The sequence below is a fragment of the Collinsella sp. AF11-11 genome (assembly GCF_003465485.1).
GTDB lineage: Bacteria > Actinomycetota > Coriobacteriia > Coriobacteriales > Coriobacteriaceae > Collinsella.
This window is the reverse complement of the sequence record NZ_QSAS01000001.1, coordinates 18,445-249,130: the sequence shown is the minus strand read 5'-3', so window position 1 is coordinate 249,130 and position 230,686 is coordinate 18,445. Positions and strand designations below refer to the sequence as shown.

General features: G+C 60.6%; 207 protein-coding genes, 9 tRNA genes, 4 pseudogenes and 2 riboswitches (1 of these 222 cut by a window edge). Of the genes and pseudogenes, 176 read left to right on the top strand and 44 right to left on the bottom strand.

Annotated elements, in window-relative coordinates; translation table 11 throughout:
- The 12 genes from DWV58_RS01160 to DWV58_RS01105 all read left to right on the top strand — a co-directional run.
- Window positions 1-724 carry the 3' end of an amidohydrolase gene (locus tag DWV58_RS01160; RefSeq protein WP_233540467.1) on the top strand. Its footprint begins 920 nt before the window's first position, so 724 of the gene's 1,644 nt are visible here — the last part of the coding sequence; its start codon lies beyond the left edge, outside the window; its stop codon occupies window positions 722-724.
- 423 nt (window positions 725-1,147) lie between these two features.
- Window positions 1,148-1,441: a co-chaperone GroES gene (gene groES, locus DWV58_RS01155; RefSeq protein ID WP_022094351.1), complete on the top strand. Its 294-nt coding sequence runs from the start codon at window positions 1,148-1,150 to the stop codon at window positions 1,439-1,441.
- Between the two features lie 96 nt (window positions 1,442-1,537).
- Complete coding sequence (gene groL, locus DWV58_RS01150) at window positions 1,538-3,175, top strand: chaperonin GroEL (protein WP_022094352.1); 1,638 nt, start codon at window positions 1,538-1,540, stop codon at window positions 3,173-3,175.
- A gap of 370 nt (window positions 3,176-3,545) precedes the next feature.
- Window positions 3,546-3,738, top strand: a riboswitch (FMN riboswitch).
- Window positions 3,739-3,743: 5 nt separating this feature from the next.
- The gene (locus tag DWV58_RS01145) at window positions 3,744-4,334 is read left to right on the top strand and encodes an ECF transporter S component (RefSeq protein WP_117563816.1); all 591 of its coding nucleotides are present in this window, start codon (window positions 3,744-3,746) and stop codon (window positions 4,332-4,334) included.
- Window positions 4,331-6,235, top strand: a complete 1,905-nt coding sequence (locus tag DWV58_RS01140; protein WP_117775899.1) for an energy-coupling factor transporter ATPase — start codon at window positions 4,331-4,333, stop codon at window positions 6,233-6,235. The genes DWV58_RS01145 and DWV58_RS01140 overlap by 4 nt, the downstream gene beginning before the upstream one ends.
- Window positions 6,235-7,035, top strand: a complete 801-nt coding sequence (locus DWV58_RS01135; RefSeq protein WP_117775898.1) for an energy-coupling factor transporter transmembrane protein EcfT — start codon at window positions 6,235-6,237, stop codon at window positions 7,033-7,035. Before DWV58_RS01140 ends, DWV58_RS01135 begins: the two co-directional genes overlap by 1 nt.
- Window positions 7,036-7,065: 30 nt before the next feature.
- A complete protein-coding gene (locus tag DWV58_RS01130) occupies window positions 7,066-7,512 on the top strand; it encodes a pyridoxamine 5'-phosphate oxidase family protein (protein ID WP_117637581.1) in 447 nt (148 codons plus the stop codon).
- A 44-nt stretch (window positions 7,513-7,556) separates the two neighbouring features.
- A complete protein-coding gene (locus tag DWV58_RS01125) occupies window positions 7,557-7,967 on the top strand; it encodes a pyridoxamine 5'-phosphate oxidase family protein (RefSeq protein ID WP_117775897.1) in 411 nt (136 codons plus the stop codon).
- Window positions 7,968-8,224: 257 nt separating this feature from the next.
- Window positions 8,225-9,295 (top strand): N-acetyl-gamma-glutamyl-phosphate reductase, encoded by a 1,071-nt coding sequence (gene argC, locus DWV58_RS01120; RefSeq protein ID WP_117775896.1) that lies wholly within the window; start codon window positions 8,225-8,227, stop codon window positions 9,293-9,295.
- Between the two features lie 134 nt (window positions 9,296-9,429).
- The gene (gene argJ / locus DWV58_RS01115) at window positions 9,430-10,698 is read left to right on the top strand and encodes a bifunctional glutamate N-acetyltransferase/amino-acid acetyltransferase ArgJ (RefSeq protein WP_117775895.1); all 1,269 of its coding nucleotides are present in this window, start codon (window positions 9,430-9,432) and stop codon (window positions 10,696-10,698) included.
- Window positions 10,699-10,779: 81 nt separating this feature from the next.
- Window positions 10,780-11,760 (top strand): acetylglutamate kinase, encoded by a 981-nt coding sequence (gene argB, locus DWV58_RS01110; protein WP_117583122.1) that lies wholly within the window; start codon window positions 10,780-10,782, stop codon window positions 11,758-11,760.
- 69 nt (window positions 11,761-11,829) lie between these two features.
- Window positions 11,830-13,113 carry an aspartate aminotransferase family protein gene (locus DWV58_RS01105; RefSeq protein ID WP_117775894.1) on the top strand — a complete coding sequence of 428 codons (1,284 nt, stop codon included), beginning with the start codon at window positions 11,830-11,832 and terminating at the stop codon, window positions 13,111-13,113.
- Window positions 13,114-13,723: 610 nt separating this feature from the next.
- On the opposite strand, the gene DWV58_RS01100 is transcribed toward DWV58_RS01105, so the two are convergent.
- Window positions 13,724-13,799, bottom strand: a tRNA-Val gene (locus DWV58_RS01100).
- A gap of 187 nt (window positions 13,800-13,986) precedes the next feature.
- Here DWV58_RS01100 and asnB point away from each other — a divergent pair.
- From asnB to DWV58_RS01020, 16 genes are all read left to right on the top strand, one after another.
- Complete coding sequence (asnB, locus tag DWV58_RS01095; RefSeq protein WP_117563808.1) at window positions 13,987-15,867, top strand: asparagine synthase (glutamine-hydrolyzing); 1,881 nt, start codon at window positions 13,987-13,989, stop codon at window positions 15,865-15,867.
- Between the two features lie 112 nt (window positions 15,868-15,979).
- The gene (locus DWV58_RS01090) at window positions 15,980-17,542 is read left to right on the top strand and encodes a Mur ligase family protein (protein WP_117775893.1); all 1,563 of its coding nucleotides are present in this window, start codon (window positions 15,980-15,982) and stop codon (window positions 17,540-17,542) included.
- 107 nt (window positions 17,543-17,649) lie between these two features.
- Entirely contained in the window at window positions 17,650-18,561 is a 912-nt protein-coding gene (locus DWV58_RS01085; protein ID WP_117775892.1) for an HAD family hydrolase, read from the top strand.
- 53 nt (window positions 18,562-18,614) lie between these two features.
- The gene (gene murI / locus DWV58_RS01080; RefSeq protein WP_117775891.1) at window positions 18,615-19,499 is read left to right on the top strand and encodes a glutamate racemase; all 885 of its coding nucleotides are present in this window, start codon (window positions 18,615-18,617) and stop codon (window positions 19,497-19,499) included.
- A gap of 55 nt (window positions 19,500-19,554) precedes the next feature.
- Entirely contained in the window at window positions 19,555-20,280 is a 726-nt protein-coding gene (gene rph / locus DWV58_RS01075; protein WP_117775890.1) for a ribonuclease PH, read from the top strand.
- A 143-nt stretch (window positions 20,281-20,423) separates the two neighbouring features.
- Window positions 20,424-21,065 (top strand): RdgB/HAM1 family non-canonical purine NTP pyrophosphatase, encoded by a 642-nt coding sequence (rdgB, locus tag DWV58_RS01070; RefSeq protein WP_117775889.1) that lies wholly within the window; start codon window positions 20,424-20,426, stop codon window positions 21,063-21,065.
- Window positions 21,066-21,068: 3 nt separating this feature from the next.
- Window positions 21,069-21,515, top strand: coding sequence for a D-aminoacyl-tRNA deacylase (gene dtd / locus DWV58_RS01065; RefSeq protein ID WP_089572532.1), 447 nt, complete (start codon window positions 21,069-21,071; stop codon window positions 21,513-21,515).
- A 114-nt stretch (window positions 21,516-21,629) separates the two neighbouring features.
- The gene (locus tag DWV58_RS01060) at window positions 21,630-21,926 is read left to right on the top strand and encodes a Veg family protein (protein WP_006234957.1); all 297 of its coding nucleotides are present in this window, start codon (window positions 21,630-21,632) and stop codon (window positions 21,924-21,926) included.
- Window positions 21,927-21,928: 2 nt separating this feature from the next.
- Window positions 21,929-22,825: a 4-(cytidine 5'-diphospho)-2-C-methyl-D-erythritol kinase gene (ispE, locus tag DWV58_RS01055; RefSeq protein WP_117775888.1), complete on the top strand. Its 897-nt coding sequence runs from the start codon at window positions 21,929-21,931 to the stop codon at window positions 22,823-22,825.
- A 49-nt stretch (window positions 22,826-22,874) separates the two neighbouring features.
- Window positions 22,875-22,951: transfer RNA gene (locus DWV58_RS01050), tRNA-Pro, on the top strand.
- A 112-nt stretch (window positions 22,952-23,063) separates the two neighbouring features.
- Entirely contained in the window at window positions 23,064-23,339 is a 276-nt protein-coding gene (tatA, locus tag DWV58_RS01045; RefSeq protein WP_022094895.1) for a twin-arginine translocase TatA/TatE family subunit, read from the top strand.
- A 106-nt stretch (window positions 23,340-23,445) separates the two neighbouring features.
- Window positions 23,446-23,916, top strand: a complete 471-nt coding sequence (gene greA / locus DWV58_RS01040) for a transcription elongation factor GreA (RefSeq protein ID WP_006234960.1) — start codon at window positions 23,446-23,448, stop codon at window positions 23,914-23,916.
- A gap of 79 nt (window positions 23,917-23,995) precedes the next feature.
- Window positions 23,996-25,960, top strand: a complete 1,965-nt coding sequence (gene lysS / locus DWV58_RS01035; protein ID WP_099432105.1) for a lysine--tRNA ligase — start codon at window positions 23,996-23,998, stop codon at window positions 25,958-25,960.
- Window positions 25,961-26,378: 418 nt separating this feature from the next.
- Window positions 26,379-27,947, top strand: coding sequence for a threonine/serine exporter ThrE family protein (locus tag DWV58_RS01030; protein WP_199585928.1), 1,569 nt, complete (start codon window positions 26,379-26,381; stop codon window positions 27,945-27,947).
- A gap of 297 nt (window positions 27,948-28,244) precedes the next feature.
- Complete coding sequence (locus tag DWV58_RS01025; RefSeq protein ID WP_117775887.1) at window positions 28,245-30,887, top strand: ATP-dependent Clp protease ATP-binding subunit; 2,643 nt, start codon at window positions 28,245-28,247, stop codon at window positions 30,885-30,887.
- 325 nt (window positions 30,888-31,212) lie between these two features.
- Window positions 31,213-32,670: an aminoacyl-histidine dipeptidase gene (locus DWV58_RS01020; protein WP_117775886.1), complete on the top strand. Its 1,458-nt coding sequence runs from the start codon at window positions 31,213-31,215 to the stop codon at window positions 32,668-32,670.
- A 125-nt stretch (window positions 32,671-32,795) separates the two neighbouring features.
- Here DWV58_RS01020 and DWV58_RS01015 read toward each other — a convergent pair whose 3' ends face one another.
- The 3 genes from DWV58_RS01015 to DWV58_RS01005 form a co-directional block, all read right to left on the bottom strand.
- On the bottom strand, window positions 32,796-34,100 hold the full coding sequence (locus DWV58_RS01015; RefSeq protein WP_117775885.1) for a type II toxin-antitoxin system HipA family toxin: 1,305 nt from the start codon (window positions 34,098-34,100) through the stop codon (window positions 32,796-32,798).
- A complete protein-coding gene (locus DWV58_RS01010) occupies window positions 34,101-34,532 on the bottom strand; it encodes a helix-turn-helix domain-containing protein (protein ID WP_117775884.1) in 432 nt (143 codons plus the stop codon).
- 128 nt (window positions 34,533-34,660) lie between these two features.
- Window positions 34,661-35,239 carry a manganese efflux pump MntP family protein gene (locus tag DWV58_RS01005; RefSeq protein WP_117635969.1) on the bottom strand — a complete coding sequence of 193 codons (579 nt, stop codon included), beginning with the start codon at window positions 35,237-35,239 and terminating at the stop codon, window positions 34,661-34,663.
- 376 nt (window positions 35,240-35,615) lie between these two features.
- On the opposite strand from DWV58_RS01005, the gene disA reads away from it, so the two are divergent.
- The 6 genes from disA to DWV58_RS00975 all read left to right on the top strand — a co-directional run bounded on the left by disA (window position 35,616) and on the right by DWV58_RS00975 (window position 41,077).
- Window positions 35,616-36,656: a DNA integrity scanning diadenylate cyclase DisA gene (disA, locus tag DWV58_RS01000; protein ID WP_369831362.1), complete on the top strand. Its 1,041-nt coding sequence runs from the start codon at window positions 35,616-35,618 to the stop codon at window positions 36,654-36,656.
- A complete protein-coding gene (gene ispD / locus DWV58_RS00995) occupies window positions 36,656-37,384 on the top strand; it encodes a 2-C-methyl-D-erythritol 4-phosphate cytidylyltransferase (RefSeq protein WP_117775883.1) in 729 nt (242 codons plus the stop codon). The genes disA and ispD overlap by 1 nt, the downstream gene beginning before the upstream one ends.
- Window positions 37,374-37,868, top strand: a complete 495-nt coding sequence (ispF, locus tag DWV58_RS00990; RefSeq protein ID WP_006234975.1) for a 2-C-methyl-D-erythritol 2,4-cyclodiphosphate synthase — start codon at window positions 37,374-37,376, stop codon at window positions 37,866-37,868. The genes ispD and ispF overlap by 11 nt, the downstream gene beginning before the upstream one ends.
- 3 nt (window positions 37,869-37,871) lie before the next feature.
- Window positions 37,872-39,338 carry a cysteine--tRNA ligase gene (cysS, locus tag DWV58_RS00985; protein ID WP_117775882.1) on the top strand — a complete coding sequence of 489 codons (1,467 nt, stop codon included), beginning with the start codon at window positions 37,872-37,874 and terminating at the stop codon, window positions 39,336-39,338.
- Window positions 39,339-39,481: 143 nt separating this feature from the next.
- A complete protein-coding gene (gene rlmB / locus DWV58_RS00980) occupies window positions 39,482-40,396 on the top strand; it encodes a 23S rRNA (guanosine(2251)-2'-O)-methyltransferase RlmB (protein WP_117775881.1) in 915 nt (304 codons plus the stop codon).
- 3 nt (window positions 40,397-40,399) lie between these two features.
- Window positions 40,400-41,077, top strand: a complete 678-nt coding sequence (locus tag DWV58_RS00975) for an NYN domain-containing protein (protein WP_055285223.1) — start codon at window positions 40,400-40,402, stop codon at window positions 41,075-41,077.
- Window positions 41,078-41,104: 27 nt separating this feature from the next.
- On the opposite strand, the gene DWV58_RS00970 is transcribed toward DWV58_RS00975, so the two are convergent.
- Window positions 41,105-42,445, bottom strand: coding sequence for a DNA-binding protein (locus DWV58_RS00970; protein ID WP_117775880.1), 1,341 nt, complete (start codon window positions 42,443-42,445; stop codon window positions 41,105-41,107).
- A 223-nt stretch (window positions 42,446-42,668) separates the two neighbouring features.
- On the opposite strand from DWV58_RS00970, the gene DWV58_RS00965 reads away from it, so the two are divergent.
- Window positions 42,669-42,743: transfer RNA gene (locus tag DWV58_RS00965), tRNA-Thr, on the top strand.
- A 532-nt stretch (window positions 42,744-43,275) separates the two neighbouring features.
- Here DWV58_RS00965 and DWV58_RS00960 read toward each other — a convergent pair.
- On the bottom strand, window positions 43,276-44,661 hold the full coding sequence (locus DWV58_RS00960) for a PTS transporter subunit EIIC (RefSeq protein ID WP_233540466.1): 1,386 nt from the start codon (window positions 44,659-44,661) through the stop codon (window positions 43,276-43,278).
- Between the two features lie 24 nt (window positions 44,662-44,685).
- A complete protein-coding gene (locus tag DWV58_RS00955; protein WP_117775878.1) occupies window positions 44,686-46,104 on the bottom strand; it encodes a glycoside hydrolase family 1 protein in 1,419 nt (472 codons plus the stop codon).
- Between the two features lie 151 nt (window positions 46,105-46,255).
- Between DWV58_RS00955 and DWV58_RS00950 the strand changes: the two genes are divergently transcribed.
- The 13 genes and pseudogenes from DWV58_RS00950 (at window position 46,256) to DWV58_RS00890 (ending at window position 53,508) form a co-directional block, all read left to right on the top strand.
- The gene (locus DWV58_RS00950; protein WP_158564497.1) at window positions 46,256-47,089 is read left to right on the top strand and encodes a MurR/RpiR family transcriptional regulator; all 834 of its coding nucleotides are present in this window, start codon (window positions 46,256-46,258) and stop codon (window positions 47,087-47,089) included.
- A 431-nt stretch (window positions 47,090-47,520) separates the two neighbouring features.
- Window positions 47,521-47,602 (top strand) — tRNA-Tyr (locus DWV58_RS00945).
- Between the two features lie 10 nt (window positions 47,603-47,612).
- Window positions 47,613-47,688: transfer RNA gene (locus DWV58_RS00940), tRNA-Thr, on the top strand.
- Window positions 47,689-47,691: 3 nt separating this feature from the next.
- Window positions 47,692-47,768, top strand: a tRNA-Met gene (locus DWV58_RS00935).
- Window positions 47,769-47,864: 96 nt separating this feature from the next.
- The gene (gene tuf, locus DWV58_RS00930; protein WP_117563790.1) at window positions 47,865-49,055 is read left to right on the top strand and encodes an elongation factor Tu; all 1,191 of its coding nucleotides are present in this window, start codon (window positions 47,865-47,867) and stop codon (window positions 49,053-49,055) included.
- A gap of 279 nt (window positions 49,056-49,334) precedes the next feature.
- Window positions 49,335-49,484, top strand: a complete 150-nt coding sequence (gene rpmG / locus DWV58_RS00925) for a 50S ribosomal protein L33 (protein ID WP_022093895.1) — start codon at window positions 49,335-49,337, stop codon at window positions 49,482-49,484.
- Window positions 49,485-49,497: 13 nt separating this feature from the next.
- Window positions 49,498-49,573: transfer RNA gene (locus DWV58_RS00920), tRNA-Trp, on the top strand.
- 76 nt (window positions 49,574-49,649) lie between these two features.
- Window positions 49,650-49,988: a preprotein translocase subunit SecE gene (gene secE / locus DWV58_RS00915; protein WP_117775877.1), complete on the top strand. Its 339-nt coding sequence runs from the start codon at window positions 49,650-49,652 to the stop codon at window positions 49,986-49,988.
- Between the two features lie 3 nt (window positions 49,989-49,991).
- Window positions 49,992-50,528 carry a transcription termination/antitermination protein NusG gene (nusG, locus tag DWV58_RS00910; RefSeq protein WP_006234984.1) on the top strand — a complete coding sequence of 179 codons (537 nt, stop codon included), beginning with the start codon at window positions 49,992-49,994 and terminating at the stop codon, window positions 50,526-50,528.
- 120 nt (window positions 50,529-50,648) lie between these two features.
- Window positions 50,649-51,077 (top strand): 50S ribosomal protein L11, encoded by a 429-nt coding sequence (gene rplK / locus DWV58_RS00905; RefSeq protein ID WP_022093893.1) that lies wholly within the window; start codon window positions 50,649-50,651, stop codon window positions 51,075-51,077.
- Between the two features lie 117 nt (window positions 51,078-51,194).
- Complete coding sequence (gene rplA, locus DWV58_RS00900) at window positions 51,195-51,902, top strand: 50S ribosomal protein L1 (RefSeq protein ID WP_117775876.1); 708 nt, start codon at window positions 51,195-51,197, stop codon at window positions 51,900-51,902.
- A gap of 312 nt (window positions 51,903-52,214) precedes the next feature.
- Window positions 52,215-52,934 (top strand): annotated as a pseudogene (locus DWV58_RS00895) (hypothetical protein).
- On the top strand, window positions 52,858-53,508 hold the full coding sequence (locus DWV58_RS00890) for an isocitrate/isopropylmalate family dehydrogenase (protein ID WP_233540465.1): 651 nt from the start codon (window positions 52,858-52,860) through the stop codon (window positions 53,506-53,508). Before DWV58_RS00895 ends, DWV58_RS00890 begins: the two are co-directional and overlap by 77 nt.
- 351 nt (window positions 53,509-53,859) lie before the next feature.
- Here the strand turns inward: DWV58_RS00890 and DWV58_RS00885 are convergent, their stop codons facing one another.
- The 5 genes from DWV58_RS00885 to DWV58_RS00865 form a co-directional block, all read right to left on the bottom strand.
- On the bottom strand, window positions 53,860-54,990 hold the full coding sequence (locus DWV58_RS00885) for a DUF4179 domain-containing protein (protein WP_117635373.1): 1,131 nt from the start codon (window positions 54,988-54,990) through the stop codon (window positions 53,860-53,862).
- A complete protein-coding gene (locus tag DWV58_RS00880) occupies window positions 54,971-55,531 on the bottom strand; it encodes an RNA polymerase sigma factor (protein ID WP_117583099.1) in 561 nt (186 codons plus the stop codon). The genes DWV58_RS00885 and DWV58_RS00880 overlap by 20 nt, the downstream gene beginning before the upstream one ends.
- 232 nt (window positions 55,532-55,763) lie before the next feature.
- Window positions 55,764-56,474, bottom strand: a complete 711-nt coding sequence (locus DWV58_RS00875) for a metallophosphoesterase (RefSeq protein WP_117635372.1) — start codon at window positions 56,472-56,474, stop codon at window positions 55,764-55,766.
- A complete protein-coding gene (locus tag DWV58_RS00870; protein ID WP_117775874.1) occupies window positions 56,471-58,387 on the bottom strand; it encodes a BMP family ABC transporter substrate-binding protein in 1,917 nt (638 codons plus the stop codon). The genes DWV58_RS00875 and DWV58_RS00870 overlap by 4 nt, the downstream gene beginning before the upstream one ends.
- Window positions 58,388-58,480: 93 nt before the next feature.
- A complete protein-coding gene (locus DWV58_RS00865) occupies window positions 58,481-59,248 on the bottom strand; it encodes a mechanosensitive ion channel family protein (protein WP_117775873.1) in 768 nt (255 codons plus the stop codon).
- 176 nt (window positions 59,249-59,424) lie between these two features.
- Between DWV58_RS00865 and DWV58_RS09830 the strand changes: the two genes are divergently transcribed.
- Entirely contained in the window at window positions 59,425-59,580 is a 156-nt protein-coding gene (locus DWV58_RS09830) for a hypothetical protein (protein WP_158564496.1), read from the top strand.
- Between the two features lie 2 nt (window positions 59,581-59,582).
- Here the strand turns inward: DWV58_RS09830 and DWV58_RS00860 are convergent, their stop codons facing one another.
- The 6 genes from DWV58_RS00860 to DWV58_RS00835 form a co-directional block, all read right to left on the bottom strand.
- Window positions 59,583-60,377 carry an ABC transporter ATP-binding protein gene (locus DWV58_RS00860; protein WP_022093887.1) on the bottom strand — a complete coding sequence of 265 codons (795 nt, stop codon included), beginning with the start codon at window positions 60,375-60,377 and terminating at the stop codon, window positions 59,583-59,585.
- Window positions 60,370-61,293, bottom strand: a complete 924-nt coding sequence (locus tag DWV58_RS00855) for an ABC transporter permease (protein ID WP_117775872.1) — start codon at window positions 61,291-61,293, stop codon at window positions 60,370-60,372. The genes DWV58_RS00860 and DWV58_RS00855 overlap by 8 nt, the downstream gene beginning before the upstream one ends.
- A gap of 204 nt (window positions 61,294-61,497) precedes the next feature.
- Window positions 61,498-62,478: an ABC transporter substrate-binding protein gene (locus DWV58_RS00850; protein ID WP_117775871.1), complete on the bottom strand. Its 981-nt coding sequence runs from the start codon at window positions 62,476-62,478 to the stop codon at window positions 61,498-61,500.
- Window positions 62,479-62,638: 160 nt separating this feature from the next.
- Window positions 62,639-63,424, bottom strand: coding sequence for a hypothetical protein (locus tag DWV58_RS00845; RefSeq protein WP_117583094.1), 786 nt, complete (start codon window positions 63,422-63,424; stop codon window positions 62,639-62,641).
- Between the two features lie 249 nt (window positions 63,425-63,673).
- Complete coding sequence (gene asnS / locus DWV58_RS00840) at window positions 63,674-65,077, bottom strand: asparagine--tRNA ligase (protein WP_117775942.1); 1,404 nt, start codon at window positions 65,075-65,077, stop codon at window positions 63,674-63,676.
- A gap of 181 nt (window positions 65,078-65,258) precedes the next feature.
- Window positions 65,259-65,822, bottom strand: a complete 564-nt coding sequence (locus tag DWV58_RS00835) for a PTS glucose transporter subunit IIA (protein WP_233540370.1) — start codon at window positions 65,820-65,822, stop codon at window positions 65,259-65,261.
- Between the two features lie 244 nt (window positions 65,823-66,066).
- Between DWV58_RS00835 and DWV58_RS00830 the strand changes: the two genes are divergently transcribed.
- A complete protein-coding gene (locus DWV58_RS00830) occupies window positions 66,067-66,969 on the top strand; it encodes an alpha/beta hydrolase (protein WP_117775870.1) in 903 nt (300 codons plus the stop codon).
- Between the two features lie 272 nt (window positions 66,970-67,241).
- Here the strand turns inward: DWV58_RS00830 and DWV58_RS00825 are convergent, their stop codons facing one another.
- Window positions 67,242-67,892 carry a GntR family transcriptional regulator gene (locus DWV58_RS00825; protein ID WP_117775869.1) on the bottom strand — a complete coding sequence of 217 codons (651 nt, stop codon included), beginning with the start codon at window positions 67,890-67,892 and terminating at the stop codon, window positions 67,242-67,244.
- Between the two features lie 254 nt (window positions 67,893-68,146).
- On the opposite strand from DWV58_RS00825, the gene DWV58_RS00820 reads away from it, so the two are divergent.
- The 7 genes from DWV58_RS00820 (at window position 68,147) to DWV58_RS00790 (ending at window position 77,180) form a co-directional block, all read left to right on the top strand.
- Entirely contained in the window at window positions 68,147-68,923 is a 777-nt protein-coding gene (locus DWV58_RS00820) for a dimethylarginine dimethylaminohydrolase family protein (protein ID WP_117583089.1), read from the top strand.
- Between the two features lie 109 nt (window positions 68,924-69,032).
- Complete coding sequence (locus DWV58_RS00815; protein WP_117775868.1) at window positions 69,033-70,496, top strand: basic amino acid/polyamine antiporter; 1,464 nt, start codon at window positions 69,033-69,035, stop codon at window positions 70,494-70,496.
- 462 nt (window positions 70,497-70,958) lie between these two features.
- The gene (locus DWV58_RS00810; protein WP_117637613.1) at window positions 70,959-71,279 is read left to right on the top strand and encodes a hypothetical protein; all 321 of its coding nucleotides are present in this window, start codon (window positions 70,959-70,961) and stop codon (window positions 71,277-71,279) included.
- 121 nt (window positions 71,280-71,400) lie between these two features.
- Window positions 71,401-73,761: a ferrous iron transport protein B gene (gene feoB, locus DWV58_RS00805; protein ID WP_117775867.1), complete on the top strand. Its 2,361-nt coding sequence runs from the start codon at window positions 71,401-71,403 to the stop codon at window positions 73,759-73,761.
- 124 nt (window positions 73,762-73,885) lie between these two features.
- Window positions 73,886-75,082 carry an MFS transporter gene (locus DWV58_RS00800; RefSeq protein ID WP_117775866.1) on the top strand — a complete coding sequence of 399 codons (1,197 nt, stop codon included), beginning with the start codon at window positions 73,886-73,888 and terminating at the stop codon, window positions 75,080-75,082.
- A 154-nt stretch (window positions 75,083-75,236) separates the two neighbouring features.
- Window positions 75,237-76,613 (top strand): alpha-amylase family glycosyl hydrolase, encoded by a 1,377-nt coding sequence (locus DWV58_RS00795; protein ID WP_117775865.1) that lies wholly within the window; start codon window positions 75,237-75,239, stop codon window positions 76,611-76,613.
- Between the two features lie 3 nt (window positions 76,614-76,616).
- Window positions 76,617-77,180 (top strand): DNA-deoxyinosine glycosylase, encoded by a 564-nt coding sequence (locus DWV58_RS00790; RefSeq protein ID WP_117775864.1) that lies wholly within the window; start codon window positions 76,617-76,619, stop codon window positions 77,178-77,180.
- Between the two features lies 1 nt (window position 77,181).
- Here the strand turns inward: DWV58_RS00790 and DWV58_RS00785 are convergent, their stop codons facing one another.
- The gene (locus DWV58_RS00785) at window positions 77,182-77,844 is read right to left on the bottom strand and encodes a hypothetical protein (protein WP_117775863.1); all 663 of its coding nucleotides are present in this window, start codon (window positions 77,842-77,844) and stop codon (window positions 77,182-77,184) included.
- Window positions 77,845-77,937: 93 nt separating this feature from the next.
- Between DWV58_RS00785 and DWV58_RS00780 the strand changes: the two genes are divergently transcribed.
- From DWV58_RS00780 to rpsJ, 12 genes are all read left to right on the top strand, one after another.
- Complete coding sequence (locus DWV58_RS00780; protein ID WP_117775862.1) at window positions 77,938-79,074, top strand: pyridoxal phosphate-dependent aminotransferase; 1,137 nt, start codon at window positions 77,938-77,940, stop codon at window positions 79,072-79,074.
- A gap of 505 nt (window positions 79,075-79,579) precedes the next feature.
- Window positions 79,580-80,101: a 50S ribosomal protein L10 gene (gene rplJ, locus DWV58_RS00775; RefSeq protein WP_089572500.1), complete on the top strand. Its 522-nt coding sequence runs from the start codon at window positions 79,580-79,582 to the stop codon at window positions 80,099-80,101.
- A gap of 102 nt (window positions 80,102-80,203) precedes the next feature.
- Window positions 80,204-80,581 carry a 50S ribosomal protein L7/L12 gene (gene rplL, locus DWV58_RS00770; protein WP_006235005.1) on the top strand — a complete coding sequence of 126 codons (378 nt, stop codon included), beginning with the start codon at window positions 80,204-80,206 and terminating at the stop codon, window positions 80,579-80,581.
- Window positions 80,582-80,894: 313 nt separating this feature from the next.
- Window positions 80,895-81,803 carry a UTP--glucose-1-phosphate uridylyltransferase gene (locus DWV58_RS00765; RefSeq protein ID WP_117775861.1) on the top strand — a complete coding sequence of 303 codons (909 nt, stop codon included), beginning with the start codon at window positions 80,895-80,897 and terminating at the stop codon, window positions 81,801-81,803.
- 350 nt (window positions 81,804-82,153) lie between these two features.
- On the top strand, window positions 82,154-85,582 hold the full coding sequence (locus DWV58_RS00760; RefSeq protein WP_233503781.1) for a DNA-directed RNA polymerase subunit beta: 3,429 nt from the start codon (window positions 82,154-82,156) through the stop codon (window positions 85,580-85,582).
- A 6-nt stretch (window positions 85,583-85,588) separates the two neighbouring features.
- Entirely contained in the window at window positions 85,589-90,064 is a 4,476-nt protein-coding gene (locus DWV58_RS00755; protein WP_199585923.1) for a DNA-directed RNA polymerase subunit beta', read from the top strand.
- A gap of 310 nt (window positions 90,065-90,374) precedes the next feature.
- A complete protein-coding gene (locus DWV58_RS00745) occupies window positions 90,375-90,893 on the top strand; it encodes an RNA polymerase sigma factor (protein WP_117775858.1) in 519 nt (172 codons plus the stop codon).
- On the top strand, window positions 90,844-91,920 hold the full coding sequence (locus DWV58_RS00740) for a DUF4179 domain-containing protein (RefSeq protein WP_117775857.1): 1,077 nt from the start codon (window positions 90,844-90,846) through the stop codon (window positions 91,918-91,920). The genes DWV58_RS00745 and DWV58_RS00740 overlap by 50 nt, the downstream gene beginning before the upstream one ends.
- A 682-nt stretch (window positions 91,921-92,602) precedes the next feature.
- Window positions 92,603-92,980 carry a 30S ribosomal protein S12 gene (rpsL, locus tag DWV58_RS00735; protein WP_006235012.1) on the top strand — a complete coding sequence of 126 codons (378 nt, stop codon included), beginning with the start codon at window positions 92,603-92,605 and terminating at the stop codon, window positions 92,978-92,980.
- A 74-nt stretch (window positions 92,981-93,054) separates the two neighbouring features.
- Window positions 93,055-93,528: a 30S ribosomal protein S7 gene (gene rpsG, locus DWV58_RS00730; protein WP_006235013.1), complete on the top strand. Its 474-nt coding sequence runs from the start codon at window positions 93,055-93,057 to the stop codon at window positions 93,526-93,528.
- 19 nt (window positions 93,529-93,547) lie between these two features.
- The gene (gene fusA, locus DWV58_RS00725; protein WP_022094183.1) at window positions 93,548-95,647 is read left to right on the top strand and encodes an elongation factor G; all 2,100 of its coding nucleotides are present in this window, start codon (window positions 93,548-93,550) and stop codon (window positions 95,645-95,647) included.
- 60 nt (window positions 95,648-95,707) lie between these two features.
- Window positions 95,708-96,016 carry a 30S ribosomal protein S10 gene (gene rpsJ, locus DWV58_RS00720; protein ID WP_022094184.1) on the top strand — a complete coding sequence of 103 codons (309 nt, stop codon included), beginning with the start codon at window positions 95,708-95,710 and terminating at the stop codon, window positions 96,014-96,016.
- 116 nt (window positions 96,017-96,132) lie between these two features.
- Here rpsJ and DWV58_RS00715 read toward each other — a convergent pair whose 3' ends face one another.
- Window positions 96,133-96,909 (bottom strand): biotin--[acetyl-CoA-carboxylase] ligase, encoded by a 777-nt coding sequence (locus DWV58_RS00715; RefSeq protein ID WP_117775856.1) that lies wholly within the window; start codon window positions 96,907-96,909, stop codon window positions 96,133-96,135.
- Between the two features lie 174 nt (window positions 96,910-97,083).
- Here DWV58_RS00715 and DWV58_RS00710 point away from each other — a divergent pair, with 174 nt between their 5' ends.
- The 25 genes and pseudogenes from DWV58_RS00710 (at window position 97,084) to rplX (ending at window position 115,726) form a co-directional block, all read left to right on the top strand.
- A complete protein-coding gene (locus tag DWV58_RS00710; RefSeq protein WP_117775855.1) occupies window positions 97,084-98,043 on the top strand; it encodes a beta-ketoacyl-ACP synthase III in 960 nt (319 codons plus the stop codon).
- A gap of 52 nt (window positions 98,044-98,095) precedes the next feature.
- Window positions 98,096-98,332, top strand: coding sequence for an acyl carrier protein (locus DWV58_RS00705; RefSeq protein WP_006235019.1), 237 nt, complete (start codon window positions 98,096-98,098; stop codon window positions 98,330-98,332).
- Between the two features lie 2 nt (window positions 98,333-98,334).
- The gene (gene fabK / locus DWV58_RS00700; protein ID WP_117775854.1) at window positions 98,335-99,279 is read left to right on the top strand and encodes an enoyl-[acyl-carrier-protein] reductase FabK; all 945 of its coding nucleotides are present in this window, start codon (window positions 98,335-98,337) and stop codon (window positions 99,277-99,279) included.
- Window positions 99,267-100,193, top strand: coding sequence for an ACP S-malonyltransferase (locus DWV58_RS00695; RefSeq protein ID WP_117775853.1), 927 nt, complete (start codon window positions 99,267-99,269; stop codon window positions 100,191-100,193). Before fabK ends, DWV58_RS00695 begins: the two co-directional genes overlap by 13 nt.
- Window positions 100,194-100,223: 30 nt before the next feature.
- Window positions 100,224-100,997, top strand: coding sequence for a 3-oxoacyl-[acyl-carrier-protein] reductase (fabG, locus tag DWV58_RS00690; protein WP_117775852.1), 774 nt, complete (start codon window positions 100,224-100,226; stop codon window positions 100,995-100,997).
- A 36-nt stretch (window positions 100,998-101,033) separates the two neighbouring features.
- On the top strand, window positions 101,034-102,284 hold the full coding sequence (fabF, locus tag DWV58_RS00685) for a beta-ketoacyl-ACP synthase II (protein WP_233540464.1): 1,251 nt from the start codon (window positions 101,034-101,036) through the stop codon (window positions 102,282-102,284).
- A 3-nt stretch (window positions 102,285-102,287) separates the two neighbouring features.
- Entirely contained in the window at window positions 102,288-102,761 is a 474-nt protein-coding gene (accB, locus tag DWV58_RS00680) for an acetyl-CoA carboxylase biotin carboxyl carrier protein (protein ID WP_117629227.1), read from the top strand.
- 9 nt (window positions 102,762-102,770) lie between these two features.
- Entirely contained in the window at window positions 102,771-103,193 is a 423-nt protein-coding gene (gene fabZ / locus DWV58_RS00675) for a 3-hydroxyacyl-ACP dehydratase FabZ (RefSeq protein WP_099432064.1), read from the top strand.
- A gap of 10 nt (window positions 103,194-103,203) precedes the next feature.
- Window positions 103,204-104,547 (top strand): acetyl/propionyl/methylcrotonyl-CoA carboxylase subunit alpha, encoded by a 1,344-nt coding sequence (locus DWV58_RS00670; RefSeq protein WP_117629226.1) that lies wholly within the window; start codon window positions 103,204-103,206, stop codon window positions 104,545-104,547.
- Window positions 104,540-106,258: an acetyl-CoA carboxylase, carboxyltransferase subunit beta gene (accD, locus tag DWV58_RS00665; RefSeq protein WP_233540463.1), complete on the top strand. Its 1,719-nt coding sequence runs from the start codon at window positions 104,540-104,542 to the stop codon at window positions 106,256-106,258. Before DWV58_RS00670 ends, accD begins: the two co-directional genes overlap by 8 nt.
- 40 nt (window positions 106,259-106,298) lie before the next feature.
- Complete coding sequence (locus tag DWV58_RS00660; RefSeq protein WP_117775850.1) at window positions 106,299-107,513, top strand: PTS fructose transporter subunit IIB; 1,215 nt, start codon at window positions 106,299-106,301, stop codon at window positions 107,511-107,513.
- A 150-nt stretch (window positions 107,514-107,663) separates the two neighbouring features.
- A complete protein-coding gene (locus DWV58_RS00655; protein WP_192934459.1) occupies window positions 107,664-108,818 on the top strand; it encodes a cation diffusion facilitator family transporter in 1,155 nt (384 codons plus the stop codon).
- A gap of 39 nt (window positions 108,819-108,857) precedes the next feature.
- Window positions 108,858-109,478, top strand: a complete 621-nt coding sequence (locus tag DWV58_RS00650) for a histidine phosphatase family protein (RefSeq protein ID WP_117775849.1) — start codon at window positions 108,858-108,860, stop codon at window positions 109,476-109,478.
- Between the two features lie 459 nt (window positions 109,479-109,937).
- Window positions 109,938-110,558 carry a 50S ribosomal protein L3 gene (gene rplC, locus DWV58_RS00645; RefSeq protein WP_117775848.1) on the top strand — a complete coding sequence of 207 codons (621 nt, stop codon included), beginning with the start codon at window positions 109,938-109,940 and terminating at the stop codon, window positions 110,556-110,558.
- A 46-nt stretch (window positions 110,559-110,604) separates the two neighbouring features.
- The gene (rplD, locus tag DWV58_RS00640; RefSeq protein WP_117775847.1) at window positions 110,605-111,231 is read left to right on the top strand and encodes a 50S ribosomal protein L4; all 627 of its coding nucleotides are present in this window, start codon (window positions 110,605-110,607) and stop codon (window positions 111,229-111,231) included.
- Entirely contained in the window at window positions 111,232-111,519 is a 288-nt protein-coding gene (gene rplW, locus DWV58_RS00635) for a 50S ribosomal protein L23 (protein WP_006235033.1), read from the top strand.
- Window positions 111,520-111,698: 179 nt separating this feature from the next.
- Entirely contained in the window at window positions 111,699-112,529 is an 831-nt protein-coding gene (gene rplB, locus DWV58_RS00630) for a 50S ribosomal protein L2 (RefSeq protein WP_055250219.1), read from the top strand.
- Between the two features lie 32 nt (window positions 112,530-112,561).
- On the top strand, window positions 112,562-112,822 hold the full coding sequence (gene rpsS / locus DWV58_RS00625; protein WP_006235035.1) for a 30S ribosomal protein S19: 261 nt from the start codon (window positions 112,562-112,564) through the stop codon (window positions 112,820-112,822).
- A 14-nt stretch (window positions 112,823-112,836) separates the two neighbouring features.
- Window positions 112,837-113,208, top strand: coding sequence for a 50S ribosomal protein L22 (gene rplV, locus DWV58_RS00620; RefSeq protein WP_117775846.1), 372 nt, complete (start codon window positions 112,837-112,839; stop codon window positions 113,206-113,208).
- Between the two features lie 6 nt (window positions 113,209-113,214).
- Window positions 113,215-113,925 (top strand): 30S ribosomal protein S3, encoded by a 711-nt coding sequence (gene rpsC / locus DWV58_RS00615; protein ID WP_006235037.1) that lies wholly within the window; start codon window positions 113,215-113,217, stop codon window positions 113,923-113,925.
- Window positions 113,925-114,320 (top strand): annotated as a pseudogene (gene rplP / locus DWV58_RS00610) (50S ribosomal protein L16); the annotation flags it as partial. The gene rpsC and the pseudogene rplP, both read left to right, overlap by 1 nt.
- 107 nt (window positions 114,321-114,427) lie before the next feature.
- Entirely contained in the window at window positions 114,428-114,643 is a 216-nt protein-coding gene (gene rpmC / locus DWV58_RS00605) for a 50S ribosomal protein L29 (protein WP_006235039.1), read from the top strand.
- A gap of 16 nt (window positions 114,644-114,659) precedes the next feature.
- Window positions 114,660-114,920, top strand: coding sequence for a 30S ribosomal protein S17 (gene rpsQ, locus DWV58_RS00600; RefSeq protein ID WP_006235040.1), 261 nt, complete (start codon window positions 114,660-114,662; stop codon window positions 114,918-114,920).
- 118 nt (window positions 114,921-115,038) lie between these two features.
- Entirely contained in the window at window positions 115,039-115,407 is a 369-nt protein-coding gene (rplN, locus tag DWV58_RS00595) for a 50S ribosomal protein L14 (protein WP_006235041.1), read from the top strand.
- 13 nt (window positions 115,408-115,420) lie between these two features.
- Window positions 115,421-115,726, top strand: a complete 306-nt coding sequence (gene rplX / locus DWV58_RS00590) for a 50S ribosomal protein L24 (protein ID WP_006235043.1) — start codon at window positions 115,421-115,423, stop codon at window positions 115,724-115,726.
- Between the two features lie 768 nt (window positions 115,727-116,494).
- Here the strand turns inward: rplX and DWV58_RS09965 are convergent.
- Both DWV58_RS09965 and DWV58_RS09960 read right to left on the bottom strand, forming a co-directional pair.
- On the bottom strand, window positions 116,495-116,596 hold the full coding sequence (locus tag DWV58_RS09965) for an IS3 family transposase (protein WP_231501554.1): 102 nt from the start codon (window positions 116,594-116,596) through the stop codon (window positions 116,495-116,497).
- Between the two features lie 292 nt (window positions 116,597-116,888).
- Window positions 116,889-116,996: pseudogene (locus DWV58_RS09960) on the bottom strand (hypothetical protein); the annotation flags it as partial.
- An 81-nt stretch (window positions 116,997-117,077) separates the two neighbouring features.
- On the opposite strand from DWV58_RS09960, the pseudogene DWV58_RS00580 reads away from it, so the two are divergent.
- The 8 genes and pseudogenes from DWV58_RS00580 to DWV58_RS00545 form a co-directional block, all read left to right on the top strand.
- Window positions 117,078-117,269, top strand: a pseudogene (locus DWV58_RS00580) (5'-methylthioadenosine/adenosylhomocysteine nucleosidase); the annotation flags it as partial.
- 193 nt (window positions 117,270-117,462) lie between these two features.
- On the top strand, window positions 117,463-120,204 hold the full coding sequence (locus DWV58_RS00575; protein WP_117775844.1) for a PRD domain-containing protein: 2,742 nt from the start codon (window positions 117,463-117,465) through the stop codon (window positions 120,202-120,204).
- Window positions 120,205-120,327: 123 nt separating this feature from the next.
- Window positions 120,328-120,801, top strand: coding sequence for a PTS sugar transporter subunit IIB (locus DWV58_RS00570; protein ID WP_089572478.1), 474 nt, complete (start codon window positions 120,328-120,330; stop codon window positions 120,799-120,801).
- Window positions 120,802-120,810: 9 nt separating this feature from the next.
- Complete coding sequence (locus DWV58_RS00565; RefSeq protein ID WP_089572477.1) at window positions 120,811-121,596, top strand: PTS sugar transporter subunit IIC; 786 nt, start codon at window positions 120,811-120,813, stop codon at window positions 121,594-121,596.
- Between the two features lie 2 nt (window positions 121,597-121,598).
- The gene (locus tag DWV58_RS00560; protein WP_089572476.1) at window positions 121,599-122,432 is read left to right on the top strand and encodes a PTS system mannose/fructose/sorbose family transporter subunit IID; all 834 of its coding nucleotides are present in this window, start codon (window positions 121,599-121,601) and stop codon (window positions 122,430-122,432) included.
- Window positions 122,433-122,458: 26 nt separating this feature from the next.
- On the top strand, window positions 122,459-122,857 hold the full coding sequence (locus DWV58_RS00555; RefSeq protein ID WP_089572475.1) for a PTS sugar transporter subunit IIA: 399 nt from the start codon (window positions 122,459-122,461) through the stop codon (window positions 122,855-122,857).
- 12 nt (window positions 122,858-122,869) lie between these two features.
- Window positions 122,870-123,994 carry a glycoside hydrolase family 172 protein gene (locus DWV58_RS00550; RefSeq protein ID WP_172676343.1) on the top strand — a complete coding sequence of 375 codons (1,125 nt, stop codon included), beginning with the start codon at window positions 122,870-122,872 and terminating at the stop codon, window positions 123,992-123,994.
- A 79-nt stretch (window positions 123,995-124,073) separates the two neighbouring features.
- Entirely contained in the window at window positions 124,074-124,958 is an 885-nt protein-coding gene (locus DWV58_RS00545) for an ROK family protein (RefSeq protein WP_199569831.1), read from the top strand.
- Between the two features lie 116 nt (window positions 124,959-125,074).
- Here DWV58_RS00545 and DWV58_RS00540 read toward each other — a convergent pair whose 3' ends face one another.
- Window positions 125,075-125,317: a DegV family protein gene (locus tag DWV58_RS00540; protein ID WP_158564495.1), complete on the bottom strand. Its 243-nt coding sequence runs from the start codon at window positions 125,315-125,317 to the stop codon at window positions 125,075-125,077.
- A 624-nt stretch (window positions 125,318-125,941) separates the two neighbouring features.
- Here DWV58_RS00540 and DWV58_RS00535 point away from each other — a divergent pair.
- A complete protein-coding gene (locus tag DWV58_RS00535; RefSeq protein WP_117775842.1) occupies window positions 125,942-127,021 on the top strand; it encodes a Gfo/Idh/MocA family protein in 1,080 nt (359 codons plus the stop codon).
- 3 nt (window positions 127,022-127,024) lie between these two features.
- Window positions 127,025-127,771 carry a DeoR/GlpR family DNA-binding transcription regulator gene (locus tag DWV58_RS00530; protein WP_117775841.1) on the top strand — a complete coding sequence of 249 codons (747 nt, stop codon included), beginning with the start codon at window positions 127,025-127,027 and terminating at the stop codon, window positions 127,769-127,771.
- 429 nt (window positions 127,772-128,200) lie between these two features.
- Here the strand turns inward: DWV58_RS00530 and DWV58_RS00525 are convergent, their stop codons facing one another.
- A complete protein-coding gene (locus tag DWV58_RS00525; protein ID WP_231500732.1) occupies window positions 128,201-128,860 on the bottom strand; it encodes an RluA family pseudouridine synthase in 660 nt (219 codons plus the stop codon).
- Between the two features lie 15 nt (window positions 128,861-128,875).
- Window positions 128,876-131,371, bottom strand: a complete 2,496-nt coding sequence (locus DWV58_RS00520) for a U32 family peptidase (protein ID WP_117775840.1) — start codon at window positions 131,369-131,371, stop codon at window positions 128,876-128,878.
- A gap of 300 nt (window positions 131,372-131,671) precedes the next feature.
- Here DWV58_RS00520 and DWV58_RS00515 point away from each other — a divergent pair, with 300 nt between their 5' ends.
- On the top strand, window positions 131,672-132,049 hold the full coding sequence (locus tag DWV58_RS00515) for a Rid family detoxifying hydrolase (protein ID WP_117775839.1): 378 nt from the start codon (window positions 131,672-131,674) through the stop codon (window positions 132,047-132,049).
- A 112-nt stretch (window positions 132,050-132,161) separates the two neighbouring features.
- Here the strand turns inward: DWV58_RS00515 and DWV58_RS00510 are convergent, their stop codons facing one another.
- Entirely contained in the window at window positions 132,162-132,818 is a 657-nt protein-coding gene (locus DWV58_RS00510) for a transcriptional regulator (protein WP_233540462.1), read from the bottom strand.
- 352 nt (window positions 132,819-133,170) lie between these two features.
- Between DWV58_RS00510 and DWV58_RS00505 the strand changes: the two genes are divergently transcribed.
- The 6 genes from DWV58_RS00505 to DWV58_RS00480 all read left to right on the top strand — a co-directional run bounded on the left by DWV58_RS00505 (window position 133,171) and on the right by DWV58_RS00480 (window position 143,659).
- Window positions 133,171-134,565, top strand: a complete 1,395-nt coding sequence (locus DWV58_RS00505; RefSeq protein WP_035137475.1) for a uracil-xanthine permease family protein — start codon at window positions 133,171-133,173, stop codon at window positions 134,563-134,565.
- A 196-nt stretch (window positions 134,566-134,761) separates the two neighbouring features.
- Window positions 134,762-136,117: a putative aminohydrolase SsnA gene (ssnA, locus tag DWV58_RS00500; RefSeq protein ID WP_117775838.1), complete on the top strand. Its 1,356-nt coding sequence runs from the start codon at window positions 134,762-134,764 to the stop codon at window positions 136,115-136,117.
- Between the two features lie 148 nt (window positions 136,118-136,265).
- A complete protein-coding gene (gene ygfK, locus DWV58_RS00495) occupies window positions 136,266-139,265 on the top strand; it encodes a putative selenate reductase subunit YgfK (RefSeq protein ID WP_117775837.1) in 3,000 nt (999 codons plus the stop codon).
- Window positions 139,266-139,276: 11 nt separating this feature from the next.
- On the top strand, window positions 139,277-139,756 hold the full coding sequence (locus tag DWV58_RS00490; protein WP_117773418.1) for a 4Fe-4S binding protein: 480 nt from the start codon (window positions 139,277-139,279) through the stop codon (window positions 139,754-139,756).
- Between the two features lie 12 nt (window positions 139,757-139,768).
- The gene (gene xdh / locus DWV58_RS00485) at window positions 139,769-142,546 is read left to right on the top strand and encodes a selenium-dependent xanthine dehydrogenase (protein ID WP_117775836.1); all 2,778 of its coding nucleotides are present in this window, start codon (window positions 139,769-139,771) and stop codon (window positions 142,544-142,546) included.
- A gap of 291 nt (window positions 142,547-142,837) precedes the next feature.
- On the top strand, window positions 142,838-143,659 hold the full coding sequence (locus DWV58_RS00480; RefSeq protein ID WP_158564494.1) for a 3'-5' exonuclease: 822 nt from the start codon (window positions 142,838-142,840) through the stop codon (window positions 143,657-143,659).
- Between the two features lie 78 nt (window positions 143,660-143,737).
- On the opposite strand, the gene DWV58_RS00475 is transcribed toward DWV58_RS00480, so the two are convergent.
- From DWV58_RS00475 to DWV58_RS00465, 4 genes are all read right to left on the bottom strand, one after another.
- Entirely contained in the window at window positions 143,738-143,917 is a 180-nt protein-coding gene (locus tag DWV58_RS00475) for a hypothetical protein (protein ID WP_117639623.1), read from the bottom strand.
- Between the two features lie 30 nt (window positions 143,918-143,947).
- Window positions 143,948-144,103 (bottom strand): hypothetical protein, encoded by a 156-nt coding sequence (locus DWV58_RS09825; RefSeq protein WP_158549261.1) that lies wholly within the window; start codon window positions 144,101-144,103, stop codon window positions 143,948-143,950.
- A gap of 8 nt (window positions 144,104-144,111) precedes the next feature.
- A riboswitch (SAM riboswitch) is annotated at window positions 144,112-144,202 on the bottom strand.
- 266 nt (window positions 144,203-144,468) lie between these two features.
- On the bottom strand, window positions 144,469-145,455 hold the full coding sequence (locus DWV58_RS00470; RefSeq protein WP_117775834.1) for a hypothetical protein: 987 nt from the start codon (window positions 145,453-145,455) through the stop codon (window positions 144,469-144,471).
- Window positions 145,456-145,577: 122 nt separating this feature from the next.
- On the bottom strand, window positions 145,578-146,231 hold the full coding sequence (locus DWV58_RS00465) for a transcriptional regulator (protein ID WP_022094290.1): 654 nt from the start codon (window positions 146,229-146,231) through the stop codon (window positions 145,578-145,580).
- A 277-nt stretch (window positions 146,232-146,508) separates the two neighbouring features.
- Between DWV58_RS00465 and dpaL the strand changes: the two genes are divergently transcribed.
- The 5 genes from dpaL (at window position 146,509) to hydA (ending at window position 152,893) form a co-directional block, all read left to right on the top strand.
- Entirely contained in the window at window positions 146,509-147,723 is a 1,215-nt protein-coding gene (gene dpaL / locus DWV58_RS00460; RefSeq protein WP_117583046.1) for a diaminopropionate ammonia-lyase, read from the top strand.
- 237 nt (window positions 147,724-147,960) lie between these two features.
- Window positions 147,961-149,346 (top strand): YgeY family selenium metabolism-linked hydrolase, encoded by a 1,386-nt coding sequence (locus tag DWV58_RS00455; protein WP_099432046.1) that lies wholly within the window; start codon window positions 147,961-147,963, stop codon window positions 149,344-149,346.
- Window positions 149,347-149,547: 201 nt separating this feature from the next.
- The gene (gene ygeW / locus DWV58_RS00450) at window positions 149,548-150,750 is read left to right on the top strand and encodes a knotted carbamoyltransferase YgeW (protein ID WP_055252229.1); all 1,203 of its coding nucleotides are present in this window, start codon (window positions 149,548-149,550) and stop codon (window positions 150,748-150,750) included.
- A 151-nt stretch (window positions 150,751-150,901) separates the two neighbouring features.
- Window positions 150,902-151,516 (top strand): nucleotidyltransferase family protein, encoded by a 615-nt coding sequence (locus DWV58_RS00445; protein WP_158564493.1) that lies wholly within the window; start codon window positions 150,902-150,904, stop codon window positions 151,514-151,516.
- A 9-nt stretch (window positions 151,517-151,525) separates the two neighbouring features.
- The gene (hydA, locus tag DWV58_RS00440) at window positions 151,526-152,893 is read left to right on the top strand and encodes a dihydropyrimidinase (protein ID WP_117775831.1); all 1,368 of its coding nucleotides are present in this window, start codon (window positions 151,526-151,528) and stop codon (window positions 152,891-152,893) included.
- A gap of 79 nt (window positions 152,894-152,972) precedes the next feature.
- Here the strand turns inward: hydA and yqeC are convergent, their stop codons facing one another.
- Window positions 152,973-153,710 carry a selenium cofactor biosynthesis protein YqeC gene (gene yqeC, locus DWV58_RS00435; RefSeq protein WP_117775830.1) on the bottom strand — a complete coding sequence of 246 codons (738 nt, stop codon included), beginning with the start codon at window positions 153,708-153,710 and terminating at the stop codon, window positions 152,973-152,975.
- Between the two features lie 102 nt (window positions 153,711-153,812).
- Here yqeC and yqeB point away from each other — a divergent pair, with 102 nt between their 5' ends.
- The 23 genes from yqeB (at window position 153,813) to DWV58_RS00320 (ending at window position 168,400) form a co-directional block, all read left to right on the top strand.
- Window positions 153,813-154,607, top strand: coding sequence for a selenium-dependent molybdenum cofactor biosynthesis protein YqeB (gene yqeB, locus DWV58_RS00430; protein ID WP_117775829.1), 795 nt, complete (start codon window positions 153,813-153,815; stop codon window positions 154,605-154,607).
- Window positions 154,608-154,616: 9 nt separating this feature from the next.
- A complete protein-coding gene (locus DWV58_RS00425; protein ID WP_117775828.1) occupies window positions 154,617-155,660 on the top strand; it encodes an XdhC family protein in 1,044 nt (347 codons plus the stop codon).
- Window positions 155,661-155,985: 325 nt separating this feature from the next.
- On the top strand, window positions 155,986-156,543 hold the full coding sequence (gene rplE, locus DWV58_RS00420) for a 50S ribosomal protein L5 (protein WP_006235260.1): 558 nt from the start codon (window positions 155,986-155,988) through the stop codon (window positions 156,541-156,543).
- Between the two features lie 80 nt (window positions 156,544-156,623).
- Window positions 156,624-156,809 (top strand): type Z 30S ribosomal protein S14, encoded by a 186-nt coding sequence (locus tag DWV58_RS00415; protein WP_022094280.1) that lies wholly within the window; start codon window positions 156,624-156,626, stop codon window positions 156,807-156,809.
- 119 nt (window positions 156,810-156,928) lie between these two features.
- Complete coding sequence (gene rpsH, locus DWV58_RS00410; protein WP_006235262.1) at window positions 156,929-157,327, top strand: 30S ribosomal protein S8; 399 nt, start codon at window positions 156,929-156,931, stop codon at window positions 157,325-157,327.
- A gap of 33 nt (window positions 157,328-157,360) precedes the next feature.
- Window positions 157,361-157,897, top strand: a complete 537-nt coding sequence (gene rplF / locus DWV58_RS00405; protein WP_117775827.1) for a 50S ribosomal protein L6 — start codon at window positions 157,361-157,363, stop codon at window positions 157,895-157,897.
- Between the two features lie 75 nt (window positions 157,898-157,972).
- A complete protein-coding gene (rplR, locus tag DWV58_RS00400; RefSeq protein WP_006235264.1) occupies window positions 157,973-158,341 on the top strand; it encodes a 50S ribosomal protein L18 in 369 nt (122 codons plus the stop codon).
- Between the two features lie 14 nt (window positions 158,342-158,355).
- The gene (gene rpsE, locus DWV58_RS00395) at window positions 158,356-158,880 is read left to right on the top strand and encodes a 30S ribosomal protein S5 (RefSeq protein ID WP_055252236.1); all 525 of its coding nucleotides are present in this window, start codon (window positions 158,356-158,358) and stop codon (window positions 158,878-158,880) included.
- Between the two features lie 2 nt (window positions 158,881-158,882).
- Window positions 158,883-159,065 carry a 50S ribosomal protein L30 gene (gene rpmD / locus DWV58_RS00390; protein WP_006235266.1) on the top strand — a complete coding sequence of 61 codons (183 nt, stop codon included), beginning with the start codon at window positions 158,883-158,885 and terminating at the stop codon, window positions 159,063-159,065.
- Window positions 159,066-159,068: 3 nt separating this feature from the next.
- A complete protein-coding gene (gene rplO / locus DWV58_RS00385) occupies window positions 159,069-159,518 on the top strand; it encodes a 50S ribosomal protein L15 (protein WP_006235267.1) in 450 nt (149 codons plus the stop codon).
- Entirely contained in the window at window positions 159,512-160,798 is a 1,287-nt protein-coding gene (secY, locus tag DWV58_RS00380; RefSeq protein ID WP_117775826.1) for a preprotein translocase subunit SecY, read from the top strand. Before rplO ends, secY begins: the two co-directional genes overlap by 7 nt.
- Before the next feature lie 18 nt (window positions 160,799-160,816).
- Entirely contained in the window at window positions 160,817-161,443 is a 627-nt protein-coding gene (locus tag DWV58_RS00375; protein ID WP_055252238.1) for an adenylate kinase, read from the top strand.
- Window positions 161,440-162,228: a type I methionyl aminopeptidase gene (gene map / locus DWV58_RS00370; RefSeq protein ID WP_006235270.1), complete on the top strand. Its 789-nt coding sequence runs from the start codon at window positions 161,440-161,442 to the stop codon at window positions 162,226-162,228. Before DWV58_RS00375 ends, map begins: the two co-directional genes overlap by 4 nt.
- 104 nt (window positions 162,229-162,332) lie before the next feature.
- Window positions 162,333-162,551 carry a translation initiation factor IF-1 gene (gene infA / locus DWV58_RS00365; RefSeq protein WP_035137443.1) on the top strand — a complete coding sequence of 73 codons (219 nt, stop codon included), beginning with the start codon at window positions 162,333-162,335 and terminating at the stop codon, window positions 162,549-162,551.
- A gap of 150 nt (window positions 162,552-162,701) precedes the next feature.
- A complete protein-coding gene (rpmJ, locus tag DWV58_RS00360) occupies window positions 162,702-162,815 on the top strand; it encodes a 50S ribosomal protein L36 (protein WP_006363204.1) in 114 nt (37 codons plus the stop codon).
- Window positions 162,816-162,829: 14 nt separating this feature from the next.
- Entirely contained in the window at window positions 162,830-163,204 is a 375-nt protein-coding gene (rpsM, locus tag DWV58_RS00355) for a 30S ribosomal protein S13 (protein ID WP_022094275.1), read from the top strand.
- Window positions 163,205-163,218: 14 nt separating this feature from the next.
- Entirely contained in the window at window positions 163,219-163,623 is a 405-nt protein-coding gene (gene rpsK / locus DWV58_RS00350; RefSeq protein WP_006235274.1) for a 30S ribosomal protein S11, read from the top strand.
- A 19-nt stretch (window positions 163,624-163,642) separates the two neighbouring features.
- Entirely contained in the window at window positions 163,643-164,239 is a 597-nt protein-coding gene (gene rpsD / locus DWV58_RS00345; protein ID WP_006235275.1) for a 30S ribosomal protein S4, read from the top strand.
- 32 nt (window positions 164,240-164,271) lie between these two features.
- Window positions 164,272-165,213: a DNA-directed RNA polymerase subunit alpha gene (locus DWV58_RS00340; RefSeq protein ID WP_006235276.1), complete on the top strand. Its 942-nt coding sequence runs from the start codon at window positions 164,272-164,274 to the stop codon at window positions 165,211-165,213.
- A 30-nt stretch (window positions 165,214-165,243) separates the two neighbouring features.
- A complete protein-coding gene (gene rplQ, locus DWV58_RS00335; protein WP_006235277.1) occupies window positions 165,244-165,711 on the top strand; it encodes a 50S ribosomal protein L17 in 468 nt (155 codons plus the stop codon).
- Window positions 165,712-165,803: 92 nt separating this feature from the next.
- Window positions 165,804-166,628, top strand: a complete 825-nt coding sequence (gene truA / locus DWV58_RS00330) for a tRNA pseudouridine(38-40) synthase TruA (protein WP_117629206.1) — start codon at window positions 165,804-165,806, stop codon at window positions 166,626-166,628.
- Between the two features lie 161 nt (window positions 166,629-166,789).
- Complete coding sequence (locus DWV58_RS00325) at window positions 166,790-167,830, top strand: glycosyltransferase (RefSeq protein ID WP_158564492.1); 1,041 nt, start codon at window positions 166,790-166,792, stop codon at window positions 167,828-167,830.
- Window positions 167,831-167,962: 132 nt separating this feature from the next.
- Window positions 167,963-168,400: an arginine repressor gene (locus DWV58_RS00320; protein WP_006235280.1), complete on the top strand. Its 438-nt coding sequence runs from the start codon at window positions 167,963-167,965 to the stop codon at window positions 168,398-168,400.
- Window positions 168,401-168,584: 184 nt separating this feature from the next.
- Here DWV58_RS00320 and DWV58_RS00315 read toward each other — a convergent pair whose 3' ends face one another.
- The gene (locus tag DWV58_RS00315; RefSeq protein WP_117629204.1) at window positions 168,585-170,801 is read right to left on the bottom strand and encodes a transglycosylase domain-containing protein; all 2,217 of its coding nucleotides are present in this window, start codon (window positions 170,799-170,801) and stop codon (window positions 168,585-168,587) included.
- A 162-nt stretch (window positions 170,802-170,963) separates the two neighbouring features.
- On the opposite strand from DWV58_RS00315, the gene DWV58_RS00310 reads away from it, so the two are divergent.
- The 4 genes from DWV58_RS00310 to DWV58_RS00295 all read left to right on the top strand — a co-directional run bounded on the left by DWV58_RS00310 (window position 170,964) and on the right by DWV58_RS00295 (window position 177,310).
- Entirely contained in the window at window positions 170,964-172,940 is a 1,977-nt protein-coding gene (locus tag DWV58_RS00310; RefSeq protein ID WP_158549268.1) for a U32 family peptidase, read from the top strand.
- 97 nt (window positions 172,941-173,037) lie between these two features.
- The gene (gene tyrS / locus DWV58_RS00305) at window positions 173,038-174,249 is read left to right on the top strand and encodes a tyrosine--tRNA ligase (protein ID WP_117638126.1); all 1,212 of its coding nucleotides are present in this window, start codon (window positions 173,038-173,040) and stop codon (window positions 174,247-174,249) included.
- Between the two features lie 274 nt (window positions 174,250-174,523).
- Window positions 174,524-176,344, top strand: coding sequence for an adenine deaminase (locus DWV58_RS00300; RefSeq protein WP_117775824.1), 1,821 nt, complete (start codon window positions 174,524-174,526; stop codon window positions 176,342-176,344).
- Window positions 176,345-176,515: 171 nt separating this feature from the next.
- A complete protein-coding gene (locus tag DWV58_RS00295) occupies window positions 176,516-177,310 on the top strand; it encodes a Cof-type HAD-IIB family hydrolase (RefSeq protein WP_117638124.1) in 795 nt (264 codons plus the stop codon).
- 118 nt (window positions 177,311-177,428) lie between these two features.
- On the opposite strand, the gene DWV58_RS00290 is transcribed toward DWV58_RS00295, so the two are convergent.
- From DWV58_RS00290 to DWV58_RS00280, 3 genes are all read right to left on the bottom strand, one after another.
- Window positions 177,429-178,271: a Cof-type HAD-IIB family hydrolase gene (locus tag DWV58_RS00290; protein WP_117775823.1), complete on the bottom strand. Its 843-nt coding sequence runs from the start codon at window positions 178,269-178,271 to the stop codon at window positions 177,429-177,431.
- Between the two features lie 86 nt (window positions 178,272-178,357).
- Window positions 178,358-179,776, bottom strand: coding sequence for a citrate synthase (locus DWV58_RS00285; protein WP_117757069.1), 1,419 nt, complete (start codon window positions 179,774-179,776; stop codon window positions 178,358-178,360).
- Window positions 179,777-179,853: 77 nt separating this feature from the next.
- Window positions 179,854-180,141: an ACT domain-containing protein gene (locus tag DWV58_RS00280; RefSeq protein WP_006235289.1), complete on the bottom strand. Its 288-nt coding sequence runs from the start codon at window positions 180,139-180,141 to the stop codon at window positions 179,854-179,856.
- 306 nt (window positions 180,142-180,447) lie between these two features.
- Between DWV58_RS00280 and rpmE the strand changes: the two genes are divergently transcribed.
- The 12 genes from rpmE to DWV58_RS00220 all read left to right on the top strand — a co-directional run bounded on the left by rpmE (window position 180,448) and on the right by DWV58_RS00220 (window position 195,009).
- Window positions 180,448-180,873 carry a 50S ribosomal protein L31 gene (rpmE, locus tag DWV58_RS00275; protein ID WP_006235303.1) on the top strand — a complete coding sequence of 142 codons (426 nt, stop codon included), beginning with the start codon at window positions 180,448-180,450 and terminating at the stop codon, window positions 180,871-180,873.
- Between the two features lie 341 nt (window positions 180,874-181,214).
- Window positions 181,215-184,022, top strand: a complete 2,808-nt coding sequence (secA, locus tag DWV58_RS00270; protein ID WP_117775822.1) for a preprotein translocase subunit SecA — start codon at window positions 181,215-181,217, stop codon at window positions 184,020-184,022.
- On the top strand, window positions 184,022-185,170 hold the full coding sequence (gene prfB, locus DWV58_RS00265; protein ID WP_117775821.1) for a peptide chain release factor 2: 1,149 nt from the start codon (window positions 184,022-184,024) through the stop codon (window positions 185,168-185,170). The genes secA and prfB overlap by 1 nt, the downstream gene beginning before the upstream one ends.
- A gap of 167 nt (window positions 185,171-185,337) precedes the next feature.
- Window positions 185,338-186,228, top strand: coding sequence for a YitT family protein (locus DWV58_RS00260; RefSeq protein WP_117775820.1), 891 nt, complete (start codon window positions 185,338-185,340; stop codon window positions 186,226-186,228).
- Window positions 186,229-186,435: 207 nt separating this feature from the next.
- Window positions 186,436-187,266, top strand: a complete 831-nt coding sequence (locus tag DWV58_RS00255; RefSeq protein WP_055285663.1) for a transketolase — start codon at window positions 186,436-186,438, stop codon at window positions 187,264-187,266.
- Between the two features lies 1 nt (window position 187,267).
- Window positions 187,268-188,209 (top strand): transketolase family protein, encoded by a 942-nt coding sequence (locus tag DWV58_RS00250; protein ID WP_117775819.1) that lies wholly within the window; start codon window positions 187,268-187,270, stop codon window positions 188,207-188,209.
- A gap of 450 nt (window positions 188,210-188,659) precedes the next feature.
- Window positions 188,660-189,880 carry a cell division ATP-binding protein FtsE gene (gene ftsE / locus DWV58_RS00245; protein WP_117775818.1) on the top strand — a complete coding sequence of 407 codons (1,221 nt, stop codon included), beginning with the start codon at window positions 188,660-188,662 and terminating at the stop codon, window positions 189,878-189,880.
- Window positions 189,867-190,787, top strand: coding sequence for a permease-like cell division protein FtsX (gene ftsX, locus DWV58_RS00240; protein ID WP_089572231.1), 921 nt, complete (start codon window positions 189,867-189,869; stop codon window positions 190,785-190,787). Before ftsE ends, ftsX begins: the two co-directional genes overlap by 14 nt.
- A gap of 135 nt (window positions 190,788-190,922) precedes the next feature.
- Entirely contained in the window at window positions 190,923-193,058 is a 2,136-nt protein-coding gene (locus tag DWV58_RS00235) for a ribonuclease R family protein (protein ID WP_117775817.1), read from the top strand.
- A 177-nt stretch (window positions 193,059-193,235) separates the two neighbouring features.
- Window positions 193,236-193,841, top strand: coding sequence for a recombinase family protein (locus tag DWV58_RS00230; RefSeq protein WP_117775816.1), 606 nt, complete (start codon window positions 193,236-193,238; stop codon window positions 193,839-193,841).
- A gap of 104 nt (window positions 193,842-193,945) precedes the next feature.
- Window positions 193,946-194,527: a VanZ family protein gene (locus DWV58_RS00225; protein ID WP_158551657.1), complete on the top strand. Its 582-nt coding sequence runs from the start codon at window positions 193,946-193,948 to the stop codon at window positions 194,525-194,527.
- A gap of 122 nt (window positions 194,528-194,649) precedes the next feature.
- Window positions 194,650-195,009, top strand: coding sequence for an arsenate reductase family protein (locus DWV58_RS00220; protein WP_117775815.1), 360 nt, complete (start codon window positions 194,650-194,652; stop codon window positions 195,007-195,009).
- A gap of 72 nt (window positions 195,010-195,081) precedes the next feature.
- Here the strand turns inward: DWV58_RS00220 and DWV58_RS00215 are convergent, their stop codons facing one another.
- Window positions 195,082-195,492 (bottom strand): hypothetical protein, encoded by a 411-nt coding sequence (locus tag DWV58_RS00215; protein WP_117629499.1) that lies wholly within the window; start codon window positions 195,490-195,492, stop codon window positions 195,082-195,084.
- Window positions 195,493-195,758: 266 nt separating this feature from the next.
- On the opposite strand from DWV58_RS00215, the gene DWV58_RS00210 reads away from it, so the two are divergent.
- From DWV58_RS00210 to DWV58_RS00185, 6 genes are all read left to right on the top strand, one after another.
- A tRNA-Gln gene (locus tag DWV58_RS00210) sits at window positions 195,759-195,832 on the top strand.
- A 17-nt stretch (window positions 195,833-195,849) separates the two neighbouring features.
- Window positions 195,850-195,926 (top strand) — tRNA-Glu (locus tag DWV58_RS00205).
- Window positions 195,927-196,023: 97 nt separating this feature from the next.
- Window positions 196,024-196,941, top strand: coding sequence for a hypothetical protein (locus DWV58_RS00200; protein ID WP_117564212.1), 918 nt, complete (start codon window positions 196,024-196,026; stop codon window positions 196,939-196,941).
- The gene (gene smpB / locus DWV58_RS00195; RefSeq protein ID WP_006235325.1) at window positions 196,931-197,401 is read left to right on the top strand and encodes an SsrA-binding protein SmpB; all 471 of its coding nucleotides are present in this window, start codon (window positions 196,931-196,933) and stop codon (window positions 197,399-197,401) included. The genes DWV58_RS00200 and smpB overlap by 11 nt, the downstream gene beginning before the upstream one ends.
- Window positions 197,402-197,609: 208 nt before the next feature.
- Window positions 197,610-198,113: a flavin reductase family protein gene (locus DWV58_RS00190; protein ID WP_055251877.1), complete on the top strand. Its 504-nt coding sequence runs from the start codon at window positions 197,610-197,612 to the stop codon at window positions 198,111-198,113.
- Window positions 198,114-198,202: 89 nt separating this feature from the next.
- Window positions 198,203-198,346, top strand: a complete 144-nt coding sequence (locus tag DWV58_RS00185; RefSeq protein WP_055251878.1) for a rubredoxin-like domain-containing protein — start codon at window positions 198,203-198,205, stop codon at window positions 198,344-198,346.
- A 307-nt stretch (window positions 198,347-198,653) separates the two neighbouring features.
- Here the strand turns inward: DWV58_RS00185 and DWV58_RS00180 are convergent, their stop codons facing one another.
- On the bottom strand, window positions 198,654-199,946 hold the full coding sequence (locus DWV58_RS00180) for an Nramp family divalent metal transporter (protein ID WP_233540461.1): 1,293 nt from the start codon (window positions 199,944-199,946) through the stop codon (window positions 198,654-198,656).
- A gap of 326 nt (window positions 199,947-200,272) precedes the next feature.
- Between DWV58_RS00180 and gltB the strand changes: the two genes are divergently transcribed.
- The 5 genes from gltB (at window position 200,273) to DWV58_RS00150 (ending at window position 210,650) form a co-directional block, all read left to right on the top strand.
- Window positions 200,273-204,970 carry a glutamate synthase large subunit gene (gene gltB, locus DWV58_RS00170; protein ID WP_117775813.1) on the top strand — a complete coding sequence of 1,566 codons (4,698 nt, stop codon included), beginning with the start codon at window positions 200,273-200,275 and terminating at the stop codon, window positions 204,968-204,970.
- A 5-nt stretch (window positions 204,971-204,975) separates the two neighbouring features.
- Complete coding sequence (locus DWV58_RS00165) at window positions 204,976-206,457, top strand: glutamate synthase subunit beta (protein WP_117775812.1); 1,482 nt, start codon at window positions 204,976-204,978, stop codon at window positions 206,455-206,457.
- Window positions 206,458-206,809: 352 nt separating this feature from the next.
- Entirely contained in the window at window positions 206,810-207,517 is a 708-nt protein-coding gene (locus DWV58_RS00160) for a hypothetical protein (protein WP_117775811.1), read from the top strand.
- Window positions 207,518-207,714: 197 nt separating this feature from the next.
- Window positions 207,715-208,791 carry a hypothetical protein gene (locus DWV58_RS00155; RefSeq protein WP_147345853.1) on the top strand — a complete coding sequence of 359 codons (1,077 nt, stop codon included), beginning with the start codon at window positions 207,715-207,717 and terminating at the stop codon, window positions 208,789-208,791.
- Window positions 208,792-209,279: 488 nt separating this feature from the next.
- Window positions 209,280-210,650, top strand: a complete 1,371-nt coding sequence (locus DWV58_RS00150; protein ID WP_233540460.1) for an amidohydrolase family protein — start codon at window positions 209,280-209,282, stop codon at window positions 210,648-210,650.
- Window positions 210,651-210,803: 153 nt separating this feature from the next.
- On the opposite strand, the gene DWV58_RS00145 is transcribed toward DWV58_RS00150, so the two are convergent.
- The 4 genes from DWV58_RS00145 to DWV58_RS00130 all read right to left on the bottom strand — a co-directional run bounded on the left by DWV58_RS00145 (window position 210,804) and on the right by DWV58_RS00130 (window position 214,412).
- Window positions 210,804-211,277, bottom strand: a complete 474-nt coding sequence (locus tag DWV58_RS00145) for a hypothetical protein (RefSeq protein ID WP_117775808.1) — start codon at window positions 211,275-211,277, stop codon at window positions 210,804-210,806.
- Between the two features lie 115 nt (window positions 211,278-211,392).
- Window positions 211,393-211,665, bottom strand: a complete 273-nt coding sequence (locus tag DWV58_RS00140) for a metal-sensing transcriptional repressor (protein WP_022094020.1) — start codon at window positions 211,663-211,665, stop codon at window positions 211,393-211,395.
- Between the two features lie 38 nt (window positions 211,666-211,703).
- Window positions 211,704-211,925, bottom strand: a complete 222-nt coding sequence (locus DWV58_RS00135; RefSeq protein WP_117775807.1) for a heavy-metal-associated domain-containing protein — start codon at window positions 211,923-211,925, stop codon at window positions 211,704-211,706.
- Between the two features lie 147 nt (window positions 211,926-212,072).
- Window positions 212,073-214,412: a cation-translocating P-type ATPase gene (locus DWV58_RS00130; RefSeq protein ID WP_117775806.1), complete on the bottom strand. Its 2,340-nt coding sequence runs from the start codon at window positions 214,410-214,412 to the stop codon at window positions 212,073-212,075.
- Window positions 214,413-214,963: 551 nt separating this feature from the next.
- Between DWV58_RS00130 and DWV58_RS00125 the strand changes: the two genes are divergently transcribed.
- The 8 genes from DWV58_RS00125 to DWV58_RS00090 all read left to right on the top strand — a co-directional run bounded on the left by DWV58_RS00125 (window position 214,964) and on the right by DWV58_RS00090 (window position 225,044).
- Window positions 214,964-217,234 (top strand): DEAD/DEAH box helicase, encoded by a 2,271-nt coding sequence (locus DWV58_RS00125; protein WP_117775805.1) that lies wholly within the window; start codon window positions 214,964-214,966, stop codon window positions 217,232-217,234.
- A 627-nt stretch (window positions 217,235-217,861) separates the two neighbouring features.
- Complete coding sequence (locus DWV58_RS00120) at window positions 217,862-218,623, top strand: 4Fe-4S dicluster domain-containing protein (protein WP_117775804.1); 762 nt, start codon at window positions 217,862-217,864, stop codon at window positions 218,621-218,623.
- A 280-nt stretch (window positions 218,624-218,903) separates the two neighbouring features.
- A complete protein-coding gene (locus tag DWV58_RS00115; protein ID WP_158564491.1) occupies window positions 218,904-219,416 on the top strand; it encodes a PTS glucose transporter subunit IIA in 513 nt (170 codons plus the stop codon).
- Window positions 219,417-219,434: 18 nt separating this feature from the next.
- On the top strand, window positions 219,435-220,289 hold the full coding sequence (locus tag DWV58_RS00110) for a PRD domain-containing protein (RefSeq protein WP_117775939.1): 855 nt from the start codon (window positions 219,435-219,437) through the stop codon (window positions 220,287-220,289).
- A gap of 99 nt (window positions 220,290-220,388) precedes the next feature.
- Entirely contained in the window at window positions 220,389-222,005 is a 1,617-nt protein-coding gene (locus DWV58_RS00105; RefSeq protein ID WP_117775802.1) for a PTS transporter subunit EIIC, read from the top strand.
- 3 nt (window positions 222,006-222,008) lie between these two features.
- Window positions 222,009-223,391, top strand: a complete 1,383-nt coding sequence (locus DWV58_RS00100; RefSeq protein WP_089572190.1) for a 6-phospho-alpha-glucosidase — start codon at window positions 222,009-222,011, stop codon at window positions 223,389-223,391.
- Window positions 223,392-223,851: 460 nt separating this feature from the next.
- Window positions 223,852-224,052 (top strand): hypothetical protein, encoded by a 201-nt coding sequence (locus DWV58_RS00095; protein ID WP_117583961.1) that lies wholly within the window; start codon window positions 223,852-223,854, stop codon window positions 224,050-224,052.
- A gap of 83 nt (window positions 224,053-224,135) precedes the next feature.
- Window positions 224,136-225,044 carry a CPBP family intramembrane glutamic endopeptidase gene (locus tag DWV58_RS00090; RefSeq protein ID WP_158564490.1) on the top strand — a complete coding sequence of 303 codons (909 nt, stop codon included), beginning with the start codon at window positions 224,136-224,138 and terminating at the stop codon, window positions 225,042-225,044.
- Between the two features lie 198 nt (window positions 225,045-225,242).
- Here the strand turns inward: DWV58_RS00090 and DWV58_RS00085 are convergent, their stop codons facing one another.
- Window positions 225,243-227,384 carry a YgiQ family radical SAM protein gene (locus tag DWV58_RS00085; RefSeq protein ID WP_233540459.1) on the bottom strand — a complete coding sequence of 714 codons (2,142 nt, stop codon included), beginning with the start codon at window positions 227,382-227,384 and terminating at the stop codon, window positions 225,243-225,245.
- Window positions 227,385-227,640: 256 nt separating this feature from the next.
- Between DWV58_RS00085 and DWV58_RS00080 the strand changes: the two genes are divergently transcribed.
- Window positions 227,641-228,360: a YoaK family protein gene (locus DWV58_RS00080; protein ID WP_117775799.1), complete on the top strand. Its 720-nt coding sequence runs from the start codon at window positions 227,641-227,643 to the stop codon at window positions 228,358-228,360.
- 79 nt (window positions 228,361-228,439) lie between these two features.
- Here DWV58_RS00080 and DWV58_RS00075 read toward each other — a convergent pair whose 3' ends face one another.
- A complete protein-coding gene (locus DWV58_RS00075) occupies window positions 228,440-228,976 on the bottom strand; it encodes a hypothetical protein (protein WP_117775798.1) in 537 nt (178 codons plus the stop codon).
- Window positions 228,977-229,390: 414 nt separating this feature from the next.
- Between DWV58_RS00075 and fucO the strand changes: the two genes are divergently transcribed.
- Window positions 229,391-230,557 (top strand): lactaldehyde reductase, encoded by a 1,167-nt coding sequence (fucO, locus tag DWV58_RS00070; protein ID WP_022094861.1) that lies wholly within the window; start codon window positions 229,391-229,393, stop codon window positions 230,555-230,557.
- Window positions 230,558-230,686: the final 129 nt, after the last annotated feature.

Genomic DNA, 230,686 nt, shown 5'->3' with positions numbered 1-230,686 from the left:
TCTCACCGATCCCTATACCAACCCGCGCTTCCCGGGCGATCAAGGTCGCCTGACGGTTCCCGTCGAGCGCATGCGCAAGCTGGTCCTGGCGGCAGCCGAGCGCGGCCACACCGTGCGCATCCACGTTATCGGCGACGGCGCCATCCATGCCGCACTCGATATCTTTGAGGAGGCGGCAGAGCTCTACGGCTTGCCCCAGCACGGCCATAATACGCTTGAGCATTTGGAGAATCTGCTGCCCGAGGACATCGATCGTCTGCGCAAACTCAACGTCATTGCCTCGAGCCAGCCCTGTCATATCACACTCGACCCGGGTGGTCCGGAGCGCGACCTGGGCTTGGAGCGTAGCCGCATCATGTGGCCGTTTGCGACCTATAAGCAGCGCGGCATCCGCCAAGCCTTCGGCACCGATAGCCCCATCACAGCCGTTACCAGCATGAACGTGCTCTACACGGCTATCACCCGCCAAGACCCCCGCAGCCACTGGCCCGAGGGCGGCTGGCTGCCGAGCGAGCGTATCGACGCGGCAACGGCCCTGCGCAGCTACACGCTTGGCAGCGCGTACGCAGCGGGCGACGAGCAAAACCTCGGCAGCCTAGAGCCCGGCAAATACGCCGACCTGGTAGTCCTGGACCAAAACCTGCTCACCATCGACCCCCAAGAACTCCAAGCCACCAAAGTCCAAGCCACCTACCTGGCAGGCAACTTAATCTACGAGCGCTAGCCCCATACCCCACCCACAAGGGGCGCGTTTCAGCAACGTGCCCCTTTCTTGTTCGCACCATCCGCATCGCCATTTTGCTGTACTGACTTTTCTGAATGCCGGGCCCGAATTAGTTAACCTGCCTCCCGGGGCGGACCGGAGGGCATGAAGTTTGTCGCGAGTTCCGCACGCAAAGGAAAGCACTTAATGTGCTTTCCGTCTTGCGCAGGACTGTAGAGCAGCAAACTTCGTGCCCTCCGGTCCGCCCCGGGAGCCACCGCTAAGTTATCCCCCGGCATTCAGAAAATCTAAGTGCCAAAAAATAAGATTTTTTGACTCCGTGTTGTATAACCCGCCATTCGTGGGTACCATTCAACGCGTACGCAAACAAAAAGGGTTAATTCGCGTGGCATAACCACGCGGCCCAAAAAGGAGGAGACAAGCATGTCGTCTTTGAAGCCGCTTGCAGATCGTGTTCTGGTCAAGCCCGACGAGGCCGAGCAGAAGACCGCTTCTGGTCTGTATATCGCCAGCAACGCCCAGGAGAAGCCGCAGCGCGGCACCATCGTTGCCGTTGGTGCCGGCAAGGTCAACGACAAGGGTGAGCGCATCCCCATGGACGTCAAGGTCGGTGACGTTGTCATCTACGGTAAGTTCGGTGGCAACGAGGTCAAGGTCGACGGCGAGAAGTATCTGCTGATGCGCGCCGACGACATCTACGCTGTTGTCGAGGCCTAGTCTCGTCAGAATCTCTGATTCGTCTTTGAACGCGCCCGCCGCATAGGACTCGGAAGCGGCGACGCGAGTCACATTTCTTTTGGAGGATTACCTACCATGGCAAAGAACATTACGTTCAACACCGATGCCCGCGCTAAGCTCGCCAAGGGTGTCAACACTCTGGCCGACGCCGTTACCGTCACCATGGGCCCCAAGGGTCGCTACGTTGCTCTGCAGCGCACGTTTGGTGCCCCGACCATCACCAACGACGGCGTTTCCGTCGCCAAGGAGATTGAGCTCGAGGACAACATCGAGAACATGGGTGCCCAGCTGGTGAAGGAGGTCGCCACCAAGACCAACGACACCGTGGGTGACGGCACCACCACCGCAACCCTGCTCGCTCAGGCTATCGTCAACGACGGCCTGCGCAACGTCGCCGCTGGCGCCAACCCGCTGGCCATCCGTCGCGGCATCGACAAGGCCGTCAACGCCGCCGTCGCCGAGATGAAGAAGCAGGCCAAGCCGGTCGAGACCAAGGAGCAGATTGCTTCCGTCGGTACCATCTCCGCCGGTGACCCCGAGGTCGGCGAGAAGATCGCCGAGGCCATGGAGGTCGTGGGCAAGGACGGCGTCATCACCGTCGAGGATTCCCAGACGTTCGACATCACCATCGACACCGTCGAGGGCATGCAGTTCGACAAGGGCTACGTCTCCGCTTACTTCGTCACGGACAACGACCGCATGGAGGCCGTGATGAAGGATCCGTACATCCTCATCACCGACCAGAAGATCTCCAGCGTCCAGGACATCATGCCTGTTCTCGAGGCTGTCCAGCGCGCTGGCCGTGGCCTGCTCATCATCGCTGAGGACATCGATGGCGAGGCTCTGCCTACCCTGGTCCTCAACAAGATCCGTGGCGCCCTCAACGTCTGCGCCGTCAAGGCCCCGGGCTACGGCGATCGCCGCAAGCGCATCCTCGAGGACATCGCCGTCCTCACCGGCGGCCAGGCTGCCCTGGACGAGCTGGGCGTGAAGGTCGCTGACATCACCGCCGATATGCTCGGTACCGCTAAGTCCGTCACCATCTCCAAGGACAACACCGTCGTCGTCGGCGGCGCTGGCTCCAAGGAGGCCATCGACGCTCGTATCGCTCAGATCAAGGGTGAGATGGAGAACACCACCTCTGACTTCGACCGTGAGAAGCTCCAGGAGCGCCTGGCCAAGCTCTCCGGTGGCGTTGCCGTCATCAAGGTCGGCGCTGCTACCGAGTCCGAGCTCAAGGAGATCAAGCACCGCGTCGAGGACGCCCTGCAGGCAACCCGCGCTGCTGTCGAGGAGGGCATTGTCGCCGGTGGCGGCGTCGCCTTCATGGACGCTGCTCCTGCGCTCGACGCCGTTGAGCTCGACGACCCCGAGGAGAAGATCGGTGTCGACATCGTCAAGAAGGCTCTGACTGCTCCGGTCGCTACCATCGCCAAGAACGCTGGTTTTGAGGGCGCTGTCGTGGTCGACAAGGTTGCCGAGCTGCCCGCCGGCCAGGGTCTCAACTCTGCCAACGGCGAGTGGGGCGACATGATCGAGATGGGCGTCCTCGACCCCGTCAAGGTCAGCCGCGTCACCCTGCAGAACGCTGCTTCTGTCGCCAGCCTGATTCTCATCACCGAGGCTACCGTCTCCGATGTGCCCAAGAACACTCAGCTTGAGGATGCTATCGCTGCTGCTACCGCTGGTCAGCAGGGCGGCGGTATGTACTAAGGCCGACAAGGTCTAGAACTCCCACCGGGAATCCGGGGGCGTGACGGGGTCTTCTCTCCGGAACGTCCTCGGACATGCAAAGAGGCTCCGCATCGCGCTTCGCGCTGCGGAGCCTCTTTGCGTCCTGCGGAATGTTCCGGAGAGAAACCCCGTCACGCCCCCGGATTCCCTGCGTTTACGGCCTTGAGGTCGGCGTGGGCGGAGGACTTGGTTGTTGGGAATACGTGTCCCGGTCGCTGTTTCGCGGCTTTGCCGCGAAAGGCGCGCTACTTTGGGATGGGTGGGGAACGCGGCTGCTGCGGCAACTGATCCCCGCCACAAATTACCCTTGGCATACTTGCACGAACGATTGCTCGTGCTACACTTGCAATTGCTGTTTCAGGGCGGGGTGAAATTCCCCACTGGCGGTAAATCGGGCGGTGCCAAAGGGGTGCCGTGGCGTAGGCGAGGCGTCTGCGACCGAGCCGATGAGTCCGCGACCCGTGTGTGCGTTGGTTCGCATGCCGGCTGAACTGGTGAGATCCCAGTACCAACGGTTAGAGTCCGGATGAAAGAGGCAGGTGATCTTATGTCTGAACAGTCGCAGCATATCCATTTTGAGAACACGAATAGGTGGAGCACCAAACAGCTCGTTACCATGGCGCTGATGTGCGCCTTGGGCGCCCTGTTTATGTATGTGCAGCTGCCCATCCTTCCTTCGGCGCCGTTTTTGACGTATGACCCGTCGCTGGTACCGGCGATGGTGTGCGGTTTTGCGTATGGCCCCGGCGCCGGCACTGCTGTTGCCGCCATGGCGATCGTTATCCATGCGCTCACCACGGGTGACTGGGTCGGTGCGCTTATGAACCTGGTGGCTACGCTGGGTTATATTCTGCCCGCGGCTATCGTCTACCAGAAGATGCATACCTATAAGGGTGCCGTGATTGGCCTAGTGTTCGGTGTCATTGCCGCTACGGCGCTGTCTATGGTCGCTAACCTTACCATTGGCGTATGGTTCTGGTATGGCTCGGTCGATGTGATCGCCCCGCTCATGATTCCTGCCGTGCTGCCGTTCAACCTTATCAAGACCGTGCTTAACTCGGTGTTGACGCTAGCGGTGTATAAAGCAGTCTCCAACCTCATCACGCCTAAAAAGGACCAGGTCAAAGGCCGCGCATGATTGAGTGTCGGGGCGTTTCCTTTAGCTATGACGGTGCCACACCGGCACTCGACGGCATCGATCTGAACATCGAGGATGGCGAGTTTTTCTGCATCCTCGGCGGAAACGGGTCGGGCAAGTCGACGTTCGCCAAGCATTTGAACGCGCTGCTGCAGCCCGATACGGGAACGGTGCGCGTCAACGGCATGGACGCGTCCGATCCCGAGCTGGTCTACGACATCCGCTCGACTGCGGGCATGGTGTTCCAGAACCCGGATGATCAGCTGGTGGCGACGCTTGTCGAGGACGATGTTGCGTTCGGTCCCGAAAACCTTGGCGTGCCATCGGCCCAGATCGCGCAGCGTGTGCGAGATGTGCTGAAGGCCGTGGGCCTGGTGGGCTTTGAGCGCCACGAGACCCATGCGCTCTCGGGTGGCCAAAAGCAGCGCGTGGCGCTTGCCGGCGTGCTTGCCATGGAACCGCGCGTGCTCATATTGGACGAGGCTTCCTCGATGCTCGATCCGCGTGGACGCAAGGGCCTCATGAAGGCTTGCCGCGCGTTGCACGCTCGCGGCATGACCATCGTGATGATTACGCACTTTATGGAAGAGGCCGCCGAGGCCGATCGAGTCGCGGTGTTTCAGGCGGGGCGCGTTGCCATGCTCGGTACGCCCGAGGAAATCTTGACGCGGGCGGACGAACTTGCGCAGCTCAACCTGGACATGCCGGAGTCGTGCCGTTTGGGCATGGCACTTCGTGCGAAGGGCGTACCCGTTTGCGCGCAGGTGCGCGAGGCGGATATGGTTGCCGAGGTTGCGCAGGCCTATACCGAGCGGAGCGGGGCAGGCACTGCGGGGCAGCCTTCCGCGTCCCAGTTGGAAATCGCTGACGGCACTGTTCCGGTAGACAACGAGGACAACGCGTCGGAGCCTGTCATCGAGCTATCCCATGTTTCGTACAGTTATTCGCTCAGTCCGCGCGAGCGTCGCCGCTGGCATAAGCGCTCGGCCGTTGCGGGCAAATCGAGCAAACAGGCTCTCTGGGGAAACGACCCCAGCAGCCCGTGGGCGCTGCGCGATGTATCGCTGACGGTGCGTCGCGGCGAGTTCCTGGGCTTAGCAGGCCATACCGGTTCGGGTAAGTCGACGCTGGCCCAGCATCTCAACGGTTTGATTCGCCCCCAGGAGGGATCCGTTCGCGCGCTGGGGCTCGATCTGTCAAACAAGAAAGACGCCGCCGCGGTTAAGGCCAAGGTCGGCGTGGTGTTTCAATATCCTGAGCGTCAGCTGTTTGCCGAAACCGTGGCGCGGGACGTGGCGTTTGGTCCGCACAACCTTGGCTTGCCGCAAGATGAAGTCGACCGTCGCGTCGAGTCGTCGCTCTCGCGCGTGGGCCTCGACCTTTCCACGGTCGGCGACAAGAGTCCCTTCGAGCTTTCGGGCGGTCAGCAACGGCGCGTGGCATTCGCCGGTGTGCTCGCCATGGAGCCCGAAGTCCTGGTGCTCGATGAACCCATGGCGGGGCTCGATCCGGCTGCGCGCAGGGATTTCCTTGAGCTTATCGATCGACTTCACCGCGATGGCCTGACCGTTGTCATGGTTTCACACAGCATGGATGACCTGGCCAATTGCTGCGACCGTATCGTCGTAATGAACGAAGGTGCGGTGTTTGCCGAGGGAACCCCCGCGCAGGTGTTTGCGCATGCCGATGAGCTCAAGTCGATCGGCTTGGGCGTACCTGCTGCTCAGCGCATGGCGTTGGCGCTCGCGGAGGCGGGCGTGCCGCTGCGTTGCGGCGGGCTCTATACGGTTGAGTCGCTGGCCGACGAGCTGGCAGATTTGCTGATCGGTCGCTCGGACGGTCCTTCTAACGTCGCGGACATTGCTAAATCCAAGACGGTCGCGCGAGAGGAGGGCTGCTAATGGAGGCGTTTTCGTTTGGCAGCTACTATCCCGGCGATAGTGCGATCCATCGCCTGGATCCGCGCACCAAGCTGCTCCTGGGCTTTGTGTTTTTAATCACGACGCTGACCGTCGGCGGCTTCCGCGGACTGGCCCCTGTCGCAATTTTCGTTGTGCTGATCTATGTCGTGTCCCGGGTGCCGGCTCGTCGCGTTCTGTCGTCGATGGCGCCGCTGCTGGCAATCGTCGTCGTGGTCGCGGTGCTCAACTTGTTTACCGATCAGAGTGGGCGCATCCTGTGGCAGCTCGGCTTTCTGCAGATAAGCGAGGGCTCACTGCGTTCTGCCGCCTTTATGGCGTGTCGCCTGACCCTGATGATGGCCGGCATGAGCGCCATTACGCTCACCACACCGACGCTCGACCTCACCGCGGGCTTTGAGCGTCTGCTCGCACCGTTTGCGCGCGTGGGGTTTCCGGCGCATGAGCTCGGCATGATCATGGGCATCGCGTTGCGCTTTATGCCGCAGTTCGCCACCGAGATGAAGCAGACGGCGGACGCGCAGGCAAGCCGCGGTGCACGCGTAACGGGTGGCCCGCTCGGCGGCGTGCGTATGCTCGGCAGTGTGGCGATTCCACTGTTCACGGGCGTGTTCCGTCATGCCGAGACGCTGTCTGCCGCCATGGATGCACGCTGCTATCACGGCGAGCAGGGCCGCACGCGTCTGCATGCGCTTACATTTGGCCGCGGCGATGCGTTGGCGGTGGTGGTGACGGCGTTGCTGCTCATCTGCGTCATCGTCATCAATCTTCAACTTGTTTAGGCGCGATTCGAGCGCAGGAAAGGGGTCCCCATGACCGACAACGACCGCACGGCTCAGCTTGAGCGCGCCTGTTCGTATCTCAGGCGCATTCCGGCGTGGTATCTGGCCACGACCGATGTGGCCGACGGGCATCAGCCTCGCGTTAGGCCGTTTTCGTTTGCCATGGTCGATGAAGGTAAGCTGTGGTTTTGCACGTCGCGCGACAAGGATGTGTGGGCGGAGCTGAGTGCGAATCCCAAGTTTGAGCTCTCGGGCTGGAAGCCGGGGGAATGCTGGATCGTATTGACCGGCGAAGCCGCACTTGAGGACGACGCAGTTGCGAGCGACAAGGTGCGTCAAGCGGGTTTTAAGCACATGGTGGGCATCGGCGAGGAACACGAGAGTGCCAACGACGGCCGCCTTGCTTTCTTTTCGGTCCGCAACATTGCCGCGCGCTTCTGTGATATCGACGGCAGCGAGGAGCGCCTGGAGCTCTAGCTCACACAAACCAGGCTCTCAAACTGGCTAGTACAGGAGGAAACGTGGACGGATTGAATACGGTTTTGGAGTATCTGACGTCGGTGCCGGCGTGGTACTTGGCGACGAGCGTGGACGGGCAGCCACATGTACGCCCATTTTCGTTTGCTCAGATTCAGGACGGCAAGCTGTGGTTTGTGACGGCGCGCACCAAGGATGTGTGGCAGGAGCTGCTGCAAAATCAGCGCTTTGAGGCCACGAGTTGGTGGCCGGGCCATGGCTGGCTCATCTTGCGCGGGCGCGCCGGCTTGGATGACCAGGCCGCTCCCGATATGCGCGAGGCAGGATGGAAACATCTTGAGCGCTTGAGCGAGCACTATGAGGGGCCTAACGACCCCGCACTCGTCTTCTTTAGCGTCGAGGATCCCGAGGCGTTTATCTGCAATCACGACGAATGGGTGCCGGTCGAGCTCTAGCCAGCTGGCTCATCCTAACAACTTGGTTTTCGCATGGGCGGGCCCCGTATTGCCCGGCGCCGTTAGGAGCGCCGGTCAATACGGGGCCCGCTCCATTTGTCAATTCCTTCAAGCGAATGTGTCGGGAATGTTTCAATGCATGAATATGCAAGCCATTTACGTATTCATGCATCTTTTGGTGCTAAAGTTTCAACCCACTTCATAACGACCGCTGCGAAATGCGCATCGGTGCATAAATCGCAGACAAGGAGTCTGATATGTCTTTGAAGGTTGGAATCGTCGGCGCGGCTGGATATGCCGGAGCCGAGCTCATTCGCCTCGTCCTCGGTCATCCCGAGTTTGAACTTGTTGCCGTTACGTCCAACGCCGATGCCGGCCAGCCGCTGTCCGCGGTGTACCCGAGCTTCACCGGCGTAAGCGATCTTGTCTTTACGACGCATGATGCCCCTGAGCTCAAGAGCTGCGATGCGGTTTTTCTTGCCGTGCCGCATACGGCTGCCATGGTACAGGTGCCCGCGCTGCTTGCATCGGGCGTCTCCTGCATTGACCTCTCGGCCGACTACCGCCTGAACGACGCGTCCGTTTTTGAGGCTTGGTATGCCGCCGAGCATACGAGCCCCGAGCTGCTCAAGACCCGTGCCTTCGGTCTGCCCGAGCTGTTCTGCCAAGACTTGGAGACCGCCGCATCCGACCATGCCGACGGCAAACCCGTGCTGGTCGCTTGCGCCGGTTGCTATCCCACCGCAACGAGCCTTGCCGCCGCGCCCGCCGTGCGCGCGGGCTGGGTGGCCGAGAACGGCCCCGTGATTGTCGATGCCATTAGCGGCGTGACGGGCGCCGGTAAGTCCTGCAACGCCCGCACCCATTTTTGCAGCGCCGACGAGAACTTGGAGGCCTACGGCGTGGGCAAGCATCGCCACACGCCCGAAATCGAGCAGATCTTGGGCCTGACCGATCGCGTCGTCTTTACCCCGCACCTGGCACCGCTCAAGCGTGGTCTGCTCTCCACGGTGACGCTGCCGCTCGCGCCGCAGGCTCTCGACACGTTGGCTCTTGAGGATGTTGTCGACTATTACAAGCAGTTCTACGCTGGACGCACCTTTGTGCGCGTGCTCGACGCCGGCCAGCAGCCCAAGACGGCTTCGGTCGTCGGCACCAACGCCGCCCAGATTGGCCTCGCGCTCAACAAGCGCGCGGGCGTGCTGGTGGCGACGGGCGCCATCGACAATCTGTGCAAGGGCGCTGCGGGCCAAGCAGTCCAATGCGCCAATATCGTCTTTGGCTTTGACGAGCGACGAGGCTTGCCCACAGTGGCGTGCCCGGTGTAGCACATTCGATTGTTAACGATTTGGTAGTCGGGCATCGAGTGGGGCGCCACTCTTAAGCTGGTCTCATGATCACGACTGGCATGGCGCACCAACCGATGTCCGTTTTTTGTTTGATATAAGGAGTCGTAAGGACGATGAATACAGAGCAGTTCGATATCAAGATTCGTGCCGTCGAGGGTGGCATTACGGTAGCGGCCGGCTTTAAGGCCGCGGGTATTCATGCGGGTTTTCGCAAGAATCCCGAGCGCTTGGATTACGCGCTCGTCGTGCCCGATAAACCCTGTCCCGGTGCCGGCGTGTTTACGACCAATCGCTTTTGCGCAGCGCCTGTGCAGGTGAGCCGCGCCAACCTGGGCGGTGTGGGCAAGGGCTATGGCATCATCGCCGGCGTTTCAATCAACTCCGGCAACGCGAATGCCGCCACGGGCGAGACGGGCCTTGCCTGCGCGCGCGAGACGTGCAACATCGCCTCGCAGGTCATCGGCTGCGAGCCCCAGCAGATTCTGGTTGCCTCCACGGGTGTGATTGGCCAGATTCTGTCGATCGACACGTTTGAGACCGCCATTCCTGCTGCCTACGAGGCGCTCTCCGCCCACGGTGGCGCCGATGCCGCTCGCGCCATCATGACGACCGACACGCACTCCAAGGAGTACGCCGTATCCTACGTCAGTGAGGCTGCGGGTCATGCGGGCAATGTCTATACGGTAGGCGGAATGTGCAAGGGCTCGGGTATGATCATGCCCAACATGGCCACCATGATCGCAGTTATCACCACCGATGCCCCCGTCGAGCCTGCGGCACTTCATGCCCTGCTGCTCTCGACCGTCAAGCAGACCTTTAACAAGGTAACGGTCGATTCCGACACCTCGACCAACGACACCTGCATCATGCTTGCCTCCGGCGCCGCTGCCGCAGATGCCGAGCCTATCGTTGAGGGCTCCAATGCCTTTGACGAGTTGGCATTTGCCGTGCACGAGGTGTGCGAGAGCCTGGCGCGCAATATCGCCGCCGATGGTGAGGGCGCATCCAAGCTTGTTACGGTCAACGTTACCGGCGCCGCTAACGACGAGGAGGCCGATATCGCCGCCCGTGCCGTTGCCAACTCGCCGCTCGTTAAGACCTGCATCGCCGGCCACGACTGCAACTGGGGCCGCGTTGCCATGGCGCTTGGCAAGTGCGGCGTGAAGTTTAATCAGGAAGACGTTTCCATCGACATGATGGGCATGCCTGTCTGTCGCGACGGTCTGACTGTTCCCTTTGACGAGGACGAGGCTCTGCGACGTTTTGAGGCGCCCGAGATCGTGATCTCGGCCGACCTGGGCGCAGGCGACGCGGCAACGACCGTGTGGACCTGCGACCTCACGCATGAGTACATCTCCATCAACGGCGACTACCGTTCCTAGATTCCAGGCACGCTGCGCATCTTGCCGCGATTGCGGACAGCGGAGCACGGCGCGATAACGATACGAAAGACGAGGCAGACTATGAAATTCGCACGCGATTGTCGTTCGAGCGAATCCAACGAAGCAACCGCGCAGCTGCTGTTCGAAGCGCTGCCGTGGATTAAGAACCTGACCGGCAAGACGGTTGTTATCAAATATGGCGGAGCCGCCATGGTCGACGAGCAGCTGCGCCGCGACGTGATGAGCGACATCGTCCTGCTCAAGATCATCGGTATGCGTCCCGTCATCGTGCATGGTGGCGGCAAGGCTATCAACGAGGCGCTGAGCCATTACGATATTCCCGTCGAGTTTAAGAACGGCCAGCGCGTGACCACGCCGGCGACCATGGATATCGTGCGCGAGGTACTGGGCGGCAAGGTCAACCAGGAGCTGGTTGCTGCCATCAACCACCACGGCAACCTGGCCGTGGGCGTGTCGGGCAGCGATGCCGGCACGCTCATCGCCGAGCCGCTCGACCCCGAGCTCGGTCGAGTGGGCAAAGTGACGCACGTTAACACCGACTATATCGAGCGCCTGCTCGATAGCGAGTACATCCCCGTCATCGCTACCGTCGCGGCGGGGGAGGACGGCGGTTTCTTCAACATCAACGCTGATACCGCCGCCGGTGCCGTTGCGGCGGCGCTGCATGCGCATAAGGCGATCTTTTTGACCGACGTCGACGGCCTGTACAAGGACTTTAGCGATAAAGACTCACTCATCTCCAACCTAACGCTCGACGAGGTTAACGAAATGCTCTACGGCGGCGAGGTCGATAAGGGCATGATTCCCAAGCTGCGTGCGGCCGTCGATGCGCTTGCCGGCGGCGTATTTCGCGCTCACATCATCAACGGCACCACGCCGCATTCGCTGCTGCTGGAGCTGCTGACCGATGCCGGCGTCGGTACCGTGATCCATTCCACCGAGACGGCTTACGAGTTCGATACGCATCCGCATCCGCTTTCGACGTTTGCTGCGCGTCTGACCGAGAACCTCGACGAGGTCGAGAAGCTTCAGACGGTCTAACTGACTCGCAGCCGCCCCATTCCTGCACCCATAGGCCTGCGCCGTCTGGCGCCCAACGAAAGGCATCCCATGTCACTTGCAGCTCAGCAATCGCTTGAATCCCATTACGTTATGCATACCTTTGGCCGCTCTCCGGTCGAGTTTGTCGAGGGTCACGGCATGAAGCTCACCGGCGACGATGGCCGTGAGTACCTCGACTTTCTTGCCGGCATCGGCGTGTGCAGCCTAGGTCATGGCAACCTGGCTGTGCTCTCGGCGCTCGAGGCACAGACCAAAAAGCTCATGCATGTCTCCAATTACTTCTACATTGAGCAGCGCGGACAGGTCGCGGCGCTGCTGTCCAAGCTTGCTAACGACGACGTAGATGGTGCGCGCGTGCTTGCCGATGCCATTGTCGCCGGCGATGAGACCACGGCAGCTGCTCTTGGTGCCCCGGCTGCGGATGAGCAGGTTTGGGAGACCTTCTTTGCCAACTCTGGCGCCGAGGCCAACGAAGGCTCGATGAAGCTCGCGCGCCTGTACGCCAAGCGTGCCGGTAATGGCGGTAACACCATCGTGTGCATGCGCGGCGGCTTCCACGGCCGTACGCTCGAGACCATTGCCGCCACCATGCAGGATTGGCTGCAGGATAGTTTCCGTCCGCTGCCGGGTGGCTTTGTGGCCTGCACGCCCAACGATGTCGATGAGCTGCGTGCGATCTTTAAGCAGCTGGGGAGCGAGATTTGTGCCGTGATGCTCGAGCCGATCCAGGGTGAGAGTGGCGTGCACCCCATGACCGAGGAGTTTATGGCGGCAGCGCGCGACCTGGCACACGAAGTGGGCGCCGTGCTTATCGCCGACGAGGTCCAGTGTGGTATCTTCCGCACGGGTAAGCCGTTTGCGTTCCAGACCTATGGCGTGGAACCCGACATCATGAGCCTTGCCAAGGGCATTGCTGGTGGCGTGCCCGTGGGTGCCGTCGTGGCAAAGAAGGAGATTGCCGACGTGTTTAAGCCGGGCGACCACGGCTCGACCTTTGGCGGTAGCTGCTTGGCCATCGCGGCGTGTGCCGCGACGCTCTCCGCGCTTGTGCGCGGCGATTATGCCGAGCATGCTGCCAAGGTGGGTGCCTATATGGAGCAGGCGCTGGCTAAACTTCCGCATGTGGTAGAGGTGCGTGGCCGTGGCCTGATGCTCGGCTGCGATCTTGACGATACTGCGGGTGATGCACACGACGTTGTGGCCCGTGCATTGGGGGCTGGTGCCGTGATCAATGCTACAGGTGCGCATACGCTGCGTTTCTTGCCGCCGCTCGTCTGCGAGGAAGTCGACGTGGACAGTCTGATCGAGATCCTGTCGGGTGTCTTGGCCTAACGCGGCGCAATAACTCAATTTGGACCGGGTTCCGGACTGCGGACGTGCCCTATGTGGCATGATTCAGCGGTCTGGAGCCCGTTTTGCCTTAGATTTGCTAAGGCGGGGAGACCTGCTGGTCAAAAAACATCAAATATGAGTACTGTTACCGATTTGGTCGCAGCAATTTTGGACTAATAAGACCAGATGGCAAGTCGAAATGGCGATGAATGCACGATTTTGATCTAATTGTTAGTCCTTATAATGGACATATGTTGCGTAACTTAAGCAAATACTATCTTTTGATATGTTGTAAGCAAGGTAGCAGTACTCATTTTTGCCATTTTCTGGCCACGGCCTTTGTGACAGACGTGCTGGCGGGTTCGAATCCCATGAAATGGGCCCAAGCAAAAACGGTCCCCTTTCGAGGACCGTTTCCAAATCAGTGGTGGGCGATGAGGGATGTCCGCGTGCGGCTGACGCCGCCCGCTTTCGCTTCGGGCCTACGGCCCTCGCGTGCTGCGCTGGAAAACGCTTCGCGTTTCCTCAGCTCCGCACCCTGGCGGGTTCGAATCCCATGCGCTGGGACCAAACAAAAACGGTCCACTTGCGAGGACCGTTTCCAATTCAATGGTGGGCGATGAGGGATTCGAACCCCCAGCCTTGTGCGTGTAAAGCACCTGCGCTAACCGTTGCGCCAATCGCCCGTGCGGAGAGAGTATAGCAAAACAATCGCCCCGTTCACCTCATATCCATTAAAGGTAACTCGCGCGTGTCACAGCGGAGCTGATTCAGTTGAGATTGCCTGAACATTCCGCCCCTCTTTACGCCCTCGGGTATACTCAAAAGCTACTGATTCGATTTGATGCCCAGCAACAGCAGAGGGGATAGTATATGTGCGGTTTTGTCGGTTTTGTCGGTGGGACGGATAACCAATCCGAGGTGCTCACCAAGATGATGGACCGCATCGTCCATCGCGGTCCCGACATGGGCGGTCAGTTTATCGACGGCCGCGTTGCCCTGGGCTTCCGCCGCCTGTCGATCCTCGACCTGACCGAGGCCGGCGCTCAGCCCATGGCCAATGAGGACGGCAGCGTCGTTATCGTCTTCAACGGCGAGATCTACAACTTCCAAGAACTCCGTTCCGAGCTCGAGGCCAAGGGCTACAAGTTCCACTGCGGCGCCGACACCGAGAGCCTCCTGCACGGCTACGAGGAGTGGGGCGAGGCCGTCCTCGATCGCCTGCGCGGTATGTACGCCTTCGTCATCTGGGACAAAAAGAAGAATAAGCTTTTTGGCGCCCGCGACATCTTTGGCATCAAGCCGCTTTACTACTATCCCATGGCCGATGCGGGTGACGGCGCTCCGGGCGTGCTCTTTGGTTCCGAGATCAAGAGCTTCCTAGACTACCCGCACTTCCACAAGGCGGTCAACAAAAAGGCCCTGCGTCCGTACATGACGCTGCAGTATTCGGCAACCGAGGAGACCTTCTTCGAGGGGGTCTACAAGCTGCCGCCGGCGCATTACTTTACCGTAGACATCCCGACCGGCAAGATGAACATCGAGCGCTACTGGGATTGCGATTACTCTGCCGTCGAGAAGCCGTTCGAGGAGTACGTCGACGAGCTGGACGAGGTCGTGCACGAGAGCGTCGAGGCCCATCGCATCGCCGACGTTAAGGTCGCGTCGTTCCTCTCCGGCGGCGTCGACTCCAGCTACATCGCCGCTTGCCTCATGCCCGACAAGACCTTCTCGGTGGGCTTTGACTACAAGAACTTCAACGAGACCAACTACGCCAAGGAACTTTCTGACAAGCTCGGCGTCGAGAATGTCCGCAAGATGATAACCGCCGACGAGTTCTTCGGTGCGCTCGAGGACATCCAGTATCACATGGACGAGCCGCAGTCCAACCTGTCTTCCGTGCCGCTGTGGTTCTTGGCCGAGATGGCCCGCAAGGACGTCACCGTCGTGCTTTCGGGCGAAGGCGCCGACGAGCTCTTTGGCGGCTACGCCTACTACGAGGACACGGTCCCAGTCCGCAAGTACAAAAAGATGGTGCCGCTGCCCATCCGTCGCGCGCTCGGTAACCTGGCGCTGCATATGCCGTACTTCAAGGGACATAACTTCCTGGTCAAGGGTGCCGAGATTCCCGAGAAGTCGTTCCTGGGACAGGCTCTGGTATGGCCGGAGCGCGAGGTCGACGGCGTGCTCAAGCCCGAGTACAACACCGGCGATGGCGCCTTCGAGCTTGCCGCTCCCATCTATGCGCGCGTGAAGGGTCAGCCCGAGCTGGTCAAGAAGCAGTACCTGGACATGAACATGTGGCTCCCGGGCGACATTCTGCTCAAGGCCGACAAGATGTGCATGGCGCACTCGCTGGAGCTGCGCGTGCCCTTCCTGGACCGCAAAGTCATGGAGTTCGCCGAGCACATTCCCGACCGCTACCGCATCAACGAGAACGGCAACAAACAGGTACTCCGCCACGCTGCCAACAAGTCGCTGCCCGATGAGTGGGCCACCCGTCCCAAGGTGGGCTTCCCGGTGCCGATTGTCTACTGGCTGCGCGAGCAAAAGTGGTACGACTATGTCAAGGAGTACTTCACCGCGCCGTGGGCAAGCGAGTTCTTCGATACCGACGAGCTCATGCACCTGCTCGATCTGCACTTTGCGGGCAAGGGCGATTTCCAGCGCAAGATCTATACGCCGCTCGTGTTCCTGGTGTGGTACAAGCGCTTCTTTATCGACGAGGACCAGCCCGCTGTTCAGGCTGCCTAGCCTCGGCTTACGAACGCCTGCGCGTAACGGCTCCTCCGGGAGCCGTTTTTGCGTGGGTGCGTTTCAGTTACTATAAAAACCGTCCCTGCCAAATGGCTGAGAAAGGCGAAAGATGCACCATTCGGATTCCGCGACCGTGACCACGGTCGATACGCTTGCCAAGCTTCTCGATGTGTGCGGCGAGCTGCGCGCATCAGAGCAGGTTGACGAGCGTGCCGTGACCGGCTGCTCGTTTGATTCGCGCGCGGTCTCGGCAGGTGACGTGTTCTTTTGCAAAGGCGCTGCCTTTAAGCCCGCGTTTTTGAGTATGGCGCTCGATGCGGGCGCCGTCGCATTTGTGTGCGAGGAGTCGCTGGTCGAGTCTCTGGAGCCGCTGGCGAAGGAGAACGGCGCGGCGATGCTGGTCGTGGACAGCGTCCGCACGGCCATGGCCCTGTTGCCGCCGGAGGTCTACGACCGTCCCGACCACGACGTCAAGATCGTGGGCATCACCGGCACCAAGGGAAAGACCACGGCCGCTTTTATGCTCCAGTCGATTATCAAAGCGGCGGGCGAGTCCTGCGGCATGATCGGCTCGGTGAGTACCGACGATGGTATCGAGTGCTACGAGAGCACCAATACTACGCCCGAGGCCCCCGAGGTCTGGCGCCATATCGCCAACTGCCGCACGTCCGGTCGCCAGTCCATGGTCATGGAGGTCTCGAGCCAGGCACTCAAGTACCAACGCGTCGAGAATCTGCCGTTTGACGTGGCGTGCTTCCTCAACATCGGCCGTGACCACATCTCACCGATCGAACACCCCACGTTTGAGGATTATTTTGAGAGCAAACTCAGGATCTTTGACCAGGCAAAGACCGCCGTGGTGAATCTGGGCACCGAAGAGGTTGACCGTGTGCTGGAGGCAGCGTCGACGGCCGAGCGCTTGGTGACCGTTGGCGTCGAGCATCCCGAGGCAAGCCTGTGGGCAAGCGATGTCCGCGTGGTCGGCTTTAACATTGAGTTTAACCTGCATGGCCTGTGTGCCGACGAGTCCGAGGCGGGGGAGAAGGTCCTGCTGGGCATCGCGGGCAACTTTAACGTGGAAAACGCGCTGGTCGCTATCGCCGCTGCGCACGAGATCGGCATCGGTATCGAGGCTATCAAGAAGGGCCTCTCCAAGCTTCGTGTGCCGGGCCGCATGGAGGTCGTGGAGTCGAAGGATGGCCGCGTGATTTGTGTTGTTGACTACGCTCACAACCAGCTTTCGTTCCGTTCGCTTTTCTCGTCGGTCAAGCGCGCGTTTCCCACTAGTCCAGTCATTGCAGTGTTTGGTGCTGCCGGCGGCAAGGCGCAGGAGCGCCGCGAGCAGCTTCCGCGCGAGGCCGCACCATATTCCGACCTGATGATTTTTGCCAACGAGGACCCGGCTCACGAGGACCCGATGAAGGTCTGTCGCGAGCTTGCCGAGCATGTTCCCGACGATACGCCGAACGAGATCATCCTCGACCGTGAAGCCGCTGTGCATGCGGCGTTCAAGGCGGCGCGCGAGGAGTACGTCAACCCCGATGCCCCCACCATTGTCTTGCTGCTGGCAAAGGGTGACGAGGAGCTCATGCACGTGGGCGACGAGTTCGTGCCCATCGAGAGCGACCTTTCGCTGGCCAATCGCCTGATCGATGTTACCCAGTTTGACTAATGAACCATGATGGCGGCGGCGCCCTGAGTGCGCTGTCGCCATAAGCGTGTTCCCTCAATCAAAACATGCCGTCCAAGTCCAAACCCTTCTACGTAAACGGAGTAACCATGTCCCACAACACCTTGCCGACCGTTGCCGAGCTTTCGGGCGAGATGCGCGAGCGCTTGGCCAAGGTCAAGTACGTCTTTACCGACCTGGATGCCACGATGCTCGCGCCCGGCTCGTGCGTGCTGCGCGACAACGACGGCAACCCCTCGACCAAACTCGTCGAGGCCGTCGTGGCGCTCGCTCGCGCTGGCATTCAGGTGGTTCCCACCTCGGGCCGCAACCGTACCATGATCCACGAGGACGCGCGCGTGCTCGGCCTCAACTCCTACATTGGTGAGATGGGCGGCCTGGTCATGTACGACCTCAAAGCCAACGATTGGGAGTATCTGACTGGCGACATGCCTTACGACCCCGCCTGCGGCCTTACTCCGCACCAGGTGATCGAGCAGACCGGCGTGTGCGAGAAGATTCTTGCCCGCTGGCCGCACAAGATCGAGTATCACAACGACATGTCGACCGGCTACAAGTACCGCGAGGTCACCGTCGGCATGCGCGGCGATGTGCCCGACAATGAGGTCCAGGCCATCCTGGACGAGGCCGGCTGCGGCCTGGTGTGGGCCTGTAACGGTCACCTGACGCATCTGTCCAAGCCGACGACGCTCGAGCTCGATCGCGTCGAGGACGGTCGCGCGTTTAACATCAATCCCGCCGGCCTCAACAAGGGCGTTGCCATCGCGCGCTTCTGCGAGCACCTGGGGATCGAGCGCGAGGAGACGCTCGCGCTCGGCGATTCCGAGTCCGACTTCTACATGGCCGATCACGTGGGCACGTTCTGCCTGGTCGAGAATGGCCTGACGAGCGCCGGCGCGCCCGAGTTCCTGGACGCTTGCGATAACGCCTACGTCACACGCGGCAAGATTGTCGACGGCTGGGTGGCAACGGCCGAGCTGCTGGTCGCGGCTCGTTCGTAGCGCGGTCCTATCGCGCTGAGCCATATCTTTTCGAGAGAGAATCTGGTGAGGTAATGTCCGATATCGAGAATCCGGCAGGCGACACGCGCCCGATTGGCGTGTTCGATTCTGGTTTGGGCGGTCTGACGGTTGCACGTGCCATCGCGACGGCGCTGCCGCACGAGTCCGTCTACTACTTCGGCGACACCAAACGCTGTCCCTACGGCACGCGCACCGAGGATGAGGTGCGCTCGTTTGCGTTGCAGGCGGGCCGTTGGCTGTCGAAGCACGACGTCAAGATTATGGTCATCGCCTGCAACACGGCGACAGCTGCGGCCTTGCGTCTGGCCCAGCAGGTGCTCGACGTTCCCGTGATCGGCGTGATCGCGCCGGGTGCCCGTGCGGCAATCAACAGCACCCGTTCGCGTCGCGTGGGCGTGCTCGCCACCAACCTCACCATTCGCTCGGGCGCCTACACGCGCGCCATTCAGGATCTAGATGCCGGCGTCGATGTATACGGTTGTCCTGCCTCGAGCTTTGTCGAGGTTGTCGAACACGAGCTCGCCTCGGGCGCGCATCTGCAAGAGCAGTGGCTCGAGAACGAGGACATCTTCGATACGCCAGCCGTGCGAGCGCTGGTCGGCGCAACGGTTGAGCCGCTGCGCGATCGCGGAATCGATACCGTGGTGCTCGGCTGTACGCACTTTCCGCTGCTCGTGGGGCCTATTCGCCATGCGCTGGGGCCCGGGGTGCGTGTGGTGAGTTCCGCCGAGGAGACTACGCGCGAGCTGACCGATATCCTCACGCGCCGCGAGCAGCTGGCGGGCGACGCTGCCGAGCCTCAGCATCGCTTTGCGACGACGGCCGATAACATTGCCGAGTTTGCGGTGGCGGGTAGCTTTATCTTTGGCCAGCCGCTCAAGAGCATCGAACATATTGATATCGACGAACTGAAATAGATGTAGGGTTACCGTCCAAAGACTTGCCCTCTTCTTCTGCCGAAAGGATATTTCTATGGAGTACATGCAGGTCAACCGCGCCAACGGCCGTGCCGCCAATGAACTGCGCCCCGTCAAGCTCACCCGTGGCGTCATGAAGCACGCCCACGGCTCGTGTTTTGCCGAGTTCGGTGACACGCGCGTGTTGTGCGCCGCCACAATCGAGGAGGGCGTGCCGGGCTGGCGAAAGGGAGCTAAGGCCGGCTGGGTAACCGCAGAGTATGCCATGCTGCCGGCGTCGACCGGCAAGCGCTGCAAGCGCGAGCACGCCAACCGCAAGGGTCGCTCCATGGAGATCGAGCGCCTCATTGGCCGCAGCCTGCGTACCGTCGTCAACATGAAGGCGCTCGGCGAGTACACCGTCACCGTCGACTGCGATGTGATTCAGGCCGATGGCGGCACGCGTACAGCGAGCATCACCGGCGCCTGGGTGGCGCTGCACGACGCCCTCGCCATGTGGGTCGAGGCGGGCAAGATCGAGCGCATCCCGCTTACCGGCCAGGTGGCTGCAATCTCCATGGGCGTTGTCGACGGCAATACGCTGCTTGACCTCGATTATTCCGAGGACAGCCATGCCGAAGTCGACATGAACCTCGTCGCCACCGACACCGGTGAGATGATCGAGCTCCAGGGCACTGGCGAGCAGGCGCCCTTTGACCGTAAGCGCCTCAACGCCCTGCTCGACTTGGGCGACAAAGGCATCGCCGAGCTCATCGAGCTTCAGCGCCAAGCCATCGCCTAACCTGCCAAAAAGGGACAGGTTTATTTTGGCAGGTTTTATCTGGGAAAACGTCGAAGTATAAGACTGCCGTTGATTGAGAGGGGAGAGGCGGAGGCCCTCGTCGCCCTCGGCGCGGCATTGCTATAGAGACAAGGAGACCACTCATGGCACTTGAGAAGATCGACATCGACACCCTCGACCCGGCGGCGACCATCGTCGTGGCAACCGGAAACGCTCATAAGCTCACCGAGATCGAGGCCATTTTGGGCAAGGTCATGCCCGAGGTGCGCTTTGTGGCGCTCGGCCAGCTGGGCGATTTTGAGGACCCCGAGGAAAACGGCACGACGTTTTTGGAGAACGCCATCATCAAGGCGCAGGCTGCGGTCGAGGAGACGGGGCTCATGGCCATTGCCGACGATTCGGGCCTGGTCGTCGACGCACTGGACGGTGAGCCCGGTGTGTATAGCGCGCGCTACGCGGGCGTTCACGGCGACGATACCGCCAACAACGCCAAGCTGCTCGTGAATCTGGAGGGCGTGGCCGACGAGGACCGCACTGCGCGCTTTATGAGCGTCGTCGCGCTCATCGATACGGACGGCCTGGTCACCTATGGCGAGGGCGCCTGCGAGGGCGTTATCGCGCACGAGGGTCGCGGCGATCACGGCTTTGGCTACGACCCGCTGTTCCTGCCGGTCGATACGCCGGGCAAGACTATGGCCGAGCTCACGGCGGACGAGAAGAACGCCATCAGCCATCGATTCCATGCGCTCGAGCACCTATCCGCCAAACTGACGGGCGAGGAGTAAGCCGTGCGTGCGGTGGTGCAGCGCGTACTCAATGCCGGCGTGACAGTCGACGGCGAGTGCGTGGGCAAAATTGGGCGCGGCTATCTGGTGCTGTTGGGCGTGGGCCACGGCGACACGCGCGCCGAGGCTGATAAGCTGTGGGGCAAGCTCCGCGGCTTGCGTATTAACGAGGACGAGAACGGCAAGACCAACCTGGCACTTGCCGATGTCGACGGCGAGGTTCTCGTGGTGTCACAGTTCACGCTGTTCGCCGACTGCCGCCACGGCCGCCGTCCATCGTTTACGGATGCCGGCGCCCCCGATGTCGCCAACGAGCTCTACGAGTACTTCCTGACGCTCGTTCGTCAAGATGTCGAACACGTGGCGCATGGCATCTTTGGCGCCGATATGAAAGTCGACCTCGTCAACGACGGCCCATTCACCATCGTCCTCGATACCGACAATCTGTAAGTAGCCAAATTAGCTACTTGCGCGTGGTCGCAACAGGGTGCTATAGTATTAGAGTTTTGTCTATCTTAGGGGTATTATCCCCTTTTTGAATTGCACCTTCTGGAGGCCCTGTTCATGGAAGAGATGGAAGTCAATCACGTCGACGACATCCACGAGAAGCTGACCGATATGGTGGGCGATCGCGTCAAGGTGAAGGCCAACATGGGCCGCACCCGCGTCGTCGAGCGCATGGGCACCATCAAGAGCGTCCACCCCGCCGTCTTTATCGTCGAGGTTGACGAACGTCGCGGCCGCAAGTCGCGTCAGTCCTACCAGTATATCGATGTCCTCACCGGGCAGGTCGAGCTGTTCGACCCCGAGAGCGGTGAGCACATTTTTACCCCGCTCGGCAATCAGCTCGAGGAGCACTAACGGTGACCGATCGGTCCCTGACTCTTTCCGCGCCGGCAAAGATTAACCTCTACCTGGGGGTTCATACCGAGCGCGATGACCGCGGCTACCACAGGGTCGATTCCCTGATGGCAGCCGTCGGTCTTTCCGATTCCGTGACGGTCGCGCCGGCGCAGGCGCTGACCGTCCAGACGGTTCCGGCATCAGATTTTCCCATGCAAAAGAATACGGCGTATCGGGCTGCGATTGCTATGGCCGAGCATTATGGTTGCGAGGCAAACATCTGCGTGACGATTGAGAAGCGCATTCCATTGTGCGCCGGCTTGGGCGGCCCCTCGACGGACGCGGCCGCGGTCATTGTCGCCTTGGCGGAGCTCTGGGGAATTGATCGCACCGACCCCGCGCTCGACGACATTGCGCGGGGTATTGGTGCTGACGTCCCGTTCTTTTTGCACGCGAGCCTTGCGTTCTACGTAGGTGGGGGAGACGTGCTGGCAACTGAGTATCCCGCGCTGCCCGCAACGCCCGTCGTGTTGGTCAAGCCGCGCGAGGCAAGCGTTTCAACAATTGAAGCCTATCGACGTTTTGACGAGGCTCCGGTGCCTGCAGACAAGCCCGGCGCGATAGCTTCTGCCTTGCATGCTGGTGATGCCGAGACGGCATATGCGCTCATCCATAACAACCTAGGTGTCATTTCCGCACAGATGGAGCCGCAGATTCAAATGGTTCTCGATTGGCTGCGTAAACAGGACGGCACCGTTGCTGTAGATGTGTGCGGATCGGGTGCCTGCTCATTTGCCATTTGCGACACCGCCGCCACGGCCGAAAGGCTTGCCGACGCTGCCCTGCAAAACGGCTGGTGGTCCTGCGCGACGGAGCTCATTCCCAACACGGTTCGCATCGAAGTGCCAAAGAAGTAAAAATTTCTCTAGCACACGACGGAAATCTTTGTTACTATAGTCGAGCTAACGGGTTGTGGCTCAGTTTGGTAGAGCACTGCGTTCGGGACGCAGGGGTCGCTGGTTCAAATCCAGTCAACCCGACCAGAGCATGAGGAGGGACCGCTTCTTGCGGTCCCTTTTTTTAGCTATTGTTGTGATACCGCGATACCCGCGGTATACTCATTCGAGCTTGTCTCGCTGTATTGTGGAGGTCTACATGTTTGGACTGAGGGCTCCTGAGCTCATCATTATTCTCGTCGTTGTCCTGATTATCTTCGGGCCCAAGAACCTGCCGAAGCTCGGCAAGTCCCTCGGCTCTACCGTCAAGAATATCCGCGAGGGTATGGAGGGCGACGATAAGGCCGAGACCAAGCAGGCCGAGGAGGTCGTGGTCGAGCAGTCCGAGGAGGACAAGGAGATCGCTGAGCTCGAGGCCAAGCTCGCTGCTGCCAAGAAGAAGCAGGCAGAGGACAGCGACGCGGACGCAGAGTAGTCCCATCCCTTTGGGGTGAGCACCTGACCGGCTTGCCCGCAGGCTAGCCGGTCTTTTTCGTTTTGTTGACAGTTGATTGTTTGATCAGAGTTGGGGAGATATCCGTATGGACGCAAGCCAGATCGTACTGACCGCTGAGGGCCGCCAGAAGCTCGTCGAGGAGCTCGCTTGGCGTGAGGGCGATTACGCCAAGGAGATCGTCGAGGACATCAAGGAAGCCCGCGCGTTCGGCGACCTTTCGGAGAACTCCGAGTACGATGCCGCCAAGGACAAGCAGGCCCAGAACGCCGCTCGTATTGCCGAGATCCAGGCCATCCTTGCCAACGCTCAGGTTGCTGCCACCACAGGTGATCTGACCGTCTCCATCGGTTCCACCGTTTCTCTGATTGATCCCAACGGTGAGGTCATGGAAGTCACGCTCGTCGGTACCACCGAGACCAACTCGCTCGAGCACAAGATTTCCAACGAGTCTCCGGTCGGCCACGCCATCATCGGTCACGGCGAGGGCGACTCCGTCGAGGTCGTTACGCCTTCCGGCAAGACTCGCGTCTACACCATCGCCAAGATTGCACGCTAGACCACGGTCCCGCGTAAAGGTATGTTTTCGCTCCCTGGGACCGAATCCTGGGGAGCGTTTTAGTTTGAGGAGCTAACTTATGGCAGAGAACCAGAACGCCGCAGATCAGGCATCGACGCTCAACGACGAGCGCGCCACCCGCCTGGCCAAGCGCGCCGCCCTGTTCGAGGCGGGCCAGAACCCCTATCCCGAGCACTCTGAGCTTGAGGACTACGTTGCCGATATCGAGGCTAAGTATGCCGAGCTTGCCGATGGCGAGGACACCGAGGACGTCGTGAAGATCGCCGGCCGTGTGGTCGCCAAGCGCGGTCAGGGCAAGATCATGTTCATCGTCGTGCGCGATGCGACTGCCGAGATTCAGCTGTTCTGCCGCATCAACGACATGGACGAGGCTGCCTGGAATACGCTCAAGTCCCTCGACCTGGGCGACATCCTGGGCGTGACCGGCGTGGTTGTGCGCACCCAGCGCGGTCAGCTTTCCGTTGCCCCTAAGAGCGCGACCCTGCTTGCCAAGGCCGTTCGTCCGCTGCCCGAGAAGTTCCACGGTCTTTCCGACAAGGAGACCCGCTATCGCCAGCGCTATGTTGACCTGATCGCCAACGACGACGTTCGCGAGACGTTCCGTAAGCGTTCGCAGATTCTCTCCACCTTCCGTCGCTTTATGGAGTCCGACGGCTACATGGAGGTCGAGACCCCCATCCTGCAGACCATCCAGGGCGGCGCTACTGCCAAGCCGTTCATTACCCACTTCAACGCGCTCGATCAGGAGTGCTACCTGCGCATTGCTACCGAGCTGCACCTCAAGCGCTGCATCGTCGGCGGTTTTGAGCGCGTGTTCGAGATCGGCCGTATCTTCCGTAACGAGGGCATGGACCTTACCCACAACCCCGAGTTCACCACGATGGAGGCCTATCGTGCCTTCTCCGACCTCGAGGGCATGAAGGCGCTCGCCCAGGGTGTCATTAAGGCGGCTAACAAGGCCATCGGCAACCCCGAGGTCATCGAGTACCAGGGCCAGACCATCGACCTTTCTGGTGAGTGGGCCAGCCGTCCCATGACCGACATCGTTTCCGACGTGCTCGGCAAGCAGGTCACCATCGACACGCCGGTCGAGGAGCTTGCTGCCGCCGCGCGCGAGAAGGGCCTGGAGATTAAGCCCGAGTGGACCGCCGGCAAGATTATCGCCGAGATCTACGATGAGCTGGGCGAGGACACCATTGTCAACCCAACGTTCGTTTGCGATTACCCCATCGAGGTCAGCCCGCTTGCCAAGCGCTTTGAGGACGACCCGCGCCTGACGCACCGCTTTGAGCTGGTTATCGCCGGTCACGAGTACGCCAACGCGTTCTCCGAGCTCAACGACCCGGTCGACCAGGCCGAGCGCTTTGCCGCCCAGATGGCCGAGAAGGCTGGCGGCGACGACGAGGCCATGGAGTACGACGAGGACTACGTGCGCGCCCTCGAGTACGGTATGCCTCCCGCGGGCGGCATCGGCATCGGTATCGACCGCGTGGTCATGCTGCTCACCAACCAGGCTTCCATCCGCGACGTGCTACTGTTCCCGCACATGAAGCCCGAGAAGGGTTTCCAGTCCGGTGCCGCTGCCGCCAAGGCTGCCGAGGCCGGCAACACCGCGAGCCCGTTCGTCAAGCCGCTCAAGCCCACGGTTGATTACTCCAAGATCGCCGTCGAGCCGCTGTTTGAGGAGTTCGTCGACTTTGATACCTTCTCCAAGAGCGATTTCCGCGCTGTGAAGGTCAAGGCGTGCGAGGCCGTCAAGAAGTCCAAGAAGCTGCTGAACTTTACGCTCGACGACGGCACTGGCACCGACCGCACCATCCTCTCCGGCATTCACGGTTATTATGAGCCCGAGGACCTGGTCGGCAAGACCTTGCTCGCCATCACCAATCTGCCGCCGCGCAAGATGATGGGCATTCCCAGCTGCGGCATGCTCATCAGCGCTATCCACGAGGAGGATGGTGAGGAGCGTCTCAACCTGATCCAGCTCGACGCCTCCATCCCCGCCGGCGCAAAGATGTACTAACTAGTTACGCGGTTCTACGAACCGCGTAACGGCTCGACGCTGCGCGGGCCGCATTTGGACAATCTGGCGTTCAACTTCAAGGGCGCGACCAGAAGGTCAGCGCCCTTTCGTTTCACGTCACCTTGTCTCAAATGCGACCCGCTCGCTGACTTATGCTCAACCTGCGGCGCCATTTTGCTTGAAGGCACCTTGCTCGCTCTGGCGGGCTTTCGCTGTCCGTCCTCTACCTGTGGCGTTGCCCTGGTTGGCACTTAGGGACGTTCCTCTTGTGCCGGCACTTGGGGACGGTCCTAGCCGCCTGGGGTCTACCGGTGCATTGGGGGTTTACGCCTTCCATGCATGACAGTCGTCTGTTTTATGTTTCCTTTAGCCGTTGCTGCCTAGGATGGGGGTTAGTCGGTAGGAAGGGAGCGTCAATATGGACGACGCGAGCGAGCGTGCAATCGAAGAGGACATGCTCGATCAGTTCAATTACTTTGACGATGAGGATGAGGAGCTAATCGATCGTCGCGAGCCGGCATCGCTTGACTCATTTGATCTGGTCGATGAAGAGACTGATGAGGTTGAGGACGAATCAACGGAGTCCCCACAGTCTTCGCGCCTTGACTCGCTGCTTTCGAGAGCCCCCATGCACCACGGTGTTCGTGCCGGCGCACTCCATATGAAAACAGACTGGCACCAGATCGTGACGGCAGGCGATGAGCTTGCCGTCGATGCGCCGCTCACCGATAAGTCATCCATCATCTGCCGCACCGGTATGCTTATGCTCGCGAGCGGAACGGGTGCTTGGCGTGTACGCGATACCATGAATCGCGTTGCCGCCGTACTCGATGTCACCGTCCACATTGACTTAAGTCTTCTGTCGTTTGAGTGCACCTGCATCGAAGATGGCCACTGCTTTAACGAGGTTGTCAGCCTGCCCACAACGGGAGTCAATACCCATCGCATTTGGATGATGGAGAGCTTCCTAAAGGAAATCGAGACGTATGGGCGCCGGTTTACCGTGCACGAATACCACGAGATGCTCAAGACCGTTGAGAGTTCAAAACCCGATTACTCTCCCTGGCAACAGGGCCTTGCGGCAGCTTGTGCTTGCGGCGCCTTCGTCTTTTTGCTCGGCGGCGGCCCTATCGAGATGGCCTGCGCATTCGTAGGCGCTGGTGTTGGCAACTATGCTCGCTCTCATATTCTCAAGCAGGGTCTTGGCCAGTTTAGCGCGCTGACGATTGGCGTTGCGCTCGCTTGCGTTTCGTATCTGCTGGCATTGCTCGGCCTTGGCCAGGTCGTACCGGGGGCAATGTCGCACCAAGAAGGCTATATCGGCGCCATGCTCTTTGTGATTCCCGGCTTTCCCCTCATTACGGCAGGCCTCGACATCGCTAAGCTCGATATGCGAAGCGGCATTGAGCGTCTTTCGTATGCCGTGTCGATTATTGTGATGGCGACCCTTGTGGGCTGGATGGTTGCCGAGTGTGTGGGGCTGGCACCGGATGATTTTGCCCCGCTCGGCCTTTCGCCGCTTGCCCTTACGCTCCTGCGCGTGGTGATGAGCTTCGTTGGCGTATTCGGCTTCTCGGTGATGTTCAACAGCCCGGTAAAGATGGCCGCGGCAGCTGGGCTGATCGGCGCCGTGTCCAATACCTTGCGCCTTACGCTCGTCGATGCGCCGACGCTGTTTCCCTTTCTGGGCCTGAGCGTAGGTATGCCTCCCGAGGCAGCAGCGTTTATTGGCGCGCTGGTATCGGGGCTGCTCGCGAGCTTAGCCGAAATCAAGCTCACCTACCCACGTATCGCCCTCACGGTGCCATCGATTGTCATTATGGTGCCGGGCTTGTATCTGTATCGCTCGATGTATTACATGTGCACCTTCGACACGGTCAATATGCTCGGCTGGTTTGTGCGTGCAGTGCTCATCGTGGCGTTTTTGCCCGTTGGCCTGGGTGTGGCGCGTACGCTCACCGACCCTCGCTGGCGCCACACCAGCTAATTGGTGCAAATGAAACTGATCCGCAAAACATGAACGTGGATAATCTCCCGTTTTTGGCCTGTTTACGGGCTCAAAACGGGAGATTATCCACGCTCGTGGAATGGGTGTCCGAAAAACCACGCTCGTTGGGCCGATGCAGACGCACCTGGCAATTCCTTTTTTGTAGACGTTGCCGTATGGCTGCATGCGGAAAAGGCCCCAGCGGTTAACATATACTCCATATGGGTAAAGAGACCAAAGCGCCGCCACGAGTGGCGCTTTGCGTTTGAAAAACTAGCTCGTCTAAGAGGAACTAGCATGTTAGACCGTTTTACCGATCGCGCGCGCAAGGTCATGTCCATGGCCAAGCAAGAGGCGCTCGATCTGCACTCAAATAAGGTGGGCACCGAGCACCTGCTGCTTGCGCTCGCTAAGGAGGACGAGGGTATTGCCGCCGAGGCACTGCGTTCGCTCGATATCTCCTACGATGACATCATGGATACCCTCAAAGAGGTCCAGACCACGGTTCCCGAGCCCAGTGAGGAGACCGAGGCTGCCAAGCTCGCCTTTACGCCGCTCGTCATCAGCGTGATGGAACGCTCCTTCCGCGTGGCACGCGAGAACAACCAGACCTACGTTTCGACCGAGCACTTGCTGATCGGCATCGTCGAAGAAGGCAACGGCATGGCCATGGACATCCTCATGCGCCTGGGCGTGTCGTCTGCTTCCATTAAAAAGGCCATCGAAAAGCTCACTGCCAAGGATCAGGACAAGAAGCGTCCGCTCGCTGGCGCTGGCGCTGGTCGTCCCGGTGCGGGCCTGCCGTTCTTTAGCGGCTCGGATGCCTCTCAGCAAAAGGGGAGCGGCACCGACACGCTCAAGCAGTTCGCCACCAACCTCACGCAAAAGGCGCGCGACGGCGAGCTCGATCCCGTGATTGGCCGCGAAAAGGAAGTCCAGCGCATGATGGAGATCCTTTCGCGCCGCACCAAGAACAATCCGCTTATCCTGGGCGATCCCGGCGTGGGCAAGACGGCTATCGTCGAGGGCCTGGCGCAGCAGATTGCTGCTGGCAACGTGCCCGAGAACCTCATGAACCAGAATATCTGGACGCTCGACCTGCCGGGTCTTGTCGCGGGCGCCAAGTATCGCGGTGAGTTTGAGGAGCGCCTCAAGAACGTGATCCAAGAGGCCACCGAGGCCGACGACGTCATCTTGTTTATCGATGAGATGCACACCATCATCGGTGCCGGTTCCGCCGAGGGCTCCATCGACGCGAGCTCCATGCTCAAGCCCGTGCTCGCGCGCGGTGCCTTCCAGATTATCGGCGCCACCACGGCCGAGGAATTCCGCAAGTACCTCACCAAGGACCCGGCCTTCGAGCGTCGCTTCCAGACCATCGATGTCGAGGAGCCGAGCGTCGAGGACACGGTCAAGATCCTGACCGCGCTCAAGCCGCGCTACGAGGAGCACCACCATGTGCGCTATACGCAGGGTGCTATCGAGGCCGCCGCGAACCTTTCCAACCGCTACATTCAGGATCGCTTCCTGCCCGATAAGGCCATCGACCTCATTGACGAGGCCGGTGCCCGCGCCCGCATCGCCGCCAACCGCGCGCCCGAGCCGGTGCGCGAGGCCGAGCATCGCATAGAGGAGCTCAAGGCCGCCGCGCAGGAGGCCACCGAGAGCGACGACATGAACAAGGCCGCCGAGATCACCGAGCAGCAGAAGGCTGCCGAGATTGAACTCGCCGAGGCCAAGGCTGCCTGGACCGCCGAGCTCGACGCCAGCCCGCTCACCATCGACGTGAGTCAGATTGCCGACATCGTGTCCGTGACCTCTGGCGTGCCGGTTTCCTCGCTCACCGAGAGCGAGAGCCGTCGCCTGCTGCAGACCGAAAGCGTGCTCAAGACCCGCATTATCGGCCAGGACGAGGCCGTCGAGGCCGTCGCCAAGGCCGTGCGCCGCAGCCGCTCGCCGCTCAAGGACCCGCGTCGTCCCGGCGGCAGCTTTATCTTCCTGGGTCCCACCGGCACGGGCAAGACCGAGCTCGCCAAGACGCTCGCCGAGTATCTCTTTGGCAGCAAAGACGCGCTCATCAGCTTCGACATGTCCGAGTTCGGTAGCGAGTTCGAGGTCTCCAAGCTCATCGGTAGCCCTCCGGGCTACGTCGGTCACGACGAGGGCGGCCAGCTCACCAAGGCCGTTCGTCGCCACCCGTACTCGGTCGTGCTGTTCGACGAGATCGAGAAGGCGCACCCCGATATCTTCAACATCTTGCTGCAGGTGCTGGAGGAGGGCCGCCTGACCGATAGCCAGGGCAAGACGGTCGACTTCCGCAACACCGTGATCATCATGACGTCCAATGTGGGCGCCCGCGAGATTGCGCAGGATGCGAGCGTGGGCTTTGGCACCACCGGCGAGCAGGGTCTCACGTCGAGTGAGATCCGTGGTCGCGCGATGGGCGAGCTCAAGCGCCTGTTCCGCCCCGAGCTGCTCAACCGTATCGACGACATTGTGGTGTTCCAGAAGCTCTCGGGCGAGAATCTCACCAAGATCGCGCACCTGCTGGTGGACGACCTGCGCCAGCGTCTGATTGCCAACGGCATGAACATCAAGCTCACCGATGCGGCCTATGACAAGATCGTGGCCGAGGGCACCGACCTCACCAACGGTGCGCGTCCGCTGCGCCGTGCTATTCAAAAGCTCATCGAGGACCCGCTGTCCGAGGAACTTCTGGCCGGCGAGTGGGGCGAGGGCGATACCGTCCTGTGCGACGTGGCCGATGGCAAGTTTGTCTTTAGCCACGGCACGGGCGAGATTCCGGCACCGCGTCCGGCAGGTACGCTCGGTGGCGATACCACCCCGGCGGCACCGCACACTGGCAGCGCCGCGCCCGTGAGCGGCGGCGTGACCTCGGGCCCCGGCGGCATGATGCAAGCCGGTTCCGGCGCGCTGTAGGGCGTAACAAAACCTTGTGTCCACGAGGGCGTTCCAAAGGAGCGCCCTTTTTCTGTTGGAAAGCCCCCTTCGTTCAAAGTAGATCTCATTAAACATGTCAATGGCGTATGCATAAACGTTGATCAAGCGTTGAGGTTGGTTGAAGGGTCCAACGTCCCTTCGGCGCGGCCCGTCTAACCTGCTTTATCTTAATAAAGTGGCGTCTCCCCACCGTTAGCCGATGATGCGAGGGCGCTCGGCGTTTTCGACTGGTTTATGCACGCAAAGTCTGGGAATATACAAGGCGCATGTCTTACTGTCTAACCAGTTGCGCCAAGGAGGCACCATGGATTACAAGATCACCGGCTACGAGCCCGCCCAGCTGTTCCATTTCTTTGAGGAGGTCAGCGCGATCCCCCGTGGGTCTGGCAACGAGAAGGGCATCAGCGATTTCCTGGTTGCGTTTGCCAAGGAGCGCGGCCTCGATGTGTACCAGGACGAGGTCTACAACGTCATCATTCGCAAGCCGGCTTCTGCCGGCGCCGAGAATGCCCCGACTGTGATGCTGCAGGGCCACATCGATATGGTGTGCGACAAGTTGGGCTCTGTTGAGCACGACTTTACGACCGACGGTATCGACCTGGTCGTGAAGGACGGCGTCCTCACCGCTAACGGCACCACCCTGGGCGCCGACAACGGTATTGCTGTCGCTCTGATGCTTACTGTGCTCAACGACGATTCGATCGTTCACCCCGCCCTCGAGTGCGTATTCACCACCGACGAGGAGACTGGCCTGGTCGGCGCCGAGACGCTCGACAAGTCCCAGATTAGCGCCCGCACCATGATTAACCTTGACTCCGAGGAAGAGGGCGTTGCCACCGTCAGCTGCGCTGGCGGCGTCGTTGTTACCTACACCTGCCCCATCGTGCGCGAGCACAAGACCGGCAGCACCCTCACGCTCGACATCTCCGGCCTACTGGGTGGTCATTCCGGCAACGATATCAACCTGGAGCGCGGCAACGGCAACCTCATCATGGCCCGCATCATCGACCGCCTGATGGTCGCCGGCGAGCCCGCCATCGTTAGCTTTAACGGCGGCACTAAGGACAACGCCATCAACCGTGAGTGCAAGGCCGAGCTGGTTTACGCCGACCACGCTGCCGCCGAGGCCGCGGCCCAGATCGCAAAGGACATCATCGCCGACGTCACTGCCGAGCTCGAGGTCTTCGACCCCGGCTTTACCTGCACCGTCGAGATTGCCGACGACGCCGAGGTCGAGGCCATGGATCAGAAGTCCGCGCTTGCCCTCATCCGCGCCCTGCGTCTTGCCCCTAACGGCGTGATTCGCCGCAACGTCGCCACTGACGGCTCCGTCGAGGTTTCCTCCAACATCGGCGTGGTCGCCACTTCCGACGACCAGGTCAAGATCATGCTGTCCCCGCGCTCCTCGATCACCTCGCTGCAGAACGAGTTCAAGGACCGCCTGCAGACGCTGGCCGATGTCTTGGGCTTCGACGCCAAGTTCGAGTTCGAGTATCCCGGCTGGAGCTATGCCGAGCATTCGCCGGTCCGCGACGTTTTTGTCGAGAGCTATCGCGAGCTCTTTGGCTCCGAGCTGCGCATCGAGTCCATTCACGCTGGCCTTGAGTGCGGCCTGTTTGCTGAGGCCCTGCACGGCCTGGACGCCATCGCCGTGGGCCCGACGCTCTCCGATGTCCACACCCCGGACGAGAGCATGGAGCTCGCTTCTGCCGAGCGCTTCTACGAGCTGCTCATCGACGTCCTCAAGCGCCTTGCCGCGTAAGGGTCGCGCTAGCAGCAGTTCGAGCCACGTGCTAGCGGATTGCAAATGACATTACGAGAGGGGGCATCCGAACTTTTGCGACGGGTGCCCCCCTCTTCTTTTAAGAAATGTGGATTGATTGGCGCCTAGCCCATATCCGCCTTGATGAGGTCGAGGGTGCGCTGGCAGTTTTCGCGGACGGGGCCGAGCATGTGCTCGCGCAGGTCCGCCATGCCGGGCAGGTCGGCGTATTCGTCCATGATCTCTTCCATGCAAATGGGCACCTCGTAGGCGAGGTCCATCATGGTCGCAAAGCAAAACTTCTCGGATAGCCCGGCATCGGTGAGCGCCGCCTCCAGCGCGGGGTCGCCCATACCGTGGTATCGGCGGATAGCGCCTGGACCGATGCGCCCCACTCGATTTTCGCCGCCAACGCTCATGGCAAGGCGCGCCCGGCGGCGCATACGCTCGTACGCCAAGCCCGATGCGACATCGTACATGGGTGCGAGCGCTGCGTTTGTGCCTTTACCTAGGATGAGCGAGTAGTTTTTAGCGTGTGCGTCAGGCGCTCCGATAATGGCGTTATAGAACAACATATAGGTAAAAAGCACAAGATTCATGTGGTGGGGGACTGTGTTAATCAGTCGTTCTTGGATGTCTCGTGTGGTTGGTCCTCCGTCGGCGGTGTATTTCTGGCTTGGCAATACACCGAGCGCCTGGCAAAAGTCCTCCTGATGCAGCCTTTCGATATTTCCGCTGCTATTGACCATTCTGTCGTACCGTTCAACGACGAGCGCGGCTTCGTCTTCAAATGTGCAATAGGAGACGTTGGCAGTTGGAATGCCAACACGCCGAGCCGTTTTCTTGCAGACGAATTCGTTTAAGGCCTGATGTTTGAACCCAACGACACCATTTTTGAAGATATGGGTAGTGGGGGATGACCCTAGACATTCGCACCATTGGCCATCATGCCAAGCTAGTGCAAATTTGCCTTGGTTGCCGCCCAGGGACCAGCTTTCGTTGGAGCCCATCCATGTCTCTCTTTCGTCATCGCGAATTGCTTTGAGCTTGTGAGCGATTTGAGAATTGGTAAGCGGGCGGTATGCCGAGACCCTGCCGCGGGCGGCGCCTAATTGATCGGTTCGACAAAACTGAACGGCCCCTGCGCAGTCAAGACCGATATGGCACAAGAGGGCGACGGGGTTGTTGGATGCAACGTCATACTCGGCGGCAATAGCGCGACGCTGCTCTTGACTGTCGGGCAAAAGGCCAAATAGGAACGGGCGGACGATGTTATGGCCATACGTGCGATTGGAAAGCGGCATTGTTAGCGATAGCGGTGCTCCGCGATAGGTTGGGGCGTATACAAAGCTGCAGAGTCCATGCTTGTCTTGCCGGAGAGTGCCTGCGATTTCGCCACAAATGAGGGTTGCAAGCTCCATCTCTGCCATTTATTTCACAACCTTACAGCCAAAGGAGAGGCCTGAAGTGCCGGAAAGGCCTTGCTCGGCTGCGATTTGGGCCAGCAAGGCACCATAGGAAGATGGCGTTCCCTGTCGAGCGGGTCGTCTGCCTACGCTTGGCTTTGGCAGGGCATTCGAGTTCGCGATAGGGAGGTCCGCTTTCGTCGTCGGATGTTCGGAGGGCGATGCGATGGAGTCGTTATCGCTTTGCGCAAAGAGACCTATGCCGAGTGCATTAAAGACGGACAGCAACTTGTCGAGCCGAATACCCGTGGCGTCTCCTAGCTCGAGCGATGCGAGCAGGCGCTCCGAAACGCCGGCTTTTTTAGCGAGGGCCGCACGGGTGATTTCCTGCGACTCGCGTGCCTGACGCACATAGATGCCAGCTTGGCGTGGTGTGGTGATGGGAAGGGTATCCATGGCGATCTCCTAACGTGCAGACTTTTGCATATCAGTATGACATGCAAAAGTCTGCATGAAAAGGCCTCATGCAAAACTTTGCATGAGGCCTTGTACTGGCGTTGAGTTTTGAGCGATTGTGTTTGGCGTTACAGCGCCAAAATCCCCAGATGCTCAAGCAAGATCTTAAGTCCGATGAGGATGAGCACGATGCCGCCCACGATGGTGGCAGGTTTTTCGTAGCGCGCGCCAAAGGTGTGGCCGATCGCTACGCCGGCGACGGAGAAGATAAACGTTGTGACGCCGATAAGCGATACAGCGGGAACGATGTCGACCGAAAGCGCGGCGAACGAGATGCCCACGGCCAGGGCGTCGATTGAAGTGGCGATGGCGAGGATCAGGTACTCGCTCAGTTCAATCTTTTCGGCATTCTTGCCGTCGCCTTCATCCTCGTCCTCGGTAAAAGCCTCCCACAGCATTTTGCCGCCGATGAAGGCCAAAAGGATAAAGGCAATCCAATGGTCGATGGGGCCGATGATGCCCATAAACTGGCTGCCAAGCGCCCATCCGATCACGGGCATGCCGGCCTGGAAGCCGCCAAAGAACAGGCCGAGCACTACGGCGACCTTAAGGTTGATCTTCTTCATGCCAAGGCCCTTGCAGATGGATACGGCAAAGGCGTCCATCGAAAGGCCAATGGCGAGCAGCACGAGCTCTACGAGTCCCATGGTTTGGCTCCCTCCTTGCGGGCGAACCCGCGTGTACTTCTGACAGGGGAGCAACAAAAAAGACCCGTGGCGTACGCGCCGCGCGTACAACCACGAGTCTCGTTCATTAAGGCAAGCCAGGCCGCATCGGCCAGTGTGTTGACTTGCCGCGCCACCGGAGGCGAACCCGATCACGCGACTACTCCCTCATTTATGCGAATCCCGATGCTACCACATAAGCAGCTCATTTGGATTGGGGCTCTCAGCTGTGTTCGCTCATTCTGTAAGCATCGGATTTTGCGGGCGTCACAGAGGCAAACCGTGAGAAACTTATTGACGTTTATGGAGCGTATACGATGGGAGCGATGCCTTGGATAAGAACGAGCTGCAAAAGCGTATGGAACAGGCCATCCGCCTGACGGCACCTGGTCAGCCGATCCGCACCGCCCTCGACATGATCATCGCCGGTCACCTGGGTGCCCTTATCTGCGTCGGCGACACCGAAAACGTGCTCGCTGCCGGTAACGACGGCTTCCCACTCAACATTTCGTTCACCTCGAACCGCCTGTTCGAGCTCTCCAAGATGGACGGTGCCATCGTTATCGACGGCGACCTCACCCAGATCCTGCGCGCCAACTTCCACCTCAATCCCGATCCCTCGCTTGCCACGAGCGAGACGGGCATGCGTCACCGCACTGCCGCTCGCATGTCGGTGCTCACCGATGCCATCGTGATCTCGGTCTCGGCCCGTCGTGCCGTCGTCAACGTGTACGTTCACGGCAAGAGCTATGAGATCCAGCCCGTCACCACCATCATGAGCTCGGTCAACCAGCTCGTCGCCACGCTCCAGACTACCCGTCAGTCGCTCGATCGCTCCCTGCTGCGCCTGACGGCCCTCGAGCTCGATGACTACGTTACGCTCGCCGATATCACCGGCATTTTCTCGAGTTTCGAGATCATGCAGCAGGCAAAGACTGAGCTTAAGGATTGCATTGTCAAGCTGGGCAACCAGGGCAAGCTCGTGCAGATGCAGCTCGAGCAGCTCGCCGGCTCCAGCATGGATACCGAGTACGACCTGATGATTCGCGACTATGCGAGTGATTCCTCCGAGGCCAATGCCGAAAAGATCCGCGCCAACCTGAGCCGTATGACGCCTAAGGACCTGTCCGACCCACAGCATGTGGCGGCGGTTCTGGGTTACGACGACCTGGACGAGGACTCCGTCATGACACCGCTGGGCCTGCGCACGCTTTCGCGCGTGTCCGTCGTGCGCGACGGCGTGGCCGAGAAGATCGTCGACGAGTATGGATCGCTACAGGAGCTCATGGACGACATCAGCGAGGATCCGGAGCGCCTGGGCGACTTTGGCGTTAACAACCCTGCCATTCTTGCGGACTCCCTGTACCGCATGAAGGGCACCAAACAGGGGAACGCATAATGGCGCCCGTATGTGCCGTGGTCGTTGCCGGTGGCAGCGGCCAGCGCTTTGGTAACCCCGGTGGCAAGCAGCTCGTCAATGTAGCGGGCCGTCCGCTTATGAGCTGGTCCATCCGCGCATTTGACCGTAGCGATAAGGTCGGCCACATCGTGGTGGTGTGTCCTGCCGAGCGTCGTGCCGAGATGCGCCGCCTGGCCATCGACCCGTATTCGTATAACACGCCCATCAGCTTTGCCGATGCCGGCGAGGCTCGCCAGGATTCCACCCGCGCAGGCGTGCACGCGGTGCCGGCGGGCTTTGAATACGTCGCCATCCACGATGGCGCCCGTCCGCTCATTACGACCGAGGCTATCGACCACGCTATCGACGTGCTCGTGAGCGACCGTGCCCTCGACGGTGTCGTGTGCGGCCAGCCTGCCATCGACACACTCAAAATCGTCGATGGCGACAACATCGTCGAGACGCCGCCGCGCGAGCTGTACTGGGCCGCGCAGACGCCGCAGATTTTTAGTGTCGACGCCATGAAGCGCGCCCATGCCGCGGCGATTGCCGAGGGCTTTATCGGCACGGACGATTCGTCACTGGTCGAGCGCATGGGCGGGCGCGTCCGCTGCGTCCAGAGCCCGCGCGATAACCTTAAGGTGACGGTGCCCGAGGACCTGCGTCCCGTAACCGCGATTCTGCTTGGCCGCATGGCCGAGGGAGAGGACCTTCCCCATGTTCAGTAACCTGCGCATTGGCCATGGCTACGACGTTCACCGTTTGGTGGAGGGGCGTCGATGTATCATCGGCGGGGTCGACATCCCCTACGAGCGCGGCCTGCTGGGCCACTCGGATGCCGATGTGCTCGCGCACGCCTTGGCCGACGCCATTCTGGGCGCCTGCCGCGGGGGAGATATCGGCAAGCTATTCCCCGACACCGATCCCGCCTACGAGGGTGCCGATTCGATGGTGCTGCTCGCCCGCGTGATGGACTATGCGCGCGAGCTGGGCTTTGAGTTTGTTGATGCCGATTGCACCATTGCCTGTCAGCAACCCAAGATCACTCCGCACCGCGATGCCATGCGCGCCAACCTTGCCCATGCCCTGGGCGTCGACGTGGAAAACGTGGGCGTCGCCGCCACTACGACCGAAAAGCTCGGTTGGGAAGGCCAGGGCGAGGGAATCGGTGCCTGGGCCGTCTGCCTGCTACAGAAAACCGTTAAGGAGTAACGAATGCGTATCTACAACAGCGCTACCCATAAAAAGGAAGAGTTCCAGCCCATCGAGTCCGGCAAGGTCCGCATGTACGTGTGCGGCCCCACGGTCTACGACAACATCCATATCGGCAACGCCCGTACGTTCATCAGCTTTGACGTGATTCGTCGCTGGCTCATCGCGAGCGGCTACGAGGTCACGTTCGCCCAGAACCTCACCGATGTCGATGACAAGATCATCAAGCGCGCCAACGAGCAGGGCCGTACGGCTGCCGAGGTCGCGACGGAGTTTTCCGACAAGTTCATCGGCGTCATGCGCGCCGCCAACGTGCTCGATCCCGATGTGCGCCCCCGCGCCACCAAGGAGATCGGCCCCATGATCGCCATGATCAAGACGCTTATCGAGCAGGGCCACGCTTACGCAGCCGATAACGGCGATGTGTACTTTGCCGTGCGCAGCGATCCCAACTATGGTCAGGTCTCGGGCCGCAACATCGACGACCTTATGGTTGGCGCGCGCATCGAGGAGAACGAGGACAAGAACGACCCGCTCGACTTTGCCCTGTGGAAGGCTGCCAAGCCCGGCGAACCCAGCTGGCCGAGCCCCTGGGGCGAAGGCCGTCCCGGTTGGCACACCGAGTGTGCCGCCATGGTGCACCGCTACCTGGGCACCCCGATCGATATCCACGGCGGCGGCTCCGACCTTGCCTTCCCGCATCACGAGAACGAGTGCGCCCAGGCCACCTGCGCCTGGCACCAGGGCTTCTCCAACACTTGGATGCACACGGGCATGCTGCTGGTAGACGGCGAGAAGATGTCCAAGTCGCTCGGCAACTTCTTTACGCTGGCCGAGGTTCTCGAGCAGCACTCCGCTGCCGCCCTGCGCCTGCTGATGCTGCAGACGAGCTATCGCTCACCGCTCGACTTCTCCTGGGAGCGCCTGGAGGGCGCCGAGAATTCGCTCACGCGTATTGCCGGTACGGTCGAGAACCTGCGTTGGGCTGCGAACCACGCGACGGCCGATGCCGATGCGGCTGCCGCCGAGGCGTTTGCCGCCAAGGCCGCCGAGACCCGTGCCGCCTTTAAGGAGTGCATGGACGACGACTTTAACACCGCCGGTGCCATGGGTGCCGTCTTTGGCTTTGTCACCGAGTGCAATCAGTATCTGGAGCAGGCGGGCGATGCTGCCGACAAGGCCGCAGTCCTGGCTGCCGCCGATACGCTGGCCGAGCTGCTCGATGCGTTTGGCGTTGAACTTCCCGAGCCCAAGGTCGAGCTGCCGCTGGGTCTGCTGGGCGTTGCCGCCGGTTTGGTTGCCTACACTGGTGACGACGTGGATGAGGCCGCTGCTAAGATTCTCGAGGCTCGCGCCGAGGCCCGTGCCGCCAAGAACTGGGATCTGGCAGATGCCATTCGCGACCAGCTCAAGGACCTGGGCCTCACCATTGAGGATACGGCCGCGGGCACTCGTATTAAGAGTCTCTAGTATTTGTCGACCGTTCGAGGTGCGGCAGATTGCCTTGAAAGAGGAGGGCATAGACCTGGTGGTCATGCCCGACGATTGAAAGGCAAGGTGCCGCGGCTCGAACGGTCGATTCTTGTTCGTTATCTATTTAAGGAGGCCGTCCTATGGCCGACAATCGCAAGCGTGCGCCTCGTGGCGGCAAGCAGGCCGCTTCTGGCTCGCGTCCGATTCGCCGCAACGATCGCGCTGCCGCTCCCAAGGGCCAGCGCGAGCGCTCACAGGCTGCTCGCTCGCAGCGCGAGCGTAGCCGCGATAACGTCGAGGTTCCCAAGGGCGAGTTTATCGAAGGTCGTCGTGCTGCCGCCGAGGCGCTACGCACTGGTTTTCCCATCAAGTGCGCGCTCATCGCCGAGGGCGGGGAGCGCGATGCTGCCTTGTCGCGCCTGGTCGACGATCTCAACGCCGCGGACGTCCGCATTAAGTATGTGCCGCGCGCGCAGCTCGATGCGCTGTCGAGCCATGGCGCTCATCAGGGCATTGCGCTCGAGGTGGGTAATTTCCCCTATGCCGATGTCGCCGATATCCTCGACCGCGCGGGCGACGGTCCGGCGCTTGTCGTGGTGCTCGACCACGTGACCGACGACGGTAACTTCGGCGCCATCGTGCGCTCCGCCGAGGTCGTGGGCGCCGCGGGCGTTATCATCGCCAACAAGCGTGCCGCTGGCGTGACTGTGGGCAGCTACAAGACTTCAGCCGGTGCCGTCATGCATCTGTCCATCGCGCAGGTGCCCAACATCGCCCGTGCACTCGACGATCTTAAGGCCGCTGGCTTTTGGGTGGGCGGTGCCTCCGAGCACGCCGAGGGCAGCTGCTGGGACGCCCCCTTCGAGGGCCGCGTTGCGCTCGTCATGGGGTCCGAGGGCGACGGCATCTCGCGCCTGGTGCTCGAGAAATGCGACTTTTTGACCAAGCTTCCCCAGCGCGGCATGACCGAGAGCCTCAATGTTGCCCAGGCAACGACGGCGCTATGCTTTGAGTGGCTGCGCCGCAACGCCGGCGAGCTCATGGGGGAGGAGTAACGCATGTCCAAGAAGAACCGTGCCAAGTCCAAGGCCAAGCGCTTTGGCGAAGGCTCGGCCAAGCCGATTGTTTCGGCCGCGACCTATGGCGTGGGCGGCAATGCGTTTGCGCAGGCCATCGCCGACCCAGTCTCGACGGTGCACTCCAATAAGCCCGAGCTGCTGGTGGTCGACGGCTACAACGTGATTCACTGCACGCCGCGCTACGAAAAGCTCGTGTACGACCATTCCGATGATCCGTATTCCAGCGACGTTCACGATATGGCGCGCACCGCGCTCATCAACGATGTTGCGGCGTTTGCCCAGGGCCGCTACGAGGCCGTGATCGTGTTCGACGGCGCGGGCAATATCTCCAGCGAGCGTCCCAACCTGCCGGCCCGCGGCGTGCGCATCGAGTTTTCGCCGACGGGCGTCTCTGCCGACACCGTGGTGCAGAAGCTCTGCATCGAGGCACGTGAGGAGGGCCGCGCGTGCTCCGTGGTATCGAGTGATGGCACAATTCAAGCCGTCGTCATGGGCAAGGGTGTCACGCGCATCTCGAGCCGCATGCTGGTGGACGAGATCAAGCAGATCGATAACGACGTTCACGAGGCAGAGGAAGCTCCGCAGATCAAGATGACTCTGGGCAGTCGCCTGAGCCCCGAGGCGCTGGCCAAGCTCAAGGCCCTGCGCGGGAGGTAGGGGAGCTGACGGCGCGACGCTGTCTCGCTAACTCCATTCAGCGATGTCGATCATTCTACGGAGGCGCCATGTAAGCGCCTCTTTTAGATATGGCAGCCTTGCCGTGAGCGCGTTGTTTCTGGACAGAATCTCGATTGCCTCGCCAACGAAGCCTTCGAGTTTGTCGCCGTCAAACCAGCCCATGTCCTCGACGAGCAACATTTGTTTGGCGGGGCTTGAATGAAATTGTGCGCTGGTAAAACTGTGCTCTCCCGCCCTAAGCTCCTCTAGTGATATGTTGCACCAGAGTGATGAGCCCGAATCGAAGATGGGGGCTGGTCTGCAGACCAGTGAGTTGACGTTTCGCACGAGGCCGAAGTTGCGCCAATGACGATCGTAGTTGGCAATGATGTCGTCACATACGATCATGCGGTCAAGGGCGTCTTTTATATCTGTCGCTCCAAGCTCCTCACAGTTTGCTACATACCGTTCGTAATCGGTTAGTCGCTCGTCTGCATTTGCATGCTGGTTTATATAGAACGCAGAGACATATTCTTCTTCGTCAGTTAAGAAGACATTGCATGTGCTCAAGGCAGAAGTACCTGTGCCTTCGAGCGAATAGGGTACATAATCGCAAGCGTTTAGGATGCGACGGTGAAGTGCGGTCGCCACCATCTCGTTATAGGGTTCCTGGTTCAGGTGCGCACCTGCCTTGTGGAGTATTCGACGGTCATCCTCGCATGTCCAGTACTTTTGAAGATTGCCGTCCGAGGTGTTGTCGGGCTTTGCGGCAGCTGCCTTGCCCTCTGGGGCGAAGGGCGCGATGCTGAGAGAGACGTCGTCAAAAGCATTATTGAAGAAATTGATATCTTCCCACGCGAGACCGGAGCCTTGGGGTCTAATCCAATACTGGTCGGATAAGGAGAGGCCAAGATTTCGCTGGATGAGTTCGTCGGGAACATCGACTGCTGCTTCTGCCAACAGGGATGCAAGCCCAATGCGCGCGAGCGGGATACCGCGGCCTCGCCACCAAATGCGGAAAGAGTCGAGCGACACGGGACTATTGGGGCCAAGTACTCCAATAGGGGCGTGGGCACGATCGACGTCGGCGCCGATGTGGGTGAAGTCTTTCCGTGATCTGCTGTAGACCAGCTGGGCCACTTCGTGCGTGCGGTTCATGAGGGTAAATGCGATTTCGCTTTTCCCATGCCCGCGACGAGGCCGTCCCCCTCTTTTGGTTGCGGAGCGGAGTCGCGTGTCTACGCTGTCTTTGTCGATAAGCCACACGCCAGAAGCCTTGCGGGCGGTCAGCGCGCCGTTCTTAATGAGCTCCTGCACCCTGCGCGGGGTGATGCCGAGCAGTTCGGCTGCTTCCTTTGTAGTCAACATCGCGAAACCCTTCGCCAGAACGAATAGTTTTATATAGCCAATTGTAATTAAAACTATTCGTTCTGGCGAAGAGTTTTAAGATTGAGGGCGAACTGACAGAAATGAACGGGCTTGGTACGTGTTGTTGCTGGATTTTGCATATTTATATAACGCCGCGCGGCCTGTTGCGCCTCGTCCGCAATTCCTTTATTCTTAATTGGCTTCGCGCGAAAGCGCCAAGTGTGCCAGTGTGGCGCAACGGTAGCGCAACTGATTTGTAATCAGTGGGTTGCAGGTTCGATTCCTGTCACTGGCTCCATGAGAGTTTCGGGCTCTGTTCCTTGTGGGACAGGGCCCGTTTCTATTTAGGTGGTGCGCCATTGGGTTAGCGCCCATCCCGTTTTTGGTTTGTCTCGTCCTCCAGTTTGTCTAAATCTGTAACACCAAGACCGATATTTGGCATCTAACTGTTACAGATTGAGATGAAACTTAGGGTGTTTTAGGAATATCTTGATCTGTAACATGTAGAAGCGGAATAGGTCTCCTGCTGTTACAGATCGAGACAAGGGCGGGTACGGTCCTGGATGTCCTGCTCGAGCGTGGATTTCTGGACACGAGAGAGAAGAAAATCTCCCGACCGGAGAACGAGCGTGGATAATTAACTTGGATAGGGGGCTAAGGTAAACACCGATTGTCTATCGACGGCTTTAGAAACAACGACCCCGATTTCATTGTGGAATCGGGGTCGTTTGTGCCTCAGGAATCCGAATGGATTAATCGAGCTCCTAAGGGACTTCTTGGGTTCTTGCTAATGGTCTGCCGAGGATGTCCCCAATGCAAACAGCGGGCATTTACTCAATATAGTTGGGGTTCTTCTTGATGATCACGCGTGCAGCGATGAACGAGACGACGATGGCGATGACGGCGACAACGCACGCCAGTACGAAGTTGCCCATGGATCCATCGGGAGCGATAAAAATCAGCGCCGAAAGAAGGCCGGGGCATGCTCCCGCAACATACTCCTTCAGGACGAAGATACCTGCGGGGAGTCCCGCGCAGAGGGCGCCGATTGCCGTGCCGACAAGCAGGCGGGGACGCTCGATGAGGCAGCCGTAGAACGCGGGCTCAGTTACGCCGCAGAGTGCGGTGACGGCAACCGTGGTGACCATACCCCTCTTCTCCTTGTTGCCTTTCATTGCAGTTGCCAAGGCGAGACTCGTGCCGCCAATGCAGAGGTTTGAGATGAAGCCAAAGATGATGGGCGCCCAGCCGAGCTGCGCCAAGCTCGTAACTTCGATTGCGATGTAGGCCTTATCAAGACCGAGCATGACAAAATAGGGGTTAAGGGCTGCAAGGATTGGAGTAGCGATAAATGCCACGTTATCCATGAGCCACGTGACGGCATCACTCAGCGCGTAGCCCATCATGCTGCCGGCGGGGCCGAGGATAATCAGCTCAACAGGCACGACGATAAACATGGTGAGTAGCGGCTTCAAGAACAGTTTGGTAACGTCCGGGATGATTTTCTGAAGACCGCGATCAACAAAGTACATGAACACAACGCCCAGTACGATTGGCACCACCGTGCTCGAGTAGTCATTCGTCGGGATGGGGATGCCAAGAAAGTCGAGACCCTCAGCACCGCTAATAGACGAGCTAATCATGATTGCGCCCAGCAGCGCGCCCATGATAGGCTGCATCTTCATGACGGCGGCGAGCTGGTAGCCTAGGTAAACGGGCAGGAAGCTAAATGAGGCGCTGAAGATCGCCAGCAGAACCTGAGCAGTTCCGCTATCGGTGCTCAATCCACAATAATTGACCAGGAGATTCTTAATCGAAAGAATGAGTCCGCCTACGATGAGCGCCGGGACGATGGGCATGAATACCTGTGCGGAGACATTTCCGAATTTCTCAACCAGGCTCGTGGCAGTGTTGCCGCTTTTGATACCCTCTGCAAGATCCTTGGCGGTTTGGGCATCGTCGGCAACCGCGCCGCCGCCGACTTCGATTCCCGCGAAGTCGAGGAAGTCGTTGTAAGCCTCGGTGACGTTGGGGCCGATGATCACCTGAAGCTGGCCACCGCTGACTACTGCCCCGAGCGCCTGATCGGCCGATTTGGCGAGCTGGAGATCGATGATCGAGGTGTCTCGTGCGTCGATGCGAAGGCGCGTCGCACAATGAGTTACCGATGTAATGTTCTCTTTGCCGCCAACAGCCTTTAGGACTGTTTCGGACATTGCCTGATATTTCATCTCTTTCTCCTAACCTTCCTGCTCCTGATACTTCGAGATAAGGTCTCGGTACCAATACCAGCTCTTTTTGGGGGTGCGCTCCAGATTGTTCTCGAAGTCGATGTGGACAAGTCCGTATCGTTTTTCGTAGCCGTTGATCCAGCTATACAGATCCATCGTCGACCAGAGGTAGTAGCCCTCAACGCGCGCGCCGTCGCGCTTAGCCCTCATCATGTGCTCGATGAACTGGCCCAGAAGCTCGATGCGGTCATCATCGTGGATCATTCCGTCTGCGTCTGGTTGCTCATAGGCGCCATGTCCGTTTTCCGTAATAAAGATGCGGGGCGCGTCATAGCGCTCGTGGACATCCATGATGGTTGAATACATGCAACTTGGGAGTATTTCGCGGCCCCATTTATTGCGGGGAACATTGCTGTCGCGGGCGCTTTCAAACAAGGGCGCAATGCATTTTCCTTCGACTTTTTTGCTCGAACCGCCCTTATTGTTCGCCGAAACGGCAAGCTCTCCACCGTGCCAGTCGGTTACATACTCTCGGCAATACACGTTGAGTCCAATAAAATCGACTTTACCGTCTCTGAATTCTTCTACGTCATTTGGGGATCGATAGAGCGAGACGCCAAGTTTTCCAAGGATTTCGTCCATTTCTGGCGGCAGTTGACCCTGAAGCGCTGGTGCCAGAATCATGCGATTGGCGAAAAAGTCTGCGTATCGAAATACGTCATCAGGGTGCTCGGTTGCCGGGTCGAGTTCGACAACGCCGCCATCGTGGACGGCGCCGATGATGCCGTCGTAGCCCATTTGACGATATGCTCGGACTGCGAGTGCGCTTGCGCGCATCAGGTTGTATTGAAACTGCATGTACGACTGAACGTCGAGCGATCGATTGGGGGGATAGTTGCCCAACATGTTTACGCAGTAGCTGTAGAAATGCGGCTCGTTAACGGTAGCCCAGATTTTGACGCGGTCTCCAAAGCGCTCAAAGCAAATCTTGGCGTATTTGCAGAACCACTCTGCCATGTCGTTGTTCAGCCATCCGCCTTTGCAAGCAAGCGTGAATGGCAGATCGTAATGGAACAGCGTGACGTTGGGCTCTATGCCATTTTCGAGGCAGCAATCAATGACTCGATTATAAAAATCGATACCCTCTTCATTCACTTCGCCGATACCCGTGGGGATGATTCGACTCCATGAAAGAGAGAAGCGATAGGTGTTTTGTCCGCCTTCTTTCATCATGCGGATATCTTCTTCATAGCGATGGTAGAAGTCGCAAGATACATCACCGTCAACATGGTTGATGTTCTTATTGCTTGTGTGGTTAAAGAAATCCCACTCGCCGAGGCCTTTGCCGTCTTCGTTCCAGGCACCCTCGCACTGATAAGACGCTGTGGCGGAACCCCAGAGAAACGGCATGTTGTTCACGTTGCCCATGAATCCCCTTTCCATCATTCAACACGGTGGATACGTGTGACGGAATTACGATTAAGATGACGTCAACTGATTTGAATCATAGGAGAACGACCAAAGCTGTTTGATTCAATAAATGAACCATAATATCGAGGAGAGCGGAAAGAGGGATCACGTGAATATCAATGACTTCGATGTGCTCAATCGCATTAGCTCCATCATCAACAGCGAGTTTGGGTCAAACGATGCCGCCATCGCTCGATATCTCATCGCTCACATTAGGCGTTCGAGCGAAATCAATGTTGCCGCAATAACCCGCGATGCATTCGTGACCCGTTCCGCTGTTCGTCGTTTCTGCAATCGATTGGGCTACCAGTCTCTTAGCGATTTGAAAGAATCATTTACTCAATCAGTCTTTCCAAGCGACTTAAGCCATCGAGAGGAGGAATTTGGCTACGAGGAGTACAGGGCAGAGCTCGACGTTCGCATGATCGAGATGTTCGCTGAGGTCGAAAGCGGCGTGTCCGATATCGCTATTAAGCACCTTGCCGACGAAATTGATGGCCATAAAAACGTTGAAATCTGGTGCACCAATAATGTGAGCGCCAATCTCGTACGATTTCAGCAGGAAATGTTTTATGCGGGCAAGATAGTTCGCATAGTTGCTGGGGCTAACGTCGCGGAATTGAAAAACATGGGAGACACTTCGCAGTCATTGATAATTCTCGTATCGGTCTCCGGGCTATTTGCGTCACAGGCGCGTGAGTATCTTGATTGCCGTTCGGGCAGGAAGATTCTAATTACTGCGTTTAGCAACGATGACAAATCGAGGTCTTTTGACCGTGTATATCGTCTTGGTAATGCGGGAAACGGAATTGACCGACTCGGCGTTTATTCGAAATATGCCATGACTTATTTCTTCGACTTGCTATCGTCGTGTTACTTGAGTCGCTACCCCTGCACCAAGGGGGAGCCGCTCTATGGGTCTACTTTGGCCTGGCCCGAGTAGTTGCGGCTCTATAGTTCTCCCGCCTGGAGAATGAGCGTGGATAATCTGCCACTTTGGCCTTTGAGCCGCGCTAAAAGCGGGAGAAAGTCCACGCTCGATTTCAAACGGGAGAAAATCCACGATCGAATCTGCCGCGGAAGCCTGATCTCGACCTATATATAGGTGCAAATAAGCCGGTATCGAAGTTCGATCCTGAAGGTGTACTCCACTACACCAAAGTGTTACCTCGGGAAACGTCGCCTCAGCATCCAAAACCACCATCCTTCATATCCAAACTCAACAAAACAGCAGGTCAAAGGTATATAGATACGCCCGGCACCGTGTATCTAGAGGTTTTCGTTGACAGCCCCCAAGGTTGCATCGTATTATCTTTTTCGTTCGCGGGGGCGGCGGTCCAAAAGACCAAAGGACCTGCGGATACTTGAACGATTGGGAGTTTGCCCGAGTGGTTAATGGGGACGGGCTGTAAACCCGTTGGCTCTGCCTACATAGGTTCGAATCCTATAGCTCCCACCCGTCAAGTGCCTGTATAGCTCAGTCGGTAGAGCACTTCGTTGGTAACGAAGAGGTCACCAGTTCAAGTCTGGTTGCAGGCTCCATCCGGCGGTGTAGCTCAGTTGGTTAGAGCACACGGTTCATACCCGTGGCGTCACTGGTTCGAATCCAGTCACCGCTACCATAGGTAACACGGTGGCTTCTCAATAGTATGTTGAGAGGCCACTATGGTATAAAGGCAAAGTCCCGTCCGGGGACGACCTGTTTAGAGGAGGGCTTTATGGCCAAAGAGAAGTTTGAGCGCACTAAGCCGCATGTTAACATCGGCACCATTGGTCACGTCGACCACGGCAAGACCACGCTGACCGCTGCCATCACCAAGGTTCTCTCCGAGACCGAGGGCTGCAAGGCTGACTTCACTGCGTTCGAGAACATCGACAAGGCTCCCGAGGAGCGCGAGCGCGGCATTACGATCTCCGTCTCCCACGTCGAGTACGAGACTGCTGCCCGTCACTACGCTCACGTTGACTGCCCGGGCCACGCTGACTACGTCAAGAACATGATCTCCGGTGCTGCTCAGATGGACGGCGCTATCCTGGTCATCGCCGCTACCGACGGCCCCATGGCTCAGACCCGCGAGCACATCCTGCTCGCCCGTCAGGTCGGCGTTCCCTACATCGTCGTCTTCCTGAACAAGTGCGACATGGTCGACGATGACGAGCTCATCGACCTCGTCGAGATGGAGACCCGTGAGCTCCTCTCCGAGTACGATTTCCCCGGCGACGACATCCCCGTCATCCGTGGTTCCGCTCTGGGCGCTCTCGAGGGCGACGCCAAGTGGATGGACGCTATCCGCGAGCTCATGAACGCCGTCGACGAGTATATCCCGACGCCCGCTCGTAACAACGACCTCCCGTTCCTGATGGCCGTTGAGGACGTTATGACCATCTCCGGCCGTGGTACCGTTGCTACCGGCCGTGTCGAGCGCGGTGAGCTCAAGCTCAACGAGCCCGTCGAGATCGTCGGCATCAAGGATACCCAGAACACCGTCGTTACCGGTATCGAGATGTTCCGTAAGTCCATGGACTTCTGCGAGGCTGGCGACAACGTCGGTCTGCTGCTCCGCGGCATCAAGCGCGAGGACATCGAGCGCGGCCAGGTTCTCTGCAAGCCCGGTTCGGTTACCCCGCACACCAAGTTCACCGGCGAGATCTACGTTCTGACCAAGGAGGAGGGCGGCCGTCACACCCCGTTCTTCGATGGTTATCGTCCTCAGTTCTACTTCCGTACCACCGACGTTACCGGTACGGTCAAGCTCCCCGAGGGCACCGAGATGGCTATGCCTGGTGACCACATCACCATCGAGGGCGACCTCATCCACCCGATCGCCATGGAGGAGGGCCTGCGCTTCGCTATCCGCGAGGGTGGCCACACCGTCGGTTCGGGCATCGTCTCCACGATCATTGAGTAAATTAGCTCTTTGATATAGCTGACTTAGAGAACCCGGCACTTATATGGGTGCCGGGTTCTTTTCTGCAATGGATATTGAGCCGTTGCTGGTGTCGAGAGGATCGATAATGGTCCTGGATGCACCGTCGATTAGCTCTCGATGGCTTCATTGATGTGTTCCAAATATGAATGGATCCACCGAGAACCAATTGACTCGAGGTTTTCATTGACAGCACTTACGTGGAGCTGATAAAGTAACAACTCGTGCCCGTACGGGGCGGAAATGAAAGGTTCAGGATACATGCGTACTCTAGTTACTCTTGCGTGCACTGAGTGCAAGCGCCGCAACTATACGACCACCAAGAACAAGTCGACCATGCCTGATCGTATGGAGATCAAGAAGTATTGCCCCTGGTGCCGTCACCACACGCTGCACAAAGAGACTCGCTAGTCTCTAGTCACATACGCCAGTAGTTCAATTGGTAGAGCATCGGTCTCCAAAACCGAGTGTTGAGGGTTCGAGTCCTTCCTGGCGTGCCAGTCATTATTCCGTAAGCTCCCACTTGGGGGCTTACGGTTTACTCATGTATAAGCGCATTGCGCGGAGGTAACCCAAATGGCCAACAAGAAGAACAAGAAGAAGGCTCAGCAGTCGGCACCTGCCAACAGCGCTGCCGCCAACTCCAAGGTTGAGGCCAAGAAGGCCGTTGCCAAGAAGAACGAGAAGGCTGCGAAGTCCAAGAAGAACGAGAAGCCTGGTTTCTTCGCCCGCACCAAGAAGTATTTCGCTTCGGTCAAGTCCGAGATGAAGCGTGTCACGTGGCCTGATAAGAAGGAGCTCGTGAACTACTCGGTCGTCGTTTGCGCTTCTCTGGTCGTCGTCGGCGTCGTCATCGCTCTGCTCGATGCTGGCTTTGGCGAGGCTCTTGCTCTGTTCTCTGGATTGAGGGGCTAAACCATGTCTAAGCGTTGGTACGTCGTTCACACTTACTCCGGATACGAGAACCGCGTAAAGTCCGATCTCGAGCATCGTATCGAGACCATGGGTATGCAGGACCGTATCTTTGATATCGAGATTCCTATGGAGCGCGTCACCGAGATCAAAGAGGGTGGCAAGCGCGAGACCAAGGATTCTAAGATCTTCCCGGGTTATGTCCTGGTTCGCATGGAGATGGATGACGATGCGTGGACGTGTGTTCGCAACACGCCCGGCGTCACCGGTTTCCTAGGCGGCAACGGCAAGCCCGCTCCGCTTTCCCGCGACGAGTACAACAAGATGACTCGTCGTCCCGGTAAGGGCGATTCGCCCAAGCGTACCTCGGTTGATATTCAGGTCGGCACGTCCGTCCGCGTCACCGATGGCCCGCTTACCGACTTTGATGGCAAGGTCTCCGAGGTTAACACCGAGGCTGGCAAGCTCAAGGTCACGCTGATGATCTTTGGTCGCGAGACGCCGGTCGAGCTCGACTTTAATCAGGTCGCTGTCATCGCTTAAGTTTTCGTCCGTTCGCGCGAGCGTGCTTCTTCTGTGACTGCTCATCTCAGGAGTGCTTCTAACACGTGCGTGCTTACGATATAGCAAGTACTTCACACTCGTGATTCGAAAGGAATGACCATGGCTGAGAAGAAGGTTGCCAACGTCATTAAGCTCCAGATTCCTGCTGGTGCAGCTAACCCCGCTCCTCCCGTCGGCCCCGCCCTGGGCGCTGCTGGCGTGAACATCATGCAGTTCTGCCAGGCCTTTAACGCCGAGACGCAGGACAAGAAGGGCGACATCATCCCCGTTGAGATCTCTGTCTACGAGGATAAGTCCTTCTCCTTCATCACCAAGACCCCGCCGGCAGCTCACCTCATCAAGAAGGAGCTGAACCTTAAGTCTGGTTCCGCTAAGCCCCAGGCCGACAAGGTTGGTCAGCTCTCCCAGGAGCAGCTCACCAAGATCGCCGAGATCAAGATGCCGGACCTCAATGCCAACGACATTGACGCCGCCAAGAAGATCATCGCCGGTACCGCCCGTTCCATGGGCGTCACCATCGCTGAGTAGCGATTTCTTATGGTAACGACGGGTGCTCCGACTGGGGCGCCCGTTAAATGTGTGCAATAGGGCACACGATACGATGTGGGAGGGCTCACGCCCGTTTAACCACAGGAGGTAATGCACATGGCTAAGCATGGTAAGAGCTATAACGCAGCTGCCGAGAAGATCGACCGCGCCACGCTCTACACCCCCCTTCAGGCTGCCAAGCTCCTCAAGGAGCTCGACACCGCCAAGTTCGACGAGACCGTCGAGGCCCACTTCCGTCTGGGCATCGATACTCGTAAGGCCGACCAGAACATCCGTGGTTCCATCTCCCTGCCCCACGGCACCGGCAAGACCGTTCGTGTTGCCGTCTTCGCCGAGGGCGAGAAGGCCCGCGAGGCCGAGGCTGCCGGCGCCGACATCATCGGTTCCGACGAGCTCGTCGCCCAGATTCAGAAGGGCGAGATCAACTTCGACGCCGCTATCGCTACGCCGAACATGATGGCCAAGGTTGGCCGCATCGGTAAGATCCTTGGTCCCCGTGGCCTCATGCCGAACCCCAAGCTCGGTACCGTGACCATGGACGTCGCCAAGATGGTCTCCGAGCTCAAGGCTGGCCGCGTTGAGTACCGCGCCGACCGCTACGGCATCTGCCACGTGCCCCTGGGCAAGAAGTCCTTCACCGAGCAGCAGCTCGTCGAGAACTACGCTGCCCTGTACACCGAGATCCTGCGCGTCAAGCCCTCTTCTGCTAAGGGCAAGTACGTCAAGTCCATCTCCGTGTCTTCCACCATGGGCCCTGGCGTCAAGGTCGATCCCGCTATCCAGCGCGACTTCCTGGCTGAGTAACTAACAGTTACTGCCTGAGCAAAGCAAGCATTGCTAAAGAGACCCGGTTCTGCCTCGTGCAGGACCGGGTCTCTTGCTTTTGAGTCAACGAAACCACCACGAAGGGGACAGGCACCCTTGTGGTGGTTTTACTTGTGTTGTACTTTAGCGCGATGTAGTACTACCCGAGGCCGAAGGGAGCCCAACATGTTTAAGAACACGCAACAGCTCCTAGGCCTAGCGCTACTAGATTGGATAGCGCGCTAGGGTTGTAATCTCGCTATAACGATTTGTTGTACCCGGGTGCGCTATCGTCTGCCGCTTTCAGGCGTGATGAGCGACACGGGTATTTTTCTATCTCTAGGCCTTCTCTCTCTCCTGAAAGCCATCTGTCATAAAACGGTCAATCAGGAGGAACATATAAGCCGCAAAATCACAATCTTTGACGCCACCCTGTGCGACGGTGAGCAGTCGCCGGGCGCCAACATGAATACCGAGGAAAAGCTCTTCATCGCCCGCCAGCTGGTGCGCATGAACGTGGACGTTATCGAGGCGGGCTTTCCCATCTCGAGTCCTGGTGACTTTCGCTCCGTACAGGAGATTGGCAAGATTGCGGGCGACCGATGCACGGTATGCGGCCTGACGCGCGCTGTCGACAGGGATATCGAAGTGGCTGCAGAGGCGCTCAAAACGGCCCAGAGGCCCCGTATCCATACAGGGCTGGGTGTGAGCACCAGTCACCTGCGCGACAAGCTCCATATGACTGAGGAAAGGGCAATTGAGTGAGCGATCCATGCCGTCAAACATGCTCGCAAGTTCGTTGACGATGTTGAGTTTTATGCCGAGGATGCCGGCCGCTCCGATCAGGAGTTTCTGGTGCGCATTATCGAGGCGGCCGTAAAGGCCGGTGCCACGGTCGTGAACATCCCCGATACGATGGGCTACAACATGCCGTGGGACTTTGGCGCCCGCATCCGTGACCTGCGCGGGCGCTGCGGGTGCGGCCGGTCAGCGTGCGGTCGACGTGATGGAGTATCGCGAGTACGAGATTGAGCGCATTGCGCGCCAGGCATTTGAGGCGGCGCGCAAACGTCGCGGCAAGGTGACGAGCGTTGATAAGCGCAACGTGCTGGAGACGAGCCGCATGTGGCGCGAGATCGTGCATCGCGTGCAAGACGAGGAGTACTCCGACGTGGAGCTTGAGGACCTGCTCGTCGACAACGCCGCCATGCAGCTCATCAGTCGACCGGCAGACTTTGACGTCGTGGTGACGGAGAACATGTTCGGCGACATCCTGTCCGATGAGGCGGCTCAGATTACCGGATCGCTCGGTATGCTTGCCTCTGCCTCGCTGGATGAGGGCGTATCGCTGTTTGGGCCGAGCGCTGGCAGCGCTCCTGACATCGCGGGGCTCGGCGTGGCCAATCCGCTGGCTCAAATCTTGTCGGTGGCGATGCTGCTGACCTACGCGCTCGACATGGGCGAGCAAGCCGCGTGGATCGAGAGCGCCGTGGCGCGCGTGCTCGACGAGGGCTGGCGCACCCGTGACATCGCCGATGTCAACACCCCGGCAGATAAGATCCTCGGCACCACGACGATGGGCGACAAGGTCGTCGCCGCGCTGTAGGCGATGCCGATTCAAGCTGTCAAATATCTCAATCTGTAACATCTAAGGGGCAAAATCGTTCCTACCTGTTACAGATTGAGATTTTCGGCCGAGCATCCGTGGTCTGTCTCGATCTGTAACAGCTAACCGATTATTTGGGCCCTACCTGTTACAGATTGAGACAAACCGTTGGGACAGGTCGGACGAGTCAGCAAAACCACCACAAAGGTGCCGGTCCCCTTCGTGGTGGTTTTTAGCGCAACGAGGTGTTCCCAGCCGACCATACGGGCGGCCTTGCGCTCACGCTGCTCGATGACAGCGCATCTTTAGACGCGAAGTGCGGAACCGGGTGCATATACGAGCCGCGTAGCGTTACGAATTCATGGGAATGACCGTATCGCCAATTTGTACGCTTGCAATCTTGTCTGTGTCACAAACTTGCGAGAACGGCCAGGTCTTGTGGACATCAGTGGTGCCGTTATCCAGTTTATTTGCGAAATAGCCGCTGTGGCTGGTTGCGTCCTCAACATGACCGTCTTTGAACGTCACGATGAGGGGTATGTTGCCAACGGCATCCATAGACTCCTCCATGTTTTGAGACATCTTGCCGCTGTTGTTGTCGTGTTCGATGGAACGATCTATGTTGTAGCGGACTGAAACGCCAACGCAGGATACGGTGGCCTCTTGAATCGTCGCCTTGGTGCCGTTAAAGTTGACCGATTTGGGCGCGGGAATCGTAACGGATGTATCTTCGTAATTCAGCTGGAACTTAAGATCCCATGGGCCCGTAAGTATTTTCTTATACTCGGGAAGCTCTTTGCCAGCACGTGGCACAACGAGAGAGTTGATATGCGTGCGGACGGTCCTGCCCATAAGGCCGGGTGATTCAACGCTGAACTGTGCAAAGTATTGAATGCTGGAGTCATTGGGGTTCTTGTCAATGAGCCATGATTGGCCTTGGCCGCCATGCTCGCCATCAACGTATACGTTTCCATCGACACTTCCGGCGATAGTTCCGTTCTCGCCCGGCTCGGAAAGCTTTTTCAGGGCAGCGGGATCGTCGAACGTAAGCGTATAGGCGATGGTAACCATATCCTTGTCGCCCATGATGGCGTCGGCGGTCACGGTGACTCCGTTGTTGGAGCAGCTAGCACCGACGGGCCGGCCAATACGGTCGATGATCTCGGTTTGAGAAGCAGGTCCGTCAAAGATGTCGGAAAGCATGTCAGAAGGAAGCGGCAGGACGCCTGTTGCCATAGCCGTGCCAGCGCCTCCAATGACGATAGCGAGGACTGCCGTTACAGCGGCAATGCGAGCGACTGTTCTTACGGGATGGCGGGCGATGCGCGGCTTGCGTCGCGTGCCATTAAAGTTGCTTTGAGCGGTCGCCGCATCGCTCGAGGCGACGGACTGAGCAATCGAGTTTGCCATGTGCTGCTTCGCATTATCGGTAAACGAAATGTGCTCCAGGGCGTGGCGATAGTCATTCGAATTCGTAGTCATTGTGGTCTCCTTTCAAGGAAAGCCGAAGTGACGCACGTCCGCGGCTAAGGTGCTGGGCGGTTGCAGCTGGCGTCGCGTGAACGGCGTCTGCGATTTCCCTGATGCTCATGCCTGCGTAGTAGTGCAAAAAGATGGCGATGCGCTGTGCTTGAGGCAGGGCCGTGACAGCGGAAAGAATGGCGCAGTCGCGTTGCGCGAATTCTTGCTCGGTATGTGTTACGGGTGCGCAGAAATCGGGGAGCGAATCGAGGTCGACAACCGGGTGATTCGCGTGCGTACGGCCGATATCGCGACATGCGTTCAGTGCGACTCGGATCACCCAAGCACGTTCGTGTTCGAGCGAGTCGAACGGTTGAGTGCGTTGGAGAATCTTGATCAGCGTGTCCTGGCAGATGTCTTGAGCGTCGTCAGCGGATCCAAGGGCCGAATAGCACAATCGAAGGATGAGGTCGGAATACGTGTCGACCAAGCGCTTTGCTTCCCGCTCGATCTGATCGGCATCGCATCGGAGCGTGCTATTGCGGTTACGGCGTGCAGGCATAGTGTCACCTCCAATTGGTCGTGGTGGATATAGGGAAGGCGTCTCGCGAGGTCCCTCTACATACAACACGGTCGAGACTGCATAAGTTGACAAAAAAAGACGGCACGTGAGCGCCGTCCTTACAAAACAATGAGTGTTCTCGTTAATTACACAAGCACCGTGATGGACAGGTCGGACGAGTCAGCAAAACCACCATAAAGGTGCCTATCCCCTTCGTGGTGGTTGTTGGCAGTTACCAGGGGGTTCTGGCGGTTGAAGACTCGATTGCTTCGTGGCGTTTGAGCTCGCGGCGCATGGTTTGCGAGTTGAGCCAAGCGGCCTTCCAACCGCGCGTGGGGTAGCGCGCCTCGTCAATTTCGATCTTGGTATAGCCGCAGGCGTTGACAATCTTCGTTCCGCATGGGTGTTGGCGCTCGCGTTGAAAGTTGGGGCCGTAGCTTTGGTGCACATGCCCGTGAATCATATAGTCGGGACCCCAAGACTCAAGAGCCGCATTAAAGCACTCGAATCCTCGATGCGGCAGGTCGTCCAGGTCGCCCATGCCTGCGACGGGTGCATGGGTAAGTAGAATATCGCATCCGTCTACCAGTGCGATTTTTCGCGATAGCTTGCGCATGCGTTTTGCCATCTCGCGCTCGGTATACATGTTCGCGCCGTCGCGGTAGCGCATGGAACCGCCCAGACCCGCAATGCGAATACCTCGGTACACATATACGCTGTCCTCAACACAAATGCACCCGCCCGGTGCATGGCGCGCGTAGCGGTCGTCGTGGTTGCCACGAACGTACACAAGCGGTTTGTTGATGACAGTGACCAAAAACTCAAGATAGTCCGGATCCAGGTCGCCTGCGGATAGAATCAGGTCAACGTCCTCAAAGCGCTCCTTGCGAAAGCACTCCCACAGGCATCGCTCTTCGGTATCGGCTATGGCAAGGATTTTCATAGGGCGCGGACCTTCGGCTCATCGTCGAGTTGCGGAATGGTGCCCACCACGTTGTCGGCCAGCCAGTCCATCTCGACGATTTGCGTGCTCGGCAGTGGGGGAAAGCCCTCGATCTGCACCACGCCGTCTTGGCTATGGAGCTCGCCGCCAAATGGATTGATGGAGCCCTCGACGATGCCATTGCGCAGTAGCTGAACAAGCTTGCGCGTCTGATAGGGCAGGCCCGGAGCGTAGCGAATGTCGATAACGCCCGAGCTCATACCATACCAGTAGTTGACGGCGCGAACCTGGCTGTTGTCACTGGTCTCATCCCAGGTGCCATGCAGCAGGCTTCGCACGATAAGCTCGTAGTAACGGCCCCAGTTCCATACCGGCATGGCGATGCCGACGGCCTTGCCATCGACCAGGCGGTGGAGTCCGTAGGCCGTGGGGTCCTCCAGCGACTTGGACATGTCGACACCGGTCATAACACTCACGCCTTCGCGGCACATGGCCTCGGCAAGACCGCCGGCGGGTACATCGCCCCAGGTGAGGATTACCTGCGCGCGAGGGTCGAGCAGCGAGGCGCCGATGGCAAAGGCGTTGATCTCGCTAAGCGCGCCCGACGCAAAGACCGACGCGTGGTAGCCAATGCGATGGTTGTCCGCCATGCTAGCCGCAAGGGCGCCCAGGAGGAACTTGGCCTCGTACATCTTGCCAAAGTACGAACGGACGCTTTGGTGGGGAAGGCCGATAGAACAGTTAAGGAACCGAACCTGGGGATACTCAACGGCTGCCCTGAGCGTGTATTCCATCAGGCGGTGCGAGGTCGAGAAGATGACGTTGTCTCCATGTTTGACAGCCGTTTCCACGGCGGCGTAGAACACGTCCGGATCGTGGCAGTCCTCGAACGCCTCGGTGCGCACGATACCGCCAAAGTGCTCGTCGAGATACTGACGCCCTTGGTCGTGTAGGCTGTCCCAGCTCGACGTTGCACAAGGGAATTCATGGATAAAGGCGATGCGCAGGGGATTGGCCGCCGAATAGACGGTCTTGCCCATAAAGAAGTTGAGCACACCGGAGGTGGACTTGGCGGGCGACTCTTCCTCATCGACACTCGGCGCTTCGACAAGATCGACCTTGTCCTCGTCATTTTTGCCGGCAATGACCAGCTCGCGCCAAATTTTGCACAGGCGGTTTACGACGATATCCGTCGGCGTATCCAGCAGGCGGTCCTGGTTGTACACATTGAGGTAGACGAGCATGGCGTCGGCGGGCGTAATGTCCAGGTGGTCGCCGCCCGCGCGAAGGTAGGCGCGCTTAAAGAGCAAGAAGGTGTGGCGCAGGTAGTCGACCTTTTTCTGCGGCCATTTTTCGATAAGGTTCTGACCGAGCATCTTGGCGAGTGTCTCGTAGCTTCCCTCACGCGAGAACTCGATCTCGTATAGGGGGCAGACGCGCCAAAACGCGCAGAACTCACCGTATAGGCGGCTTTCGACGGAATCCCATGTGCCGGGGTAGAGACGGGTAATCTTGGCCGAAACCGTCGGGGCGTCCAGGAATTTGAGGACGCTGACGCGCTTGTTGCCCTCTTGGACGTAAAACCGATGCATGAACTCGGTGACGATGATGGGGTCGCGATAGCCCTCGGTCACCTGGATGTCGTAGAGGTTGGACCACTTGCGGGCGAACTCGGTGCTAAACGGCAGCAGGGGCATGAAGTTGCACGAAAAGGCGGACTGACGGCCCTTGGTAACCGTTCCGACGACCATTTCGAGCGGAATGTCTCTTAGGCCGACATTCTCTCGCTGACCTAAGGGGAGCTGGGCGACCAAGCTATCGAGGTCCGTGAGGTACGGATGCTCGCTTTGACTAATGGCGCGACGGCGTCCCTGCTCGCCGCGCTTGCGTGCTTGACGATAGGCCTCTTCCATGGTGTCTACTCCCTTAGTCGTTTAAACAACGATATGAACCATGTTACCACGATGCGAAACCGCCACAAAGGTGCCTGTCCCCTTTGTGGCGGTTTAGGCGATGATGGGGGCGATGGCGCGGATGCAGGCGTCGGCCGCCGTAAAGGTGGCGCTGTCGTCGCTGACGATAAAGATGATTTTGCCCTTAATGCCAAAGTCGCCGATCTCGCTAAAGAGCACGTAGGGCTCCTTGTCAAAGCCCGAGATGGGCGAGACAGCCGCTTTGGTGGCGCTGACGAGCTCGTCTGCTAGCTCATCGAGCGACGCCCATTTAGAGGGGTCTTTGACCGCGACAGGGACAGCCACGCGCCCAAAGGGCATCAAATGCACGAGTGTGTTCTTGGAGATGTTGGAGTTGGGGACGATGATGGTCTGCCCGCAGGCATCTTCGATGGTCGTGTGGCGCCAGGTGATGTCCTGGACCACGCCTGATACGCCACCGACCTCGATATTGTCGCCGGGCTTGATGATGCCCATAAAGGTCACCTGCATACCGCCGATAAGGTTCGACAGCGTGTCCTGAAAGCCGAGCGAGATGGCGATGCCGCCGACGCCAAGAGCGGCGACGAGGGCGTTTGCATTAATGCCAAAACAGTTGTCGAGGATAAAGCTGCCACCGATCATCCAGATGACGGCGCGAGCGATGTTGATGAAGATACTCGATGCCGGAAGTGGGTTGTCGTCGCGGTTGAGCAGGTGGCGCAGGGTCTTGGATACGACCTTGGTGGCGATGGCGGTGCCTATTACCAAGATGACGGCCCAGATGATGTTGTGGACCCACCGTTGCTCAAAGAAATGAAGAATCGGTTCAAACAATTCCATGTAGGGAAAACCTCCTCATGATCGTTCAACCATGATACCCACCAAAAGCCCGTCCGATCACATCGGACGCGCCGATAACTTGAGATGGGGTGGCCGCGGTGGCGTAGGCTGGGGCGCCGGCGAGCACGCCGGCGAGGAGGGCGACGGTCAAGGCAAGACGGGGAAGGAGTCTTTTCATGGCAGTTTCCTTAGTTCTTAACCAGTGGTTCCTGCTGACGCTGGATTATCGACATAATATGCGAAAACCGCCGCAAGGGCGTCTGTCCCTTTGCGGCGGTTTTGACGTTTGCGCAGATAAAACCTGCCAAAATAAACCTGTCCCTATTTGGTAGGTTTAGCTCAGCAGCATGCGGTCGTTGGCGAGCTCGCCGCCCGAGACCTCCTCGAACTTCTGCAGCAGGTCGGCTACGGTGAGCGACTTCTTCTCGTCGCCGGCCACGTCGTAGATCACATGGCCCTCGTGCATCATGATCAGACGGTTGCCCAGACGGATAGCGTCATTCATGTTGTGCGTAACCATGAGCGTGGTCAGATGGTTTTCGTCGACAATCTCCTCGGTCAGATTGAGCACCTTAGAGGCGGTCTTGGGGTCGAGTGCCGCGGTGTGCTCGTCGAGCAGCAGCAAGCGCGGCTTGGTGAGCGTGGCCATGAGCAGCGTGAGTGCCTGGCGCTGGCCACCCGAAAGCAGGCCGACCTTGGCGTTGAGGCGCGTGTCCAGGCCAAGGTCCAGGCGCTTGAGCAACTCAACGTACTCGTCCTTCTCGGCCTTGGTGACGCCCCACGAAAGGCCGCGACGCTGGCCGCGACGCTTGGCGAGGGCCAAGTTCTCGGCAATCTGCATGTCGGCTGCGGTGCCGCGCATGGGATCCTGGAACACGCGGCCCAGGTACTTGGCGCGCTGCGACTCGCTCAGGCGCGAGATGTCGGTGCCGTCGAGCTCGATAACGCCCGAATCGAGCGGATATACGCCGGCAATCATGTTGAGCAGCGTGGATTTGCCGGCGCCGTTGCCGCCGATCACAGTTACAAAGTCGCCGTCGTTGAGGGTAAGGTCGACGCCGGTGAGCGCGCGCTTCTCGGTGACGGTGCCCTTGTTAAAGGTCTTCTTGACGTGCGAGAGCTTAAGCATCTGCCTCATCTCCCTTCGTGTAGGAGCTGCGGAGCTTATAGCGCTCCCAAACCACGGGCACGCACAGGGCCACGGCGACAATCACAGCAGAGAGCAGTTTCATGTCGTTGGCGTCCATGCCCAGCTGCAGCACGATGGCGCGGATGAGGAAGTACACCACGGAGCCAAAGACGGCGGAGGCCAGACGGACGGAGAACTGCGTGAGACCGCCGGGCAGCAGGCGGCCGAGCACCTCGCCGATGACGATGGCGGCAAGACCGATAACGATGGCGCCGGTGCCCATGCCAATGTCGGCATACTTCTGGCTCTGGCAGATGAGCGCACCCGAAAGGCCAATGAGGGCGTTGGAGAGCACGAGGGCGATCATTTTGGTGGTGTTGGTGTTAACGCCCAGGGCGCGGATCATGTACTCGTTGTTGCCGGTGGCACGCAGTGCCGAGCCGATCTCGGTGCCAAAGAACCAGTACAGGATGGCGACGATGGCCACGGCCAGCACGATGCCTAGGATAATGGCAACAGTGGACTGCGGCAGGCCCGTCATGTTGCTGACAGACGAGAAGATAGTGCCCTTGGCAAGGATGGGCGTGTTGGACTTGCCCATGATACGCAGGTTGATGGACCACAGACTGATCTGGGTGAGGATTCCGGCGAGGATTGCGGGAATCTCAAAGACGGTGGTCAAAATGCCCGTGACCGCGCCCGCGATGGCGCCGGCGCACATGCCGGCCAAAACGGCGAGCAGCGGGTCGACGTCGTTATTGACGATGAGCACGGCGCAAACACAGCCGCCGAGGGCAAAGCTGCCGTCGCAGGTCATATCGGGGATGTCGAGCAGGCGGAACGTGATAAACACGCCGAGCACCATGATGCCCCAGAGGACGCCCTGCGAAACGGCGCCCTGCAATGCAATGAGCATGCTTCATACCTCCTAGGATAGGGTGGACACGTGATTTTCCATAATAGCGGTACCAATGCATAAAAGAGCGATGGACAGATGTTTTGTTTTACCTGAAACAAGCAGGGCGAACGCCGGTCTTTAGCGTTCGCCCCAATGGCTCAGATATTGAATAACGCAGCTGCGGCGCGCGTGCGGGCCCTAGATGCGTCACCGCGCATGGTGCTACTCGTCCAGAGCGGAAAGGTCGATACCCAGAGCCTCGGCCATCTCGTCGTTCTTGACGACGACCAGGTCCTTGTTCGAGAGGTGCTTGATCGGCATATCCTTGGGCTTGGCCTCGCCCTTCAGGATCTTAACGGCCATCTCGCCCGCGGCGTAGCCCAGGTCCTTATAGTTGATGGAGAGGGTGAACAGGCCGCCGGCCATGCACATACCCTCCTCGCCGGTCACGAAGGGGAGCTTATTCTCCTTGCAGATCTGGCCGACCTGCGAAGCGCCCGCGGCGATGGTGTTGTCAGTGGGGGAGTACAGCGCGTCGACCTTGCCCACGGCAGACTCGACGACGGACTGAATCTCGTTGGAGCTCGAGACGGTGAAATCGGTGTACTCCAGGCCCAGCTTGCCGAGCTCCTTCTTGGCGGCTTTGATCTGGACGTCGGAGTTGGACTCGGCGGTGCAGTAGAGCAGGCCGACCTTTTTAACGTCGGGCAGGACCTTCTGCATCATCTCGAGCTGCTCGGCGACTGGGGTGAGGTCGGAAGCGCCCGTGACGTTAGTGCCGGGCTTGTCGTTGTCCTGGACCAGGCCGGAGGCGGCGTAGTCGGTGATGGCACAGCCCACGATGGGGATATCGGCCGTGGCGCCGGCGGCAGCCTGCGCGGCGGGCGTGGCGATGGCATAGATCAGGTCGACGTTGTCGCCCACGAACTTGTCGGCGATGGACTTACACGTGGACTGGTCGTTCTGGGCGTTCTTCTGGTCGATCTTGACCTTAAGGCCGCTCTCCTTGATGGCCTTGACAAAGCCGTCGTTGGCGGCATCGAGTGCGGAGTGCTCGGTGAGTTGCAGAACGCCGATGGTGTAGTCGGAACCGGCGGCAGCAGAGCCGGAACCAGAGTTGCCGCCGCATCCGGCGAGCGGAGCGAGCGCGAGCAGACCGGCGGAGACCAGAAGGCTCCTGCGGCTGATGGTGATGTCCTTCATATCATTACCCCCAGTATAAAAATGGCTGGAAACACTGCACTGGGACAAAGTGCAAGTGGAACTATAGTAGCGCTGATGTCCATTTTTACAACAGCCTGGCGGGTTTTTTAATACAGAATCGGATGGGCGGTACGGGTAGTCGAATGGGCGGCGGAGGGTCTTATGCGGCGGAGGAGGCATCGTCCTCGTCCAGGGCGGCGAAGAGCTTCTTGCCGTCGAGGAGACGTGTGGTGACGTTTCTCATTCGGCCGATCTCTACGGTACGCAACGTGTCATCGGCGCCTCGCGCGTCATAGACCGTTCCCAGCAAATACGAGATGCCGTCTCGTTGCTTGATGGCAAAGGGACGGAGTGTCATCCGTGCCACTTCGACCTCTCCGCGTGCCGTGACACTCGAAATATCAAAACTCACCGTGGTTCCGTGGTCGATGGCCTGCTCGATGAGCTCGCAGGCATCGATGCGCTTGACGGGCGTGCGTGTGGCCTTGGTGGATTTGCCGCCTGCGCTTGGAGCAGGCTCGGGTGCATCGAGGTAGCCGCGAACGTCGGCACTCGCCATGGCGACCAGGTGCTGCGCCATGCTTTTTCGAATGGCGATGGGCGTAGAGCGGTTGCGCATGACCATGCCGTGGAGTCGGATGATCTCTTCGTCGGTGAGCGGACGGGTCAAGAGCCGATACCCCACGCCGCGCTTGTACTCAATTTCGTATCCGGCATGGCGAAGTGCGGAGATGGCGGTGTAGATGCTGCGCCGCGCCGCCGAGATGGGCATGCGGGCGGGGTCGCCGGGATGGGCGAGGCGCCGGATCAACTCATCGGAAAGCATGGCCTTGTCCTCACCGGTGTTTTCGCTTAATAGTTGCAGGATGCGAACGGCGCGATAGGCTGCCATCGAGGCGGCGCCCCTCGTCGTGGTCTCGTAAGTTTCAACAGCGGTTTCGGTCATGGCGCCCACGTCCTTTCCGTTTTGGGTGGCGACGGTATGGAGCCTAGGACGCGGGGCTTTCCCAGGGGTGCAGGACGCTCTGGGCGGTCGGTAGCCGTCGGCAAGCGGCGGGTCGAGTTTTCAACAGCCCTGCCCAACTGACCAAAAACTTGCCAAAAGCTTGACGGATGCTGTTGAAAAAAGCGCCCCTCGGCTTGCCGAGAGGCGCTGGCGTGATGCGCTGGAACGCGTTTGGTGGCGCTGTGGCGATTAGAAGTCGGCGTTGCCCACGGTGCGCGGGTGCGGCAGGACGTCGCGGATGTTGCCCACGCCGGTCAGGTACATGACCAGGCGCTCGAAGCCCAAGCCGTAGCCGGCGTGCTTGCAGGAACCATAGCGGCGCAGGTCCAGATAGTACTTGTACTGCTCGGGATTCATGCCCAGGTCCTTGATGCGGGCCTCGAGCAGGTCCAGGCGCTCCTCGCGCTGGGAGCCACCGATGATCTCGCCGATGCCCGGCACCAGGCAGTCGGCGGCGGCGACGGTCTTGCCGTCGTCGTTCATGCGCATGTAGAAGGCCTTGATCTCGGCCGGGTAGTCGGTTACGAAGGTCGGGCGCTTAAAGTGCTCCTCGGTCAGGAAGCGCTCATGCTCGGTCTGCAGGTCGATGCCCCAGCTCACGGGATAGTCAAATTTGTGACCGGCGGCGACGGCCTGCTCCAGGATCTCGACGGTCTCGGTGTAGGTAACGCGGGCAAAGTCGGAGTTTGCCACGTGGTCCAGGCGCTCGATTAGGCCCTTGTCCACAAACTTGTTGAGCATGTTGAGCTCGTCGGGGCAGGTGGCCATAACGTCCTTAAGGACGTACTTGAGCATGGCCTCGGCGTTATCCATGTAGTCGTTCAGATCGGCAAAGGCCATCTCGGGCTCGATCATCCAAAACTCGGCGGCGTGGCGCGTGGTGTTGGAGTTTTCGGCGCGGAAGGTGGGGCCAAAGGTGTACACGTCGCCAAAGGCCATGGCAAAGTTCTCGGCATTGAGCTGGCCGGACACGGTGAGGCTCGCATGCTTGCCAAAGAAGTCCTGGCTCCAGTCGACCTCGCCGGACTCGGTGAGGGGCGGATTTTTGGGGTCGAGCGTGGTCACGCGGAACATCTCGCCGGCGCCCTCGCAGTCACTCGTGGTGATGATGGGGGTGTTGACGTAGACAAAGCCCTGCTCCTGGAAGAAGCGGTGGATGGCGGCAGCCGCGACAGAGCGGATGCGGAACACGGCGCGGAACAGGTTGGTGCGCGGACGCAGGTGCTGCTGGGTGCGCAGGAACTCGACGGTCGCGCGCTTCTTCTGCAGCGGGTAATCCGGGGCGCTCGTGCCCTCGACCTCGATGGAGGTGGCAGAAAGCTCGAAAGGCTGGGGCGCATCGGGGGTCAGCTTGACGGTGCCGGTGCAAATGAGTGCGGCCGAGACGTTTTGATGGGCGATCTCGTCGTAGTTGTCGAGTGCCTCGCGGTTCATGACGACCTGCAGGTCGCGGAAGCAGCTGCCGTCGTTGAGCGTAACAAAGCCAAAGTTCTTCATGTCGCGGACGGACTTAACCCAGCCGGCGACGGTGACAGTCTGGCCGCCGAGCGACTCGGCATCGGCATAGAGCTGCGCGATTTTGGTGCGGTTCACGTATCCTCCCATAACGGTTGAATGATAGTTATCCATACAGTTCGATATTCTAGCAGCTCGGCTCATTTGGGCTATACAGATAAGGCATTGGCGGGATGGTTTTTCAAACGAAAAGCGCCCGCGGCCAGATGGTCGCGGGCGCTTGACGAGGTGCCTTTTGGCTGTGTGGCGCGGGGCCTGGCTACTTGGTCTTGGCTACCAGCAGTGGGTCGCCAAGCTTGACGAGCGGGTTGCCGCCGATAAGCGTTCCGGACTCGCCGACATGGTCGATGCTTTTAAGACGATCGAGCTCGGAGACGATGACGGTCACGATGTCCTCGTGACCAGCGGCCTTAATGGCCTCGCGGTCGAAGCTGATGAGCGGCTGGCCTGCCTTGACCACATCGCCCATCTCGACAAAGCGGGCAAAACCCTTGCCGTTCATTTCCACGGTGCCCAAGCCAACATGGATGAACACGCGAAGACCGTCCTCGGTGATCATGCCAATGGAGTGGTTGGTGACAGTGGTGGCGCCGATGCGGCCGTTGGCGGGCGCATAGATGGTGTCGGTAATGGGCTCGATGCCATAGCCCTGGCCAAGCATGCCCGAGGCGATCGTCTCGTCGGGAACTTCGTCCAGGTTGACGAGCACGCCGTTGACGGGGGCATAGATGACGCCTTCGCGGGTGGCGAAGCTTGCTGCGGGCGGAACGGACGCCTCGCCGGTCGAGGTGAAGGTGGACTTAAGCGAATCGAGCAGACCCATAGTTGCCTCCAACTTAAATAGGCGCATATCGCGCGTTTGGTTTGCCGGAAACGTTTCATATGTGTTTCGCGGCTTGGTCAACGCCCCCTATTCTACGCTGCTCAGCGATACCTCTGAGCTGGGATTATGTGATATATCAGTTGGAGGGAAACTTATTGCCGGAGAGTTTCTGCGTCCTGCACCCAACTGGGGTACGCTTAGATGCGAAAAAAGAGTGCGCATAATTTGCGCGAAGGGAGCACATATGATTGTCGAGAACCATGCGCTGTGGGGCGAGGAACCGACCGAGGATTATCCGGCGACCTTTACGTATCTGGGTGCCGAGCCGCTGCCCGATAAACCGAATGGCCGTCGCCCTGCCGTGATTATCTGCGGCGGAGGTGCGTTTACGCATATCGCTCCGCATGAGCAGGATCCCGTGGCGTTTGCGTTTTTGGATCACGGCTACCAGGCCTTTGTGCTCAACTATGTGACGAGCGGCACGGGTGACGTAAGTTTTCCGCACCCGCAGACAGATCTTGCCAAGATGGTCGCCACGGTGCGTGCGAATGCCGACGAGTGGCATGTCGATCCCAAACGCGTGTGCGTCGTGGGCTTTTCTGCTGGCGGCATGATTTGCGCCTCGCTGGCAACACAGTGGAAGACCGGCCCCTTCGCGGCACTTGCCGGGGCGCGTCCGGACGACATTCGTCCCGATGCCGTGGTGCTGGGTTATCCATTGCTCGACTTTGCCTATGTGCGTGACATGCAGACGCGCGATCCGCGCATTGACTTGCGTGTGCCCAAGACGGGCGGCAAGACGGGGCGCGATCTGCTCAACGACTACCTGTCGATGGTGACGGGTGGCGAGGCAACTGACGAGCATTTGGCCGATATCTGCCCCACCACGCATGTTTCGCGTCAGATGCCGCCGACCTTTGTGTGGGGCGTGTCCGACGACAAGACGGCACCGATCGCGCAGGTCTACCCGTTTGCGCAGCGCATGGCCGAGGAGGGCGTTGCATGCGAGATGCACGTCTTTGACCAGGGCGGTCACGGCCTTTCGCTCGGCAACGCCAACACCGCGGTCGACAACGAGGACAAGCAGGTGGCGGTCCGTCCTTGGATTCGCCTAGCCTTCCGCTTCCTGGAGCGCCACGGCTTCTAGTTACGCGGTTTTACCAAACCGCGTAACAGCTCGACGCTGCAAACCCGCCAGAGCGGCAATCTGCCTTTCAACTGAGGCGGCATGACCAGAAAGTCAATGCCGCCTCGCTTCGCGTCACCTTGCTCGCTCTGGCGGGCTTTTGCTGTCGGCGTCAAAATATCGGTGTTGTCTTGGCTGCCAAAAGAATGACCCCTCGGGGACGGAGGAAAACGGATCAGTTTGGGCGGTGCTGGCGCCAAGGTTTAAGACCGACGTTGTCTCTTGTTGCTTTCCTACCAGACAGTGAACTGGGCGTTTTCCGTGTTCCAATGGACATCGCGAACGTAGTCGCGCACGCCCGTCGCATCTCGTGCTTCGAACAACTCAAGAATATGAGCATGTTCGTTGTTGGCTTTATTGAGCAGCTTACACGCCGTCTCCTGGTCAACAGTCTCGTAATCGCGCTTGATAAAGCAACGCTCGAGCTGCGAGATCATATCGCGCAGACGGTCGTTGCCACAGCGGTTGAAGTACGTAAGGTGAAAGTCTCGCTGAATGTCGTCATACTTACGGATGAGACCGCCTTGGATCGCGAGGTCCATGGAGCCGACGAGAAATTTCAGCTGCGTAATATCGTCGTCAGTTAGATTCGGACAGGCGAGATATGCGGCCTGCCCGTCGAGCGGCCCCATAATCTCAAAGACTTCAACGGCGTTTTGCTGATCGAACCCACGGACGCGGAATCCGCGGCGGGGGAGATTGTCCAGGTAGCCATCGCTTGCCAGCTGGATGAGCGCCTCGCGGACCGGCGTGCGCGACACGCCCATGGCATCGCAGATCGCTTGCTCGCTCAGCCGGTCGCCGGCGGACAACTCGCCGGCGTCAATACGGCTCGAAATATAGTCGTATACGTGGTCCTTCAGGGGCCTTCTGAGCGTTTCCATGAGCTTGTGTTCCTTAACGGTATATTTCTAAAATTAAATACGTTTCGCTTGAATAGCTCAGTCGAATTATAGAACGACCAGCTAAATCGTGCTACTTTGCGCCGATAAGCAGGAATACGCTTACCGAGGATTATCTACCGTTCGGGATTGTATACAATATACAAAACAGCAAAGACACCCTAAGATAAAGCCATCGGAAGGAAGGCGGACGCAAGGAAGTCCGCTCAGTACTATGAGATCCAAGGAGGATCATCATGACCAAGTTCAGCCACGTCATCATCCGTCGTCCCGGCAAGTCCCTGAGCAATGGCATCACGAGCGCTCCCGAGCTTGGCCAGCCCATCTACGAGCGCGCTATCGAGGAGCATTACGATTACGAGCACGCACTCGAGCAGTGCGGCGTTGACGTGTCGGTGCTGCCGGCACTCGAGCAGTATCCCGACAGCTGCTTCGTCGAAGATCCGGCCGTTATCACTCGCTGCGGCGCCATCATTACCAACCCCGGCGCCGATAGCCGCAACGGCGAGAAGGACGAGATTGAGCCGGCCGTCCGTCGCTTCTTTGACGACGAGCATGTCAAGCACATCGTTTCTCCGGGCACGCTTGACGGCGGCGACGTCATGATGGTCGGTGACCATTTCTACGTCGGTCGCTCCGCTCGTACCAACGAAGAGGGCATTCGCCAGTTCTGCGAGATTCTCGAGGGCTGGGGCCTCGAGGGTTCTGAGGTTCCGCTGGAGGAGGTCCTGCACCTCAAGACGGGCGTCAACTACATCGAGGACAACAACATGCTCGTCTCCGGTGAGTTCATCGATAAGCCCGACTTTGCCCAGTACAACAAGATCGTCGTGCCCGAGGACGAGGCGTACGGCGCAAACTGCATCTGGGTCAACGGTACGGTCATCGTTGCCGAGGGCTATCCGACTGTGCTCAAGGCCGTGCAGGATCTGGGCTACAAGACACTCGTCGTTGACACCTCCGAGTATCGCAAGGTCGACGGCGGCCTTTCTTGCCTGTCGCTGCGCTTCTAACGCGATAGCTGTAACAGTCTGATGATCGCTTGACCGATGGCCCGGCACCCGATTCGGGACGTCCGGGCCATCTTTCGTTCGATCACATGATGAAGGGGGTGCACATACAATGGCCTCTAAAGCTCAAAATGAAGAGATTATCGACCCTAATGGCCTCGATCTCTTTCGTCTGACCATGATGGTTATTACCGCCAGTATTTGTGGCGGCATCTTTTCGCTTGCCGGCGATATGGCAGCTGGCGGGGCAAATACCGGTGCGGTTATCGTCTCGTGGGGAATTTGCTTTATTGGCGTCTTTGCGCTGATGATGGTGTTCAACGGTTTGTCTCAGGCCCGTCCCGACCTGACCGGCGGCATCTATGCATACGCTGCGGCCGGTTTTGGCGATTACATTGGATTCAACTCCGCTTGGGGCTACTGGATCAGCGCATGTCTTTCCAACGTGAGCTTTGCGCTCTTGCTGTTTAGCGCGCTGGGCTATTTCTTCCCCGCGTTTGGCGCGGGTAACAACCTGCTTTCTATCGTCTGCGCCAGCGTGTTTTTGTGGTTCCTTACCGCCCTTGTGCTTCGTGGCGTTAAGGAGGCTGCGGGCATTAACACAATCGTCACGTTGGCGAAGCTGGTGCCGTTGGGGCTCTTTGTGCTGAGTATCGTGCTCCTGGGTAAGTTCAACGTCGATATCTTTATGGACAACTTCTGGGGAGAGCCGGCTGGTCCTGGCTTTGGCGAGCAGGTTGTCTCGACCATGATTGCCCTTGTCTGGGTCTTCACGGGCATCGAGGGCGCTGTCGTTATCTCGGGCCGTGCTAAGTACGTGCGTGACGTCGGCCGCTCGACGGCGCTCGGATTTGCGGCTGTATTCACGCTGTATCTGATCATCTCGATGCTGTCGCTCGGCATTATGCCGCGCGAGGAGATGGCACAGCTTGCAACGCCCTCCATGGCGGGAATTCTCGAGTGCGCAATCGGTCCGGTTGGTGCTGCCATCGTAAACCTTGGCGTTATCCTTTCGTTGGTCGGCGCGCTGCTGGGCTATGTCATCATTGCGTCCGAGACGCCGTTCGAGGCGGCGCGCCAGGGATCCTTCCCTCTGGCGTTTGCCAAGACGAACAAGCACGACGCCCCGGTGGTAACGGTTCTCGTGAGCTCCGGCATTACGCAGCTCTTCTTGATCGTGTCGTATGTGGCGGCGAGCACCTACCAGTTCTTCTATAGCTGCGCAGTCAACACGATTCTGGTTCCGTATGTCTGCTCGGCTGCCTATTACATGGTGATTGGTTGGAAGAAGGAGCATTTGGACGGACCGCATGCGCCAAGCGTCGGCAAGGCGCGATTCTTCGGCACGCTCGGCTTCATTTACACATTGTTCCTTGTGTGGTCGACGGGCCTCCAGGGCGTCATGATCACGACGATCCTTTTTGCTCCGGCCATTCCCGTTTATATGCTGGGCGAGCGAGGTCGCGGTAAGCCGGTATTTCCGCACCTGCACGACAAGCTGATCGCAGCGGTGGTCATTGTCGTGGCGGTCATCTCGCTGTATCTGCACTTTGCCGGCATTGCGCCGATAGTCTAAGACTGCGGCAAGCTTCATCGCTTGGTAAGCCGACGGAGGCGTCGCGTGCCGGTGCCGTTCGGTAATCCATAACTGACGTGGGCCTCTGTAACGTGCCTTTGTGAGCGCCCACCAAGCCCGCGCAGGTGACATTTGTTGCCAGCGCGGGCTTTTGCTGTTGCGGCGAAATAGTTCCTGTTTTTGCTGGTTAAAGCATCAAACAGGAACTATTCCACCGCAACTTGTTTTGATTCGCTGGGGGACGGAGGAAGCGGCGATCCGGAATCCACCTGCACAGTCGCTCCGCATCCCGTCCGTTGGCGCAAGTGGTGCCAAATGCAATCTGCCCCTCCTTGCACGCTTGTCCTCCTTGCAGCAATCTGTTGGTTGAACGTTGTTATGTGCTCGCAGTTTCTGGGCAAGCCGTCTCGCAGCAAAGTAGACTAGATGGCCATTTCAAAAAGCCTACTCAGAGGAGGAACCATGCTTGAGGGTACGTATGTGGTTTCGGCCCAGACGCCGGTGGGGAGTAGACGCGGCGAGGTGACGTTTTCACATGGGGTGAACGGCGCGCTCAGGGCAGTACTAAACGTCAGGGGTCTCAATATTGCTCTCTCGAGTGCCCGTGCTGAGGGCGATTTCTTTGAGCTCTTGGGTACTATCTCCCACGTCTTGATGGGCAAGGCGCCCTTTACATGCACGGGGTCGGTCGAGGGTGATCGACTCACTGCTACCGCGCGGTCGGGTTCCGTTTCGATCTCGCTGAGCGGTATGCGTAAAGAGCCTTCGGGGCGCACCGCATAAAGTTTGCGCAGGTAAACATCGGTATTTGACTTTATAAAATAGTTCAGAGCGCTATCATTTGTCGTTACGAGTTGGTTAACCCCGGTAAACGGTTAACCGCGTCTAACGAAAGGATGAGCGCGTGAAGCTCGATACACTCGAGATTGGAAAGGACGCCGTTGTCGCATCGGTGACATCCGACGACCAGGCGCTCCGTCAGCATATTTTGGACATGGGCCTGACGCCGGGCACCGAAGTCACCATGATGAAGTACGCCCCCATGGGCGACCCGCTCGAGATTCGCCTGCGTGGCTACGAGTTGACGCTGCGCAAGGACGATGCCGCTCGCATCGAGCTCGTGGGTATTCACGACACCGATACGGGTCCGCGCGCTAACGCCGCAATCGGCACGACGGAGCATCCGGCCCTGGGCGAGGGGACGTATTCGCCCCGTGCGGCAAAGACGGCCGTGCCCGAGGGCGCGCCGCTGCACTTTGCCCTCGCTGGCAACCAAAACTGCGGCAAGACCACGTTATTCAACCAGCTGACGGGCTCCAACCAGCACGTCGGTAACTTTCCCGGCGTGACTGTCGACCGCAAAGATGGCACCATCCGTAACCATCCCGAGGCGAGCGTTACCGACCTGCCTGGCATTTACTCCCTGTCGCCGTACACAGGCGAAGAGGTCGTGAGCCGTCAGTTCATCCTCGACGAGCGCCCGGACGCCATCATCGACATCATTGACGCCACCAACATTGAGCGTAACCTGTACCTGACGCTGCAGCTTATGGAGCTCGACCGCCCCATGGTCATCGCGCTCAACATGATGGACGAGGTGACGGCCAACGGCGGCGCCGTGGACGTCAACCTGCTCGAGAGCCTGTTGGGCGTGCCTGTTGTCCCCATTAGCGCTGCCCGCAACGAGGGTATCGGCGAGCTGGTGGATCATGCCTTGCACGTGGCACGGTTCCGCGAGCGCCCCGGTCGCCTGGACTTCTGTGCGCCCGATGGCTCGGACGGCGGTGCACTGCATCGCTGCATCCACGGCATTGCCAACCTGATCGAGGACCATGCCGTGACGGCGCACATTCCGGTGCGTTTTGCGGCGACCAAGCTGGTTGAAGGCGACGAGCTGGTGACCGAGGCGCTTCACTTGGATCGCAATGAGCTCGACGCTATCGAGCACATCATTACCCAGATGGAGGGCGAAGCCGGCACCGACCGCCTGTCCGCGCTGGCCGATATGCGCTTTAGCTTTATCGGCGACGTGTGCGGGCGCTGCGTCGTCAAGCCGCATGAGAGCCGCGAGCACGTGCGCTCCGTCAAGATCGACCGCATCCTGACGGGTCGCTACACGGCCATTCCGGCGTTCCTGGTGATCATGGGCCTCGTCTTTTGGCTGACGTTTGGCGTGATCGGCGCGGCGTTGCAGGGACTCATGGAGGACGGCATCGCTGCCGTCATCGCCTCGGCCGATGCGGGCCTCAAGGCGTTCGGCACCAACGACGTGGTACGCTCGCTGGCTGTCGACGGCGTGCTTACGGGCGTGGGCAGCGTGCTGACCTTCCTGCCGATTATCGTCGTGCTCTTTTTGTTCCTCTCCATTCTGGAAGACTCCGGCTACATGGCGCGCGTGGCCTTTGTCATGGATAAAGTGCTGCGTCGCTTTGGCCTGTCGGGCCGCAGCTTCGTGCCTATGCTCGTCGGTTTTGGCTGCACCGTGCCGGCTATCATGTCAACCCGTACGCTCCCATCCGAGCACGACCGCAAGATGACCGTCATGCTCACGCCGTTCATGAGCTGTTCGGCCAAGTTGCCGGTCTACGGTCTGCTGTGCGGGGCGTTTTTCCCGCAGGCGACGGTTCCCGCCATGGTCTCGCTCTATTTGATTGGCATTGCGGTCGGTTGCATCGCGGCTTTGGTGCTCAATCGCACGGCATTTAAGGGTGACCCGGTGCCGTTTATCATGGAGCTTCCCAATTACCGTCTGCCGAGCGTCAAGACGACGGTGATGCTGGCATGGGATAAGGCCAAGGACTTTATTACCAAGGCCTTCACCATTATCTTTGCCGCCACCGTGGTCATCTGGTTCCTCCAGACGTTCGATATTCGCTTTAACGTGGTCGCCGATCAGTCGCAAAGCCTGCTTGCCAGTTTGGGTAGCATCATCGCGCCGGTGCTGGCGCCGCTCGGCTTTGGCGACTGGCGTGCGTCGACGGCTCTCGTCACCGGACTTATCGCCAAGGAGAGTGTCATCTCGACCCTCACGGTGCTTCTGGGCGCAACCTCGCCCGCCGCACTGTCGACTATGTTCTCGCCGTTCACCGCCTATGTGTTCCTGGTCTTTACGCTGCTGTACCCGCCCTGCGTGGCGGCCATCGGCGCCGTCAAGAGCGAGCTGGGCGCGCGCTACGCCGTGGCCGTGTTCGCGTTCCAAGTGACGGTTGCCTGGATTGTGGCGTTTGTCGTGCATTCGGCGGGCATATTGCTGGGGCTGGCTTAGTTATTTATTGATGGCGCAACCTCTGTGTATTGAGTTGATTACGGCCCCGCATCTGTTGCTGACGGATGCGGGGCCGTTGCTATATAATCACCCATCGCTCAAGACAATCGGAGAGGGTTCCTACATGACTCAGGCAAGACAAGATGGCATCTCGCTCAAGCAGTGGCTCCCGCTTATCGGGCTCGCCTGCTGTGCGTTCGTGTTCAACACGTCGGAGTTCATGCCCATTGGCCTTCTGACTGATATTGCCGCATCGTTCTCGCTCACCGAGGCCCAGGCAGGCATCATGATCTCGGTCTACGCCTGGGGCGTCATGCTGCTGTCGCTGCCGCTTATGGTGTTTGCCTCGCGCTTTGAGTTCAAGCGTATGCTGCTCGGCGTGCTTGCCGTGTTTTCTCTGGGTCAGTTCCTGTCCGCCGTGGCGCCGACCTATCCCATCTTGGTCTGCGCACGCCTGGTGGTCGCCTGCGCGCACGCCGTGTTCTGGTCGGTCGCTTCGATCATAGCCTCGCGCCTGGTCGATACGCGTCATGGGGCGCTCGCCATCAGCATGATCGCCACGGGCTCGTCCATCGCGCAGATCTTCGGCCTACCGATCGGTCGCGCCATCGGCCTGGCCGTGGGCTGGCGCATGACGTTTGTCGTGGCTGGATCCTTCTCTGCCGCCGCGGTGGTGTACCAGGCAGCGGTGTTCCCGGTCATGCCGGCGGGCGAGCGCTTTACCGTCAAACAGCTGCCCGAGCTGCTCAAGAACCCGTTCCTGATTGCGCTCTACGCGGTCACGGTCTTTATGGCGACCGGCTACTACGCGGGTTACAGCTATATCGAGCCCTTCCTGGCGCAGGTCGCCCATGTCGACGCAAGCGCCATCACCATGACGCTGACGGCGTTTGGCTGCTCCGGTCTGCTCGGAAGCTGGCTGTTCGGCCGACTGTTCGATGGGCATCGCTTTCCGTTCTTAGCTATCACGCTCTCCGGCGTGCCGGTGGCTCTGCTGCTCATGGGTCCGGTCGCATCGTCGTTCGTAGCAGTGCTTGCCGTCTGCGCGCTATGGGGCTGCTGCTCCACAGCCTTTAACGTGGCGTTCCAGGCCGAGCTCATCAAGTACACGCCGGCAGATTCGTCGGCCGTCGCCATGTCGATCTTCTCGGGCCTGTTTAACCTCGGTATCGGCACGGGCACCGCGGTCGGCGGCGCCGTGGTGTCGGGTCCCGGCATCGCCTGGATCGGTTGCGCGGGCGGGGCGATTGCCGTCGTGGGTGTCATTCTCGCTATCACGGTGCTATTCCCGGCCATACACCGCGCAAAGCCTGTCGCCTAATCACGTCCCCTCATCAGTTGCGGTGGAATAGAGACTGTTTGCCCGGTTTATTGGTCTCAACAGTCCCTATTTCACCGCAACTTATTTTGGGGGAGGGGATGCGCGGCGGGCATACAATGGATGGCGTTGCGTGAAAGATTGCCGGGAGGTTGCTATGTGGGCATACGAGACGACGTTCTATCAGATCTATCCGCTGGGCTTTTGCGGAGCTCCGCGCGAAAACGCCGCGCCCGTTGCCGAGGATGAACTCGCCCAGGCTGCCAACGCCGCGCCTAACCCCGATGCTCCCATTATGAAAATCGCCCAATGGGCCGACTACCTGCAGGAACTCGGCGTTGGCGCTGTGCTCATCAACCCGCCGCTCGAATCCGACAGCCACGGTTACGACACGCGCAGCCTGCGCCATATCGACCGCCGCCTGGGCGGGGATGCCGATTTTGCCGCCGTATGCGAGACGCTGCACGCCCATGGCATCCGTGTGGTGCTCGATGCGGTCTTCAACCACGTCGGCCGCGGCTTCTGGGCCTTCCGTGATGTGCAGGAGCGCAAGTGGGACTCGCCCTACAAGGACTGGTTCCACATCAGCTTTGACGGTGACTCGTGCTACGGCGACGGCTTTTGGTACGAGGGCTGGGAGGGCCATTTTGAGCTTGTGAAGCTCAACCTGCAAAACCCCGCCGTGGTCGATTACCTGCTCGAGTCCGTGCGCCGTTGGGCTGACGTGTTTGGCGTCGACGGCCTGCGCCTGGACGTTGCCTATATGCTCGACCGCGACTTCATGCGTCGTCTGCATACCTTTACCCGCGAGCTCAAGCCCGATTTTGTGCTGATCGGCGAGACGCTCCACGGCGACTACAACCAGATCGTCAACGACGAGATGCTCGACTCCTGCACCAACTACGAGTGCTACAAGGGCCTGTACTCCAGCTTTAACTCGGTCAACATGTTCGAGATCGCCCATTCGCTGCACCGCCAGTTTGGCGGCGACCCGTGGTGCATCTACCGCGGCAAACACCTGCTGTCGTTTGTCGACAACCACGACGTGCCGCGCCTGGCAAGCATCCTCACCGACAAGTCGTGCCTGCGTCCCGCCTATGGCATGCTCTTTGGCGTGCCGGGCATTCCGTGTGTCTACTATGGCAGCGAGTGGGGGATTGCTGGCGAAAAGGGCGGCCCCGATGGCGACTGGGCGCTGCGCCCTGCGCTCGATGAGCCTGCGCCCAACGAGCTGACGGCCTTCATCAAGCAGCTCGCGCACCTGCGCTCGACAGACGGTGCGGCGGCACGCGCTCTCAACTACGGCGCGTACCGCAACGTGGTGATCCAGAACAAGCAGCTGCTGTTCGAGCGTGCCTGCGACGACGCGACGGTGCTCGTGGCGGTGAACGCCGTGGGCGAGCCTTACACCTTTGGCGCCGGCGAGCTCAATGGGTCCTTTGTCGACCTGCTGGCCGACGGCGCGCCCACGGTTGAGCTGACGGGTGCCCTTGAGCTTGCGCCCTACGAGGTGCGTTATCTGCTGAGGGCCTAGGCCATGGCTGCGTCCGACGAGGGCTATCAACATATTGAGCATGGGTTTGAACCCGTGTTTGACGAGCGCTCGAGCGTTTTGGTGCTAGGGTCGTTTCCCTCGGTGCTCTCGCGTGCCAATGCCTTCTACTATGGCAATCCGCAGAACCGCTTTTGGCGCGTGATGGCCGCGTGCCTCGGTGTGCCCGTGCCGCCCAACGAGGGAGACTCTTTGGCGAGCGGCGAGCCCGCGACGCTCGACGCCTCGGTTGCTGCCAAGCGGGTTATGCTGCTCAACGGCGGTGTGGCCCTGTGGGACGTGATCGAGAGCTGTGACATCAAGGGCTCAAGCGACGCGAGCATCAAAAACGTCGTTCCGGCGCATGTCGAGCGCATTGCCGGCGCAGCTCCCATTGAGCAGGTGATATGCAACGGTGGTACAGCTGGCCGGCTCTACAAGCGCTATCTACAAGAACGCACCGGGCTGCCCGCCATCGTCCTGCCCTCGACAAGTCCCGCCAATGCCGCCTGGCGTCTGGGGCGTCTTGTTGAGCGTTGGCACGAAGCCGTTGACTGGGGCGCCCTGTAATTTAGATATCTGATTGAGCATGGGCGCCGAGGCGTTTGATGATGGCGCGCCAGATTAGCGCGGGCACAGCAGGCCTAGCGCGCACCATGCCGTCGGCGTCGACGCTACCGGCATTGCCACCGCCAAGCAGCTGCGCATGCTCAATGGAGCAGCCTATGCGCACGGCGCCCACAAGCTTATCCATCGCTTCCGAAAATGGTCGGCGCAAGAGGCCCATGCGTGGGGAATGGCGAAGCGCTGCGATGCCGCTGCCGGCGCAGATGGCAACGCCGCCACACCACAATTGGTCATGGCGCTCACATGCCTTGTGCAGGCGAACGGCGGTCCCACGCGCCTGCTCAGCGCCCTCTTGTGCGGCTCGAATCGCGGCATAGACGCGCGTTCCCGTACCGCCAAAGCGCTCAAGCGCCTGCTCGATAGCTGTCAACGTCTCATCGTCAGCCACATCTTCAATGGCCAGCACGATGCCGTCGGCAACGCTGCCGGCGTCATTTGCCTTCAAGTCGACTGGGCGGGGGAGTACAGTGCCGGAAAGCTGTGCATAGGCGGCGATGGCATCCTGCAGGTCCCAGAGCAAAAACTCAAGATCGGCGCTCTCGGGAATACGGACAAACGCGATGTTATGCAGTGTTTTTGGTACATCGCCGCGTGCGGTCGTCTCCATGCCGCCTCCTTTCCGGTCGGTTTCCGTTTAGGTTACACCGTATGACGGCGCTCCGCCGCGCTATCCTAGTGCAACCCTTACGAAAGGAACGCCATGCGTCTGCCCATGAATACCTCGCTTGCCACGCTCAAGCCCTCCGGTATCCGCCGGATCAACGCGCTCGCCGCCCAGCATCCGGGGTGCATCGCGCTCGCGCTCGGCGAGCCCGATTTTCCCACGCCCGATGTGATTAGCGCCGAGGTGACCGCCGCACTGGGCCGCGGCGACACACACTATCCGCCCAACAACGGTCGCCCCGCCCTGCGCGAGGCACTGTCCGAATATATGGGTGACGCGGGTCTGGCGTTTTCCGCCGACGAGGTCATCCTGACCGACGGCGCGACCGAGGCCCTGTCGGCAACATTCATGGCTATGCTCAACCCCGGCGACGAGGTCATTATTCCCACGCCGGCCTTTGGCCTGTACGAGAGCATCGTTGTGGCCAATCACGCCAAAGCGGTCTTTTTGGATACGGAGCCTGCGCAATTTCAGATTGACGAGGATGCGCTTCGCGCCTGTGTGACCCCGGCGACCAAGGCCATCGTTATCTGCTCGCCCAACAATCCCACGGGCTGCATTCTCAACGCGGCATCGCTCGACGCCGTGGCGCGCGTAGCGGAGCAGTCGGGCATCTACGTGGTCTGCGACGACGTGTACAACCGTTTGGTCTATGTGGATGGTTACGAGCGTTTTGCCCAGCGACACCCGGAGCTGCGCGAGCAGACGGTCGTCATCGAGAGCTTCTCCAAGCCCTGGGCCATGACCGGCTGGCGCCTGGGTTGGCTCGCGGCAGCGGCACCCGTCATCGCCGAGATCGCAAAGGCTCACCAATACTTAGTATCGAGTGCTGTCTCCTTCGAAATGGACGCCGCAGCCCGAGCCCTGACCGTCGACCCAACCCCCATGCTCAAAGTCTACCGAGCCCGCCGCGAACGCGTACTCGCAGCCTTAAACGCCATGGGCCTCGACGTAGTAGAGCCCGCAGGAGCCTTCTACACTTTCCCGAGCATCAAAAAGTTCGGCCTAACCAGCGAAGACTTCTGCATCAAAGCCATCGAAGAGGCAAACGTAGCCCTAGTCCCGGGCGACTGCTTCGGCACCGAAGGCCACGTCCGCCTCAGCTATTGCGTTTCCGATAAAGACCTGGACGAAGGCCTCCGCCGCCTGTCCACCTTCCTTTCAACCTTGTAGCCATCAGGGACGCAACATATCAGCCCACCGACTTAAGGCTTATGAGTGGGGGCGCCGGCCAACGGGAAACCGGGCTGCCCCAAAGTCACCGCAGGCCGCGCCGCCGAAGGCCAGGCGCAAGGTTTTCGTAGATTCCGCACGAGCCGAAGAGCACTTAATGTGCTCTTCGTGCGAGCCCAGGACCTGACCGAGCGAAAACCTTGCGCCTGGCCTTCGGCGGCGCGGCCGGATGGTGGAATTGTGTGCAGCCCGGTTTCCCGTTGACCGACGCCGGGGTCCCCGCCATAATACTTTCGGTTCACGCACGAATCCGCTGCCAGAGACAGCCGGTGCAAACGGGCTTCGCCCGCAAGCTTAATGGGATATCCCGCCAGCCGAGGTGGTCGAGTAGATATGTCTTCTCGCCCCCGTCGCTCATGCAGCGCGGGGGCTTTCTTTTTGGACATGCCCCCGTCACGTCCTTGTGGCGGACCGTGCCCGGAAAGAATTCGAGGAGGTGTAATTCATGCCCCAGCAGTACAAAATCGACAAGGTTGCAGAGATCGAGTCCCGTATCGCCGAGAACGCCGGTCTGTTCGTCGTCAACTACAACGGTCTGACGGTTAAGCAGGCTCAGGAGCTGCGTCATCAGCTTCGCGAGTGCGGCGCCGAGATGAAGGTCTACAAGAACAACCTGGTCAAGATCGCTCTCAAGAACCAGGAGCAGCCCGAGCTCGACGAGATCCTCGCCGGTCCTGTCGCTTATGTGTTCTACGAGACCGAGCCGGTCGAGGCCGCTAAGGCCCTTAAGGACTTCTCCGCTAAGTCCAAGGGCGTCCTTGAGATCAAGGGCGGTATCTCCGACGGCAAGGCCGTTTCCGCTGATGATGTTAAGGCTATCGCCGAGCTGCCCACCAAGGATCAGCTTCTCGGCCAGATCGCCGGTCTCATCTCCGGTTTCGCTCGCGACATCGCTGTCTGCGTCAACGGCGTTTCCTCTGGTCTCGCTCGTTCGATCCAGCAGGTCTCCGAGCAGAAGGCAGCCTAGTCGCTGTTTTCACCCGCGGCGGCAACGCCGCACCCCAGGCGCATTCGCGCCGTGTTTTAACTGATCTCCGTGCACAGACACGGAAACCGAAAGGACTTAGAAATGGCTAAGCTTACCACCGATGAGATCATCGATGCTCTTAAGGAAATGACCCTTCTCGAGGCTTCCGAGCTCGTCAAGGCTATCGAGGACACCTTCGGCGTTTCCGCCGCTGCTCCTGCCGCTGTTGTCGCCGCTCCCGCTGCTGGCGCTGCTGAGGCCGAGGAGAAGACCGAGTTTGACGTCGTGCTCGAGGGCTTCGGCGACAACAAGATCCAGGTCATCAAGGCCGTCCGTGAGCTCACCAACCTTGGCCTGAAGGAGGCCAAGGAGGTCGTCGAGGGCGCTCCCAAGGCTGTTCTCGAGGGTGCCAAGAAGGAGGACGCCGAGGCTGCCAAGGAGAAGCTCGAGGCTGCTGGCGCTGCTGTCACCCTCAAGTAATCAGGCTTTCTCGCCAGATTTCTTTGCAGACGGGGTTCGCATTGCGAGCCCCGTCTTTTTTGTTTTGGCCCCTCATCCCCATTGCTCGGAACGCAGAACACCGTTGTCTTCGCCGTGCCAATCCCGTTGCCGCTGGGGCGCAAAATTGCACCATTCGAGCAATAATTTGCGTTGACCTGCTGAAGAATTGCGTTTGCCTTACGGCGACGTATGTCTCCGGCGGTAAGATACTTCGGTATCGCAATTTGGTCTGCGGCCACCGTGCCGCACGCACAGGGCGCATTCTGCGCCTGCGAAAGGATCCTTGAATAACATGAAGGCAATCATCCCCGCCGCCGGTCTTGGCACGCGTTTTCTGCCTGGCACCAAGTGCACGCCCAAAGAGATGCTGCCGGTGCTCGACAAGCCGGTCATCCAGTATGTCGTTGAGGAGGCGCTCGACCCCGAGGAGGTCGACGACGCCATCATCGTTACCTCGCCCGGCAAGCCCGAGCTGCTGAGCTACTTCCAGCCCGATCGTTCGCTCGAGAACCTGCTGCGCGAGCGCGGTAAGGACGCCTACGCCGACGCCGTCGCCCATGCGGGTGGTATGCCGGTCGACTTCCGTTATCAGTACGAGCCCAAGGGCCTCGGTCACGCCATTCGCTCTGCCGCCGACGCTGTAGCGGGGGAGAACTTTCTGGTTCTTCTGGGCGACTACGTTGTGCCCAACCGCGACATCTGCGACAAGATGCTCGCCGTTTCCAAAGAGCACGGTGGCGCTTCGGTTATCGCCGTCGCTGCTTGCTCGCCCGAGGAAGTCAGCCGCTACGGCGTTATCGCCGGCGAGCGTGTCGGTTCGCTCGAGGGCGCCGAGGGCGTTGCCGATGCCGAGCCGGGCGCTGTCTGGCGCATCGGCGGTCTGGTCGAGAAGCCCGCTCCCGAGGCGGCTCCGTCCAACCTGTACATCGTCGGTCGCTACCTGCTGAGCCCGCTGGTCATGGACCTGCTGGCCGATCAGCAGGCTGGTAAGGGCGGCGAGATCCAGCTGACCGACGCCATGGCCCGCTCGCTCGACCGCGAGGCCATGTACGCCGTCGTCATCGACCCGCTTTCGGGCTACGACACCGGCACCCCGTCTGGCTGGATGGCCACCAACGCCCTCATGGCCGCAAGCGATCCTCGCTTTGCCGGCGCCTTCTGGGACGCCATCGACGAGCGCGGCGGTTTGATGCGCAAATAAGCCTTCGGGCATCGACATTTACGGGTGTGGACTTCGGTTCGCGCCCGTTTTTTATAAGAGCTGCGATTGCTGGCTCTCTGTTCACAGAAAATATATGAACAGATGTTCGATACACATACATCTACCTGCGTGTTTTCTGTCGAAAAACTTTGCTACTCCAAAAACTCAATCGCGTCAAGGCTTTTCTTGCCCAACGGTCGGTACCTGATAAACTATTAGGTTGCGATAACTGGCGAAGCTATGCCTCGCCAACCCACCGAGCATTTCCGTGAAGGAGGAAAAACCTGGTGACCTACGCATACACTGCCACTGAGCGCAAGCGCGTCAGCTTCGGGAAAATCCCGGAGGCCATGGAGCTCCCCAACCTTATCTCTGTTCAAAGGGAATCCTTTGAGCGTTTTAAGGACGAGGGCCTTCGTGAGGCGTTCAAGGAATCCAGCCCCATCCAGAGCCAGAACCATGTTCTCGAGGTTACCTTCGGCGAGCATCAGTTTGGCGACCCCGCGCACACCGTCGAGGAGTGCCGCGAGAAGGATATGACCTATCAGGCTCCGCTTCTGACCGACGTCCGTCTCACCAACAAGGAGACCGGCGAGATCAAGGAGCAGCTCGTCTTTATGGGCGACTTCCCCATGATGACCGATCAGGGCACCTTCATCATCAACGGTACCGAGCGTATCGTCGTCTCGCAGCTCGTCCGCTCCCCGGGCGTGTACTACAGCTCCGAGATGGATTCGGGCAAGCAGATCTACAAGGCCCAGATCATCCCGTCCCGCGGTGCCTGGCTTGAGTTTGAGGTCGACAAGCGCGACCAGCTCATGGTCTCCATCGACCGTAAGCGTAAGCAGAGCGCCACGATGTTCCTGCGCGCCCTTGGCATCGCCGTCACCAACGACGACATCATCGAGCTGCTCGGCAACTCCGATGTGATCAAGCGCACCCTGGAGCGCGATACCGCCCTTACCCGCGAGGATGCCCTCATCGAGATCTACCGTCGCCTGCGCCCGGGCGAGCCTCCCACCGTGGATGCTTCCCGCAGCCTGCTCGAGGGTCTGCTCTTCAACCCGCAGCGCTACGACCTGGCCCGCGTCGGTCGTTACAAGGTCAACAAGAAGCTCAACCTCACCACCGAGGAAGAGGTTACGGTGCTCACCGACGAGGATATCGTCGCGACGCTGCGCTACCTGCTGTCCCTCGCTGCCGGCGAGCAGGGCTTCAAGGTCGACGACATCGACCACTTCGGCAACCGCCGCATCCGTACCGTCGGCGAGCTCGTCGCCAACCAGTTCCGTATCGGCATGAGCCGTATGGAGCGCGTCGTCCGTGAGCGCATGAGCTCCCAGGACATCGACGAGATCACCCCGCAGTCGCTCATCAACATCCGCCCGATCGTGGCCTCCATCAAGGAGTTCTTCGGTTCCTCGCAGCTCTCGCAGTTCATGGACCAGGCGAACCCCCTGACCGGTCTGACCCACAAGCGCCGTCTGTCCGCACTCGGCCCTGGTGGTCTTGCCGGCCACAAGTCCGGCTCCAGCCGCCGCACCAACGTGCCGACGGCCGTCCGCGACGTTCACAACTCGCACTACAGCCGCATGTGCCCGATCGAGACCCCCGAAGGCCCCAACATCGGCCTGATCGGCTCGCTCGCCCTCTACGCCCGCGTCAACGAGTACGGCTTCATCGAGGCCCCGTTCCGTCGCGTCGAGAACGGCGTTGCCACCGACCAGATCGACTGGATGACCGCTGACGAGGAAGAGAAGCACGTCATCGCGCCGGCCAACACGCCGCTCGATCCCAAGACCAACGAGTTCATCACGACCGATGCCGAGGGCAAGATCGTCCGTCCGCACACCGTGATCGCCCGTACCCGCGACTTCGACGGCTCCTTCGGCGCTCCCGCCGACGTGCCTGTCGAGGACGTCGACTACATGGACGTCTCGCCGCGCCAGATGCTCTCCGTCGCAGCCACGCTGATCCCGTTCCTTGAGCACGACGACGCCAAGCGTACGCTCATGGGCGCCAACATGCAGCGTCAGGCCGTGCCGCTGGTTCACCCCGCCGCTCCCTATGTCGGTACCGGCATGGAGCGTCGCGCCGCTCTGGACTCCGGCGAGGTCACCCTGGCCAAGAACGCCGGCGAGGTCATCTTTGCCGACGCCGCCAAGATCATCGTCAAGCATGCCGGCGGCATGGACGAGTATCACCTGGCCAAGTACCAGCGCTCCAACCAGTCCACCTGCATCAACCACCGTCCGCTCGTGCGCGTCGGTGACACCGTTGAGCAGGGCGAGCCCCTGGCCGACGGTCCTTCGACCGATCACGGCGAGCTCGCACTGGGCCAGAACCTCACCGTGGCCTACATGCCGTGGGAAGGCTTTAACTACGAGGACGGTATCGTCGTGTCCGAGCGCCTGGTGGCCGAGGACCTGCTGACGACCATCAACATCACCCGTCACGAGATCGACGCCCGCGACACCAAGCTCGGCCCCGAGGAGATCACCCGCGAGATCCCGAACCTCTCCGAGGACATGCTTGCCAACCTCGACGAGGACGGCATCATCCGCATCGGCGCCGAGGTCGGCCCTGGCGACATCCTGGTCGGTAAGGTCACGCCTAAGGGCGAGAGCGCTCTGACCGCCGAGGAGCGCCTGCTGCGCGCCATCTTCGGTGCCAAGGCCCACGATGTCCGTGACACCTCCCTTAAGATGCCTCACGGCGCTTACGGCCGCGTCATCGACGTCGTCCGCTTTAGCCGCGAGAACGGCGACGACCTGGCCCCCGGCGTCAACGAGCAGGTGCGCGTCTACGTCGCCCAGCGTCGTAAGATCCAGCAGGGCGATAAGATCGCCGGCCGCCACGGCAACAAGGGTGTTATCTGTAACGTTCTGCCGGTCGAGGACATGCCCTACATGGCTGACGGTACCCCGATCGACGTTATCCTCAACCCGCTGGGCGTTCCTTCGCGTATGAACGTCGGCCAGCTGCTCGAGTGCCACCTTGGCTGGGCTGCTGCCTGCGGTTGGGATACCGAGCAGGCCGACTCCGACAAGTACGTCCCCGGTCCGTTCTTCACCGCGACGCCCGTCTTCGACGGCGCCAAGGAGGACGAGATCGCCGAGGTCATCCGTCGTGCCAACAAGAACATGCTCAACAAGGCCACCGCTGCCTTTGGCGATCACATGCGCCCCGAGTTCGTCACCCAGCTTGACGAGCGCGGCAAGACCCGTCTGTTCGACGGCCGTACCGGCGAGGAGTTCCGCGAGCCCATTACCGTGGGTACGTCCTACATCCTCAAGCTCGGCCACATGGTCGACGACAAGATCCACGCCCGTTCGACTGGCCCTTACAGCCTGGTTACCCAGCAGCCTCTGGGCGGCAAGGCCCAGTTCGGCGGCCAGCGCTTCGGCGAGATGGAAGTTTGGGCACTGTACGCTTACGGCGCTTCCAACGTCCTGCAGGAGATCCTGACCGTCAAGTCCGACGATACCGTGGGCCGCGTCAAGACCTACGAGTCCATCGTCAAGGGCGAGAACGTTCCTGTCCCGGGTATCCCCGAGTCCTTCAAGGTTCTCGTCAAGGAGATCCGCTCCCTGGCGCTGGACATCGAGCCCATGCACGATGCCGACGAGGACGCCTCCGCCCCCGTGACCGCCGAGGAGACCTCTGCTCTCGACGACCTGGCTGCGCTCGCCGGCGTTGACACCGACGTCGAGGCCGAGGATGCCGAGACCGCCGAGGCACCCGAGGCTGTCGCCGCCACGACCACTGATAAGGAGTAGTTGACTGTGGCAGATTTCGAAGCTACTGATTTTGACTCGGTAAAGATCTCCCTTGCCTCCGCCGACCAGATCCGTTCCTGGTCGCACGGTGAGGTCAAGAAGCCGGAGACCATCAATTACCGTACCCTCAAGCCCGAGAAGGACGGCCTGTTCTGCGAGAAGATCTTCGGTCCCGCCAAGGACTGGGAGTGCTCCTGCGGCAAGTACAAGGGCATCCGCTTTAAGGGCATCGTCTGCGAGCGCTGCGGCGTCGAGGTCACCTCGGCCAAGGTGCGTCGCGACCGCATGGGCCACATCGAGCTCGCCGCTCCCGTGTCCCACATCTGGTACTTCAAGAGCCCCACGAGCTTCCCGATGAGCCGTATGCTCGACATCAAGTCCAAGGACCTCGAGAAGGTTCTGTACTTTGCCAGCTACATCATCACCGAGGTCGACTACGAGGCTCGCGAGGCCGACGCTGACGACCTGCGCGAGGAGCTCGCCGCCGATCTGGAAGAGATCGATGCCGAGTGCGCCCGCCAGATCGAGTCCCTCAAGGAGCAGGGCGACCCCGAGAACTTTGACGAGTTCTCCGACGAGGAGCCGCTGACCCCCGAGGAGATCGCCTCTGGCATCGTCGACATCGAGGAAGAGTGCAAGGACGAGAAGCAGCTCCGCACGGACGCCTTCAACGCCTTCATGAAGCTCACCGAGCGCGACCTCATCTCCGATGAGCCGCTGTTCCGCGAGATGACCCGCTACTACTCCATGTACTTCAAGGGTGGCATGGGTGCCGAGGCCGTCCGCGACCTGCTCGCTGCCATCGACCTTCCTTCCGAGGCCGAGAAGCTCAAGGCCATCATCGCCGACGAGGACTCCCAGAAGCAGAAGCGCGAGAAGGCCGTCAAGCGCCTCGAGGTCGTTGACGCCTTCCTGAAGGGTGGCAACAGCCCCGCGAACATGATCCTGGACGTCATCCCGGTCATTCCGCCCGATCTGCGCCCGATGGTCCAGCTCGACGGCGGCCGCTTCGCTGCGTCTGACCTCAACGACCTGTACCGTCGCGTGATCAACCGTAACAACCGACTCAAGCGTCTGCTCGACCTGGACGCCCCTGCGATCATCGTGAACAACGAGAAGCGCATGCTCCAGGAGTCCGTGGACGCCCTGTTCGACAACGGCCGTCGTGGTCGCCCGGTCTCTGGCCGTGGCGGTCGCCCGCTCAAGTCGCTCGCCGAGGCCCTCAAGGGCAAGCAGGGTCGTTTCCGTCAGAACCTGCTGGGTAAGCGTGTCGACTACTCCGGCCGTTCGGTTATCGTTACCGACCCCAAGCTGCTGCTGCACCAGTGCGGTCTGCCCAAGACCATGGCGCTGGAGCTCTTCAAGCCCTTCGTCATGAAGCGCCTGGTCGAGCTTGGCAAGGTCGAGAACATCAAGGGCGCCAAGCGCGCTATCGACCGTGGTGCCACCTTTGTGTGGGACATCCTCGAAGAGGTCATCGACGGCCGCGTCGTGCTGCTCAACCGTGCACCGACCCTGCACCGTCTGTCCATCCAGGCCTTTGAGCCGGTGCTGGTCGAGGGCAAGGCTATCCACCTGCACCCGCTGGTCTGCTCGCCCTTCAACGCCGACTTCGACGGCGACCAGATGTCTGTCCACGTGCCGCTGTCCAGCCAGGCTCAGGCCGAGGCTCGCGTGCTCATGCTTTCTGCGAACAACCTGCGCTCGCCGGCATCCGGCAAGCCGGTCAACATCCCTTCGCAGGACATGATCATCGGCGTGTACTACCTGACCCAGGTCCGCGACGGTCTGCCGGGCGAGAACCACGTGTTCTCGAGCTTCGACGACGCGCTGCACGCCTATGACTGCCGCTCCGAGGTCGACATGCAGGCCAAGATCCAGGTCCGCGTGTCCGCCGAGAACGCCAACGTCATCAACGAGGACGGCACCCGTATCTTCCGCGTCAAGAACGGCAAGAACGAGTTCGTCGACTACGACGTCACCGGCAACAAGACCGCGCGCTTCGAGACCTCTATCGGCCGCATCATCTTCAACCGCCAGTGCCTGCCCGAAGACTATGAGTTCATGAACTACAAGATGGTCAAGGGCGACGTGGCTAAGCTGGTTGCGGACTGCTGCGATCGTTACCCCGAGGCCAAGGTCGGTCCGATCCTCGACGCCATCAAGTACTCTGGCTTCCACTACGCTACCCGCGCCGGCCTCACCATCTCGGTGTGGGACGCTCTCATCCCTGCCGAGAAGCAGGAGCTGCTCGACCGCGCCCAGGCTAACGTCGACCAGATCAACGAGTACTTCGAGGAGGGCTTCATCAACGAGACGGAGCGCCACATCGAAGTCGTTAACGAGTGGACCGCTTGTACCGACAAGGTCGCAGCGCTCATGCTCGACTTGTTCGACGAGGAGAACCCGCTCTACATGATGGCCGACTCCGGCGCCCGTGGTTCTAAGACCCAGCTGCGTCAGCTCGGCGGCATGCGTGGCCTGATGGCAGACATGTCCGGCGAGACGATCGACCTTCCCATTAAGGCGAACTTCCGCGAGGGCCTGCTGCCGCTCGAGTACTTCATTTCGACCTACGGCGCCCGTAAGGGCCTGGTCGATACCGCATCCCACACCTCGGACTCTGGTTACCTGACCCGTCGTCTGGTCGACGTGGCCCAGGACGTCATCGTCCGCGAGGAGGACTGCGGTACGCACGAGGGCGTCACCTACAACCTCATCATCCCCGGCACCACCGACCTCAACACCGACCTCGTCGGCCGTTGCTTCATTGAGGACGTCGTGGCTCCCGATGGCACCGTGCTCTTTGAGCAGGACGGCTACATCGAGAAGGTCGCTGACATCCAGAAGATGGTCGATGCCGGCCTTAAGAAGGTCAAGCTTCGCGCGCTGCTCACCTGCCGCTCCAAGTACGGCGTGTGCCAGAAGTGCTACGGCTGGGATCTTTCCACCCGTCGTCCGGTCGCCATCGGTACCGCGGTCGGCATTATTGCCGCCCAGTCCATCGGCGAGCCCGGTACGCAGCTTACGATGCGTACCATTCACTCCGGCGGCGTCGCTGGCGTCGACGATATTACGCAGGGTCTGCCTACGGTCAGCCGTATGTTCGATATCGTCGGCAACGTCAACGAGAAGATCCTGGGTCGTGAGGCCGAGCTGGCTCCGTACTCCGGTCACCTCTCGATTAAGCCCGAGAAGTCCGAGTACGTGCTGACGCTCACCGACTCCGAGGATCACACCCGTGTCCTCGACGAGCGTCGCGTCCCCGCTTCGGTGCGCTTTATGCCCGAGATCGAGGACGGCTGCGAGGTTCGCGCCGGCGACCAGATCACCAAGGGCTTCGTCAACTTCCGCAACCTGCGCAAGCTGACCGACATCGAGTCGACGATGCACACCTTCGTCGAGAGCGTTAAGGACGTCTACACCAGCCAGGGCGTCGACCTGAACGACAAGCACATCGAGGTGCTCGCACGTCAGATGCTGCGTCGCGTTCAGATCACCAACCCCGGCGACTCCAAGTACCTGCTTGGTCAGTACGTCGACCGCTACGAGTTCGCCGACGAGGTCGAGCGCGTTGCCCGTCTGGGCGGTCAGGCTCCTGTGGCCGAGCCCGTCATCCTGGGTACGCTCAAGGTCGCGTCCAACATCGACTCCTGGCTGTCGAGCGCTTCGTTCATTCGTACCGCCGGCGTCCTTACCGAGGCTGCCATCGAGGGCAAGGTCGACCACCTGCTCGACCTTAAGTCCAACGTCATCGTCGGTAAGAAGATCCCGGCTGGTACCGGCCTCAAGCCGTACGCCAACGCCAAGCTGACGTATCGCACGGCCGACGGCTACGTGGACATCGACGGCCCGGCTTCGCCCAACGCCAAGTCGCTGCCCGAGTGGGCTCCTGTGGAGCTCAAGGACCTGGACGAGCAGCTCCCGCAGCAGCTCGACTGGGCCGGCTACGACGAGTTCGGTGGTGCTGACGGTTCGTTCACCCGCAACGGCCACACCATCTCCGCCGAGAAGGCTCGCCTGTACCTGTTCGACGACCTGGGCGTGTCGCAGCGCTGGACCAACAAGTTCAGCGAGGTCGGCATCGAGACGGTCGGCGACCTGGTTGGCAAGTCCGAGGAGGATCTGCTGCGCATCGATGGCATCGGTGCCAAGGCGATCGAGGAGCTCCGTGACGGCCTCGAGGCCCACGATCTGCTCTACATCCTCGAGAACAACGACGACGTTGCCGACGAGGAAGACCTCTCGCAGCTGCTGCAGATGGTCTTTAGCCCCGACGGTCCGGACGATATCCTGCTGGGTACCTCCGCACCGACGCATCACGCCGACGCCGATGAGGAGCTCCTGGGCGCCCCGATCGACGACAAGAAGGCTCCCGCCAACGGCGCGATCAACGAGGACATGGCTTCCCTCGACGAGCTGCTCAACCAGCTCGTGGACACCGATGACGCCGAAGAGGCCAAGGACAACGACGAGGAGTAACTAGTTCCGCCGTTCTAACGAACGGCGGCAATCTCCGTCGCTGCGCGGCCCCCAGAGCTACAATCTGTCATTCAAAAGGCAGGGCATGACCAAAAGGTCAATGCCCTGCCTTTTTCATGCCACCTTGTACGCTCTGGGGGCCGCTCGCTTGCGTATGCTCAACCTGTTGCGTTCCGTTGATCCCTTGCCAATAAGGGACAGGTTTATTTTGCTAGGTTTTTACTGCTTGAATTTGAAACATTTCGCCCGACAAGAGCGTATCTATGGTGAGGGCCTCACCAAGAATTATTAACGTCACCGGGAGGTGATTATGGAAGAACAAGCATTTAGACAGGCGGTCGAAGACCACCGGGATGTCGTGTTTCGGATCGCATTGACGTACCTGCGCGATCGCGCCGATGCCGACGATGTTGCCCAAGACGTCTTTCTTAAACTGCTCAAAAGCGATGTGCAATTTGAGAGCTGGGAACATCTTCGTCGATGGCTTATCCGGGTCACGATCAATGAATGCAAATCGCTCTTTCGAAAGCCATGGAGGCGTGTGGAGGATATTGAGAACCTGGCCGAGTCGCTTTCGACAGCGCAGGATGAGACCAAGGCCGTCCTGTCAGATGTCATGCGGCTTCCGGAACGATTCCGTATCTCCATCGTGCTCTATTACTATCTGGGCTTCTCGACTTCAGAAATTGCCGAGTTACTGCATGTGCCAGCCGCGACCGTTCGAACGCGTTTAGCTCGCGGCAGATCGAAGCTCAAGTTCATCCTAGAGGAGGGCGACCGTGAAATCCAACCAGATCAAGCAGGCCTTCGAGTCCGTCCAAGCCGATAGCGATCTTGCTGACCGTGTTCTTTATGCCGCTGCTGGCGAGCCGCTTCGCCGAAAGGGTCACGCGAAGCCTCTGTATGTTGCCGTAATCGGATGTCTTGCCGGAGTGCTCGCGACCGGAGGGGTCGCCTATGCCGTCGTCAATTCCAGTTATTTTGCCTCTGCCTGGGGAAACCACGGCAACGGAGAGTCCATTACCTGGACTCAAGGTGGCTCGTCGGGGACGAAATATACCTACACCAGAGAGTTTGGTGATGGTATCGCGCCCCAAAGCCTGGAGGGTGCAGTCCAGAAGGTCAATCTGTCCGTCGAGGGCAACGGCTATACGCTCGACATTCATGAGATGGCAATCGACGAGAACGGTTGCGGTGCTGTGACGTTTACATTGTCCAATCCGAATGGCGTTAACTACTACAAGCCGGCGGCAGAGCTTGGCGAACTTGTTCTCTATGGTGAAGAAGAAGGGGGCGTCAGTACACCCAGCATGAACTTCGGCGAGGAATGGGCTGATACACGCTGCACCATTGATAAAGACACATCAAGCGACACGGTCATTAACGGCACGATGTACTTTGCATCTTGGAATCGCGATCGAGATTTACGACATGCGGTCACCTGGAATATCAGTTGGACGGAGGGCAAAGGTGAGGATGCGAAGGTGATCGAGGTATCGACGCCAGAGTTTAACGTCGGAGCGCACGTCGATACAAAAGAACTCCGCTCCGATGACTCGCCTCTCGAGATCAGTCCGTTTTCCATCCAGACGCACATCGATGATCTGGGCTATGAAGCAGTTGATCATAAACTGACCGTCACCTACAAGGATGGGTCAGAGCAGATTATCGAAGATGACGACGCAGGGGCGTACAGTTTCTATGTTTCGATGGGACGCAATAGCGGAGAGAACATTTGGGTGCCAACGAAGTTGATTGATGTCGACCAAGTGGTTTCAGCAACGCTCGAAGGCACACGCTGCACTTCAACAGGGGGCGCCGAAACGTCGGAACCCTTTACCATCGTCTATTCGTAAGATTTGGGGCCGCTTTCTACTAGGGGAAGCGGCCTTCTTTGCGGTAAATGGGCGGTTAGACCGCACGATATTCGCCTGCATTCCTGAAGTATGCGGCAAAATCTTGATGGGTCGACCACACCGTATATGCTCAAGCGCTCTACCTGCGGGTTTATTATCGCAAAACCCCGGTGCGCTCGGCGGGTCCAGAATTTGCCGCATACTTCCGAAAGCGCCGCCGATTTCCATGCGACAGGTGAGAGCAGATCACCGTTGGAGCGCGACGTTTCCCCAGATAAAACCGACCAAAATAAACCTGTCCCTTTTTGGCAGGTAACGTTGCCCCGACGAGCACGTCGGATCCCCGGCCCGGGCGGCACAGGGGTTAAGTTTGTCGCGAGTTCCGCACGAGCCGGAGGCCACTTAATGTGGCCTCCGTGCGAGCCAGGACTGTAGAGCAGCAAACTTAACCCCTGTGCCGCCCGGCCCGGGGATCCGCCCCCGCGCACAGGAGGGGATTCCTTTTGTGTAGGCTTTGCGGAAATGTGCCAATTTTGGGATACGCCCGGCGGCGTGGTCTGTTGACGGCACAGCTAACGCCACGTATCCTATCGAACTGCGTGTTTCGTAGGGGGATGCTGACCCCTCGATTCAAGCCGTTGCACTTTACAGAAAGCTGGAATCATTCGAGAAGGAGTACGCTTTGCCTACTATTAACCAGCTGGTTCGCCAGGGCCGTCGTTCCGTGCCCAAGAAGTCCAAGAACGCTGCTCTGCAGCACAACTCCCAGAAGCGCGGCGTGTGCACCCGCGTCTTCACCACGAGCCCCAAGAAGCCGAACTCGGCTCTTCGTAAGGTTGCCCGTGTTCGCCTTGTCAACGGCATCGAAGTTACTGCTTACATCCCGGGTGAGGGCCACAACCTGCAGGAGCACTCCATCGTGCTCGTCCGCGGCGGTCGTGTCCGTGACCTCCCTGGTGTCCGTTATCACGTCATCCGTGGCGCCTACGACGCTGCACCGGTCCAGAACCGTATGCAGGCCCGTTCCAAGTACGGTGCTAAGCGCCCCAAGGCCAAATAAGCCAGATAACGTTTTGATACTTTCGCCGTGTGCCGTCTTGAGCGCCGCACGGTAGACACTTAAGGAGATTTCACATGCCGCGTCGTGCAGCAGCTAATCGTCGTGAGGTTCAGCCTGACGCCGTTTACAACAACCGCCTGGTGACTCAGCTCATCAACAAGGTCCTTCTTGACGGCAAGAAGGCCACCGCTGAGCGCATCGTTTACACCGCTTTCGAGATCGTTGCCGAGAAGTCCGAGGGTGGCGACGCTCTCGCTACCTTCAAGAAGGCTATGGACAACGTCAAGCCCACGCTCGAGGTTAAGCCCAAGCGTGTCGGCGGCGCTACCTATCAGGTCCCGATGGAGGTCAACTCCCGTCGTTCCACCGCTCTGGGTATCCGCTGGATCGTCAACTTCTCCCGCGCTCGCAAGGAGAAGACCATGGCCGAGCGTCTCGCCAACGAGATCCTCGACGCCTCCAACGGCCTGGGCGCTTCCGTCAAGAAGCGTGAGGACGTCTTCAAGATGGCCGAGGCCAACCGCGCGTTCTCTCACTATCGTTGGTAAGTTAAGGTAAGGAACTAACATGGCTAAGCCTAAGTACAAGCTTTCCGATACCCGTAACATCGGCATCATGGCCCACATCGATGCCGGTAAGACCACCACGACCGAGCGTATTCTTTACTACACCGGTAAGACCCACAAGATCGGTGAGGTCCATGAGGGCGCTGCCACCATGGACTGGATGGTTCAGGAGCAGGAGCGCGGCGTAACCATTACCTCCGCTGCTACCACCTGCTTCTGGAACAAGGACGGTAAGGACTACCGCATCCAGATCATCGACACCCCGGGCCACGTTGACTTCACCGCCGAGGTCGAGCGCTGCCTGCGCGTCCTCGATGGCGCTGTCGCCGTCTTCGACGCCGTTGCCGGCGTTCAGCCCCAGTCTGAGACCGTTTGGCGTCAGGCTTCTACCTTCAACGTCCCCCGCATCGCCTTCATCAACAAGTATGACCGCGTGGGCGCTGACTTCTTCAACGCTATCGAGACCATGAAGGATCGTCTCGACGCTAACGCCGTGGCCGCTCAGGTCCCGATGGGCGCCGAGGACAACTTCTGGGGCGTCATCGACCTCGTTACCATGACTGCATGGGACTTCAAGGCCGACGAGAAGGGCATGACCTACCCCGAGCCGATGGACGAGATCCCGGCTGAGTTTGCCGACATCGCTGCCACCAAGCGCGAGGAGCTCCTCGACGCTGCTGCCAGCTTTGACGACGAGCTCATGGAGAAGATCCTCATGGAGGAGGACTTCACCGTCGAGGAGCTCAAGGCTGCTCTGCGCAAGGGCGTTCTGGCCAACGAGCTCAACCTCGTTTTCGTGGGTTCCGCCTACAAGAACAAGGGCGTTCAGGAGCTGCTCGACGCTGTCGTCGACTACCTGCCCAGCCCGCTCGACGTTGAGGCCGTCACCGGTACCGATCCGGACACCGGCGAGGAGATCCAGCGTCATCCTTCCTTCGACGAGCCCTTCTCCGGCCTGGTCTTCAAGATCATGACCGACCCGTTCGTCGGTAAGCTCACCTACGTCCGCGTTTACTCCGGCCGCGCCGAGTCCGGCTCCTACGTTGTCAACGCTTCCAACGGTCAGCGCGAGCGCCTCGGCCGCATCCTCGAGATGAACGCCGCCGAGCGTATCGACCGTGACGACGCTGCCGCCGGCGACATCGTCGCTTGCGTCGGCTTCAAGAACTCCACCACCGGTGACACCCTGTGCGCCGAGGGCAAGGAGATCGTCCTCGAGAAGATTGAGTTCGCTAAGCCCGTTATTGACGTTGCCATCGAGCCCAAGACCAAGGCCGAGCAGGACAAGATGTCCCTGGCTCTGACCAAGCTCGCCGAGGAGGACCCGACCTTCCAGGTGTCCACCAACCACGAGACCGGCCAGACCATCATCGCCGGCATGGGCGAGCTGCACCTCGAGATCATCGTCGACCGTCTGCTCCGCGAGTTCAAGGTTGACGCTAACGTCGGTAAGCCCCAGGTTGCCTACCGCGAGACCGCCGGTCACGACGTCGAGAAGGCTGAGGGCAAGTTCGTCCGTCAGTCCGGCGGTCGCGGTCAGTACGGCCACGCCGTCATCAAGCTCGAGAAGATGGAGGAGGGCTTCGGCTACGAGTTCGTCAACGCTATCGTCGGCGGCGTCGTGCCCAAGGAGTACATCCCGTCCATCGACAAGGGCATCCAGGAGGCCCTGAACACCGGTGTTATCGCCGGCTTCCCGGTCCTCGACGTTAAGGTCACCCTGTTCGACGGTTCTTACCACGAGGTCGACTCCTCCGAGGCCGCCTTCAAGATCGCCGGTTCCATGGCTATCAAGGACGCTCTCAAGAAGTCCGATCCGCAGCTGCTCGAGCCGATTATGGCTGTCGAGGTCGAGACCCCCGAGCAGTACATGGGCGACGTTATGGGCAACCTCTCCGGTCGCCGCGGCAAGATCGAGGGCATGGAGGATCGCAAGAACAGCAAGCTCATCCGTGCCAAGGTGCCGCTGGGCGAGATGTTCGGTTACGCTACCGACCTTCGCTCCCAGACCCAGGGCCGTGCATCCTACACGATGCAGTTCGACTCTTATGAGCCCGCGCCCAAGTCCATCGTGGACGAGGTCATGAGCAAGAACGCCTAAGTTCGAGCTCCCTGTTACGTAATCCGCGAGAACATCTCTCGCACTCTTTGGAGGTTTAAGTTGGCTACCCAGAAGATCCGCATTCGCCTCAAGGGCTATGATCACGAGGTCGTCGATCAGTCCGCGAAGCTCATCGTCGAGACCGCTCAGAAGACCGGTGCTCGCGTTTCCGGTCCTGTCCCCCTGCCCACCGAGCGCAACCTGTACACGGTTATCCGCTCGCCGCACGTGAACAAGGACTCCCGTGAGCAGTTCGAGATGCGCACCCACAAGCGCCTCATCGACATCCTCGACCCCACCTCGGGCACCGTTGATTCGCTTATGCGTCTCGACCTCCCCGCTGGCGTCGACATCGACATCAAGCTCTAAGCGATATCGCTCATAGCTTAAAGGGCCCCGCTGCCGTTACGGTAGCGGGGCCCTTTTGTTTTGCATGATGGGTTTGGATCGCCGGGTAAGGCTGCCGAGCGGCTGGCTGTGGCGACCTACTCACTCAAGGGGCGCAATGACGCTTCCTCAAAATGGAAGGATCGCAAGCCGTCTTCTGTTTCGATGCACGCACGACCAAAGCCATCGACCGTTTTAAAGATGCCTCGCGCCAGCTCGTCACCGGCAGGGGAGCGGGCGATAACGTGCTTTCCAATCCAATTGAGGTGAGCGACATATTCGCCGTGGACGGGCGCGAGCGGTCCGGTGTTTTCTTCCATGGCGTTGAGGCGTTCTGCCCAGGCATCTATAGCGTCTATAACTGCGTGATAGACCTCATCGAGGAGCATGTCGACAGCTGGAACGTTCTCGTTAAGGTCCGAGAGACCGATTGCCAGCAGGCCGCCATCGGGCACCTCTTGGGGCGCATAGTTCACATTGACACCAATGCCACAGACGGCGAAAGGTTTGCCTTCGTTATCGCGTGCGGCCTCGACCAGAATGCCGCCGAGTTTGCGTCCACGCGCGACCAGGTCGTTGGGCCATTTGAGGCCAATCTCGTTTGCAAGACCCTGTTTTTCGAGCGCCTCGAGCACCGCTAGGCCGCTGACGGCAGCAAGACCAGAGTACTTCGCAGGATTAACGCATGGACGCAGGACAATCGAAAGCAATAGGTTGCCGGCGGTTGAATCCCACTTGTGGCCGCGCCGGCCGCGTCCTGCTGTCTGAGCCCGGGCGGCAAGTCCTGTTCCGTGCGGCGCTCCCTGTTTTCCTGCTTCGAGCAGGTCATCGTTGGTCGATCCGGTTACGTCGACTATCGTTAATTTGGCATCCATAACGGCTGCTACCTCCTTAATGAATAAGTGAATAACGCAATGGTGTCGAGAGAGACACAATGTGAAGCCTTTGTCGCATTTGGACAATTTAATGTTAACACGTTAACAACGACTGAAATGCGCTATCCTCTCTTGGTCGATGTAAACGCGTCAACAACTCAAAGGAGGTTAGTGATGGGTTTCACGATTCTTGGAACAGGCTCGGCGCTTCCCAAGCGCAGTGTTTCCAATGACGAGCTGTCCGAGTTCCTCGATACCTCGGATGAGTGGATTTTTACCCGCACAGGTATTAAGAGTCGCCACGTCTGCACCACCGAGTCACTTGACGACCTTGCCGTAGCGGCGAGCGAGCGGGCACTTCAGGTGTCCGGAATCGACGCGAGCCAGTTGGATCTGATCGTCTGCTCGACGACGACGGGTGACCACCTTGTTCCCGCCGAGGCGTGTGCCGTTGCTGAGCGACTGGGCGCGACGTGCCCTGCCTTCGATGTCTCGGCTGCCTGCGCCGGCTTCGTATTTGCGCTCGATGTTGCCGAGGGCTATATCGCCCGAGGACGAGCCAAGCATGTGCTTGTCGTTGCCGCCGAGCAGATGACGCGCGCGCTCGACTGGACCGACCGCGCCACCTGTGTGCTCTTTGGCGATGGGGCAGGCGCCGCGGTGATTGAGGCTGGGGGAGACAGCCCCCTTGCCGTTGAGCTTTCGACGGCGCCCGACGTCGAGACGTTGTGCGTTCCCGGTCTGGTCGGCACCTCGCCGTTTAAGGCCTCCGCAGATAGCGAGAGCGTGCTGTCCATGAATGGCCGCCGCGTGTTCAAGTTCGGCGTCAACGCGATTTGCGACACGGTCCATAAGCTTGCGAGCGATGCGGGCATTTCGGTCGAGGACATCGACCATTTTGTATTCCATCAGGCTAACGAACGAATCCTGAGTCAGGCGGTCAAGCGCCTCGGTGTGCCAGACAAGCGCGTGGTTCGAACGCTGCGCGAGACCGGCAACATTTCGAGCGCATGCATTCCGCTTGCCCTCGACCGGCTGGCAAACGCCGGTGCACTTCACACGGGCGACACCATCGCCCTCGTTGGATTTGGCGCCGGTCTGGATAAAGGTGGCTATCTACTTCGTTGGAAGTAGTCGCACATAGGAAATAAAAACGCCCCTAGGGCACAAACAAAGGAGAACTACCATGGCAGATCAGAAGACCTTCGAGCGCGTTTGCGATGTTATCCGCGAGACCGCCGGTCTTGACGACGTCGAGATGAAGCCCGAGTCCACGCTCGAGGAGATTGGTCTCGACAGTCTGGGCACCGTCGAGATCCTCGTCGCCGTTGAGGACGAGTTTGGCATCCAGCTCGATACCGAGGAGAACCCCAAGACGGTCGGCGAGTTCGCCGATACGGTCGAGGCGGCATTGGAGAAGTAGAGATGCTCAAGACTCCTCTCTGCGATCTGCTCGGCATCGAAAAGCCCGTGTTCCAGGGCGGTATGGCCTGGATCGCCGACGCCTCGCTGGCGTCCGCAGTGTCCGAGGCGGGCGGCTTAGGGATTATCGCGGCCATGAACGCCGACGCCAACTGGCTGCGCGACCAGATTCATGAGCTGCGCGCCAGGACGGATAAGCCCTTTGGCGTCAACGTCATGCTCATGAGCCCGTTTGCCGACGAGGTCGCGCGGGTCGTGATTGACGAGCGGGTGCCGGTCGTCGTGACGGGTGCCGGCAATCCCACCAAGTACATGAAGGCGTGGAACGAGGCGGGCATCAAGGTCATCCCGGTCGTTGCCTCGGTGGCGCTGGCGCGTCTCGTGGCGCGTCGTGGAGCCACTGCCGTGGTTGCCGAGGGTACCGAATCAGGCGGCCATATTGGCGAGACCTCGACGATGGCACTGGTGCCACAGGTTGTCGATGCGGTCGATATTCCCGTGGTTGCGGCTGGCGGTATCGCCGATGGCCGCGGCGTGGCGGCCGCCTTTATGCTCGGCGCTGCTGGCGTCCAGGTGGGAACACGCTTTCTGGTCGCAGACGAGTGCACCGTATCGGAGCAGTACAAGGAGATGGTCCTGAAGGCCAACGACACCTCGACGCGTGCGACCGGCCGCTCGACGGGACACCCGGTGCGTGCCCTCAAGAGCCCCTTCACTAACGCCTACGCCAAGAGCGAGGCGGCGGGCGTAAGCGTCGAGGAGCTCGGGGCCATGGGCACGGGCGCCCTTCGCAAGGCCGCCAAGGACGGCAATTACGAAGAGGGCTCGTTTTTGTGTGGACAGATTGCCGGCATGGTCAACGAGCGCCAAAGTGCACGTGAAATCGTTGACGACCTAGTCGATGGCGCCGAGCACGTCCTGAAGGGTGCGTGCGCATGGGTGGCGTAGCGTTTCTGTTTGCCGGCCAGGGCGCCCAGCACCCCGCGATGGGCGTCGACCTGATCGAGGCATCGCCGGCGGCCGCCGAGGTGTTCGCCATTGTCGACGAGGTGCGCCCGGGGACCAGTGAGCAGTGCCGAAGCGCCTCCAAGGAGGAACTCTCGCAGACCGAGAACACGCAGCCGTGCGTGTTCGTTCACGATCTGGCAGCGGCTGCCGCCCTGCGTGAGCGCGGCGTGGTACCTGCCGCCTGTGCGGGTTTTTCGCTTGGCGAGGTCGCCGCGCTCACCTTTGCGGGGGCGTTCGATACGCGAGCGGGCTTTGAGCTCGTGTGCGAGCGCGCGGCGCTGATGGCCGCGGCTGCCGAGCGCCATCCGGGCGGCATGCGCGCCGTCATCAAGCTCGATGCGGCGCAAGTCGAGAACCTGGCAAAACAGGCCGGCGAGGACTGCTGGCCGGTCAACTACAACAGTCCGCAGCAGACGGTTGTTGCCGGAGCGCCCGAGGCGCTGCAGGAGCTCGACGTCCTAGTAAAAGAGGCTGGCGGCCGCGCTATGAAAGTCGCGGTGTCGGGCGCATTTCATAGCCCCTATATGGCCGAGGCGACTGAGGGGCTGGCGACGTATATCCAAGCCGGCCACGCGCCGTCACCGCTGCTGATTCCGGTCATGGCAAACATGACGGCGGCGCCCTATCCGGCGGACCCGCGAGCGGCATCGGATGTCTTGGCCAATCAGGTGAGTCATGCCGTTCGTTGGGTCGATGCGCTGCATACTCTGCAGAATCAGGGCATCGACACGTTTATTGAGGTCGGCCCTGGCAAAACGCTGTCGGGCCTGGTCAAGCGTACGCTGAGCGACGTTCGCGTGTATTCGTGCGAAACGGCCGAGCAGGTCGCAGCTATTGCCGACGAGCTCGCATAGTCCACAGGGCTGTAACCCGAAAGGAATGACATGGGCAACTTGAACAACGGCGCGCTCGAGCGCAACGACTCACGTCGCGTGGCACTGGTCACGGGCGGCTCGCGGGGTATCGGCCGCGCCTGCGCTGTCGGTCTGGCGGAGGACGGCTTTGATATCGCCGTCGTCTATGCCGGCAGCGTCGATGCGGCGCGCAAGACGTGCGAAGCCTGTGAGGCGGTTGGCGCCACGGCACGCGCATATCAATGCGACGTGGCCGATCCCGCTGCTGTCAACGCGTGCGTGGAAGCGGTCCTCAACGACTTTGGTTCCATTTGGGCGCTCGTCAACAACGCCGGCATCACCCGCGATGGCCTGCTCATGCGCATGGGCGATGACGCATTCGATCGCGTGCTCGATGTCAATCTCAAGGGAACATTCAATATGACGCGCGCGCTCACCAAGACCTTTATGCGCCAGCGCGGCGGTTGCGTCGTCAACATGAGCTCGGTCGTGGGCCTGATGGGCAATGCCGGGCAAGCCAACTACGCTGCTTCCAAGGCGGGCGTGATAGGGCTTACCAAGGCGGTGGCGCGCGAGCTTGCGCCTCGTGGCGTACGAGCGAACGCGGTCGCTCCCGGGTTTGTCGAGACAGATATGACGGCAAAGCTCTCGGAGAAGGTGCGTGCGGCAACCGAGGAACAGATTCCCCTTAAGCGCATGGCACGTCCCGAGGAAGTGGCCGGCGTGGTGCGCTTTTTAGCGAGCGATGCGGCTGCTTACATTACGGGCGAGGTCGTGCGCGTCGACGGCGGAATGGCGATGTAGAAACCAGGGCCGAAGAACGGCTTGGATGAGGAGACCATGATGGAACAGAGAGTTGCAATCACCGGCATCGGTGCCGTATCGCCGCTCGGCAACACCGCGCTTGCCACCTGGGCGGCCATGTGCGCCGGGACCTGTGGCATCGGCCCGATCACGCACTTCGATACCGATGCGTTTACCGTCAAGGTGGCGGCCGAAGTCAAGGGCTTTGACGGCAACGAGTACTTTGGCAAGCGCGACGCCAAGCATCTGGACCCCTGCGTTCAGTTTGCGCTGGTGGCTTCGGACGAGGCAATGCACGATGCGGGCTTTGATGTCGAAGGCGCCATCGATCGTGAGCGCCTGGGCGTCTACGTGGGCTCGGGCGTGGGCGGCATGCAGACGCTCGTCGACAACGTCCACACGATCGCCGATCGTGGACCTCGCCGCGCATCGCCCTATATGATTGCGATGATGATCCCCAACATGGCTTCGGGCAATATCGCGATCCGCCACAAGGCAAAGGGACCGACCCTGCCAGTCGTGACTGCTTGCGCGACCTCGGCCCATGCGGTGGGCGAGGCGTTCCGCGCCATCAAGCACGGCTATGCCGACGCGATCCTCGCGGGCGGCGCCGAGGCGGCCATTATCCCCGATGCCGTTGCAGGCTTTACGTCCTGCCGCGCATTGACCACCAACCCCGATCCTGCGACGGCTTGCCGTCCGTTCGATGCAGACCGCGACGGCTTTGTGATGGGCGAGGGCGCTTGCGTGCTGGTACTCGAGAGCATGGAACATGCGCAGGCGCGCGGTGCGCACATTTATGCCGAGGTCGTGGGCTACGGCAACACCGATGATGCCTATCACATCACGAGTCCCGATCCCGAGGCTGCCGGCATTGCCCGCGCGATATCGCTGGCGGTAGCCGAGGGCGACGTCAAGCCTTCCGAGGGTCTCTACATCAACGCCCACGGCACCTCGACCAAGCTCAACGATTCGTCCGAGACGACAGGCATTAAGCGGGCGCTCGGCGAGGACGCGGCGCGCGCCGCACATGTCTCGTCGACCAAGTCGATGACGGGGCACATGATCGGTGCCACGGGGGCCATTGAGGTCATGGCCTGCGCCATGGCACTCGAGCAGGGCGTGGTGCCGCCGACCATTAACTACCACACGCCCGATCCCGCCTGCGATCTTGATTACACGCCCAATCGCGCGGTTCGCGCCGACCTTACCTGGGCGCTTTCGACCAACCTGGGCTTTGGCGGGCACAACGCCGCCATCGCGCTGCGTAGATATACGAGGAGCTAGAGCATGGATTCCAAAAGACTTGCCGAGATAGCCGATGTGATGGAGGACCGCGGCCTTACGCGCGTACGCGTTGAGGAGCCCGATGGCACCGCGGTCGAACTCGAGCGCGCGAGTGTGGCGCAGCCGGTTGCCGTGCCCATGCCTATGCCGAGCGCCATGGCCGCTCAAGTTGCAGCTCCCACAGTCGCGCCTGCCGCACCGGAACCCGCCACGCAGACACCTGCCGCCGCGCCGGAGCCCAAGGGCACCGAGGTGACTGCTCCCATGGTGGGCGTCTTCTATGCTGCCCCTGCGCCGGGCGACGAGCCGTTTGTGCGCGTGGGCTCCAAGGTCAAGGCCGGCGAGACCCTCTGCATCATCGAGGCCATGAAGGTTCTCAACGAGGTGACGGCCGAGGCAGACGGTGAGGTGCTCGAGATCTGCGTGGCCGACGGCGACCTCGTGGAGTTTGGCAGCTGCCTCATGAGGATCGGATAGGTGATATCCATGAACAAAGAAGAGCTCAAGAAGCTGTTACCGCATCGCGAGCCGATGCTTTTGCTCGACGAAGCCGAGCTGGTGGGCGACGAGGCCCACGGCAAGATCACGATTACAGGCGACGAGTACTTTTTGCAGGGACATTTTCCGGGAAACCCGGTCGTTCCCGGCGTGATTCAGTGCGAGATGCTCGCCCAGAACTGCTGCGTGCTGCTGATGGGCGATGAGGAGGCGCGCGGCGCGACGCCGTTCTACACGAGTCTGGACAAGGTGCGCTTTAAGCGTCCGGTGCGCCCGGGCGACACGGTGGATCTGGTGTGCTCCATCACGCGTGCACGCGGGCCGTTCCGCTTTGCGACGGGTACTGCGAGCGTCAACGGTGAGGTTTGCTGCCGCGCCGATATGTCTTTTGCACTCATGCACGAAAGTTAAGGAAGGCTCCATGTTCGACAAAGTGCTCATCGCCAACCGCGGCGAAGTCGCGGTCCGTGTTATCCGCGCGTGCCGCGATATGGGCATCAAGACCGTCGCCGTTTATTCCACGGCCGATGCGGACGCGCTACACGTGCAGCTTGCCGACGAGGCGTATTGCATCGGCGGCCCGCGTCTTGCCGAGAGCTACCTCAACGACGATGCCGTGCTCACCTGTGCCGTAAAGTCGGGAGCTAAGGCAATTCATCCCGGCTATGGCTTCTTTTCCGAGAAGGCGAGCTTCGTGCGCGACTGCGACAAGTTCGGTCTGGCGTTTGTCGGTCCTTCGGCCGAGGTGATCGACAGCATGGGCGACAAGGACGCCGCACGCCGAACGGCCGCTGCTGCGGGCGTGCCCATCGTGCCGGGCTGCGATTTGCTCAAAAGCCCCGAGGAAGCAACGGCCGAGGCCGAGCGCATCGGCTGCCCCGTGCTTATTAAGGCGCGCGCGGGCGGCGGCGGTCGCGGTATTCGCAAGGTCGAGCGCGTGGAAGATGCGGCAAAGGCGTTCATCGAGGCGCGTGCCGAGGGTGAGGCCGTTTTTGGCGACGGCGAGTGCTACATGGAGAAGTTCGTTGCGCCGGCGCATCACGTTGAGGTACAGATTATGGCCGATAAGCAGGGCCATGTGTTTTCGCTCGGCGAGCGCGAGTGCTCGGTGCAGCGCCGCAACCAAAAGCTGATCGAGGAGAGCCCCGCGCCGTGCCTCGACGGACGCGATGATATTCGCGCGCGCATGCACAAGGCCGCGCGCGACCTGGCTCGTGCCGTTGGCTATGAGGGCGCCGGTACCATTGAGTTTTTGTACTCAGATGACGGTAATTTCTACTTTATGGAAATGAACACGCGCTTGCAGGTTGAGCATCCGGTCACGGAGTTTGTGACCGATACCGACTTGGTCAAGTGGCAGCTGCGCGTGGCTGCCGGCCAGCCTCTGCCCTTTGAGCAGGAGGACATGCCGGTGCGCAACCACGCCATGGAGTGCCGCATCAATGCCGAAACGCCGGACTTTCTGCCGTCATGCGGAACGGTCACCGCGTTGCGTGTGCCGGGTGGTCCGCGCGTGCGCTGGGATTCCGCCATGTTTACCGGAGCGAAAGTTCCGCCGTACTACGACTCCATGCTCGGCAAGCTCATCGTGTGCGCGCCCACGCGTGACGGTGCCATTCGCAAGATGCGCTCGGCCCTGGGCGAGCTCGTGATTGAGGGCGTGAGCGAAAATAGCGAGCTTCAGCTCGACGTGCTGGCAAACGACGAGTTTTTGTCGGGCATGTATCACACCGATCTGATGGGGCATCTCTATGCTGATGAATAGAAAAGCGAAGACGGTCAATGTCCTTGAGGGGCCGATAACCGAGTCGTGCGCCGAGTTCCCCGCGCGCCACGTGTTTGTCAAATGCCCGGAGTGCCGCCGTGTGATCGATGAGGCGCGCCTGCACGACAACCTCGAGGTCTGCCCTCGTTGCGGCAAACACTTTCGCGTGAGCGGTCGCGCGCGCATGCGCATGACGGTCGACGCGGGTACCTTTGAGGAATGGGATGCCAATCTGGCGTCGAAGGACTTCCTCTCGTTTCCCGGTTATGCCGACAAGCTTAAGAGCGTGAGCGAGCGTTCGGGCGAGCGCGATGCCGTTGTGTGCGGCAGGGGCAAAATCTGCGGCTGCGATACCGCGCTCTTCTTTATGGATGCCAACTTTATGATGGGCTCAATGGGCTCCGTGGTGGGCGAGAAGATCTGTCGTGTCTTTGAGCGCGCGGCCGAGTTGGGGCTGCCGGTCGTTGGCTTTACCGTATCGGGCGGCGCCCGCATGCAGGAGGGCGTGACCTCGCTCATGCAGATGGCCAAGATTTCTGCGGCGGTTAGGCGCCACAGCGAGGCGGGCGGCCTGTATATCACGGTGCTCACCGATCCCACGACCGGAGGTGTAACCGCGAGCTTTGCCATGGAGGGCGACATTATCCTGGCCGAGCCCGATGCCCTGACGGCATTTGCCGGCCCGCGCGTGATCGAGCAGAACATGCACAAGCGTCTGCCCAAGGGATTCCAGCGTTCCGAGTTTTTGCTGGAGCACGGCTTTTGCGATGCCGTTGTTCCGCGTGGTGAGATTGCGCTCACGGTAGGCGAGCTGCTGGCGCTGCACGAAGGGCACGCGCCCGGCCTGGGGGCACCGCATGAGATCGTGCATACGGGTCGTCGCGACAAAAAGCTGGGACACTTGTTTAAGCGCTCGGTCGCACCAAAAAGCGCGCTCGAAATCGTCAAACAGACTCGCTCGGCGAACCGCGCCACGGCAGGCGAGATGATCTCGTTGGGTCTCGACGGATTCGTAGAGCTGCACGGCGACCGCTACTTTGGCGACGATGCTGCCGTGGTGGGCGGCATCGGCTGGAAAGACGGGCGACCCGTGACGGTTATCGCCATCGAGCGCGGTACCACGACCAAAGAGCGCATGCGTCGCAACTTTGGTATGGCACATCCCGAGGGCTACCGCAAGGCACGTCGCCTGATGCACCAAGCCGAGAAATTTGGTCGGCCGGTTCTGTGCCTGGTTGATACTTCGGGCGCGTTTTGCGGCATCGGTGCCGAGGAGCGCGGCCAGGGCGAGGCGATTGCCCAGAATCTCATGGAGATGAGCGGCCTTAAGACGCCGATTGTCTCGGTGGTGACAGGCGAGGGCGGCTCTGGTGGCGCGCTGGCGCTGTCCGTGGCCGACCGCATCCTGATGCTCTCAAGCTCGGCCTATTCGGTCGTGAGCCCCGAGGCCTGTGCGTCGATCCTGTGGAAGGATACCGAGCGCGCGAATGAGGCCGCTGAGGCGCTTAAGCTCACGGCCCCCGATCTGTTGGCGCTCGGCATCATCGACGGCATTGTCGACGATAGGGGCCTGTCGCATGAGGAGATCGCCGGTGCCGTCATGTCCTCGGCATTTGATGCCTTCGATACGCTTGGGCAGCTCGACGACGCGACCCTCACAAACCTCCGCTACGAAAAGTACCGCGCAATCGGTCAGTACCGCACGATGTGACAAAGGGACAGCCCGCATGTCACATTGGGAAAGGCGTTCCATGTCACAAGTTTCTAACACCTCGTTTACAACGACGGTTTCATCAAACGCCATGGCCGTGGTGGACTATCTGTCCAAAAGCATGATGTCGGCGCTGCCGTTTATTGTTTGCGCGGCGTTGTTCCGCACCGCCGCCGTCGTTATGGGCGAAGGCATGCTGGGCCTGTGGTCTGCCGATTCCGAAATCTATCGCCTGTTCTACAGTTGGCTCTATAACGCCGGCTACTACTTTTTGCCCATTTATCTTGGTTGGGCGGCCGCCCGCCAGCTCGGTTGCTCGGAGCAGCTGGGCATGATGCTGGGCGGCGTATTGATTGCGCCCGATCTGCTTAAGCTCGTCGATGCCGCATCGACGACGGGGGCAGCGATGGCTTTCGTGTATGGTCTGCTTCCCGCGCCGGTCAACGATTACACAACGACTGTTATTCCGGTTCTCATCTCGGTGCCCGTGCTATGGCAGGTGGAGCGTTTCTTTAAGCGCACTATCCCTCAGGCTGTGGCGTTTTCTTTTGTACCGTTTGCAACCATGCTCGTTATGGTTCCGGTGTCGCTGTGTGTTACGGCGCCGGCAGGCAGCTATCTGGGCATGCTGTTGGGACAGCTTATGTTTATGCTTGGCAATTCCGGTGGCATCGTGTCGCTGCTCACGCTCATGGGGCTTGCCGCGGGCTGGGAGTTTCTTAAGATCGCGGGTGTCAGCAACGTTGTCCTATCGCTCGCCTATGCGCAGTTTATGAGTGTGGGAACGGATTCGTGCATCCTGATCGCCGCGACGATGGCAACGTTCGCCGTTTGGGGTATGCCCTTTGGCGCGTCGCTCCGCGTTGCGGATAAGGACGAGAAGGCGCTCATGCTGGGCTATTCAATCTCGGGTATTCTTGGCGGCGTAAGCGAGCCAGCGCTGTACGGATGCGGCTTTAAATATGGCAGGTGTCTGACGTGCATGGCCGTTGGCGGCGCCGTCGGAGGCCTTGTTGCGGCCGTAGGCCACGTTACGGCTTATACTATCGGTATGACGAATGTTCTTATGGTCATTGGCTTTGCCACGGGCGGCATCTCGAATCTGCTGTGGTGCTGCGCTGCCGGCGGCGCAGCATTTGCGGTGTCTGCGGTGCTGAGCTACTGCTTTGGCGTGGTGCCGACAAAGGTGCAGGCGGCAGAAGACGAAGCTGATTCGCTCGAAACAGTGGCGAGCGCTGCTGAAGCAAGCGCATAAATCTGTGCGACAAAAGGACGATTCCTTTGTCATATTCCAAGGCTGCGGCCCGTGTGGGCTGCGGCCTTTTTGTATCTGGAGGACAAAGTGGCTACACTACAATCCGTTTGAGCAATAGATATATAGGTAGTACCGTGGGGACTGATGAGGATGGTCGAGTGGATTGTTCGTCGTGCGCAGGGCGACCGTGCGCGCGTGGGAACGTTGACGGGCATAGTGTGTATTCTCGCCAATGTTGCGCTTTGCGCTGCGAAGGGTGCAATTGGCGTGCTGTCGGGATCGGTTTCGATTGTGGCGGACGCTATGAACAACCTGTCTGATGCCAGCTCGAACATCGTGAGCGTGCTTGGCTTTAAGCTGGCGGGCAAGCCGGCCGACCCCGAGCATCCTTACGGACATGGCCGCTACGAGTATCTCTCGGGTCTGGTCGTGGCGGCGCTCGTGCTGCTGATTGGCGTTGAGCTGGTGAAGTCGTCGGTGGAGCGAATTGTCAACCCCGAGCCTGTCGAGTTCTCGCTTGCCCTGGTGGCGGTTCTAGTGCTTTCGATGGTCGTAAAGCTCTGGATGGCGGCCCTCAACCAAAAGCTCGGCGATCGTATTGAGTCCGAGACGCTGCATGCGACCGCTCAGGACTCAAAGAACGATGTCCTAGCTACGGGTGCTGTGCTGGCGTGCGCAATTGTTTCGCAGGTGACGCACATCAATCTTGACGCATGGGTCGGCCTTGCCGTTGGCGCCTATATTGGCTGGAGCGGCTTTGAGCTCATCCAGGATACGGTAAGCCCGCTTTTGGGCCAGGCACCCGATCCCAAGTTGGTCAAGCACATCCGAGACAAGATCATGAGCTACCCCGGCGTTTTGGGTGTTCATGACCTAATGGTTCACGATTACGGTCCGGGCAGGAAGTTTGCAAGCGCGCACGCCGAGATGGCGGCCGAGGCAAGCCCGCTGGAAAGCCACGACACGCTCGATAACATCGAGCAGTCGTTTAGGAACGAAGACGGCATGATCGTCACGCTCCATTACGACCCCATCGTGACCGACGACCCCAAAGTGGCGAGCATGCGCTTGCGCATTCACGCCATGGCTCAGGAGATTGATAGCCGCCTTTCGATTCACGACTTGCGTTGCGTACCGGGCCCCACGCACACCAATGTGATTTTTGACTGCGTGCGACCCTCGGATTTGGCGATGAACGCCGAGGACCTAAAGCGCGCGTTGGCGAAACGTGTCGAATCCGAATATCCCAAGTCGATTGCCAAGATCACGATCGACGAAGACTACGTAGGCCATACCCACGAGTAGGGCTGCGCCGGTAGAGCAAGTTATACAGAAGGGGAGAGCATGAAGCGTCTATATCTACTCCGCCACGGTCAGACAGAATTCAACGTTAAAAAGCTGGTCCAGGGCCGCTGCGATTCTCCGTTGACCGACCTCGGCCGCAAACAAGCGGGAATGGCAGCCGCATGGCTCAAAGCCCACGGCGTCGTCCCCGACAAAGTGGTCTCTTCGCCCTTAGGCCGAGCCATGGACACGGCAAGTCTCGTCGCAACCGAACTCCTCGGCCGGGATGCAGCAGTCGAGCCCTGCGAAGGCATCATCGAGCGCAGCTACGGCACCTTCGAAGAAGGCCCCCACGACGCCCTACCCACCGACGTCTGGGACCCCGGCGAGGACCTGATCCCATTTGGCGGAGAAGGAAGCCATGCCCTGCAGGAGCGCATGGTGGGCACCCTCACCAATCTCATGGGCGCCGAGGGCATCGAAACCCTCCTAGCAGTAAGCCACGGCAGCGCCAGCCGCCAATTCATCAAGGCTGCAGCCCCAGAGGGTTTCGAGCTCCCAGCAAAACTCCCCAATTGCGCCATCATGATTTTCGATTTTGATGATGCGCGAGAAGAGGACGATGCGCCCCAATGCAAGTTCACCTTGCAGCAAATTGTGGACCCCCAACAAAGTCATTAGCCTGAACGAGCAGAGTTAAGCAGACATCAACGTGGCGTTCCCAGTGTGCGGCGGAGGGGGCGGGCCTGAGACATATTAAGGTTGTCGCGAGTTCCGCACGAACAGGAGAGCACTTAATGTGCTCTCCGTCGTGAGCAGGACTGTAGAGCAGCAACCTTAATATGTCTCAGGCCCGCCCCCTCCGCCGCACACTGGGAACGTGCCACGCACTTTACCTGCGTAAACAATGTGAGTGAAATATGAATCTCGATGGATACGCCCGCAGCCGTGTATACTAAACAGCTGTGTGTAACCAGGGGAGTATTCTGGCTGGACAAAATGCCTGCTTAATAGGGTTGTCAGGTAGTCCGGGCGAAATACAAGGCTGGGGAGCACGTCGTGTAAGTAGTGGTCCTCTAGGGGCGTACGCTCGGTGGTGTACGCATTGTCCCAAGACCACGCGAGAGTTGGGATCATATCTTGATCAGCATGATTCTCGGCCGCAAGATTGGCATGACCCAGGTTTGGGACGAGAGCGATAACGTCGTTCCCGTCACGGTCATCCAGGCTGGCCCCTGCGCTGTCTCGCAGGTTAAAACTCAGGCAACCGACGGCTATGACGCCGTCCAGATCGGTTTCGGCGACATCAAGGCCAAGAACGTGAACAAGCCCATGGCTGGTCACTTCGCCAAGGCTGGCGTCGAGCCTGTCCGTTTCCTTCGTGAGGTCCGCGTTGAGAACGGCGAGGAGCACAAGGTCGGCGAGGTCGTCACCGTCGCTGATTTCGCTGATGTCGAGAAGGTCGACGTCATCGGTACCTCCAAGGGTAAGGGCTTCCAGGGTCGCATCAAGCGCTGGGGTCAGCGCCGCGGTCCTATGACGCATGGTTCTCACTTCCAGCGTCACCCCGGTTCTATCGGTCAGTGCGCCTATCCTGCGCGCGTCCTCAAGGGCGTCAAGATGGCCGGTCACATGGGTAACGAGCGCGTTACCGTCAAGAACCTTTCCGTTGTCCGCATCGATGCCGAGCAGAACCTCATCTTGGTCAAGGGCGCTGTCCCGGGTGCCAAGAATGGTCTCGTCGCCATCCGTATGGCCTAAGGGCCCAGCCCATTTAGCCCAGCGTCATACCAAGGAGAACACTTAAATGGCAAAGTTTGAAGTAAAGAACAGCGAGGGCAAGAAGGTCGCCGAGGCCGAGCTCGCCGCTGAGGTGTACGGCATCGAGCCGAACATCCACGTTATGCACCACATCGTCAAGTGCCAGATGGCCTCTTGGCGTCAGGGCACCCAGTCTGCTAAGGGTCGCTCTGAGGTTTCCGGTGGCGGCAAGAAGCCTTGGCGTCAGAAGGGCACCGGCCGTGCCCGCCAGGGTTCCATCCGTGCTGCCCAGTGGCGTCACGGTGGCGTTGTCTTCGCCCCCAAGCCCCGTTCCTACGCTAAGCGTATGAACAACAAGGAGGTCAAGCTGGCTATGCGCTCCGCGCTGTCCGCCAAGCTGGCCGATGGCGAGCTCGTGCTCGTCGACGACTACGGCTTCGAGAAGCCTTCCACCAAGGCTGCCGTCGCCATGCTCAAGGTTCTCGGCCTTGAGGGCAAGCGTCTGACCATCATCGTTCGCGACGAGGACGTCAACGCCTACCTGTCGTTCCGCAACATTCCCAAGACGTTCATCATCACTGCCGACGAGGCCAACACCTACGATCTCGTCAACAACAACGCCGTGCTGATGCCCGCCGACATCGCCGCTCACTTCGGGGAGGTGCTTGCATAAATGACCGCCCACGAGATCATCATCCGTCCGATCGTGTCCGAGCGTTCCTTCTCCGGCATGGAGCAGAACAAGTACACGTTCGAGGTCGCCAAGGATGCTAACAAGTATCAGATCAAGGACGCTGTCGAGGAGATCTTCGGCGTCAAGGTCGTTCGCGTGAACACCCTGACGGTCAAGCCTAAGACCAAGCGCGTGCGCTATGTCGCTGGCAAGACCCGTTCTTGGAAGAAGGCCATCGTCACGCTGGCCGAGGGCGACACCATCGAGGTCTTTGGCAACCAGGCCTAAGACTCGCTGCTGTTGAGTGAGCTCATGCCTCCCAAATAGGGGAGGCGAGAGCTCAAGGTTTTGGGCGTATAAAATGGACACGCCCGGAACCGTGTATACGTCCGGTGTCATCGCACCCGAGGCAGAACCTCGAATCCCTGTCTGCGATGGCTAACGGATTCCTATTGAAAGGGATTGTAATGGCTGTAAAGCACCTTAAGCCGACCTCCGCTGGTAGGCGTTGGCAGACGATCTCCGACTTCTCCGAGATCACCTGCACCAAGCCCGAGAAGTCTCTTCTCGAGCCCCTGCCCAAGAAGGCCGGTCGTAACAACAACGGCCGCATCACCACCCGCCACCAGGGCGGCGGCGTGAAGCGTCGTTACCGCGTGATCGACTTCAAGCGCAACAAGGACGGCGTGCCCGCCAAGGTTGCCACGATCGAGTACGATCCGAACCGTTCCGCTCGCATCGCTCTGCTGCACTACGCTGACGGTGAGAAGCGCTACATCCTGGCCCCCAAGGGCCTCGAGGTCGGTCAGACCATCATGTCCGGTTCTGACGCCGACATCAAGCCGGGCAACGCTCTGCCCCTCGCCGACATCCCCGTCGGTACGCTCATCCACGCCGTCGAGTTCCAGCCGGGCAAGGGCGCTGCTATCGCCCGTTCCGCCGGTAACTCCTGCCAGCTGATGGGTAAGGAGGGCAAGTACGCTATCGTCCGTATGCCTTCCTCCGAGATGCGCCGCATCCTCGTTACCTGCCGCGCCACCGTCGGTGAGGTCGGCAACGCCGATCACGCCAACATCGTCATCGGCAAGGCCGGCCGTAAGCGTCACATGAACGTGCGCCCGACCGTCCGCGGTACCGTCATGAACCCTGTCGACCACCCGCACGGCGGTGGCGAGGGCAAGAACCACACCTCTGGTCGTCCCTCTGTTACCCCCTGGGGTAAGCCGACGAAGGGCCTTCGTACGCGCAAGAAGAAGAAGGTCTCGAACCAGCACATCATTCGTCGCCGTAAGAAGTAATTTCGGATACCGAGTTTTAGGAGAAAGCACTTATGAGCAGAAGTCTCAAAAAGGGCCCGTTCGTGGAGACTCGCCTTCTCTCGCGTATCACCGCGATGAACGAGGCTGGCAAGAAGGACGTCGTGAAGACCTGGTCCCGCGCGTCCACCATCTTCCCCGAGATGGTTGGTCACACCATCGCCGTCCACGACGGCCGCAAGCATGTGCCCGTGTATGTTACCGAGTCCATGGTTGGTCACAAGCTCGGCGAGTTCGCGCCGACTCGTACGTTCCGTGGCCACAAGGCCAAATAGGGGGTTAACCGTAAATGGCAACTAAGTCTATTGAAACTGAGGCCACCGAGGTTCGCGCCGTCGCTAAGTACGTGCGTGTTTCCCCCAGCAAGGCCCGCCTGGTGGTCGATCTGATCCGCCGCAAGCCTGTCTCTCAGGCCTTCGACATCCTCCACTTCTGCGACCGCGCCGTCGCCGTGGATGTCGAGAAGGTTCTCCGTTCCGCCGTTGCGAACGCCGAGAACAACAACGGTCTGCGTGCCGACAACCTGGTTGTCGCCGCTGCCTATGTTGACGAGGGTCCGACGCTTAAGCGCATCCGTCCCCGCGCCAAGGGTTCCGCTTCTCGCATTCTGAAGCGTACTTCCCACATCACCGTCGTCGTTGCTCCTCGAAAGGAGGCGTAAAGCTGTATGGGTCAGAAAGTCTACCCCACCGGCTTCCGTCTTGGCATCACCGAGAACTGGCGCTCCCGCTGGTTCGCAGAGAAGGATTACGCTAAGACCCTCGGTAACGATCTCGAGATCCGCAAGTACCTCGAGAAGCGTCTTTCCCGCGCAGCTGTCTCCCGCGTCGAGATCGAGCGCGCTGGCGACAAGGTGAAGGTCATCATCCTCACCGCTCGCCCCGGCGTTGTCATCGGTAAGAAGGGTGCCGAGATCGATACCCTCCGCACCGAGCTCGAGAAGGTCGCTGGCGTCTCCAAGGGCCAGCTCTCCGTCGACGTTGTCGAGATCAAGCGCCCCGAGCTCGACGCCAACCTCGTTGCTCAGTCCATCGCTGAGCAGCTCGAGGGCCGCGTTGCCTTCCGTCGCGCTATGCGCAAGGCTGTCCAGTCCGCCCGCAAGGCCGGCGCTAAGGGCATCCGTATCCAGTGCTCCGGTCGTCTCGGCGGTGCCGAGATGGGCCGTCGTGAGTGGTACCGTGAGGGTCGCGTGCCTCTGCACACCCTCCGCGCCAAGATCGACTATGGCACGGCTGTCGCCAGCACCACCATGGGCGCTTGCGGCGTGAAGGTCTGGATCTACCTGGGCGAGAAGCTCCCGGGCCAGCCCGTTCCCAACCCTGCACTCGAGGGCTCTTCCCGTCCTCGTCGTCGTAACTCCGAGAGGAGGGGTCAGTAGTGCTTGCCCCTAAGCGTATTCTTCACCGCAAGGTGCAGCGTGGCTCCATGAAGGGCCAGGCCAAGGGTAATACCGAGCTGCATTTCGGCGAGTTTGGTATCCAGGCTCTCGAGGCCCATTGGATCACCAACCGTCAGATTGAGGCCGCTCGTATTGCCATGACCCGCTACATGAAGCGTGGCGGTCGTGTCTACATCACGATCTTCCCCGATAAGCCCATCACCAAGAAGCCTGCCGAGACTCGCATGGGTTCTGGTAAGGGTAACCCCGAGGAGTGGGTGGCCGTCGTCAAGCCCGGCCGCATCATGTTCGAGGTCAAGGGTGTTCCCGAGGAGGTCGCTCGCGAGGCTCTGCGTCTTGCGCAGCACAAGCTCCCCATCAAGACCAAGATTGTTGCTGCCAAGAACGCTGAGCAGCGCATCGAGAAGGAGATGGCTGAGGAGGCCGCTCTCGAGGCCAAGTGGGCTGCTGAGGACGCCGCCGCCGCCAAGGAGGAGAACTAATGAAGCCCGCAGAGATTCGTGAGCTCTCGGACGCTCAGCTCGTTGAGAAGCTGAAGGAAATGCGCGCCGAGCTCTTTAACCTTCGTTTCCAGATGGCCACCAGCCAGCTGGACAACACCGCTCGCGTAAACACCGTGAAGAAGGACATCGCTCGCGTCCTCACGGAGCAGCGCGCCCGCGAGATCGCAGCGGAGAAGTCCGCTGTCGCCGAGTAGGACCTAAGGAGAGAACATGACTGATTCGCGTAACTCGCGTAAGGTCCGTACGGGTGTCGTTACCTCCGTCTCCGGTGCCAAGACCATTGTTGTCACCATCACCGAGCGCAAGCGTCACCCCAAGTACGGCAAGATGATGACCAGCTCCAAGAAGCTGCACGCTCACGACGAGGAGTGCACGGCTGGCGTGGGCGATACCGTCCGCGTTATGGAGACCCGTCCTATGTCCAAGATGAAGCGTTGGCGCCTCATCGAGGTCGTCGAGCGCGCTAAATAAGCAGTCGCTCTTACGACTTGTACGTTTCCGAAGATGTGCGTATGTCTGGCTTGCATACCACGGGCCGTATAAAGGCTGCGCACCTCTCTTCGGTTCTTAGTTCGGAGGAACATCTACCATGATTCAGATGCAAACCATGCTGAACGTCGCCGACAACTCCGGCGCTCGCAAGATTCGCTGCATCAAGGTGCTTGGCGGTTCCAAGCGTCGTTATGCAGGCATCGGCGATGTGTTCATCGGTGCTGTCCAGGAGGCTACCCCTGGCGCCAACGTCAAGAAGAAGGACGTTGTCCGTTGCGTCGTCGTTCGCACCGTTAAGGAGATCCGCCGCAAGGATGGCTCCTACATTCGCTTTGATGAGAACGCCTGCGTTGTCATCAACAACGATGGTTCGCCCGTCGGCACCCGTATCTTCGGGCCCGTCGCTCGCGAGCTTCGTGACAAGAAGTACATGAAGATCGTCTCGCTCGCTCCCGAGACCCTGTAGTTAGGGGAGATATATGTATATCAAGAAGGGCGATAAGGTCCAGGTTCTCTCTGGTAAGGATCGCGGCAAGCAGGGCGTTGTCCTGCGTGCTCTCCCCGCCGAGAACAAGGTCGTTGTCGAGGGCGTTTCGGTCGTCAAGAAGGCCGTCAAGCCCAACGCTGCCAACCAGCAGGGCGGCATCGTTTCGCAGGAGGCTCCCATCGACGCCTCCAACGTCAATCTCGTTTGCCCCGAGTGCGGTAAGGTTACCCGCGTCGGTCACGAGAAGGACGGCAAGAATAAGCTGCGCGTCTGCAAGAAGTGCGGCCACAAGTTCTAAGCTGCCCGCAACAGTTAAGTTGCTAGCAAAGGCCCGGATGCCACGGCACCCGGGCCTTTTTCTATCCCCACTCGATGGCTTCGGTTCTGCCGTCCCGTCATTCCGGTTGCATCCAGTTTTCGGTGCCGTCTCGAATCGAGTGCCGCCAGGTGACACCCTGTCGCGTTTCGTCGGCTTCGGGGACAAAAGTCGGGACAACTCCAAAAACTATTTTCGAACTCAGGGCTTTGAGTTTTTGTTTTTGTCCCAAAGGGCGCGGCGGGATGTCTTTGGAGGCTCGATAGCGCCGAAAACGCCCGTTTTGAAACTTAAATGCCTTTTCGCGTGCAAGCCGCCAGCTGCAATAGGAAGTGAATCAACGCAGGTGGCTTTCAAGCAGTTTGCAAAACTGCAGGTCGCAGGTCTTCATTGCCAGTAGGAGAAATGAGTAGTCTCAGGTGGCTTGCCCATGAGTTGACGAACGGGATTTGAGATTACGCTGACGTCCGGAAACGCTTCGAGCACGGCGTTATGTTTTTGGGATTTGGGCGTAGCCCCTGCACCCGCGAGTGCGGGCCTTAAGCCCGCCGAGAGGGTGACGCGTCGAAAACGAAGGGGAAAGAGAGAAGGGGCCGTCCCTATCATTCAGGTTGCGACCGAAGAAAACAAGGAGACCCCCTGAGCCTGAATGATGCCCCACAGACCGCGTCCGACCGAGCTCAAGCCGAGCTTTTCCTGACGTCCGCCTTCGCGAAGATGATGGCTGGATTGGCTATGGATTGGCAACACTTATTTGGACGATTCCGGGAGGGACGGCCCCGCCTCCCTGAACTCGACCGGCGACATGTAGCCCAGCGTCGAGTGGATCCTGAAGTTGTTGTACCAGTGCACGTAATCCAAGAGCTTGGCTCGGCGCTCGCGCGTCCCTCCTCGGTCCTTCGGAGTGGCCGACGATCTCCCCGTTGCAGAGGTCGACGAGCAGGCAGACGTAGTTCCACGACGCCCCGACGCGCACGCAGGCCAAGTCGCTGCATATATGGGTGCACGGCGCCCTGCCGCCGAAGCCGCGCGCGACGACGTTCGGCACGTCGGCCTCGTTGACCGCCCCGGGGTGCACCTTGAACCTCTTCCTGCCGTATGCGCCGGCCAGGCCGTTCTCCCTCATGATGCGGCAGACGCGGCGCCGGCTGACGGTAACGCCCGACCTCCCGGGCGACGCCTTGATCTTGCGCGATCCGTTCCGGCCCTTGCTGGCGGCGTGCGCCTCCGCGGCCGCCGTCGCCCCCGACATTAAGGTCCTCAAGGGCCGCGTCGTCTCCGGCGACCAGTTCGTCTCGCCCGCGGAACAGAAGGAGCGAATCCTCGCACCTTCGGCGACCTGTGCTGCGAGATGGAGGGCTGCACCATCGCGCAGGCCGCCTATCTCAACGGCGTGCCCCTCGTCGTCGTGCGCGCCATCAGCGACAAGCCCTGCGCCGAGGGCCGGGTCGTCGACTACAACACCTTCGAGAAGAAGGCCGCCTGCGACTGCGCCCGCATCGCCGCGCGCATGGTTAAGCTTTAGGCCCGGCGCGCCGGGGCCCTTTCCAAAGCGAAGTGTCGAGCCGAAGTGTTGAGCGTCGGCCCTGAATGTTCAATGGCCGTTGTTTTCTGCCCCTCAAGTGGTGGACTTTTCCTCGGAGCTGTTGATTCCCCCACGCGCCCCCTTCCGTTCTCTGTTCTCCCCTTATACTCCTTGTACGAGGAGGTAAGAAGTCATGGACAAGACCACACAGGACAGCTTGGCAAAGAAACCCGTCGACATGAGGGACAGGATTCTCGAGCATCTCGAGGCCCTCACCTCTGCCGTCTCGCTCGACGACCTTGCCCGTCTGTCCACCTCCGACATCGCCGAGACACTCATCATCTCCAGGAGCCTGGCGAGCCAGTACCTCAACGACCTTGTTCGCGCCGGTCTTGTGGTTAAGGTGGCGGGCAGGCCTGTCCGTTATTTTCATCGCCGCGCGTTCCAGAAGCGTTTTCAGGTAAAGCTCTCTGCAAGCGAGTACGCCTCGCTCGCCGACCTCATCCAGGCGACGGGAATCGCCGATCACCGCGACTTCGCGCGTGCCGTGGGCTTCGACATGAGCCTCAGCTCCGTTGTCGAGCAGTGCAAGGCTGCGGTTCAGTACCCTCCGTTTGGCCTGCCCATCCTCTTGAGCGGCGGCGTGGGTGTCGGTAAGTCTTTCCTTTCTCGCCTTGTGTACGAGTACGGCAAGAACCAGGGCTTGCTGTCCCGCGACTCCTCCTATGTGCGCATCGACTGCGCCGGGGTCCCGGACGCCGCCTCGTTCAACGGGCTTCTTGACGAGTCGATCGCGAAAGCGCGCGGGGGTGTGGTCTTTGTCAACGGCATCGAGGCACTCTCTCCCTCTGCGATGGAGCACTGCCTTGCGACGGCCCTCGGGCTCGATGCCTCCCAGGATGCGCCGCGCGCTCGCCTCGTTCTTTCGACGACGCTATCCGCCGATGACCTGAAGGTTTCCTCGGCCTACAGCAAAATGCCCATCTGTGCCCGCGTCCCCTCACTCAAGGAGCGGACCCCCGAGGAGCGCGAGGATCTCATCTTGAGCTTCCTGCGCAGCGAGGGGTGCCGAATCGGTTCTGATGTGAAGATCAGCCGCGGCGCATACCGTTGCCTCGTGAACGCGGACTTTTCCGATAACATCGCCGGCTTGCGCGCCTGCGTGACGAACTGCTGCGCCAAAGCGTTCCTCAATCGCGAGGGCGACTACGTCGTCGTTCGCCCGTATCTTCTTCCCAGCGGGCTCCTCTCCTCCGCGCAGATCGATCAACAGCCCGACGATGGCGTTCTGATCGACGCGTCTCTGGATGCCGCCGAGAGCACAGGGCCGGTCGAGCAGGCGCTCGATGCCCTGTGCTCCCTCGATGAGCGATTCTGCGCCGGGGAGCTCTCTTTCTCCGAGCTTGTCTCGCAAGCTGTCTCCGCTGTGCGCGGCGTTGAGGATCACTTGATCTTCGACCACGGCGTCGCCTCCTCGAGGTCGCGCGCCTTCGAGCGCGTCGTGGGCGCGGTCCTTGCCGACGCAGGCTCTTCTTATGGCATCGAGCTTTCGAGGAAGGTCGCTTTTCTACTGGCCCAGGAGATTTGCCTGCAGTTGTGGCCGGGTATCGGCCTGGCTAAGCGAAAGTCTGCCTGTGCGGAGCAAATCTCCCATCTCCTCGGTGCCGTGACCTCCGAATTGCCGTTTGCCTCGAGTGTCTCCGATCAGGTCGCCGCAGACGTGGAAGGGGCGCTGGGAATCTCGCTCGATCACTTCACGAAGACGCTTCTGACGCTGTGCGTCGCATCGGAGTCTCGCGATGCGAAGGCCCTTCGGACGCTCTGCGTCATCTTGTCCCACGGCTACTCAACGGCGACGAGCATCGCCGACGCGGCGAACCGTATGCTCGGCATGCATGTGTACGAGGCTGTCGACATGCCCTACGACCAGCAGCTGAAGGACATCGTCGGTCCGCTCCAGCGCCTCGTCGACCGCCATTCCTACTGCACCGGGGTCGTGTTCCTCGTCGACATGGGCTCCTTGGAGGAGGCCTATAAGGCCCTCGAGAACGTTACCGACTCCACTATCGGCGTGGTGAACAACGTCTCTACCGGTCTTGCGCTCGAGATCGGGGTCGGGCTGCTCGGCGGCAAGTCCATCGCCGAGGTTCTTGGCGATGCGACCGCCGCGTGCGTGACGCACTGCAAGGTGATCGAGCGCGTCAACCGTGAGGACGCCATCGTCTTCTGCTCCGAGTCCGGGGTCGACGCCGCGGAGAGGATACGCCAGCTCGTCTCGCAGAGCCTCCCGCGCACCATAGGCGCGCGCCTGCTCACGAGGCCCTTCAAGCAGCTCGTCGCGAACGGGTCGAACGACGCCGTTTTCTCCGAGCACCGCGTCTGCGCCGTCATCGGCACGGGAGACCCCGGGGTCGCCTCCGTCCCCTTCGTCGCCCTCGAGGACATCATGTCGACGGCGTCCGCCTCTAAGGTTGATGCCGTGTTCGGCAGGTGGCTTGACGCTTCCGAGCTCTCTTCTTTCCACGAGAAGCTGCTCTCGAACATGACGCTGCAGAACGTCATCCGCTCCATCACCATCCTCGACCCGGAGCGGCTATTCCATGAGATCGAGAGCGCCGTGCACGAGCTTCAGCGCAGGACAGGCGAGAAGATCGGCAGCAACGCCATCATTGGGCTCTACGTTCACCTCTGCTGTCTCGTCGAGCGCCTTGTTACCAGAAACCCCATTGAGACCTACGTTGGCCAGGACCGCTTCGAGGAGGAACGCGCCGATTTCATCGAGTCCTTCAGGCAGAGCTTCTCGAGCATCTCGACGCGCTATCGCGTAGAGGTTCCCGTAAGCGAGATCGCATATGTCTTCGACTACATAAGCGTGAGCGCCGCCCCGGCGCGAGCAGAGCGCCTCGGCTCCTCGGACCTCCTGCTCGACGAGTGACCTTCCCCGCGCCGCCGCAAGCTGACCGCGCGTCCTCAATAATCCGATAACCCCTTGCCCGGCGCGAATCCGGATAGCGCCGAGGCAGTACCGAACGTAAAACTTCATTTGATAGGAGCAAACATGAGTGTTGTTATGGCACGAATCGACAATCGCCTGCTTCACGGCATCATCGTGACGCAGTGGGCCCCGGTGTCGGGCGCGACCCGAGTCATGGTCATCGACGACAAGGTCGCCGGCGACGAGGTCCTGAAGTCCACCATGAGGATGGCGCGCCCCGCGGGCATGGCCGTTTCGATCATCTCCGAGCAGACCGCGCTCAAGAACTTCGCCGCGGGCAAGTACGACCGCGAGAAGGTCTTCGTCATCGCCAAGGAGCCCGAGACGATGCTTCGCCTGGTCGAGTCGGGCGTCGAGCTCCCGTCGCTGGTCGTCGGCGGCTCGCTCGTCAAGGAGGACGGCATCCAGCTCACCCAGCGCGCCTACGCCTCCGCCGAGAACGTCCAGAGCTACAAGGCGCTCATCGCCCGTGGCGTCAAGGTGACGGCCCAGTTCGTGCCCGCCGACAAGCCCGTCTCCGTCGCAGACCTCATCTAAGGGGGAAATATGGTCAACTTCACTATCCTGCAGGTCGTCCTTTTGACCCTGCTGGCCTTCATCAAGCACGTGGACTACTACGGCATCCCGATGATCTTCGTCAATTACGCCGTTTTCTGGGGCCTCATCACCGGAGTCGTCATGGGCGACTGGAAGACCGGCCTTGTCATCGGCGGCACCATTCAGCTCATGCAGCTCGGCGTCGCGGGCTTCGGCGGCTCCTCCATTCCCGACTACGGCACGATGGCCATCATCGCCACCGCCTACGGCGTGACCCTGGGCTCCGACACGGGCCTCGCCATCGGCCTGCCGGTCGGCATGCTCGGCATCCAGCTCGACGTCGTCGCCAAGATCCTCAACGGCTTTGTCGTCGAGAAGTCCCAGAAGTTCTGCAACGAGGGTAAGTTCAATCAGATGAACGCCATCCTGTGGGTCTGCCCCGCGCTCTTCGGCCTGTGCGCCGCCCTGCCCGTCTTTGTCTCCGTGACGCTCGGCCAGCCCGCCGTCAACTGGCTCCTCGAGGTCATGCCCCAGTGGTTCCTCTCCGGCCTCACCCTCGCCGGCAAGATGCTCCCGGCCGTCGGTATCGCCATGCTGCTCCGCTACATGCCAACCGCCAAGTACTTCCAGTACCTGCTCGCCGGCTTCTTCCTCTCGGCCTTCCTGAACGTGCCCATCATCGGCGCCGCCATCGTCGGCGTTGCCCTCGCGATTGCGTTCTACCAGCGTGCCGAGAGGGACACCGAGCTCGCCGCCCACGCTTCCGCAGACGCCTTCATCGGAGAGGATGAGTAACCATGGAAAACGAGAACATCACCGCCGTCGCCGAGGGCAAGCCCTCCGGCTACAAGGTCACCAAGAAGGACCTGCGCAACGCGAACTGGCGCTGGCTCATGAGCGTGTGCACCTTCAACTACCAGACCCAGCAGGGCGCCTCAGTCGCCTACGCCCTCTCGCCGGTCCTGAGGAAGATCTACACGAACGACGAGGACTATAAGCAAGCGCTCAACAACCACTTCCGCTACTACAACACCCAGCCTTGGCTCGCCGCCATCATCCTTGGCGCCTGCGTGGCCATGGAGGAGCGCGACGGCCTAGCGGCGGCGGACGCCGTCCAAGACCTGAAGATCGGCACCATGGGACCGCTCGCCGGCGTCGGCGACTCCCTGCTCATGACCATGATCCCGACCATCATGGGCTCCATCGCCGCTTACATGGCCATCGAGGGCAACCCCGTGGGAGCCGGCATCTGGTTCGCGCTCATCCTGGCCATCTTCTGGGTCCGCATGCACGCCCTCGAGTTCGGCTACAAGCAGGGCGTGAAGCTCGTCACCGACTTCAGCGAGAAGCTTCCCAACCTCACTGCCGCCGCCTCCGTGCTCGGCCTCACCGTGGTCGGCTGCCTCATCGCCTCGGTCATCGGCGTCACCTGCCCGATTAGCTTCAGCTTCGGCGACGTCGCGATGGAGATTCAGCCGCTGCTCGACAAGATCCTGCCTGCCATGATCCCCGCCGCCATCACGGGAAGCGCGTATTACCTTCTTACCAAGAAGAACGCGAGCATGACGGCCCTCATCCTCGTGGTGATCGTCCTCGCGATGGTCGCCTCCGCCGCCGGCATCCTCGCCTAGCTTCGACCCAAGAGATTGGTGAATCAATGAGAAAGATAGTTGTGGCGAGCCATTCCCTTCTCGCCCAGGGCTTCAAGGACACCCTCGAGTTCCTTACGGGTAAGGGCGACGCCGTCAACGCCGTGTGCGCCTACGTGAACGACAACGGCGAGGGGCTCGACGCGGCGGTCGAGGCGGCTCTTTCGGGCACTGACGAGGTCGTCGTCCTCACCGACGCGTACGGCGGCAGCGTGAACCAGCGCTTTTCCCGCTTCGCCTCCGACCGGATCCACGTGATCGCGGGTGTCAACCTCCCGCTCGCCATGACGGTCGCGCTCGCGCGCCCCGACGAGAAACTCGACTTCGACGCCCTCGTCAACGAGGCGCGCCAGCAGATCATCTACGTGAACGGTGCCAGTTCCGCCGAGTGCGACGACGACGAATAGAGGAGGTCGACGATGAGAGAGTTCCTTAAGGACGTGTGGATGCACGGCGGTGAGGAAAGCCGCGCCATCACCCCCGAGAACATCACGGGCGAGAAGGGCCGCGCCGCCATGTCGGCCAGCCACCTCGGCGTCGGCCGCAAGGGCTCGTGCTGCGTGCCCCTTGAGTCCGGCGAGACCATCACGCTCGCGGACATCGAGGGCCCCGGCATCATCCGCCACATCTGGATGACCGTCCCCGACAAGACCGCCGCCGGCAGCTTCGTCATGCGTGACCTCGTGCTGCGCTTCTACTGGGACGACGAGGAGACCCCCTCGGTCGAGTGCCCTGTCGGCGACTTCTTCTGCAACGGCTTCGGTGAGCGCGCCATCGTCAACTCGATGCCCATCTGCGTGAACCCGACGGGCGGCATGAACTGCTACTTCGAGATGCCCTTCAGGAAGCACGCCAAGGTCACGCTTACGAGCGAGCACCCCGGGTTCATTAAGTACATCTTCTACACGTTCAACTACGCGCTCACCGACGTGCCGGACGACGCCATGTACTTCCACGCCCGCTTTAACCGCGAGCGCAGCACCCGCAGGGGCGTCGACTACACCGTGCTCGACGGCGTGCGCGGCAAGGGCTACTACGTCGGCACCTACATGGCCCTGTGCGCCCTGGAGCGCTATTGGTGGGGCGAGGGCGAGATGAAGTTCTTCCTCGACGGCGACGAGGAGTTCCCCACGGTCACCTCGACGGGAGCCGAGGACTACTTCGGCGGTGCCTGGGCCTTTCTCGACAGGCCGCCCCACGCGCTGCCCGAGGCGCAGTGCTTCAACACGCTGTTCGCCGGCTACCCGTACCGCTCGACGCGCGACGCCACGCGCGACCGCTTCAGCGCGGGCAAGCCGAACCCGAACCCGATGCTCGCGACCAACGACGACGCGCTGCCCAGGCACGGTCTCTACAGGTGGCACCTTCCCGACCCGATCTCGTTCAAGGAGGACCTGCGCGTGACATTCCAGGACCTCGGCAACGACGACATCAAGCTCTACGAGCGCGAGGACGACATCTCCACCGTCGCCTACTGGTACCAAAGCGAGCCGCACGCCGTGCTCGCCCCGTTTGCCGCAAGGCAGGACCGCGTGCCCAGGTAGGGTCGCCTCGAAACATGCCAACGTTATGGGCGCCCGCGGTTGACCATGGCTGCGGGCGCCCCTTTGCAAGGAGGATCACATGAGCGAAAAGCAAATGAGGCTCGGCGCCCTCGAGGCCGGCGGGACCAAGATGGTCTGTGCCGTGGTGTCCGGCGACGGCGAGGTCCTCGACCGTATGGAGACCCCGACGCTTGCGCCCGCCGAGACCGTCCCGCAGATGATCGAGTGGTTCGCCGCCCGCGATGTGGACGCGTTGGGCATCGGCGCCTTCGGCCCGACCTGCGTCGACCCCGCCGACGAGCGCTACGGCTCCATCCTGCAGACCCCCAAGCTCGCGTGGCGAGGCTATGGTCTTCGCGCCGCGTTCGCCGACGCCCTCGGGATTCCGGTGGCCTACGACACGGACGTGAACGTTGCCTGCCTCGGCGAAGTGGTCTTCGGCTGCTGCAAGGGGCTCGAGGACGCCGTCTACGTGACCATCGGCACCGGCGTGGGCGCGGGCGTCATGTGCGCGGGCAGACTCCTTCACGGCATGCTGCACCCCGAGGCCGGTCACATGCTGGTAAGGACCCGTCCCACCGAGGAGGGACGCTGCGTCTGCCCGAGCCACGCGAGCTGTCTCGAGGGGCTCGCCTCCGGCCCCGCCATCGCCGCGCGCTGGGGAAAGCCCGCGGCCGAGCTCGCGGACAACGATGAGGTGTGGGCGCTCGAGGGGGATTATCTGGGGCAGATGTGCGCGAACCTCGTGCTCATGTACTCGCCTCGCCGCATCGTCCTCGGCGGCGGCGTGATGCACCAGGAGCAGCTCTACGGCATCGTCCGCAAGAAGACCCTCGAATATCTGGGTGGCTACATCCAGACCGCCGAGCTTAAGGACATGGAGAGCTACATCTGCGCCCCGGGCTGCGGCGGCGACCAAGGAATCCTCGGCGCGGCCGAGCTGGCAAGAAGGGCGCTCGCGTAACTTGCGCTCTCTCCGCCATACAACGCGTTAAGAAAAGGCGAGCGCTTCTTGCCAATTGAGCGGCAAGAAGTGCTCGTCTTTTGCATTTGTTTTTGGGGCAGGACGCCCCGCCTCCGCTAGAGTCCCTGGACCGCCACACCCACGAGGTTTGGACCGGTGTGGACAAGAAGCGCGGGGCTGATGTCGGAGCGGACGACCTCCACCGCGTTGGCCACGCACTCGCACAGGGCCTGCTCCATGCGGTCGTAGAGGTCGGCGTGGACCGAGGTGCGGCTCGCGGCGAAGCGCACCTTGGGGTGCTTCTCGACGATGGCGGCGATGAGCTTGACCTCGGTGCGATGCGGTACTTGCACAGCCATTTCGTGTACGCGAGGCTGTTGGCTTTCTGGGCCACAGCAATCACCTTCCCCCTAGTATGATGACCTGAACAATCCTCATGCTAGGGGGAAGGTTTTTGTCGCGTAGCGGAAATTGGCCTCCACCCGCTGAGCGGGTGGCTTTCTATGCCGCGCGTGCCGCGCGGCACGGACTAAAGTCCATGAATAAGAACGAGGAAGGCCACGTCCGGCCTCCCTCGCAAAGGGTCTCTGATTACTCCCACTCATTGGGGACAGACTTAAATGAGTGCTCTTGAAATGCCGGCGCCTGGGGACGTTCTTTTTCTGTCTGCAGTTTGGAACGTTCCTTTTCTGTCGGCAGTTTGGGACGGTCCTTAGAGCTGCAGCGCGCCATGAGCGAAGGCGAAGCGGATCATCCTGTCTTTTGAGTTCTAAGCATAAGCCCCTGTCTCTGAGCAATGACCGGTTCGCATTTGTGCGTATTTGCGTGCGTGGGATTGCGTGAATATGCGTATAGATGCGCCGTTTACGGGACAAAAATGACCGTTTAGCGGTGAGATACGCAAAAACGCGCACAGACGCGCGTGTTTGTGCGAATATAGAGCTATCCGAAATGCAAGACGTTCTATGACACAGGAGGCACATATGGTAGATTCCAAGCAGGCTCCACTCGACTCCGCGGCAGCCGCAAAAGCAGCGTTCGCTTCGGTCCAGGACAAGCCATTCCCCGATGATATCTTTACGGCTCCCGAGCTTCGTTGGGCTGTGATCGGGTGCGGCGTTATCGCCAACCAGATGGCCCAGTCTCTCGCTCTTGCCGGCCGCAAGCTTGCGGGCGTCGCCAACCGTACGCTGTCCAAGGCTCAGGCTTTTGCTGAGCAGTATGGCATCGAGAAGGTCTATGAATCGGTTGAGGACCTCTACGCCGATCCGGGCATCGACGCCGTCTATATCACCACGCCGCACAACACGCATATCACCTATCTGCGTGACGCGCTGGCCGCCGGCAAGCACGTGCTCTGCGAGAAAGCCATTACCCTCAATTCCGCTGAGCTCGACGAGGCGCGTGCCATCGCCGACGAGCACAACGTCGTCCTCATGGACGCCACCACGGTGCTTCATATGCCCTTGTATCAAGAGCTGCGCCGTCGCATGGATGCCGGTGAGTTCGGCCGCATGAACCTCGCCCAGCTCAACTTTGGTAGCTACAAGGAGTACGGCGATCTGACCAATCGCTTCTACAACCGCAACCTTGCTGGCGGTGCCATGCTCGACATTGGCGTGTATGCCCTGTCCGTCATGCGCCTGTTTATGGCAAGCCAGCCCATTGAGGTCGTTTCGTTGGGCAACACCTGTGAGACCGGTGTTGACGTTGCGGGCGGCATCGTCTGCCGTAATGCCGAGCAGCAGCTGGGTGTTGTGAGCCTCACGCTCCACTCCAAGCAACCCAAGCGCTCGATTATTAGCTTCGATAAGTGCTATATCGAGGTCAACGAGTATCCGCGCGCCGATCACGCGACCATCGTGTGGACTGCAGACGGTCACCGTGAGGAGGTCCACGCTGGCACCGAGGCATACGCTCTGTGCTACGAGATGGCCGACCTGGAGAGGGCCGTTGCCGGCGATGATTCGAAGCGTGAGCTTCTGGGCTATGCTTCTGATGTTATGGAGCTTATGACCAAGCTTCGCGCCGATTGGGGAGTCGTGTACCCCGAGGAGGAGTAAGCGATGCTAGCGGAAGATAGGCTCAACGCGATCGTGTCGATGGTTCAGCAGGCCGGCTCGGTTACCGTGCCGGAGCTTGCCGAAGCCCTGGGCGTGACGGCGTCTACCATTCGGCGCGACCTGCAGACGCTCGACCGAGCACACCGTATCGCCAAGGTGCACGGAGGCGCGACAAGTCTGGAGCGCGCGCACGTGACGCGCGACCTAACGCTTAATGAGCGCAGCGACCTCCATAACGACGACAAGGAGCGTATCTGCGCCCGTGCGGCGGCACTTGTGGAGCCCGAGAGCTTTGTATACATCGACTCGGGTTCGACGACGCTCAGGCTCATCGAGCATCTTCCACACCTTGAAGATGTCACCTATGTGACCGATTCCGTGCTCCATGCTCAACGCCTTGCTTTGCGCGGCATGCGTACCGTGGTGCTGGGTGGCGAGCTCAAACCCGAGACCGAGGCGCTCGTTGGCCCCGATGCCTTGGCAACCTTAGACCGCTACAACTTCAACTGTGGCTTTTGGGGCTCTAACGGCATTGCCGCCGAGCAGGGCTTCACGGCGCCCGATATCGAGGAGGCGCAAGTAAAGCGTATCTCGATGCGCCATACGGCCAAGCGCTTCGTAATCTCGGACGCCAGTAAATTTGGCATGGTGGCGCCCGTCAAGTTCGCGGACTTTCGTGACGCAACGATTATTACCGCAGGCGAGGTCCCCGCCAAGTACCGGGCAATGGACAACGTCATCACGGTCTAACAGCAAGGGACGGGCTAAGACCAAAACCACCACAAAGGTGCCTGTCCCCATTGTGGTGGTTAGTAACGAAAACCGAGTAGTTTTCTCAATAGAAAAGCGGCAACGTCCATCACGGGCGTCGCCGCTTTCGTTGTCTGCCGGTTTGTCTAAGTCTGTAACAACTGGACCGTTAAAAGTGGGCTAGGTGTTACAGATCGAGATACTTACGAACCGCGCCGTCCCTTTGTCTCAATCTGTAACATCTGGGACTGATTTTGCCGAGTTACTGTTACAGATTGAGATTATTCCCTTGAGGGGATTCGAATGTCTCGATCTGTAACAGATAGACCGCAAAATGGGCTTTAGCTGTTACAGATCGAGATGTTTGGGAATCCGGCAGAGCCATCGCGGCAAAACCACCACAAAGGTGCCTGTCCCCATTGTGGTGGTTTAGGGCTCCCAGGGGCAGGGGGCTTCGATGTGGATGTGCTCGCCGGTTACGGGATGCGTAAAGGACACGCTGTGGGCATGGAGCATGAGGCCACAGGGACGTGGCGTGCCGTACAGGTCGTCGCCTACCAGGGGATGACGCTCGCTCGCCAGATGCACACGGATTTGGTGCTTGCGGCCGGTGAGCAACTCGACATCGATATACGAGCGCGTGGGCAGGCCACGACGGCTTTTAAGACGCTTGAGCACCTTCACGCGCGTCTGAGACGGCTTTCCGCTGGCGCCGACGCGCATCTTTCGGCTGTCGTGACGGTCGCGGGCGATGGGCTTGTCGATGAGCTTTTCGTTCCAGTCGATCTTGCCCTCGGCGAGCGCCAGGTAGTGCTTTTCGAAAGCGTGGTCGATGACCATCTGGTCAAAGGCGGGCTGCGTCTGCTTGTCGAGCGAGAACAGCACCACGCCGGTGGTGTTGCGGTCCAGGCGGTTGAGCGGCTGCATGTCGGTCGCGGCAAAGCCGTCGCCCATCGCCAGCAGCAGGTCGCTGGCGTAGTCGGTGAGCGTGCGCTCGCCGGTGCCGTCGCCGTGGACGATCATGCCGGCGGGCTTGTCGATGGCCATGAGCCAGGCGTCGCAGTAGAGGACTTGAGGTTCTTCGTTCACGTGTATGCCTTTCGGTCAGCTGATTCCCACAAACATGCAGCCCGAGGTCGCCCCACGTAGGCGGGCGGCGGGCTTGCGGTCGGCCTGCGCTGCTTCGACGGCGCGACGGACGCGTGCGACGGCGCGGCCCACCTCATCCGTCTCGAGCAGCGTTCCGTCCACCATGAGACGACGCACGCCGGCATCGAGCAGCTGAGGAACCTGCGGCGTGAGGTCGATGGGGTAGGCATCGTACAGGCGAGAGCGGCCGTGGATGTCGGTGCGGACGGGCATGACCTTGCCGTCGATATTCTTGAGCGACAGCTTGCGGGCACGCAGGCGGCAGTTGGCGCAATCGTGGATGCAGCCGTTGGCAACCTGCAGAATGCAATGCTCGCTTGTCATGACGCGCGGGCGGCCAAAGACGGTGGTGCCCAGAGCCGCGGGCGCGGCGGCGCCGAGCGAGACAATCTCGTCGAGCGTGATCTCGGGCGAGAGCCAAAACGCACCGGCTCCGCGCTCGGCAAGCGCTTCCATGCAGGGCGTGTTGTGAACCGGCAGGCAAGAGCGAATCTCGGCCGTGGCGCCAACCTGGGCGGCCAGGGCAAGCTCGGAGATATTGCCAACGGCGACGGTGGCCCCGGCATTGATCCAGGGATCGACGCGCTCGTGGTCGACGGCGCGGCAGACCTCGTCGAGTACGGGCACGATACCCTGCTCAAATGCATCGGCAGGGGAGAGCTCGGCCGCATCGAGTGCGTCGGTGGTCATGTAGATGCGCGTGGCGCCCTCGGCACGAGCGGCCTCGGCGGCGTCGAGCGAGGTGACGGTGGCGCAGATCTGCGGCTCATCGCGGTAATGCGCGGGCATGGGGCGGTAATCACTGGTGACAATCGCCGGCAGCTCGAGCGTGCGGGCACGCTCATCGTACGGCACCAGAATGGCCTCTTCCAGCGCCTTGCAAGCGGCGGCGCGCACCTTATGCACGGCGGAGAAGCCCATGCCGCAGCCGGCGTCGAGCGAAACGTCAAAGCTCGCTGCCTCAAAGGGCGAGGAGCCCATGCGGCCCACATGCTCAACCAGGTCTGCCGCCTCGACGGCGCGGGTCTTGGCGGCCTCGACGGTGAAGCCCGTGGCGGTGGCCGTAAGCGAAGGGCCGTCGCAGCAGGTGAGCGTAACGGTAAACGGCTCGCCCAGACGCGCCACGACGGACACATCAACAGCTCGGCGGCGCAGCACATCGCGCTTGAGCGCGGCGCCGGCGGCGTCGATGGCACGCTGACTGCGAATCACGCGCACGCGGCAGCCCTCGGGCATGCTGCGGGGCACGCGGCACTCGAGGATGTCACCGGCGGCGGCATCATCGGCAGCGATAGTGGTTAGGAACTGATCGAACTCGTCGTCGTGGCGAAGTTCCAACAAGTCGCCCTTGCCCACAGGCTCAAACAGCTCAATGCGGGCGATGGCGGCGCGGCGACGACGGTCGTCGGGCTTGAGCCCGCGCACGTCGCGGTTGGCCAGACGGCTGCCCAGCACCGTGCCCACAATCTGGCCGCGGTTGTTGGAGCGCTCGTAACTCATCATTTCGTCGCCCGAGGTGCCGTCCTGATAGGCGTGCGTAAAGTCGCGGTTAAAGCAGCGCTTGAGTTGACGCTGGCGAGCGGCGTCCTCGTGCTTATCAACGGCGACCCCGGCCAGCATGTCATCAATCTGATGACGATACACATCAACGATGGAGTACACGTAATCGGGCGCCTTCATGCGGCCCTCGAGTTTGAGCGACGCGGCGCCGGCGTCATACAGGCGGCGAACAAGTTGTGAGGTGTTGGTGTCACGCGGGCACAGCGCGCGCTCGCGACCGGCAGGGGAGAGCGAGCGACCGTTCTCGTCGATCAGCTCGTAGGGCAAGCGGCAGGGCTGGGCGCACATGCCACGGTTGGCCGATCGTCCCGCCATGGCAAAGCTCGAAAGCAGACACAGGCCCGAGTAGCAAAAGCAGATGGCGCCATGGCTAAAGACCTCAAGGTCCACATCGGGCGCGGCATCGTGAATGGCGGCAATCTCGTCGATGGAAAGCTCGCGCGAGAGGGTCACGCGGTCGGCGCCCTGCTCGCGGCACCAAAGGGTTCCGCGGTCGTCGTGGATGTTCGCCTGGGTCGAGATATGCGTCTCGATGCCGGGCATGGTGCGCTTGACCTCAAAGAACAGACCCCAGTCCTGGATAATGAAGGCATCGGCGCCCAGCGTGGAGCAGCGATGGATGAGTTGCAGCGCATCGCCCATCTCGGACTGCTTGATGACGATGTTGACCGTGACGTAGACGCGCGACCCGGCTAGATGCGCGGCGCGGCAGGCCTGCTCAAAGGCCTCGTCGGTAAAGTTGGTTGCCTTGCGGCGGGCGTTGAAGCTGCCCATGCCACAGTAGATGGCGTCTGCCCCCGCGGCGAGTGCGGCGGCAAAGGGCTCGGGCCCTCCGGCGGGCGCCAAAAGCTCGGGCCTGCGGTTGGTGGTTCGACTGGCGGTTGCGGTCATATCCTGCCTTTCAAAATGCTCAGATATTCAAAAGTATAGTGGTGCCGTTGCGGCGGGCGATGCCCGTGCTCCAAGCGGGATAAAGTCTTCAGCAGCTTGGGGTGGCTGACCCTGTGGAGAACCGTTCAGCGGTTCGGGGAAACCGTTGGGCGATAAAATATTCTCGCAAGCTGATAATATTCTTGCATCAAACGGAAACCTTGAGTACTATCCCAATCAAGCGCGGTGTTCAGACCGAACTGTGCCTCCCGGTGTGAACACCGCGCTCACGCTTTCTCAACTGATCGTAAGGAGATAAACATGAGCAAGACCGTCGTGTCTTCCGATAACGCACCCGCAGCCATCGGACCGTATTCCCCCGGCATCCAGACCGGCAACATGGTGTTCCTGTCCGGCCAGCTGGGCATCGACCCCGTAACCGGCAAGATGCCCGAGGGCGTCGAGGCCCAGGCCAAGCAGTCCCTCGCCAACGTCGAGGCCCTGCTGACCGCTGCCGGCGCCACCTTTGCCGATGTCGTCAAGACTACGGTCTACCTGGCCGACATCGCCGACTTCGCCGCCGTGAACGAGATCTACGCCTCCAAGTTCGAGGCCCCGTTCCCCGCGCGCAGCGCCTTCCAGGTTGCCGCCCTTCCGGCTGGCGGTCTGGTCGAGATCGAGGTCGTCGCCGCCCTCTAAGGCGTTGGCAACAACTAAACATGACATGCAAAAAGACCCTGCAGCGCGTGCGAGCTGCAGGGTCTTTTGTCAAGTGACGGATCGCTTGTGGAGCCGCGCTCCATTTTGCTCGTTAGCCCTCCTTGCGGACTTTTTGCAGGTAGCGGTACACGCTGGGCTCCGAGATGCCCAACGCGGTGGCAGCGCAGGCCACGGCGCCCTTGAGCATGAACACCCCGTTGCCGTTGAGGTGGCGAATGACGTCCACGCGGTCGTTCTGACCAAGCGACGCTACATCCAGCCCGCGCGCGCTCAGCAACTCGGCAATGCTGCGGTCGATGAGCTCCTGGGTGGACTCCGAAAGGCTTTCGACCTCGATAGGGGCGGGCTCCGTGCGCGTCGGCGCTGCGTCGAAGCACGTCATGAGCTGCTGCGCCATGGCGTTGATGGAGCGTACGGTCGAGAGGTCGGTGTTGACGCAGAGCATACCGACGATCTCGTCATCCTCGCGGATAAAGAACGTCGCGGACTCCAACGTCTTGCCGCCGGCACCGCGCCCCTCGTAGCCCGTAATAAACGGCAGGTCGCGATACTTGGGGTCGTGCATGATCTTGAGCGCCAGATCGGTGGCGGGACCGCCGATCTTACGGCCGCTCACGATGCCGTTGCGAATATCGACGATGGCGTGGTCGGGATCCGAGAAATCGTGCAGCACGATTTCGCTGTTTTTGCCGAGTATCTGCTCCAGAAAATCGACCATCGGCAAAAAGCGGCGTACGGTCTCGTTCACGGGCAACTCCTTTGGGTGAAAACGGAAATGTTCATAACAATTTTTTCTCATGGTAACACGCTGCCCACCATCTCGTATATCCGCAGGTACATTGCGTAATGCAGACGAACGGTAGGAATTTAGCGGTAAACGGTTGACCAAAAGAAAAGTTAGATGTTATTTTGACCAGACACTTTCCTGACCTGCGGAAATGCGTTATTTCAGCTGAAGAATGGTCTGATAACAAAAAATTATTATTGAGAATGAGAATCATCTTTAATACGATATGCAATGAAGGCACAACCTCAACCCCGCACTGCGTCACAATAGAGCGTTAGATGCGAAAACAACTACTTCGAGGATTGGTGGTCAAATGACCCAGGAGACGGTTACGAACGGCACTGAAGCCCTGTTCACTCGCGAAGGTATGCCTCCCGTTAAGGAAATGATCCCGTGTGCCCTTCAGCACGTACTGGCATCGTTTGCCGGCATCATTACCCCGGCGGTCATCATGGCCGGCGTCTACGGCTTTAATAGCCAGCAGAGCACCGACATCATCCAGGTCGCGCTCATTCTTTCGGCGATCGACACGGCCCTTCAGGCCTTCGCTCCCTTCCGTCGCATCGGCGGCGGCCTGCCCATCGTCATGGGCGTTTCGTTCGCGTTTCTGCCGGCCCTGCAGGCCATGGGTGCCTCGGGCTTTAGCTTTGGTGCGCTGCTGGGTGGCGAGATCGTCGGCGGCGCCGTCGCGGTCCTCTTTGGTCTGGCCTACAGCAAGATCAAGTGGCTGTTCCCGCCTGTCGTGACCGGTACGGTCATCTTCTCCATTGGCGTCTCTCTCTATCCCACGGCTGTCAAGTATATGGCCGGCGGTATGGGTACGCCGCTGTGGGGCACCCCGCAGGCCTGGTGCGTCGCTCTTATCACCTTCGCCGTGGTCTTTGCGCTCGCCAACTTTGGCAAGGGCACGCTCAAGCTGGGATCCGTGTTCTTTGGCATGATCGTTGGTATGATCGTCTCCATCCCCTTTGGCATGATCGACTTCTCCAGCGTCGCCACCGCTCAGGTCTTCGCCCTTCCCAAGCTCATGCCCTACGCGCTCGAGTTTGATCCCGAGGTCTGCATTACCCTCGCCGTCGTGTTCCCCATGGTTGCCATCCAGGTTATCGGTGACGTCTCCGCCGCCTGCCTAGGTTCCATCGACCGTATGCCCACCGAGCGCGAGCTCTCCGGCGCTATCGTGTCCCAGGGCCTTACCTCTATGGTCGGCGGCCTGCTGGGCGGTCTTCCCACCAGCGCCCTTGGCCAGAACGTGGGCATCATCTGCTCCAACAAGGTCGTCAACAAGTGGGTCTTTGTGATCATCGCGGCCGTCTTTGCCATCGCCGGTCTGTTCCCGCAGCTCTCTGCCGTCCTTTCCGCTATCCCGCAGCCCGTCATCGGCGGCGCGACCGTCGGCGTCTTTGGCACCATCACCATGAACGGCGTGCGCATGTTCACCCGCGAGGGCCTTACGCAGCGCACTACCACCATCGTCGGTACCTCCGTCGTCTTTGGCCTGGGTATCTGGATGGCCAGCGGTTGCCTTGCCGGCGAGGGTATGCCCACCTGGGTGTCCACCGTCATCGGCTCCAATGCCGTAACCCCCACCGCCATTATGGCCATTGTCCTTAACCTGATCCTTCCGCAGACGCCGGTCGTGGCTCAGCACATCGATGCTGCCAAGGACGCTGCCGTGGATCTGGTCTTGCCCGAGAGCAAGAAGTAACCAATTCGGTGCTATTCGTCGGCGGACGCATCGCCTCGTCCGCCGACGTCATGCGGCGCCAAGCCGCACTTCAAAGGGTTTGCCCCTTTGGTGAAGCGTTGACGGGAGAGGGCCCGTTTCCGGTGTAGGCCGGCGCTTCGCACTTCCGCTATGTCAGAGGTGTCAAACCCCGCCTCTGATGTTGAAGGGAGCATTCATGCTTCTGGTCGCTAACGGTTCCGTTTTTACCCGCAATTCTCAGACCCCGTTCATTCCAAACGGTGCGGTCGCCATTGACGGAGATACGATCGTCGAAGTGGGCCCCGAGTGCGAGCTCAAGTCCAAGTACCCGGATGCCGAGTACGTCGACGCCCAGGGCAACCTCATCATGCCCGGACTCATCAACTGCCACACCCACATCTACTCGGGTCTGGCCCGCGGCCTTGCCATTAAGGGCTGCAACCCCACCAACTTCCTGGAAAATCTTGAGCAGCAGTGGTGGAAGATCGACGACAACCTGACGCTCGACGGCACCAAGGCCAGCGCCTATGCCACGATTCTGGACTCCATTCGCGATGGCGTCACCACGATCTTCGATCACCACGCGAGCTTCTGCGAGATCCCGGGCAGCCTCTTTACCATTAAGGACGCCGCGCAGGAGCTGGGCATGCGTTCGTGCCTGTGCTACGAGGTCTCCGATCGCCGCGGTCAGGAAAAATGCGACCAGGCCATTGCCGAGAACGCCGAGTTTGCCAAGTGGGCCGCCAAGGAGCGTCGCGATAACGACAACCACATGATTGCAGCCATGTTTGGCGGTCACGCCACCTTTACGCTGTCGGACGAGACCATGGACAAGATGGCCGAGGCCAACAACGGCCTGACCGGCTTCCACATCCATGTGTGCGAGGGCATGAACGACGTGTGGGATTCCCGCCTCAACCGCGGTGGCATCAGCCCCGTCGAGCGCCTGCTGCAACATAACCTGCTGGGTCCCGACACCATGCTCGGCCACTGCATTCACGTGACGCCTGCCGAGATGGATATCGTCAAGGAGTCCGGTACCTGGCTCGTCAACAACCCCGAATCCAATATGGGCAACGCCGTGGGCTGCGCCCCCGTGCTCGAGTTCTTCCGCCGCGGCATCCCCGTGTGCATGGGCACCGACGCCTACACCCACGATATGCTCGAGAGCCTCAAGGTCTTCCTGATCATTCAGCGCCACAACGCCGCCATGCCCAACGTGGGCTGGTGCGAGGCCATGACCATGCTGTTCGAGAACAACGCCAAGATGGCGAGCAAGTACTTCGATCGCAAGCTCGGTGTGCTCGAGGCCGGCGCTGCCGCCGACGTCATCGTCATGGACTACAAGCCCTTTACGCCGCTGAGCGAGGAGAACATCGACGGCCACATGCTCTTTGGCATGATGGGCAAAAACTGCCGCACCACCATCATCAACGGCCGCGTCCTGTACAAGGATCGCGAGTTCGTTGGCATTGATGAGGACAAGATCAACGCGTGGACCATGGCCGAGTCCAAGAAGCTCTGGAGCACGCTCAACGATCGCACGTACTAATTACAAGTAGATTCACGCGCGTCGGATGTTTCGCCGCATCCGACGCGCGTATAGGCGACCTCCGCGGGGTCGCCGGCGCTGTGCTAGCGCTACGCCGTATTTGCGCCCGCCGCGCGGTCTCGCCGGGCGTTACAGAGAGGAGCTCACTATGAGCGACATCATGAGGCCGATCCCGTTTTCGCAGCTGATGAACTGGATCATCGAGGAGCACAAGACCCAGGACGCCATCTTTGGCGTGCGCAAGATGGTCACGACCAACCAGGAGGGCGCGCTTCCCATTTTTGACGAGCGCATCGAGACTCCGTTTGGCCCGGCTGCCGGCCCCAACACGCAGCTGGCCCAGAACATCGTGGCATCCTACGTGGCAGGCTCCCGCTTCTTCGAGCTCAAGACCGTTCAGGTTATGGACGGCGAGGAGCTCTCCAAGTGTGTGAACAAGCCCTGCATCGTGGCACAGGACGAGTGCTACAACTGCGAGTGGTCGACCGAGCTCGAGGTTCCGCAGGCCTTTGCCGAGTACGTGAAGGCATGGTTCGCCTGCCACCTGATCGCTCGCGAGTACGGCCTGGGCAGCCCGGACGGCTTTGTCTTCAACATGTCCGTGGGTTATGACCTCGAGGGTATTAAGAGCCCCAAGGTCGACGCCTACATCGAGGGTATGAAGGACGCCAGCGGCTCTGACGTCTGGAATGAGTGCCGCGCATGGGCGCTCGCCAACCTGGACAAGTTTGAGCATGTCGACGCCGCGTTTGTCGAGTCCATCCCGGCGCGCGTCTCCAACTCCATCACCGAGTCCACGCTGCATGGCTGCCCGCCGGCGGAGATCGAGCGCATCGCGACCTATCTGATCACCGAGAAGGGCCTCAACACCTACATCAAGTGCAACCCCACGCTGCTGGGCTATGAGTTTGCCCGCCAGCGCCTGAACGAGCTGGGCTTTGACTACATCGTCTTCGACGATACACACTTCCGCGAGGACCTGCAGTGGGCCGACGCCGTGCCCATGTTCGAGCGCCTGATTGCCCTGTGCGCCGAGCGCGGCCTGGAGTTTGGCGTCAAGCTGACCAACACGTTCCCCGTCGACGTGACGAGGAACGAGCTGCCCTCCACCGAGATGTACATGTCGGGCCGTTCGCTGTTCTCGCTGACCATCGAGGCCGCCCGTCGCATTACCGAGCAGTTCGATGGCAAGCTGCGCATCAGCTACTCCGGCGGTGCCACGGTCTACAACATCCGCGCCCTGTATGATGCCGGCATTTGGCCCGTTACTCTGGCGACCGACGTGCTCAAGCCCGGTGGCTACGAGCGCTTTAGCCAGATGGCCGGCGAGTTTAGCGATCTGGACGGCAAGCCGTTCGCGGGCGTCTCGCTCGAGGCCGTGACCGCGATCCAGACCGACTCGCTCACCAACCCGCTCTACAAGAAGCCGCTGCGCCCGCTGCCCGACCGCAAGGTCGCCGGCAAGAGCCCGCTTTCCGACTGCTTTACCACGCCGTGCCGCACGAGCTGCCCCATCCAGCAGGATATTCCCGCCTATCTGGCGGCTGTTGACGAGGGCCGCTACGAGGACGCACTCAACATCATCATCGAGCGCAACGCCCTGCCGTTCATTACCGGCACCATCTGCCCGCATCCCTGCGGCCGTGCCTGCGAGCGTGCATTCTACGAGCCCGAGGGCGCCCAGATCCGCGCCAGCAAGCTCAAGGCCGCCCGCGAGGCCATGACCACCGTGCTGCCCAAGCTGCGCGCCCAGGCCATCGCCAACGACGGCGTGCGCAACGTTGCCGTTATCGGCGGCGGCCCGGCCGGCTTGGCGACGGCGTTCTTCCTGACGCGTGCCGGCGTGTCCGTCACCATCTTTGAGGCCCGCGATTCGCTCGGCGGCGTGGTCCGTCACGTGATCCCCGAGTTCCGTATTGCCAGCGACGATATCTCCCACGACGCCGAGCTTTGCCTGGCCTTTGGTGCCAAGGTTCAGCTCAACGCCCGCGTGGAGTCCATTGACGAGCTCAAGGCCCAGGGCTTTACTGACGTGGTCGTGGCCACCGGTGCCTGGATGCCCGGCTCTGCGGGCCTAGGCGAGGGTGCCGAGCTCGATGTGCTGGAGTTCCTCGAGGCCGCCAAGAAGGGCGAGAAACTCGAGCTGGGCGAGGACGTCGTGGTCATTGGCGCCGGCAACACCGCCATGGACGCCGCCCGCGTGGCCAAGCGCCTGGCAGGCGTGAAGAACGTGCGTCTGGTGTATCGCCGCACCAAGAAGCAGATGCCCGCCGACGAGGAAGAGCTCGATCTTGCTCTTGCCGACGGCGTTGAGTTCTGCGAGCTGCTGGCGCCCAAGGCACTCAACGGCGCCGTGCTGACCTGCGACGTTATGGAGCTTGGCGAGCCGGATGCAAGCGGCCGTCGCAGCCCCGTCGCCACGGGCGAGACCGTCGAGCTTTCCGCCACCACGGTGATCTGCGCCGTGGGCGAGGGCATCGATGCCAGCCTGTACGATGCCGCGGGCGTCGAGCACGACCGTCGCGGTCGCCTTGCCGCCACCTCCACCGGCGTCGAGGGCGTCTGGGCTGCGGGCGACTGCCGCCGCGGTCCTGCCACCGTGGTCGAGGCTATTGCCGACGCCGCCGAGGTCGCCCGTGCCATCGCCGGCGTGGACTTTAACAAGTACGCCGACTGCAACGAGCAGGCCGGTCGCGAGGATACCTGCTACGAGCGCAAGGGATCGCTGTGCCGCGACAAGCGCAACTGCACCAAGACCCGCTGCCTGGGCTGCGGCTCGGTGTGCGAGGTCTGCTGCGATGTGTGCCCCAACCGCGCCAACGTGGCAATTAAGGTGCCGGGCCTGGCCAAGCATCAGGTCGTCCATGTCGACGGCATGTGCAACGAGTGCGGCAACTGCGCCGTGTTCTGCCCCTACCAGGAGGGTCGTCCCTACAAGGACAAGCTCACCCTGTTCTGGAGCGATCAGGACATGGAGAACTCCGAGAACGAGGGCTTCCTGGCCGTGGACGAGGACCACTTTAAGGTTCGCGTCGCCGGCACGGTCCGCACCGTCTCGGTCGATGCCGTCAACACCGGTCTGCCCGAGGCCGTCCGCCTGACCATCAAGGCCGTGCGCGACAGCTATCCGTATCTCCTTAAGAAATAGGCGAGTCTCTTATGGCCAAATCCATTCAACATAACGTGGCCTACGTTGCCTGCGGAAGCGGTTGCGCCTCCGCAGGCGGCGACGCCCGCTGCAGCGAAGGCTGCATTGGCTGTGGCGCCTGTGTCACGGCCTGTCCCCACGGCGCCATTGCACTGATTGATGGCATCGCCCGCGTGGACCGCTCCAAGTGCACGGGCTGTGGCCTGTGCGGCATGGCGTGCCCGCAGCGCGTGATTGCCTTTGTTCCCGGCTACCAGAACATCCTGGTGCGCTGCAACAACACCGATAAGGGCGCCATCGCCCGCAAGATTTGCGACACGAGCTGCATCGGTTGCGGCATGTGCGCCAAAAAATGCCCTGCCGGCGCTATCCGCATCGAGGACAACTGTGCCCACATCGACGGTGCGGACTGCCTGTCGTGCGGCATGTGCGCCGTCGTTTGCCCGCATGGCGCCATCCACGACCGCACCGGCATCGCCGCCGGCGTGTAGAAGGGAATCACCATGGCACAGGAATTCACTTTTACCGTTAACGGCGTCGAGCACACGACGACCCAAAACAAACCGCTGCTGCGCTACCTGCGCGACGACCTGCACATCCATTCCGCCAAGGACGGCTGCTCCGAGGGTGCTTGCGGCACCTGCACCATTCATGTGGACGGTGCGGCCGTCAAGGCCTGCGTGCTGACCACCGCCCTTGCCGCCGGCCGCAACATCGTGACCGTCGAGGGCCTGCCCGAGGACGTGCGCGAGGCCTTTGTGTACGCCTTTGGCGCCGTGGGCGCCGTGCAGTGCGGTTTTTGCATCCCCGGTATGGTCATGGCAGGCGCGGCGCTGATCGCCGAGGACCCCGAGCCCACCGAGGAGCAGATCAAGTACGCCATCCGCGGCAACGTCTGCCGCTGCACCGGCTACAAGAAGATTATTGAGGGCATTTCGCTGGCCGCTGCGGTGCTCCGCGGCGAAAAGCAGATCGACGAGGACCTGGAGCGCGGCGACGACTACGGCGTGGGCAAGCGCGCCTTCCGTATCGACGTGCGCAAGAAGGTGCTCGGCGAGGGCAAGTACCCCGATGACATCGACGAGCTCGATCAGCCGGGCCTGACCTATGCCAGCGCCGTGCGCTCCAAGTATCCGCGCGCCCGTGTGCTTTCCATCGACACCTCCAAGGCCGAGGCCCTGCCCGGTGTGGTGGGCATCCTGCGCGCCGAGGATGTGCCGGTCAACCAGGTCGGCCACCTTATCCAGGATTGGGACGTCATGATCGCCCAGGGCGATATCACCCGCTGCGTGGGCGATGCCATTGTGCTGGTGGTTGCCGAGGACGAGGCGACGCTCGAGAAGGCCAAGAAGCTCGTAAAGATCGATTACGAGCCGCTGAAGCCCGTGCGCAACATTGTCGAGGCCAGGGCTGCCGACGCCCCGCGTCTGCACGACAGCTTCTTTGCCTTTGGCAACACGGTGGAGCTCAAGGACAACGTGTGCCAGAGCCGCCATGTGACGCGCGGCGACGCCGCCAAGGCGCTGGCAGAGAGCGCGTTCACCGTGACGCAGCGCTTTACCACGCCCTTTACCGAGCATGCCTTCTTGGAGCCCGAGTGCGCCGTTGCCTTCCCGTACAAGAACGGCGTCAAGGTGCAGTCGACCGACCAGGGTGCCTACGACACACGCAAAGAGTGCGCCCACATGTTTGGCTGGGACAACGAGCCCGAGCGCGTGGTCGTCGAGACCATGCTCGTGGGTGGCGGCTTTGGCGGCAAGGAGGACGTGTCCATCCAGCACTTGGCCGCGCTCGCCGCCTATAAGTTCCAGCGTCCTGTGAAGTGCAAGCTCACACGTGCCGAGTCGCTCGCTTTCCATCCCAAGCGCCACGCCATGGACGGCACCTTTACGCTGGGCTGCGACGCCGAGGGCAACTTTACCGGCCTGGACTGCGAGATCAACTTTGACACCGGCGCCTACGCGTCGCTGTGCGGCCCGGTGCTCGAGCGCGCCTGCACGCATGCCGTGGGCCCCTACAAGTACCAGAACACCGACATTCGCGGCTTTGGCTACTACACCAGCAACCCGCCCGCCGGCGCGTACCGCGGCTTTGGCGTTTGCCAGTCCGAGTTTGCGCTCGAGAGCTTGATCGACTTGCTGGCAGAGAAGGTCGGCCTGGACCCGTGGGAGATTCGTTACAGAAACGCCATCGAGCCGGGCGAGGTTTTGCCCAACGGCCAGATTGCCGATTGCTCCACGGCGCTTAAGGAGACGCTGCTCGAGGTCAAGGATGCCTACTATGCGCATCCCGGACACGCCGGTATCGCCTGCGCCATGAAGAACGCCGGCGTGGGCGTGGGCCTGCCCGATGCCGGCCGCTGCAAGATTCGCGTCGAGGATGGCGTGGCCGTGGTCTATGCCGCCACGTCCGACATCGGCCAGGGCTGCAACACCGTCTTTTTGCAGGACGTTGCCGAGGCATGCGGTCTGCCGCTGAGCTGCATCGCCAACGGCGAGTGCTCTACCGAGAACGCTCCCGACTCCGGCACCACGTCTGGCTCGCGTCAGACGGTCGTGACCGGCGAGGCTGTGCGCGGCGCCGCTTTCCTGCTGCGCGATGCCATGCTTGACATCGAGGCCGGCAAGCCTGCGCCCACCGCTCCCGTGAGTGCGCATGGCGACGGCGTGAAGATCGAGTACGACGACGGCCACGCCTATCAGCTGCGAACGCAGGAGCTCGTCGCCGGCCAGGGTATGCATCCTCAGAATCCCGCGGCAACCATCAAGGTGCTCGAGGGATGCGAGTTTGGCTACGTGTACCTGGAGCCGACCGACAAGCTGGGCGCCGACGTTCCCAACCCCAAGAGCCACATCTGCTACGGCTTTGCCACGCATGTGGTCATTTTGGACGATGACGGCCGCGTGAGCGAGGTCTATGCCGCGCACGATTCCGGCAAGGTGGTCAATCCCATCTCCATCCAGGGTCAGATCGAAGGCGGCGTGCTCATGGGTATGGGCTATGCGCTTACCGAGGATTGGCCGCTCAAGGACTGCGTGCCCCAGGCAAGGTACGGCACGCTCGGACTGTTCCGTGCGCCCGAGATTCCGGATATCCACGCCATCTACGTGGAGAAGGACGAGCTGCTGCCCGTGGCATATGGCGGCAAGGGCATCGGCGAGATCGCAACGATCCCCACGGCGCCCGCCGTACAGAACGCCTATCGCGCATTTGACGGCAAGCTGCGTCCAAATCTGCCCATGGTGGATACGCCGTACAGCCGCGTTCGTAACCGCGGGTAGGGTAGGGCGCGGTCGGCCATTGCTGATGGGCTGTTCGCGCTGAGCATCAACTGCATATGCTGCGCTTTTGGCCCCAGCTCCATCGCGAGCCGGGGCCTTTTGCTTGGAGCGGAAACTGCGTCCCGGAATTGGCGCTCAGAATGGGATGCGCTGCAGAGCCTCAAATGGAACATGCGTTCCAGGACCCGCAACGGCGCCGCCGCGCAATTTTGTGTCCGCACGGGCAGCTACACTTGCTGTGATATGACCGTTCGAGAAACGAGCGGCAAGCAACGGAGAGAGGCCCTAACCGTGTCAGCTGAAAAGATGCCGGGTGTCTCGGCTATCGATACGACGAACTTTGCGCGCCAGATCGTGCTGGACTTTGAGTTTGCGCCGGTGCCAAAGCAGCGTCAGCGCCGTGGACTGTGCAATGAGATTATCGAGGCCGGCGCCGTCAAGCTCGATTACCACGGCAACGTTATGGGCGAGTTCTCGCAGTTTGTACAGACGGAATTTACCGAAGGCGTTGCGTTCCCCGTTCGCGAGCTCACAGGGATATCGGCCGTGGGCACCGCGATGGCCGATCCGCTCTACATGGTGATCAAAAGGCTCAGCGATTGGATCGGGCGCTACTCCGCCCAGGTGATCTGTTGGAGCGGGGCGGATCGTCGACAGCTTTTGATCGAGTGCCAAGCAAAGCACGTCGATCTTTCCGCATTTCCTACGGACTGGGCCGACCTGCAGGCGTTTTACACCTCGATCATGGACATGAGCAGCCACGGGTGCGTCTCTTTGAGTGACGCAGCGACGTGGTTTGGCATCGAGTTCGACGAGTCGACGGGTCACGCCCACAGCGCCCTAGCCGATGCGCGCGTGACCGCCAAGCTGCTCAAGCAGATGATGGACGGGGACTACCGCGTGAGCCCGCGCGCCCAGGAGGTCCGTCAACGGTGGGGGATGGGCGAGCGAGCTCAGACGCGCCTTTCCAGCAAGTGCTCCGAGCTGGGCGACCTGCTGCTAAAGCTGAAGGCGGAGGGGGTAGGCCTTTTGAGAACGCCATTCGGTTTGGCATGGCGGGGCTGTAAGCGCGAGCCCGCCCTGCTGTTTGAATCGAAGCGTCAACCAGTATGACGAGCTGTCTGGCCTGTCTGCCTACGCCCCCGCAATCCCGCGGGCCGCACTCAACAGCTCATACTCCCTCTGGCTCCACTAGTACAGCTCGGCCGTGCGTACGGCGTCGCGGCACAGGTCCAGGAATGCCTCGGCTCCCTCGCAGAAGCACTCTCGGGCAAAGGCGCCGGATCCGTCCGCAACGCATATGCCGTCAGCAAAGAGCTTCCAGCTAGACGGCTCGCGAGAGTCGTCTCCAAGCAGCTTGATCTGCAGCACGTGCGGGCTGCCGGCGGCGCAGAGTTCTTCCTAGAGCACCTGCACCGTAAAGCGCATCTGGTGGGAGAGGCTGCTCTTGATCATGGCCGAGGCGTAGCCATTTGGCTTATCCAGAAGATGCATGTGATTCGGTTTGACGATCAGGTTGTGGAAGTTACGCTCGCTGCGCACGGAGAAATTGTCCATACGGACTCCTTTCATCGATGTTGGCAGGGCCACCGTGCCTCTTGGCCGGTTGGCGTCGGGATCGTGGAGCCAACTCTCTACCCCGACTCTGGATAAAATGCGCCCGCTCCTTGCGGGCAAGAGGAAGTCTATCAACGTGTACGGACAGAAATCAAGCGCCGCCTGCGAAATGACGCGTGAACGGCGTTGGTTTCCCAAGTGATTATTCGGCTTTCATCCGGAAAAGTGTCGAAATCAGCCGTGTAAAAGTACGGAAAAGTGTCGAAATAGGCACCTTAAAACTTCGGAAAAGTGTAGCTGGATGACAAAACAGCACTTAGAAGCCGGTGCTGGATGCGGGATCCTGCGGCCGCCTTCAGCTCTCGCTACTCATCGTCTCCGTCGTTGGGGTCGCCCTTGAGGGTGTTGATGTCCAGATACTCGTTATCGTCCTCTTTTTGCTGGGTCTCCGACTCCGCTTGGGTGGGGCCGGAGAACAGCCGGAATCCCTCAAACGCAATGACGCCGAGCAGGGCAATGACAATGGCGATAAAGGCAACCTTGACTGCCTGCGGAAATTCCGAGAAACGCAGCGCCTTTTCCTCGGCGTAATAATCGGCGAAGCGCTCTTCGCCCGTGCTTTTGGTATACGCCGGCGCGGACGCGGCCTCCGGGTCATATTCCGGTGCAGGCGTGGCAGCGTACGGGTCGTTGAGATAATCGCTCGATGCGTTGCCATAATCCTCGGTCTCGATGCGATCGGTGCCAGCATAGCCATCGGAATAATCGGAATATGCCGCACCGCCCTCATAGTCCGCGGCGCTCGTGTTGGCGGCAAAAAGCGGGTTAACTGGAACGTCGAGCGCCGGCATACCGGTAGAGGTCTCATCCAGATCGGCTGCAGCCCAGGAATCGTAGGCAACCTGATGGGCAACGGGCTCATCGAGCCTTGTGACCGGAGACTTGCGTGCCGCAGGAACGGGCAACTGCTGGGCGCTGTACATAACGGTGCTGTCGGCCGATTTGCTCCGCGTCGCCGCAGCGAGAAATGCCGCCGTCTCGGACGGGTCGCTTGCGGGGCGGGGAGCGGGTGTGGGCGCCGAAATGGGTGCGGGCGTAGACGCGGGCGTCGAAACAGGCGGCTGCGCAGGAGTCGGCGCAGATGCGGGCTTAGACGCAAGTGCGGGATTGGGGCTTGACGGGCGAGCCCCGCCGCCCATGAGTTCGTCGGCGGTCCACGGGCGATCATCCATCACGTCGTCAAGGCTCAGCGAAAACAGGTCGTCTTCACCCTCATCGAACATGCGGTGCACATGTCCACCAATTGCCGGAATCAATCCGCGACCGGTGCATGATGCCTTGCTCAACGCCATTCTGTTCCATCCTTTCGAAATACTAATGACATCGATTATATGGAACTTCCCAAGCGGCTCGGTCTTGGATTCGTGCTTTCCAGAACTCGCGCCCAAAAGGGGAGGGCAATCCAGGCGAGTGCCTACTTGTCGCCGGCCGCCGCCTTGGCCTCATTGAGGTAGCTATAGAAGCTGTATTTGGAGATGCCAAAGAACTCGCAGGCGCGCTCGCTCGACTTGGAAATGAGGAAGGCGCCGCGACGGTCGAGGTAGCCAATGGCGCGAATGCGCTCATCTTTGGTCATGAGCGCCGCGGGCTTGCCCACAAACTGCTCGCACTCGTGCAGCAGGTCCTCGAGCAAGTCGCCGATGTTCTTGGTAATGGGCTCGGGCTCGGTGTAGCCCGTGCCGCCGGTGCCGGTAAAGGCGTCGAGCGAACGCTCAAAAGCCTTCATAAGCGTAATGTCAAAGTTGATGCCCAAAATGCCGACGGGCTTGCCTTCGTCGTTGCGGATAAAGATGGTCGAGGACTTGAGCAGCTTGCCATCGGTGGTTTTAGTGAGGTACGGCTCGCGGTCGTGTACGTCGGTGGTGCCCTCGTGCATGGACTCAAACACGATATGGCTGGGGCCGTCACCCAGTTTGCGCCCGCTGACGTGGCCGTTTTCGATCACTACGATGGAGTGGTCCACGTCCTCGGTCTCCAGATCGTGGACGACGACTTCGCAGTTGGGACCAAATTGGAGCGCCAGACCGTGTGCGAGGCGCTTGTAAAACTCAATCTGTGCGGGGGTCATGGGTGCCTTCCTAAAAATTAGTTTGGGCACACTTTGCCATAAACCACACCTGTTCGCAAACAAATACACAGACAGGCTAATTGGTGACCGTTCGGCGGCGAAAAAGTACCGATTACGGCAACAAACAATTCGTTAGGTATGCCAATCAAAAAGTGTGATAGAACATTGCTAACAAACTTTTTGTTTGGCATCCACATAAAAGTTCAGCCGTGTGAATGGGATCGGGCTGAAACGCGTATGCGGGGGCCGGCAAGAGAGGACTTAAGGAGTTCACCGTATGGCCGATAAGATCCAGTGGGCGGGCAACACGATGCCCAAGAGCGATGACAAGCACTTGGGAATCATGAGCCTCGACCACGTGAAGAAGGCCCGCGCCTTCCACCAGTCGTTCCCCCAATATACCGTCACTCCGCTTGCCCGCCTGGATGGTCAGGCTGCGCGCCTGGGCCTTTCCAACCTGTGCGTTAAGGACGAGAGCTATCGCTTTGGCCTCAACGCCTTTAAGGTCCTGGGCGGTTCGTTTGCCATGGCCAACTACATTGCCGACGAGACCGGCAAGGACGTTGCCGACTGCACCTTCGATTACCTGACCTCCGATCAGCTGGCCGAGGACTTTGGCCAGGCCACCTTCTTTACCGCCACCGACGGCAACCATGGCCGCGGCGTGGCGTGGGCTGCCAACAAGCTGGGCCAGAAGGCCGTCGTGCACATGCCCAAGGGTTCCACCAAGCCCCGCTTTGATAACATCGCCGCCGAGGGCGCCACGGTGACCATCGAAGAGGTCAACTACGACGAGTGCGTGCGCATGGCCGCCGCCGAGGCTGACGCCTGCGAGCGCGGCGTCATCGTTCAGGACACCGCCTGGGAGGGCTACGAGAAAATCCCGTCTTGGATCATGGAGGGCTACGGCACCATGGCTTCCGAGGCTGCTGAGCAGCTGCGCGAGATGGCCATCAACCGCCCGACGCACGTGTTTGTCCAGGCTGGCGTGGGTTCGCTCGCCGGCGCCGTGGTGGGCTACTTTACCAACCTGTATCCCGATAACCCGCCCACCTTTGTCGTGGTTGAGTGCGCGCCTGCCGCCTGCCTGTACAAGGGCGCTGCCGCCGGCGACGGAGATCCGCGCATCGTGGACGGTGACATGCCCTCCATCATGGCCGGCCTGTGCTGCGGCGAGCCCAACATCCTTGGCTGGGATATCCTGCGCAACCACACCACCGCCTTCGTGTCCTGCCCCGACTGGGTCACCGCTCGCGGCATGCGCACCCTGGGCGCTCCCGAGAAGGGCGACCCGCGCGTCATCTCCGGCGAGTCCGGCGCTGTGACCACCGGCCTGGTCGAGACCCTCATGCTCGATCCCGAGTACGCCGAGCTCAAGGAGCTCATCGGCCTGGACAAGACGAGCTCCGTGCTCTGCTTCTCCACCGAGGGCGACACCGATCCGGATCAGTACCGTCGCATCGTCTGGGAGGGCGAGTATCCGACCTGCTAGCAGACTGACCTGTCCGGAGGCAGCCGGAGGACTTTACTCCCTGCTCGGACAGTCCTGCTCGCACGGAGAGCACATTAAGTGCTCTCCGGCTCGTGCGGAACTCGCGACGGAGTAAAGTCCTCCGTCCGCCTCCTAAGGTTACTTGCTTGCCGGGTACTCGACCTCACGCTACTTGGCACAAATGATCTATCTGAAATATCTACCTGTAGGTAAACCCTTGTAGAAAGGTTGACTGTTATGACTAAAGAACTCGATTTTGATGCCATTAAGGCTGCTGCGGAGTCTCATCGTGCTGATATGACTCGCTTCCTGCGCGCTATGATCTCTCACCCCTCTGAGTCTTGCGAGGAGGGTGAGGTTGTTGCCTGCATCAAGGCCGAGATGGAGAGCCTTGGCTATGACGAGGTCAAGGTCGACGGCCTGGGCAACGTTATGGGCTTTATGGGCGAGGGCGACAAGATCATCGCTATCGACTCTCACATCGACACCGTCGGCATCGGCAACATCGAGAACTGGGATGCCGATCCCTATGAGGGCTACGAGACCGACGAGATCATCTACGGCCGCGGCGGTTCTGACCAGGAGGGCGGCATGGCTTCCGCTACCTACGCTGCCAAGATGATGAAGGACATGGGCCTCATCCCCGAGGGCTACAAGATCATGGTCGTCGGCACCGTCCAGGAAGAGGACTGCGACGGCATGTGCTGGCAGTACATCTACAACAAGGACGGCATTAAGCCCGAGTTCGTCATTTCCACTGAGCCCACCGACGGCGGCATCTATCGCGGTCACCGCGGCCGCATGGAGATCCGCGTCGATGTTCACGGCACCTCCTGCCACGGTTCCGCTCCCGACCGCGGCGATAACGCCATCTACAAGATGGCCGACATCATCGCCGACGTCCGCGCCCTCAACAACAACGGCTGCGACGAGTCGACCGACATCAAGGGCCTCGTCAAGATGCTCGACCCCAAGTACAACCCCGAGCACTTTGAGGACGCTCGCTTCCTGGGCCGCGGCACCTGCACCGTCAGCCAGATCTTCTACACCAGCCCCAGCCGTTGCGCCGTGGCCGACTCCTGTGCCATCTCCATCGACCGTCGCATGACCGCCGGCGAGACCTGGGAGTCCTGCCTGGACGAGATCCGCAACCTGCCGGCCGCCAAGAAGTACGGCGACGACGTGAAGGTCTCCATGTACATGTACGACCGTCCGTCCTGGACCGGCGAGGTCTACGAGACCGAGGCTTACTTCCCCACGTGGATCAACAAGGAGACCGCTCCGCACGTCAAGGCCCTCGTCGACGCCCACAAGGCCATGTTCGGTGACGAGCGCATCGGCTGCGAGCCCAGCATGGACAAGCGCACCGGTCGTCCGCTGTGCGACAAGTGGACCTTCTCCACGAACTGCGTTTCCATCCAGGGTCGCTATGGCATCCCCTGCGTCGGCTTTGGCCCGGGTGCCGAGTCTCAGGCTCACGCTCCCAACGAGGTCACCTACAAGGACGACCTGGTCACCGCTGCCGCCATGTATGTGGCTGCCCTGAACCTCTACGATCCGAGCCAGGCCGATGGCGACGCCACCGTGTTCCGCGCCGGTCTGACCAACAACAAGATCGACTAGTCCCATTCCTTGATCTTGTTGAGCCGGGGGCCGCTCGTGTCCCCGGCACCCCCTGTTGACTTGGGGCCCGCGGTCGTTATCTCCCATGCTTCCTCAACGGTAGCGGGTCCTCGTCATAGCGCTCTGCATGTTCTAGCCACACGCGCATGCCGGAGCACATCTACTCATTGCAATCGTTTCATCTTTGGAAAGGATATTTACATGGATGCCAAGTTTACCGAGCTCGTCGAGCAGCTGAACGGCCTCGATTTTAAGGGCATGTACGGCAGCGACTTCCTGCACACCTGGGATAAGACCACCGATGAGCTCAAGGCGCTCTACATCGTCGCTGACGCCCTGCGCGAGCTGCGCGAGAACAACGTTTCGTCCAAGATCTTCGATTCGGGTCTGGCCGTCTCCCTGTTCCGCGACAACTCCACCCGTACGCGCTTCTCCTTCTCCAAGGCCGCTAACCTGCTCGGCCTTGAGCTGCAGGACCTGGACGAGAAGAAGTCCCAGATCGCTCACGGCGAGACCGTCCGCGAGACCGCTACCATGATCTCCTTCATGGCCGACGTCATCGGCATCCGCGACGACATGTACATCGGCAAGGGCGACGCCTACATGGCCGAGGTCTCCGAGTCTGTCCAGCAGGCCTACGAGGACGGCGTTCTGGATCACCGTCCCACGCTCATCTCTCTGCAGTCCGATTCCGACCACCCCACGCAGTCCTCTGCCGACATGCTTTACCTCATCAACGAGTTTGGCGGCCTCGAGAACCTCAAGGGCAAGAAGGTTGCCGTTACCTGGGCCTACTCGCCCTCTTACGGCAAGCCGCTGTCCTGCCCGCAGTCGCTGATCAGCCTGCTGCCCCGTTTTGGCATGGACGTCACTCTGGCTCACCCCGAGGGCTACGACCTCATGCCCGAGGTCGTCGAGCGCGCTAAGGGCTACGCCGCCGAGTCCGGCACCACCTTTAAGCAGGTCAACACCATGGCCGAGGCCTTCGAGGGCGCCGACATCGTGATCCCCAAGAGCTGGGCTCCGTTTGCCGCCATGGAGAAGCGCACCAACCTGTACGCCGAGGGCGACGACGCCGGCATCGCTGCGCTCGAGAAGGAGCTGCTCGCTCAGAACGCCACCCATCAGGATTGGTGCTCCACGACCGAGCTCATGGAGAAGACCGCCAACGGCCAGGACACCATCTTTATGCACCCGCTGCCCGCCGACATCTCCGGTGTCTCCTGCGAGCACGGCGAGGTCAATGCCGACGTCTTCGACATGCACCGCGTGGGCATGTACAAGGAGGCCAGCTACAAGCCGTACGCCATCGCAGCCATGATGTTCCTGCAGAAGGTTGCCGATCCCGCCGCTACCCTCAAGGCCCTCGACGAGCGCAACACCGCCCGTTGGTTCCAGGCCTAAAGCCGGGCTGAGGTAAGCCATGTAAAGGGGGCACTCTGCCAACCGGCGGGGTGCCCCCTTTTTGCATCGTGGGCGTGCGGGATAAGCGCTTTCGATGCAGATGCCCCGCGGCGCGAGTTATGGGTACGATGGTTTCAGGGGAGGTATCGCCATGAAACTTGGTTGCGTCATTATGGCTTCGGGCGAGGGTAAGCGGTTTGGCTCCAACAAGATGCTTGCCGATATCTATGGCGAGCCGCTGATTGCCCGGACTATCGATTCGGTTCCCCGGGGCTTTGACGTCGTGGTTTCGACGCGTTGGCCCGAGGTCGCTCAGATTTGCGAGGACAAGCATTGCCCGTATGTGCTGCACGATGGCAAGCTTAGGAGCGAAAGCGTCCGTGCGGGCCTTTCGTGGGGGGTCGATCGCAACTGGAAAGGCTGCCTCTTTTTGCCGGGCGACCAGCCGCTCGTGAGTTCGGATTCTTTTGAGGGTATGGTTCGTGCGTTTGACGAGCGTGGCCGCAATCATCCGGTGCGTCTTACGTGCAACGGCGAGCTTTCGAGCCCGGTGCTCTTTCCGGCGGAATTGTTCGATGCACTTATGTGTCTTGAGGGCAAGGACGGCGGCGGTTCGATCCTTAAGGACCGTACCGACGTGGTGCTGGTCGAGGCACGTGCTTACGAACTGTGGGACGTCGATACCGCCAAGGGACAGCGACGCATAACGGAGCATATCGCCGCCTGCTCGTATTTTGATCGCGTGGCCAACTGCATCAACCAATAAGGAGCAATTATGATCATCATCAAAAACGGTGCGCTCGTGACGCCCCAGGGGCTTCGCCGCGCCGATCTTGCCATGGATGGCGATAAGATCGTGCGGATCGCCGCGGCGATTGAGCCGGGCGCCGACGATACTGTCGAGGATGCCGCGGGCTGCTGGGTGTTTCCCGGCTTTATCGATGGCCACACGCACATGCAGTGCTGGACCGGCATGGACTGGACGGCCGATAGCTTTGAGACCGGTACGCGCGCGGCTGCCTGCGGCGGCACGACGACCATTGTGGACTACGCGACGGCCGATCGCGGCGTGACCATGCCCGATGCCCTGGCCGAGTGGCATCGCCGCGCCGACGGAACCTGCACGGCCAACTACGCTTTTCATATGGCACTCGCCGAGTGGAACGAGCGCAATCGCGCCGATCTTTCGGCCATGCGCGAGGCAGGCGTATCGTCGTTTAAGACCTACTTTGCCTACGACCATCTGCGCCTGGACGATGCCGAGACGCTCGAGGTGCTGGAGGAGCTCAAGCGTATTGGCGGTATCCTGTGCGTGCATTGCGAGAACGGCACGTTGGTGAATGAACTGCAGAAGCGCGTGTTTGAGCAGGGTATCCACGGGCCCGAGGGCCATGCGCTCAGCCGTCCGGATGTGTGCGAGGCCGAGGCAGTGAGCCGTCTGCTATATCTGGCGCACTTGGCCGGGGATGCTCCGGTCAACGTGGTGCACCTTTCGACCAAGCTGGGGCTCGAGGCCATTCGCGCTGCCAAGGCGCGCGGGCAGAAGAACATCTATGTCGAGACCTGCCCTCAGTATCTGATGCTCGACGATACCTGCTATCTGGAGCAGGGCGAGGACGGCTTTGCGGGCGCCAAGTATGTGATGAGCCCGCCGCTGCGCCATGCGGGTGACCGTGCGGCACTGCGCGAGGCGCTTGTGGCCGGCGAGATCGATACGATTGCGACCGACCACTGCAGCTTTAACCTGCACGGGCAAAAGGACCGCGGGCGCGATGACTTCCGCGCGATTCCCAACGGCGGGCCCGGTGTGGAGCATCGCCCCGTCGCGATCGCTACGAGTTTTGAGGGACAGCTGGGCCCCGAGGATCTGTGCCGCTTGATGAGCGAGAACCCGGCGCGCGTCTTTGGCATGTATCCGCGCAAGGGCTGTCTTGCCGAGGGCTCCGATGCCGACGTGTGCGTGTGGGATCCCAAGGCGCGCTGGACCATTCGCGCGGCGACGCAGCATCAGGCTGTGGACTATACGCCGCTCGAGGGCTTTGAGGCGCACGGCCGCGCCAAGGCAGTGTTTGTGAACGGCGTGCTGGCTGCGCGCGACGGCGAGCCCACCGGAGCCCAACCCGGCCGCTACGTGCCCCGCTAACGGGAAGACCGCCGGGGTAGCTAATTTGGGAGATGATTTTTTGGGACGGGGTAGCAAAAAGAGCCCCGTCCCAAATTTGCTACCCCTGGAGGCTGGTGGCGATGAGGGGGCGGCCGAGGGCTGCCTCGAAGCAATCTGCCATCGTTGGATCGGCAAGCGTGTCGACTTGGTTGAGCATAATGCGGGCATTGCTGAGGTTCAGCATCTGCAGCTCGGCATTGAGCGCCATAGCGACGCGCTCTGGGGTGGCGGTGTCGGTGGGCTCGCAGCCGCAGCGCTCGCAGAAGACCTCGGGGCGGTGGACAACCTCGGCGACGGGCTTGCCCAGCCCCGAGGCGCCGACGACCCAGACAACGTTTGCCGTGCCGGCGGGAACGACCGGCTCCCAGGCGGCGTGGGCCTTGAGCGGGAGCCGCTTGCTGCCGTCCGCCTCGGCCAGGACGTAGTCAAAGCACTGTGCCAGCTCGCCGAGCGGCTCGGCGGGGGCGGAGAGCTTGCCCGTCTGGGGGTTCAAGACGCCTGCCTGGCAGATGCTTCCGCGCGCAAGGCCCGCGCAGGCCTCGCAAGTGCAACCGGGGACATGTGCGGCGCCCGGCTTCCAAGGCGCGGCGTCCAGACGACGGCTCGACCCGTCCCATGGCACGCCGGCGACGGGAAACATGTGCGTGGTGGTACAGAGGAGCACGCGGCCGCCAGCGCGCATGAGCTCGAGCCCCAGCGTCTTCAGCAACGTCGACTTGCCGCCACTGCCGATAATCGCGGTAATGCCCGGCTCGATCCTGAGCGCCGAGGCAAGATTGCCGCTAACCGTTTCCATCTGTTCACCGCCGTATAATACTGTGATAATAAATAATCATCAGAGTAGCGGCCGAACCGCTTTTGCTCTGCTCAAACCGTAGCACAGGGAGGTGCCCCGGGAATGCTCGTTTATGTTCGCGGCGCCGGTGATATCGCCACGGGCGTCGCCGTTCGCTTGGTGCGCGCCGGCGTTTCGGTCGTTATGGCCGATATCGCGGTTCCCACGTGCATCCGCCGCACAATCTGTTTTTGCGAGGCCATTCGCCTGGGCGAGGTCGAGGTCGAAGGCATTCGCGCTCGCTTGGCACAGACGCCGGCTGAGGCGCTTGAGATTACCAAGGCTGGAGACGTCGCCGTTGTGGTGGACCCTCAGGCCAAGATGCTCGATGAGCTTAAACCCACGGCTGTGGTCGACGCGATTTTGGCTAAGCGCAACTTGGGCACCACGCGCGACATGGCGCCTGCCGTCATCGCTGTGGGGCCGGGCTTTACCGCGCCGGTTGACTGCGACGCCGTGGTCGAGACCATGCGCGGGCATTTTCTCGGCCGTGTCATTACCCAAGGTTCGCCCCAGCCCAACACGGGCGTGCCGGGCATTATCGCCGGCTATGGCAAGGAACGTGTTATCCACAGCCCCGCCGCCGGCGTGTTTCGGTCCGACCGCGCAATCGGCGACATCGTGAGCGCCGGAGACGTGATTGGCTACGCGGGCGATACGCCCATGTGCACGCAGATCGATGGCTGTCTGCGCGGGCTTTTGGCGAACGGCGTGCAGGTGACTGAGGGCTTTAAATGCGCCGATGTCGATCCGCGCGGCGACGCCAGCTACATCAACTATATTTCGGACAAGGCGACATCGGTCGGCGGCGGCGTGCTCGAGGCACTCGCTATGCTCACCGATGTCTTTAGAGGATAGAAGGCGGCAATGGAAAAGCTCGATGTTGTGAATGCGGCGCTTGCCGCCCTGCGTGCTGGCGAGACGTGCGAGCTCGTGGTCGTGGCCGGTACGGCGGGGTCATCACCACGCGGCGTGGGCGCCTGGATGGCCGTCTTTGCCGATGGCAGCCAAGCGGGCACCATCGGCGGCGGCAAGATTGAGCTCTTTGCGCTGGACGAGGCGCGCGAGCTGCTGGCCGCAGGGCAATCGCGTCTGGTCCGCTACACCATGGGCGGCGAGAACTCCGATACCGGCATGATCTGCGGCGGAGCCATCTGCCTGTGCTACCTGCATTTGGATGCGACTCAGGCACCGTTGTTCCAGGAAATAGCCGACGTCTTGGCCTATCGGCACATCGGCGACTTCGTCATCGACTTTGAACCGTTTATCGCGAGCGCGCTCGAGGGCGATGTGGTTGAGTACCATGGCGAGACATCGCGCCATACCATTGCCGGCTGCCCCGAGCTTTCGCTGGTGGAGGAGGGGAGTAAGGTCACCTACACCAACGCCGCCTCCGAGATTCCCCCGGCGCACATCGAGACGCTCTGCCCCGAGGGCCTGACCTACATCTTTGGCTGCGGACACGTGGGCGCTGCGACGGCGCGCGTACTCACGGCGGCGGGCTTTGCCGTCGTGGCGTGCGATGACCGCCCCGGCACGCTGACGCCCGAATGGGTGCCCGGTGTCTACGATCGTCGCCTGGTCGATTACAAGAACCTGAGCAAGCAGTGCCCCATCGGCCCGCGCGACCTGGTGGTCGTGGCCACAGCAGGCCACAAGTCCGATATCGACGTGGTGATTCAGGCCATGCGCGCGAAACCCGCCTATCTGGGCTGCTTGGGCTCGCGCCGCAAGACGGCCTTTGTGCGCGCCCGCCTGGAGCAGGAGGGCTTTACGCAGGGCCAGATCGACGGGCTGCGCCTGCCGATCGGCGTTGCCATTCAGGCCGAGGATCCCGAGGAGATTGCCATCTCCATCGCCGCCGAGATGATCCACCTGCGCCGCACCAAACTCGTCCCCCGCAAGCGCTAATCGCATCCCCATATATGAGTTGCGGTGAAATACGGACTGTTAAAGCCTGTTAAGCCATCAAACAGTCCCTATCTCACCGCAACTGCTGTTTTCCTCCGTGCCCTAGGGATCAATTTGTGCGGGGGAGTTGTGGAGTTGTGCAGGCAGACGAGGTTTTTCTGGAAATACGCACCCAATGCGCGTATAGTACCGATTGTTTTGTCGGCTCCTGCTGCGTCGAGTCCAAACCGCGAAATGCCATGAGCGGCGCGGATGCAGCCAGGAGGCACGAGGACAACCCATCGTGGCCACGCCCCGTGCTTAAAACCCCAAGAAGGAGTGAACAATGGCAGAAGAGAAGTATGTGCCGCGTCTGAAGACCAAGTACAACAACGAGGTCAAGCAGCAGCTTCAGGACAAGTTCCAGTACGAGAACGTCATGATGATCCCCAAGTTTGAGAAGATCGTCGTGAACATGGGTGTCGGCGAGGCCGCTACCGATTCCAAGGCCATCGACGGTGCCGTGCGCGACCTGCGCGCCATCACCGGCCAGCAGCCGATGATCACCCGTGCCCGCAAGTCCATCGCTACCTTCCGCCTGCGCGCTGGTATGCCGATCGGCTGCAAGGTTACCCTGCGTGGCGACCGTATGTGGGAGTTCTTCGATCGTCTGACCTCCGTCGCGATTCCCCGTATCCGCGACTTCCGCGGCATCTCCGCCAAGAGCTTCGACGGCCGTGGTAACTTCTCCATGGGCGTCACCGAGCAGCTCATCTTCCCCGAGATCGACTTCGACTCCGTCGATCACCAGCGTGGTATGGACATCACTTTCGTGACCACCGCCAACACCGATGAGGAGGCCAAGGCCCTTCTGGACGCCTTCGGTTTCCCGTTCAAGAAATAGGTTCACCTGCCCTATAAGCGCCGTTCCCACAAGGGGGCGGCGCTTGGGGGCGAACAATACTCTATGTGAGGAGGATATAAGTGGCTAAGACATCGATGATCGTCAAGTGCAATCGCAAGCAGAAGTTCTCTACTCGTGAGTACACGCGCTGCCAGCGCTGCGGCCGTCCGCACTCTGTGTACCGCAAGTTCGGCCTGTGCCGTGTCTGCTTCCGCGAGCTTGCACTCAAGGGCGAGCTTCCCGGCGTTAAGAAGGCCAGCTGGTAAGTCACTACCAGCGTTTCAAGCATCAGTTTGGAACAGGGAAAACGCGCTAAAAAGGCTTTGCCGTTAAGGGCGGCGAAGAACCAAGAGCACGTGTTCATCAAGAACGAAGGAGAATCTGTATGAACCTTACAGACCCGATCGCAGATATGCTTACGCGCATCCGTAACGCTAACTCTGTGAACAAGGCCACGGTCTCCATGCCGAGCAGCAAGAAGCTCGTCGAGATCGCTCGTGTTCTGCACGAGGAGGGCTACATCGAGGGCTACGATGTCGAGGACACCGTTCCCCAGAAGACTCTGCACATCACGCTTAAGTATGGTCCCAAGAAGGCTAAGGTCATCAACGGCATCCGCCGCATTTCCAAGCCGGGCCTGCGTAAGTACACCGGCGTTGCCGACATGCCCCGCGTCCGCGGTGGCCTTGGTACCGCCATTATTTCCACCAGCCATGGCGTCATGACCGACCGCGATGCTCGCAAGCACAACGTCGGCGGCGAGATCATCGCTTACGTCTGGTAATTCGCTCGGTAGGTAGAAGGAAAGGAGATCACCGTGTCTCGTATCGGTAATAAGCCTGTCCAGATTCCCGCCGGAGTCGAAGTGGCAGTCAACGGCAACAACGTTGTCGTCAAGGGCCCCAAGGGCCAGCTCGAGCTCGATATCTATGAGAAGCTCGCTATCAACGTCGAGGACAACGTCCTCACCGTTTCCCGTCCCGACGACGAGCGTGAGACCCGTGCCCGCCACGGCCTCACCCGCGCCCTCATCCACAACATGGTTGTTGGCGTTTCCGAGGGCTTCGAGAAGAAGCTCGAGCTCGCCGGCGTCGGTTACCGCGTGCAGCAGAAGGGCAAGAACCTCGAGTTCTCCCTGGGCTTCTCGCACCCCGTGATCGTCGAGGCTCCCGAGGGCATCACCTTCGAGGTTCCCGACAACACCCACGTGAACGTCAAGGGTATCAACAAGCAGCAGGTCGGTCAGATCGCCGCTGAGATCCGCGGCCATCGTCCTCCCGAGCCTTACAAGGGCAAGGGTATCCACTACGTTGGCGAGCACATCCGCCGCAAGCTGGGTAAGGCCGCCAAGTAGTCGTAACCGACTCACTCGCATAAGACCAGCACCCCGTCAGGTGCTGGCAAGATCAACCTTTTTAGGAGTTTACGTATGAACAAGCATAAGGCGAAGCTGGAAGGCCTCAAGCGTCGTCAGCGTCGTGTTCGCGGCAAGGTCTCGGGTACCTCCGAGCGTCCGCGTCTTCGCGTGACCCGTACTAACGCCAACATCTATGCCCAGATCATCGACGACAGCAAGGGCTCCAGCCTGACGCTCGTCTCCGCCTCGACCCTCGAGGCCGAGTTCAAGGGCACCCACACCTCGAACAAGGAGGCTGCGGAGAAGGTCGGTCAGCTCGTTGGCAAGCGTGCCATCGAGGCCGGCATCACCAAGGTCGCCTTCGATCGCGGTGGCCGTATCTACCATGGCCGCGTCAAGGCCCTCGCCGACGGTGCTCGTGCCGCCGGTCTCGAGTTCTAGGAGGTATGTAGCACATGGCTCGTAATCAGAAGCAGCAGCGCGAGGCCTCCGAGTTCGAGGAGCGCGTCGTTTACATCAACCGCGTGTCGAAGACCGTCAAGGGTGGTCGTCGCATGAGCCTCGTCGCTCTCGTCGTCGTTGGCGACGGCAAGGGCAACGTTGGCGTTGGCATGGGCAAGTCCGCTGAGGTGCCCCTGGCCATCTCCAAGGCGTCTCTCGATGCCAAGAAGAACATGTTCCACGTGCCGGTGACCGAGCAGGGCACCATCCCGCACGAGGTTCTCGGCCACTTTGGTGCCGGCCGCATCATCATCAAGCCCGCTGTCGAGGGTACCGGCGTTATCGCCGGCGGCGCTGTGCGTCCCCTCTTCGAGCTTGCTGGCATCAAGAACGTCCTGTCCAAGTCCCTCGGTACCGACAACGGCCTCAACATCATCAAGGCTGCCGTCGAGGGCCTCAAGGAGCTCTCCAGCCCTGAGGACGTCGCGGCTCGCCGTGGCCTGACGGTCTCCGAGATGTTCGTCGGTAAGGAGAACTAAGCATGGCTGACACCATCAAGATCAAGCAGGTCCGCAGCACCAACGGTTGCAAGCAGGACCAGGTCCGTACTGTCCGTGCCCTCGGTCTCCACAGGATCCGCGAGGTTCGCGAGATTGCTGACAACGAGTCCGTCCGCGGCATGATCTTCAAGGTCAAGCACCTTGTCGAGATTGTAGAGGAGTAGCAAATGCAGCTTCACGATCTTACTCCCGCGCCCGGTTCCACCAAGAACCGCAAACGCGTCGGCCGTGGCAATTCTTCGGGTCACGGCACCACTTCTGGTCGCGGTCAGAAGGGCCAGGGTTCCCGCTCTGGCGGCACCAAGGGTGCCGGCTTCGAGGGTGGCCAGACTCCGCTGGCTATGCGCCTGCCCAAGCTTCCGGGCTTCCGCAACCCCCGTCGTATCGAGTACACCGCCGTTAACGTTGAGCGTCTCGAGCGCAAGTTCGAGGACGGCGCTGTGATCGACGGTGCCGCTCTTAAGGCCGCTCGCATCACCAAGAGCGAGTTCGAGCCCGTCAAGGTGCTCGGCAATGGTGAGCTCACCAAGAAGTTCACGGTCAAGGTCGACAAGGTCAGCGCTTCTGCGCAGGCCAAGATCGAGGCCGCCGGCGGAAAGGTCGAGCTGCCGTGCTAAATGGTCTTAAGAATGCTTTCCGCATCAAAGAATTGCGCGAAAAGATTCTTTTTACCATAGCTATGCTCGTCGTGTACCGCATTGGTGCGCACGTTCCTGTGCCCGGCATTCCCTTCCAGGGGATGCTGGGCCTTTTCTCGACCGATAACAATTCGGTCGCCGCAGGTGCTATGGCCCTCCTGAATCTTTTCTCTGGTGGCGCGTTGAGCTATGTGTCGGTGTTTTCGCTGGGCATCATGCCTTACATCACCAGCTCGATTATCCTCCAGATGCTCCAGGCCGTTGTGCCTTCCCTGCATGAGCTTGCCCGCGAGGGCGAGGTCGGTCAGACCAAGATTACGCAGTATTCGCGTTACCTCACCCTGGCTCTGGCAATCCTCAACTCCGTGGGCTACCTCTTCCTCTTTAAGAGCTTCGGCATCAGCTTTACTGGCGCCGGCGCTCCCGAGATCATCTTCGACCTCATGATCGTCGGCACGCTCACCGCGGGCGCCATGCTGATCATGTGGATTGGTGAGCTCATCACCCAGCGCGGTATCGGCAATGGCATGTCGCTGATCATCTTTGCGAACATCATGGCCGGTCTGCCGCAGGCGATCTTCTCCAGCACCGAGGGCAATGCCGGTGGCATCATCACCATGGTGATCATCTGCGCCATCATCCTGCTGGTTATCCCGCTGATTGTTTTCCTTGAGCGCGGCCAGCGCCGCATTCCGGTCTCCTACGCTAAGCGCGTTGTGGGTCGTCGCATGATGGGTGGCCAGACCACCTACCTGCCCATCAAGGTCAACACCGCGGGCGTCGTGCCGATCATCTTCGCTTCGGCGCTGCTGTACTTCCCGGCTCAGATTGCCGTGTTCTTCCCCGGCATCGGCTGGATTCAGGCAGTTGCCTCCGCGCTTTCGACCGGTTGGCTCAACTGGGTGCTTAATGTTGTCCTCATCGTGTTCTTCGCGTACTTCTACACCTCCATGGTGTTCAACCCCGATGACACGGCCGACAACCTTAAGAAGCAGGGCGGCTTTATTCCGGGCGTCCGTCCGGGTAGGGCTACCGCGGCCTACATCAAGAACGCGCTCAACAAGATCACGCTTCCCAGCGCTGTCTTTTTGGCGCTCATCGCCATCGTGCCTTCGATCATCTTCTCCTTCACGGGTAACCATCTGATCCAGGCATTTGGCGGCACGTCCATCCTCATCATGGTCGGCGTCGTGCTCGACACGGTCGATAAGCTCGAAGGCCAGATCAAGATGTATGATTACGATGGATTCTTTAAATAGGCTAGAGGAGGATTGCTCATGAACCTCGTATTGCTCGGAGCTCCGGGTGCCGGTAAGGGTACCGTCGCACAGGAGCTCGTCGCCGAGTTTGGCGTCGCTCACATTTCCACGGGCGACCTGCTGCGTGCTGCCGTCAAGGGTGGCACCGAGCTTGGTATTCAGGCTAAGAAGTACATGGACGCTGGCGAGCTCGTTCCCGACCAGCTCGTGATCGACCTTGTCAAGGAGCGCCTTGCTGCCGATGACGCCCAGCAGGGCTTCATCCTCGACGGCTTCCCGCGCAACACCGCCCAGGCTGTGACGCTCGATTCCGAGCTCTCCGCCATGGGTCGCGAGATCGACTGCGCCCTTCTGGTCGACGTGGCCCCCGAGGTCATCATCGATCGTCTGTCTTCGCGTCGCACCTGCCGCGCCTGCGGTTACACCGGCACCGCTGCCGATGCTACCTGCCCCAAGTGCGCAGGCGAGATGTATCAGCGCGACGACGACAAGCCCGAGACCATCAAGAACCGTCTCGACGTCTACGAGAAGTCCACGAGCCCGCTCGTCGACTACTATCGTGGCCAGGGTCTGCTCAAGTCGGTCAACGGTGACCAGGCTCGCGAGACCGTATACGGGGATGTCAAAGAGGCTCTCGGTCTATGATCAAGATTAAGTCTGCAACGCAAATCGAGCAGATGAAGAAGGCAGGAGCGCTATCTAAGATGGCGCTCCGCCACGTTGGAGCCATGGTGCGCCCTGGTGTTTCGACTTTTGAGCTTGATCAGCTCGCGGAGCAGATTATCCGCATGCATGGCGGCACCCCGGCCTTTAAGGGTTACGGCGGGTTCCCGGGGACCATTTGCGCATCGATAAACGATGCCGTGGTCCACGGTATTCCCAACCCCGACATGATCCTGCGCGATGGCGATATCATCTCCATCGATACGGGAGCCGTTGTTGACGGTTGGGTCGGCGATAACGCTTGGACGTTTTTCGTCGGCACCCCGACGCCCGAGGCCAAGGCCCTGTGCGAGGTTACGCGCGATTGCCTTAAGGCTGCCATCGAGCAGGCTGTCCCCGGTAACCATATCGGGGATGTTGGTTATGCCGTTCAGTCTCTCGCCGAGTCTCACGGCTATGGTGTGCTTCGTGACTATGTGGGTCATGGCATTGGCCGCGTGATGCACGAGGACCCCAACGTTCCTAACTATGGAAAGAAGGGGAGGGGCGTTCGCCTCCAGGCCGGCATGGTCATTGCCATCGAGCCGATGGTTACGATGGGTTCCAACCATGTGAGCACGGGCTCCGACGGTTGGATCGTCACGACCAACGACCACCTGCCCGCCGCGCACTACGAGAACACCGTCGCCATTACCAATGACGGCCCGGTGATTCTCACCACGGATGCCCAAGGTGCTTGGTGTTCGCTCCAAGGCGGAGAAATGTAACAAGTTCCGCTTAGTTGTGGAGCCATTACGAAGATATTACGATACGTGCATGCGTATTGTAGAATACTCAATCGCTGTCGTTTTCTAGAGAAAGATGATTGCTTGTGAAGAAGGAAGACGCAATTGAGCTCGAGGGTACGGTAAAGGAGCCGCTGCCCAACGCCATGTTTAAGGTTGAGCTCGAGAACGGTCATTCGGTTCTGTGCAACATTTCTGGCAAGATTCGAATGAATTACATCCGTATTCTCCCCGGTGACAGGGTTGTCGTGGAGCTTTCCCCGTACGACCTGACCCGCGGCCGCATCACCTATCGCTATAAATAGCGGCACGCATACACGCACTCCTTTTCCGACTGCAGGCTTAGCTCAACCTACGGTCGGATTGTGTGTGAAGACCAGCCATAGTTTTAAACGCCTGCGGCTGGGCGAGTAGATAGTAGGGAAGTAGTTTGAGCGCTACCGAAAGGAAGAACGATGAAGGTACGTCCTTCGGTCAAGAAGATGTGCGATAAATGCAAAATCATTAGGCGCCATGGCAAGGTCCTCGTCATTTGCGAGAACCCCCGTCATAAGCAGCGTCAGGGTTAAGAGAGGAGACTACGTTGGCCCGTATTAATGGTGTCGACCTCCCGCGTGAGAAGCGCGTTGAGATCGGTCTGACCTACATTTACGGCATCGGCCGCACCACTGCGACGAAGATTTGCGTCGAGTGCAACGTTAACGTGGATACGCGCGTTAAGGACCTCACCGAGGATGAGGTTAACGCCATCCGTGATTATATCGACAAGAACCAGATCATGGTTGAGGGCGACCTCCGCCGTGAGCGCAACCAGAACGTCAAGCGCCTTATGGACATCGGCTGCAACCGCGGCCTTCGTCACCGCAAGGGCCTCCCGGTCCGCGGCCAGCGCACCCACACTAACGCTCGTACCCGCAAGGGCCCGAAGCGTCAGATCGGTGCTAAGAAGAAGAAATAAGGAGCGCTAGATAGATGGCTACTGCTAAGAAGAACGTTCGCGCTGCCCGTCTGAAGCGCGCGGACCGTAAGAACATTTCCGTGGGCCAGGCTCACATTCGTTCTACGTTCAACAACACGATCGTTTCGATCACCGATCCCCAGGGCAACGTCATTTCCTGGAAGTCGGCTGGCCAGGTGGGCTTCAAGGGCTCCCGTAAGTCCACGCCGTTCGCTGCCCAGATGGCTGCCGAGGCTGCTGCCAAGCAGGCCATGGAGCACGGTATGAAGAAGGTTTCCGTCTTCGTCAAGGGCCCCGGCTCCGGTCGTGAGACCGCCATCCGCTCCCTCCAGGCTGCTGGCCTCGAGGTCTCGAGCATCCAGGACAAGACCCCCATTCCGCACAACGGCTGCCGCCCCAAGAAGCGTCGCCGCGTGTAACTGAAAGGATCGTATCAATATGGCAATCGACAGGACTCCTGTTCTTAAGCGCTGCCGTCAGCTCGGGATCGATCCCGCTGAGCTCGGTTACAGCAGCAAGAAGGAATCTATCCGTCAGCCCAAGCGCCGTCGCAAGGAATCTGAGTACGGCATGCAGCTGCGCGAGAAGCAGAAGGTCAAGTTCATCTATGGCGTTCTGGAGAAGCAGTTCCACGGCTACTTCAACAAGGCCCGCAAGATGAACGGCGTCACCGGTGAGAACCTCATGATCATCCTTGAGTCTCGCCTCGACAACGTCGTCTTCCGTCTTGGCTTCGCCCGCACCCGCAAAGAGGCTCGTCAGTCCGTCCGTCACGGTCACTTCACCGTGAACGGCAAGCGTGTGGACATCCCGTCCTACCGCGTCAAGGCCGGCGACGTCGTCGCTGTCGGCGAGAAGTTCCGTGACCTCCTCCCCATCAAGGAGGCCCTGATTTCCTCCGAGCGCTTTGAGGTCCCTGGCTGGCTCGAGGTCGATATCGAGAAGCTGTCTGGTAACGTGCTCGCTCTGCCGACGCGTGAGCAGATCAGCGGTGATATCAACGAGCAGCTCATCGTCGAGCTCTACTCTAAGTAGTCCATCCGGGCTGCTGAGGCTGGAGGTAATACATGTCAGAATTCATTAGGCCTCAGGTTCAGGTCGAAGAGATCAACGAGACGTCTGCTCGTGTCTCCGTCGAGCCGCTCGAGCGTGGTTACGGCGATACGCTGGGTAACTCCCTTCGTCGCGTTCTTCTGTCCTCGCTCGAGGGTGCCGCCGTCGAGGCTATTCAGATCGATGGTGCGCAGCACGAGTTCATGACCATCCCTAACATGGTCGAGGATGTCACCGACATCGTCCTGAATGTCAAGGGTCTTGTCTTCAGGGCTCTCGGCACGACCGACGAGGCGACCGCCACCATCTCGGTTGACGGCCCCTGCGAGGTCACCGGTGCGGACTTCTTTATTCCGTCCGAGTTTGAGCTGGTCAACCCCGAGCAGCACATCGCTACGCTCACCGAGGGTGGCCATCTCACCATGAGCATGCGCATCGGCTATGGCCGCGGCTATGTCTCTGGCGAGGCCAACAAGCGCGACAACGATCCCATCGGTGTGATCCACGTCGACTCGCTGTACTCGCCGGTTTCCCGTTGCGCCAAGCTCGTTGAGGCTTGCCGTGTCGGTCAGCACACCGACTACGACCGCCTTGTCCTCGAGATCGAGACCAACGGCTCCATCGCCCCGCGCGACGCCGTGGTCCAGGCTGCCAATATCATCAATCAGCATATGGCCGCCTTTATGAACCTTGCCGAGACCCCCGAGGTTGAGGAGGAGGCTTCGATCTTCGCTCCCGAGGTCACCAACGACAACGCCGAGCTGGACAAGCAGATCGAGGATCTGGACCTTTCCGTCCGTTCTTACAACTGCCTTAAGCGCGCCAGCATTCACTCGGTCCGTCAACTCGTTGAGTTCTCGGAGAACGATCTGCTCAACATCCGTAACTTCGGTGTTAAGTCGATCGAGGAAGTGAAGGACAAGCTTGAGTCCATGGGCCTGAGCCTGAAGGCTTAATGCTTCGCATATTTGAGGAGAAACTAGACCATGCGTCACAACGTTAAGAAGGGCCTGAAGCTCGGCACCGATGCGAGCCACACCAAGGCCATGAAGAAGAGCCTTGCTAAGGCCCTCTTCGAGAACGACCGCATCAAGACCACCGAGACCCGCGCTAAGGCGCTGCGTTCGGTCGTCGATCCGATCATCACTTGGGCCAAGAAGGGCGACCTGCACTCTCGTCGTCTGGCTATCGCCAAGCTCGGCGATAAGCAGCTCGTTGCCGAGATCTTCGACAAGGCTGCCCAGGGCATGTGGCAGGACCGCAACGGCGGTTATACCCGCATCATGAAGCTCGGCAACCGTAAGGGCGACAACGCTCCTATCGTTATCATGGAGCTCGTCACCGAGCCTTGCACGCCTAAGGCCAAGAAGGCTGCTCCGGCCCCCAAGAAGGCCGCTGCTCCCAAGAAGGTCGAGGCCGTCGAGGAGGCTCCTGCTGAGGAGACCGCTGAGTAGACAATCCGTCTGCATAGGCTATATTCGAGGGGTACGTTCGCGTACCCCTCTTTTTTTGTCGCGATACCGTTGATTGTTTGTTGGGAGCGCCCATGACCGCGCCGTCTGATTTCAATTCGATTCCTGAGCTCGATGCCACGCTTGTATTCTGTGTTGCCTATGATGGCTCGTCCTATAGCGGATTTGCCGAGCAGCCGGGCCAGACGACCGTTGCGGGCGAGTTGCGCCGCGCTATCGAGACGCTGCTGCGCCGCCCGATCGATCTGACGTGTGCGGGTCGTACCGATGCCGGCGTGCATGCGGTGGCCCAGTACATTAGCGTGCCCGTAACGGACGCTGAGCTTGCTCTGACGCGCCGTAGGTGGCTGAGGGCTATGGATGCCCTCCTGCCCAAAGATATCGCCATAAACGAGGTCTACAAGGCCCGTAGGGGCTTTTCTGCCCGCTTTGACGCGCGGTCCCGTACGTATACGTACCGTATTGCCGATCGCGATGCGCGCCCCGTGCTCTCGCGCGGTGCGGTGTGGTGGCATCGCTATCCCCTCGACGTCGATGCGATGGCGGCCGCCTGCCCTGCGCTTTTGGGCGAGCAGGACTTTAAGAGCTTTTGCAAGGTTGCCTCTGCTGTGGGCAAGCCCACGCACCGCTGCGTGATGCGTGCGGAGTTTGGCCACGAGGTCGCTTTTGGCGAGGATATCCTGACCTTCACTATCGAGGGCAATGCGTTTTTGCACTCGATGGTGCGTACCATTGTAGGAACGCTCGTGGAGATTGGCATGCATCGTCGCGATCCCCAGTGGATGCGCGAGGTTATTGACGCCCGTGACCGAACCGCTGCGGGTCCCACGGCGCCTGCCTGCGGCCTTACGTTTATGGGTGTGGATTACGGCCCCGACGAGCTTGTCGTTCTCGACTAGGGGAGTGCTCGGCGCGTCTGTGCCTTGCACATACTATGTGTGAGCTGCGCGTGTGCAACATCTGTTCTTGGCGTGCAACATGTTAGGCGGCTCGTTGCTTTTATAGCTCGGGTGTACCATGAACGACAGTTTGATTTGGTGCTATCGAGAGGATGGAAAACTTGGTTCGACGTTGTTCGCATCCGCGACTTTCGGTGATCCTTGTGGTAGAAGGTTCGCCCAGCTATGCGATGCGTGCGCTCGAGAGTATCCAGAACCAAGACCTCTATGATTTGCAGATTGTCGTTGTCTGCCGCGATGCTGTGCCCGGTGTGCGCCATTCGCTTCAAGTTGCTGCCGACAGGGACATCCATATTGATTTGATTGACGTCGAGGACGCGAAGCGCGGCGCTTGTCTTCGTGCCGGTTTTGATGCCTCGCGCGGCTCTCAAATCATCGCCATGAACGCCGATGAGTGGTTTGCTCCGCAGGCCCTTTCCAAGATGGTCGATATCGCGTGCAATACTGCGGCAGACATTGTGCTCCCCTCGGTGTCGCTCGATCGATACGATGCGCATCGCGAGCGTCATTCGCGCGTCTTGGATGCTGCCTCTATTGCCATAGAAGACGAGTCTTCTATGGTGACTGGGCTGCCCCAGTTGATTTTAGGCGGCTTGGTTGCTCAAGTCTCTGGCGTGATGTACAGCCGTCCACTGTTTGAGGCATGTCTTTTGTGCGATAAGACGTTTCGCACGGTTGGGTTTATGGCGTGCGCGCTCTCGCAGGCACAGCGCGTCTCCGGATGCGGCGACGCTTGTTTCCACGCGGCGGCGCCTAAGCTTACAGATGCCTTTGATCCCACCATGTATGCCAAGGTATCCGATGACGCCCGGGCGCTCGACGAGCTTGCGGACTCACTCTCGGAAGCAGATAGCGGTGGTCGGCTCAAGCTGGCAAGCCAAAAGTTCTACTTTGCCGGACTGGTCGCCTGCATCGAGAATTTGTGTCTGAGCCCGCATGGAGTGTCGTCAATCGAGCGTTCCGCCCGCATGCGTGATATGCTCGAGGCGCCTCGAACCCGTCAGATGGTCGCCGCGCTCAAGGATAACCATCGGGGACTCGGTCTGTTGTTTGGGCCGATCGCCAGCGCCAAGCCCGCGCGCTGCGTGATGTGTACGCATCTGGCAGCTTTTCTTAACCGGACGGGCGCAAAAACCGCCTAAACGGCTCATTACGAAACAAACTTGCATAGAATTGTTTCGAAATGCGTTCTTATACACAAAAGCCTTCAAATAGCGTTAAACTATTCAATCACTGATTGATTGTCTCCGCCATCTTTTGGAGAGAGGGTTTGTATGGCTAAAAAACGCAATGGGCGCCAGGATGCCATTAGAGATATTGTGCGCAATAAGGATGTCCGCACGCAGCGCGTGCTGGTCGATGAGCTCCGTGCTATGGGCTTTGATTGCACGCAGGCGACTGTCTCTCGCGATATTGCCGATATGGGGCTGCGTAAGCTCCCTGAGGGCATCTATGTTCTGGCAGAGGACCTGCACCTGCAGCGTATGGTTTCCGAGCTCGTAACGGGCGTTCTGCGTACCGATAATCTGGTTATGATCAAGGCTCAGCCTGGCACGGCTTCCGGCATCGCCGCCGCCGTTGATGCGGCAGAGTTGCCCGATGTGCTTGGCTCGCTTGCCGGCAACGATACGATTTTGGTTATTGCCCAGACGGCCGAGGACGGCGAGCGCCTCGAGGCGCTGATCAATAAGCTGAGCAATTCTCGCAAGTAGGTGTGCGGGCCGTGCGCTCGGCATTGCGTGCGCTGACATAGTGGCTTGTAAGGGGCATCGACGTTGGTCGGTACCCCTTTTTGTTTGCCGGTATAAAGACCGCCCACCAGGTCGCTTCAAACTAAAAGGCCCCGAGCAGTTCAATAAGCTGCTCGGGGCCTTGTTGGCTTTAGTCGCGTACTTCTTAGCCGACCGTATCGTCAGGCGTGGGCGAGGGGTCGGGAGTGGGCGTAGGCGTAGGCGTGCCGCCATCGCCGCCGGTCGAGCCACCAGTGGAGCCGCCCGTCGAGCCACCAGTGGAGCCGCCCGTCGAGCCACCGGTCGTACCGGTGCCGCCGGTGGTGTCGCCGCCCGTGGTCTCGGTGGTCGTGGTCGTCGTGGTAGTTGTTGTGGTGGTTTCCTCTTCCTCTTCGTCCTCGTCCTTGTCGTCGTTCTCCGACTTCTTGGTGTTGTTGGTGCCGTAGAACTTCCAGACGCTGTTGTTCTTGTAGGTGGGCGCCGTTCCGGTCGCAAACTCCTCGCGCTCGGTACCGGTCAGAACGGTGTTCATAAACCGCTTAAAGACAGGTAGGTTGGTGCTGTCGCCCAGCAGGTCCGTGCCGTACTTTTGGATGGGGATCTCGCCCGCGGAATAGCCGGTCCACAGGGCGCACGCCAGCTGCGGGGTATAGCCGCAGAACCAAAGGTTGGTGGTGTTGTCGGTGGTGCCCGTCTTGCCGGCATAGGGCTGGTTGACACTCAGGGCGCCGGCAGCACCCGTACCGCTGCCCTTCATGACGCCGGACAGAACATCGGTGACCGCGGCGGCCTCGCCCTCGGTAAGCACCTGTGAGGGATTGTCGGTGTGCTGGTACAGCACCGAACCGGTACGAGAATCAATCTCGGTGATGGCGATCGGCTGGCGATAGTAGCCGCCGTTGGCAAACGTCGCGTAGGCGGCGGCCATCTCGAGTGGCGAGATCGAGCCGGTGCCGAGCGTCATGACGGGAACGTCCTCGATGTTGTCCTTGGCGGGGTCGATGCCGAGCTTTTTGACGAGCGAGATGATCTTGCTGTTGCCGACGGCTTCCGCCACCTGGATGTAACCGGTGTTGGAGGAGTATGCCGTCGCCTGCTTAAGCGTGATGTTGCCGTAGCTCTGGTTGGCGTAATTTTGGACCTCGGTCGTGGTGCCCTTGGCCTTGAGCGGCGAGTTGCAGTTGAGGGTGACGTTGGGGTTCATGCCGTTTTGGATGGCAGTTGCCAGCGTAAAGGCCTTAAAGGTGGAGCCGACGGGACGCTTGGCCGTGGCATGGTTTACGTGGTTCTCGTCGGCGTTGTAGTCGTAGCCGCCCACCATGCACTTGATGTAGCCGGTCTTGGGGTCGACGACGACCATGCCCATGTCCAGGCCGTCAAGCGAGAGCGTGTCGAGCTGCTCGCGGACGGCATTCTCTGCCACCTGCTGCATCGTGGGGTCGATGGTGGTCTTGACGGTCAGGCCGCCCTTAAAGAGCACGTCGGTCGAGAACTCCTGCTCCAGCAGCTGCTTGACGTAGGAGACAAAGTAGGGCTGCGAGTATACGTCGACGCCGCTGCCCGAGATTTCGGTCACATTGAGGGTGATGGGCTCGGCCTGTGCGGCATCGTGCTCCTCCTGGGTGATGTGGCCCAGGCGCAGCATGTTGTCGAGAACCTTGTTGCGGCGAGACAGTGCCAGATCGGGATTGACCGTGGGGTCGTACTGCGAAGGCGAGTTGGGAAGGCCGATGAGTAGCGCGGCCTCGCTCAGGGTGAGGTCGGCGGCGCTCTTGGACAGATAGGTCTCGGCTGCGGCCTCGATGCCGTAGGCGCCGTGGCCGTAATAGATGGTGTTGAGGTACATCATGAGGATCTCGTCTTTGGAGTACATGTCCTCCATCTTGATGGCGATGTAGGCCTCGCGCACCTTACGCTCAATGGTCGAGTCGAATTGCTCCTCCTGCAGGATGGTGTTGCGCACAAGCTGCTGGGTGATCGTCGAGGCGCCTTCGTGCCCGCCGCCGAGGGTTGCCACCGCAGCACGCGCGATACCCCACAGGTCGATACCGCCGTGCTCGTAGAAGCGCTCGTCCTCGACGTCAACGGTGCCCTGCAGCACGTAGGGGGAGACCTCGTCCTTGGTGATGGACTTGCGGTTTTGCGTGTAGAAGCTCGCGATCTTGTTGCCGTTACAGTCGACGATCTCGGTGGGCTCGCTCACCAGATACGCGTTGGCGTCGGTGTAGTCGGGCAGATCGGACAGCCAGCGGTTGACGTTACCGACCATGCCGATGCCAAACGCCACGCCCGCAATCAGCAGAAAGCCCAAAAACGAGAGCAGGATTATGGGCAGGGCGTGCGTCTTTGAACGGCTGTGTCCCTGTCGTTGGCGAGGACCCATATATTGACCTCCAGGTATGTCGTGCCAGACGGTGGATGTGCCGTCGGGGCAGGATGGACATAAGTTATTACACGATAAACCAAACGGGGCGCGCGAGGCCTCGTGTATGCTGGAAGACGGCATTTTTCAGAGTGAATGCATACCTTGGTAAGGAGTTTGTCGATGGCGATTCGGACGATGGGGCCGAGCGGACAATACGAGACTGGATTGGATGCTGCCGGTGCGGCGCTGCCCGAGCTGCTGGCGCCGGCGGGCGGACTCGACCAGATGCTTGCGGCCATCGCCGCGGGTGCCGATGCCATCTATGCGGGGTTGGGCGGCTTTAACGCCCGTGTGAGCGCCCATGGCTTTACGGATAACGAGTTTGCGCGCGGCTGCGCCGTGGCGCATGCCCATGGCGTGCGTGTGTACGTAACGCTCAACGTGTTCGTGTTTGACGATGAGTTGTCCGACGCGGTGGCGTTGGGAGCTCATGCACTGGAGCTGGGCGCCGATGCTCTGATTGTCGCCGATGCCGGGTTGGCCTGCGCGCTGCGCGCGGCGATTCCCGGGGTCGAGATTCACCTGTCCACGCAGGCGGGCGCTCATAGCGAGGGTGCCGTGCGGCTTGCCGCCGATGAGCTGGGGGTCGAGCGCGTGACGACGGCACGCGAGCTGACGGTCGACGAGATTGCGGCGCTATGTGCCACGGGCGTGCCCATCGAGGTATTCTGCCACGGTGCGATTTGCATCGGCTATTCGGGGGCGTGCGAGTTCTCGGCCCTGCGGCGTGGGCGCTCGGCGATGCGCGGCGACTGCACGCAGCCGTGCCGTCTGGCGTACGACCTAGTGGACGAGGCGGGGCAGAGTGTTGTTGCCGTCGAGGGAGACCGCCTGCTTTGTCCGCGTGACTATCTGGGTATCGCGCACCTGCCCGAGCTTGTTGCCGCCGGCGTGGCATCGCTCAAGATCGAGGGACGCATGAAGAATCCCGATTACGTATTCAACGTGGTGAGGGTGTGGCGTCGGGCACTCGATATGCTGTGCGACGGCGCGTGGGACTCCGGTGCCGTGGAAGAGCTTGAACGCGAGCTGGGAAGGTCGTTTAACCGTGGGTTTACCGATGCTTACCTGCGGGGTCGTTCGGGTGCCGAGCTCATGAGCTTTGAGCGCGCGATCAACCAGGGCGTGCGCGTGGGGCGCTTGGTCGCTGTGGGCCACGAAGAGGTGACCGTTGAGCTCGATGCCGCCGTGGCGGCGGGTGACACGCTCGAGATTCGGTTCTATCCGGGTGTCGACGCGCGTCCCGATGTGCCCAAGCGCTGGCCGCAGGTGCCCTGCCCGGTGGATGCCGCAGCGGGGAAGCGCGTCGTCGTGCATTGCAAGCGTAAGGTGGACGCGGGCTGCGAGGTCTATCTGATTCGCAGCGCCGGCGTGTTGGATCAGACGACGGCGGTGTTGGAGCGCATGCGGGCCGAGGCGGATGCGATTGCGCCCGTTGCGCGTGCCGTTGAGGTGCTGCCCTTTGAGGACGCTGCGGTGGATGGCGGCGCGTCGACGGAGTTGGCGGGGTCGGCGGGGCCGGTAAAGCGCGAGGATTTTGCTCGTATGGTCTTTGCCTGGGAGCTGATGGATGTGGGTCCGCGCGATGAGCGAGATCTGTCCGATACAACGGTGGTGCTCGACGAAGTGTGCCGCGCGGGCGACGCCGAGCGGACTCGGGCGCTTATGCAGCGTGCCGGGCGCGTCGTCTGCCGCAATCTGGGACAAGTGGCGATGGCCCGCGAGCTGGGCACAACGTTTGACGTGGCGGCGCCGGTGTTCTGTGCCAATCGGGCCACGCTTACCTGGCTGCGCGGACTCGGTGCGGGGCGGGTGTGCTTGTCGGCCGAGTTGCTCGGCAATGATGCGGAGCGTGTTGCCGAGCTTGCCGCTTGCCCCGGTGTCTTGGGGCCTGTCGATGCCGACCGTCCCGAGATCATGGTGTGCGAGCACTGCTTGCTGACTGCCGAGGGCGCCTGCGCCACGGATGCAACGGGGCAGGTCCGTTGCCGTGACTGCTCGCGCCGTCAGCAGGCGCGCTTTTTGGTCGAACGTGACGGCACGCGTTTGCCGGTCGTTATCGACGCGTGCGGCAGGACGAGGATTTTCCTGTCGTAGGTGTTCGGCCGCGCCGTTTTGGTTATTATGAGTGGGTTTATGAACTTCGAGCACCGCCGTATCCGGTGAGGGTGCTATAGCAAAAGGAGGATACCCAATGCTGTCTGTCGACGAGCAAATGCGTATCATCACCTCGGGCGCAGCGCAGATCGTCCCCGAGGCCGACCTTCGCAAGAAGCTTGAGAAGGGCGAGCCCCTCAACATCAAGCTCGGCGTCGATCCCACCAGCCCCGACCTGCACCTGGGCCATGCCGTGCCCCTGCGCAAGATGCGTCAGTTCCAGGACCTGGGCCACAAGGTCACCCTCATCATCGGTAACGGCACCGCACTGATCGGCGATCCTTCGGGCAAGAATTCCACCCGCCCGCAGCTTTCGCAGGAGCAGATTGAGGCCAACGCCGAGACCTACGTGAGCCAGGCCATGAAGATCCTGGATCCCGAGAAGACCACCATCGTGCACAACGGCGACTGGATCCTGTCGATGGATCTGGCCGGCCTGCTGCAGGTGTGCTCCAAGTTCACCGTCGCCCGCATCCTCGAGCGCGATGACTTTACCAAGCGCTACCAGTCCCAGACGCCGATCGCCCTCCACGAGTTCCTGTACCCCGTGATGCAGGCCTTCGACTCCGTTCAGATCAAGGCCGACGTGGAGATGGGCGGCACCGACCAGCTCTTCAACCTGCTCGCCGGCCGCGAGCTCATGGAGAAGATGGGCATGGAGCCGCAGATCGCGCTTACCATGCCGCTGCTCGAGGGCACCGATGGCGTGCGCAAGATGTCCAAGTCCTACGGCAACTACATCGGCCTGACCGATGCTCCCAAGGATATGTTCGGCAAGACGATGTCCATCCCCGACGAGATGATCGGCAAGTACTATCGTCTGGCCAGCTCGCTCACCCCGGCCGAGGTCGACAAGATCGACGCTGCCCTGGCCGACGGTTCCGCCGATCCCTATGAGCTCAAGCGCGCGCTGGGCCGCGACCTGTGCGACACCTATCACGGCGCCGGTGCCGGTGACGAGGCTCAGGCCGAGTTCGACCGCGTGTTCAAGGAGGGCCAGCTTGCCGACTTCCCCGAGAAGCATGTCGAGCTGACCGTCAACGACGAGGGCCAGATCTACCTCGCAGGCCTGCTTAAGGACCTGGGCCTTTCGGCGAGCGCCGGCCAGGCCCGTCGCGACATTGACGGCGGCGGCGTCAAGATCAACGGCGAGGCGGTGGCTCCCAAGAGCTACAACATCGACCCGAGCGCCCTCAAGCTGGGCGACACCCTCTCAGTAGGCAAGCGCAAGGGCTTTAAGTTGGTCTAGCAAGTAGGTCAACCTAACATGTGCAATAGGGCCGCAGCCGGAACGATTCCGGCTGCGGCTTTTTTGGCACTTGGGGACGTTCCTTTTGTGCCGGCACTTTGGGACACTCCTTGTCATTGGTGCAAAGTAACCTGTCCCCATTGCGCCAAGCGGCGTGTGCCGTTAAGCGGACGGGGTGTTAGCGGGACCTTCTTTTGGGCATACAATGGCTATTGGCTTGCTGCGGTGAAGGCCCGTCCGCCCCGCAGTTATTTCTACGGTTAAAGGAGTATGTATGTCCGTTGAGGTCATGAGGTCTGTGATCGACGCTGCCGAGGGCCGCGTGCCCGTCGACACGCTGTTTGCCAATGCGCAGATTGTCGACGTGTACGGTCAGCGCGTGGCGCCCGGTAGCGTTGCCGTCAAGGACGGCGTAATCGTCGGCGTGCTCTACAACGGGCGCGACGATGCCGCCGGTACCTATGAGGCTGCCGAGGTTATCGACTGCCAGGGTCGCTATCTCGCCCCCGGTTTTATCGACGGACATCTGCACATTGAGTCCTCGAACATCCGCCCCGCCGAGTATGCGCGCATGGCGGCGACGCGCGGTACCACCACCGCCATTGCCGACAGCCACGAGATTGCCAACGTGGCGGGCCTGGACGGTCTGCGCTTTATGATCGAGGACGGCCGCCGTACACCCATCTCCATCAAGTACATGATGCCTTCGTGCGTGCCCGCGCTGCCCGATGAGCAAGCGGGCGCTGTGATTACCGCCGCTGACATGCAGGCGTTTTTTGCCGAGCATCCGGGCGACGTTTTTGGCCTGGGCGAGATGATGAACCTGCCGGGTGTCTTTATGGCCGATCCTGAGACCTGTGCTCGCATCGATGCTGCCAACCAGACGCCGTCCAAGCAGGTCGACGGCCATGCGCCGCTCGTTGCCGGCAAGGACCTCAATGCCTATGCCGCGGCGGGCATTATCGCCGACCATGAGTCGACGATTCCCGAGGAGGCGCTCGACAAGCTGTCTCGTGGCATGTACGTGATGCTGCGCGAGGGCACCTGCAGCCATGACCTGGCCAACCTGTCGCCGATGCTGCTGGAGAATCCCGCGCGCGCCCGCCGCTGTTGCTTTGCGACTGACGACCGCGCCCCTTCCGATGCGCTTGCGACCGGCATGATCGACAATGCCTGTCGCGTGGCTATCGAGGCCGGTATCGACCCCGTGGTTGCCATCTCTATGGCGTCCCTCTCCACGGCCGAGGCGTTTGGCCTGGACCACGGTTGCCGCGACCCGCACGAGCTGCGTGGCGCCATCGCCCCGGGCAAGCGTGCCGACCTGCTGGTACTCAACGACCTGACGTTTGCCACGGCTCCGCATCGCGTATATGCCGCCGGTGCTCTGGTGGCGCAGGACGGCACCTTTGTGGGCGAGATCGCACCCGAGATGGCCGAGGTTGCGGCCCTTGCCGATGAGCTGCGTGCTTCCGTTAAGCTGCCGAAGCTATCGCTTGACGTGTTCGACTATGCCTTTAAGCCGGGCGAGGCCGTGATCGACGTGGTGCCGGGCAAGGCCATCACGGGCATGGCTCGTCCCGAGAATGCCGAGGGCCTGCGCCGCATTATGCTGATCGAGCGCCACGGCCGCGGCTTGTCACTGCAGGCCGAGGGGGCCGACGGTGATGGCCCTGCGGGCCTGGGTCTTGTTGGCAAGCACATTGGTCGCGGCTGGGTGCGTGGCTTTACCATTACGGGCGGTGCCATCGCCTCGACGATCGGCCACGACTCGCACAACGTGTGCGTGGTGGGCGACAACGCGGCCGATATGATGGCTGCCGTTGAGGCCGTGGGCCAGGGCGGCCACGTGCTGGTGCGTAACGGCGAGGTCGTGGCGCGCATTCCGCTGCCGCTCGGTGGCCTTATGAGCGAAGGCACGGCCGAGGACGTTGCCGCGCAGCACGACGACTTTATGGTCAAGGCACGCGCCATGGGTATTGAGCCGCCGCTCGACCCCATCATGGGCATCATCTTCCTGCCCCTGCCGGTTATCCCGACGCTCCGCATCCGCCCCGAGGGCATGTTCGACGTTACAACCTTCACCTACGCCGACTAGTCATCGGGGTGGCGTGTCGCCTGACGCCGCGACCGTGAGACCTCTGGCATGTGTGAGCTATTTGCCAGGTCCTTGTAACGTTTACGCCCGCGGAGTCTTATTTGAGCTCCCTTTGGGTACGTTGGAATCGGATACACGTTCGATTCCAACAAGCCCGAAGGGAGCTTTTCTATGTTTAAACTGATTGCATCCGATATGGACGGCACGCTGCTTGACGAAAACGGCCAGGTGCCTCCCGAGACCTACGAACTGATTCTGGCGCTACACGAGCATGGCGTGCATTTCGCCGCATCGTCAGGTCGTCGCTACGATCGCCTGTGCGAGTTCTTTGCGCCCGTTCGCGACAAGATGGACTTTGTCGCCGCTAACGGCGCCCAAGTCTACGCCGACGGTAAGATGGTAGACCGTGAGGTGTATTCGCACCTGGCGATTCGAAGGCTCGCCCAGGCCGTCGCGACGTTTCCCAATCTGCATCTTGCGCTCTTTGACCGTACCAAGTCCTTCCTGCTCGATGACGAGAGCAAGTTCGTGCGTGAGGTCGATAAGGACCTTCCCAATGCCGAGCGCATTTGGGAGCTGCCCGATCCCAGCGTAAATATCATCAAGGCGAGTATCTTTTGCGACGACAGTGCGGTTATGGACAGTGCGTACGTGCTACAGCGCGAACTTGGTCAGCTCTTTACTTTTGCGCCTTCGGGCAACGCGTGGATCGATGCCATGCAGCCTGGTGTGTCGAAGGCCTCGGGTATCGCGCAGCTCGCGGAGCATTACGGCATTGGTCGCGACGAGGTCATGGCGTTTGGCGACTCGATGAACGACTACGAGATCATTCGCTTTGTCGGCACGGGCTGCGCGATGGAAAACGCGCGCCCCGCGCTTAAGGCGGTGGCCGATCGCGTGGTGGGTTGCAACCGCGACCACGCCGTCCAGCAGGAGCTCCGTCGCGTGCTGGAGAGTCTCTCCTAATTCGGCAGATGGGGACGTTCCTTTTCTGCCGACAGTGGGGGACAGTCCTTGCAGCTTTTTGCGAAGAGTGTCCCCAGTGACTAGTCGTTTAAGAACGTCCCCAATGACTGACCAATGACTAGGCGAGGGCGGCCATGATGGTGCGGGCGACGCCGTCGTGGTCGTTGTCGTATTCGGTGATGGCGTCGGCGGCCTCGCGGTCCTCGGACTCGGCGTTGATCATGGCCATGCCGTGGCCCGCTGCCTGCAGCATGGGAATGTCGTTGATGTTGTCGCCGAACGACCAGGCGTCGGCGAGACGCTCGCCCAGGTGCTCACATAGCCACGTGAGGGCCGTTCCCTTGGTGGCTCCCTCGCCCATGACCTCGATATTCATGGCGTACGAACGCGTGACCTCGATGCCTTCGAGCGTGTCGAGCGCTGCCGCGATGGCGTCGCGATCGGCTGGGTCGTGCCAGTACATGGCGATGCGTTCGAGTGTCTCGACTCCGTCGATCTTGCTGTCGATATCCATGTCGATCGGCGTTCGCGTGCGCTTGAGCGAAGCTGCGATGTGGGGGTCGCCGCCGCAGAATTCGTCCAGGCGCTCGTAGAGCGAGCGGGGGAGGAAGCACTGCCCGTCCGCGAAGATATCGAAGGTCACATCGTGGCCGGCGGCAATGCTATGGACGCGGTGGGCGATGGCGCGGTCGAGCGGTCGGCTCAAAATGCGCGTAGCACGTGAGACATCGGTAGGCGTACCGTCGTCGAGCTGCCAGACGCTGGCACCGTTAGCACAGACCGCGTAGTGTACGGCGGGGTGGGCGAGGATGGGCTTAAAGATGCCCGACAGTGGACGTCCCGTGCAGGGAACAAACTCGATGCCACGACGTGCGAGCTCGTCGAGCATCGCCCAGGTGGCATCGCTCATTTGCTTATCGCTCGTCAGCAGCGTCCCATCCATATCGGAAAACACAATCATTTGATGCAACCCTTTCTACTGGCATAAAAAGCGTGGCCGAGGGCTTGGGTCCCTGGCCACGCTCGAGTTCTATAACGGTCCGCGTCCTAGCGGTCGGCGAGCGGCTTGTACTCCAGCGGCTCGATCACCGGACGATAGGCGGGGCGGATGATACGGTGCGCGCAGAAGAGCTCTTCCATACGGTGTGCCGACCAGCCGGCCATGCGGGCGACGGCGAATAGCGGCGTAAAGAGCGTTTCGGGCACGCCGAGCATCTTGTAGATAAAGCCCGTGTACAGGTCGATGTTGGCGCAGATGGGCTTGGTCATGCCGTGGTCGCGCATGACCTGGGGTGCCAGGCGCTCGATGCGCTCGATGAGCGCGAACTCATCGCCCAGGTTCTTCTTGGCGGCAAGTGTGCGCGCGTAACGACGGCAGACCTCGGCGCGCGGGTCGCTGAGCGTATAGACGGCGTGGCCCATGCCGTAGATGAGGCCCGTGCCGTCGAAGGCCTGCTTGTCGAGGATCTTGCCCAGGTAGGCCGCGACCTCGTCCTCGTCCTCCCAGTTGGAGACATGCGCGCGGATGTCCTCGTGCATAGACACGACCTTGGCATTGGCACCACCGTGGCGCGGGCCCTTGAGCGAGCCGATAGCCGCGGCGTAGGCGGAATACGGGTCGGTGGCCGAAGACGACAGCACGCGGCAAGCGAAGGTGGAGTTGTTGCCGCCGCCGTGCTCGGCATGCAGCATGAGCATAACGTCGAGCAGCATCGCCTCATCGCGGGTGAACGCCATGCCGCCGCGCAGGACCTGTAGGATGGTCTCGGCGGTGGAGAGACCGGGCGTGGGGTGCGGCACGTGAACCTCGGAGCCGCGAAGCTTGGCGACCGAGGCCATGTGTGCGAAGGCGGCGATGCGCGGGAGACGTGCGAGCATGGAAATGGCGACGTCGATTTCGTGCTCGGGCGTGATCACGTCTGGTTCGGCATCGAAGGCGTAGAGCAGCAGTACGGCGCGCTGGAGCACGTTCATGATGCTCGACGATACCGTGGTCATAGGGAACTCTTTAACGTACTCGTCGCTCAGATGTCTAAAGGCGCCCAGGCGCTCGCAAAAGCCGTCGAGCTCTTCCTTGTTGGGCAGCGAACCCGTGATAAGCAGATAGGCGACTTCCTCGTAGCCGTAGCGATTCTCGGCCTGGGCATTGTTGACCAGATCCTCGATGCTGTAGCCGCGAAGCGTGAGCTTGCCCTGATCGGGCACGACCTTTCCGTCGACCTTGTTGTAGCCGTGCACATCCGAGATACGAGTGAGGCCCGCGACCACGCCCGAGCCGTCGGCATTGCGCAGGCCGCGCTTGACATTGTGCTCTTCGAACAAGCCCTCGTCATAAGGGTCGGTCGGCAGGCCGTGGTAGAGGCTTTCGCTCTCAGACGAAATCTGGCGGCTTGCTTCGTAATCCAGAACCAGTCGGCTCAAGTGGTCATCGAAGCGGTAATAGATTTTCTTGGCGTCGTAGGCCATGTGCGCTCCTCTCCGGTCCGCTTTGGGGCCGCGCGCTTGGACGATATGACGTCAAGCTGCCCCGAGCGGCTTGTTCGCTACAGGCGGTACATAAAGTTAAAGACGTCCTCGCGCTGGATGGACACGTTGACGCCCGAAAGCTCGCCGGCCTCGGCCAGGGCCTTCTGCAGCTCGGCGAAGTCGAGCTTGGACTCGGCGGTGTCGGCCAGCATGGTCATGGTGAAGATGTCCTCGATAATGGACTGCGTGATGTCGCGGATGTCGACGTTGGCCTCGCCCAGAACGCGGGTGACGCCGGCGACGATGCCGGGGCGGTTCTTGCCAAGGACGGTGATGACGATACGGGAGGACGAGATCTCGGCCATGGGAAACCCTTTCGCGTGGTTGCGGCGCGCGTGGGGCGCTCCGCTACGGTACAGTGTTCATCATTGTACCTGTCTGGCGCCAAAAGGGGTGTGCTTACTGCGGCGTTACACGTCTGCAACATGGGAGAAGGGACAACAGGGTGCGTGTCCGCTGCGGTTGGCCACGCCGTGTTGCACAAAGACCGTGAACCTTTTGTGGGACGCGCGGCGCTGTGGTACCATAGCCGAGTTTGTTGTCTTGGTCGGAAACCAAGACGCCTTATGCGCTGATCGGTAACCAGCGCCTGACCAATAAGGAGTCCTACCATGAAGCAGGGTATCCATCCCCAGTATGTCGAGTGCACGGTGACGTGCTCCTGCGGCAACACCTTCAAGACGCACGCTACCGTGTCCGAGATGAAGGTCGAGCTTTGCAACGAGTGCCACCCGTTCTACACCGGCCAGCAGAAGTTCGTCGACACCGGTGGACGCGTCCAGCGCTTCGCCGACAAGTTCGGTGGCGCCGCTGCCGCTCAGCTCAAGAAGGCCGAGGAGGCCAAGGCTGCCAAGGCCGCCAAGGCTGCTGAGGCCGAGGCTGCTCGCAAGGCCGCCGCTGAGGCCAAGGCTGCCGAGAAGGCTAAGCGTGCTGCTAAGTTTGCCGAGGAGGCTGCCAAGCAGGCCGCCGAGGCTCCCGCAGAGGCTCCCGTCGAGGAGGCCGCTGCCGAGGCCGAGACCACCGAGGCTGCTGAGTAAATAGCTCGCCGCGGAATCGCTCGCATTCATGGCATAAGGACCGTGCATCCGTTTGGGTGCGCGGCCCTTTTCTTTTTATTGGTGCAAGCCAACCTGTCCCCATTGCACCAGATTGGTGCGAAGGGGACAGGTTTGCTTGCACCAAATGGCAGAGAGACGGCGTTTGCTCAGATAAAACCTGCCAAAATAAACCTGTTCCATTGCGGCAGGTTGGTCATAGTTATTACGTGGCGGTCGAGGTCGACCGTATAGGCCGCGCCTTGTTTGGCTAAAGTACAATCATCTGTGTTTAACTCGCCCGCAGCTGCACGGCGTGGGCGATGGCCAAAAAGGAAAACCACATGGGATTCATGTCAAAGCTGCTGTCCTTTGGATCCGATAAGGACCTTAAGCGCTACTACAAGATCGTCGACCAGATCAACGGTCTTGAGCCCCAGTTTGAGAAGATGACCGAGGAGGAACTCCGCGGCCAGACCGATAAGTTCCGTGAGCGTTACGCCAACGGTGAGTCGCTCGACGACATGCTCCCCGAGGCCTTTGCCACCGTGCGCGAGGCTTCCAAGCGCACCATGGGTATGCGCCACTTTGACGTGCAGCTCATTGGCGCCATGGCACTGCACGAGGGCCACATCGCCGAGATGAAGACTGGCGAAGGCAAGACCCTCGTCTCCACGTTGGCCGGCTATCTCAACGCTATTGCCGGCAAGGGCGTGCACGTCGTTACTGTCAATGATTACCTTGCCAAGCGCGACTCCGAGTGGATGGGCCGCATCTACAAGTACCTGGGCATGACCGTCGGTCTGCTCCAGAACAACATGCCGCTCGAGCTCAAGCGCCCGGCCTACCAGGCCGACGTCACCTACGGCACCAACTCCGAGTTCGGCTTTGATTACCTGCGCGACAACATGGTTACCCGTCCCGAGCAGCGCGTGCAGCGCGGCCACAACTACGCCATCGTCGACGAGGTTGACTCCATCCTGATCGATGAGGCTCGCACCCCGCTGATCATCTCGGGCGCTGGCACCAAGTCCGCCAGTACCTACAAGGACTTTGCGCGTGCCGTGCGTGGCCTTGAGCGCGGCGAGGACGTGTCGCACGACATGCTTACCGCCACCGAGGACGTTGAACCCACGGGCGACTACGTCATGGACGAGGCCAAGCACACCATCGCTGCCACCGAGCGCGGTCTTAAGAAGATCGAGCGCCGCCTGGGTATCGATGACATCTATGCCGATCTCTCCGGCCAGCTGGTCAACCACCTGCAGCAGGCGCTGAAGGCCCAGTACATGTTCCACCGCGACAAGCAGTATGTGGTCACCAACGGCGAGGTCAAGATCGTCGACGAGTTCACCGGCCGCATTATGGAAGGCCGCCGCTATTCTGAGGGCCTGCACCAGGCCATCGAGGCCAAAGAGGGCGTGCTCGTACGCGAGGAGAACCAGACCCTGGCCACCATCACCCTGCAGAACTACTTCCGTCTGTATGACAAGCTCTCCGGCATGACCGGCACGGCACTTACCGAGGATGCCGAGTTCCGCGAGATCTACAAGCTGCCCGTCGAGGTCATCCCCTCCAACAAGCCCGTGCAGCGCGTGGACCACGAGGACCTGGTGTACCGCACCATTCAGGCCAAGTACAACGCCGTCGCCGACGATGTGGAGCGTCGCCACGCCAAGGGACAGCCGGTCCTGGTGGGCACCGTCTCCATCGAGAGCTCCGAGAAGCTGTCCGCCGCCCTTACCAAGCGTGGCATCGCGCACGAGGTCCTCAACGCCAAGCACCATGAACGCGAGGCCCATATCGTGGCCCAGGCTGGTCGCTATGGCGCCGTGACCATCGCCACCAACATGGCCGGTCGTGGTACCGACATCCTGCTGGGCGGCAACCCCGACGAGTTGGTGCGCGAGCGCCTGGAGTACGAGGGCCTGACCATGGAGGACGTGACGCCCGAGCAGCTCGAGCAGTTTAACGCCGAGGCCAAGGAGACCTGCAAGGCCGAGCGCGAGCGCGTGCTTGCCGCCGGCGGCCTGACCGTTATCGGCACCGAGCGCCACGAGTCCCGTCGTATCGACAACCAGCTGCGCGGCCGCTCCGGCCGTCAGGGCGATCCGGGCGAGACCCAGTTCTACCTGTCGCTCGAGGACGACCTCATGCGCCTGTTCGGTGGCGACAAGATGGACCGCGTCTCCAAGATGATGGTCACGGCCGACATGGGCGACGATATGCCCATCCAGCACAAGATCATCTCCAAGGCCGTCGAGAGCGCCCAGCACAAGGTCGAGAGCATCAACTTCTCCATGCGTAAGAGCGTCCTTGAGTACGACGACGTCATGAACAAGCAGCGCCAGGTCATCTACGCCGAGCGCAATAAGATTCTGGACGGCAAGGACCTGACCGACCACATCACCGAGGTCATGCACGACACCGTGTACCGCTGCGTGCAGGAGTTCTGCACCAAGGACAGTCACGATGGCGAGCGCGACCTGGAGGGCCTGCGCAAGTGGGTTGTGGAGCTCACCGGCCACATCGATACGCCGAAGTTCCCCGACGAGGATTATGAGGCCCTGGCTGCCGATGTCCTGGCTTACGTAGAGAAGTGCTACAACATGAAGGCCGAGCGCTTGGGCGAGGACCTGATGCGCGAGCTCAACACCCAGGTCATGCTGCGCGTCATCGATACCCGCTGGATGAACTACCTGCAGGAGATGGACTACCTCAAGACCGGCATCGGCCTGCGCGGCTTTGGCCAGCGCGACCCGCTGGTCGAGTACAAGACCGAGGCCTACGGCGCGTTCCAGATACTCGTCGATACCATGTATGAGGATTACCTGCGCACGGTTCTGCGCATCGAGATCAAGGCTGCCCCGCGTGCCGTGGAGCACAAGGAGGAGCCCGCGCTCGAGGGCGCGCGCTTCTCCGGTCCTGCCGAGGTCGATGGTGACAACGGCGACTCGGTGCTGCGCAAGCAGGCGCAGGTGCAGGCCCGCACGGCTGTCCAAGGCGGACCGGCTGCCGTCAACAACGGTGGCAAGGTGACCACCTATCGCAAGTCCGAGAGCGACGATCCGTACGTCAACGTGGGCCGCAACGACCCGTGCCCCTGCGGTAGCGGCAAGAAGTTTAAGTACTGCCACGGCAGGAATCGTTAATGGCTGAGTCTTTAGAGGTGACGCCCGCCGAGCTGGACGCGTTCGCGGACCGGCTCGGCGAGGTCGAGTCGTATCTCCATTTGGACGAAAAGCGCACGCGCGTGACCGAGCTCGAGGCTAAAAGCGTGGCCCCCGGCTTTTGGGATGACGCCGACGCTGCCCGTGCCACTATGGAGGAGATCGCGCGCACCAAGGAAGATATCGCTGCCGTGGACACCGCGCGCGGCGAGCTTTCCGATGCCCGCGCCGCGCTGGAGCTTGCCGAGGAGATGGGGGATGACCCCGACGCCGTCGCCCTTCGCGAGGAGGCTACAGCCACGGCTGAGCGCCTGGCCCGTGCCATCGATGAGCTTGAGCTTTCGAGCTGGTTTACCGGTGAGTTCGATCACGGCGATGCCATTGTGACCATCAAGCCCGGACAGGGTGGTCTGGAGGCCCAGGACTGGACCTTCATGCTCTTTAAGATGTACATGAAGTACTGCCAGCGTCGCGGCTGGAAGGTCACCATCAACGACTGTCCCGCGGCCGAGGTCATCGGCATCGACCGCGCGACCTTTACCGTCGAGGGCAAGGACGCATTTGGCATGCTGCGCGCCGAGGCCGGCGTCCATCGCTTGGTTCGCATTAGCCCCACCGACGACAAGAAGCGCCGCCAGACCACGTTTGCCGGCGTCGAGGTCATCCCCGTGCTACCCGATGATATCGACATCGAAATCAGTCCCGATGACATCCGAGTGGACGTGTACCACGCGAGCGGCCCGGGCGGTCAGGGCGTCAACACCACCGACTCCGCCGTGCGCGTGACGCATTTTCCCAGCGGCATTGTGGTCACCTGCCAAAACGAGCGCAGCCAGATCCAGAACAAGGCCGCGTGCATGCAGATCCTCAAGGCTCGCCTGTACGAGATTGAGCTCGAGAAGCGCGCCGAGGCGCTCGATGAGATTCGCGGACCCAAGACCACGATTGGTTTTGGCAACCAGATTCGTAGCTACGTGCTCTACCCGTACCAGATGGTCAAGGATCTGCGCTCGGGCGTGGAGACCAGCAATGTCGAGGCTGTTCTTGACGATGGCGACCTGGACCCGTTTGTTATTGGCTACCATCGCTGGGCCACTGGCAACGCCGATGCGGAGACCCCGTCTGCTTAAACCGCTCGGTTTATGTGGAAATGGATTAAAACCCTCCCAGCAGGGTGGTTTTGTATCCAGAGCAAACCCTGCGCAGGGGTGGTTTTTGCCCGGCGAATCGGTAGAATCGAATACAAGAAGAAGTTCAAAGCGCATCCGATGGGGTGCGCTTTTTTGAGGGAGGCAGCATGGCATATCGTCTGGACATCAAGCGCATTCTTTCGATGAACTTTTTTCACGACCTGCCCCAGATTATGTTGGGGTGCGCTCTGGCCGCTATTGCGACCGACCTGTTTTTGATTCCCAACGGCCTTGCTGCCGGTGGCGTTACGGGCCTTGCCACCATTATCCAGGCGGTCGGTGCGTCGCGCGGCCTATCGCTTCCCGTTGGTATTCAGACGATCGTGATGAACGCCTTGCTGTTGCTGGTCGTTATGCGCGAGGGCGGCATGTTCTGCGTGGTGCAGACCGCGACGGGCTTTGTGCTGCTGGGCTTCTTCACCGATCTGTTCGCCCCGTTTGTAGCACCTCTGGCGGATGCGGACCTGATGCTTCCCGCTATGTGGGGCGGCATTATTACGGGCATCGGTTACGGCATGGTGTTGCGCGCCGGCGCCAACACCGGCGGCTCGGACACGATTGGCCAAATCATCTCGCGTAACACCTCGCTGCCGGTAGGTTCGACCGTCATGGCAATCGACGTTGCCGTGTGCGCGCTGTCGGCTCCGGTCTTTTCAGTCGAAAACGCACTATATGCAGGCCTTTCGATGGTCATTAGCGGCTACGTGATCGATGCCGTGGTCGATGGTGGCAACAAGCGCCGTATGGTACTCATCATCTCGGACAAGTTTCCTGATATCGCTGCCGATATCATGTATGGCCTGGGTCGTGGTTGTACCAAGTTTAAGGCGACTGGCATGTATTCGGGTGCCGAGAAGCCGGTGATTATGGTCATCGTGAGCCGTCGAGAGCTCAATACCCTCAAGACGATTGTGCGCGAGCGCGATCCTCACGCCATTGTGACGGTCGCTGACGTTACGGAAGCCTTCGGCGAGGGATTCAAGGACATTAGCGCGTAGGGCCGACCGCGTCCCATCCAAAAGACGTTCACATTGATAAACCGTTTCATCAGCGGTTCTGCCTGCTAAATTGTTCAAATAATGATAAAAACTCTGGTAAAGCCATCAGTTTCCAGCATAATGAATGACGTACGTGCATTGCGGCTGTGTTGGGATTACCTTCGGTGCCGTGCGCATCTTGTCTAAAGAGGATGAAAGGAAGGCACAATGAGCGACGAAGAGCTCAAAAAGGTTGCCAACGAGGTAAGGAAGGGCATCGTCACCGGCGTGCACGCTGCCAAGTCCGGCCATCCGGGCGGTTCGCTCGGCGCTGCCGACATCATGACCTATCTGTACTTTGAGGAAATGAACGTCGACCCGGCCGACCCCCGCAAGGCCGACCGCGATCGCTTCGTGCTTTCCAAGGGTCACTGCGCGCCTGGTCTGTACGCCGTGCTCGCCGAGCGCGGATTCTTCCCCAAGGAGGATCTCGAGACGCTGCGCCACATCGGCAGCCACCTGCAGGGCCATCCCAACATGAACGACACCCCGGGCGTCGACATGTCCACCGGCTCGCTCGGCCAGGGCATCTCCGCCGCCGTGGGCATGGCCGTTGCCGCCAAGCACTGGGGCGACGACTATCGCACCTACGCCCTGCTGGGCGACGGCGAGAGCGAGGAGGGCCAGGTCTGGGAGGCCGCCATGTTTGCCGGCAACCAGCAGCTCGACAACCTTTGCGTGATCGTCGACCACAACGGCCTGCAGATCGACGGTCCTGTCGAGGAGGTCAACGACCCCATGCCGCTCGCCGACAAGTTCCGCGCCTTCAAGTTCCATGTGGTGGAGCTCGCCGACGGCAACGACTTTGACCAGATCCGCGCCGCCTTTGCCGAGGCCCGCGCTACCAAAGGCCAGCCGACCGCCATTATCGCCGAGACCATGAAGGGCAAGGGCGTTTCCTTTATGGAGAACCAGGTAGGTTGGCACGGTAAGGCCCCCAACGATGAACAGTTTGAGCAGGCCATGGCAGAGCTCACGGCCGCCGGAGAGGAGCTCTAGGATGGCAGACGTCAAGAAAATCGCCACGCGCGTAAGCTACGGCGAGGCCCTCGTCGAGCTCGCCAACGAGCACGATGACTTTGTGGTCCTCGATGCCGACCTGGCCGCCGCCACGCAGACCGGCAAGTTCAAGGCCGCCTGCCCCGATCGTTTCTTCGATGTGGGCATTGCCGAGAGCAACCTGATGGGCGTCGCCGCCGGTATCGCAACCACCGGCCGCGTCGCCTTCGCGAGCACCTTTGCCATGTTCGCTGCCGGTCGCGCCTTTGAGCAGGTCCGCAACTCCATCGGCTATCCGCACCTTAACGTTAAGATCGGTGCCACGCACGCCGGTATCTCGGTGGGCGAGGATGGCGCCACGCACCAGTGCTGCGAGGATATCGCCCTGATGCGTGTCATCCCCGGCATGACCGTGATCGTTCCCGCCGACGACATCGAGGCCCGTGCCGTGACGCGCGCCGCCTACGAGTGCGACGGCCCCGTGTACATGCGCTTCGCCCGTCTGGCCTCGCCGGTTATCAACGACCCCGAGACCTACAAGTTCGAGGTGGGCAAGGGCATCGTCATGCGCGAGGGCACCGACGTCACCATCATCGCCTGCGGCCTGATGGTCGGCGAGGCTCTCGAAGCCGCCGAGCAGCTCGCCGCCGAGGGCATCGACGCCGAGGTCATTAACATGCACACCATCAAGCCCATCGATGCCGACCTGATCGTCAAGAGCGCCACCAAGACCGGCCACGTCGTGACCGTCGAGGAGCACTCCGTGATCGGTGGCTTGGGCAGCGCCGTCGCCGACGTTCTGTGTGAGCAGTGCCCGACGCCGCTCAAGAAGATTGGCGTCAACGACACCTTCGGCGAGTCCGGCCCGGGTGCCGAGCTCCTGCACAAGTACGGCCTGGACGCCGCCAACATCGTGGCGACCACCAAGGAGTTCTTGGCATAAGGCAAGACGAGGCAAAGTATCGCGTCGACAACCGCAAACAAGCCAGAACAGGGGCGTCCTCAAAGAGGGCGCCCCTGTTTATGCTGAATTTAAATTAGAGTCCTGCCAAGCAAAGTTCCCATGGGGAAACGAGCCCATCCCAGCAAAGTGCAATTCAGACCCTTCCAATTTTGTATGCGCAGCATCTCAAGTTGGTGCGTCGGCCCCATAGTAGCCGCAGGCCGGGCGCAGGGTTACCTCCCAAATCTTTCCGCAGCGCAGGCCGGCGTTTGTCCGCAGCTCCGCAGGAGCAGGACAAATGCCGGCCATGCGCGAGGACGATTTGGGAGGTAACCCTGCGCCCGGCCGGTGAGACCCAAACCCCGCCATGCTTCTTATGTGCAGCAAAGCTAATGCTGCTAAAATACAAAGCGCTCATGTAGTTTAAACGCACGACGATAAGGAGCACCAGTGGGTAACCACTTCCGTACCTCCGGTGCGGGCGATGATGCCCCCAAGACGCAGACAGGCGTCCAGGGCAGTCGTTTCGCCACTCCGGATTCAGAGGGCCAGCCTGTTGCTCAGGCCCCCACTCAGCCGGCAGATCAGGCACAGCCGGCATCCGATCCCTTTGCCTACAATCCCACCAGCGATGTCGCGCTTTCCGGCACGGCGGGTTTTGAGCCCGTTCAGGCTGTGACCGCTCGCGTGGAGCAGCCTCAGGCTGGCGCCGCCGCGCCGCAGCCTAGCATGGCCGGCATTCCCGACCCCATGGCTCCTGCGACACCGGCTCCTCAGCCTGCGCAGTCCGGCCTCTTTGCCGCTATTCCCGATCCCACGCAGCCTGCTGCCCCGGTGGTCGAGAGCGATCAGGCAGCCGAGGTCGCAAGCCTCGATAACGCGCTCAACAACCCCGATTTTACGTCGGTGTTTGCGCCCATCGATCCGCAGGCCAGCCGCAAGAAGATGGCCAAGCAGGCCGGTGTCGAGCCCGTCATCCTTATGGAGCATGTCACCAAGATCTATCCGGCACAGCCCAACAAGCCTGCACTCGACGACATCAACATCGAGATCTATCCGGGCGAGTTCGTCTTCCTGGTCGGTCATTCCGGCTCGGGTAAGACCACGCTGCTGTCGACGCTCAACCGCGACGTCAAGCCGACGAGCGGCCGCATCTTGGTTGCCGGTCAGGACCTCATGAAGATCAAGAACCGCAAGGTTCCGTTCCTGCGCCGCCAGATTGGCGCCGTGTTCCAGGACTTTAAGCTTCTGCCGCAAAAGACCGCCTACGAAAACGTGGCGTTTGCCCTGCAGTGCATCGGCAAGCCCAAGGGCGTCATTCGCAGCCAGGTGCCGGAGGTGCTGCGTCTGGTCGGTCTGGCCGATCAGATGGATTCGCTGCCCGACCAGCTTTCCGGTGGCGAGCAGCAGCGCGTCGCCGTCGCCCGCGCTATGGTCAACCGTCCGCCGCTGCTGATCTGCGACGAGCCCACGGGCAACCTCGACCCGGCGATCTCGCTGGGCATCATGAAGCTGCTCGAGCGTATTAACCGCACCGGCACCACCGTGATCGTCGCCACGCACGACCGCGAGATGGTCGATAGCATGCACCGTCGCGTGATCGCCCTCGAGGGCGGCCACGTTATCCGCGACCAGGAGAGGGGAGGTTACGGCAACTATGGCACCAACTAACGTGGGCTACTCCTTCAAAGAGGCAATCAGTCACTTCTTCCGTAACTGGACTACCTCGCTCGGCGCCGTCATCACGATCTTCCTTTCGCTGTTTATCATCGGCCTGTTCATCATGGGCTCCGCGATGCTGAACTCCGTGATCGGCACCGTCGAGGATCAGGTTGTCATCAACGCGTTCATTAGCGATGACGCCGATCAGGCCGATGTTCAGGCTTTTGAGGCCGAGCTTAAGACGTGGAATAACGTCAAGTCCGTGACCTATAAGGACAAGGACGACGCGCTGGCCGAGTATACGAGCAAGATGTCGGGCAACGCCGACGCCACCATGAGCGCGCTCGATGGCCAGAACCCGCTGCCGGCTTCGTTTGCAATTGAGATGGACGATCCGTCCAAGGTCGAGAGCACGGCCCAGAAGCTCAAGAAGAACGCCGACTTCCAGAAGATCGCGGATGACGGCGACGTCAACGCGAGCGTGCTGTACGGCCAAGAGGAAGTGAGCCGCCTGTTCCAGGTGACCAACTACATCCGCATCGCCGCCGTGGTGCTCGTTGGCCTTTTGACCTTTATCGCATTCATCTTCATCAACAATACGATTCGCCTGTCCATCACGGCGCGTCGTCGTGAGATTGCGATTATGCGTCTGGTCGGCGCCAGCAACGGCTTCATTCGCGGCCCGTTTATCACCGAGGGCGTACTGCAGGCCATTTTGGGCTCGCTGCTTTCCATCGGCGTTCTGGAGCTGCTGCGCAATCTGATGATTCCGCGTTTGCAGGAGAGCATCGGCTGGATGTCGTTTGCCCTGCCGATGCAGTACTACCTGGTGACCTATGCTGCGCTGATTCTGGTCGGTGTGATTATCGGTCTCTTTGGTTCTGCCATAGCCATGCGCCGCTACCTGCGCGTGTAGGCATGCCTGGAATTCATCCCTTCCAACGGGTCGTCTCTTATGGGGCGGCCCGTTTTTTGATCTCTAGGGGACGGCAGGAAAGCGAATCATTTGGGTAGACTCTTTGGAGTTCGTCATCGATAGCAAGGAGGCGCCATGGGGCGCAATAACAAGCATAAGCGCGGTGCTCGCAATAAGCGTGGGCCGGTGCGCAGCGAACGCCGTCCGAGCCTGACCGGGCGCGTGCAGCTCCATGAGCATGGCGCCTATGTCATAACCGAGAGCGGCGACTACAAGGTTATGGGCCGCGGTAAGCGCGAGATCATGGATGGCGATACCGTTGCCGTGAGCATTAAGAATAGCCCGCACGGTGAGCGGCGCGCCGTGATCGAAGGCGTGGTTGAGCGCGCAGCCATAAGCGTGGTGGGTACGTATCAGACCGCTGGTCCGCTCGGTGTGATCGAGCCGCTCGATTCGCGCCTGAAGGCCGACTTCTTCATTCTGCCCGAGGATACCTCGGCGGATCGTCTGGGCGTCCACCCGGGTGATGCCGTTGTCGCGCGCATTTTGACCTACCCGACGCGCCTGGAATCGGGCACCGTGACGATCGAACGCCGCATTGGCGGAGATGACGCGCCCGATTTGGGCGTTCAATACGTGATGGCGCGTTACGGCTATACCGATAGCTATCCCGAGGCCGCGCTGGACGAGGCCGAGGGGCTTTCGCTCGATGTGTCCGCGGCGCTTAAGGACCCGCTCCGCCGCGATCTGCGCGACCGCTTTGTCATCACGATCGACCCGGTCGACGCGCGCGACTTTGACGATGCCATTTCGCTTGAGCGCACGCCCGAGGGTGGCTACAAGCTGGGTGTGCATATCGCTGACGTTTCTCACTATGTGGCTTGGGACGGGCATATCGATCTTGAGGCTCGCCATCGTACGACATCGGTGTATCTGGCCGATCGCGTGCTTCCCATGCTGCCCGAACGCCTGTCCTGTGACCTATGCTCGCTTCGCCCTGACGAGGACCGTCTTGCGTTTACCGTTGACATTGAGCTCGATGCGCAGGGTCGCGTGCGGCATTACGATCCGTACCCCAGCGTGATTCGCTCGCGTGTGCGTATGGACTATGACGGCGCCGAGGCGCTGCTGGTGCGTGCCGACGCTGTTGAGTATTCGGTGCTGGAAGGCGCCGCTGAGGATGTTGCGGCTGCTGAGGCCTCGCGCGAGGAGGCGCTTGAGCGCGGTCTTGCGTGCGAGGAAACTGCTCGCGGCTATAACGTCGACCTCGGCGATTTCCTTGTCGCCGCCAACGAACTCGCCGAACTTCGCCGTCGTATTCGTCGTGCCCGCGGCTCAGTCGATTTTGACACGGCCGAGATTCGCGCTCTATTGGATGAGGACGGAGTGCCCGTGCAGATTGTGGCGCGCGAGCGTTCGTGTGCCACGTCGCTTATCGAGGAAGCTATGCTACTCGCCAACGAGTGCGTTGCAGAGTGGCTGGCAGACCGTGATATCGAGGCCTGCTATCGCGTGCATGAGGATCCGAGCCCCGATAGCCTGCACGGTGCCGCCGTTGCGCTGGCGCAGCTGGGCATCATCGACGATCGCCGTGCTGCCGGTATTGCCCTGGGGAGTCCCGATGAGCTGCAGGCTGCAGTTGATGCTGCCGCCGGTACGGCAAACGCACCGCTCGTCAACACGCTGCTTCTGCGCAGCATGCAGCGTGCGCTGTACAAGCCGCGCAACGAGGGCCACTTTGCGCTCGCCGCGCCGTGCTACTGTCACTTTACGAGTCCCATCCGTCGCTATCCCGATCTGGTGGTGCACCGCGTGCTCAAACTGCAGTTGGCCTATGAACAGCTTGGCGGCAAGGACGCCTTGGTCCGTACGCCGCGACTGATCGGCAAGGGGCGCGAGTCGCTGCCGCGCATTCTGCCGCAGATCTGCCGCGCATGCAGCGATGCCGAGCGTGCGGCCGATGCCGCCAGCCATGCGACGCAAAAGATCAAGATTGCCCAGTACTATGAGGACCGTCTGGGCGAGCGCTATGCCGGATCCGTCTCGTGGGTTAGCAGCATGGGCCTCTTTGTGCGCTTGGACCTGACGCAGGTCGAAGGCTTGGTTTCGATCAAGAGCCTGGGCAACGAGTGGTTCGAGTTCGACGAGGATGCGCTCACGCTCACAGGTGCCGACACGGGGACTCGCTATGAACTGGGCCAGCGCGTGATTATCGAGGTCTCGCGCGTCAATACCACGCGTGGGCACTTGGACTTTAAGCTTATCCATTAGCCAAATCTCGACTCATGACGGGAGAGCGGAGGGCGGTCTTTCGGGGCCGCCCTCCGCATTTGGATCATGGCTACCTTGCCGTCTGCACGGCCGCCCGCTTACCTGCTATTGGAGAGGTAAATCCTACCAAAATAAACCTGTCCCTTTTTGGCAGGTTTACAAGAAAGCGGGGATGAGATGGCGACGGTGTACGGTTATGCGCGGGTGAGTTCGCGCGATCAGAATCTTAATCGGCAGTTGGATGCGCTGGGCGCCTATGGCGTGGGCTCGGCGAATATTTATGCCGACCATGCGAGCGGCAAGGACTTCGATCGCCCGCGGTATCGCGATCTGCTGCACGTCCTGGGAGACGGGGACGTGCTGGTGGTGCTTTCTATCGACCGACTTGGTCGTAATTACTCCGAGATTCTTGAGGAATGGCGACGCATTACCAAGGAGCTCGGGGTTGCCATTGTGGTGTTGGACATGCCATTGCTTGACACGCGCGCCAGGGCCAGCGGCGCGCCGGATGTGACCAACACCCTGATTGCCGATATTGTGCTGCAACTGCTGAGCTACGTGGCGCAGGTGGAGCGCGAGAATATCCATCGGCGCCAAGCGGAGGGAATTGCAGCGGCGCGGGCGCGAGGGGTCCGTTTCGGTCGACCTCGCAAGCCGTGCCCTCCTCAGTTTGATCTGGTACGCGATAGCTATGAGGCGGGCAATATTACCCGCAGCCAGGCAGCAAAGTGCCTGGGCGTGTGCGTGGGGACGTTCGATCGCTGGATGCGCGAGGCGGGGTAGGGGTTTGCGTCGCTTTGTCGCTTCCTGTTGCGATTCAAATTTTGATACGGTGACGATGCCATTTGGGGCTACACTCGCTGATATTCAAAAAAGGAGGTAGGCCCTTGGCGCGCGTAAAACAAATAATCGGATGGACCGCGATCATTCTGTTCGCTGCAACGCTGGCGGGCATCTGGGTGCTGACGGAGCAAAATGCGGTGGAGACGTCGTTGCTGAGCGAGTCCACCGCGCGCGTGGTGGAGGGTCAGGCTACGGGCGTTCAGGCTGCCGATGTCGCGGGTGAAGCTCAGACCGAGAACGGGATGACCGGGGGCACCGATTCGGCTGCTTCGAATGTCCGGTCTGGCCGACTTGCTTCCATTCGCATGTGGGTGGGCACGAACGTCCGTCGCGTTGCCCATACCGTAGAGTTTTTCTTCGTCGGATTGTTCGCCTCGGTGGTCGTGGTTTGCTTTTCCAGGCGTCCTTGGAGCGTATGCTCCCGTTGCGTGCCCGTGTTGCTCTTTTGCGCCGTCTGCTCCGTTGGCGATCAGGTACATAAGATCTTTGTTCCCGGCAGGCATTTCGACGTTATCGATTTAGGATTCGATGCTGCGGGCTATGTCACCGCCATGCTGTTGGTATTGCTGGCAGCGGCGTTGGTGCGCTATGCGACTCGGCCGATCGGCGCCCATGCGAGGCGCTAGCCTTAAGACGAGACATCGCGACTGCCTATGCTTCGACATTGGCTACAATAACGGCTGCAATCGCGAGTGGTCGTCGATGTGCAGTTTTCCGGACACCTGTTTTCTCTAAGAAAGGAAATCCCATGACCGTACTGTTTGTTGAATATCCCAAGTGCTCGACCTGTAAGAAGGCCAAGGCATGGCTGGACGAACACGGGGTAGAGTATATCGACCGCGATATCGTTTTGGACAATCCCACGGCTGATGAGCTTGCGACCTGGATTGCTTGTTCGGGACTGCCGGTGCGGCGCTTCTTTAATTCGTCGGGCATGAAATATCGAGAGCTGGGCCTGAAGGCGCGTCTAGATGCGGGCATGACGGATCGGGAGTGCTACGAGCTGCTGGCGACCGACGGCATGCTGGTCAAGCGTCCGCTGTTGGTGGGCGACGACTTTGCGATTCCCGGCTTTAGGGAAGCAGCTTGGACCGAGGCGCTGCTGTAGCGGCTGCGGAAAGTGCGACCCGTTTTGAGCGCTCGGGGTGGGACGTGTTTTCCATCGGAGGGCTCGCTCGGCTCAATCCTTGAGCTGTGCCCATTCGTGCGGACCGTAGACCTTTACGTGCTTGTTGGGCTTGCCGCTCCAGTACTCCTCGTCCATAAAGGGCAGATATGCCTGAACACCGGGGCAGATAAAGGGAATCCGCTGCTGTTGCAGTCGCTCGCGTTGGCGCTGCTCCAGGTGCGCCTCGGATATGACAGTCGGCATACCGGACAGCTCGACGAGGCTTGCCTGGATTCGCTTAAGGTCGGGGAGTCCCGCGTGCCATGACATCCGCATGATCAAAAAGGATGCACGGCGGTATTTTGCCTGCATCACCGTGATGGCGGGGCGCAGGGTGGGATGGATTTTGTCCCGTTCGGGCCAAAGGTCAGCAGTGATCTCGAGGCCCAGGGTCTCCCATAGGTAATCAAGCTCTTCGTCCATGGCGCCTCGATATCTACGTGATCATTGATACTTCGATTGTGTTGCCTGGTGCTATCGTTTTCGCGGTAGAATCTGCCAACGGTTGACGGCTACCGCTCGCGGCGTTTTGCCCTTCGTGTGCAGCGGTCGACTTCACAGGTCCTTCACGTGTCGGCCGTATTTGACTGAATTTCAAAAAAGTCAAAATTAGGGCTTGCGTCACGGCGGGACTTCCCGTATATTTCTTTCTTGCGCAAAGGCACAGCCGAGCGCAGCGATGCAGTCATTGGGATGTCGTCTAATGGCAGGACAGCGGATTCTGGTTCCGTCAATGGGGGTTCGACTCCCTCCATCCCAGCCATTGCATTTGCTACATATGGCCCGTTCGTCTAGCGGTTTAGGACGCCGCCCTCTCAAGGCGGAGATCACCAGTTCGAATCTGGTACGGGCTACCAAAATTGAACGCCCGGGCCTCGTAAGAGACCCGGGTTTTGTGTATTGACCGATATTTAAGGCGCGCGTTGAGTCTGCCGCCCGGACCGAGGAGTTGTCATGGACCTGCCTATCAGCTTGGAAGACATCACGTATGCCGAGAACTATCTGGCGCAGGGCGACCTGGCTACGGCGACGCCGCTGCTTGAGCGTCTGGTGGAGCTCGCCGAGGAGTATATCGACGCTGAGTGCAAGACGGAGGAGAAGCGCCAGTACTTTAGCTTCGACAGCAAGTTTGAGCGCCTGGCCTATCGCCGCGTGGAGAAGGATCCGCGCGAGCTGGTGCAGGTCGAGGTTCCCTTTGACCGCCTGTACTCCGACATGGCGTTTGCCTACATTCGCCAGCAGGATTATGTGAGTGCTCGGAATGCCCTGATGCAGGCCGTGCGTTGGGATCCCATGAACTGCAACTATCGCTTGGACTTGGCCGAGCTGTTCCGCGCGCTCGAGGACAAGCAGGAGTGGGCATCGCTCTCGTTCTCGGTGCTGGAGCGCGCGAGCGACGGTAAGTGCGCCGCACGTGCCTACACCAACTTGGGTCAGTACTTCTTGGAGCCCGAGACCGAGAACATTTCGGCAGCCGTGGGCTGCGCGCGTCTGGCGCTGCGCCTGGCGCCCAATGATGCGCATACGACGCGCCTGCTCAACAAGATCCATACCACCTATCCGGATGCCGCGGACGAGAGTGACGACCATGTGATGGGTGAGCTCGCCCTGCAGGGCGTGCCGACCTCGCCTTCGGCCGAGATCGCCATCTGCCTGATCATGTGCGCGACCGATGCTGCAAGCGACGGCGACAAGCAGGAGGCTACGCGTCTGACGGTGCGTGCTCGCGATTTGGTGGGCGAGGAGGCCTGCGCGGCGATTATCAAGCTGGTGCGCGAGAGCGATGCCGAGCTTAATGCCGAGCGCAGGGCAAAGCGCGAGGCTGCGGGTTCAAACGCCGATGGCGCCAAGGAGGCCGGCGATGCCCAGTAAGCGCGAGCGCAAGCTCATTTCCAAGAATCGCTCGGCACATCACGAGTACTTTATCGATGAGACGTTTGAGTGCGGTATTGAGCTGAGCGGTACCGAGGTCAAGTCGATTCGCGAGCGCGCGTGCCAGATTACCGATACCTTCGCACTGATTCGTGGTGGGGAGTGCTGGCTCGTCGGCCTGCATATCCACCCTTATAGCCATGGTGGCGTGTGGAATCGCGATCCCGACCGTCGGCGCCGTCTGCTGCTGCACCGCAAGGAGATCGACTTTCTTGACGGCAAACTTCGCAACCGCGGCTATGCGCTGGTGCCGCTGGAGCTCTACTTTAATACCGACGGCCGCGTAAAGCTGCTGCTGGGCCTAGGCCGCGGCAAGAAGCTTTACGACAAGCGCGAGGATATGGCCAAGCGCGATGTCCAGCGCGAGATCGACCGCGCCCTCAAGGAGCGCAATCGCTAGGCGTTCTGTATAAGTTGCGGTGGAATACGGACTGTTTTGCCTGTTTGAGGGGCTATTCAGTCCTTATTTCACCGCAACTGCGGGCGTCTCATCTTGCTTATACTGTTTTGACACATATGTCTCAAAGGTGGTGTCCGTTGTGGACGCCGCCTTTTTTGTGGGTACATACATCCATGAGGTTCCAACCCGGGTTAGGGGAGTGATTGTTATGGACAAAACTGCGTTCTTTACCATGCCGAGCGGTCTGTACGTGGTGAGCGCCGCGGCAGACGGGCTGCGCGCCGGCTGCGTCATCAACACTGCGGTGCAGGTGACGTCCATGCCGCCGCGCATTTCGGTTGCCGTGAACAAGGACAACGTCACCTCGGGCGTCATCGCTTCGGCCAAAGCGTTCGCGCTGACCGTGATCGATCAGACCGCCGATATGCTCTACATCGGTAACTTTGGGTTCCGCACCAGCAGCGATTATGACAAGTTTGCCAAATACGAGACCCGCGAGACGGCTCTGGGCATGCCCTATGTGCCCGAGCACGCGGCGGCCCTGTTTAGCTGCCATTTGATCGACACTGTGGATGTTGGCACGCATCTACTGTTTATCGGCGAGGTCGAGGATGCCGAGCGCTTGAGTGACGAGACGCCGCTCACCTACGATTACTACCATAAGGTCCTGAAGGGCAAGACGCCTCCGAAGGCGTCCTCGTATCAAGGCTAGAAATGTTTTAAAAATACTTGCATTATATTATTGAGAATCTATACTGATAAATGAAGTACATCACCAGTCGCGTTTGAGAGGAGAACATCATGGCTGAGGAGAAGAAGACGTATAAGTTCGTGTGCGTCGTTTGCGGTTACGAGGTTGAGGTCGATACGCCCGAGCTGCCCGAGGATTATGTGTGCCCGGTGTGCGGCGTCGGTCCCGATCAGTTTGAGCTCGTCGAGGAGTAGCTCGCAGACACACGGCGAAAGCCGAACATAGCTCTGTCCAAGGGCCTCGGTCGAATTCTCGGCCGGGGCCCTTTTCCTCCGCCCCCAAGGGATCACGGTTGCTGTTGGCCGATCCTGTCTGTTGTGAGTCCGGCCGACCTTTTGTCTCAATCTGTAACATCTAACGGTGGAAATTGGGCCCACTTGTTACATATCGAGACAAACCAAAACCGTCCGGCAGAAGATCTCAATCTGTAACATCTAGACATCGAAAGCGGGTCTAGATGTTACAGATCGAGACGTTTGCCTGAGTAGGTGCCCCGCCCCATTACATCCCTGTCAACAACACGACATCGAGAATCGTCACGATGGCACCGATCCCTACGAGCAGCGCGTTGAGCGGGCGCGAATTGGCATATTTGCCCATGACGCGGCGTGAGCTGGTGAGCCGTATGAGCACAAAGACCGTAATCGGCAGCTGAAGCGACAGCAGCGCCTGACTCCAGATGAGACCTTCAAAAGGATTTGGGACGACCAGGCACGCCGTCACTGCGCCGACGAAACAGGCCGCCACCCCGATCGAGGAATGTCGGTCGTGGATGTCGTATTCCTCGTCGAACATGCCCGCGGTGATGGTGCCCGCCGCCATGCCCGCCGTCACACTACTCGAGAGGCCCGCAAACAGCAGCGCTACCGCAAAGATGGTCGAGCTCGCCGGGCCCAAGATGGGGGAGAGCGTGGCCGCTGCGACGGCGAGGTCGTCTACGACCATGCCGTGCGCAAAGAAGGTCGTTGCGGCAAGGATGACCATGGCCGAGTTGATTGCCCAGCCCACGCCCATCGAAAAGAGCGTGTCGAAGAGCTCGTAGCGCAGACGTTCTTCGATAACCTGCTCGCCTTGGCCTTCGAAGTGCATGGATTGGATGACCTCGGAGTGCAGAAAAAGGTTGTGTGGCATAACGACCGCACCCAGAACGCTCACGATAATCGCGGCAGAGCCAGTGGGCATACTAGGCGTGATCCAGCTTGCGGCGGCTTGCGGCCAGTCGACCTTGACTAGTGCAAGCTCGGCCAAAAACGAGAGTCCTACCACGCCTACGAAGGCGATGATCCAGCGTTCGGCATGCTTGTAGGAGTTCGTCATGAGCATCGCCATCGATACTGCCGCCACGATGACGCAGCCCGCGCGCACGGGCAGCCCAAAGAGCATTTGAAGGGCAATCGCGCCACCCAGGACTTCGGCCATGGCGGTGGCGACAGTCGCGAGATAGGCGCTGGCGAGCACGGCACGTCCCGCGGGGCGGGGCAGGAAGCGAGTCGTGGCCTCGGCAAGACAGGCGCCCGTGGCGATGCCCAAGTGCGCCGCGTTGTGCTGCAGGACGATGAGCATAATCGTGGACAGCGTGACGATCCACAGCAGCGCGTAGCCAAACTGCGAGCCCGCGGCCATATTGGAGGCCCAGTTGCCCGGGTCGATAAAGCCGACGGTGACGAGCAGCCCGGGGCCGATATGCCGCGCAATGTCTAGGCCTCCGTGACCACCGGTGCGTCGGGAGCCAAAGCGTTGTTTGAGATGGTTGAGCATGGTGCGCTCCTGCGTGCCGTTTGTTTGACGCCACAAAGGATACCCGCTTTAGACTCGAAAGTTAACCAAGACTAACAAAATTGCCGTATTTGAATGGGATGGTGAAAGGGGCTGCCGAAATGTCTCGATCTGTAACATCTAGGCGCCAAAATCGGCTCCTCCTGTTACAGATTGAGATGTTTGAAGCGGTGAGCTTACGGACCGAACCTGGGGCCCTTGTTGTCGTCCTTGAGGTCGGCGGTACCCACTCGTGGGGCGCGCGTTACGCGATTGTTTCGAAACGGGCGGGAAACACAACGATGCCCTGATGCTCCTACTATGCCTATTCAACTGACTGTCTAAATATCTAGGGGAGGATCGCGATGCAGGCAGATTCCGCTCAGCAGCAGGGCCTTTATCGCCCCGAATTCGACCACGATGCATGTGGCATCGGCGCGCTTGCCGATATCAACGGTGAGCGCCATCACCAGATTCTGGACGATGCACTGTCCATTCTGGTCAACTTGGAGCACCGCGGCGGCACGGGACTCGAGAAGAACACCGGCGACGGCGCTGGCATCCTGTTCCAGGTTCCGCATCACTTTTTCCGTAAAGAGGCTCAAAAGTGCGGCCAGATTCTGCCGGCAGAGGGCGACTATGGCGTGGCAATGCTGTTCTTCCCGCAGGACGACAAGGGCGTAGAGGATGCCCGCCGCGTGTTTGAGGAAGGCTGCGCCGAGGCCGGCGTGCCGCTGCTCTTTTGGCGCGAGGTGCCGGTCGACCCGCACGACCTGGGCGAGACGACCCGCGCCTGCATGCCCACCATCTTGCAGGCTTTCCTGGGCCGCCCCGACGACACGCCCGCCGGCGATGCCTTTGAGCGTCGCCTGTACGTGTGCCGTCGCACCATCGAAAAGAAGGCCGACGCCGAGTTTGCCCTGCGCGACAAGATCTTCTACGTGTGCTCTATGAGCTCGCGCACCATCGTGTACAAGGGCATGCTGGTCGCCACGCAGATGCGCCGCTTCTTCATCGACCTCAACGACGCCGCCGTCAAGACGGCTGTGGCGCTCGTCCACTCGCGCTACTCCACCAACACCACGCCCAGCTGGGAGCGCGCGCACCCCAACCGCTTTATCATCCATAACGGCGAGATCAACACCCTCAAGGGCAACGTCAACTGGATCCGCGCCCGCGAGCCCAACCTGTACAGCCCTGTGCTGCAGCACGACCTTGAGCGCGTGATGCCTATCATCAACCGCGAGGGTTCCGACTCCGCGATTCTGGACAACGTGCTCGAGTTTTTGGTCATGAACGGCCGTCCGCTCACGCGTGCCGCGTCCATGTTGCTGCCCGAGCCGTGGGACCACAACGACAACCTGAGTGAGGAGCGCCGCGCCTACGACGCTTACCAGTCCATGCTCATGGAGCCGTGGGATGGTCCTGCCGCTATCGCCTTTACCGATGGCCGTACCCTGGGCGCCGCCCTCGACCGTAACGGCCTGCGTCCCGCCCGCTATTATGTGACGCGCGACGGTCGCTTTATGCTGGCAAGCGAGGTGGGCACCATCGAGGTGAGCCCCGAGAACATCCTGACGAGCGGCTGTCTGGGGCCGGGCCAGATGCTCGAGGTCGATTTTGCCCGCGGGCGCGTCATCTACAACGACGAGCTGCGCGCCCGTTACGCCAAGGAAAAGCCCTACCGTGATTGGATTGCCGAGGAGACGCTGACCGTCGACGTGCTCGATAGGCCTGCCGCGGCAACGCCCGCCGAGGACGCCGAGGTACCCGCCGCCGTGCGCATGGCCAAGCTCGGCTATCACTGGGATGATGTCGACGAGGTCGTGCGCCCTATGGCCCAGCAGGGCAAGGCCCCGCTCGCCTCGATGGGCATCGATGCGCCGCTGGCCTGCCTGTCCAAAAAGACGCGCTCGTTCTACGACTATTTCTATCAGCTGTTCGCTCAGGTCACAAACCCGCCGATCGACGCCCTGCGCGAGCACATGGTGACTTCGACCACGCTCTACCTGGGCAACCACGGTAACCTGCTCGAGGACTCCCGTACGGCCTGCCAGCTGGTTCGCTTGGAGCGACCGCTGCTGAGCAAGGAGGAGTTTGACCGCATTTGCGCCATCGACCGCGTGGGCTTTAAGACCCGCCGTTTTCGTGCCGTGTACCGCCGCAATGCCGGCGAGGGTGCGCTGCAGGCTGCGCTCAAGCAGCTTGCAGAGGACGTTGAGGCTGCGGTGCGCGATGGCGTGAACATCGTGGTGCTGAGCGATCGCGCCACTGCGGGCGAGGTCCCCGTGCCGTCGCTGCTCGCCGTGGGTTGCGTGCACAACCATCTGATCCGTGCCGGCGTGCGCACCTTTGCCGATATCGTGGTGGAGTGCGGCGACGCCGTGTCCCCGCACGACTTTGCGGCGCTGGTGGGCTACTCCGCGAGCGGCATCTATCCGTATAACGCGCATGCGTGCATCCGCGATCTGGCGGCACACGGCGACCTGGACGTGACGGCCGAGCAGGGCATCGCCAACTACAACAAGGCTGCGACCGCCGGCATCGTCTCCATCATGTCCAAGATGGGCATCTCCACGGTGCAGAGCTACCATTCGGCGCAAATCTTCGAGGCCGTGGGCTTTACGCCGGAGTTCGTCAACGCGTACTTTGCCGGCACGGTGAGCCGTGTGGGCGGTATGGGTGTCGAGGACGTCGAGCGCGAGCAAAACGAGCGCTACGACGCCGCGCTCGCTATCCTTAAGAGCCCGGCTCCCGATCAGCTGCCCACGCTGGGTCTGACCAAGTGGCGCCCGCTCGGCGGCGAGGAACACCTCATCGACCCCCAGGTCGTCTACCTGCTGCAGACCGCCTGCCGTGAGGACAGCTACGACACCTTTAAGGAGTACAGCGCCCGTCTGCACCGCACCGGTCGTGCCGTGCGCCTGCGCGACTTGCTCGACTTTAATGCCAGCGGCCGCACGCCGGTGGCACTCGACGAGGTGGAGCCCGCGCTCAACATCGTCCGCCGCTTTAACACCGGCGCCATGTCGTACGGTTCCATCAGCAAAGAGGCGCACGAGTGCATGGCCATCGCCATGAACCGCCTGCACGGCCGTTCCAACTCCGGCGAGGGCGGTGAGGATCCGCGTCGCGAGACCCCGCTGGCTAACGGTGATTCCAAGAACTCCGCGATCAAGCAGGTGGCAAGTGCGCGCTTTGGCGTGACGAGCCGCTACCTGTGCAGCGCCTTCGAGATCCAGATCAAGATGGCCCAGGGCGCCAAGCCCGGCGAGGGCGGTCACCTGCCCGGCAAGAAGGTCTACCCCTGGATTGCCGAGGTCCGTCAGTCCACGCCCGGCATCGGCCTGATCTCGCCTCCGCCGCATCACGACATCTACTCTATCGAAGACCTGGCCGAGCTCATCTTCGACCTTAAGAACGCCAACCCCGGCGCGCGCGTGTCGGTCAAGCTGGTCAGCGAGGCCGGCGTCGGCACCATCGCCACCGGTGTGGCCAAGGGTGCTGCCGACAAGATCTTGATCAGTGGCCACAACGGCGGCTCGGGTGCCGCTGCGCGCGACTCTATCTGGCATGCGGGACTGCCGTTGGAACTTGGCCTTGCCGAGGCCCAGCAGACGCTGCTGCAAAACGGCCTGCGCTCACGCGTGGTGCTCGAGGCCGACGGCAAGCTCATGGACGGCACCGATGTTGCCGTCGCCTGCCTGCTGGGCGCCGAGGAGTTTGGCTTTGCGACCATGCCGCTCATCTCGATGGGCTGCTTCATGCAGCGCGACTGCCAGCAGGATACCTGCCCCGCCGGCATCGCGACGCAAAACTGTCGCCTGCGTCGCGGCTTCCGCGGCAAGCCCGAGCATGTCGAGCACTTTATGCTCTTTGTTGCCGAGCAGCTGCGCGAGGTCATGGCGAGCCTGGGCTTCCGCACCGTCGACGAGATGGTCGGCCATCCCGAGTGCTTGCGCCAGATCGAGGTCCCGGGCAACCGCAAGGCTAACCTGCTCGATCTGTCGCCCGTGCTGGCGAGCGCGACCTGCGAGTTCGGTGCCCACATCTCGGGTGCCGACGGCCGTCACTTCCTGCCCCAGATGGCTGCGGACAGCGAGCTCGACAAGACGCTCGACTCCACGCTGTTTGTGCCTTACACGGCCGACGCTCGCGCGCACCTGCGCCCGATTCGCTTCCGCGCCGATATCGCCAACGTCAACCGCTGCGTGGGCACTATCCTGGGCAACGCGGTGACCAAGGCACATCCCGAGGGCCTGCCCGCCGGCTCCATCACCATCGATTGCGATGGTTCGGCCGGTCAGAGCTTTGGCGCCTTCCTGCCGCGCGGCATTACGCTCAACGTGTGCGGCGACGCCAACGACTACTTTGGCAAGGGCCTTTCGGGCGGCGAGGTGTCGGTGCGCCCCAACCCGCATGCGACCTACAAGTTCGACGAAAACATCATCGTGGGTAACGTTGCGTTCTTTGGCGCCACGAGCGGCCACGGCTTCATCAACGGCCTGGCCGGCCAGCGCTTTGGCGTACGCAACTCCGGTGCCACCGTGGTGGTCGAGGGCTGCGGCAACCACGGCTGTGAGTACATGACGGGCGGCCTGGCGCTCATCCTGGGCGAGGTCGGGCAGAACTTTGCCGCCGGCATGACGGGCGGCGTGGCCTATGTCTTTGACCAGTACGGCACGCTCGATGCCCGCGTGAACCACGAGAGCGTTGAGCTCAAGGCCCCGACGGCCGGCGAGCTGGCGCAGATTCGCGAGCTCATCCAGGAGCACGTGGACGCGACACAGAGCCCACGCGGCATTAAGCTGCTCTACAGCTTTGAGACGATGAGCAAGCACTTTGTGAAGGTCATTCCGACCGAGTACGAGCGTGTGCTGGCGATTGTCGCTGCGAGCGAGGCCGTCGGCAAGACGCATGCGCAGGCAGAGGAGCTGGCGTTTGACATTGTGACCGGTCGCGCGAGCGCCGCGGATGTCGCTCGCTTCGATATTGCGGGCGGTGCTGCGGGTGCTGCGTCCGTGGCCGCCAGCTCTGTTGCTTCGACCAAGAAGGAGGCGTAAGTGCTATGGGTAAGCCCGGTGCTTTTCTTGATATCGATCGCGTGACCCACGAGCTTCGCCCCGTGGAGGAGCGCAGCCGCGATTTCGATCCGCTGTACGTGGAGCTTGACGACGATGCACGCCGTGCCCAGGCGAGCCGCTGCATGATGTGCGGCGTGGCGTTTTGCCAGATGGGCGCGAGCTTTGGCAAGGCACGCCCGAGCGGCTGCCCGCTGCACAACCTGATTCCCGAGTGGAATGAGTTGGTGTACCGCGGCCGCTGGGACGAGGCGGCCGAGCGCCTGTCGCTCACCTCGCCCATGCCCGAGTTCACGAGCCGCGTGTGCCCGGCGCTGTGCGAGGCCGCGTGCAACCTGGGTTCGGTCGATGGCCAGCCCACGACGATCCATGACAACGAACGTGCGATCAGCGACCATGAGTGGGCCAACGGCGGTCCGCGCCGCTTTGAGCCGGCGGGGGAGGATGCGCCCACGGTCGCCGTGGTTGGTTCTGGACCGGCTGGCCTGGTGGCAGCATGGGAGCTTGCACGTCGCGGTGCCCGCGTGACGGTGTTTGAGCGCGACGACCGCCCCGGCGGCCTACTCATGTACGGCATTCCCAACATGAAGCTCGAGAAGTCTGTGGTCGAGCGTCGTGTGGCGCTCATGCGCGAGCTGGGTATTGTGCTTGAGCTGGGTGCCGACGTGACGGACCCTGCGGTGGCGGCCAAGCTCAACGGCTTTGACGCTGTGGTGGTGGCTGCTGGCGCCCGTGCCCCGCGCGGTCTTTCGGCTACGAACGTGGACGCCCCGGGCGTGGTGTACGCCGTGGACTATCTGACGGCTTCGACCGTGTCGGTTCTCGACGGCGGCGAGCTCGCGGTCGATGCGCGTGGCCTGGACGTTGTGGTCATTGGCGGCGGCGATACCGGTAACGACTGTGTGGGTACCGCGGTGCGTCAGGGCGCGCGCAGCGTGCGCCAGTTTGAGTTCTTGCCGGCTGCGCCCGATAAGCGCGCGGCGAGCAACCCCTGGCCGCAGTGGCCCAACGTTAAGAAGACCGACTACGGCCAGCAGGAGGCTATCGCTGCGATGGGTGGTGAGATGCGTGCCTGGGGCGTGGATACGCTCGAGGTGCTGTTGGACAAGAAGGGTGCGGCTGCGGGTCTGCGCGTGGTCGATCTGGACTGGTCGGCGGGAAAGCCCGAGCGCATCGCGGGCTCCGAGCACGAGGTGCCGGCGCAGCTGGTGCTCATTGCCTGCGGCTTTACGGGTCCGGAGCACAGCGTGTTCGATGTGGTGAGCGTGCCTGTCGCCACCGCTGGCCGTCCGCTGCCGGTGATGGCTGCCGAGGGCTCGCATCTTGCGGCGCGTGTCGACGGCGTCGCCGCGGATGCCGCGCCGGTGTATGTTGCCGGTGACGCTCGCAACGGCAGCTCGCTCGTGGTGAACGCTATGGCCGACGCCCTGGCCTGCGCAGCCGAAGTCGCCGACGCGCTGAAGCTGTAAAGTAGTCATTTAAGAACGTCCCCAATGACTGGTCATTTTTGTCTAGTCGTTGGGGACACTCTTTGCGAGCGATTTGCTCGTTTGTCGACGTACGGATGTTCATTTGTCGACTTTTTGGGCTGTGGTCACCTGTTGTTTCTGTGGTGGCTGCGGGCATCTGGCTCAAAAGGTCGTGTTGGCTGTCTATGTCTACCTGCGGTTTCTTTGCGGTGCGCTCATTCGGTCAAGCTTTTCGTCAAGTGTTTGGTCAGCATCTGGTTTGCAACAAAAGGCCTATTTTGCCTGCGCTGACAGTGGCTGCCCACCCTCCTCGTAAGCTCAAATTGAGGTCCATCAGTTTGAGGAGGATGCCATGACTGACCAAGTTTTTGACCGAGCAGAGCTGGCTGAAGCCGTCGGCAACGATATTGCTGACATGGCTCACTTTTGGATGCTGCGGAAGTTCCAGTTTTTGGAGTCGGCGCGCGAACAGTTCGAGATCATTGTCGATCCGTGGCTCAGCTATTGCACCGAGCCTTCGCAAAACGAAATCATGGCCTACAACATGGCATTTACCGATTGGCTGCTCTTCGAGCGCCCCTATCGCCATGGCAAGACGCTGCTCGAGCTGTATGTTGACGAGCCGCCGGCATCGCTTTCGCCTGCCTCGCTCAAGCGGCTCGAGCAGGTACGCGACACGCAGTATTTCTCGCGCTTTGGCATTTTGGACAAGGATCCTGCGAACGGCATGGTTGCGCTGAAGGACACACGCACCGATCATCGCTTTGATGTCTACGACCCGCATATCGTGCAGAAGGAGCACTGGAGTGACGGCGCGATTGCGGTGCGCCTCGCCTGCGTCGACGATGCCTGGCTTACGGCGGGACAGCTCTACCTGTATGACATCGCGCGCCTGAACGACACGGCGGTCGATGGGCCGGGTGCGGTGCATCCCGAGGACCTGCAGGACGGCTTTGACACCTCGTGCATCAGCTTCTTCTTGCGGCTGGTCCGCGACATCATGGGCGCCCAGGGGCGGTACGTGAAGTCACTCAACATCTACGAGCAGGAGTGGAAGTAGGGGATGGGCAGCTGTCGCCTGCCTTGCCCTCTGTCTTTATGTCTCGATCTGTAACGTTTAGGGACAAAAAACCGGTCTACCTGTTACAGATCGAGACGAATACTTGGGCGCCGCTGGTTTGTCTAAATCTGTAACGTTTAGGGGCCTGGAGAACGTCTAACTGTTACAGATCAAGACGTTTATCAGCGGAGGTAACGGTGACAATGGTCCATTTGTCCGATGTGGTGGTGATGGAAGTGTCTAATATCGTTTTCAAACACAAGCATGCAACACGTAACACCTTGGCGCGGAATAGGATGCTCGCGCGGCTCACGGAGGCGGCTGAACTAGGCGTGCTGCTTGTGACGCACGACAATGCCGAGCTTATGTGGCTGCGGCGTCATGTGGGAACCGATGATATTGCGGAGCCCGAGCCGTATTTGTTCTGCTTTCAACATGATTGGGGTGTACTGACGCCGGCGGAGCGAGCGTTGCGCACCATCAAAGGGCTTGCGGAGTTTCATCCCGATTGGGCGTTTTGGGGTTATGACGCGGCACTTTTGTGGGGTCTGGAGGTGCCGAATGATCTGCTTGGGCCGCGATTTCTTGTTAAGACGGGTTGCTCGGTGCCGCTGAGTGCAGGATGCCGGCTGTTGCGTCCGCAGGCGGCGGGTGCGCTTGAACAAGTCGACGGCGTGCGGGTGACGCCGTTTTGGCGCACGGTGAAGGATTGTCTGCTGCGTGCGCCGTTTTCGTATGGTCTGGCGATCGCCGATTCTGCGCTGCGGGCGAAGGGCATATCGCGCGACGACCTCTGCGAACGGCTCCAGGCCGATTGCGAGGGCAGACGCGGGTATCGCAGAGCTCAGGTGATTGCGTCGCATGCGGACGGGCTGTCCGAAAACGGTGGCGAGTCTCGGTTCCGGGCGTTCTTTATTGCATACGGTTTTCCGGTGCCAGAGTTGCAGGTGGAGTTTCGTGACCCGCTTGATTCGAGCCAAGTGTTTCGCGTTGATTATTTCTGGAGGCTCGAGGACGGGACGTGCGTGATTGGCGAGCTCGATGGAAAGGGAAAGTATGCCTTACAGAACGACGAGGGTCGGGAGTCGGTCCACCCATTCGTGGCAGAACGTCAGCGAGAGTCTCATCTGACGATGCTCGGACATAAGGTGCTGAGGTTTACGTTTGATGAGCTCAAGAATCCGGGGAAGCTGGCCGAAAAGATGAGACTGGCGGGCATTCCGCAGTGGGCCGATTTGGCTGAGCAGTGGAGGCGGCAGTGGTATGGGCGCTGAGGGGTGTAACTGACGCGGATGTGGTTGTTCCTGCCGAGTTTGTCTCGATCTGTAACAACAAGGGGCCGTTTGGCCTCGCAACTGTTACAGATCGAGACAGAAGGTTGGCTGCCGCTAAAATATCTCGATCTGTAACATCTAACGGCCGAAAACCTGTCTACTTGTTACAGATTTAGACGTTTGACGACAGAGCTGGAAAATATCTCGATCTGTAACATCTAACGGCCAAAAACCGGTCTAACTGTTACAGATTGAGACAAAGGTTGGACGCGGTGCCGAAAGATCTCGATCTGTAACATTTGGAAGGTTAAAGACGGTCCACCTGTTACAGATCTAGACATTTCCCGGATGTCGCTGGGATGGGGCTGCAACGCATTCCATTCTCCGCATCTCCTCCTTTCTCCGTTGACCGATATGTCCGCAGCAATTCCGCCGCGCTAGGTAATAATGGACAAATGTTGAAGTTTTCTGAGAGGGAGGAGCTCGATATGGCGACTGCCGATCGTCCCACGTTGTTTATCAATGCGACCGTTTTGGATGGCTCGGAGCATATGGAGCCGCAGCCCGATATGGCCGTGGCCGTTGAGCGCGGTGTCATCACATGGATGGGGCCGAGTGCTGTGGCGCAGGCGCCGGCGGGTGCCGAGGTCATCGACCTGGCAGGGGCGTATCTCATGCCAGGTCTCATCAATATGCATGTGCATCTGTGCGGCTCGGGCAAGCCGGTTTCGGCGGGCGATGCGGGTGCACTGATGAAGAAGCTCGACAATCCCGTGGGCCGCGCCATCGTTCGCCACATCCTCAAAGGCAGTGCCCAGCAACAGTTGGCAAGCGGCGTGACCACGGTGCGCGGTGCGGGTGACCCGCTGTTTGCCGATATTGCCGTGCGCGATGCTATCGATGCCGGCAAGTATCAGGGTCCACGTCTGGTGGCGCCGGGAACGGGTGTCACGGTGCCGGGCGGTCACGGTGCGGGGCTGTTCGCGCAGGTCGCCGATACCCCCGATGAGGCGGCCGAACAAGTGCGTGACTTGTATGCGCGCGGTGCCGACGTCATCAAGCTGTTCGTGACGGGCGGCGTGTTCGATGCGACCGAAGTAGGCGAGCCGGGCGTGCTGCGCATGCCGGTCGATGTCGCCGCGGCGGCGTGCAAGGCGGCGCACGAGGTTGGCCTTCCGGTCATGGCCCATGTCGAGAGCACCGAAGGTGTGAAGGCCGCGCTTCAGGCCGGTGTCGACACAATCGAGCACGGCGCTCCGATGACCCCCGAGATCCTGGAGCTGTACCGCGGCGCCGCGGGAACACAGCTCGAGGGACGCGCGCCGAGCGTGACCTGCACGATTAGTCCGGCGCTGCCGTTTGTACTGCTCGATCCGGAAAAGACCCATTCGACCGACACGCAAAAGAAGAACGGCGACATCGTGTGCTCGGGCATTATCGAGAGCGCTCGTGCGGCGCTGGAAGCCGGCGTTAAGGTGGGCCTGGGCACGGACTCGAGCTGCCCGTTCGTGACCCAGTACGACATGTGGCGCGAGGTGGCCTATTATGCCAAGTACGTGGGCGTGAGCAATGCGTTTGCACTGCATACGGCCACGCAAGTCAATGCTGAGCTACTGGGCCTGGGTGACGAGACCGGCACGATTGAGTGCGGCAAGGCGGCCGACATTTTGGTGACGCACGAGAACCCGCTCGATGACCTGTGCGCTCTGCGTGAGCCGATACACGTGATGTGTCGCGGTAACCTGGTGCGCAAACTCAAGGTGAAGCGTATTCCCGAGGTGGACGCCGAGCTCGACGCGATTATGGCCATGCCTGCCGAAGCGCTGGCCGAGGAGCTCGCCCGCGACGGCGTGGCGTAAGCGCCGGTGTGACGGTGGACAGTCGGCTCGTCGAACGCCGCCGCCTTATACAAAAAAGCCGAGGTCTCAGCAAGAGGCCTCGGCTTTTTTATCGAATAAATGCTTCAGATTTGAGACAAACACTACTGATTCATTTGCCCCACGGCGCGATGCCTAGGAGCGTGTTTCCATCTTGGCGTGGCACTTGGGGCAGGTGACGCGGATCTTGCCCTTGCCCTTGGGGACGGACAACATCTGGCCGCAGTTGGGGCACTTGAGGTATGCCGTGGTCTTGCGACCCTTCCACATCTTCTTGGCCGTGCGCTTGGCGCGCTCTAAGTCTTCCTTGCTGGTGCCGGCCGCACGCGAGGCATTTGCCGCTGCGGTGCCGCCGCCCAAGCTGGCGACGAACTTACCCAAGCCGGGGACGTTCGCAGTCGCGGCGACAAAGGCCGTGTTCTCCTTACGACGCGCGTCGATGTTTTTGGACAGGCCACGCAGCACGCCGAGCACGATCACAGCGATGGCGATCCAGCTGAGCCACTGGATGCGGGCCATCGATCCGATCATCGCGATGACAATGCCGGCAAAACCCATCACGATGGTGAGTTCATCGGCACCATTGCGACCCTTCATAAAGTCATTCATGCAAATTGCCTTTCGTTCGATATGCTGCACGCCTTTATACCCGATTTAGAGCAAGGGGGACAGGTTAATCTGCACCAAGGTGGCGCAAAAAATGTACCTGTCCCCGATACACCAATTACTTGGAGAGCTTGTCGACGACGCGTTCGATCTCGGCGAGCTTGGCGGCTTTGAGGTCTTCGTCGCCCGATTCGATTGCCGAAGTCACGCAGCCCTCGATATGCGCCTTGAGCACGTCGGCGTTAATGCGCGCGAGGAGCGCCTGTGTGGCCATAAGCTGCGTGGAAATATCGACGCAATAGCGGTCCTCCTCGACCATCCGCAGGATGCCGTCGATCTGCCCGCGTGCCGTCTTAAGCATGCGAGTCACCGATTTATGGTCTGCCATCATGGCGGGTCCTCGTTTCTGGTCGGGGTGCGCGTGGGTCGTTACGCGGCGGTTACGGACAGGGCGTGGAACTTCTCGCCGGCGCCCTCGACGGCGGTGGCGAGCTGCTCGGCGGTCACGGTGTCGGCGCACTCCACCTGGACGGTCTGGGTCTCGTGATCGGCGTCGGCGTCGGTCACGCCGGCAACGTTGAGCAGTGCCGTCTCGACGGTAGCATCGCAGTGGCCGCACATAAGGCCGGAAGTCTTGATTGTGTACAGCATGGGTATTCCTCTCTGTTGTGTCGGCTTTCCCAGGCACCCGACCTTGACCTTCAAGCCGTCGCTCACGTACCAAAGTACGCGTCGCTCCTCTTTCAGGTCAATCTCGGGCACCTGGAAAACCCGTTCTAAATGAACGTAATAGTGATCCTATTTTGCCACTTTCGGCTTAAAGGTTCGCAGGCGCAGGGCATTGCTTACGACGCAGACACTCGACAGGCTCATGGCCGCGGCGCCAAACATCGGCGAGAGCTGCCATCCGGTGAGTGGGAAGAACACGCCCGCTGCCAGCGGAATGCCGATGCCGTTGTAGAACAGTGCCCAGAACAGGTCCTGCTTGATGTTGCGGATCGTGGCGCGCGAAAGCTCGATGGCGCGGGCGACGTCCATGAGGTCGCTGCGCATGAGCACCACGTCGGCGCCCTCCTTGGCGATGTCGGCGCCGGTGCCAATGGCAAGGCCCGCGTCGGCGCGCGCCAGGGCGGGGGAGTCATTGATGCCGTCGCCCACCATGGCGACCTTGCCGCCCGCATCCTGCAGTTCGCGCACGTGGCGTTCCTTGTCGGCGGGGAGGACGTCGGCGATAACCTGTTCGCTGGTGAGTCCCACGCGGCGGGCGATGGCCTCGGCCGTCACGCGGTTGTCGCCGGTGAGCATGCGCACGTCGACGCCGAGCTTGCGGAGCGCGGCGATGGCCTCGGCGCTCGTTTCTTTGACCTCGTCAGCCACGGCGATGGTGCCGGCAAGCTCGCCGTTCTTGGCAAAGAACAGCGGCGTCTTGCCCTCGGCAGCGAACTGCTCGGTAAGACCGGCGGGCACCTCCGCGCCCAGCTCGTTCATCAGGCGCACGTTGCCGGCCGCGATGACATTCTGCCCCTCGCGTGCCGTAACGCCTCGCCCGGGCACGGCGGCAAAGTCCTCGACCATGCGCGCGACGATTCCGCGCGACTCGCACTCGGCCATAATCGCCTCGGCCAGCGGGTGCTCGCTCGAGCGCTCCAGCGCGGCGGCCAGCTTGAGCAGCGCCTTTTCGCTCATGGCGGGCGAGCCGTCGGCGCGTGCGGCAACCACGATATCGGTCACGGCCGGCTTGCCGCGGGTGACGGTGCCCGTCTTGTCGAGCACGACGGTGCCCACGCTGCGCAGGTTCTCTAGCGCCTCGGCGCTCTTAAACAGAATGCCCATTTCGGCGCCCTTGCCGGTGCCCACCATAATGGCGACGGGCGTGGCCAGACCCAGTGCGCACGGACAGCTGATCACCAGCACGGCCACGGCGGAGGTGAGCGCCTCGTTTATGCTGCCGGTCAGCGCCATCCACGCCGCAAAGGTCACGGCCGAGATCACGAACACCACGGGCACGAACACACCGGCGACCTTGTCGGCCATGCGGGCGATGGGCGCCTTGGTGGCGTTGGCGTCCTCGACGAGCTGGATGATCTTGGCGAGCGATGTCTCGGCACCCACCCGCGTGGCGCGGAAGGTAAACGAACCGGTGCGGTTGACGGTGGCGGCGTTGACGGTGTCGCCGGCGGTCTTTTCCACGGGGATGGACTCGCCGGTGAGCGCACTCTCGTCCACGGCCGAGCTGCCTTCGAGCACCACGCCATCGACGGGGATGGACTCTCCGGGGCGCACGCGCAGGACCTGGCCGGGAAGGATGCTGTCGACGTCGACGGTGGTTTCGGTACCGTCGTCGGCAACGACGGTCGCGGTCTTGGGCGCCAGGTCGATCAGCGCCTCGATGGCGCCGCCGGTTTTGGACTTGCTGCGCGTCTCGAGGTATTTGCCCACGGTGACCAGCGACAGGATCGTGCCCGCGCTCTCAAAATACAGATTGTCCATGCCCGTCATCATGGCCTCGTGGATCTGACCCGCGGCTAATTGGTCGGCCATGATGAACATGGCGTAGAGCGACCAGGCGATGGAGGCAGTGGCGCCCACGGCGATGAGGGCGTCCATGGTGGGTGCGCCGTGCGCGAGCGATTTAAACCCGTTGATAAAGTACGCGTCGTTGACATAGATGATGGGGATGAGCAGGACGAGCTCGGTGAGGGCGAGCGTCATGCTATGGGTGTGATCGGTGAAAATGCCGGGCAGCGGCCAACCGAGCATGTGTCCCATGCCTATGTAGAACAGTGGGATGAGGAATACGATCGAGACGATGAGGCGGGTGCGCATGGCAGAGGCGGCGGCCTCCAGTTTTTTGGTGGGCGACTCCATATGGGCGGCGCCGGACCTGGCTTGCGTACTGCCGCTTTGGGCGGCGTCGGTGCCCGTGCTGACGGGTGAGGCCGAGTAGCCAGCGCGATCGACGGCGGTGCAGATGTCGTCGGGGGTGACCTGCGCGGGGTCATAGTCGACCATCATGGAGCCGGCGAGCAGATTGACCGCGACGCTCTCGACGCCGTCGAGCTTGCTCACGGCGCGGTCTACGTGCGCCTGGCAAGCGGCGCATGTCATGCCGCCCACGTCGAACTTATCTTGAGCCATGGCTTCTCCTTTCTGCAGTTCGGTGTTGTAATTGTTAACCTGCCGATACTATACACCCATACCCCCTGGGGGTGTCTAGTACAGAAAGAAATATATGACATTTCGTTACAGATGAGGGTGGCTGCTCAATCGTTGGCAGCCCCTACCAAACATCTCAATCTGTAACATCTAGCGGGGAAAATGAACTCTAACTGTTACAGATCGAGATTATGTTTTGCGATGTTTGAGTTCGTCTCAATCTGTAACGTGTAGACCCGGTTTTGTCTCGTAACTGTTACAGATTGAGACAATCGGCCCAGACCCGCCCCGTCATCTGTGGTTTACGTGGGGGCATGCGAAGCGCGGGTATACTAACCGGCGGCGAATCTGCTCCATCGCTTAGGGCCGCTGCGTCTGGACGGCGCGTGATAGGGCTGCCAAAGCGATCGCCAGCGTGCTGAGCAACGTCCTCTCTGTGCGCACCTGTTTTGTATGTATTAGCGCACTACCAAGCACGCCCCGCGCGGCTGCATGCCGTGCCCATAACGCGTGCAGATAAGGAACAACAACATATGCGTAATTCTGTATCCGACGTCACGGACGCCGAGATTCTGGACGAGACCCGCGAGGCCATGACCCAGGCTGCCTTCGATGCTGCCGACGAGGCCAGCGCCGCCGAGACCGTCGAGTCCGCGACCGAGAACCTGCCCGCCTTTGACGAGCTGGGACTTTCGGACGAGATGCTTCGTGCTATCGAGAACCTGGGCTACACGGCGCCCACGCCTGTCCAGGCTGGCTCGATCCCCGTGGTGCTCGAGGGCCGCGACCTGCTTGCCGCCGCTCAGACCGGCACCGGCAAGACGGCTGCCTTTTTGCTGCCGACCATGAACAACCTGGAGCACATCGCTCCGCCCAAACCCGTGCGTGAGCGCGGCGGCCGCAACCGCCGTCGCGGTGCCAAGAAGCCCGAGGGCAACGGCCGTGGCCCCGTGATGCTCGTCATCACCCCTACGCGCGAGCTTGCCCAGCAGATCGACGAGGTCGCGAGCAAAATCGCCGACGTCACCGGCCATGTTGCCGTGACCGTCGTGGGCGGCGTGAGCTACAAGCCCCAGACCGCTGCCCTCAAGTACGGTTGCGACATCCTGGTCGCCACGCCGGGCCGTCTGGTCGATCTGATCGAGCAGGGTGCCTGCCACCTGGACGAGGTCAAGGTGCTGGTGCTCGACGAGGCCGATCGCATGCTCGACATGGGCTTTTTGCCCGCCGTCCGCCGCATTGTGCGCGAGACGCCGGCCGAGCGCCAGACGCTGCTGTTCTCGGCGACGCTCGACGAGGAGGCCGTGGGCGAGATCACCGACCTGGTGAGCGACCCGGCCCGCGTGGAGATCGCGCCGGCCACGTCGACCGCCGACACCGTCGATCAGTTTGTGTTCCCGGTGTCCATCGAGGCAAAGAACAACCTGCTGCCTGAGTTCCTCAAAAAGGAGGGCCCGGAGCGCACCATCGTCTTTATGCGCACCAAGCACCGCGCCGACAGCTGCTGCCGTCGCCTTGAGCGCAAGGGTATCAAGGCCGCCGCGATTCACGGCAACCGCAGCCAGGCCCAGCGCGAGCGCGCGCTTTCTGCCTTCCGCGACGGCACCGTCGACGTGCTGGTGGCAACCGATGTTCTCGCCCGCGGCATCGACATTAGCGACGTGCGCTACGTCGTGAACTTCGACGTGCCGGCCGAGCCGACCGACTATATCCACCGCATTGGCCGTACGGGCCGCGCCGGCGAGCTGGGCTGGGCCATTACGTTTGTGACCGAGCAGGACGTCGACGAGTTCTACGAGATTGAGAAGCTCATGGACAAGACGGCCGATATTTACGAAGCGGGCGACCTGCACGTGGGTCCCAACCCGCCCGCCGTTGACCCTGAGCGCGATCCTGCCGCCTTTAAGGTGAAGAAGAAGACCAAGCGCGGCAAGTCCAAGAGCAAGAAGAAACTCGAGCAAGCGCGTCGCGACGGCAAGCGCAACGGCGACGATTACGGCGACGTGGCTGGTCGTTCCAACCGCGGTCGCGACGAGCGCCGCGGCGACGGCGAGCGTCCGAGCCGTCCCAAGCGCGGCGGCAAGACCCGCGTGCGCGAGGGCGTTCAGGCTCGCGTGGACGAGGCTGTGGAGAGCGTGGCCCGCGAGGTGGCTGCCGAGGAGCGCGGCGGTGCTGCCGCCGTCGAGCAGGCCCCGCGCGGTAACCGTGCCGAGCGTCGTGCCAAGCAGTTCCAGGGCGAGGCACATCGTCGTCGCCGCGAGGACGAGGACCGCGGCGGTCGTCGCCGTGTCGAGCGCGAGGACGAGGGCCGCGGTTCGCGCGGTGGCAAGCGCGGTGCGGGCGACCGCCGTCATTCCGGTCGTGATGACGAGCGCGGTGGCCGTGATGAGCGTCGCGGCGGCGAAGGCCGTGGTTCGCGTGACGAGCGTGGTACCCGCGGTGGCGAGTCCCGCGGCGGCAAGCGCTTTGACGAGCGCGGAGGCCGCGAGGGCGGCCGCGGTGGTGAGCGTCGCGAGGGCGCTCGTGGCAACGGTGGCCGCAGCGGCGCCGGTCGTTCGAATGAGTCGCGCGATCGTCGCGACCCGCGTGCCAGCCGCGATCGTCGCGATGACTGGCGCAACTACGACGACACCCGCGATGAGCGTCGTGGCGGCTATCGTGGCGGGCGTGGCGGCAACCAGGCCGGCTCCCGCGGCGGCCGTGCCGGCGGTCGCGATAATCGTGGCAGCTATGGCAACAGCCGTGGCGGCAAGCGCGGTAGCAGCTCCCGTCGCCCCGGCGACGGCGGCGGCAAGCGCAAATAACATACGCATCGCCCGCTAGAGCGAGGTGAACCAAGGGCCCCGAGCAACTACGTTCGGGGCCCTTTTGTTTGCCGTATCCGATCGCTAGTTCAAATGTGATTTCCTCGGGAATGCATCTAGAGGATGCCGTGGGCTTGTTTCCTGCCATGCAGCAATGGGTCCTATGGGGTGCGCCGTGCATTTTTTGGAGTATTCTGCAGTTCGAGTTGTCTGCATATGATTCGACGTCGCCAACGGTGGCCTTCGGATATCCCTAGCGAGCGTTCCGAGTCAGATTTCGCCGTTTTCCGGAGCAGGGGGCGCGTCATTCTCGCCATGTCGGGACTTAGAATGATACGGCGCCCTACAGTTTTGCCCACCCGCGGCGGTGCTGGCGCGGTCACGTTGCAGAATACTCCGTTTTTTGTACGGGCCAGGATGGGGTACCTCAGGAGAACACGGCGGTATCCCGTAAATATATACAATCTGTACCGTAATTTATACAAAACGAAGAGGCAGACAGCGTAGGGTGGGTGCATTGGGGTGCCTGGCGCACCAAAACGGGGAGCTCCCCCTCATGCGCCGTATACTCTGTCTGAATGTGAAAACGGCTTGACGCGTTGCCGGGCGTAGGGAGAGGGTGCCTCGATGAGCGTATTCGAAATTGTGTTTAGTCCGACGGGTGGAACGCGGAAGGTGTCTGGCCTTGTGGCCGGGGCGCTGGACAATAATACCGTTACCGTCGATCTGACCGATAGCGGGCTAGATCTCAGCGCTGTCTCGATGACTGAGGACGACGTGGCTGTTATCTCCGTGCCAGCGTATGCCGGCAGAGTCCCTGCCATGGCGGTCGACCGACTGAACATGGTTCACGGCAACGGAGCGCGGGCCGTTCTGGTGTGCGTCTACGGAAACCGCGCGTTTGAGGACACGCTCGTAGAGCTGGAGGACGTTGCGAAGCATGCGGGATTCCGGGTAATCGCGGCAGTTGCAGCCATTGCAGAACATTCCATTGCGCGACAGTTTGCTGCCGGTCGTCCGGATGCGCAGGATGCGGCGCAGCTCGCAGAGTTTGCGCAACAAATTCAGCAAAAGCTGTTGGCTGAGGATGCGTCCGAGCCCTCTATCCCCGGCAATCGTCCTTATAAACAAGCTGGAGGTCGCCGTATGGCACCCGAGGCAACAGAGGAATGCGTCTCCTGCGGTGCATGCGCCGCGGCGTGTCCCGTTTGTGCTATCGACAAGGGCGACCCCAAGCGAGCAGCTGACGAGGCGTGCATCTCCTGCATGCGCTGCATCGCCGTATGCCCGCGAGGCGCTCGCAAGCTTGATCCCAACAAGCTATCCGCTGTTTCCCAGATGCTGAGCAAGGCTTGCGTCGTGCGGAAGGAATGCGAGCTCTTCATCTAACGCATGCGAAATTGCTGCAAGGAGTGTTCCTGGGTGCCGGCAGTAAAGGAACGTCCCTAAGTGCCGCCTAAATACCGTTTATCGATGAAAAAATACCGCTCACCGGTCATAATGATTGTTCTGGATTTGGGCTTGTCTACAATAGCTCCCGTAAAAAGAAATGCGGAAGGTTACCGAGTCCCTTGGACGTGGGCCTAACCAAAGTCTTTGAACGGGTGTGTCTCTATGGATGCATTCGCTTGATTTTGGTTGGGCTATATTTATGAAGGGACATGCCACCATGGGTTTCTTTTCTCGCCTGATGGGCGGTTCGGATGAGCAGAAGACTGCAACTTCCGAGTTCGAAATCCTCGCTCCTGTTTCCGGCGAGCTTGTTCATCTAGAAAATACCAATGACCCCGCTTTTAGCAGCCGTGCCGTGGGCGATGGCGTTGCCGTGGTTCCCCAAGAGGGAACGGTGTGCGCTCCTGTTTCCGGTACCGTCGCGGCGCTGTTTCCGACCGAGCATGCACTGGGCATCATGTCCGACGACAGCTCTGCTCAGGTGATGCTGCATATCGGAATCGACACTGTTAAACTTGAGGGCAAGGGCTTCCATGCGCTTGTTGCCCAGGGTGACCATGTCGACGCGGGCCAGGCCCTCGTCGAGGTCGATTTCGACGCGGTCCGCGCCGCCGGCTTCGATCCCACGGTCTTCGTTATCGTGTGCGAGCGTTCGGAGAACTCGACTCTTCGTGAGCACGCTTCCGGCCCTGTTGCTGTTAAAGAGCCTGTCGTCTGGCTTTCCGAGTAAATTCTTGTGGTGGGTACCGTGGTTATCAAGCGAGTTTTCAACAATAACGTCGCAATGGTCACTTCGGACGATGGCTCCGAGCTCATTGTCATCGGTCGAGGCCTCTGCTTTGGCCGTCATGCCGGCGACGCTATCGATGACACATCGGTCGAAAAGACCTATGCGCTGCAGGAGGGCACTTCTCAGGATTCGCGTACGATTGACCGCTTGGCACATCTTTTGGAGTCCATTCCCACCGTCAACCTCGTGATTTCCGAGGACATTGTTCAGATGCTCCGTCGAGAGCTCAATGTTGATATCAACGACAAGATTCTCATTGCTCTCGCAGACCATATCAGTCTTGCTTTGGAGCGCGAGCGTAAGGGCGTCCCCTGCGAGAATCCGTTGCTGCTCGAGATCCAGCAGTTCTATCGCAAGGAGTATGCGCTTGCGGGCCGTGCGCTGCAGATTATCAAGGAGTATATGGGCATCCAGATGAGCGAAGAAGAGCAGGGTTTTATTACGCTGCATATCGTCAACGCCACCATGCCGCAGCGCTCTGACCGTCTGATTGTTTCGGTCCAGCTTGTTCGCGACGTGCTTGCGATTGTTTCCGAGCACTATGCCACGACCCTTGACGTCACCTCGTTGCCGTACGAGCGTTTCGTTCGCCATCTGCAGTTTTTTGCGCAGCGAGCGCTCGATCCCGCGGCGGGGCAGGTCAATGGCGACGCGCTGTTCCGTATCGATGAAACGGCGTATCCGAGGGCGTTCTCGTGTGCGGAGTCAATTGCCGACCACTTAGCGTCTACCTATAACGTTGTCGTTACCGATGCCGAGAAGAGTTATCTCGCATATCACATTGTTAACCTGCTTGGAGAACCTGGTCTCTAGGCATAACGTGCCCACACATCGATTGATATAAGGCAAGGCTCACGGTCTTGTCCAGGGCACACCTATCTCAATTTGCGGAAAAGGAAGGGGAGTACCGCTATGACCGCAAAAAAGAAGCTCAATTTCAAAGCGCCGTTGGAGGTGTTCGCGAAGTCGATCGTTCAGCCGATGATGTATCTCTCGGTTGCCGGCATCCTGCTCATCGTGGGCATCATTCTGACCAACAAGACCATCTGCGCCGTGGTCCCCGTGCTGGGCTCCGGCCCGTTCCAGCTTGTGGGCGCCGTTGTCTATCAGTCGCTGATGTTTATCATCAACAACCTCTCGATTCTGTTCTGCGTGGGCATCGCCGGCGCCATGGCAAAGAAGAACAAGGGCCATGCTTCGCTGATTGCCCTGATGTCGTTCTTCCTGTTCCTGCAGGCTAACAACATCGTGCTCAACGCCACCGGCTCTCTTGCCGAAGCGAGCGGCATGCTCGGCCTTACCGGAACCGGCCAGAGCACCGTTATGGGCATTCAGGTGCTCGATACCGGCGTGTTTGGCGGCATCATTCTTGGTTGCATTACCGGTGCCGTGTTCAACAAGTACTCGAACAAGCAGTTCCCCATTGCTCTTTCGATGTTCTCGGGCGTTCGCTTTCCGTTCCTGATCATGATCATCATTTCCTGGATCATGGGCGCTGGCTTCTGCATCGTTTGGCCTCCGGTTCAGGGCGCCATCTCCTCCGTTGCCGGCATCATTAAGGAGTCGGGCAACATCGGTCTGTTTATCTACGGCATGCTCAACAAGCTGCTCGTTCCCACCGGCCTGCACCACCTCATCTACACCCCGTTCCAGTTCTCCGATGTGGGCGGCACCCTTACGCTGGGTGATCAGGTTATCGCCGGCGCCTATCCCATCCGTGTTGCCGAGATGGCGATGACGGGCCAGCCCTTCTCCGATAGCACCTACTTCAACAGCTACACCTTCAACAACCTGTGGCCCTACATCGGTATCGGTCTCGCCTTTATCTTCACCGCTTACAAGGGGAACAAGGATAAGACCAAGGCCGTTATCATCCCGCTGATCATCACCGCCGTGCTCTCCTGCGTGACCGAGCCCATGGACTTCCTCTTTGTCTTTGCCGCTCCCGTGCTCTTTGTCGTTCACTCGGTTCTTTCCGGCATCTTCTTGGTTCTGCTCAAGGTCCTCTCCGTGCCCGCTTCGACTGCAGGCGGCATCATCAACATCGTGGTCTCCAACCTGGTCCTCGGTGTCGACAAGACCAACTGGCCGGTCATGCTGGTGCTCGGAGTCGTCAACGCCGCTCTGTACTTCTTCCTCTTCGCCTTCCTTATTAAGAAGCTCAACCTCCACACGCCTGGTCGCGAGGAGGAGTCCGAGCTCGCCGAGTCCGTTGCCGAGGGCGAGGCCGCCGCGTCTGTCGCGGTGAAGCAGGGCGCTGTTGCCGCGGCTCCCGCAGAGGGCGTCGATGCAGGCATCGCCGACCTGGTCGCAGGTCTTGGCGGCAAGGACAACATCGAGGAGCTCGAGAACTGCTTTACGCGTCTCCGCGTGAACGTTAAGAACCCGGACCTCATCAATGAGGACCTCATCAACCACGTGCCCAACAGCGGCATCAACCGCAACGGCAATAATATCCAGATCATCTTTGGCATGAAGGTCGCCGAGATGCGTGACAAGGTCGAAAACGCAATTGAGAAGGAGCAGTAAACAATGATCATTACTCTGTGTGGTGGCGGATCCACCTTTACCCCCGGCATCGTCAAATCCATCGCCCTGCGCAAGGACGAGCTCGACGTTGACGAGATTCGTCTGTACGACATCAACGAGGAGCGCCAGCGCAAGATCGGCGTGCTCGTGGACTGGATTTTGCACGAGGACCTCGGCCTGGACATCAAGCTCACGGTGACCACCGACAAGGAGACTGCCTTTACGGACGCGAGCTTCGTGTTTGCCCAGATGCGCGTGGGCGGCTATGCCATGCGCGAGCAGGACGAGAAGATTCCGCTGCGTCACGGCTGCGTGGGCCAGGAGACCTGCGGCTGCGGCGGCCTTGCCTACGGCATGCGCACCATCTTCCCCATGGTCGAGCTGATTGACGACGTTGAGAAGTATGCCAAGAAGGACTACTGGATTCTTAACTACTCCAACCCTGCCGCCATCGTCTCCGAGGGCTGCCGCGTCCTGCGTCCCAATGCTCGCATCATCAACATCTGCGACATGCCGATCGCGATTATCGACGTGGTTTGCGCTGCGCTCGACATCGACAAGAAGGATGTTGAGTACGATTACTTTGGCCTCAACCACTTTGGTTGGTTCACCTCGATCCGCCACAAGGGCGAGGAGGTGCTCCCGCAGCTGCGCGAGTACATCAAGGAGCATGAGATTCTGCTGCCCGATTCGTACCTCAAGGGCATGAGCTCGCTGATGTCCAAGAAGCCCGAGGAGGCCACTGACGAGCACCCCGAGCAGAACCGCCACACCAAGGGCAGCTGGTACTACGTCTGGAAGGGCGAGTACGAGATCATGGAGTGCTTCCCGGAGTACCTGCCCAACACGTATCTGAACTACTACCTGCAGCAGAAGGAGTTCGTCGAGCATTCCAACCCCGAGCGCACCCGTGCTAACGAGGTTGAGGAGACGCGTGAGAAGAACCTCTTCGACGGCATCGACCACTACGAGAAGACGGGCGAGATCGACGAGAGCACGTTCTATGCGGGCAGCCACGGCGACTGGATTGCCGATCTGGCTATCGCTCTGAAGAACGACACCAAGCAGCGCTTCCTGGTCATTTGCGAGAACAAGGGCGCTATCCCCAACATGCCCTACGACGCTATGGTCGAGCTGCCTGCCTACATTGGCAAGAATGGCCCCGAGGTCATCAGCCGCGACAACATTCCTCTGTTCCAACAGGGCCTCATGATGCAGCAGCTGAACTCCGAGAAGCTCGTGGTCGAGGCTACGATCGAGGGTTCGTACGAGAAGGCGCTCAAGGCCTTCACGCTCAACAAGACCGTACCGTCGATGAAGGTCGCCAAGGAGGTCCTCGACGACATGATCGAGGCCAACAAGGGCTACTGGCCCGAGCTTAGCTAAAGACAGAAGGTCGCTGGCACAAAAGAGCCGCTGACCGCATACCTGGAGCAGTGCCCCGTCCACGTGATTGCGTGGGCGGGGCATTGTCGTTTGGTGCAAAGGGCTGATGTGGGGGATGGGCTATCCGACCTCGGCACAGGGCATGAGGTCTTCTGCCGGCGCTCGACGGCCGCATGCTGTTGCTTGCCACACACGATGTCGTCGACGCTCAGGCCCTCAATATCTCGGGCATCATCACGCTCTAAATACTTACTCAGCAACAAAATGATCCGTTTTCCTCCGTCCCCATGGGGTCGGGTATGGTATTCTATCTGCGGGGTAATACTTAGAAATACCAAGTAATACCAACGCCGCAGAAACAAACTCCAGATGCGGGCCAATCGGGTTGCCTTCACAGCCCGTCGCCCAGCCGCGTGGCCCGCATCTATCCGCACCACCGTCGTTTCAAAAAGGAAGCGCCATGGCAGAACACATGACCCCGGTTGTCGCGAAGGTCTTGCCCGAGGAGAAGGCAGCCTTCGCGGCGGCAACCCAACTCGTGGGCACCACGCCGTCCAACGCCATCCGCATGTTTATCGCCGCGTTTAATCGCTGCGGCACCTTTCCGTTCGACATTTCGCCCAACGGGGCCTTTGGCACTGCGCCCGATTCTCATCAATAAGTGATCCGTTTTCCTCCGTCTCCATGGGATCAGTTCTCTGCCGAGTTGTGGTAGAACTAGGGAACGGTTTTGAGGAGGTTGGCATGCTCAATGCGATGATTTGGGTGCTTGCCTGTTTTGGCGTTGTCGCTGCCGATATAGCCCTGAGCGTCGTTTTGTTCTCCGCCCTTGGCGTCGCATCGGTGTTCATGGGTTTTTCAATCGATGACCTCGACATTCAATTGCTTCAGGCTGCTGCTCAGGCGGCGTCGTTTTTGATGGCGCTGCTGTGGTGGCGTTATCTGTGGCCGCGCTCCTTCATGGCGCGCCGGCAAGGTGAGCGCCCGCTCGGCGGGGGAGCAAGTGCGGCATGGAAGCGCATTGTCTGCATTATCGTGATCGGCCTTGCCTTGCAGGTGGTCGTTGGCTACGTGACCGACGCTGTGCTGTCACTGTTGCCCGAGGCGGCGGCCGATTACAGCGAACTTGTCGAGGAGACGGGCATGGGTGACACGAGCTATCTGGCCGTCCTGACCACGGTACTCGGCGCTCCGTTTTGCGAGGAGCTGCTGGTGCGCGGTATCATTTTTGAGTTTTCGCTCCGAGCGTTTAATCCGCAGTGCCGCCCACTTTGGAAGTGCCGGCGTCGTGTGAGCGCGCAGAGTGGCGCCATGGTGCCCTGGGCGGCCCCAAGCACGTGGGGTATCGCCGCGGCGATTGTGCTGCAGGCGGCGATCTTCGGTTTTATGCATATGAATTGGGTACAGGGTTGCTACGCGGGTGCCGCCGGCCTCATCTTTGGTTGGGTGCTCGTGACGACCGGAAAGCTCCGCTACACGATCCTGCTGCACTTTGCCTTTAATGCCGGGTCGTACCTGATGGGCCTGCTGTGGTTTGTGAACACGCCGCTCGACGTGGCGGTCACGGTTGCCATCGCCGGCTTTGTACTGGTAGAGGCGATGCGGTCGCTCAAGCTGACGTGCCAGACGGATCGTCCCTACCAGCAAGCGTGATTCCCTTAAGGGCCAACGTGGATAAAAACAAATCTGCTGTGATTCCCCTAAGGAAAACACGGCTAGGTGTGTCTGAGCGTGTTCCCCCTAGGGAAAACACGACTGGAGACAGCCCAAGCGTGTTCCCCCTAGGGAAAACACGCTTGGCCGATGAAAGGACGCCGGCTGGCCATGAGACGCCGGCTGGCCCTCGCTGCCCTAGTTGCGCCTGCCGCCGCCGTTGGCGCCCTGACGCCCCTGCGCCGCGCGGTTGCGGCCTGCGGTGTTCTGCGCGCGCGACATGCCACTGCGCCCCTTGCTGCCCTTGGGCCCCTTGCCGGCGGCGCCACCGTGGGCCTTGCCGCCCTTCTTGCCGGTGCCATGCCCACCGCCAGCAGACGTCTCGCCCGGGCGCGGCGGCACGGGGCGAATCAGGCAATGCTTGGTGTAGCCGATCAGGTCACGACGCCCGGCCTTTTCCAGTGCTTCGCGCACGAGCTTGTAGTTCTCGGGCTTGCGGTACTGGATGAGCGCGCGCTGCATGGCCTTCTCGTGCGGGTCGCGGGCTACGTAGATCGGCTCCATGGTGCGCGGATCCACGCCGGTGTAGTACATGCAGGTCGACATGGTGGACGGCGTGGGGTAGAAGTCCTGCACCTGCTCGGGCATATAGCCCATGTCGCGCACGGCCTCGGCAAGGTCCACGGCTTCCTTCATCGTCGAGCCGGGATGGCTCGAGATCAGATACGGCACCACGTACTGCTTGAGTCCGTATTCGCGGTTCAAGCGTTCAAATTTACGGCAGAACGCGTCGTAGACGGCACGGCTCGGTTTGCCCATCACGGACAGCACCGCATCGCTCACATGCTCGGGCGCCACGCGTAGCTGGCCCGAGACATGATGCTCCAGCAGCTCTCGCAAAAACTCGTCCGAGGCGTCGGCCATGGTGTAGTCAAAGCGGATGCCGCTGCGCACGAAGACCTTTTTGACGCCCGGCAGCTGACGCAGGTCGCGCAGCAGCTGCGTGTAGCCGCTCTCGTCGACCACCATGTTCTTGCACACGCTCGGCCACAGGCAGCGCTTGTTCTTGCATACGCCGTGCTTGAGCTGCTTGTCGCAGGCGGGACGGCTAAAGTTGGCCGTTGGTCCTCCCACGTCGTTGATGTAGCCCTTAAACTCGGGATCGCGCGTGAGCAGCTCGGCCTCGCGCATGATCGAGTCGTGGCTGCGCATCTGCAGCACGCGGCCTTGGTGGAAGGTGAGGGCGCAAAACGAGCACTCGCCAAAACAGCCGCGGTTGGAGCTAATTGAAAACTTGATCTCGGCAAAGGCCGGCACGCCGCCCGCCGTGTCGTAGTCGGGATGCCAATCGCGTGCGTAGGGGAGTTCGGCCACCTCGTCCATCTCGTCGGTGGTGAGTGTCGCCGACGGCGGGTTCTGCACCACATAGACGCTGTTGGGGTAGGGCTCTACCAGGCGATGACCGGTGATGGGGTCCATATTCTGCTGCTGCACGTTAAAGCTGCGCGCGTAGTTGAGCTTGTCGGCGGTAAGGTCGTCCCAGCTGGGCAGCAGGTCGTAGTCGTAGACCTCGTCGAGCGAGCCCGTGCGGTAGACGGTGCCGTTGATATAGGTGATCTGATCGACGGGCAGCCCCGCATCGAGCGCGTCGGCGATCTCGACAATCGCGTGCTCGCCCATGCCGTAGATGAGGATGTCGGCGCCCGAGTCGAGCAGTACCGAGCGCTTGAGCTTGTCCTGCCAGTAGTCGTAGTGGGCCAGGCGGCGCAGGCTTGCCTCGATGCCGCCGATGATGATGGGAGCGTCCTTGAACGTCTGGCGGATGAGGTTGCCGTAGACCGTGACGGCACGATTGGGACGGCGCCCCTCCTCGCCACCAGGGGTATAGGCGTCGGTGTGGCGGCGGTGCTTGGTCACCGAATAGTGGTTGACCATGGAGTCCATGTTGCCGGCGCTGACGAGAAAGCCCAGGCGCGGCTCGCCAAGCACGGTGATGCTGGCGGGGTCGGTCCAGTCGGGCTGGCAGATGATGCCCACCTTGTAGCCGTGCGCGTCGAGGACGCGGCTGACGATGGCCATACCAAAGCTGGGATGGTCCACGTAGGCGTCGCCGCAGATGTAGACAAAGTCGCACTGGTCCCAGCCGCGCGCATCCATGTCGGCGCGGCTGACGGGGAGGAACTTATCGCGGCCCGGCCGCCAGGGGCGGGCGGGCGTCGCTTGGGAATGCTTGGTGCGGGCGACCGTGGCCTGCGCCTTGCCGCCGCGCTTTTGTTGCTGGCCCTGTTTGCCCTGCTGACTGCGCTGGTTGTTCTGAGCGTGCTGAGGCTTTTTTGCCACGATCCCTCCCGGTGTTTGTATGCTGCACGTAATTGTAACCAGTCTTTTTGGGACGGGGCTAAAAAGACTGGTGGAGTACACGAGGCGTCGGGCGTCGGGTGTGGCGCCGCGCCCGCCGTTTGTTTCCAGACTGTGTATCTGCGCGTTGGGGAGCCCGTCTCGCGCGCACGCCATGTTGTCAATGGGTTACAGTATGAACGGCGGCTATGTCTCCGCCAACGCACGAGAGGGTCGTCAACAAGGAGGCCGCACGACGATGCAGCGTGCCAAGCAGATATCGGAGTCCATCGAGCTGGGCATCATTCTGGCGCTCGCTGGTGGCTTTATGGACGTGTATTCGTACATTGGGCGCGACCATGTTTTCGCCAACGCGCAGACAGGCAATATCCTGCTGGTGGGCGTGAGCATCTCGGAGGGCAATTGGGCGCTCGCGGGACGCTATTTCTTCCCCGTGGTGTCGTTTGCCGTGGGCATTATGCTTGCCGACCTGGTACACGAGCGGTTTGGCAGCGTGATTCACTGGCGCCAGGTGACGGTGTTCTTTGAAGCCGTCATCTTGCTGGGCGTGAGCTTTATCCCCGGTGGCGATTTCAACCTGCTCGCCAACTGCCTTACCTCGTTTGCTTGCGGTATGCAGGTCGAGAGCTTCCGCAAGATTCATGGACACGGCATCGCTACGACCATGTGCATCGGCAACTTGCGCAACGCCCTGCAAAACGTGGACGACTATATCATCACCCACAAGCGCGGCTTTTTGGAAAACGGCGCACTGTACTTTGGCGTGATCTTCACCTTTGTGTTTGGCGCCGTGCTGGGCAACTGGTGTATTGAGCGCATGGGCCTGCACGCCATTGCGGTGGCGAGCGTGCTGCTGTTTATCGCGTTTGCCATCATGTTTATCGACCGTGAACGCGATTTGCACAGGAAATGGGCCCGCATCGTAGCTGACTGGCAGACCACGAGTCTTAAGCGCTAAGGTGCATGTTCGTAACGACATTCAGGAGCCAGAAAAACTATCTAGCTCCTGAATGCTGTTACGAACTGCTTTTTGCGATTTATTCGAGATGCTCTTCAATCCGAGCCTTAAGAAGGGCAATGGCTGTAGGTATTCCAATTGCGGCGGCTAATTCGGCTTTATCCAAAACCTGTATGCTAAAGCACGATTGTTTATCACATTGAAGGACGATAACTGAAGATAGCTTCACTTCCCGTTGGCTGAATATATCGTAATCTCCAAATAGGAAGTTACCTTTTATTGTGTAATTCGGTATGTTCGTTACGCACTTCATCTCAAGTCTGTTTAAGCCATAATCGAACACCGCAACTTCCTTGTGTTCGATGATGAGCGCAACCCTGGGCATGTTGCTAAAGCCACCGTCGACGACAGTGAAGAGTTTTTCATTCGCATCGTCATAAACGGTATATTTAAGACTCGATAGCTGTCCTAGTGGACCCGTGAACCCATGTCTTTTGATGTTGAGGTTGTCTCCCGCTGGGTTGATGAGAGCCAGAGTATGCGGATAAGGATTACCTTCAATTGAGATTCGATATTCGTTTGTAGCCGTCTTGCTCGATTTAGGACCAGTAGCCATCACGCGTCATCGCCTCGATCGAATTGGAACCGTCTTCTACCTCGTGCGGAGAATTGCGCTGTACGTTGCGGTACATGCAGCTGCAATAACCGCATGGGCAATTTCTAACAAAATGAATGACGCTATTTGCTGCATGCATTTATTTACTATTAAGTATCCTTTTATAAACGTATTGTCAAACATATATTGCTAAAACAGAAACAATTTATAGACTGAGTTGGTCGTATTCTTTGGGCGATTGCTCCTATAATCTAGCCTTCGCTGCTGTCGGGAGGGAAGGACTGGGGCTCCGTTATTATGTTGAAACGCTTTAAGACTTTTGACGTTCTCACGCGTTTTTTGTTTCAAAAGCGTTAGGATGGAACTTGTAGCGCGGGGCGTAATGGGTGCCCCGCACACGATGGGAGGCTATCAATGGCTAATCGTTTCGTTCTCAACACCATTTCTTATCATGGTTCCGGCGCCATCAAGGAGATCCCCGGCGAGCTCCAGCGTCGCGGCTACAAGAAGATCTTCGTCTGCTCCGACCCCGATCTGGTCAAGTTTGGCGTTACCGCTAAGGTGACCGACGAGCTCGACGCCGCCGGTATTGCTTGGAGCCTCTACTCCGAGATTAAGCCCAACCCCACTATCCAGAACGTCAAGGACGGCGTCGAGGCTTTCAAGGCCGCCGAGGCTGACGCTATCGTGACCATCGGTGGCGGCTCCTCCATGGATACCGCCAAGGCCATCGGCATCATCATCAACAACCCCGAGTTCGCCGATGTCCGCAGCCTCGAGGGTGTTGCTCCCACTAAGAACCACGCCGTGTTCACCATCGCTGTGCCGACGACCGCCGGTACCGCCGCCGAGGTGACCATCAACTACGTCATCACCGACCCCGAGAAGGTCCGCAAGTTCGTGTGCGTCGACACCAACGACGCCCCCGAGGTCGCCGTCGTCGACCCCGATATGATGGCTTCCATGCCCGCCGGCCTGACCGCCTCTACCGGCATGGACGCTCTGACCCACGCCATCGAGGGCTACACCACCAAGGGCGCTTGGGAGCTCTCCGACATGTTCCACTTTGAGGCTATTAAGCTGATCAGCGAGAACCTGCGCGACTCCGTCGCCGAGGCCAAGTCCGGCCAGCCCGGCTCCGGCCGCGAGGGCATGGCTCTTGGCCAGTATGTCGCCGGCATGGGCTTCTCCAACGTTGGCCTGGGCATCGACCATGCCATGGCTCACACCCTGTCCGCTCACTACGACACCCCGCACGGCGTCGCTTGCGCCATGCTGCTGCCGATTGCCATGGAGTTCAACAAGCCGGTTTGCGCTGAGCGCCTGGCCAAGGTTGCCGTTGCCATGGGTGTTGACACCACGGGCATGAGCACCGACGAGGCTGCCGACGCCGCTATCGCCGCCGTCAAGCAGCTTTCCGCCGACGTGAACATCCCGCACGTCTGCGAGGCCATGAAGGCCGACGAGATCGAGGTCCTGGCCAAGGACGCCATGGCCGACGCCTGCTTCCCGGGTAACCCGCGCGAGGCGACGCTCGACGACGTCATCGAGCTCTTCAAGAAGATTTGCCCGGCTGCTTAACCTGGTTCGGCGGGCCCCGCCCGTTAGCCCCACAATCGTCCTCGGACATGTCGGAAGCCCCCGCTGCGCACTTCGTGCGGCGGGGGCTTCCTCCGTCCTGCGGAAAGATTGTGGGGCTAACGGGCGGGG

Excerpts from the sequence above, each read along its gene's own strand:
- groES (WP_022094351.1), top strand. The coding sequence starts at position 1,148 with ATGTCGTCTTTGAAGCCGCTTGCAGATCGTGTTCTGGTCAAGCCCGAC.
- groL (WP_022094352.1), top strand. The coding sequence starts at position 1,538 with ATGGCAAAGAACATTACGTTCAACACCGATGCCCGCGCTAAGCTCGCC.
- DWV58_RS01145 (WP_117563816.1), top strand. The coding sequence starts at position 3,744 with ATGTCTGAACAGTCGCAGCATATCCATTTTGAGAACACGAATAGGTGG.
- DWV58_RS01140 (WP_117775899.1), top strand. The coding sequence starts at position 4,331 with ATGATTGAGTGTCGGGGCGTTTCCTTTAGCTATGACGGTGCCACACCG.
- DWV58_RS01135 (WP_117775898.1), top strand. The coding sequence starts at position 6,235 with ATGGAGGCGTTTTCGTTTGGCAGCTACTATCCCGGCGATAGTGCGATC.
- DWV58_RS01130 (WP_117637581.1), top strand. The coding sequence starts at position 7,066 with ATGACCGACAACGACCGCACGGCTCAGCTTGAGCGCGCCTGTTCGTAT.
- argC (WP_117775896.1), top strand. The coding sequence starts at position 8,225 with ATGTCTTTGAAGGTTGGAATCGTCGGCGCGGCTGGATATGCCGGAGCC.
- argJ (WP_117775895.1), top strand. The coding sequence starts at position 9,430 with ATGAATACAGAGCAGTTCGATATCAAGATTCGTGCCGTCGAGGGTGGC.
- argB (WP_117583122.1), top strand. The coding sequence starts at position 10,780 with ATGAAATTCGCACGCGATTGTCGTTCGAGCGAATCCAACGAAGCAACC.
- DWV58_RS01105 (WP_117775894.1), top strand. The coding sequence starts at position 11,830 with ATGTCACTTGCAGCTCAGCAATCGCTTGAATCCCATTACGTTATGCAT.
- asnB (WP_117563808.1), top strand. The coding sequence starts at position 13,987 with ATGTGCGGTTTTGTCGGTTTTGTCGGTGGGACGGATAACCAATCCGAG.
- DWV58_RS01090 (WP_117775893.1), top strand. The coding sequence starts at position 15,980 with ATGCACCATTCGGATTCCGCGACCGTGACCACGGTCGATACGCTTGCC.
- DWV58_RS01085 (WP_117775892.1), top strand. The coding sequence starts at position 17,650 with ATGTCCCACAACACCTTGCCGACCGTTGCCGAGCTTTCGGGCGAGATG.
- murI (WP_117775891.1), top strand. The coding sequence starts at position 18,615 with ATGTCCGATATCGAGAATCCGGCAGGCGACACGCGCCCGATTGGCGTG.
- rph (WP_117775890.1), top strand. The coding sequence starts at position 19,555 with ATGGAGTACATGCAGGTCAACCGCGCCAACGGCCGTGCCGCCAATGAA.
- rdgB (WP_117775889.1), top strand. The coding sequence starts at position 20,424 with ATGGCACTTGAGAAGATCGACATCGACACCCTCGACCCGGCGGCGACC.
- DWV58_RS01060 (WP_006234957.1), top strand. The coding sequence starts at position 21,630 with ATGGAAGAGATGGAAGTCAATCACGTCGACGACATCCACGAGAAGCTG.
- tatA (WP_022094895.1), top strand. The coding sequence starts at position 23,064 with ATGTTTGGACTGAGGGCTCCTGAGCTCATCATTATTCTCGTCGTTGTC.
- greA (WP_006234960.1), top strand. The coding sequence starts at position 23,446 with ATGGACGCAAGCCAGATCGTACTGACCGCTGAGGGCCGCCAGAAGCTC.
- lysS (WP_099432105.1), top strand. The coding sequence starts at position 23,996 with ATGGCAGAGAACCAGAACGCCGCAGATCAGGCATCGACGCTCAACGAC.
- DWV58_RS01030 (WP_199585928.1), top strand. The coding sequence starts at position 26,379 with ATGGACGACGCGAGCGAGCGTGCAATCGAAGAGGACATGCTCGATCAG.
- DWV58_RS01025 (WP_117775887.1), top strand. The coding sequence starts at position 28,245 with ATGTTAGACCGTTTTACCGATCGCGCGCGCAAGGTCATGTCCATGGCC.
- DWV58_RS01020 (WP_117775886.1), top strand. The coding sequence starts at position 31,213 with ATGGATTACAAGATCACCGGCTACGAGCCCGCCCAGCTGTTCCATTTC.
- DWV58_RS01015 (WP_117775885.1), bottom strand. The coding sequence starts at position 34,100 with ATGGCAGAGATGGAGCTTGCAACCCTCATTTGTGGCGAAATCGCAGGC.
- DWV58_RS01010 (WP_117775884.1), bottom strand. The coding sequence starts at position 34,532 with ATGGATACCCTTCCCATCACCACACCACGCCAAGCTGGCATCTATGTG.
- DWV58_RS01005 (WP_117635969.1), bottom strand. The coding sequence starts at position 35,239 with ATGGGACTCGTAGAGCTCGTGCTGCTCGCCATTGGCCTTTCGATGGAC.
- disA (WP_369831362.1), top strand. The coding sequence starts at position 35,616 with ATGGAACAGGCCATCCGCCTGACGGCACCTGGTCAGCCGATCCGCACC.
- ispD (WP_117775883.1), top strand. The coding sequence starts at position 36,656 with ATGGCGCCCGTATGTGCCGTGGTCGTTGCCGGTGGCAGCGGCCAGCGC.
- ispF (WP_006234975.1), top strand. The coding sequence starts at position 37,374 with ATGTTCAGTAACCTGCGCATTGGCCATGGCTACGACGTTCACCGTTTG.
- cysS (WP_117775882.1), top strand. The coding sequence starts at position 37,872 with ATGCGTATCTACAACAGCGCTACCCATAAAAAGGAAGAGTTCCAGCCC.
- rlmB (WP_117775881.1), top strand. The coding sequence starts at position 39,482 with ATGGCCGACAATCGCAAGCGTGCGCCTCGTGGCGGCAAGCAGGCCGCT.
- DWV58_RS00975 (WP_055285223.1), top strand. The coding sequence starts at position 40,400 with ATGTCCAAGAAGAACCGTGCCAAGTCCAAGGCCAAGCGCTTTGGCGAA.
- DWV58_RS00970 (WP_117775880.1), bottom strand. The coding sequence starts at position 42,445 with ATGTTGACTACAAAGGAAGCAGCCGAACTGCTCGGCATCACCCCGCGC.
- DWV58_RS00960 (WP_233540466.1), bottom strand. The coding sequence starts at position 44,661 with ATGTCCGAAACAGTCCTAAAGGCTGTTGGCGGCAAAGAGAACATTACA.
- DWV58_RS00955 (WP_117775878.1), bottom strand. The coding sequence starts at position 46,104 with ATGGGCAACGTGAACAACATGCCGTTTCTCTGGGGTTCCGCCACAGCG.
- tuf (WP_117563790.1), top strand. The coding sequence starts at position 47,865 with ATGGCCAAAGAGAAGTTTGAGCGCACTAAGCCGCATGTTAACATCGGC.
- rpmG (WP_022093895.1), top strand. The coding sequence starts at position 49,335 with ATGCGTACTCTAGTTACTCTTGCGTGCACTGAGTGCAAGCGCCGCAAC.
- secE (WP_117775877.1), top strand. The coding sequence starts at position 49,650 with ATGGCCAACAAGAAGAACAAGAAGAAGGCTCAGCAGTCGGCACCTGCC.
- nusG (WP_006234984.1), top strand. The coding sequence starts at position 49,992 with ATGTCTAAGCGTTGGTACGTCGTTCACACTTACTCCGGATACGAGAAC.
- rplK (WP_022093893.1), top strand. The coding sequence starts at position 50,649 with ATGGCTGAGAAGAAGGTTGCCAACGTCATTAAGCTCCAGATTCCTGCT.
- rplA (WP_117775876.1), top strand. The coding sequence starts at position 51,195 with ATGGCTAAGCATGGTAAGAGCTATAACGCAGCTGCCGAGAAGATCGAC.
- DWV58_RS00885 (WP_117635373.1), bottom strand. The coding sequence starts at position 54,990 with ATGACTACGAATTCGAATGACTATCGCCACGCCCTGGAGCACATTTCG.
- DWV58_RS00880 (WP_117583099.1), bottom strand. The coding sequence starts at position 55,531 with ATGCCTGCACGCCGTAACCGCAATAGCACGCTCCGATGCGATGCCGAT.
- DWV58_RS00875 (WP_117635372.1), bottom strand. The coding sequence starts at position 56,474 with ATGAAAATCCTTGCCATAGCCGATACCGAAGAGCGATGCCTGTGGGAG.
- DWV58_RS00870 (WP_117775874.1), bottom strand. The coding sequence starts at position 58,387 with ATGGAAGAGGCCTATCGTCAAGCACGCAAGCGCGGCGAGCAGGGACGC.
- DWV58_RS00865 (WP_117775873.1), bottom strand. The coding sequence starts at position 59,248 with ATGGAATTGTTTGAACCGATTCTTCATTTCTTTGAGCAACGGTGGGTC.
- DWV58_RS09830 (WP_158564496.1), top strand. The coding sequence starts at position 59,425 with ATGGCAGTTTCCTTAGTTCTTAACCAGTGGTTCCTGCTGACGCTGGAT.
- DWV58_RS00860 (WP_022093887.1), bottom strand. The coding sequence starts at position 60,377 with ATGCTTAAGCTCTCGCACGTCAAGAAGACCTTTAACAAGGGCACCGTC.
- DWV58_RS00855 (WP_117775872.1), bottom strand. The coding sequence starts at position 61,293 with ATGCTCATTGCATTGCAGGGCGCCGTTTCGCAGGGCGTCCTCTGGGGC.
- DWV58_RS00850 (WP_117775871.1), bottom strand. The coding sequence starts at position 62,478 with ATGAAGGACATCACCATCAGCCGCAGGAGCCTTCTGGTCTCCGCCGGT.
- DWV58_RS00845 (WP_117583094.1), bottom strand. The coding sequence starts at position 63,424 with ATGACCGAAACCGCTGTTGAAACTTACGAGACCACGACGAGGGGCGCC.
- DWV58_RS00835 (WP_233540370.1), bottom strand. The coding sequence starts at position 65,822 with ATGGGTCTGCTCGATTCGCTTAAGTCCACCTTCACCTCGACCGGCGAG.
- DWV58_RS00830 (WP_117775870.1), top strand. The coding sequence starts at position 66,067 with ATGATTGTCGAGAACCATGCGCTGTGGGGCGAGGAACCGACCGAGGAT.
- DWV58_RS00825 (WP_117775869.1), bottom strand. The coding sequence starts at position 67,892 with ATGGAAACGCTCAGAAGGCCCCTGAAGGACCACGTATACGACTATATT.
- DWV58_RS00820 (WP_117583089.1), top strand. The coding sequence starts at position 68,147 with ATGACCAAGTTCAGCCACGTCATCATCCGTCGTCCCGGCAAGTCCCTG.
- DWV58_RS00815 (WP_117775868.1), top strand. The coding sequence starts at position 69,033 with ATGGCCTCTAAAGCTCAAAATGAAGAGATTATCGACCCTAATGGCCTC.
- DWV58_RS00810 (WP_117637613.1), top strand. The coding sequence starts at position 70,959 with ATGCTTGAGGGTACGTATGTGGTTTCGGCCCAGACGCCGGTGGGGAGT.
- DWV58_RS00800 (WP_117775866.1), top strand. The coding sequence starts at position 73,886 with ATGACTCAGGCAAGACAAGATGGCATCTCGCTCAAGCAGTGGCTCCCG.
- DWV58_RS00795 (WP_117775865.1), top strand. The coding sequence starts at position 75,237 with ATGTGGGCATACGAGACGACGTTCTATCAGATCTATCCGCTGGGCTTT.
- DWV58_RS00790 (WP_117775864.1), top strand. The coding sequence starts at position 76,617 with ATGGCTGCGTCCGACGAGGGCTATCAACATATTGAGCATGGGTTTGAA.
- DWV58_RS00785 (WP_117775863.1), bottom strand. The coding sequence starts at position 77,844 with ATGGAGACGACCGCACGCGGCGATGTACCAAAAACACTGCATAACATC.
- DWV58_RS00780 (WP_117775862.1), top strand. The coding sequence starts at position 77,938 with ATGCGTCTGCCCATGAATACCTCGCTTGCCACGCTCAAGCCCTCCGGT.
- rplJ (WP_089572500.1), top strand. The coding sequence starts at position 79,580 with ATGCCCCAGCAGTACAAAATCGACAAGGTTGCAGAGATCGAGTCCCGT.
- rplL (WP_006235005.1), top strand. The coding sequence starts at position 80,204 with ATGGCTAAGCTTACCACCGATGAGATCATCGATGCTCTTAAGGAAATG.
- DWV58_RS00765 (WP_117775861.1), top strand. The coding sequence starts at position 80,895 with ATGAAGGCAATCATCCCCGCCGCCGGTCTTGGCACGCGTTTTCTGCCT.
- DWV58_RS00760 (WP_233503781.1), top strand. The coding sequence starts at position 82,154 with ATGGAGCTCCCCAACCTTATCTCTGTTCAAAGGGAATCCTTTGAGCGT.
- DWV58_RS00745 (WP_117775858.1), top strand. The coding sequence starts at position 90,375 with ATGGAAGAACAAGCATTTAGACAGGCGGTCGAAGACCACCGGGATGTC.
- rpsG (WP_006235013.1), top strand. The coding sequence starts at position 93,055 with ATGCCGCGTCGTGCAGCAGCTAATCGTCGTGAGGTTCAGCCTGACGCC.
- fusA (WP_022094183.1), top strand. The coding sequence starts at position 93,548 with ATGGCTAAGCCTAAGTACAAGCTTTCCGATACCCGTAACATCGGCATC.
- DWV58_RS00715 (WP_117775856.1), bottom strand. The coding sequence starts at position 96,909 with ATGGATGCCAAATTAACGATAGTCGACGTAACCGGATCGACCAACGAT.
- DWV58_RS00710 (WP_117775855.1), top strand. The coding sequence starts at position 97,084 with ATGGGTTTCACGATTCTTGGAACAGGCTCGGCGCTTCCCAAGCGCAGT.
- DWV58_RS00705 (WP_006235019.1), top strand. The coding sequence starts at position 98,096 with ATGGCAGATCAGAAGACCTTCGAGCGCGTTTGCGATGTTATCCGCGAG.
- fabK (WP_117775854.1), top strand. The coding sequence starts at position 98,335 with ATGCTCAAGACTCCTCTCTGCGATCTGCTCGGCATCGAAAAGCCCGTG.
- DWV58_RS00695 (WP_117775853.1), top strand. The coding sequence starts at position 99,267 with ATGGGTGGCGTAGCGTTTCTGTTTGCCGGCCAGGGCGCCCAGCACCCC.
- fabG (WP_117775852.1), top strand. The coding sequence starts at position 100,224 with ATGGGCAACTTGAACAACGGCGCGCTCGAGCGCAACGACTCACGTCGC.
- fabF (WP_233540464.1), top strand. The coding sequence starts at position 101,034 with ATGATGGAACAGAGAGTTGCAATCACCGGCATCGGTGCCGTATCGCCG.
- accB (WP_117629227.1), top strand. The coding sequence starts at position 102,288 with ATGGATTCCAAAAGACTTGCCGAGATAGCCGATGTGATGGAGGACCGC.
- fabZ (WP_099432064.1), top strand. The coding sequence starts at position 102,771 with ATGAACAAAGAAGAGCTCAAGAAGCTGTTACCGCATCGCGAGCCGATG.
- DWV58_RS00670 (WP_117629226.1), top strand. The coding sequence starts at position 103,204 with ATGTTCGACAAAGTGCTCATCGCCAACCGCGGCGAAGTCGCGGTCCGT.
- accD (WP_233540463.1), top strand. The coding sequence starts at position 104,540 with ATGAATAGAAAAGCGAAGACGGTCAATGTCCTTGAGGGGCCGATAACC.
- DWV58_RS00660 (WP_117775850.1), top strand. The coding sequence starts at position 106,299 with ATGTCACAAGTTTCTAACACCTCGTTTACAACGACGGTTTCATCAAAC.
- DWV58_RS00655 (WP_192934459.1), top strand. The coding sequence starts at position 107,664 with ATGGTCGAGTGGATTGTTCGTCGTGCGCAGGGCGACCGTGCGCGCGTG.
- DWV58_RS00650 (WP_117775849.1), top strand. The coding sequence starts at position 108,858 with ATGAAGCGTCTATATCTACTCCGCCACGGTCAGACAGAATTCAACGTT.
- rplD (WP_117775847.1), top strand. The coding sequence starts at position 110,605 with ATGGCAAAGTTTGAAGTAAAGAACAGCGAGGGCAAGAAGGTCGCCGAG.
- rplW (WP_006235033.1), top strand. The coding sequence starts at position 111,232 with ATGACCGCCCACGAGATCATCATCCGTCCGATCGTGTCCGAGCGTTCC.
- rplB (WP_055250219.1), top strand. The coding sequence starts at position 111,699 with ATGGCTGTAAAGCACCTTAAGCCGACCTCCGCTGGTAGGCGTTGGCAG.
- rpsS (WP_006235035.1), top strand. The coding sequence starts at position 112,562 with ATGAGCAGAAGTCTCAAAAAGGGCCCGTTCGTGGAGACTCGCCTTCTC.
- rplV (WP_117775846.1), top strand. The coding sequence starts at position 112,837 with ATGGCAACTAAGTCTATTGAAACTGAGGCCACCGAGGTTCGCGCCGTC.
- rpsC (WP_006235037.1), top strand. The coding sequence starts at position 113,215 with ATGGGTCAGAAAGTCTACCCCACCGGCTTCCGTCTTGGCATCACCGAG.
- rpmC (WP_006235039.1), top strand. The coding sequence starts at position 114,428 with ATGAAGCCCGCAGAGATTCGTGAGCTCTCGGACGCTCAGCTCGTTGAG.
- rpsQ (WP_006235040.1), top strand. The coding sequence starts at position 114,660 with ATGACTGATTCGCGTAACTCGCGTAAGGTCCGTACGGGTGTCGTTACC.
- rplN (WP_006235041.1), top strand. The coding sequence starts at position 115,039 with ATGATTCAGATGCAAACCATGCTGAACGTCGCCGACAACTCCGGCGCT.
- rplX (WP_006235043.1), top strand. The coding sequence starts at position 115,421 with ATGTATATCAAGAAGGGCGATAAGGTCCAGGTTCTCTCTGGTAAGGAT.
- DWV58_RS00575 (WP_117775844.1), top strand. The coding sequence starts at position 117,463 with ATGGACAAGACCACACAGGACAGCTTGGCAAAGAAACCCGTCGACATG.
- DWV58_RS00570 (WP_089572478.1), top strand. The coding sequence starts at position 120,328 with ATGAGTGTTGTTATGGCACGAATCGACAATCGCCTGCTTCACGGCATC.
- DWV58_RS00565 (WP_089572477.1), top strand. The coding sequence starts at position 120,811 with ATGGTCAACTTCACTATCCTGCAGGTCGTCCTTTTGACCCTGCTGGCC.
- DWV58_RS00560 (WP_089572476.1), top strand. The coding sequence starts at position 121,599 with ATGGAAAACGAGAACATCACCGCCGTCGCCGAGGGCAAGCCCTCCGGC.
- DWV58_RS00555 (WP_089572475.1), top strand. The coding sequence starts at position 122,459 with ATGAGAAAGATAGTTGTGGCGAGCCATTCCCTTCTCGCCCAGGGCTTC.
- DWV58_RS00550 (WP_172676343.1), top strand. The coding sequence starts at position 122,870 with ATGAGAGAGTTCCTTAAGGACGTGTGGATGCACGGCGGTGAGGAAAGC.
- DWV58_RS00545 (WP_199569831.1), top strand. The coding sequence starts at position 124,074 with ATGAGCGAAAAGCAAATGAGGCTCGGCGCCCTCGAGGCCGGCGGGACC.
- DWV58_RS00540 (WP_158564495.1), bottom strand. The coding sequence starts at position 125,317 with ATGGCTGTGCAAGTACCGCATCGCACCGAGGTCAAGCTCATCGCCGCC.
- DWV58_RS00535 (WP_117775842.1), top strand. The coding sequence starts at position 125,942 with ATGGTAGATTCCAAGCAGGCTCCACTCGACTCCGCGGCAGCCGCAAAA.
- DWV58_RS00530 (WP_117775841.1), top strand. The coding sequence starts at position 127,025 with ATGCTAGCGGAAGATAGGCTCAACGCGATCGTGTCGATGGTTCAGCAG.
- DWV58_RS00520 (WP_117775840.1), bottom strand. The coding sequence starts at position 131,371 with ATGACCGCAACCGCCAGTCGAACCACCAACCGCAGGCCCGAGCTTTTG.
- DWV58_RS00515 (WP_117775839.1), top strand. The coding sequence starts at position 131,672 with ATGAGCAAGACCGTCGTGTCTTCCGATAACGCACCCGCAGCCATCGGA.
- DWV58_RS00505 (WP_035137475.1), top strand. The coding sequence starts at position 133,171 with ATGACCCAGGAGACGGTTACGAACGGCACTGAAGCCCTGTTCACTCGC.
- ssnA (WP_117775838.1), top strand. The coding sequence starts at position 134,762 with ATGCTTCTGGTCGCTAACGGTTCCGTTTTTACCCGCAATTCTCAGACC.
- ygfK (WP_117775837.1), top strand. The coding sequence starts at position 136,266 with ATGAGCGACATCATGAGGCCGATCCCGTTTTCGCAGCTGATGAACTGG.
- DWV58_RS00490 (WP_117773418.1), top strand. The coding sequence starts at position 139,277 with ATGGCCAAATCCATTCAACATAACGTGGCCTACGTTGCCTGCGGAAGC.
- xdh (WP_117775836.1), top strand. The coding sequence starts at position 139,769 with ATGGCACAGGAATTCACTTTTACCGTTAACGGCGTCGAGCACACGACG.
- DWV58_RS09825 (WP_158549261.1), bottom strand. The coding sequence starts at position 144,103 with ATGGACAATTTCTCCGTGCGCAGCGAGCGTAACTTCCACAACCTGATC.
- DWV58_RS00470 (WP_117775834.1), bottom strand. The coding sequence starts at position 145,455 with ATGGCGTTGAGCAAGGCATCATGCACCGGTCGCGGATTGATTCCGGCA.
- DWV58_RS00465 (WP_022094290.1), bottom strand. The coding sequence starts at position 146,231 with ATGACCCCCGCACAGATTGAGTTTTACAAGCGCCTCGCACACGGTCTG.
- dpaL (WP_117583046.1), top strand. The coding sequence starts at position 146,509 with ATGGCCGATAAGATCCAGTGGGCGGGCAACACGATGCCCAAGAGCGAT.
- DWV58_RS00455 (WP_099432046.1), top strand. The coding sequence starts at position 147,961 with ATGACTAAAGAACTCGATTTTGATGCCATTAAGGCTGCTGCGGAGTCT.
- ygeW (WP_055252229.1), top strand. The coding sequence starts at position 149,548 with ATGGATGCCAAGTTTACCGAGCTCGTCGAGCAGCTGAACGGCCTCGAT.
- DWV58_RS00445 (WP_158564493.1), top strand. The coding sequence starts at position 150,902 with ATGAAACTTGGTTGCGTCATTATGGCTTCGGGCGAGGGTAAGCGGTTT.
- hydA (WP_117775831.1), top strand. The coding sequence starts at position 151,526 with ATGATCATCATCAAAAACGGTGCGCTCGTGACGCCCCAGGGGCTTCGC.
- yqeC (WP_117775830.1), bottom strand. The coding sequence starts at position 153,710 with ATGGAAACGGTTAGCGGCAATCTTGCCTCGGCGCTCAGGATCGAGCCG.
- yqeB (WP_117775829.1), top strand. The coding sequence starts at position 153,813 with ATGCTCGTTTATGTTCGCGGCGCCGGTGATATCGCCACGGGCGTCGCC.
- DWV58_RS00425 (WP_117775828.1), top strand. The coding sequence starts at position 154,617 with ATGGAAAAGCTCGATGTTGTGAATGCGGCGCTTGCCGCCCTGCGTGCT.
- rplE (WP_006235260.1), top strand. The coding sequence starts at position 155,986 with ATGGCAGAAGAGAAGTATGTGCCGCGTCTGAAGACCAAGTACAACAAC.
- rpsH (WP_006235262.1), top strand. The coding sequence starts at position 156,929 with ATGAACCTTACAGACCCGATCGCAGATATGCTTACGCGCATCCGTAAC.
- rplR (WP_006235264.1), top strand. The coding sequence starts at position 157,973 with ATGAACAAGCATAAGGCGAAGCTGGAAGGCCTCAAGCGTCGTCAGCGT.
- rpsE (WP_055252236.1), top strand. The coding sequence starts at position 158,356 with ATGGCTCGTAATCAGAAGCAGCAGCGCGAGGCCTCCGAGTTCGAGGAG.
- rpmD (WP_006235266.1), top strand. The coding sequence starts at position 158,883 with ATGGCTGACACCATCAAGATCAAGCAGGTCCGCAGCACCAACGGTTGC.
- rplO (WP_006235267.1), top strand. The coding sequence starts at position 159,069 with ATGCAGCTTCACGATCTTACTCCCGCGCCCGGTTCCACCAAGAACCGC.
- DWV58_RS00375 (WP_055252238.1), top strand. The coding sequence starts at position 160,817 with ATGAACCTCGTATTGCTCGGAGCTCCGGGTGCCGGTAAGGGTACCGTC.
- map (WP_006235270.1), top strand. The coding sequence starts at position 161,440 with ATGATCAAGATTAAGTCTGCAACGCAAATCGAGCAGATGAAGAAGGCA.
- rpmJ (WP_006363204.1), top strand. The coding sequence starts at position 162,702 with ATGAAGGTACGTCCTTCGGTCAAGAAGATGTGCGATAAATGCAAAATC.
- rpsK (WP_006235274.1), top strand. The coding sequence starts at position 163,219 with ATGGCTACTGCTAAGAAGAACGTTCGCGCTGCCCGTCTGAAGCGCGCG.
- rpsD (WP_006235275.1), top strand. The coding sequence starts at position 163,643 with ATGGCAATCGACAGGACTCCTGTTCTTAAGCGCTGCCGTCAGCTCGGG.
- DWV58_RS00340 (WP_006235276.1), top strand. The coding sequence starts at position 164,272 with ATGTCAGAATTCATTAGGCCTCAGGTTCAGGTCGAAGAGATCAACGAG.
- rplQ (WP_006235277.1), top strand. The coding sequence starts at position 165,244 with ATGCGTCACAACGTTAAGAAGGGCCTGAAGCTCGGCACCGATGCGAGC.
- truA (WP_117629206.1), top strand. The coding sequence starts at position 165,804 with ATGACCGCGCCGTCTGATTTCAATTCGATTCCTGAGCTCGATGCCACG.
- DWV58_RS00320 (WP_006235280.1), top strand. The coding sequence starts at position 167,963 with ATGGCTAAAAAACGCAATGGGCGCCAGGATGCCATTAGAGATATTGTG.
- DWV58_RS00315 (WP_117629204.1), bottom strand. The coding sequence starts at position 170,801 with ATGGGTCCTCGCCAACGACAGGGACACAGCCGTTCAAAGACGCACGCC.
- DWV58_RS00310 (WP_158549268.1), top strand. The coding sequence starts at position 170,964 with ATGGCGATTCGGACGATGGGGCCGAGCGGACAATACGAGACTGGATTG.
- tyrS (WP_117638126.1), top strand. The coding sequence starts at position 173,038 with ATGCTGTCTGTCGACGAGCAAATGCGTATCATCACCTCGGGCGCAGCG.
- DWV58_RS00300 (WP_117775824.1), top strand. The coding sequence starts at position 174,524 with ATGTCCGTTGAGGTCATGAGGTCTGTGATCGACGCTGCCGAGGGCCGC.
- DWV58_RS00295 (WP_117638124.1), top strand. The coding sequence starts at position 176,516 with ATGTTTAAACTGATTGCATCCGATATGGACGGCACGCTGCTTGACGAA.
- DWV58_RS00290 (WP_117775823.1), bottom strand. The coding sequence starts at position 178,271 with ATGATTGTGTTTTCCGATATGGATGGGACGCTGCTGACGAGCGATAAG.
- DWV58_RS00285 (WP_117757069.1), bottom strand. The coding sequence starts at position 179,776 with ATGGCCTACGACGCCAAGAAAATCTATTACCGCTTCGATGACCACTTG.
- DWV58_RS00280 (WP_006235289.1), bottom strand. The coding sequence starts at position 180,141 with ATGGCCGAGATCTCGTCCTCCCGTATCGTCATCACCGTCCTTGGCAAG.
- rpmE (WP_006235303.1), top strand. The coding sequence starts at position 180,448 with ATGAAGCAGGGTATCCATCCCCAGTATGTCGAGTGCACGGTGACGTGC.
- secA (WP_117775822.1), top strand. The coding sequence starts at position 181,215 with ATGGGATTCATGTCAAAGCTGCTGTCCTTTGGATCCGATAAGGACCTT.
- prfB (WP_117775821.1), top strand. The coding sequence starts at position 184,022 with ATGGCTGAGTCTTTAGAGGTGACGCCCGCCGAGCTGGACGCGTTCGCG.
- DWV58_RS00260 (WP_117775820.1), top strand. The coding sequence starts at position 185,338 with ATGGCATATCGTCTGGACATCAAGCGCATTCTTTCGATGAACTTTTTT.
- DWV58_RS00255 (WP_055285663.1), top strand. The coding sequence starts at position 186,436 with ATGAGCGACGAAGAGCTCAAAAAGGTTGCCAACGAGGTAAGGAAGGGC.
- DWV58_RS00250 (WP_117775819.1), top strand. The coding sequence starts at position 187,268 with ATGGCAGACGTCAAGAAAATCGCCACGCGCGTAAGCTACGGCGAGGCC.
- ftsX (WP_089572231.1), top strand. The coding sequence starts at position 189,867 with ATGGCACCAACTAACGTGGGCTACTCCTTCAAAGAGGCAATCAGTCAC.
- DWV58_RS00235 (WP_117775817.1), top strand. The coding sequence starts at position 190,923 with ATGGGGCGCAATAACAAGCATAAGCGCGGTGCTCGCAATAAGCGTGGG.
- DWV58_RS00230 (WP_117775816.1), top strand. The coding sequence starts at position 193,236 with ATGGCGACGGTGTACGGTTATGCGCGGGTGAGTTCGCGCGATCAGAAT.
- DWV58_RS00220 (WP_117775815.1), top strand. The coding sequence starts at position 194,650 with ATGACCGTACTGTTTGTTGAATATCCCAAGTGCTCGACCTGTAAGAAG.
- DWV58_RS00215 (WP_117629499.1), bottom strand. The coding sequence starts at position 195,492 with ATGGACGAAGAGCTTGATTACCTATGGGAGACCCTGGGCCTCGAGATC.
- DWV58_RS00200 (WP_117564212.1), top strand. The coding sequence starts at position 196,024 with ATGGACCTGCCTATCAGCTTGGAAGACATCACGTATGCCGAGAACTAT.
- smpB (WP_006235325.1), top strand. The coding sequence starts at position 196,931 with ATGCCCAGTAAGCGCGAGCGCAAGCTCATTTCCAAGAATCGCTCGGCA.
- DWV58_RS00190 (WP_055251877.1), top strand. The coding sequence starts at position 197,610 with ATGGACAAAACTGCGTTCTTTACCATGCCGAGCGGTCTGTACGTGGTG.
- DWV58_RS00185 (WP_055251878.1), top strand. The coding sequence starts at position 198,203 with ATGGCTGAGGAGAAGAAGACGTATAAGTTCGTGTGCGTCGTTTGCGGT.
- gltB (WP_117775813.1), top strand. The coding sequence starts at position 200,273 with ATGCAGGCAGATTCCGCTCAGCAGCAGGGCCTTTATCGCCCCGAATTC.
- DWV58_RS00165 (WP_117775812.1), top strand. The coding sequence starts at position 204,976 with ATGGGTAAGCCCGGTGCTTTTCTTGATATCGATCGCGTGACCCACGAG.
- DWV58_RS00160 (WP_117775811.1), top strand. The coding sequence starts at position 206,810 with ATGACTGACCAAGTTTTTGACCGAGCAGAGCTGGCTGAAGCCGTCGGC.
- DWV58_RS00150 (WP_233540460.1), top strand. The coding sequence starts at position 209,280 with ATGGCGACTGCCGATCGTCCCACGTTGTTTATCAATGCGACCGTTTTG.
- DWV58_RS00145 (WP_117775808.1), bottom strand. The coding sequence starts at position 211,277 with ATGAATGACTTTATGAAGGGTCGCAATGGTGCCGATGAACTCACCATC.
- DWV58_RS00140 (WP_022094020.1), bottom strand. The coding sequence starts at position 211,665 with ATGATGGCAGACCATAAATCGGTGACTCGCATGCTTAAGACGGCACGC.
- DWV58_RS00135 (WP_117775807.1), bottom strand. The coding sequence starts at position 211,925 with ATGCTGTACACAATCAAGACTTCCGGCCTTATGTGCGGCCACTGCGAT.
- DWV58_RS00130 (WP_117775806.1), bottom strand. The coding sequence starts at position 214,412 with ATGGCTCAAGATAAGTTCGACGTGGGCGGCATGACATGCGCCGCTTGC.
- DWV58_RS00125 (WP_117775805.1), top strand. The coding sequence starts at position 214,964 with ATGCGTAATTCTGTATCCGACGTCACGGACGCCGAGATTCTGGACGAG.
- DWV58_RS00120 (WP_117775804.1), top strand. The coding sequence starts at position 217,862 with ATGAGCGTATTCGAAATTGTGTTTAGTCCGACGGGTGGAACGCGGAAG.
- DWV58_RS00115 (WP_158564491.1), top strand. The coding sequence starts at position 218,904 with ATGGGTTTCTTTTCTCGCCTGATGGGCGGTTCGGATGAGCAGAAGACT.
- DWV58_RS00105 (WP_117775802.1), top strand. The coding sequence starts at position 220,389 with ATGACCGCAAAAAAGAAGCTCAATTTCAAAGCGCCGTTGGAGGTGTTC.
- DWV58_RS00100 (WP_089572190.1), top strand. The coding sequence starts at position 222,009 with ATGATCATTACTCTGTGTGGTGGCGGATCCACCTTTACCCCCGGCATC.
- DWV58_RS00095 (WP_117583961.1), top strand. The coding sequence starts at position 223,852 with ATGGCAGAACACATGACCCCGGTTGTCGCGAAGGTCTTGCCCGAGGAG.
- DWV58_RS00090 (WP_158564490.1), top strand. The coding sequence starts at position 224,136 with ATGCTCAATGCGATGATTTGGGTGCTTGCCTGTTTTGGCGTTGTCGCT.
- DWV58_RS00080 (WP_117775799.1), top strand. The coding sequence starts at position 227,641 with ATGCAGCGTGCCAAGCAGATATCGGAGTCCATCGAGCTGGGCATCATT.
- DWV58_RS00075 (WP_117775798.1), bottom strand. The coding sequence starts at position 228,976 with ATGGCTACTGGTCCTAAATCGAGCAAGACGGCTACAAACGAATATCGA.
- fucO (WP_022094861.1), top strand. The coding sequence starts at position 229,391 with ATGGCTAATCGTTTCGTTCTCAACACCATTTCTTATCATGGTTCCGGC.